At 54.3% G+C, this 230,686-nt stretch carries 143 protein-coding genes (1 of these 143 running past the window's edge); 71 read left to right on the forward strand and 72 right to left on the reverse strand.

What is annotated here, in order from left to right; genetic code table 11:
- Positions 1–148 precede the first annotated feature (148 nt).
- The 3 genes from FF011L_RS14420 to FF011L_RS14430 all read right to left on the reverse strand — a co-directional run bounded on the left by FF011L_RS14420 (position 149) and on the right by FF011L_RS14430 (position 4,230).
- The gene (locus tag FF011L_RS14420; protein WP_145352343.1) at positions 149–1,447 is read right to left on the reverse strand and encodes a DUF3472 domain-containing protein; all 1,299 of its coding nucleotides are present in this window, start codon (positions 1,445–1,447) and stop codon (positions 149–151) included.
- Positions 1,448–1,919: 472 nt separating this feature from the next.
- Entirely contained in the window at positions 1,920–3,338 is a 1,419-nt protein-coding gene (locus FF011L_RS14425; protein ID WP_218932634.1) for a BBP7 family outer membrane beta-barrel protein, read from the reverse strand.
- Between the two features lie 580 nt (positions 3,339–3,918).
- Positions 3,919–4,230, reverse strand: coding sequence for an HU family DNA-binding protein (locus FF011L_RS14430; RefSeq protein ID WP_145352346.1), 312 nt, complete (start codon positions 4,228–4,230; stop codon positions 3,919–3,921).
- A gap of 578 nt (positions 4,231–4,808) precedes the next feature.
- Here FF011L_RS14430 and FF011L_RS14435 point away from each other — a divergent pair.
- On the forward strand, positions 4,809–9,056 hold the full coding sequence (locus FF011L_RS14435) for a hypothetical protein (RefSeq protein ID WP_145352348.1): 4,248 nt from the start codon (positions 4,809–4,811) through the stop codon (positions 9,054–9,056).
- Between the two features lie 773 nt (positions 9,057–9,829).
- Here the strand turns inward: FF011L_RS14435 and FF011L_RS14440 are convergent.
- On the reverse strand, positions 9,830–11,518 hold the full coding sequence (locus FF011L_RS14440) for an ABC1 kinase family protein (protein ID WP_145352350.1): 1,689 nt from the start codon (positions 11,516–11,518) through the stop codon (positions 9,830–9,832).
- Between the two features lie 511 nt (positions 11,519–12,029).
- Here FF011L_RS14440 and FF011L_RS14445 point away from each other — a divergent pair.
- Both FF011L_RS14445 and FF011L_RS14450 read left to right on the forward strand, forming a co-directional pair.
- Positions 12,030–13,574 (forward strand): ABC transporter permease subunit, encoded by a 1,545-nt coding sequence (locus FF011L_RS14445; RefSeq protein WP_145352351.1) that lies wholly within the window; start codon positions 12,030–12,032, stop codon positions 13,572–13,574.
- Positions 13,575–13,637: 63 nt separating this feature from the next.
- The gene (locus FF011L_RS14450) at positions 13,638–14,738 is read left to right on the forward strand and encodes a DUF1570 domain-containing protein (protein ID WP_145352353.1); all 1,101 of its coding nucleotides are present in this window, start codon (positions 13,638–13,640) and stop codon (positions 14,736–14,738) included.
- A gap of 102 nt (positions 14,739–14,840) precedes the next feature.
- Here FF011L_RS14450 and yaaA read toward each other — a convergent pair whose 3' ends face one another.
- Positions 14,841–15,629 carry a peroxide stress protein YaaA gene (yaaA, locus tag FF011L_RS14455; RefSeq protein WP_145352355.1) on the reverse strand — a complete coding sequence of 263 codons (789 nt, stop codon included), beginning with the start codon at positions 15,627–15,629 and terminating at the stop codon, positions 14,841–14,843.
- A gap of 173 nt (positions 15,630–15,802) precedes the next feature.
- On the opposite strand from yaaA, the gene FF011L_RS14460 reads away from it, so the two are divergent.
- From FF011L_RS14460 to FF011L_RS14470, 3 genes are all read left to right on the forward strand, one after another.
- Positions 15,803–16,930 carry a hypothetical protein gene (locus tag FF011L_RS14460; protein ID WP_145352357.1) on the forward strand — a complete coding sequence of 376 codons (1,128 nt, stop codon included), beginning with the start codon at positions 15,803–15,805 and terminating at the stop codon, positions 16,928–16,930.
- 134 nt (positions 16,931–17,064) lie between these two features.
- Positions 17,065–17,748: a glycine zipper 2TM domain-containing protein gene (locus tag FF011L_RS14465; RefSeq protein WP_145352359.1), complete on the forward strand. Its 684-nt coding sequence runs from the start codon at positions 17,065–17,067 to the stop codon at positions 17,746–17,748.
- Between the two features lie 60 nt (positions 17,749–17,808).
- A complete protein-coding gene (locus FF011L_RS14470; RefSeq protein ID WP_145352361.1) occupies positions 17,809–19,005 on the forward strand; it encodes an AI-2E family transporter in 1,197 nt (398 codons plus the stop codon).
- An 87-nt stretch (positions 19,006–19,092) separates the two neighbouring features.
- Here FF011L_RS14470 and FF011L_RS14475 read toward each other — a convergent pair whose 3' ends face one another.
- The 4 genes from FF011L_RS14475 to FF011L_RS14490 all read right to left on the reverse strand — a co-directional run bounded on the left by FF011L_RS14475 (position 19,093) and on the right by FF011L_RS14490 (position 25,464).
- Positions 19,093–20,037, reverse strand: a complete 945-nt coding sequence (locus tag FF011L_RS14475; protein ID WP_145352363.1) for a metallophosphoesterase — start codon at positions 20,035–20,037, stop codon at positions 19,093–19,095.
- Positions 20,038–20,257: 220 nt separating this feature from the next.
- Positions 20,258–22,024 carry a glycoside hydrolase family protein gene (locus tag FF011L_RS14480; protein WP_145352365.1) on the reverse strand — a complete coding sequence of 589 codons (1,767 nt, stop codon included), beginning with the start codon at positions 22,022–22,024 and terminating at the stop codon, positions 20,258–20,260.
- 144 nt (positions 22,025–22,168) lie between these two features.
- Positions 22,169–24,739, reverse strand: a complete 2,571-nt coding sequence (locus FF011L_RS14485; RefSeq protein WP_218932635.1) for a prolyl oligopeptidase family serine peptidase — start codon at positions 24,737–24,739, stop codon at positions 22,169–22,171.
- 113 nt (positions 24,740–24,852) lie between these two features.
- On the reverse strand, positions 24,853–25,464 hold the full coding sequence (locus tag FF011L_RS14490) for an NUDIX hydrolase (RefSeq protein ID WP_145352369.1): 612 nt from the start codon (positions 25,462–25,464) through the stop codon (positions 24,853–24,855).
- A 135-nt stretch (positions 25,465–25,599) separates the two neighbouring features.
- Between FF011L_RS14490 and FF011L_RS14495 the strand changes: the two genes are divergently transcribed.
- The 5 genes from FF011L_RS14495 (at position 25,600) to FF011L_RS14515 (ending at position 30,341) form a co-directional block, all read left to right on the forward strand.
- Positions 25,600–26,328, forward strand: coding sequence for a zinc ribbon domain-containing protein (locus FF011L_RS14495; protein ID WP_145352371.1), 729 nt, complete (start codon positions 25,600–25,602; stop codon positions 26,326–26,328).
- Between the two features lies 1 nt (position 26,329).
- The gene (gene trhA / locus FF011L_RS14500; RefSeq protein WP_218932636.1) at positions 26,330–27,031 is read left to right on the forward strand and encodes a PAQR family membrane homeostasis protein TrhA; all 702 of its coding nucleotides are present in this window, start codon (positions 26,330–26,332) and stop codon (positions 27,029–27,031) included.
- A gap of 53 nt (positions 27,032–27,084) precedes the next feature.
- Complete coding sequence (locus tag FF011L_RS14505; protein ID WP_145352374.1) at positions 27,085–28,290, forward strand: 2,3-bisphosphoglycerate-independent phosphoglycerate mutase; 1,206 nt, start codon at positions 27,085–27,087, stop codon at positions 28,288–28,290.
- Positions 28,291–28,349: 59 nt separating this feature from the next.
- Entirely contained in the window at positions 28,350–28,757 is a 408-nt protein-coding gene (locus tag FF011L_RS14510) for a PH domain-containing protein (RefSeq protein ID WP_145352376.1), read from the forward strand.
- 417 nt (positions 28,758–29,174) lie between these two features.
- Positions 29,175–30,341, forward strand: a complete 1,167-nt coding sequence (locus FF011L_RS14515; protein ID WP_145352378.1) for a hypothetical protein — start codon at positions 29,175–29,177, stop codon at positions 30,339–30,341.
- Between the two features lie 688 nt (positions 30,342–31,029).
- On the opposite strand, the gene FF011L_RS14520 is transcribed toward FF011L_RS14515, so the two are convergent.
- Both FF011L_RS14520 and FF011L_RS14525 read right to left on the reverse strand, forming a co-directional pair.
- Positions 31,030–31,842 (reverse strand): TatD family hydrolase, encoded by an 813-nt coding sequence (locus tag FF011L_RS14520; protein WP_145352380.1) that lies wholly within the window; start codon positions 31,840–31,842, stop codon positions 31,030–31,032.
- Positions 31,843–31,909: 67 nt separating this feature from the next.
- A complete protein-coding gene (locus FF011L_RS14525) occupies positions 31,910–32,164 on the reverse strand; it encodes a hypothetical protein (RefSeq protein WP_145352382.1) in 255 nt (84 codons plus the stop codon).
- A gap of 332 nt (positions 32,165–32,496) precedes the next feature.
- On the opposite strand from FF011L_RS14525, the gene FF011L_RS14530 reads away from it, so the two are divergent.
- Both FF011L_RS14530 and FF011L_RS14535 read left to right on the forward strand, forming a co-directional pair.
- The gene (locus tag FF011L_RS14530) at positions 32,497–34,092 is read left to right on the forward strand and encodes a HEAT repeat domain-containing protein (RefSeq protein WP_145352383.1); all 1,596 of its coding nucleotides are present in this window, start codon (positions 32,497–32,499) and stop codon (positions 34,090–34,092) included.
- Positions 34,085–34,537 carry a hypothetical protein gene (locus FF011L_RS14535; RefSeq protein ID WP_145352384.1) on the forward strand — a complete coding sequence of 151 codons (453 nt, stop codon included), beginning with the start codon at positions 34,085–34,087 and terminating at the stop codon, positions 34,535–34,537. Before FF011L_RS14530 ends, FF011L_RS14535 begins: the two co-directional genes overlap by 8 nt.
- A 41-nt stretch (positions 34,538–34,578) precedes the next feature.
- Here the strand turns inward: FF011L_RS14535 and purM are convergent, their stop codons facing one another.
- A complete protein-coding gene (purM, locus tag FF011L_RS14540) occupies positions 34,579–35,655 on the reverse strand; it encodes a phosphoribosylformylglycinamidine cyclo-ligase (protein ID WP_145352385.1) in 1,077 nt (358 codons plus the stop codon).
- A 526-nt stretch (positions 35,656–36,181) separates the two neighbouring features.
- On the opposite strand from purM, the gene glgX reads away from it, so the two are divergent.
- Positions 36,182–38,278, forward strand: a complete 2,097-nt coding sequence (glgX, locus tag FF011L_RS14545; RefSeq protein WP_145352386.1) for a glycogen debranching protein GlgX — start codon at positions 36,182–36,184, stop codon at positions 38,276–38,278.
- Positions 38,279–38,686: 408 nt separating this feature from the next.
- Positions 38,687–40,879, forward strand: coding sequence for a sulfatase-like hydrolase/transferase (locus FF011L_RS14550; protein ID WP_145352387.1), 2,193 nt, complete (start codon positions 38,687–38,689; stop codon positions 40,877–40,879).
- 339 nt (positions 40,880–41,218) lie between these two features.
- On the opposite strand, the gene FF011L_RS14555 is transcribed toward FF011L_RS14550, so the two are convergent.
- The 3 genes from FF011L_RS14555 to FF011L_RS14565 all read right to left on the reverse strand — a co-directional run bounded on the left by FF011L_RS14555 (position 41,219) and on the right by FF011L_RS14565 (position 47,217).
- Positions 41,219–42,832 carry a hypothetical protein gene (locus tag FF011L_RS14555; RefSeq protein WP_145352388.1) on the reverse strand — a complete coding sequence of 538 codons (1,614 nt, stop codon included), beginning with the start codon at positions 42,830–42,832 and terminating at the stop codon, positions 41,219–41,221.
- Between the two features lie 229 nt (positions 42,833–43,061).
- On the reverse strand, positions 43,062–44,636 hold the full coding sequence (locus FF011L_RS14560; RefSeq protein ID WP_145352389.1) for a protein adenylyltransferase SelO: 1,575 nt from the start codon (positions 44,634–44,636) through the stop codon (positions 43,062–43,064).
- Between the two features lie 61 nt (positions 44,637–44,697).
- Complete coding sequence (locus FF011L_RS14565; RefSeq protein WP_145352390.1) at positions 44,698–47,217, reverse strand: FAD-dependent oxidoreductase; 2,520 nt, start codon at positions 47,215–47,217, stop codon at positions 44,698–44,700.
- Between the two features lie 560 nt (positions 47,218–47,777).
- On the opposite strand from FF011L_RS14565, the gene FF011L_RS14570 reads away from it, so the two are divergent.
- The 4 genes from FF011L_RS14570 to FF011L_RS14585 all read left to right on the forward strand — a co-directional run bounded on the left by FF011L_RS14570 (position 47,778) and on the right by FF011L_RS14585 (position 53,610).
- On the forward strand, positions 47,778–48,485 hold the full coding sequence (locus tag FF011L_RS14570; RefSeq protein ID WP_246109419.1) for a hypothetical protein: 708 nt from the start codon (positions 47,778–47,780) through the stop codon (positions 48,483–48,485).
- A 140-nt stretch (positions 48,486–48,625) separates the two neighbouring features.
- Positions 48,626–50,974 carry a PSD1 and planctomycete cytochrome C domain-containing protein gene (locus FF011L_RS14575; RefSeq protein WP_145352391.1) on the forward strand — a complete coding sequence of 783 codons (2,349 nt, stop codon included), beginning with the start codon at positions 48,626–48,628 and terminating at the stop codon, positions 50,972–50,974.
- A gap of 10 nt (positions 50,975–50,984) precedes the next feature.
- Entirely contained in the window at positions 50,985–52,379 is a 1,395-nt protein-coding gene (locus tag FF011L_RS14580; protein ID WP_145352392.1) for a DUF1501 domain-containing protein, read from the forward strand.
- Positions 52,380–53,166: 787 nt separating this feature from the next.
- Complete coding sequence (locus FF011L_RS14585; protein ID WP_246109420.1) at positions 53,167–53,610, forward strand: GreA/GreB family elongation factor; 444 nt, start codon at positions 53,167–53,169, stop codon at positions 53,608–53,610.
- A gap of 183 nt (positions 53,611–53,793) precedes the next feature.
- Here the strand turns inward: FF011L_RS14585 and FF011L_RS26345 are convergent, their stop codons facing one another.
- Complete coding sequence (locus FF011L_RS26345) at positions 53,794–55,164, reverse strand: two-component system sensor histidine kinase NtrB (RefSeq protein WP_218932637.1); 1,371 nt, start codon at positions 55,162–55,164, stop codon at positions 53,794–53,796.
- Between the two features lie 45 nt (positions 55,165–55,209).
- Between FF011L_RS26345 and FF011L_RS14595 the strand changes: the two genes are divergently transcribed.
- The 9 genes from FF011L_RS14595 to FF011L_RS14635 all read left to right on the forward strand — a co-directional run bounded on the left by FF011L_RS14595 (position 55,210) and on the right by FF011L_RS14635 (position 67,962).
- The gene (locus tag FF011L_RS14595; RefSeq protein ID WP_145352393.1) at positions 55,210–56,643 is read left to right on the forward strand and encodes a sigma-54-dependent transcriptional regulator; all 1,434 of its coding nucleotides are present in this window, start codon (positions 55,210–55,212) and stop codon (positions 56,641–56,643) included.
- Positions 56,644–57,015: 372 nt separating this feature from the next.
- Entirely contained in the window at positions 57,016–58,053 is a 1,038-nt protein-coding gene (locus FF011L_RS14600; RefSeq protein ID WP_145352394.1) for a LacI family DNA-binding transcriptional regulator, read from the forward strand.
- Positions 58,050–59,111, forward strand: a complete 1,062-nt coding sequence (locus FF011L_RS14605) for a nucleoside hydrolase (RefSeq protein WP_145352395.1) — start codon at positions 58,050–58,052, stop codon at positions 59,109–59,111. Before FF011L_RS14600 ends, FF011L_RS14605 begins: the two co-directional genes overlap by 4 nt.
- A gap of 5 nt (positions 59,112–59,116) precedes the next feature.
- On the forward strand, positions 59,117–60,058 hold the full coding sequence (gene rbsK / locus FF011L_RS14610) for a ribokinase (protein ID WP_145352396.1): 942 nt from the start codon (positions 59,117–59,119) through the stop codon (positions 60,056–60,058).
- Positions 60,055–61,044, forward strand: coding sequence for a sugar ABC transporter substrate-binding protein (locus FF011L_RS14615; protein ID WP_145352397.1), 990 nt, complete (start codon positions 60,055–60,057; stop codon positions 61,042–61,044). The genes rbsK and FF011L_RS14615 overlap by 4 nt, the downstream gene beginning before the upstream one ends.
- A gap of 4 nt (positions 61,045–61,048) precedes the next feature.
- Positions 61,049–62,581: a sugar ABC transporter ATP-binding protein gene (locus FF011L_RS14620; protein ID WP_145352398.1), complete on the forward strand. Its 1,533-nt coding sequence runs from the start codon at positions 61,049–61,051 to the stop codon at positions 62,579–62,581.
- Positions 62,578–63,534: an ABC transporter permease gene (locus tag FF011L_RS14625; RefSeq protein WP_145352399.1), complete on the forward strand. Its 957-nt coding sequence runs from the start codon at positions 62,578–62,580 to the stop codon at positions 63,532–63,534. The genes FF011L_RS14620 and FF011L_RS14625 overlap by 4 nt, the downstream gene beginning before the upstream one ends.
- On the forward strand, positions 63,531–64,556 hold the full coding sequence (locus FF011L_RS14630; RefSeq protein WP_145352400.1) for a nucleoside hydrolase: 1,026 nt from the start codon (positions 63,531–63,533) through the stop codon (positions 64,554–64,556). The genes FF011L_RS14625 and FF011L_RS14630 overlap by 4 nt, the downstream gene beginning before the upstream one ends.
- A gap of 421 nt (positions 64,557–64,977) precedes the next feature.
- Positions 64,978–67,962 carry an exo-alpha-sialidase gene (locus tag FF011L_RS14635; RefSeq protein ID WP_145352401.1) on the forward strand — a complete coding sequence of 995 codons (2,985 nt, stop codon included), beginning with the start codon at positions 64,978–64,980 and terminating at the stop codon, positions 67,960–67,962.
- A 277-nt stretch (positions 67,963–68,239) separates the two neighbouring features.
- Here the strand turns inward: FF011L_RS14635 and FF011L_RS27140 are convergent, their stop codons facing one another.
- Positions 68,240–69,295 carry a bifunctional transcriptional activator/DNA repair enzyme AdaA gene (locus FF011L_RS27140; protein WP_145355372.1) on the reverse strand — a complete coding sequence of 352 codons (1,056 nt, stop codon included), beginning with the start codon at positions 69,293–69,295 and terminating at the stop codon, positions 68,240–68,242.
- Between the two features lie 118 nt (positions 69,296–69,413).
- Between FF011L_RS27140 and FF011L_RS14645 the strand changes: the two genes are divergently transcribed.
- From FF011L_RS14645 to FF011L_RS14660, 4 genes are all read left to right on the forward strand, one after another.
- A complete protein-coding gene (locus FF011L_RS14645) occupies positions 69,414–70,820 on the forward strand; it encodes a hypothetical protein (RefSeq protein WP_145352402.1) in 1,407 nt (468 codons plus the stop codon).
- A gap of 307 nt (positions 70,821–71,127) precedes the next feature.
- Positions 71,128–71,325: a cold-shock protein gene (locus tag FF011L_RS14650; RefSeq protein ID WP_145352403.1), complete on the forward strand. Its 198-nt coding sequence runs from the start codon at positions 71,128–71,130 to the stop codon at positions 71,323–71,325.
- Between the two features lie 859 nt (positions 71,326–72,184).
- The gene (locus FF011L_RS14655; RefSeq protein WP_145352404.1) at positions 72,185–74,782 is read left to right on the forward strand and encodes an alpha/beta hydrolase-fold protein; all 2,598 of its coding nucleotides are present in this window, start codon (positions 72,185–72,187) and stop codon (positions 74,780–74,782) included.
- 165 nt (positions 74,783–74,947) lie between these two features.
- A complete protein-coding gene (locus FF011L_RS14660; RefSeq protein WP_145352405.1) occupies positions 74,948–76,270 on the forward strand; it encodes a TAXI family TRAP transporter solute-binding subunit in 1,323 nt (440 codons plus the stop codon).
- A gap of 84 nt (positions 76,271–76,354) precedes the next feature.
- Here the strand turns inward: FF011L_RS14660 and FF011L_RS14665 are convergent, their stop codons facing one another.
- Positions 76,355–76,657, reverse strand: coding sequence for a hypothetical protein (locus FF011L_RS14665; protein WP_145352406.1), 303 nt, complete (start codon positions 76,655–76,657; stop codon positions 76,355–76,357).
- 196 nt (positions 76,658–76,853) lie between these two features.
- On the opposite strand from FF011L_RS14665, the gene FF011L_RS14670 reads away from it, so the two are divergent.
- Positions 76,854–77,750, forward strand: coding sequence for a rhomboid family intramembrane serine protease (locus FF011L_RS14670; RefSeq protein ID WP_145352407.1), 897 nt, complete (start codon positions 76,854–76,856; stop codon positions 77,748–77,750).
- Between the two features lie 82 nt (positions 77,751–77,832).
- Here the strand turns inward: FF011L_RS14670 and lepA are convergent, their stop codons facing one another.
- Positions 77,833–79,629 (reverse strand): translation elongation factor 4, encoded by a 1,797-nt coding sequence (gene lepA / locus FF011L_RS14675; protein WP_145352408.1) that lies wholly within the window; start codon positions 79,627–79,629, stop codon positions 77,833–77,835.
- A gap of 313 nt (positions 79,630–79,942) precedes the next feature.
- Between lepA and FF011L_RS14680 the strand changes: the two genes are divergently transcribed.
- Positions 79,943–80,920, forward strand: a complete 978-nt coding sequence (locus tag FF011L_RS14680) for an alpha/beta hydrolase family protein (RefSeq protein WP_145352409.1) — start codon at positions 79,943–79,945, stop codon at positions 80,918–80,920.
- A gap of 1,456 nt (positions 80,921–82,376) precedes the next feature.
- Here FF011L_RS14680 and FF011L_RS14685 read toward each other — a convergent pair.
- Both FF011L_RS14685 and FF011L_RS14690 read right to left on the reverse strand, forming a co-directional pair.
- Positions 82,377–82,997 carry a class I SAM-dependent methyltransferase gene (locus FF011L_RS14685; RefSeq protein WP_145352410.1) on the reverse strand — a complete coding sequence of 207 codons (621 nt, stop codon included), beginning with the start codon at positions 82,995–82,997 and terminating at the stop codon, positions 82,377–82,379.
- Between the two features lie 186 nt (positions 82,998–83,183).
- Positions 83,184–84,149 (reverse strand): endonuclease/exonuclease/phosphatase family protein, encoded by a 966-nt coding sequence (locus FF011L_RS14690; RefSeq protein WP_145352411.1) that lies wholly within the window; start codon positions 84,147–84,149, stop codon positions 83,184–83,186.
- 422 nt (positions 84,150–84,571) lie between these two features.
- Between FF011L_RS14690 and FF011L_RS14695 the strand changes: the two genes are divergently transcribed.
- On the forward strand, positions 84,572–87,145 hold the full coding sequence (locus tag FF011L_RS14695; protein WP_218932638.1) for a DUF4838 domain-containing protein: 2,574 nt from the start codon (positions 84,572–84,574) through the stop codon (positions 87,143–87,145).
- 91 nt (positions 87,146–87,236) lie between these two features.
- On the opposite strand, the gene FF011L_RS14700 is transcribed toward FF011L_RS14695, so the two are convergent.
- From FF011L_RS14700 to FF011L_RS14710, 3 genes are read right to left on the reverse strand one after another with little or no spacing between them, the layout of a single operon-like run.
- Positions 87,237–88,172 (reverse strand): alpha/beta hydrolase, encoded by a 936-nt coding sequence (locus FF011L_RS14700; RefSeq protein ID WP_246109421.1) that lies wholly within the window; start codon positions 88,170–88,172, stop codon positions 87,237–87,239.
- Between the two features lie 32 nt (positions 88,173–88,204).
- Complete coding sequence (locus FF011L_RS14705; protein WP_145352413.1) at positions 88,205–89,704, reverse strand: DUF1501 domain-containing protein; 1,500 nt, start codon at positions 89,702–89,704, stop codon at positions 88,205–88,207.
- A gap of 6 nt (positions 89,705–89,710) precedes the next feature.
- Positions 89,711–92,632 carry a PSD1 and planctomycete cytochrome C domain-containing protein gene (locus FF011L_RS14710; protein WP_218932639.1) on the reverse strand — a complete coding sequence of 974 codons (2,922 nt, stop codon included), beginning with the start codon at positions 92,630–92,632 and terminating at the stop codon, positions 89,711–89,713.
- 560 nt (positions 92,633–93,192) lie between these two features.
- Between FF011L_RS14710 and cls the strand changes: the two genes are divergently transcribed.
- A complete protein-coding gene (gene cls, locus FF011L_RS14715) occupies positions 93,193–94,626 on the forward strand; it encodes a cardiolipin synthase (protein WP_145352415.1) in 1,434 nt (477 codons plus the stop codon).
- 210 nt (positions 94,627–94,836) lie between these two features.
- On the opposite strand, the gene FF011L_RS14720 is transcribed toward cls, so the two are convergent.
- Positions 94,837–95,832 carry a hypothetical protein gene (locus tag FF011L_RS14720; protein WP_145352416.1) on the reverse strand — a complete coding sequence of 332 codons (996 nt, stop codon included), beginning with the start codon at positions 95,830–95,832 and terminating at the stop codon, positions 94,837–94,839.
- 1,235 nt (positions 95,833–97,067) lie between these two features.
- On the opposite strand from FF011L_RS14720, the gene FF011L_RS14725 reads away from it, so the two are divergent.
- Positions 97,068–98,087 (forward strand): class I fructose-bisphosphate aldolase, encoded by a 1,020-nt coding sequence (locus FF011L_RS14725; protein WP_145352417.1) that lies wholly within the window; start codon positions 97,068–97,070, stop codon positions 98,085–98,087.
- A 121-nt stretch (positions 98,088–98,208) separates the two neighbouring features.
- A complete protein-coding gene (locus FF011L_RS14730; protein WP_218932640.1) occupies positions 98,209–98,826 on the forward strand; it encodes an HdeD family acid-resistance protein in 618 nt (205 codons plus the stop codon).
- Positions 98,827–98,933: 107 nt separating this feature from the next.
- Here FF011L_RS14730 and FF011L_RS14735 read toward each other — a convergent pair whose 3' ends face one another.
- The 3 genes from FF011L_RS14735 to FF011L_RS14745 form a co-directional block, all read right to left on the reverse strand.
- A complete protein-coding gene (locus FF011L_RS14735) occupies positions 98,934–99,899 on the reverse strand; it encodes an HvfC/BufC N-terminal domain-containing protein (RefSeq protein ID WP_145352419.1) in 966 nt (321 codons plus the stop codon).
- Positions 99,899–100,882 (reverse strand): MNIO family bufferin maturase, encoded by a 984-nt coding sequence (gene bufB, locus FF011L_RS14740; RefSeq protein WP_145352420.1) that lies wholly within the window; start codon positions 100,880–100,882, stop codon positions 99,899–99,901. The genes FF011L_RS14735 and bufB overlap by 1 nt, the downstream gene beginning before the upstream one ends.
- 115 nt (positions 100,883–100,997) lie before the next feature.
- Positions 100,998–101,432 carry a hypothetical protein gene (locus FF011L_RS14745; RefSeq protein ID WP_145352421.1) on the reverse strand — a complete coding sequence of 145 codons (435 nt, stop codon included), beginning with the start codon at positions 101,430–101,432 and terminating at the stop codon, positions 100,998–101,000.
- Positions 101,433–101,857: 425 nt separating this feature from the next.
- Between FF011L_RS14745 and FF011L_RS14750 the strand changes: the two genes are divergently transcribed.
- On the forward strand, positions 101,858–104,155 hold the full coding sequence (locus FF011L_RS14750) for an arylsulfatase (protein WP_246109422.1): 2,298 nt from the start codon (positions 101,858–101,860) through the stop codon (positions 104,153–104,155).
- Between the two features lie 761 nt (positions 104,156–104,916).
- Here the strand turns inward: FF011L_RS14750 and FF011L_RS14755 are convergent.
- Genes FF011L_RS14755 through FF011L_RS14770 form a run of 4 tightly spaced genes read right to left on the reverse strand, consistent with a single transcriptional unit; the run spans position 104,917 to position 108,967 of the window.
- A complete protein-coding gene (locus FF011L_RS14755) occupies positions 104,917–106,719 on the reverse strand; it encodes a YHYH protein (protein ID WP_145352422.1) in 1,803 nt (600 codons plus the stop codon).
- Positions 106,716–107,399: a hypothetical protein gene (locus tag FF011L_RS14760; RefSeq protein WP_391560938.1), complete on the reverse strand. Its 684-nt coding sequence runs from the start codon at positions 107,397–107,399 to the stop codon at positions 106,716–106,718. The genes FF011L_RS14755 and FF011L_RS14760 overlap by 4 nt, the downstream gene beginning before the upstream one ends.
- Positions 107,400–107,456: 57 nt before the next feature.
- Complete coding sequence (locus tag FF011L_RS14765) at positions 107,457–108,449, reverse strand: anti-sigma factor family protein (protein ID WP_145352424.1); 993 nt, start codon at positions 108,447–108,449, stop codon at positions 107,457–107,459.
- Positions 108,449–108,967: a sigma-70 family RNA polymerase sigma factor gene (locus FF011L_RS14770; RefSeq protein WP_145352425.1), complete on the reverse strand. Its 519-nt coding sequence runs from the start codon at positions 108,965–108,967 to the stop codon at positions 108,449–108,451. Before FF011L_RS14770 ends, FF011L_RS14765 begins: the two co-directional genes overlap by 1 nt.
- Before the next feature lie 58 nt (positions 108,968–109,025).
- Here FF011L_RS14770 and FF011L_RS27045 point away from each other — a divergent pair, with 58 nt between their 5' ends.
- Both FF011L_RS27045 and FF011L_RS14775 read left to right on the forward strand, forming a co-directional pair.
- Complete coding sequence (locus FF011L_RS27045; RefSeq protein ID WP_261342519.1) at positions 109,026–109,151, forward strand: hypothetical protein; 126 nt, start codon at positions 109,026–109,028, stop codon at positions 109,149–109,151.
- Between the two features lie 100 nt (positions 109,152–109,251).
- On the forward strand, positions 109,252–110,346 hold the full coding sequence (locus tag FF011L_RS14775) for a linear amide C-N hydrolase (protein ID WP_145352426.1): 1,095 nt from the start codon (positions 109,252–109,254) through the stop codon (positions 110,344–110,346).
- Positions 110,347–110,636: 290 nt separating this feature from the next.
- Here FF011L_RS14775 and FF011L_RS14780 read toward each other — a convergent pair whose 3' ends face one another.
- From FF011L_RS14780 to FF011L_RS14790, 3 genes are all read right to left on the reverse strand, one after another.
- Positions 110,637–112,751, reverse strand: a complete 2,115-nt coding sequence (locus FF011L_RS14780) for an alpha/beta hydrolase (protein WP_218932641.1) — start codon at positions 112,749–112,751, stop codon at positions 110,637–110,639.
- Positions 112,752–112,865: 114 nt separating this feature from the next.
- A complete protein-coding gene (locus FF011L_RS14785) occupies positions 112,866–113,177 on the reverse strand; it encodes a hypothetical protein (RefSeq protein WP_145352428.1) in 312 nt (103 codons plus the stop codon).
- Positions 113,178–113,236: 59 nt separating this feature from the next.
- Entirely contained in the window at positions 113,237–114,256 is a 1,020-nt protein-coding gene (locus tag FF011L_RS14790) for a DUF1559 domain-containing protein (protein ID WP_145352429.1), read from the reverse strand.
- A 725-nt stretch (positions 114,257–114,981) separates the two neighbouring features.
- On the opposite strand from FF011L_RS14790, the gene FF011L_RS14795 reads away from it, so the two are divergent.
- A complete protein-coding gene (locus FF011L_RS14795) occupies positions 114,982–120,711 on the forward strand; it encodes a PVC-type heme-binding CxxCH protein (protein WP_145352430.1) in 5,730 nt (1,909 codons plus the stop codon).
- 133 nt (positions 120,712–120,844) lie between these two features.
- On the opposite strand, the gene FF011L_RS14800 is transcribed toward FF011L_RS14795, so the two are convergent.
- The 9 genes from FF011L_RS14800 to FF011L_RS14840 form a co-directional block, all read right to left on the reverse strand.
- Positions 120,845–122,290, reverse strand: a complete 1,446-nt coding sequence (locus FF011L_RS14800) for a Gfo/Idh/MocA family protein (protein ID WP_145352431.1) — start codon at positions 122,288–122,290, stop codon at positions 120,845–120,847.
- A 141-nt stretch (positions 122,291–122,431) separates the two neighbouring features.
- The gene (locus FF011L_RS14805; RefSeq protein ID WP_145352432.1) at positions 122,432–123,529 is read right to left on the reverse strand and encodes a dihydrodipicolinate synthase family protein; all 1,098 of its coding nucleotides are present in this window, start codon (positions 123,527–123,529) and stop codon (positions 122,432–122,434) included.
- A gap of 114 nt (positions 123,530–123,643) precedes the next feature.
- The gene (locus FF011L_RS14810) at positions 123,644–125,005 is read right to left on the reverse strand and encodes a twin-arginine translocation signal domain-containing protein (protein WP_145352433.1); all 1,362 of its coding nucleotides are present in this window, start codon (positions 125,003–125,005) and stop codon (positions 123,644–123,646) included.
- A 190-nt stretch (positions 125,006–125,195) separates the two neighbouring features.
- Positions 125,196–126,260 (reverse strand): NHL repeat-containing protein, encoded by a 1,065-nt coding sequence (locus FF011L_RS14815; protein WP_218932642.1) that lies wholly within the window; start codon positions 126,258–126,260, stop codon positions 125,196–125,198.
- 97 nt (positions 126,261–126,357) lie between these two features.
- Positions 126,358–129,633 (reverse strand): PVC-type heme-binding CxxCH protein, encoded by a 3,276-nt coding sequence (locus FF011L_RS14820; RefSeq protein WP_218932643.1) that lies wholly within the window; start codon positions 129,631–129,633, stop codon positions 126,358–126,360.
- Positions 129,634–129,787: 154 nt separating this feature from the next.
- Positions 129,788–131,074 (reverse strand): DUF1501 domain-containing protein, encoded by a 1,287-nt coding sequence (locus FF011L_RS14825; RefSeq protein WP_145352435.1) that lies wholly within the window; start codon positions 131,072–131,074, stop codon positions 129,788–129,790.
- Positions 131,075–131,158: 84 nt separating this feature from the next.
- A complete protein-coding gene (locus FF011L_RS14830; protein ID WP_145352436.1) occupies positions 131,159–134,824 on the reverse strand; it encodes a DUF1553 domain-containing protein in 3,666 nt (1,221 codons plus the stop codon).
- 552 nt (positions 134,825–135,376) lie between these two features.
- On the reverse strand, positions 135,377–137,047 hold the full coding sequence (locus FF011L_RS14835) for a Na/Pi cotransporter family protein (RefSeq protein ID WP_246109423.1): 1,671 nt from the start codon (positions 137,045–137,047) through the stop codon (positions 135,377–135,379).
- Positions 137,048–137,261: 214 nt separating this feature from the next.
- Positions 137,262–137,654 carry a group II truncated hemoglobin gene (locus FF011L_RS14840; protein WP_145352437.1) on the reverse strand — a complete coding sequence of 131 codons (393 nt, stop codon included), beginning with the start codon at positions 137,652–137,654 and terminating at the stop codon, positions 137,262–137,264.
- A gap of 425 nt (positions 137,655–138,079) precedes the next feature.
- On the opposite strand from FF011L_RS14840, the gene FF011L_RS14845 reads away from it, so the two are divergent.
- From FF011L_RS14845 to FF011L_RS14905, 13 genes are all read left to right on the forward strand, one after another.
- Positions 138,080–138,637, forward strand: a complete 558-nt coding sequence (locus tag FF011L_RS14845) for a cysteine hydrolase family protein (protein ID WP_145352438.1) — start codon at positions 138,080–138,082, stop codon at positions 138,635–138,637.
- A 212-nt stretch (positions 138,638–138,849) separates the two neighbouring features.
- Positions 138,850–141,933: a mechanosensitive ion channel domain-containing protein gene (locus tag FF011L_RS14850; RefSeq protein ID WP_145352439.1), complete on the forward strand. Its 3,084-nt coding sequence runs from the start codon at positions 138,850–138,852 to the stop codon at positions 141,931–141,933.
- A gap of 1,258 nt (positions 141,934–143,191) precedes the next feature.
- Positions 143,192–144,139, forward strand: a complete 948-nt coding sequence (locus FF011L_RS14855; protein ID WP_145352440.1) for a hypothetical protein — start codon at positions 143,192–143,194, stop codon at positions 144,137–144,139.
- Positions 144,127–145,680: a long-chain-fatty-acid--CoA ligase gene (locus FF011L_RS14860; RefSeq protein WP_145352441.1), complete on the forward strand. Its 1,554-nt coding sequence runs from the start codon at positions 144,127–144,129 to the stop codon at positions 145,678–145,680. Before FF011L_RS14855 ends, FF011L_RS14860 begins: the two co-directional genes overlap by 13 nt.
- A complete protein-coding gene (locus FF011L_RS14865; protein ID WP_145352442.1) occupies positions 145,681–146,571 on the forward strand; it encodes a TauD/TfdA dioxygenase family protein in 891 nt (296 codons plus the stop codon).
- Positions 146,568–147,128: an FcoT family thioesterase gene (locus FF011L_RS14870; protein WP_145352443.1), complete on the forward strand. Its 561-nt coding sequence runs from the start codon at positions 146,568–146,570 to the stop codon at positions 147,126–147,128. Before FF011L_RS14865 ends, FF011L_RS14870 begins: the two co-directional genes overlap by 4 nt.
- Positions 147,125–154,303 carry a condensation domain-containing protein gene (locus FF011L_RS14875; protein WP_145352444.1) on the forward strand — a complete coding sequence of 2,393 codons (7,179 nt, stop codon included), beginning with the start codon at positions 147,125–147,127 and terminating at the stop codon, positions 154,301–154,303. Before FF011L_RS14870 ends, FF011L_RS14875 begins: the two co-directional genes overlap by 4 nt.
- A 17-nt stretch (positions 154,304–154,320) precedes the next feature.
- Positions 154,321–155,193, forward strand: coding sequence for a DJ-1/PfpI family protein (locus FF011L_RS14880; RefSeq protein ID WP_145352445.1), 873 nt, complete (start codon positions 154,321–154,323; stop codon positions 155,191–155,193).
- Between the two features lie 43 nt (positions 155,194–155,236).
- Positions 155,237–156,094: a PEP-CTERM sorting domain-containing protein gene (locus tag FF011L_RS14885; RefSeq protein ID WP_145352446.1), complete on the forward strand. Its 858-nt coding sequence runs from the start codon at positions 155,237–155,239 to the stop codon at positions 156,092–156,094.
- Between the two features lie 64 nt (positions 156,095–156,158).
- Positions 156,159–156,941, forward strand: a complete 783-nt coding sequence (locus tag FF011L_RS26350; protein WP_218932644.1) for a DUF1559 family PulG-like putative transporter — start codon at positions 156,159–156,161, stop codon at positions 156,939–156,941.
- Positions 156,942–157,383: 442 nt separating this feature from the next.
- A complete protein-coding gene (locus FF011L_RS14895; protein ID WP_246109424.1) occupies positions 157,384–158,823 on the forward strand; it encodes a BNR-4 repeat-containing protein in 1,440 nt (479 codons plus the stop codon).
- A 106-nt stretch (positions 158,824–158,929) separates the two neighbouring features.
- Positions 158,930–159,859 carry a hypothetical protein gene (locus tag FF011L_RS14900; protein ID WP_145352447.1) on the forward strand — a complete coding sequence of 310 codons (930 nt, stop codon included), beginning with the start codon at positions 158,930–158,932 and terminating at the stop codon, positions 159,857–159,859.
- Between the two features lie 67 nt (positions 159,860–159,926).
- Complete coding sequence (locus FF011L_RS14905) at positions 159,927–161,468, forward strand: sulfatase (RefSeq protein ID WP_145352448.1); 1,542 nt, start codon at positions 159,927–159,929, stop codon at positions 161,466–161,468.
- Between the two features lies 1 nt (position 161,469).
- On the opposite strand, the gene FF011L_RS14910 is transcribed toward FF011L_RS14905, so the two are convergent.
- Together FF011L_RS14910 and FF011L_RS14915 are read right to left on the reverse strand one after the other, a co-directional pair.
- Positions 161,470–164,610, reverse strand: a complete 3,141-nt coding sequence (locus FF011L_RS14910) for an efflux RND transporter permease subunit (protein WP_145352449.1) — start codon at positions 164,608–164,610, stop codon at positions 161,470–161,472.
- A 108-nt stretch (positions 164,611–164,718) separates the two neighbouring features.
- The gene (locus FF011L_RS14915; RefSeq protein ID WP_246109425.1) at positions 164,719–166,041 is read right to left on the reverse strand and encodes an efflux RND transporter periplasmic adaptor subunit; all 1,323 of its coding nucleotides are present in this window, start codon (positions 166,039–166,041) and stop codon (positions 164,719–164,721) included.
- Positions 166,042–166,307: 266 nt separating this feature from the next.
- On the opposite strand from FF011L_RS14915, the gene FF011L_RS14920 reads away from it, so the two are divergent.
- A complete protein-coding gene (locus FF011L_RS14920; protein WP_145352450.1) occupies positions 166,308–167,945 on the forward strand; it encodes a TolC family protein in 1,638 nt (545 codons plus the stop codon).
- A 37-nt stretch (positions 167,946–167,982) separates the two neighbouring features.
- Here the strand turns inward: FF011L_RS14920 and FF011L_RS26355 are convergent, their stop codons facing one another.
- From FF011L_RS26355 to FF011L_RS14945, 5 genes are all read right to left on the reverse strand, one after another.
- Positions 167,983–170,082, reverse strand: coding sequence for a 3-keto-disaccharide hydrolase (locus tag FF011L_RS26355; RefSeq protein WP_218932645.1), 2,100 nt, complete (start codon positions 170,080–170,082; stop codon positions 167,983–167,985).
- Positions 170,083–170,695: 613 nt separating this feature from the next.
- On the reverse strand, positions 170,696–171,295 hold the full coding sequence (locus tag FF011L_RS14930; RefSeq protein WP_145352451.1) for a glycosyltransferase family 25 protein: 600 nt from the start codon (positions 171,293–171,295) through the stop codon (positions 170,696–170,698).
- Positions 171,296–171,318: 23 nt separating this feature from the next.
- Positions 171,319–172,692, reverse strand: a complete 1,374-nt coding sequence (locus FF011L_RS14935) for a glycosyltransferase family 2 protein (protein WP_145352452.1) — start codon at positions 172,690–172,692, stop codon at positions 171,319–171,321.
- Between the two features lie 71 nt (positions 172,693–172,763).
- On the reverse strand, positions 172,764–173,429 hold the full coding sequence (locus tag FF011L_RS14940) for a hypothetical protein (RefSeq protein ID WP_145352453.1): 666 nt from the start codon (positions 173,427–173,429) through the stop codon (positions 172,764–172,766).
- Positions 173,430–173,696: 267 nt separating this feature from the next.
- Entirely contained in the window at positions 173,697–179,048 is a 5,352-nt protein-coding gene (locus FF011L_RS14945; RefSeq protein WP_218932646.1) for a protein kinase domain-containing protein, read from the reverse strand.
- Between the two features lie 365 nt (positions 179,049–179,413).
- On the opposite strand from FF011L_RS14945, the gene FF011L_RS14950 reads away from it, so the two are divergent.
- Positions 179,414–180,829: a neutral/alkaline non-lysosomal ceramidase N-terminal domain-containing protein gene (locus FF011L_RS14950; RefSeq protein WP_145352455.1), complete on the forward strand. Its 1,416-nt coding sequence runs from the start codon at positions 179,414–179,416 to the stop codon at positions 180,827–180,829.
- 42 nt (positions 180,830–180,871) lie between these two features.
- Positions 180,872–185,947 carry a PVC-type heme-binding CxxCH protein gene (locus tag FF011L_RS14955; RefSeq protein ID WP_145352456.1) on the forward strand — a complete coding sequence of 1,692 codons (5,076 nt, stop codon included), beginning with the start codon at positions 180,872–180,874 and terminating at the stop codon, positions 185,945–185,947.
- Between the two features lie 327 nt (positions 185,948–186,274).
- On the opposite strand, the gene FF011L_RS14960 is transcribed toward FF011L_RS14955, so the two are convergent.
- From FF011L_RS14960 to atpD, 10 genes are all read right to left on the reverse strand, one after another.
- Positions 186,275–187,846 carry a sulfatase family protein gene (locus tag FF011L_RS14960; RefSeq protein ID WP_145352457.1) on the reverse strand — a complete coding sequence of 524 codons (1,572 nt, stop codon included), beginning with the start codon at positions 187,844–187,846 and terminating at the stop codon, positions 186,275–186,277.
- Between the two features lie 722 nt (positions 187,847–188,568).
- Positions 188,569–189,453: a F0F1 ATP synthase subunit gamma gene (locus FF011L_RS14965; RefSeq protein WP_145352458.1), complete on the reverse strand. Its 885-nt coding sequence runs from the start codon at positions 189,451–189,453 to the stop codon at positions 188,569–188,571.
- Entirely contained in the window at positions 189,450–191,018 is a 1,569-nt protein-coding gene (locus FF011L_RS14970; protein ID WP_145352459.1) for an alternate F1F0 ATPase, F1 subunit alpha, read from the reverse strand. Before FF011L_RS14970 ends, FF011L_RS14965 begins: the two co-directional genes overlap by 4 nt.
- Entirely contained in the window at positions 191,015–191,812 is a 798-nt protein-coding gene (locus FF011L_RS14975; RefSeq protein WP_145352460.1) for a F0F1 ATP synthase subunit B family protein, read from the reverse strand. Before FF011L_RS14975 ends, FF011L_RS14970 begins: the two co-directional genes overlap by 4 nt.
- A gap of 3 nt (positions 191,813–191,815) precedes the next feature.
- Positions 191,816–192,088 carry a F0F1 ATP synthase subunit C gene (locus tag FF011L_RS14980; RefSeq protein ID WP_315851691.1) on the reverse strand — a complete coding sequence of 91 codons (273 nt, stop codon included), beginning with the start codon at positions 192,086–192,088 and terminating at the stop codon, positions 191,816–191,818.
- 29 nt (positions 192,089–192,117) lie between these two features.
- Positions 192,118–192,822 carry a F0F1 ATP synthase subunit A gene (locus FF011L_RS14985; RefSeq protein WP_145352462.1) on the reverse strand — a complete coding sequence of 235 codons (705 nt, stop codon included), beginning with the start codon at positions 192,820–192,822 and terminating at the stop codon, positions 192,118–192,120.
- A complete protein-coding gene (locus tag FF011L_RS14990) occupies positions 192,803–193,126 on the reverse strand; it encodes an ATP synthase subunit I (protein WP_145352463.1) in 324 nt (107 codons plus the stop codon). Before FF011L_RS14990 ends, FF011L_RS14985 begins: the two co-directional genes overlap by 20 nt.
- Complete coding sequence (locus FF011L_RS14995) at positions 193,119–193,475, reverse strand: AtpZ/AtpI family protein (protein WP_145352464.1); 357 nt, start codon at positions 193,473–193,475, stop codon at positions 193,119–193,121. Before FF011L_RS14995 ends, FF011L_RS14990 begins: the two co-directional genes overlap by 8 nt.
- Positions 193,468–193,875, reverse strand: coding sequence for a F0F1 ATP synthase subunit epsilon (locus tag FF011L_RS15000; protein ID WP_246109426.1), 408 nt, complete (start codon positions 193,873–193,875; stop codon positions 193,468–193,470). Before FF011L_RS15000 ends, FF011L_RS14995 begins: the two co-directional genes overlap by 8 nt.
- Positions 193,847–195,352 (reverse strand): F0F1 ATP synthase subunit beta, encoded by a 1,506-nt coding sequence (atpD, locus tag FF011L_RS15005; RefSeq protein WP_246109427.1) that lies wholly within the window; start codon positions 195,350–195,352, stop codon positions 193,847–193,849. The genes FF011L_RS15000 and atpD overlap by 29 nt, the downstream gene beginning before the upstream one ends.
- A gap of 522 nt (positions 195,353–195,874) precedes the next feature.
- Here atpD and FF011L_RS15010 point away from each other — a divergent pair.
- Positions 195,875–196,267 (forward strand): SpoIIAA family protein, encoded by a 393-nt coding sequence (locus tag FF011L_RS15010; protein WP_145352465.1) that lies wholly within the window; start codon positions 195,875–195,877, stop codon positions 196,265–196,267.
- Between the two features lie 205 nt (positions 196,268–196,472).
- Positions 196,473–198,320, forward strand: a complete 1,848-nt coding sequence (locus FF011L_RS15015; RefSeq protein ID WP_145355389.1) for a heavy metal translocating P-type ATPase — start codon at positions 196,473–196,475, stop codon at positions 198,318–198,320.
- A 174-nt stretch (positions 198,321–198,494) separates the two neighbouring features.
- Here the strand turns inward: FF011L_RS15015 and FF011L_RS15020 are convergent, their stop codons facing one another.
- On the reverse strand, positions 198,495–199,268 hold the full coding sequence (locus FF011L_RS15020; protein ID WP_145352466.1) for a DUF1353 domain-containing protein: 774 nt from the start codon (positions 199,266–199,268) through the stop codon (positions 198,495–198,497).
- Between the two features lie 2 nt (positions 199,269–199,270).
- On the opposite strand from FF011L_RS15020, the gene FF011L_RS15025 reads away from it, so the two are divergent.
- Both FF011L_RS15025 and FF011L_RS15030 read left to right on the forward strand, forming a co-directional pair.
- Positions 199,271–199,483, forward strand: coding sequence for a hypothetical protein (locus tag FF011L_RS15025; protein ID WP_145352467.1), 213 nt, complete (start codon positions 199,271–199,273; stop codon positions 199,481–199,483).
- Positions 199,484–200,402: 919 nt separating this feature from the next.
- Complete coding sequence (locus FF011L_RS15030) at positions 200,403–201,866, forward strand: sulfatase family protein (RefSeq protein ID WP_145352468.1); 1,464 nt, start codon at positions 200,403–200,405, stop codon at positions 201,864–201,866.
- A 116-nt stretch (positions 201,867–201,982) separates the two neighbouring features.
- Here FF011L_RS15030 and FF011L_RS26360 read toward each other — a convergent pair whose 3' ends face one another.
- Positions 201,983–202,192 carry a hypothetical protein gene (locus FF011L_RS26360; protein WP_218932647.1) on the reverse strand — a complete coding sequence of 70 codons (210 nt, stop codon included), beginning with the start codon at positions 202,190–202,192 and terminating at the stop codon, positions 201,983–201,985.
- Here FF011L_RS26360 and FF011L_RS15035 point away from each other — a divergent pair.
- The gene (locus FF011L_RS15035; RefSeq protein ID WP_218932648.1) at positions 202,180–202,683 is read left to right on the forward strand and encodes a rhodanese-like domain-containing protein; all 504 of its coding nucleotides are present in this window, start codon (positions 202,180–202,182) and stop codon (positions 202,681–202,683) included. The genes FF011L_RS26360 and FF011L_RS15035 overlap by 13 nt on opposite strands.
- A 3-nt stretch (positions 202,684–202,686) precedes the next feature.
- Here FF011L_RS15035 and FF011L_RS15040 read toward each other — a convergent pair whose 3' ends face one another.
- Both FF011L_RS15040 and FF011L_RS15045 read right to left on the reverse strand, forming a co-directional pair.
- Positions 202,687–203,766, reverse strand: a complete 1,080-nt coding sequence (locus FF011L_RS15040; protein WP_145352470.1) for an NADH:flavin oxidoreductase/NADH oxidase — start codon at positions 203,764–203,766, stop codon at positions 202,687–202,689.
- Positions 203,767–203,977: 211 nt separating this feature from the next.
- Positions 203,978–205,198: a right-handed parallel beta-helix repeat-containing protein gene (locus FF011L_RS15045; protein ID WP_145352471.1), complete on the reverse strand. Its 1,221-nt coding sequence runs from the start codon at positions 205,196–205,198 to the stop codon at positions 203,978–203,980.
- Between the two features lie 331 nt (positions 205,199–205,529).
- Between FF011L_RS15045 and FF011L_RS15050 the strand changes: the two genes are divergently transcribed.
- Positions 205,530–207,443 (forward strand): DUF1592 domain-containing protein, encoded by a 1,914-nt coding sequence (locus FF011L_RS15050; RefSeq protein ID WP_145352472.1) that lies wholly within the window; start codon positions 205,530–205,532, stop codon positions 207,441–207,443.
- A gap of 11 nt (positions 207,444–207,454) precedes the next feature.
- Entirely contained in the window at positions 207,455–209,044 is a 1,590-nt protein-coding gene (locus FF011L_RS15055; protein ID WP_145352473.1) for a DUF1552 domain-containing protein, read from the forward strand.
- Positions 209,045–209,220: 176 nt separating this feature from the next.
- Here the strand turns inward: FF011L_RS15055 and FF011L_RS15060 are convergent, their stop codons facing one another.
- From FF011L_RS15060 to arsC, 3 genes are all read right to left on the reverse strand, one after another.
- A complete protein-coding gene (locus FF011L_RS15060; RefSeq protein ID WP_145352474.1) occupies positions 209,221–210,261 on the reverse strand; it encodes a transporter in 1,041 nt (346 codons plus the stop codon).
- A gap of 225 nt (positions 210,262–210,486) precedes the next feature.
- Positions 210,487–211,407: a gamma-glutamylcyclotransferase gene (locus FF011L_RS15065; protein ID WP_145352475.1), complete on the reverse strand. Its 921-nt coding sequence runs from the start codon at positions 211,405–211,407 to the stop codon at positions 210,487–210,489.
- Positions 211,408–211,741: 334 nt separating this feature from the next.
- Positions 211,742–212,092, reverse strand: a complete 351-nt coding sequence (gene arsC / locus FF011L_RS15070) for an arsenate reductase (glutaredoxin) (RefSeq protein ID WP_145352476.1) — start codon at positions 212,090–212,092, stop codon at positions 211,742–211,744.
- A gap of 806 nt (positions 212,093–212,898) precedes the next feature.
- Here arsC and FF011L_RS15075 point away from each other — a divergent pair.
- Complete coding sequence (locus FF011L_RS15075; RefSeq protein WP_218932649.1) at positions 212,899–218,028, forward strand: neutral/alkaline non-lysosomal ceramidase N-terminal domain-containing protein; 5,130 nt, start codon at positions 212,899–212,901, stop codon at positions 218,026–218,028.
- 133 nt (positions 218,029–218,161) lie between these two features.
- On the opposite strand, the gene FF011L_RS15080 is transcribed toward FF011L_RS15075, so the two are convergent.
- Genes FF011L_RS15080 through FF011L_RS15085 form a run of 3 tightly spaced genes read right to left on the reverse strand, consistent with a single transcriptional unit; the run spans position 218,162 to position 219,802 of the window.
- A complete protein-coding gene (locus FF011L_RS15080) occupies positions 218,162–219,289 on the reverse strand; it encodes a patatin-like phospholipase family protein (protein WP_145352478.1) in 1,128 nt (375 codons plus the stop codon).
- Between the two features lie 25 nt (positions 219,290–219,314).
- The gene (locus FF011L_RS26365; protein WP_218932650.1) at positions 219,315–219,500 is read right to left on the reverse strand and encodes a hypothetical protein; all 186 of its coding nucleotides are present in this window, start codon (positions 219,498–219,500) and stop codon (positions 219,315–219,317) included.
- Between the two features lie 26 nt (positions 219,501–219,526).
- The gene (locus FF011L_RS15085) at positions 219,527–219,802 is read right to left on the reverse strand and encodes a hypothetical protein (protein ID WP_145352479.1); all 276 of its coding nucleotides are present in this window, start codon (positions 219,800–219,802) and stop codon (positions 219,527–219,529) included.
- Between the two features lie 554 nt (positions 219,803–220,356).
- Here FF011L_RS15085 and FF011L_RS15090 point away from each other — a divergent pair.
- The 5 genes from FF011L_RS15090 (at position 220,357) to FF011L_RS15110 (ending at position 229,485) form a co-directional block, all read left to right on the forward strand.
- Positions 220,357–222,324 (forward strand): DUF1592 domain-containing protein, encoded by a 1,968-nt coding sequence (locus FF011L_RS15090; protein WP_145352480.1) that lies wholly within the window; start codon positions 220,357–220,359, stop codon positions 222,322–222,324.
- Positions 222,314–223,720: a DUF1552 domain-containing protein gene (locus FF011L_RS15095; protein WP_246109428.1), complete on the forward strand. Its 1,407-nt coding sequence runs from the start codon at positions 222,314–222,316 to the stop codon at positions 223,718–223,720. The genes FF011L_RS15090 and FF011L_RS15095 overlap by 11 nt, the downstream gene beginning before the upstream one ends.
- Positions 223,721–224,180: 460 nt before the next feature.
- Positions 224,181–225,629, forward strand: a complete 1,449-nt coding sequence (locus tag FF011L_RS15100; RefSeq protein ID WP_145352481.1) for an outer membrane protein assembly factor BamB family protein — start codon at positions 224,181–224,183, stop codon at positions 225,627–225,629.
- Between the two features lie 856 nt (positions 225,630–226,485).
- Positions 226,486–228,513, forward strand: a complete 2,028-nt coding sequence (locus FF011L_RS15105) for an RNA polymerase sigma factor (RefSeq protein WP_145352482.1) — start codon at positions 226,486–226,488, stop codon at positions 228,511–228,513.
- Between the two features lie 180 nt (positions 228,514–228,693).
- A complete protein-coding gene (locus tag FF011L_RS15110) occupies positions 228,694–229,485 on the forward strand; it encodes a PEP-CTERM sorting domain-containing protein (protein WP_145352483.1) in 792 nt (263 codons plus the stop codon).
- 364 nt (positions 229,486–229,849) lie between these two features.
- Here the strand turns inward: FF011L_RS15110 and FF011L_RS15115 are convergent, their stop codons facing one another.
- Positions 229,850–230,686, reverse strand: the 3' end of a protein-coding gene (locus FF011L_RS15115) for a DUF1592 domain-containing protein (RefSeq protein ID WP_145352484.1). The gene runs 1,719 nt beyond the window's last position; only the last 837 of its 2,556 coding nucleotides appear in the window; the start codon falls outside the window, past its right edge — the gene reads right to left on this strand; its stop codon occupies positions 229,850–229,852.

The raw sequence follows: 230,686 nt of genomic DNA on the forward strand, positions 1-230,686 counted from the left end.
ACAGCTCCTGCGGGCAAGTTCGCCAATTTCTCGGAAGCCCCAAATCACCGCGGCCCCGGTTTGCAAACGAACGTCCAGCCACAGCGATGGAAAGATGAGGGTACCGGCGTGCCGATACGATCGCTCGCTCGCAAACGAAAGAAGAAAATCACTTCCTTGGGAGCGTGTCGAAATCGATTTCCGGTTTTTGTGCTGCGGTCGACTGGCGTTCAAAATTTTGATCGAACGAAACCGGCTGTGCAAAGAAACCGCAGTTGCGAAGGAAGAAATGATCGCCTTCACTTCCGCCGCCATAATCCAATCGATGGCCACGACGAGCCGTATTGTCGGCCGTGAAATAGGCCTTACTCGATTCGTGCCACTCTCCTTCGGTATCACGCACCCACTGGTTTCCGTAATGCGCGGAACGACCGATATGCCCGTACGCTGGCGAGAAATTTTCCAAGAAGGAATGAAAGCCTGTCAGGTGTTTGTCGGTTTTCGGACGCCGGAACGTAGCGATCAAACGCCACTCATCCTTTTTCTTGTCTCCAAACCAAGAGGTGTAAAACGTGTTCCCTTTTCCATCCGGTTTCACTTCGGTCAGAAAGCGATAGGTTTCACCCGCTTTCCACGGGTAACGCAGAAAGCTCTGCCCACCTGAGCCTTCGTTACCAAAATCTTGAGCCGACACGCCTTCGCCCTTTGCTACCGTTTCAATTCGATCGGCGTCAGGGATCTCCGCTGGGTTGTCTGTCTTAAAGGGACTCCAGACCGAAAACAAGACGCGGCGTTCGCGGTCACTGTTGACCTGAAACCCAAAGTACCCCTCACTAAAACCATTGGACATGAAGTAGGAACCAATCGGGTCTTGTCCGACGGGGACCGTGATTTCGTTGTAGGCGTACGTCAACTGTTTGCCCGGCGGCAACTGATACCGCAAGTGAACCGACGGCCCACGACGCCCCCAGTAAAACATATTGCCGTCGTTATTGCGGACGAAGTCGACCTTCATATCGGGCACTGAAGCGCTGACAAGCAGTTCACTGATCATCGCCACACCAGATCCCGATCGATCTCCATCCCGCAAATCAATTCGCACATAGCCGGGCTGAGACACCGAGACTTCACCCAGCGGATAATCAACGGCTGGCGCCCCCTTCAGGTCGACAACAAATTCCTGGTCGCCCACCGAAGCTTGCACCTGAGAATCACCATCCAGTGAACGGGCTCGAATGGCAAGTTTCAATTTCCCTGGTCGATCGACGCGGAAGTAGACCGAAAAGACCTGATCGGAACCACTACAACGCAGGTCGCCATTTGCGTCAAACAGTCTTCCGCCCGGTCCCGGTTGGCTGCGAAAACAGTTCCCAGCCAAGGGGACGGACCAGTCTTCCGCCAAAAGGGCAGGGACCGCACCGATCGATAGCAGCAAGACAACCACAAGACGCAACACAGTCAAATTCATTTGGATCGATTGATTTGCTCGCCTTATGGAAACACCAGACATTCAAAGCTCAGATGAGCAGCTTTTGGATTGATCCCTGCGAGAATGCCTAGTATACCCAAACGTTCGCGTTGTGCAGCTGCAAATAGTGATTCCCAGGTCCAAGTCTGTGGGAAAACGCGCTAGTCAACCTCCTGCACTTATCTGTTGCAGGGGGTCCGATAAACCGCTTTGAAGTTCAGGCAGCCGCAGCAGACCCGCAGGTCGAATGGGGTGGCTCCGTTCGTTTGACCGGCGACCCCAGAAGGCGATTTGAATATCGCTTTTGGCGCGGCGAATGAAGACGCCCTTAACGCCGAGTTAGCGGGAAACGATGCGGAATCGATTGGCGCCGGCATCAAGAATCTGCAACGGTATCGCTTGTCTGCCCGCGGGGTTTCCCCCGCCAGGTGAGCCAAAAGGCAACACCTCTGCCTTCAAACGGGAAGCGGAACTAGTAGTTCCAGCGTGCCCCGAACTGAATCGCTTGGACCCAGAAACTACCGTAGGAGATCACGCCTTTGGGAAGCGTTGGATCGTCGTTCAAATCGGTCGCCAATTGTGGGTCAACCAACCGCCAAGGCTGCACGGCATCGGTCAGTCCGACGACGCTGTAACCAACCGAAAGATCGATACCGCGGCGGGCTTGGTACCCGACGTTCACGTTGAATTCCGGAGCCCATGCAAAGGTGCTGCTGGTGAAGGTTCCTGCACTGCTATCGCGGACCAACAATCCTCCACCGGCTTGTGAAATCGTTACCCCACCATTTGTGATGTTCGTGACACCACTGCGGCGGGCTTCTCGCGTCAGGGCACCAAAACCAAATTTCATCATCGTATCAAGCGACCAACGTCCCTCGCGATGAAAGCCACTGAACCCAAGCTGAGCTCCATGGAATTCATTTCTAGTTTCAAACTGATCGGTGACGTTAAACATCGCTCCGACGGGAAGTGAATCGTCCGCCAAGATCAATGATTCACTATTGATCGCCAGGTCTTCGTTGACTCGCATGTACTGGTATCCGTACATGAAATCGATTCGGCCGCCCAAGCCCTCCATCGACAGTTGCCGCATCGAAAGATCGGCCCCGTACACATCACTCGATCCTTTGATCGTCAGAAATCCACTTCGTTGTCCCGGATACGAAATCACATCCGCGTTGGAAACGCCGTTCGGATCGGTCGTGAAATCCAGATAGGGACGAGCGATGATTGGTGTTGTCGCTGAATTCCAGTCGCCACCGTACTCTTGGTTGCCAGTGAACCAAAAACGTCCGGTCAGCGAAGCGAGCCCCGCGTTGTCCAACCAAGTTCCGAGAGTGAAGCGACCGCCAACATTCATTTTACTGCCGACCTGATCTTGGCCAAAAAGAATGCTTGTTGACCCCAGCCCCAAAACCCCCGCGTCGGCGAAATCCGTTCCCGGATCGCTGGTCGTCGCCAAGGCAGGAAGCCCCTGTGGACGACGCCAAAAGAGCATCACTTCGGCCGACGCAAACCACGGGCTGCATGGCAAACAGGCCGGCACCGTACAGACTCCACAACCACTGCACCCCATTCCATCACATCCACCGGCTCCGGAATAATGCATCTCTTCTTCGTACATCGGCCCGTCGTACATCACCGGCGGTTCCATCGACTCAAAATCGACAGGGCGGACGTCGCCCGAATCCTCGATCACCAAATCACTAAACGGCTCCAAGACATCATCATCATTGGAAGCAAGTGTGGGAGCCTGATAACTCCCACGGTCCTGTTTTTTCACCCGTACCTGAGCAGAAACGGGGATCGCTACTGAGGCCAGCAACAAGAAAACAAGAGCCCCCACCAAAGAGGTGGACTGCAGGTGATTGGTAATTCGATTCGATCGCACGGTTGGTTGTCTCATTGCCGGAACCTATCGGGGAATTCGGTACAGAACGACTCCTCCAGTGGTTTTATCGACAATGCCGATCGCGACAATTAAGAAAACCTGGCAAGTTTTACCGGTTACGAAACTTCTGCCGGCTAGCGGGCTTGTTTCGGCGACCGGCTGTGGCACCCTACAGGCAGACAAATCTTCCTAGCGGATCGGCGCGAGCCGTCCGGCAAGTACGCATGGGCTTTTTCCTAGCGGAACGGCGCGAGCCGTCCGGCAGGTACGCATGGGCTTTTTCAAGCGGAACGGCGCGAGCCGTCCGGCAGGTACGAGTGGGCTTCCAGGGCGGTGGCCGGACGGCTCGCGCCGTTCCGCTAAGAAGTTGCGGCTGGTTTTTCCAGGGCGGTGGCCGGACGGCTTGCGCCGTTCCGCTAAGAAGTGCCCCCATTTTCAAGGGCGGTGGCCGGATGGGTTGCGACGTTTGGCTATGGGAACGTCGCTGGTTGGGGGCACAAAAAAAGCCACTTCCCCTTTGTGGGGGAAGCGGCATTTTTTTTCAGCAACCGTCAAAACGGCGTACCGAAGACTCGTTCTCTTAAACCATGTCTTTCAGGTTTTTCAGAGGACGAATGGTCAGCTTCTTGCTTGCTGGTTTTGGGTTCAACCAAATTTCTTCACCGGTCGCTGGGTTGCGGCCTTTTCGTTTTGGCTTGGCATCAACCACTTTGACAGTGATTTTGCACAGGCCAGGAATGGTGAATTGGCCCGCAGTCTTCAGCGATTCAGCGATCTCATCGGACAATGCATCAAAGACAAGTGCAACGTCTTTCTTGGTCAGCTCGGTTTGCTCAGAAATGTTCGCCAAAATCTGAGTCTTGGTGAGCGGCTTTGCGGGAACTTTTGCCATTTTGGACCTTTCGACAACGGAAACAGGTAAAGGAAGTTTTTTTTGTTTCAAACGGTCGGAGCCTTCCGACCGGTTCAGAGGTGATTTAAGGGTCTGACCAGTCCGTTGGCAACCCGGTTAGGCCGTTCTCACTAGTGTTTTCCTTAGTTTTTACCATTCCGGACCAGATTAGCTGACCTGCGAAGAGACATTCTATCTCTATGCACAGCCATCAACTAACAGGCATTAAGGAACGTAGAACTCCACTAACCACCGCAAACAACCCACTCGGCGGCTTACTTTCTTCCGCAAACCGGGCGAGCAGCGGAGGACGTGGAAGTCGCATCGGTTTTTTCTTAGGTTTTTTGTTGAAAAGGTGTTCAAAAACAAAGGATCCAGGCCAGATTTGCCTGAACGGACTCAAAAACGGGATCTGCAATCGCCCCGGTTGGTCGATTCCAGTCGATCATTGGGAATCCCGGGGGGAGCGACGCCTAGACCGATCGGGCTTGCTTTCCTAGATTGATCGAGAACTGTTCGCGGCAACGGGCTGTAGAATTCGTCGTTGCGTAGATCTCCAATGGCAGTCCCACCCCATCATGACGCCCTATCCGTCTGCTGATCGTGACAAACTGATCCAAGTCGCGGGATATTTAAATTTCTCCGCAGGCTCACGCGATCCGGTAACACTCCGCCACCTGAACCAATTGCATGCCGCCGCAGCCGCCGGTCCCGTCCTCTCAGGACAACCGGAGTGGTTTGATGTCCATCTGTGGCTTTCCAAAATACTGGACGAGTGTGAGGGTACGACCGCGGCGTTTGCCGACGTCCAACGAGCTCGTCGAGCGGTGCGGATCGTCTACAGCCTGCTTCCACCGGCTTACCTCGATTTTCACAAAGACCTGCTGTTCCACCAACAACCTGAATTGCTCTTCAATGGGTTATTCATGGGACGGTCTGCCGAAGTCGTTCTGGACCTGCTTGACCAGACCTCCGATGACGCGGAGGTCGTGCAACTGGCGATCCAAAGCCTGAATGACTTTGTTGGATACCGTCCGGTCCCTCAATTGGAAAACCGGATCTGCGAACCCTATCCGCATGAGTGGGTCGCTCCCATACCGGTCTACTACAAAGGGGTCGGTTTTTCCGACGGAATCTACCACCGGCTGTTTCGCCAGACGCTGGACATTTTGAAAGAGACGTCCGCGGATACATTGCGTCAGGCAAGCTTTGACGTGGAGCGTCTGGCAGAGCTGACGATTGACCCGCGTGCCTTTGATTTTGATCACCCTGTCAACAAACGTCCCAACTACCAATTCGGGCAATGGGATCCCCACGCGATTGACTCCGAGGGCTACTTCTATCGTTTCGTGGTTCAGCAGATCACGTTGGATGCGTTGCTCAGCCGGCTAGACGACCCCGAACAGGACATCCCGCGAGCTCAGATCCATTTCGAAGCGGCCGCCGTTTTGGCCGGGACCATCTTGATGGCTTCGGGAGTGAGCGGCTGGGGCCCTGGCGCTCACACCAGCGAAACGACGCTAAGCAGCCTGTTGGCTCCGATCGCCCGCTACCGCGATCAGTTCTACGAAGAACTGCTGAACCGCATGGAAGGCGAACATGGCGACCGCCTGCGTGAAGAACAGTCGCTTCGCCAGCAGCCATTTGGAGCCGCCCGCCAGCATCTGAACGCATCGCTCGCAAGCCAGCGAGCCGGACAACAGCAGCATGCCCATCTGGCTCGCCTGTATGCACGCATGGGCTACACGGTCGAAGCGAATGAGGAAGTCGACTTGGTTCAGGCTCCCGCGTCGCGGATGATGTGCCGGATCGATTGTTCGTTGATGCAAGGCTTGGCTAGCCTGCGTCGCGGCGATCTAGAATCGGCCGCCAAGATGCCGCAAGACATCGTCGATCGAATCAAGCGTGCGATCTACTGCGGAGCGGTGGTCGATCCTTGGGACATCCTCGGCTTTGGCGGAAACTACGCACGCTTCCACGACATTGAAAGTTCGGTTCACGACCACCGCGTCGATGAAATCATTCAGTTGACCGATTACCTGTTCGGTTACATGGCACGGGTCTGGAGCGAAGCTGCAGCAAGAGATGACAAAGATCAATACGAGCACCTCGCAAAGATCTACCGTGAAACCGCCGAATGGTGGCGACAGTTTTCAGCGCATACCATTGACGACCTGCAAGCGACCGACCCGCTTGAATCGTACGAATCGGCTCAGTTGGTCGCGCGCGGATTACGAGTCTGGCATCGAGGTGGTGCGGCCGCAGGGGACGTCAGTTTTTGGGCAGAGCATGCGGCGATGTTCGATTCGCCGCGAGCTTACGCGTTGGTCATTGATGCCCTGTTGGAACGACGCGATTTTGTCGCTTCCCAGGCCTTGCTGATCCACTGGCTTTCCAATTCAGAAGAAGTCGGTCTCCGCCGTGGCAACAGTTCGTGGCCGCTGCTCGCTCAGCGCTGGCTGCATCGACTGCAACAGGCTTCACGGCAACACTATGGTGGCTCGGACGAGTTGTCACCGGTGCCCGAGGGATCGCCCCCTCCCGCCGGGATCGATCGTCCCTGGTCGCTGGTCCGTCGGTTCTTCGACATGGTCGAAGCGAACGCCGAAAGCTTCTGGTCTCCGCCACAATTCTCCTGCGGAGGCAAACCGCCGAAACGGGACTGGGACCGAACGCTTGCCGATCTGGATGCGGAACTAACAACCGACGAAGATAACGAAGACGACGACGAAGACCCCAAAGATCTGTTTGCCGCCGCGTATGAAGACGTCACCTTTCGTGACAGTACCGATGACGGCATGGACGGTGCGATCTTTGATGAATCGTCGACCGAAGACGACAACCAAGATTCCCTTGATCTGGAATCACGACGCATTGGCGAACACCTGGAATTCCATGTGGCCCTCGCCCGAATGTGGGTGATGGCCGCCGACATGGGGACCGCCACCAGCCAAGAAGCAGCCCGCGCAGACAATCCTGCACTGCTAGAACAACGCGACCAGAAACTGGTCGAATGGGCTTCCCAGGCTTCGATCAATCGACGCGGCCTGTTGGAACTGCTCGATTCGGTTCGCAGTTACCGAATCAAACCAAGCGGGACCGATAATGCAGCGATGATGCGTTATGACCGGATGCGAGTCGTCCGCGATGCCTTGCTGGAACGGATCATTGCAACCACGGTCGAATCGAGCGACGCAAGACGTTTGATGATCGGAGTCCTTTTAGGGGAACGTCAGGAACGTGCCCATCAACAGGCCCCCGCAGACGGTTCCGAGTCAGCCGAGAAAACGGACGCGAATCAAGCGACCGTCGAAGAAGGTACCGCAACCGATTCAGAATCCGCAGACGAGAACGAAAACGATAGCGAAAACGTTTCCCCCGATTCGCTCACCGCGATCAAAGAACTGGAAAATGAACTTCTGGACGGACTGGGCGAAGACGACCGCCAAGCCGTACGGTTGTACGCTGCCCTTGTTTCCGGTGACAGCCAACGCGTCCGTGATGACTTTCCGCCGCTACTGCGTGCGGTCCGTACGAAGAGTCTGCTTTATATTCCGCTGGTCCGCGGCGGCGACCCGGTCAAAATTTTTGTCGCTCGGCTACGGCAGCGCGTCCTCCTGCACCTGCTCCGCTGGTTCCCTCGACGCGGCATGATTTTTGAATCGTGCCAATTGCTGGAAGCCGCCAGAATGATGGAACAGCAAAATCCGATTGGCCCCGGTGCAGTCACCGAATTTGACGGCTTGTTTAAGATCGGCTTTCGCGCTTTGGTGCAAGCGACCACGCATGCCGCCAAACAATGGCCCGAAGATCCAGACCGCGACCGCACGGACATGCTGACTCAGGTCTTGGAATCGTTAACCGAGACCTTGCTTGCCAGTTGGTTGACGCACAGTCGTTCGCTCCGCCTGTCGGCGCTTGAAACGGTCGCAGATCCCAAACGCTGGGAAAAGCTGGTCCATTTCATCAAGACGTACGGTGCGCCACTGTTCTGCCAAACCTGTCTCGGGTTAGGGAACATTCGCGCGATTTTGCACCAGGGCGTCGATGCTTGGATGGATCAATTAAAAGAAGATCCTGGCACCCTGGCCGATTCTCGCTTCCTAGCAGACCTGGATGGTCCGCTAGGCCGCAACGAGGCGAAACAACACCTGACGATGGTCTATGAAACGATTCTGGACCATCACTCCGAATACCTGGACTACACCAGCACAACCACGCAAAGTGATCGAGGCGAACTGATCTACATGTTCCTCGATTTCCTGCGGCTTCGCGTCCGCTACGATCGTATCGCGTGGAACCTCCGACCGGTCATGTGGACTCACGAGATCTTGGTACGTGACGGCTTTGAACAGGCCGCGATGCGTTGGCAACGTTCGCTGGAAGAGCGGATCAGTGCCGAAGCGGAGATCTATGTCAAACGTTTGCGGCGACTGCAGCAGCAGTACTCGATGCGAATGCCAACGGTAGCCGATCGAATTCTCGAACGTTTTATCCAGCCAATGACCATCGACCGGATGCGTGGTTTGATCGAACCGGCGATTCGCGGCGTCCGCCAAGGGACCGCAAGCACCGAATTTGAACTGCTACGCAAAGAAGCAAATCTACTAACCGAATATCCGACCGGAGCAGGGCTGGACCTTCCAGCATGGCTGGAGGCGTTGGAGGAAGAGGTGGAGCTGGCGATCAATCGCCAAGAAGGTCTGGACATCGACGGCGACACACTGCTAACAATCGATCGCCAAGCGATCGAGTTAGACGATCTGGAGCAACAGCTTTCCAGCGCCCGCCGCCTAGGTCGACGTTTACCGTTTATGGAAAACTAAAAGCGACGCCAAAGGTTTGCTGACGCATTTTATAAGCGGCACCGCGCAAGCCGTCCGGCCAGTGCACGGCGATCTTTCCTAGCGGCACGGCGCAAGCCGTCCGGCCAGTGCACGACGATCTTTCCTAGCGGCACGGCGCAAGCCGTCCGGCAAGTCCACGGCGATTTTTCCTAGCGGCACGGCGCAAGCCGTCCGGCCAGTGCACGACGATCTTTCCTAGCGGCACGGCGCAAGCCGTCCGGCCAGTGCACGACGATCTTTCCTAGCGGCAGGTTTAGTGATGTGGCCAAGGTTTACTGTGCGGCTGCCGGACGGCTCGCGCCGTTCCGCTAAGAAGTTTGTGATGTGGCCAAGGTTTACTGCGCGGCGGCCGGACGGCTCGCGCCGTTCCGCTAAGAAGTTTGTGATGTGGCCAAGGTTTGCTGCGCGGCGGCCGGACGGCTCGCGCCGTTCCGCTAAGAAGTTTAGTGATGCGGCCAAGGTTTGCTGCGCGGTGGCCGGACGGCTCGCGCCGTTCCGCTAAGAAGTTTGTGATGTGGCCAAAATTTGCTGCGCGGTGGCCGGACGGCTCGCGCCGTTCCGCTAAGAAGTTTGTGATGTGGCCAAAGTTTACTGCGCGGTGGCCGGACGGCTCGCGCCGTTCCGCTAAGAAGTTTAGTGATGTGGCCAAGGTTTGCTGCGCGGTGGCCGGACGGCTCGCGCCGTTCCGCTATGAAGTTTAGTGATGTGGGCGACGGTTCCATTGCCTTTGGCTTATGCCGATGCAAAGATCGTCAATCGTGCTCTCCTTTGGTTAGGTTCCCACTGTGGTTAATCGCCAATAGCAGTCGCAACATGATCATCAGACTCAGGACGGCTCCGGCGATCCCGAACAATGAAAGTCGATGAAAACCTAGAAAGGGGTTTTCCGGAAAGACGACTGGAGGCACCTCATAGGCCAGCATCAGTGACGCCCCTAAAAATAGCGAACTGGCCATGATCCCCAGGACCAATCGGTTAACCGATGGGCTCAGACGACGGTGTTCAAGGTTCATGCTCAAACTGCCTTGCCTGGCTTGTGTTAACAGCCCCATGACTTGATCGGGTGCAAATTCAAGGAAGTTTTCGGCTTCCAAATAGATCCGTCTGGCCTGCCGAATCCGCCTGCGGGGACTAATCCGACGGAGCATTGCGCGTCGTACGAATCCGCCCATCACCTCTAATGAATCAAATTTTGCGTCGAGCGCACTGAGCGTTCCTTCCAAGGAAACCAGCATCTTCAACAGCAGTGCAGACTGACTAGGCAATTTGATCTTATGACGATGCAAGATTTCGCTTAAGTCATTTAAGGCGGAGGTCAGGTTAAACCGCCCGAGCCCCTGCCGGCCATAGATGCCAACGTAATCGCCAATGTCGACCGACAACGATGCATCGTCCAACGTCGCTGGAGGGTTACCGACTCGCTTCACCAATCGCAGCAGCATTCGCTCATCTCCGGCCGAGATCGCGAATAACATCTCTTCGATCGTTTCACGCAATCGGTCGTCGATCCGGCCGATCATTCCGAAATCAAGGATCCCCAGCCCTCCTTCAGGCATGACCAGCAAATTGCCGGGATGAGGATCCGCATGGAAAGTTCCATGATTAAACAGCATCTTCATGTAGGAATCGGTGACGCGGTGGGCAATCGTTTCCCGTTCCTCAAGGCTGCCGGAATCCCACTTCGCAATGCTGGGACCTTCCAAGCGAGTCATCACCAAGACGCGGCGGGTACAGAGTTCGATAACCGGTTCAGGGACCACCAGCTTAGGATCGTCGGCGAAGAATTCGCGAAACATCAACATGTTGGTTAGCTCACGCTCAAAATCGAGCTCGCGTCTTAGCATGGGCATGATCTGCCGTGCAAGTTCCGCGGGTCCAAACGCCGCCAACGTTTCGACGTGTTCAGCCAATTGAGCCAATCCGGTCAGGACTTCCAAATCCTGAAGAATGATATTTTCGATGCCATCGCGTTGGACTTTGATCACCACTTGGCGGCCATTGGCAAGCCTCGCTTCATGGACCTGTCCAATCGAGGCGGTTGCGATCGGGGAGTCGTTCAATTCGACAATTTCCAGTTCGAACTGAGCCCCCAGTTCCTCTTTCAAAATTCTCCGCACCACCTCGGGGGAATCGGGAGAAACATTCGCTCGCAGTTGTTTTAGTTCGTCGGCTAATTCGGGGCCGACCAAGTCGGGGCGTGCCGATAGAATCTGGCCCAGTTTAATGAACGTTGGCCCCAGTTCGGTCAACGCCATCCGGACTCGCTTTTCTCGCGAGTACTGCGTTAAGGGAACGCCGCTGCGGTCCTTTAAAATGTCGCGAAACGGCAGGCGAGGGAAATGGCTTAACCAATCAGCCAATCCATAGCGGCGCAGTACCTGCAGGATCTGACGCCAACGCTTCAGATTTCGGTACAGCTGCGGGATCGACGAGATTTTCATTCTGGTTGTTTGTCGCGGATTGTGGAGACGCTACCGAATGCCAGCTTGGTATCAGGCTGTTTTCTGGAGGACGTTACCGAACGGCCTGCGTCGGTCCGCTAAGCAAGGAAGTGGCACTGGGTACGAATTCGCGGCTTTCCCTACCAATTTCCGCGGACTCCCCGCTTGAGTCTAGGCCGAGGAAAGCTGGCTTCGAACCGCTGGCACCGAAAAAAGGCTGTTTTCCTTTCGTTCCGCACCATTAAATCTTTGGGCCGCTTTTCAACCGGAGTAAACTTTCGCTCCTGAAATCGGGCGGACTGCATTGAAGCGAATCGCAAAACGGTCCTTCCCAGTGTAAATCAAGCAACCTACTTTCCCACTTTTGAGCGTCGAAAAGAATTCGCGTCGGCCGGAACCGGGACGGGAGGCGGGGGATTTGCCAAGCGGATCCTAAACCGCACCGCCTCGCAAGCGTTAGAATCGCCAGAATCCCACTTCCCCTCGCCCCTTCCGAATCCAATCTGCCGACATGCAACCTTTGGTACTGACGCTATGCCTGATGGGAGCCGCCGCATTGATCGCGGTCCCGCTGGGGATTGGACTTGCCACGGCACTTGCTGGATGCGGAGGTGGCCGCCTGGGTACGACGGTCCGCCGTATCGCAATCACGATGCTCTTTGTGCTGATCGCGCTTCCCCTTTATGTTCATGCGGCGGCCTGGGAAGCGACCGCAGGAAAATTTGGTTGGCTGCCGCTGATGCAGACCAGCGGAAATCGGTTCTGGTTCGGAGGCTTTCCGGCGACCGCATGGATTCACGGCATTTCAGGATCCGCGTGGGTATCGCTTGCCATCCTGTGGGCCTGGCAACGTCTGCCCCGATCCCTGAGTGACCAAGGGCGAATGGACCTGACGCCGTTTCGCCAATGGTGGGTCATCGCCCTGCCTGCCGCGGCTCCGGCGATCGCCACGGCCGGGTTATGGGTCATGTTGATCGCCGGAACCGAGATGACGGTCGCCGACCTATACGGAGTCCGGACACTCGCGGACACCATTTATTTGCAGTACGCCTTCGATCCGCACTGGAAACCGATCCTCCAAGCATGCGTAACGCCGTTGTTGGTCGGAATCCCCATACTCTGGCTAATCGATCGCAAACTAGCCCTCCCGTCGCGTCCGACGTTAGGGACGACGCCTTGGTGGTCCGACGACGTCTCCGCTGGTCAGTCGACACGCTGGCCAATCACAACTCGCATCTCCGCCTCGCTTGCGCTGGCCGGTTTGCTTCTTTTTCTCGTCGCGATCCCGTTGATTAGTTTATTGGTGAAGGGAGGGATCGTGGTCCGCGCCGCCGACGCGTCGGTTCCAACGGTTCCCGCAGGACGGTACGCCTGGTCATGGGAACGATTTGGCATCACGATGTCCGACGCGTTTTCGACTTTTTCGGCGGAATACCAATGGACGTTCGTGATCGGTATTGCCGTCGCCGTGACGGCGACACCATTGGCGTTGATCGCCGCTTGGTGGGCAAACGGTTCCCAACTTCGTTCGCGGATCGGTGCCGGTATCGCGTTGGTTTTGATGCTGCTGCCCGGCCCTGTGGTCGGAATGGCTGTGATCTTCCTCTTCCACAACCGCGGCGAATGGCTGGATTCGCTTTACCAAAGGTCAATCGTCCCGACGGTCATTGCTTGCCTGCCGCGATCCTTGCCAGCAACCTATTTTGTGCTGCGAGTCGGCTATCGGATGCTGGACGCCAAACCCACCGAAGCGGCCCGGAGCGAAGGAGGCACATCCTGGCAAATTTTTGCTCGCGTCGAACTGCCGCGACTGTTTCCCGTGATTTTCATCGCCGCCTTGGTCGCTGCAACCGTAGCGACGGCGGACGTCCCATCGACTCTGGTCATTTTGCCTCCAGGGATGACAACCGTTGGTACGCGGACGTTTGCCCTGCTGCATAGTGGCGTGCGATACCAAGTCGCAGGACTAACCCTTGGTTTTTTAATATTCGTTGCCCTTTTTGCAATTCTCTGCCCGCTCCTCTACAAACGCGTTTGGCGAAACCGAGTAAGATAGACCGTTCACGATCGTAATTGAGATTGCGAAACTGAAGATTCGACCCAAGAGGAATGGAAGCGAATGCGTTCGATTGCCCAAGCATGGATTACCCCCCTTCTCATCGCTTTCAGCATGACATGGATTGCTGTCGGTTCGTGCGGTAGGTGCGAAGCGGTCGAAAAAATCAAATTTAAGGATGCACGACAACGCGAACAAAATGTCACGGGCGAATCGCTGGTAGAAGCCCGGGACGGCGGTCTGCTTTTACTAGGTGACGATGGGCGTATTTGGACGATCCAACCGGGACAAATTGAGTCCAAGGAAACGGATGATTCAAAGTTGACTCCGGTGGATGAAGCGACGGTGCAACAACGCCTGCTGGAGGAGATGCCGGCAGGGTTCGAAATCCATCAAACCAACCACTATCTGATCTGCCACAACACCAGCGTGCAATACGTCACCTGGGTTGGGTCTCTTTTCGAACAACTCTATCGCGGCTTCAACGCATACTGGAAAAACCAAGGGATGGTCTTAGAAGAACCGCGTTTCCCGTTGGTCGGATTGGTGTTTGCCGACCGCAAGAGCTTTGAGGAATACGCACGTCCGGAAGTGGGCGAAGCGGTCGGAGGGATCATTGGTTATTACAACCTAGAAACCAACCGCATCACCACGTTCAACATGCCCAATCCCGAACGAAACATCGCGACCATCATCCATGAAGCAACGCATCAGTTGGCATACAACACGGGACTGCAGCAGCGATTCGCAGACAACCCGATGTGGGTCAGCGAAGGGCTGGCGGTCTTTTTTGAATCCCCCGATTTTTCCAGTTCCCGAGGCTGGCGGACCATCGGCCGCGTCAACGCCGTCAACCTACAGCGTTTTAAAAAATACCTACTAAGCCGGCCAGCCGATTCACTCTCGACACTCCTGAGCGACGACAAACGCTTCCGCAATGCGGATTCGGCAATCTCGGCCTATAGCGAAGCCTGGGCGTTGAACTATTTCCTCTTAAAGACCAAACGCAAAGAATACGTCGCCTACCTCCAAGAACTAAGCAAAGGGGAACCTCTCAAATCGCGCAGCCCTCGCGAACGCATCGAGATGTTCGAGAAATTTATCGGCGCGGATCTGCAAACGATCGAACGACAATTCGTGCCCTTCGTCACCCGGCTTCGGTGACCGCAAACACTTGTTGCCAGGGCCGAAACCGCAAAGTCCAGATCGCAAAAATCTGGCGGCCAAAAATCAGGGGCCCCAGATGAATCAATCAAAAAGCGCCGTCTACACAGGCTGGTCGCGCAAGAAGACCGGCACCTGTTCGGTCGAGCTTTCGGGATCGTAACGGTAACCGGCTTCGGAGAATTGCGTCAATTTGCGGAGGCTTTTTACGCGGTTCCGAACCACCCAGTCCGCCATCATCCCGCGAGCGACTTTGGCATAAAAACTGATCAGTTTGTATTTCCCATTCTTCAAGTCTTTGAAGGTTGGCGAAATCACTTTGCTGGACAATCCGGCCGGTTGCAAACTGCGGAAGTACTCCTGCGAAGCCAGATTCAACAAGACGTTCGAACCGATCGACTCGGTCGCGCGATTGACGACGGCCGTCAGTTCAGTCCCCCAAAACGCATACAGATCGGCGCCGCGGCGGTTTTTCAATTTCGTTCCCATCTCTAGGCGATAGGGGAGCATCCGATCCAATGGACGCAGGATCCCGTACAACCCTGACAGGATTCGTAGATGATCCTGAGCGTACAGCATTTGCTTTTCGGTCCACTTGCCCGCTTCCAAACCCTGATAAACGTCCCCCTGAAAAGCCAACACGGCCGGTTTTGCTTCGGGGTCGCCCGGCTGTTGCAGCGAGGCGGCATCCCAGTCCTGGTAACGTTGGTGATTCAAAGTCGCCAATTTGTCGCTGATTTTCATCAACGAACCAAGACGGTTTGCAGATACCTTTTTTAACTCCGCAGCCAACAACGCTGCTTCGGATAGCAATTCCGGAGTGCTGGTGAGCGGAGGCGAAACGTTCGTCGCAAAATCAAGCGTTTTTGCTGGCGATAAAACAATCAACATAAAAAGCGTTCAGTAGCCCGAGCAGGAAAAATTGAATCGCACCGAATGCGGTACGAAAAACGACCATGAAATCTTAACGAATCCGTTCCCATTTGAGGCGGCCAGGCGGATAGAATGCGAGCGCGGGATTTTTGGAAAACGTTTTCCGATTCTTGGTCTCACTGGATGTTGTCATGTCTGTATTACGCTTTGCTGCCTGCCATCACTTGATGGCGATGCTCGCCCCCCTCAGTCTTGGGTTACTACTCTCCAGTTCGATTTCCGCTGCGGCTCCTGGGATGACGCCCGGACCGGTGGAAATTCAATCGATCGGGCCGATGACCTTTGCCGAGGACCATGTTCTTTTGGTCGGAGACCCGAAAGCAGCAACGGTCTACGCGATCGAAATCGAACCGACGGCTGAAACCGCTGCCCAACCGCAAGCGGCCTACCAAATCGAAAACGTCGCCCAAGCGATCGCAGCAGCGGCTCAAACCGAGGAATCAAATGTCAGCCTTGGCGATATGGCTGCCGACGCGAAGAGCCAAACCGTGGTCCTGTCCGCGTTGGTTGGCGGCAAGGTAAAGCTGTTCCGAATTCAACCTGACGGGGCGGTTTCGGCCATTCAAACGGACAAAATTCCTCACGCGAAGAAGGAACTTCCGAATCCTCCTGCTGACGAAATGACAGGACAAGGACGCCGACAACGCAACCTTCGGCTGGAATCGATCACCGACCTTGCTTTCTTTGATGGCAAAGTGCTTGTCTCGGGAGCCTCTGCCGGCGAAGCGAAATCCGCGGTCCGGGAATTTCCGTTTCCGTTCGGCGAAAATAGCTTGATCACGAACGTTGAAATTTTTCATGCGGCACACGGACGCGTTGAGGATTCGACAATTCGCACTTTTGTCCCAATGACGATCGAGGGTTCGCCTTCCTTGTTGGCCGGATTTACCTGCACCCCACTCGTTCGCTTCCCCATTGCCAAAATGCGCGGCGAACAGAAAATCCGCGGAACCACCGTTGCGGAACTGGGCAACCGGAACGTTCCGCTTGACCTAATCGTTTACGAACAAGGTGACAAGCAATACCTGTTGATGACCAATTCGGCTCGCGGTGTGATGAAAATCAGCACCGATCAACTAGGGGACGACGAAGGGCTGACCCAACCGGTTCGGGGCGGCGGTACTGCCGGCCAAGCCTTTGAACAGGTCAACGACTGGAACGACATCGTCCAAATGGACAAGTTCAGCGATAGCCAAGCGGTCATCCTGACAGGCAAACCGGATGGAGTTCAGAAACTTTCCGTCGTCGACCTGCCGTAAACCGCGACCCGGTGTTCGATAGCAAAGAAAAGTGCAATTGCCAGCGAGAGAAGATTCAAGATATAGAAGGGTTATGCCGATTGTTACAGGCTGCCCCTATCTCTTACTTTCTCTCGCTTTCGGACTTATTTGCTATGAACCATCGTTTTGTAGGCGTCTTGATCGTCCTATCCAGCTTGATCGGTTCAACCGCGAACGCTCAAGGAAACACCCAACGTGGAGCTGCCTTGGGTGGTGTTGCCGGAGCGATTGCGGGGGGAATCATCGGTGAAAACAATGATGAAGCGGGAGCCGGTGCGGTAATCGGAGGCCTGTTGGGAGCCGTTGCCGGGGGATCGATCGGGAATGCAAAAGACCGTGAAGCCCAATACCAGCAACAACAATATCAATACCAACAGCAAGCCTATCAGGCTCAGCAACAGCAGTACGCTCAACAGCAGGCAGCCGTAACGACGGCCGATGTGGTCTCCATGACCCGCAGCGGCCTTCCCGATACGGTGATCATGAATCAGATCCAGCAGCGTGGCATCCAACGCCGCATCGAAGTTTCCGATATTATTTCGCTGCACCAGCAGGGCGTTCACGAACCGGTGATCAACGCAATGCAAAACGCGTCGGTAGGACCTCCCGCAGTGGCGGCCCCCACCACCACCATCGTTCAGCCAGCTCCGATCGTCGTCGAAGAGCGTTACTACGCTCCTCGACCAACTGTGGTAGTCCCTGCTCGCCCTCGCTACTATCATGACCATCGTTACTACGGCCCACCTCGACATCACCGCGGACCTCCCCGTGGTGGCAGCATTTCGATCGGCTTCTAATTCTCGGCGGTGAACCAAATTGGGCGTCGCTGACCTTCCACTTAGCGACAGTTCAATTTAATGGAATCCCAACCTTCTCACGCCAAGATTCAGACGTTCTGCCTAGTGGTCATCGCGACCGCAGTGGTGATTTACCTGATCTATTGGCTCCGACCGGTTCTGGTTCCCTTTGTCGTCGCCGCTTTTGTCGTTAGCGGTGTGACCCCAATCGTCGAAGCTTTTGAAAAACGGCTTGGCGTTAGCCGGGTTATCGCCGCTGGCCTGACATTTTTGATCGGGTTGATGGCAACGGTCGTGCTGGGAATTTGCCTGTGGCTATCGGTCGCCCAAATGGCAGAACATGGCGACCTGTATCGCATACGCGTTCTGAAACTTTCCACAACCATCGACAAAGTGATCACCGACACCCACAACTGGGCACGGCAGTTCTCTCTTACAAGTGAACTAGATTACGAACTAGATGGTTCAACCGACGCCGAATTCGCAAGCCAATCCAACCTAGACTTGCATGGCGAAACGAGCGATCCCCTTCGATCCGACCTAGCGGCCGCACCGACGGGAGTTCAACGCGAGATAGCCAATTCAAAGCATCCAAGGGTCGAGTTCCAGAACTCGATTGACGCGATGCTAAAAAATGGCCTGACAAAACTGTCCGGCGAACTATTCAGTTTGGTGACGACCAGCATCATCGTGTTAATCTACGTCTTCTTCTTGCTACTGGGCTCGGTCGACGTCCCTTCCCCCGATTCGTCTCTGCAACGCATCAATCAACAAATCCGCAACTACCTATCGCTCAAAACCCTCATCTCGATGGCGACTGGCGGTCTGTTCGGATTGACGCTTTGGATTTTTGGTGTCCCGATGGCGTTAACGTTTGGAGTGATGGCCTTTTTGCTGAACTTCATTCCCAACATCGGCCCGATGGTTGCAACCATTCTCCCCATTCCACTAATCATTCTTCAACCGGAAGGATCGATTGCTTGGATGACGGTCACCATCCTTGCCATTTCAAGCATCCAGTTGACCAGCGGGAACGTGATCGAACCCAAACTGATGGGAGATTCCTCCGGCCTTCACCCCGTCATTATTCTGTTGGCACTGATGTTCTGGGGGATGATGTGGGGGATCACCGGCATGTTCTTAGCAACCCCCATCGCGGCCGGAATCAAAATTGCCTTAGAGAGCATTGATTCGACGAAACCAATCACGGAACTGATGGCAGGCCGCTGGAACGAAGCCTTCTCCCGGAAGGCGTAAACCGAAATCAAAACCAGCGGAACGCCTTGGTTACGTTCCTTTCAGATCGCACGCCCCGCCCGTCAGGTGACGATCACCGCAGCCGATTCACTCGATCGATTCGGGAACGTCGTCCAGTCCGTAGTACTGATGTTCGATGCCGTCCTCTTGGACCTTAACGATCCGAAACCCCGAGGGGTCTTTGCCCAGCGGACGACCGACAGGGCCGGTCGTAATCATTTCCATCGCTCCCGATCGACCGTAGGCGTTTCGGTGGTAGTGCCCCGCAAAGACGGCTCGAACGTTCGCAGCCTTTAGCTGAGCCAACAATGGTGTTCGACGTTCCAGTGGGATGTTGAAGTACTGATCCGGCTCGTCGTCCGTTTCCAGAAACATTGGATGATGCTGAAACACGAACACATGTTTCGCTTTTTCGGTTTGCGGGTTCTGCAATTGCTTCTCCAACCAATCTTGCTGCGACTGCAATACTTCAGGAGCTCCGCTGGGATCTCTCAAGACACTCGAATTGAGGACGACATTAAACACGCCTCCAACCCAAAAGGAGAAGTAATCGTCTCCAAAGTTCGCGTCATACTGAGCAATCGATTTCGCCGTTGGGCGGTTCCCAATATCGTGGTTCCCGCAGACACAAACCAACGGGATTTCAGGATCGACTTTCGAAAAGTCTTGGTGGTACTGAGCCACCTGAGCCTGATAGCGAGCCTGCTCGGGCGTCGCATTGGTTAGGTCGCCACAAACGATCACAAATCGGGGCTTAAGCCGATTGATGTGTGCGATCGCTTGCTGGCAAAGTTCCTTCTCTTTCTCTAAACCTTTGTTGCCGGTGAACATTCCGTACTGCGTATCGGCAAGCTGCATGAAAAAGAAGGGTTGTTGCCAAGTTTGCTCTTTCTCGGCATCAAACGCACGAAAGGTGCGATCCTTAGCTTGCTTGAAGCGAGCGTCGACCTTTCCTGTCGGCTCTTCCGCATGCAACAGCGAAGAAGCGAAGAGGGAACATGCGGTTAAGAGAATCGTTCGAACGAGATACATGATGTTGAGGTTTCGTTTTGAATGATGCGAGAAACGAAGGGATATTGTGTCAGGCTAGGGAAGTGAAATCGATGGGCGACCTATTGCCGATCGGTCCACGCCCTGGCGAGCGTACTTACGTGGCTACCGTGGCTACCGTCGTCAGGCGGTGGTTCCCACCGGGAACCCGTCACCAATAGATTTTACATCCCCCAGCCTATCCCTCCTTGGGAGAGGAGACTTATTTCGAGACGGCGGTTCCGATGCCTGCGCGTCCGTAACCGTTGCCACAGTAAAACAGTCGCAGGTGATCGCCTTCACGCAATACGCTTGGATATTCGACCATCTGCTTTTCCCATCCGTTGCCGGTTGGCAATAACTGAAGATTGTCCCCCACTTCAGGGCCTCGACGCCAATGAATGCCGTCGTCCGATTCGGCATAACAAATCGAATAGTACATATGACGTGACCCGATTGCCGAATACCACATCCGGAACAACCCGTCCGGATCTTGCAGGACAACCGGCCCGGCAACGGCGATGTTTTCGTAATCTCGGTCAGGATTGCGAGTCATGACCACGCCTTTTTTGGTCCACTCGATCCCATCATCGGAAACGGCAAGACAAATGGTTTTCTGTTGATGCAATTCATGGGTAGTCCCGATTGTCGGGCATCCCGTGTAGTAGAAGAACCACTTCTCCGTCCCATCCTCTTGCCGAAGACGTTGTACCGACCCACCAGCGATCCCGATCGCGTCGGGGTCGCCATGTTTCATGCTGCGCGACAACACGGGCTGTTCACTATAGCGTTTCCAGTTCAGTCCATCTTTGCTTGTTGCCACTCCAATTCCAGGAAACGCACTTAATCCTGCCCCCTTTCCTGAATTGCCTGTGTAGTAAAGGTTCCAACCTTTGTCCTTGGTCTGGATCGCGTGGGGCAAAACACACCACAGTGCATCAAAAGCCCCAGCAGCACCCGTATCGAACAGAGGTTCCGTACGTTTCCAGTCGGTTAGATCATCGACATCCGCCACAGCGTATGCCAATCGCTGCTTGCGATCGGCGCCTGCACCCGAATAATAAACACGGTACTGATTCCCTTCACGCACCGCCCATGGATTCATGCAGCGATAGGAATCAAATTCACCCTCACGAGGAGGAATCACGGGATTGTCGGGATGCCGAATCCACTCAACCGATCGTTGCAGTTCCGCGTACTCATCCGAGTGCGACAACCGCATCGAAACGACTTCCTTCTGGCGACGATCGATTCCAAACAGCGTCCCGATATCACTTCGGTCCCAGGCAATTCCCTGACCGGTAATCGGAGCGGCAATCGTGGTTTTGTAGGTAAGGGTTCCGCTTTCCGCCGGAACATCTAGCACATACAGTTCCGGGTGGTCATGCCCGGTGACGAACAACCGACCGTTTGGCCCAAACGATCCGCCCGAATTACTGTTGGGCAGAAATCGTTTCACCACGTTTTCAGGAAACGTGAATTCTGCGATCGGTTTCCAATCGTCGTCATAACGAATCAGTTTTGTGCGAGCAGCTTCGTCCGCTCCATAAAACGCATACACAACCCACCAGGAATCGCGATGCCGATCGACCCAGTTGATCGCCCCTGTGGATTTTTCAAAGGGAAGCGACTCCAAATGCTTGAGCGACTCGGCGTCAAAAACCTCGATCGTATTATTGAGCGGCGTCGCGGGCCAATTGGAATGGGCACAGTACAAACGCCCATCGACAACGACTCCGCTGTTTAAATGCTTGATCCCCGCGTCTTCTTCGGCTTTCCAAGCAACCAACGGCTCATTGGTCGATTTGTCGTAGCGGGTGATCGCTTGATTCGAAATCGCAAAGAAAGAAGCTGCATCGACAGCGACCGCTTGGTGGGCTTCGGGAGCAGCAACCCGCTGCCGTTGTTGAACGGTTAGGTCCGCAGCGGACAAAACATTTCCGAATAACACTGCGAGGCACAAGAAGAACGCGCAAGGAGGGTATCGCATGAAACAGACAATCCGTGAAGCGAATGAAGCAGGTAGGAAGAAACGGATAGCGAATAAGCTACCCGATCCAGAGGCGGGGTAGGGCGGATGGGAACCAATTCCCGATGCCCTAGAAGAACCAGTATATTCGACAAGTGCCTGCGATCATCGCGTTGGCTGCCGATCCCAAAGCTTTTCAACAAAAAAATCGGCTCGACGCCGCTTTCCATAAGCACTTTCTCCCGCGCCATGGCCGCGGCCCGGGAAAACAATCAGCTGAAAATCTTTGTCCGCTTTGATCAACGCGTCGACGACTTGCATCGTACTTGCCGGATCCACATTGCGGTCCAGTTCACCGACGGTCAACATCAGGTCCCCTTCCAGGTGCGAAGCCCGAGTCACATTCGACTGCTCCGCGTAGTGGGGGCCAACCGGCCACCCCATCCACAATTCATTCCACCAGATCTTATCCATTCGATTGTCATGACAGCCGCAATCCGCCACGGCCGCGTGGTAGAAATCGCCGTGGTTCAGCAACGCCCCAAGCGCACTCTGACCGCCAGCAGATCCTCCCCAAATCCCGACCCGCGTCAGGTCCATTTCAGGGTGCTTTTTACTTGCCGCTTTGATCCAGGCAATCCGATCGGGAAATCCGCTATCCGCTAGATTCTTCCAGCAGACATCATGAAATGCCTTCGATCGATACGACGTCCCCATCCCATCGATTTTGACGACGATGAAACCAAGGTCTGCCAGATCGGCTAGCCCACGATGCAAACCAAATTCCTTCGGCACAAATGCCGCGTGTGGCCCCGCATAGATCGATTCCAAAACGGGATACTTCTGTGTGGGATCAAAGTCATGGGGACGAACAATCACGCCGAAGATATCGGTTTCGCCATCGCGACCTTTCGCTATAAATCGTTCCGGTGGTTGCCAGCCTCGTTCCAGTAACGGGGATGCGTCGGCAGCCGACAGCTGACAAACCCGTTCACCGGAATCACTGCGGCGAAGTTCCGAAATAGGCGGAAGGTCGACGCGGCTATGCCGCGCGATTAAGAACTTCTTCGCCGGGGAATCGTCCCAGCGATGATCACCATCGGCAGCGGTCAAAGGGGTGACATTTGCGGTTTCCAAGTCGACCATCAAGCAGTGTCGATAGTAGGGATCCTGGTCGGGATAGAATCCGCCCGCCGTGATGCGGATACTGCCAGCGCTGTCATCGACATGATCGACACCGCGTACGACCCACTCACCTTGCGTCAACTGCCGCACCGTATCGCCGGTCCGTTGGTCGATCAGGTAAAGGTGGTTCCAGCCATCCCGTTCGCTCATCCAAATCAACTGGTTGGCTTCATCTAGATAGTGCAGAAACCGTTTCCCAGCGTAATCGACGAACGTGTCGCTGTGGTTCTCCACGATCACGCGGGGCTGAGTCGATTCGGCGTCGACACCGATTAACGAAAGGCGTTGATGCCCGCGTTCATTGAACAAGAAACGAAACGTCTGAGAATTTGGATGCCAGGAAAACTCGTTCAGCGCGAACGGGTTGGCGAACAACGCATCATCGATTCGCGAAAGGCTTAACGATGCAACCGATCCCAAGTAGGGTTGCGGATGGTCCAGCGGATCGCCTGGTTTCGTGTAGTCAAACGTCTGCAAGACCGGCTGCAACCGATCATCGGGCGCCGAATCGATGATCGTGACCTGGCGACGTTCCGCTTTCTTGGTCCGCAGCACGGCAAAGTGGAGTGAGTTTGGGGCCCAGTAAATCCGCCCACCAAAACCATCACCCTCGACTCCATCTTCGGACAACACATGGGATGCCCACTCCTCCGATTCGGAACTGCGAACTTGCAGGACGACATTCTTCTCTTCAAAACGAACACGTTTGAGTCCATCGGGCGATAGCGCTGCGTTGCGGCTGCGTTCACGGCGTCCGGTTGGATCTTGTTTGCTGTCCCTTTGTTTCCCCGACGACCGACGCGGTGCCGGAGCCTGTTGATCGGAAGTTATTTCAAAGCGAGCCGAATAACTGGGCGTCTGAACGGCGACAACAGGTTCTTTGGCCTGGGAAGTGACCAACCAAACGTGTCCGGCGTAAGTCGATTGAGACCGACTTGCGCCAGCGTCCAGGTTCCCGTACTCGACCCTTGAGCCATCGGTAGCAATCCACACCAATCGAACGGGGTAGTCAAGCTGATTCACAAACGTCAATTCGGTTTGCTCACCGCCGCCTTCCGAATACCGCAGGCGTTCAAGCGGTTTGAGCGATTTTCCACTTAGATCCACATCCGCGTTCTTTAAGATCGACTGCTGCCGATCGAATTCCCATGTTTTGCCCGCGAACCGAAACCGGACCAGATTCAAGTCCTCGCCAAATTCAAGTTTCCGAAAGGGGAGGGCAGTCGGTTCCACAACTTGTTCCGCTTGTTCGCTCAACTGAGCGGCAAGCGTCTGATGATCGAACAGGGGCGATTGATTTCCGGTGCTGGTATCGATCCAAACGAAGTTCCCTGCCTGGGACGTGGTTTGTTGATAGAACCACAGATGTTCGTCACGCTCACCGACCCAGTTCCAGATTGGGCGTTCATTAAGAACTTGATTACGCAGTTTCTGTCCCGCTTCGGCAACCCAGCGGTACTGCGATTCGGTTCCCTGAGCTTGAATGTTTGCCTGACTGAAGCCCCCTTGGACGGCTGCAAAGCACAGCACCAGGAAAAGGAACGCAGGCATCGAGAAGGCGCGGCTCCGACGGGCCCGAGGCGAATCGTTCACAGCCGAGTCGTTCTGGGCGGGGAAATTCAGAGCGATCGACTTTGCCTGATCGACCGAGACGATTCGAGCATTCAGCAGCGAGCGTTGTTTTTGCGATCGGTGTTTGCGTCTCCATCGAGAAAGACTTTCAGCGCCTTTCGATTGGAATCGAAAGCCATTTGCGAAAGAGTTTTCTCGTTGCATTTCGCCCATTCCCAGGATGTTACTTCGACATCATCCGCCCGAACCACTTCGTTCGGGTCCACCGTACAGACATAGAATACATCAAGGACCTGCAGAATGACTCCTTTGTAGCAGTAGGTATTCGGGAATGTGGTCAACTGGTTCATCGAAAGGACCGTCAACCCCAACTCTTCACAGACTTCACGCCGCAGTGCCTCCTCGGCTCGTTCACCCGGATCGACGAACCCACCGGGCAATCCATATTGTCCTTTTCCAGGATCTTTGGCTCGCCGAATCAGCAAGATTCGGTCCTGTTTGTCAGCAATAATTGCTCCCACCGCTCCTACCGGGCCAAAATAGAAGACAAACGAGCAGGCATGGCAGCGGAACGGATTACAAGATCGACCGGGATTCGTCTTGACCGCCTCCGCAGCACCGTCCTCGGAGGACGCATCCTCGCGGGGCGTCCCACAACGAGGGCAATAATGAAAAGACTCAGCAACAGGAATAGGGGCATTCATCAGAAAAGCTCGCGAAGGAATCCATCAACAAGAATCATGTGCCGAAAAGAGGGTCCTTGCAAATTCGTCCCCCGTATCCGAACCTGTAGATAACATGTTGAACGTCATTACGCTAGCTTTTCTGAAAGAACCCCCATGTCGGAAGCGAAAAGTGCCGCCGATCTTCTGCGACATTTACACCGGTTACATCGCCAGATCAACGATCTAAAGGATCGTCTGAGCCGTGGGCCGCGGCAAATTAAGGCGGGTGAAGCAGCGGTTGCCGCCTGCGAGAAGGCCTGCACCGACGCCGCCGAAAAATTAAAAAAAGCACGTCTCGCGGCAGATGACAAGCAATTGCAGCTAAAAACTCGCGAGCAACGAGTCGAAGATACTCAGGCGAAACTGAATACCGCCTCCAGCAACCGCGAATTCGACGCTTTGAAAGAGCAGATTGCTGCCGACAAGCAAGCGAACGAAGTCCTTAGCGACGAAATTCTGGAAGCGCTTGAGCACATTGATGAACTGGTCGAAAAAACCGAAATCGTCAAAGAAAATTTGGTCGCTCGCGAAAAAGAGCATGTTGCGCTGACTCAACAAGTCGAAGAACGGACCGCCCTGATCACTCCCGATCTGGAACGGGTTCAAGCCGAATTGACGGAAGTGGAAAAAGAACTTCCTCCGGATATGCGTCAGGAATATCAACGCATCATCAAGGCCAAAGGCGAAGACGGTTTGGCTCCTGCCGACGGCGAATCGTGCGGTGGTTGTTACCAAACGCTTTCACCTCAAATCATGAACGAACTGTACCTTAACAACCATGTTGTCTGCGCCGCCTGTGGTGCTTGGATTTACTTGCCTGAAGACCGCAAACTGAATCGATAGCGTGAGCGATGCATCGCCGGAGCCGCGGTCGGGCGGCCCTCCCGTTTTTAATGATCCGCTTCGCGACGAATGGGCCAACACGGTTACTCACGGCGCATCATGCGTAATCGCTCTGGCAGGGTTCGCATACATGGTCGCATTGACGCGGCCAATGTCGATCGGCGGACAGATTGCCTGCCTAACCTACACGGCTTCGGTCGTGACGGTTTTTCTATTTTCGACTCTTTCGCATGCCGTCCGGGAACCTTACCGCCGGCACCGAATGCGAGCTTGGGACCAAGGCACGATCTATTTGATGATCGCTGGGACCTATACCCCATTTGCCTGGGCGTTTGGTGGCCCCTGGCAAATTCCGTTACTCATTTTTTTGTGGGCCGTCGCCGGGTTTGGGTTTGTTTCCAAAGTCTTCATGAAACATCGAGTCCACAGCATCACCACCTGGACCTACCTCTTTCTTGGCTGGGCTCCGGCAATTGTGCTTGGCCCGCGAGTCCCCATCGAGTGCTTATTCGGGATGGGAATGGGCGGAATCCTATACACTGCGGGCGTCGTCTTCTTACTGAAAGACCAACACCGCCGTTTTAACCACGCGATTTGGCATCTATTTGTCTTGATTGCCGCAACGGTTCACTTTCTGACAATCTGCAATCAAGTGGTCCAACCGCTGGTCAGCCAACTACCGAAAGTAGCCAGTATTTGGTAAACCATCGGTCCGAACTATCTTACAAAACCCCTTCAACAGGAGCCTTTCCGACGATGGACATGCACGAATTGACTCGCAGCCTGCAAGTAAAAAACAAAGCGAAAATCGTGATGTTGGTCGGGGATGGCCTTGGGGGCCTGCCGATGGAGGCGGGTGGCAAGACCGAACTGGAAACCGCCGTCACGCCGAACCTGGACCGCTTGGCCAAGAACGGTGTCCAAGGAGCCAGTATTCCTGTGAAACCGGGGATTGCGCCAGGTAGCGGCCCAGGACATCTTGGCCTGTTTGGTTACGACCCATTGAAGTATCAGATCGGCCGTGGAGCCCTTGAAGCGACCGGCATCGGATTCGAACTGCAGGACGGCGACGTCGCCATTCGCTGTAACTTCTGCACCCTCGATGCAGACGGAAATATCTCGGACCGACGTGCAGGACGCATCCCTACTGAAGAAAGTGCACCGATCGCGATCAGCCTTCGGCAAATCAAAATCGACGGGATTGAAATCTTTGTCGAACCTGTCAAGGAACACCGATTTGTTGTCGTTTTCCGAGGCCCGGGCCTAGGTGGAGAGGTCAACGATACCGATCCCCAAGCGACCGGCGTCCCACCGCTTGAGCCCGTTGCCCGCGATTCCGGCAGCAAGAAAACAGTCGAAGTCGCCAAAGAATTTCTCCGTCAAGCGAAAGAAATCCTCAAAGATCAACCCAAAGCAAACTTCCACACGATGCGTGGATTTGCCGCCAAGCCTGCGCTCCCTACCTTTGACGATGTCTACGGTTTGCGAGCCGCTGCGGTCGCCGTCTACCCGATGTACAAGGGCCTCGCCCGGTTGGTCGGAATGGATATCGTCGGGAATGCTCAAACGCTTGAGGAACAGATGGAAGTCCTCAAACAGAACTGGGACGATTACGACTTCTTCTTTCTGCACTACAAATACACCGACAGCACTGGTGAAGACGGCAATTTTGCTGAAAAGGTCAAACGAACCGAAGATTTAGATGCTGCGATTCCCAAGATCGAGGCCCTGAAACCCGAAGTACTGATCGTCACTGGCGACCACAGCACGCCGGCTTACCTGAAAAGCCACAGCTGGCATCCAGTGCCAACCCTCCTGGTCAGTGATTGCTGCCGTCCCGATCCCCATGATTCCTTTTCCGAATCGACTTGCATCACGGGCGGTCTAGGGCAGTTCGAAGCGAAATACTTGATGTTGCTCGCGCTGTCCAATGCGGAACGCATGGGCAAGTACGGAGCGTAACAAGCGGCGTCAGTACGTCGGAATGACTGTTTTTTCCTTCCTTGTAAGGTTTGATACGGATGAGCGAAGAAGAAGAACTTTATGTCGCATCCCCTGCGATGTTTCGGAACCATCCGATCGCCTACATCCTGACACTCATCCTTTGTTTGGTCGGGGTCGGAATCATCATCTGGGTCGTCTGGTACATCCGCAGCCGTTCCACCGAATTGACCGTCACCAATCTTCGCACTCGGCTCCACCGAGGCTGGTTGAGCCGGTCGATTACGGAGGTTTGGCATAGCGACGTACGAAATGTCCAGCTTGATCAGACCCTTCTGCAAAGGATGCTGGGGACCGGGCGCATTGCGGTCAGTAGTTCCGGGCAGTCGGGAATCGAAATCGACGTCAACGGCCTGCCCGATCCCGATAAGATCAAAACCTTGATCGATTCCCACCGCGTCGCCGCCCAAGACGATGACGACGAATAACGAAACCATTCGCTTAGAACCACCATCTGGCGACGGTAGCACCTAGCTACGCTCGCCAGAGCGTGGATGGACCGGCAATACGTCACGTATCGATTGCACGTCCCCCGCGGAAGCAGCTGCCCCCACCGCCTGTCGACGGTAGCTACGGAAGCTGCGGCCCCCTAGAGCGTTTCGTTTTCGGCCCTACAGAGGGGAAATTGCTTCGATTGACGCTTTGTGGGACACCCTGCTGGGTTGGTCGACAGGTTTTCCACCGGCGCGTTTTCCCTTGTCGATTCAATCCGACCCGCGATTGGTTTGCTTTTTATAAATTTAGGCTCAAGCCCTTCGATCCAGGCGGCCCGACTGCTAGCGTGTGTGGAGCACTCAAGTACTTCTCCCACGAACCACAAAGGATTGACTTTGTCGGACTCTCCAATGCCTTCGCCGTCAGAATCTGAATCGACATCCCCCTCGGCTCCCCCTCGTGAAACCACCTCCGAGGCGATGCCTGAAGAACCCCAACAAGCCCCTGCAGTGCCTCAAGAAGTCGTACCAAGCCAAGAAGATGCCGTTTCTGAAGGAGTCGTAGAGACTCAGGAAGTCAACGATTCCCCCGCTGCGGAAACGGCTGCCGAATTCCAATCGGAAGCGGCTGTCGCCACCGTGACCGCGGAAGAAATGCAAGAAGAATCGAGTCCAGTTGAATCAGACGCTTCCCAGCCCGCCAACGAAAGCGGTTCGGAAACGGATGAAGAACGCACCGAATTTGTCGCCGCTTTCGATGATTCCGTCGACGAAGCTCAGTTCGATGCCACCAGCGAGCCTTTTGTGGGGCAGTGGCAGCAACTGGTCAGTTCAACGAACTGGGAAAAAGGTCGGATCATCAGCGAATGGCGTGGAGCTTTACTGGAAGCAGGCGCCCATCCGACCGAATATTCCGACGAAGCTTGGGCACGTCGCGCCGGTGGCGTCACTTCGCCACACGTAGGGCGACTGCGTCGCGTCCACGATCGTTTTGAGAAAGAACACAGTAAGTATCCAGGTTTGTTTTGGAGCCACTTCTTGGCGGCTCTGGACTGGGAAGATGCCCCGCTGTGGCTTGAAGGCGCCATGCGAAGTGGCTGGAGTGTTTCGCAGCTGCGTGACCAACGCTGGCAAGCCAACGGCGGCGACGCCGACAAACAACCCAAAGCCGAAGAGTACGTTGACGCCGACGAGGACGATGACGTCATCATGCCCGCCCAAGGGGGTGGACGGCCTGAGCACGAAAAGGGCGAGCCGGGCGACATCACCGCGGGGCCAACCTTCGAAGGTCCCGATTTCGGTGAAGAGGACGACATGCCGGCTCGCGGTGGCAGCGATCCCGCCGGATCGACAATGGTTGCCGATGAAGCGGAAGGTGGAGAGAGCGTCGAAGAAGGCGAACGAATCCAACCGTTCCGCAACCTCCCCGAACTGCCAGACGACCTACGCGACGCCGTTGAATCCCTCAAGCTGGCGATCCTTCGCCACAAAGCGACCAAATGGGAAGCGGTCGAAGCCGAAGATGTCGTCCGCTACCTGACCGGCCTGCGAATGCTTGTCGAAGCTCGCACCGAGTAAAAGTCAGCAAGCTGAATCCCTTTCACTAGCAAGGACCGCTAGTGAAGGTGCCCCCCTTAGCGTAAGCGGGTTGCTGTCTGAATCGAATGCGGAGAAAGATCGCAGCCTTTTGCTCGGGACGCTTTTAGCCCAGCGGGCGACAGACAATTATGGTTCTGTCGCCCGCTGGGCTTTTCTTTTCGCGATACCCACTCCGGCGGCTCACGCCGCCGGCAAGTATCTGCCGCCCTCCGGGCTATTCCCACGAAAGAAGGTTTAAGGGAGCGTTCTTTCGCGGGGGATGTGCGATATATAAGTTGACGGTTTGACAGCAGCTGGCACCTGCCCAGACATCCAAGCGCCACGTCCCCTCGTCGGTTTACCCGACAGGAACGCAAGATTTGAAATTAGAGGTGGTTGTCCCCACGGTTTTCGCTTCCCGTTCGGATTGCCGCTGAAAGCGGCAATCCGAACGGGAAGCGTTTTTCTAGAGCCATGCGAACTAATTTCAAATCTTGGCTTCATGCCAGGCAAGCTGGCATGGGGCCTTTTCTCCCTGCCACACTCACTATTTATTTATCGCACAACCCGAGCGAAAGGCGACAATCACTAAATCGGCGCGCTGTAAGCGGTCCGGCACCAGTCGTGGAAACCACGTGTATCTGCGGGTCGGCTGGCGCCGATCCGGTACGAAAACCGGCCAACGCCTTTACGAACGAGGCTGAAACTGAAAGTTCTTGCTCTTCGAAAAGAACTCGATCGGATTGTCGTAGACGATCTTTTTGATCAATGCTTCCGAGTGGCCTCTCTGCCGCAGTTCAAAAATCAGATCGGGGACAGCGGTTGGTTTGCTTGGGCCCCAGTCGCCAGCCGAATTGGCAAGCAGGCGTTCCGGTCCAAACATCTCGATCATGTCGGCGGCTCGCTGAGGCGTGCACTTGGAAACGGGGTACAAAGTCATCCCGGCCCAGTAACCATCATCCAGCACCGCCTGAATCGTATGCTCTTCCACGTGGTCGACCAAAACCCGCGAGCGATCGATTCGTGAATCCCCATTCAACATATCCAGAATCATCCGCGTCCCTTTGTACTTGTCTTCCAAGTGCGGGGTATGGATGAGGATGGGTTGTTGATGGGCGATCGCCAGTTCCATGTGTTCCAGGAAGATGATCGATTCGTTACGCGTATTTTTATTTAAACCGATTTCCCCAATCCCCAAGACTCCTGGAGCGTCAAGGAATTCAGGAATCATCGCGATCACTTCACGAGACAATTCAACGTTTTCAGCCTCTTTGGCGTTGATACACAGCCATGTGAAGTGCTGGATCCCGTACTGAGCCGCACGTTTTCCTTCCACCGCGGTCAGCTGATGGAAATAGTCGCGAAATCCATCCACACTTCCTCGGTCAAAACCGGCCCAGAAAGCTGGTTCACTGACGGCAACGCATCCCATCCTGGCAAGCGTCGCATAGTCGTCGGTGACACGAGATACCATGTGGATATGCGGGTCGATATAGTCCATGCTCGGTACGATTATGCAAAGGTATTAAGGAAGGGAAGAATGATCTTTGAGAAAGGTCTGTGGATGGTCAAACCTTCAACTGGGTCCGCCAGTCCGCATCGTATGGTTGCGAAAACAATCTTTGCAATCGTTCGGCTCTTTGTCCTTCCTGATCGGTCAGGATCTTCAAAGCTTCCGCCAGTTGTTCGGCGCGGGGGTCGTCGGTAACGCTGCCGCTTGCGCGTTCCAGTCGATCCAATGTCGCACCGACCTCTAACAATCGAGCGCGAACTTCCAAAAAATGACGTTCTAGTAACGACGCGGCATCGGCGGGCGAAGACATGGCAATGACAGACTAAAACAATGCAGTAAACCCAGCGACTGGACCATCCACCGCTGCAAATATCTGGCCGCCAAACTCGTTGACGACCTTCTATCAATATACTCGGTCATCCATTGTCCTGCAGTCCACCACAATGGAGCGATCGAATAATCCGATCGAGCCAAATATACCGGCATCGATATCTCGAACCGCGTGAAACCTTGCCGGATCGGTCAACTTTTCCGGTCAGGCGATCGATACAGCCTGAAGCGGCATTTCGTTAGTTCACGTAATGGTCCCAGGAATGACAAGGTGTGATTCCAGCCGCGTCCTCAAACCAAGTCTCCGTCAAGATGAACGGTTTAGAGCTCACGTTCGACATTCTCGCCACGACGCCTAATGAGGCTTCGTTATCGTTGTTGGCGCCTGCGCTAACATCGGCGGACCTTAGTGTCCGTGGGTTGGCGGTCGATGCGTTGTGCAATCGGGATTCGGTCGAAGCCAATTTCCGATTGATCCAAAACTGGGAAAACCTTGTTCCCGATCAGCGTCAGCGAATCAAAAATGTGGGGCCTCGATTTTGTGACGCCCTGCACATCGCGTTTGCCGACAACGATAAGGCCCTTTCGCTGATCGCCATCCGAATCATTGAAGCCCTACAAATTCATTCAATGTTTCCCACCTTGGTCGGCCTTGTTGAAACCGAGCCAGACGGCCCTTCGCGGAATTTGGCGACATTGGTGGTGATGCGGATGGCAAGCACTCAAGGCAAAGCCGCGCGAAGTGACCATGACCGGCCCGCCGTTCGTGGCCCCATGATTCGATCGCTGGCCGAAGCGACCAGACGCTATCCCAGCCACAAACAGCAGACTCTCGTCGATGCCTTCCTTGTCGCCAGCAAATGGACCGATAGTGAATTCTCCAGTCAGTTCGCGAAGAATTCGCACCAGCGTCAACTGCTCTTGGATCGATTCCAGAACAGTGATGAACGTGGGATTTGCGAACTCCTTTGCAGCGCCCTCCAGCGGTCACGCGCTAACATCGATGTGCTTGATCTCATTCGCAGCCGGTCCGGGGAAAACTTTCGCGAATCTTTGCTCTCCGCAATCAGTCCTCATCCCGGACCCAATTGCATTCGCAACCTAGTCGCAATCGGAATCCCTTCCTGTTGCCAACTGACGCCGCTGCAGACTCAACGCCAAAGTTTTCGCACCCGCTGCATCTTGGCCATCATGCAAGGCATCGCGGGAACGGATCACGTTGCCGCCTTGGAACGCATCCTGGCATTATTACCTCCGGCAAGTGAATCGCTGAAAAGCGGTTTGCTCGCTGCCCTGCATCGGTTCCCGCCGCTCGATCCGGATCGTCTCCTGCAAGCAGCCATTCAGTGGCGACCTCCCGGCGAAGCGGCCGTACCCGTTAGCGACTTTCGCCGGGGGAGCAGCCTTGAACAAGACGTCGCCGTCCTTACTCGAATTCTGACGATCATTCAGAACCGAGACCCACAACTGGCAGAAATGCTTCGTCCGCTACTGAAACCACTGCACGCAACCGAGCTTCTGCCTCAATTGGGGCGGTATCGCCCCAGCGTTCGCCGCCGTCTGGGGAAGGTCATGTCGATCGTCGATTTGGATTTTGTTCACGTCATTGAAGGTCAGATGCGCCACCCGGTGATGCTGAAACGCCTGGAAGCGATCGGCGGCGTCGTCGCACTTGGTTTAGCCGATGAGTTTAGCCGTTCGTTGGTTCACATCGCCCATAACGATCATGTCGAAGCTCAAATCCGAGCGGCCCGTGCCCTTGGGACCGCTTCGAATATCGAATCGCTCGATGCGTTGCTGGAATTGACGATGCGCCCCGACAGTTCGATTCGCGATGCGGCGGTCCTTGCCCTCCGCAAACGGACCAACCCTGACCTCAACCTCCAGACGGGGGATTCCATTGATTGATTCCCTGATCCCCAAAATGGTCGTACACGGCTTTCATCTGCTGGCCGATGGTCGCATCAATGACCTGGGATACCATTTCCAGAACTCCAGTTCCCGCTCAAGTATCGCCTACTACGCGCTGCTAATGGTACCGATCATCGCTGCGATCGCCGGGTACAGCGTCTATCAGTTCAACAATCGCCCCAAATATGTAATCAACACGGGGGAAGGATTGCTGCGCGAACTGTGCCGCGCGCATCGCATCCGTGGCGGGCACCTCCTCCTATTGATGGCGATCGCAGAAACCGCGGAGGTATCGCCGCCGGGACTTCTATTCACCGCCCCAGGGCTCTTTGACGAAGCGGTCAAAAAAGCCAGTGAACAGATTCAATTCAGCATTGCCGAGCGTGAAGCGATCGGCCAGCTAAAGCGACAAATATTTGAAAGCGACAAAGTAAAAAGATAGCGATGGCCGCCGAAAAACGTCGGTTACGACTTTCTACGAATTCAAGACTTCGCTGCAGGATCCTGATAGCGGACTTCGCCCGTTCCCTCGACGATTTCGCCAATCGGGAAACAGTCAAAACCGGCCGCGAGGATCCGCTCACGGACGCTGGCGGCGTAGTAGGAACTAACCACCATCGTCATTCCGATTCCCATATTGAAGACTCGCTCCATTTCGGCTGGTTCGACATTCCCCAGTTCCTGCAACCACGAAAAGACAGCAGGGGGGGTCCAAGCGTTTGGATCGATTAGAGCATCGACGCCCGCAGGCATCACTCGCCCCAGATTTTCAGCCAGTCCGCCACCGGTGATATGAGCGATCCCGTGCAAGACTTGCTTGACGCGGTAATGGCTTTGTACGGCGCGAACCGCCGCCACGTAGATCTGCGTGGGCTGCAATGTGGTTTCGGCGATTGTCCTGCCTTCAAACACATCCGGCGAATCGTTCCAGCCCAACCCTGCGTCTTGGATGATTTTACGGACCAAGCTGAAACCGTTGGAATGCAGACCGCTGCTGGCCAAACCAAGCACCACATCTCCCGGCGAGATCAGGTGCCCGTCGATCAATCGGCTCTGTTCGACAACTCCGACCGCAAAACCAGCCAGATCGTAATCATCCGTCCCGTACATATCGGGCATGATTGCCGTTTCGCCGCCGAGCAGCGCGCTGTCTGCCTGCAGGCATCCGTCGCTGATTCCCTGAACAATCTTTTCCAGTCGATCGGGATCGTCCCGTCCCATCGCGACATAGTCGAGGAAGAAGAGGGGCTCGGCACCTGTGCAGAGCAGATCATTGACGCACATCGCCACCAAATCGATCCCGACCGTCGCATGACGGTCGGTCTGCTGGGCGATCTTCAACTTCGTCCCCACCCCATCGGTACCGCTGACCAAAATCGGCTGACGGTAGCGGCGCGAGAACAATTGGCCTTCAAAGTCCAGACGGAAGAGGCCTGCAAACCCCCCGTCGCTGTTGATAACGCGTGGGCTAAAAGTCCGATGCATCAAAGAGGGCAGTCGCCCCATCGATTGGGCGTATAAGTCCAAATCGACTCCGGCATCTTTATAAGTGGCTGCCATGACAGTCCAGGAGCGAGAAAAGTTGGGGTAGGAATGATTGCGGGCATTATGCCAGGAGAAACGATTGATTGCATGTAGGGCCCCTATCAAGAGAGGGCGGGAATTCAAAGGTTTTTTCCTGAGCCGCTCGATTCCCAGCGACGAGCCAATTGCAGGCCCCCTGACGGCAGAGGGAAGGGCTCCCTAAAACCATATCTAGGGACAACAATCTACCTTTATGGCCAAGACTGCCCAAATTTACCACTTTTCCCGGCGGGGGCACCTGCTCAGCGGTTAGACTCTAAGCGGATTTTTTGAAGGCGCCTGCCGAATGATTTCGGACCTACAGAGCCCTCAATCGGAACACTTTCGGTTATCGAAAAGGAGGGCCTCTTTCGCACGCCTCTGCTAGACGGCAGTTCAGGCACCTCATGTAAAGGAATTGCCCAGCATTTTTCCGTGTAAAGCGGCTAAATCCTGGGGCGCGTGTAGGGTTTCCTATCAACCCTAATCACGTTCACGTGAAAGCGAAAGAAGGACCTGCTATATGCTAATGCGTCACCCGCATCCCGAGTTACAATTCGCCTACCAGACTCCCTTTGGCGCAAATGCATCAGAGGATGGCGTTCAGTTCTCCGTATTCAGTCGCTCCGCTACGGCGATGCGACTACTGTTATACAATCGCGTCACGGACCGCGAACCATCGGAAATCATCGATTTTGATCGTGACTCCGATCGCTGGGGTGACATCTGGAGCATGAAAGTTCCAGGTCTGAAACATGGCCAACTGTACCACTTTCAGGCCAGCGGCCCTTGGAACCCAGCGGAAGGGCAGCGTTTCGATTCGTCCGCTCGGTTGATCGATCCGTACGCACAAGCCCTCGCCGGCACCTTCCAGAAGGGAGAGGACGGAGTCGTCCGCCCACCGAAGTGTGTCGTCGTTCACGATGACTTTGACTGGGAAGGGGACCGACACATCCGTCGTCCTCTGGATGAATCGGTCATCTACGAAATGCACGTCCGTGGGTTCACCAAAAGCCGAACCGCCAAGGTCGATGCGAACGGTGGTTACCTAGGCGTCATCGAAAAGATTCCCTACCTGCAGTCTCTCGGGATAACGGCAGTGGAATTGATGCCGATCCATGAATTCCCAATCATGGATACGATGGGTCAGAAATCGTCTCGTCCCAATTACTGGGGCTACGATTCGATGGCCTTCTTCTCACCACACCGTGGCTTTGCAACCGACACGACTCCGGGAGCCCAGGTCCGCGAATTCAAAGAAATGGTCAAGGCACTGCATGCTGCCGGGATCGAAGTGATTCTGGACGTGGTCTTTAACCACACCTGTGAAGGAAATGAAAACGGACCGACGTTGTCTTTCAAAGGTCTAGAGAACAGCGTTTACTACATCCTTGAAGACGACAAACAGTACTACGCAAACTACAGCGGTTGCGGAAATACGGTCAACGGAAACCATCCTGTCGTCCGCGAAATGATTTTCCATTGCCTGCGGCACTGGGTGCATAACTACCACGTCGACGGATTCCGCTTCGATTTGGCAAGCATCCTCAGTCGTGATCAATCGGGCAACCTTGTCCCGAATCCACCGATGGTTGAACTGATCGCAGAAGATCCGATGTTGGCCGACACCAAAATCATCGCGGAAGCTTGGGATGCCGCCGGAGCCTACCAAGTCGGATCGTTTGGATCGGGCAGTCGTTGGGCCGAATGGAATGGTCGCTATCGCGACGACGTCCGTCAATTTTGGCGTGGCGATTCCGGAACGCTCGGAGCCCTCGCGACACGTTTGGCCGGTAGCAGCGACCTTTATCAGCACAGTGGCCGAGCCCCCGCAAGTAGCATTAACTTTGTTACTAGCCACGACGGGTTCACCATGAATGACTTGGTTAGCTACAAAGACAAACACAACCTTGCCAACGGTGAAGAGGGACGTGACGGCGACAACAACAACTGTAGTGACAACTACGGCGTTGAAGGGCCGACGCGTCGCAAAGGTATCCGCGAAGTTCGCACCCGCCAAATCAAAAACATGTTGGCGACTCTACTGCTCAGCCAGGGAACTCCCATGCTGGTCAGCGGAGACGAAATTCGTCGTACGCAGCGAGGCAACAACAACGCCTACTGCCAAGACAACGACATCAGCTGGTTCGATTGGCGACTGGTCGAAAAGAACGCGGAAATGCTTCGCTTTACCCAAGGCCTGATTAAGTTTCGCCTGGGACAGCCAACCGTTCGCCGACGTTCATTCCTCACCGGGCAACCAACAACCGGTCGCCTGATTCCTGACGTCTCGTGGTACGCTCCCGATGGATCGCCACTCGACTGGGGACAAGGGGAATTGGCAATGGTGGCTTACTTGGCAGCTCCGCCAAAATCGGAAGACGCCGATTGCCAGGGAAGAGACGTCTTGATGCTGTTCAACTCGACGGGACAACCGCGTGAGTTCTTGCTTCCGGATGTCGGCCGCGGGATGGCTTGGAATCTAATGTTGGATACCGCCGCCACTTCGCCAAACGATATCTTTGTCGATGAACCAGGCCCCCACCCTCCGAGCAACCGAATCGTGGCAATGCCATACCATTCGATGCAAGTTTACGTCAGCGAAACGGTTAACAGCTAGGCAACCGGATTCCGGTTGACGTGCAGAAGAACAGGCAAAGTAGCGGAACGGCACAGGCCGTCCGCTAGCGGCATTTCAAACCGGGCAGATGATGGCAAATTGCCTGCAAACTTCTTAGCGGCACGGCGCGAGCGCTATCCCTTCTACTTTGCCATCTGCGGGTAATTTTCTTAGCGGAACGGCGCAAGCCGTCCGGCAAATGCATCCTGTGTTCCGAGCGCTTGCCGGACGGCTCGCGCCGTTCCGCTAAAAAAGCAGATGGCATTGAACGCGAGTCGGCGGATAAATACGCGGCAGCCCCGGCGTTGGGCATCTCCCCCGGAAGTATTTGATAACCGCAGGCACGGCACTGGCTAAATGAATTAGAATGAAGCTCCATACGCTCCCATTCCTTTAGTCCCACCTGCCATGAAAACGCTTCGAAACCTTCTGATCCTACTCTTGTTCTCGACCGCCAGCCTACAGGCGGCGGATCGCCCAAACATTGTCTTTTTCTTCGCAGATGACCAAACGACCAGTACCGTCGGTTGTTATGGGAATCCGCTGATCCAGACTCCCAACATCGACGCCCTCGCGGCCCGTGGGACTCGATTTGACAATGCCTGTGTTAGCCAAGCCATCTGCTGGGTCAGCCGGACGACAATTCTGACCGGGCTGACCGGGCGGAGCTACGGAACGCCAACGAATCCCGAGCAAACCCGTCCCGACGCGGCACAAACGCTTTACACCGATCTGCTTAGCCAACAGGGTTACCGGACAGGCTACTTTGGCAAATGGCATGCGAAAATGCCCAAAGGATTTGTACGAGAAAGCCACTTCGATCAATTTGAAGCGATTGGCCGCAACCCTTATTACAAGAAACAGCCGGACGGGACTCTTCGACATGAAACCGACCTGATTGTCGATCGGGGTATCGAATTCCTGCAAAATCAACCGAGCGACCAACCGTTTGCTTTGAACATGTGGTTCAACGCTTGTCATGCCGAGGACAGCGACCGCCGGCCCGGAATCGGGCATTTCCCGTGGCCTGAATCGACCAACGGAATGTATGAAGATATTCAAATCCCACCGCCACGTTTGAACGACGCGACGATCTTTTCCCAGTTGCCCGATTTTCTAAAAACGACGATCAACCGGGAACGCTACTTCTGGCGATGGAATACGGACGAAAAGTACCAAACGAACATGCGTGCGTACTATCGAATGGTTTCGGGGATCGATAATGCAATCGGTCGATTCCTGGACGCTCTTGAAGAAAGCGGATTGGCCGAAAACACCATCGTCGTCTATTCGGCCGACAACGGTTATTACATGGCGAACCGTGGTTTGGCCGGCAAATGGTCTCACTATGAGGAAGCCCTTCGTGTTCCGCTGATCATCTCCGACCCTCGCGCCCCGAAAGAGGCTCAGGGGCAAGTCAGCGACGCATCCGCCCTGAACCTTGACCTACCAGCCACCTTCTTGGATTGGGCCGGAGTTCCTGTCCCTGCAAAATACCAAGGGCAAAGCCTGCAACCGATTGTCGCTGGCAAAAAACCAGCGGACTGGCGTACCGAAACCTTCCACGAGCACTTTGCGGTTCGCAACCGAATCCCTGCCTTTGAAGGTTTACGCAACGATCGCTTCAAGTACGTTCGCTACTTCGACAACGACCAGTATGAATTCCTGCACGATCTAAAAAACGACCCAGACGAACTGCAAAACCTGGCTCATGACCCGGCGCATGCCGAAACACTTGCTGCGATGCGGAAGCGGACGACCGATCGAGTCGCCGAACTTGGTGGCCCGCTGGCTCCTCTGAATCGCTTTAATCCCTCCACCGTTCCGTACCCAGAATCGTCCGCAATGGTCGGCGTCAACGCCGGTAAAAAATCGGACGGTTTCGTCCCTGTGTTTGACGGAAAAACCCTCCGCAACTGGGCGGGCGATAGTGCTTACTGGTCGGTCGAAGATGGTGCGTTAACAGGCGTCACCGATGGCTCGCTAAAAGCGAATCAGTTCATTACCTGGACTCCATCAACGATCCGCAATTTTGACCTTCGAGTTAAAGTAAAAGTGACCAAAGGCGGCAACAGCGGTCTGCAATACCGGGGGACTTCGCGGCCTGATCTAGGACTGTACGTGGTGACCGGATACCAGTGCGACGTGGTTGCCAACGTCCCGAAATACAACGGTATGTTGTACGAAGAGAAAGGACGCCGCATCCTTTCTCACACGGGCGAAAAGGTGATCGTCGATCCTGCGGGCCAGCCGTGGATCGTCGATCACATGCCCGTCAAAGAGTTCGCCCCCGATGAGTGGCACGATTACCGCGTCCTCGTCGAGGGTAATCATCATCGTCACTGGATCGACGGACACCCAACAGCCGATCTGATCGACCTGGATGAAAAGGGAAGATCGCTAGAAGGGGTGTTGGCCGTCCAAGTCCACGTCGGACCGGCGATGAAGATTCAGTACAAGGATTTTAAGATCAAACATCTTCCGGACGTGATGCCACTGCTTTCGGCCGAAGAGGCTCCGATCCCAGCCGGATCGGTCGGCGTTCGTCCGCAAGGAAAACTCCCCAAAGATTGGACGCCGCCAGTCTACGGCCAACGATAGGACTCGTTAGCCACATCCAGCAACGAGCCATCGGGCCTTCCTTTTATCCTTGCGCATCCACCGGGGCTTGGCAGCCCTCGGTGGAGATTGTGCCAGCCTTCCAGGCTTATCTCAGGAGAGCCAAAAGTCTCCGATGCTTTCCAGGCCCGAAGGGCCGACACAATCTCTGCCGGGGGTGAAGCCCCCGGAACAGGAGCCAGTCCCAGCGAAAAGGCCCGAAGGGCCGAAGGGCCGAACAAAGGCAGAAGGGAATGCATCCAGATGACACAACTTCAAAACTGACGCAGCGGGTTGGGATTTTGAATGCCCGATGAGCCAAGGATCATGGAAGTCGAAAGGTCAAATCGCAGCACGCAGTTGCTCGTCGACTCGGCTGGCAAAGTCGGCCGATTTGGAGACGAGATCCGGGTACGTCTGGGCAAGGTCCTCTAGCTGCTTCTTCAATCGCTCAGCACTCTCGGCCATTTCGTCATGATAGGATTTTCGATAATCGCTAAACGCCTGATTCAAATTTTTGACATGAACGTGCGGCGCCTGCCAAACCTCTAAATCCGACACGATTTCGGCTAACAAAAAAGCAAGCTGCCAATGCCCCTGGATGTCTCCCGGGATCGGTTGATCGCTCAGGCTTCCCGACCATGCCGAAGCAAACTCGGATGCCTCTTCGCCGTCTGAATCGCTTTCGCTGAAGTCGTTCTCTTCGTTCGACTCGCTAAGGAAATCACCATTCTCGCGCGCCCACTCTTCCCGGGTTTCATAGATCGAAAAGGCGAATTCCTCGTCCTCCTCCAAGACATAGCCATCCATGCCCTGCAGCCCCTGCACCTGGGATCCCATCATCCCGTCGGCCATCATCAGACAGATCGGACAATCACAATCGAGGATATGCGATTCCTCTTGAATCCCTTCGATACCAACAATGGGTACGCCCAGTGCTTGCGGTACACGACGCCGACTACATTCCAAAGTGAAGCGTACGGGGGCTTCTCCCTCCATCGATCCGGCTAACCATTCGTCTCGGACACGCGTTAGTTCGCCGATGAGCAGCTGCGAGGTCTCCCGTGGATGACCGGCGAGGATTTCTTCGGGATGCTGACGGCACCACTCCCACCCGGCGGCGATCACTATCCGGCAAAGATCGTAATAGACCACCAGTTCCTCCGTCGACATCGGAGCGGTCTGAACGGCTGCCAAGTCCTGAGGGATCGCCACCACTTCGGCTCCGTCAAACAACCGCAACTGCTGTCCCCAGATCAGACTGTCGATCCACGAACGCCCGCGGTGAAGCATCTGCCGCGGATAAAGTCCTTGCAAATCGTCCCGCGGGGTCATCAACCAATCGCGATGAACAATGATGGTAAATCCATGCCGCGAGCGAAAATGCGATGCCGCCTGACTTTTCACCCAGGCCTCACTCTGCACGGCGTTCAAGATTCGTCCCGCTAAATCTTGCACCATCGGCAGACCAAAGAGGACGTCGCGGTCAACGCGGGGAATTTTCAGCAGACTCTCCCGCCCGCGTTCGATCCGTTCCGCTTCGACATGCTGGTGCAGTTCCCACCACGGCGCCAGATGAACGCTTAACGGAAACGGAGACTTACCAGCTTCCTCATCGTTCATGTCGTAGACCGCGTCTCGCTCGATCGCCTGAAACGATCCTCCGGTTAGGACACGCTTCTCCGCACAATCGATGACAACCCAGGCCTTGCTTCCTCGGATCGCTTCCAGCACTTCTTGCGGATCGGATTTCGCAAACGGGATCTGGCTGGCAAATTCGCAAACCATTGGATTTCGATACCGTGGCCAGCAAGCCAATAGCTCTGCGAAATCGATTGGATCCTCCGACGCCACCGCCAGAAAAGTCAGCGCCGTGTCACTGCCAACTTCTCCGGCTAACTGCCAGCCTTCGGAATCGAGTACAGCCAATACTGCATCGTCATCTTGAGTAACCATCGTTCCTACCCCATAGAGATCGAGTTACACACACTGCCCGGTGCAATCTCCAAGGCAGTGAAACGGAAAAAGCCCACACCAGAACTTCACCCAGAAAGCCTTACTCTGCTCGGTGACATCCAGCGACACTCCATCATACCGATGATCATTTTGATCATCAACAAGCACTGGAGCAAACGTCCGATTCACGCACGAAGGGACGATTGTTCGCCAAGAGGATGCGTCGCGACTAAGAACTGCAAGACAACATCGAACAACCGACTTTATGCCGTGCCCACTCAGGACGTTTTGCAAACCATTTTTCGTATTGCGGATTTTCGCTATAGGGCTGCCGGAGGACTTCGGCAATCTCCTCGATGACCGAAAGGTCCCCTCCCTCTGCGGCGTCGATGGCTAGTTGAGCCATATAGTTTCGCAGGACGTATTTTGGGTTCACTTGGTTCATTTCCTGGCGTCGTTGTTGATCGCTGGTGGTCGACTGATTCAAGCGATAGAAGTACATTTCGAACCAATCTCGCCACCGCTGCAACACTTCGCCGACCAACTCGTCCGGTTGATAAAACGCCTCGTAAACGGGAGCAAGGAAGTCATCGGCCTGCAGGTCCATCCGATCGGGTGATACGTTGGCCAGCAACCGATAAAACAAGGTCATGTCGGTTTCGGTTTCCTGCAAAGTGGTTTCTAGAACCGTCAGCAACGCTTCGTCGCTTGGCTCCGGATCCAAAATCCCCAGCTTCCGGGCTCGCATCGCTAGATCCTGAGTGCGAAAGTCATTCTGAAACTCTTCTAGGGCCGCTTCGAATGGCTCCGCCTCTTCGACCAACGGGTAGAGCGCATTGGCCAACTTGATCAAGTTCCAGAACACAATTTCAACTTGGTTGCCGTATCGGTAACGACGCTGAGCCCGATCGGTGGTATTTGGCGTCCAATCTGGGTCATACCCTTCCAACCAACCGTAGGGCCCGTAATCGATCGTTTCGCCATGGATCGACATGTTATCGGTATTCATGACTCCATGAACAAAACCAACCCGTTGCCAGCCCAGCACCATTTGCAGACTTCGCTGACAAACCGCCTGAAAAAACTTTCCGTACGGTTCCGTTTCTCCGTCGCGGCAGTCGGGATAGAAATGGCGGATGGTGTAGTCGGCCAGCTTTTTCAGCAGTTCGATTTCCCCTCTTGAAGACAGCAATTCGAAATTGCCAAACCGGATAAAACTGGGAGCGACGCGGCAGACGACTGCACCTGGTTCCATTGCAGCATGCCCGTCATACATAACGTCCCGCATGACTTCGTCACCGGTTGTCAGCAGGCAGAGCGAGCGGCTGGTCGGAACGCCCAGATGAAACATCGCCTCGCTGCACAGATGTTCGCGGACGGAAGACCGCAGCACTGCCAATCCATCGCCCATCCGTGAATAGGGCGTTGCCCCGGCTCCTTTCAATTGCAACGTCCACTGCTGATCGCGATGACGAACTTCAAACAAATTAATTGCACGGCCATCGCCCAACTGCCCGGCCCAAGATCCAAATTGGTGCCCGCCATAAGCCATGGCGTACGGACGTGTCCCTGCCGCCACCTGCTTGCCACTAAACAGGTCGCGAAACGAATCGGAAGCGACCTGCTGCTCGGTCAATCCGACCAGTTCGGCCACCTCGCGGGCAACGTGCAGCACTTTGGGAGCCGTCGGAACCCGCGGAGTCACGTAAGAGAACAGTGCACCACTGACCTGACGACGACTATTTTCCTCATTGGGATCTGCGGGTAATTCTTTGCGAAATCGGTCATCAAAATCTAATCGCATATCGCAGTCTTTCCCAATTTCCCAAAAAGAACTCGAACCGAACCGAGGGCGTCATCGGCGTTCAATTCGAATCGACGTGAATCGGTTCGATGATCACCCAGTTCAGCGTGGTATTGCTTTCCCCAGCCGCTTGTCCAATCTGAATCGTTAGCCGTTCGTCGGTGATTTCAGTCTGGACCTGCACCTCGTGATAGCCGCCCGCCATCGTATCAACCGACTCCGCGACGGATACTCCCTCGATTCGGACATTTTGATTCAATTGCTCGTGATCGGAATCCCCCAAACAAATCGTGACCCGGTACTTCCCGTTCGCCAAACTTCGTTCCCAGGTATCTTCGGTTCGCGTGAAGACGAATCCGTCGCGAAGCGAATCCTCCAATACGGCTCGAAAACGAGTATTCGCCGAGAGGTCGCGAGCCCAGCCATATCCGACTTTTTCGTCAAACAGACCTCCGCAGTCTTTATAAAACCCGTCGGGAACCGTAGCACCAGCCGAGGTAAAATCGAACCGCTCCGCTCGCTCTGCCAAAACGGGTTCAGCATCAGGGATTCCGTCTTGATTGGCTTCGATTTTCCACAGCGTCTTCCCCGGAGTGAAGGGCAGGGGATCTTGAACATCGGCGATGCCATCGTCGTCCGCATCCCCGGCGGCTTTCCAAGTTCGTTTTGGAGTCGGCTGCTTTTTCAGTTCATTCCACAATGCAACGGCGAATTCTTGACGGGATCCTTTCCGTTCGATGTCGATTGAAACGGGCTCGTACCCGCTTGCCTGCAGACGTTCGATAACCTGTTGGCACCACGCTGCGGTCGCGTCCTCGTCTGGCTGAAAACTTGTCTCTCTGGCGGAAAGCGGTAACAAACGGCGTAGTGCCAAGTGCTGAATTGCCGCAAACCCGTCATCATACGGATCGACGTCGCCGAATGGCCAAATCACCAATCCAGCTCCATTCTCAACGTCCAGCAGGCCCTCCCAGATCTCCGCCATCGCCTCGGCGTCAAACGCCAGCGAACCGGCTGTTTCATCCCGTTTCAAACCGATCGCGGCCACGGCACCTGCAGCTTGGCCGACCGCCATCGATTGATCGTGCAAGCGGCACGACGATCCAACGATACTGGTGTAACCGAGATTTTTCTGAGCCCCCAGCAGACCGGTGGTTTTGACGGGGACCAAACTGCGAAGCGGAAAGACCGCACGGCCGGTTCCCCCATTCCCAAATCGTCGGTTCCCACGAAACCTCGCGTCCCAAGGGCCCGCGGCTCCTTCATCTGACAACCAGTGACGCGCCGTGGGATGGAAATCCAATTCAAACTGCCAAGCGAAGAGGGCATCGGGGAACATCGCATTGGCATAGTACGAACGCCCCCCAAATCCCAAGACCTCTTGTTCTTTGACGATATGTTTTGCAACCAAGCGAAGCCCTTCGCGGATGTACGGCTTGGGTGGCATTCGATCCGCGGTCTGGAATTCTTCACTTAAAGCCAGACGCCGGAACTTCGGAAAGGAGGACTGCAAATAATACAGATACTGCAGCGAATGATTTTTAGCATCGGCGAAAACGATTTCGCGCTGGTTGGAAGTCAATTCAACCAAGTTCTTCTTGGAGGCTCCCGCTTCGGTTGCTTCCAAGGCTGCGGCAACCTTCGCGGGCCAAACGTCCACGGGATAATCAATGTTGGGGTTGTTGATCAGGAGGACGTCGGGATGCTCGATTTGCGAAAAATGTTTCGCATCGACTAAGCGGCGAGTCGAATAGGCGAACTCCTCTTCAATCCAGTTCCAAGTCCCTAGAAAACGCCGTTTGTCGTATCCCTCTGGTTTCGCAATCCGCGTCTCCTCCGGCTGTTCGACGACAATCATGCAGTAGGTGATCGGATTCATGTCGGTCGGCGGATCCCCCGATGCCGGAGCCCCCGGTTCTCCAAATTCGTCCTTCGCATCGATTCCAAAATCGTACGCGGAACCCGACGCCTTGATCACGTCCCCCCAGTCGCTCGCGTCGATCGTCATCGGCGCACGAACGGTTAATTTGTTTTCGGGATCATCCTGCGAATGAAAGACAACTCCGGTCAATCGTTCGTTCGCCATCAACGCTTTGGCGACAACAAAGTCGGAATAGCGTTGGATCTGCCCGGTTTTCTCATAAGGTGCAAGCAGGTGCAAAAAGGCGTCGCGGGAGACTTCTGGACGGGCCGTCGTGATCACACGGGTATTACCGGGACGCTTGACGCCTGCATACCGACGGGCATTCTCGTTTTCAATCCAGTCAATGGTTTCGCGAAACAGTCCGGAACGAGGGACGGGTACCGAACCGTCATATCCGTGGGCACGATTTTCATCGATTGCCCCCAACGCTTCCGCACTGAACTGGCCTCCAACCCATTCGATGTCATTGACGATCACAATGTGTTTGATTCCCATTCGGGCCGCTTGCACCGCAGCCGCACATCCCGATTCGGTCCCACCGACGATCAACAAGTCCGCATCGACCTGAACGTTCTCGCGTCCTTCGCCCGGTTCATCGAATCCCCATCCGATCGCACAAAAAACGATCAGCCCCAGTCCCAGAATCAGACGCAACATCAATACGACTCCTTATGCGATACATCGACAGCAACCATGGTAGCCTCCCGCACAACAAAAGCGGCCGGATAGGGACCTCGACAGAGTCAGGGTTTTGCCAAAAACCGCACGCCAACCGAGCGGAGAGGGGGGTCCAGTCTATCGAACTCTGATCCGCGGGGCGCGCTACGACGCACACGACTGCTCTTATCGCAAACACCCAATGTCATCCGGTCCAGCCTAGTCCGGCGGCCTCTTCGGAGCGCGTTTGGTTTAACGTCTATTTCGATATGGAGTTTCCGCCATACGGACGAACCGAAAAAAATCATCCAGACGAGCGACCGACTTTGCTCAGGCGGTCCCGATTTCAGCCTCATTTCTCGGGACGTGAAATTTATTGGTGACGGATGACCGGTCTGTCCACGCTCTGGCAAGCGTAGCCACGCGACTGCCATAGCTATCGTCGCCAGACGGTGCTTCCTGCGACCTTATCCCTCTTCTAAAAACATCCCTTACTGATTTCATGTCCCCCGAAATACCTGCTAAACCAAGCATGAGACGGTTTTGAGCGGTGATTTGTCTTGACGGTTGAGCCACAGACAGGATACACCCCACGGATGGTGATCCCTCGCTCGATAGCCGTCCTGCTGGTTTTAATCCCTGTCATGACAGGGTGTGGATCGCTGCTGAAGAGCCGCTACGCGATGGACGATCCCGTTTATGCTGAAAAATACCAGGACGGAGCCGAGAAAGGAGACTTGGCCGGCAAACTAAAACAATCGGTTGATGCGCGCCACGTTTCCGGTCTTGGTGGTCCCTTCGTTTCCGGCGGGGCTCAGTTTCGTGGCAAAGGAGAGAGTGCCTTGGCTGGGGCCGAAGTCGGTTATGAGAGCTACGGAAGCAGCTGGCACAGCTCCAGAATCAGCCTTTCCGGATTTGTGGGACACGAGGACTGGTTCGCTGGCCTGGATACGGGCGTTCGCCTGCAACTACCCGCTCGCGTCACGCCGTTTGTCGGCGTCGGGACCTTCAATGGGCTGTCCACGACACGTGAAGACGCAACGGATGACGGCGTCGATAATGATGACGATGGCAGGACCGATGAACGGGGCGAAACCAAAACAGAGCCAGATGCCTGGCTGAGCAGCGTCTATCCGGAGGTGGGACTGCATTTCTGGCCAACAGGAAAATCACGACTGACGTTCTACTCGCGATACCTGGTCACGACTGAAGGCCGCGACAGTGATGATTGGTTGACCGGATTCCAGTACTCGGTCTTCTCCCGGTAAACACCCGCCTGGCGTCTAAAAGACTGCGACATTGGCTGATTGGCCACATTTCAAAAACGCTCCACCTGCGCCTCGATTTTCGCTACAATAGGAGCCCCACCTCGCAGCCTCCGTCCCGCCCCACTTGCTGTTCGCCGCTTATGTTTTCGCGTTTCACATGCCTACTGCTCGGGCTGTTTATCGTTTGCACCCAAGGTCCCGCTCTGTGTGCTGACCAACCCAATGCGGATGGCGTCGAATTCTTCGAACGGAAAATCCGCCCCCTCTTCGCGGAACACTGTTTCTCATGCCACTCCGCCGATGCGAAAACGGTCCATGGCAGCTTGCTGCTTGATACCGCTACGGGTTTGGCCGCTGGCGGCGACAGCGGAGAAACAATCGATCGCGAAAACCCACTGGACAGTTTGCTGATCGAATCGATCCACTACGACGGTGGCATCCAAATGCCTCCCAAAGGCAAACTGGATGACCAAGCGATCGCGGACATCGAACACTGGGTTCAACTAGGGGCACCCTTTCCCGCCTCCAGTGAAACCGAGGCCGACAAACGCCCGAACGGGGAAATTGATTTTGCCGCGGGGCGTCAGTTCTGGTCCTTTCAACCGCTTCGCGAACTGCCATTGCCGACCGTCCAGAACCCTTCCTGGGCCAGAAATCGCATCGACACCTTTCTGTTGGCGAAGATGGAACAACAGGATCTTCAACCGTCCCCACCAGCGGAACCACTTACCTTGGTTAGACGGTTGTACTTTGACCTGACCGGATTGCCTCCGACTCCCGATCAAGTGAAAGCCTTCCTGGAGGACGATTCACCGAAAGCCTACGAACGCTTGGTCGACGAATTACTGGACACACCTGCCTACTCCGAGAAGTGGGCCCGCTGGTGGCTGGACATGTCGCGCTACACCGATCGCACCGCCAGTTGGTTACCCAAAACGACCAAGGCTCACCTCTATCGCGACTGGGTAATCGAAGCCTTTCAATCGGACATGCCCTATGACGATTTTGTTCGCCGTCAATTGGCAACCGACTTCCTTGATTCGACCGGCCCCGAAGATACGCCGGCACTCGGCTTCCTGGCCCTCAGCCCGGCTTACTGGAAAGAGCTGAAGTTGCCGTGCGAGATTATTCGCGTCATTGTGGCGGACGAATGGGAGGAACGCGTCGATGCGGTATCGCGAACCTTCTTGGGTTTGACCGTCGCCTGTGCCCGTTGCCACGATCACAAGTTTGATCCGATCAGCACCGAGGACTATTACGCAATGGCCGGGATCTTCGCGAGCACCCGAATCGCTGAGCGACCGATGATCGAAGCGGAACGGTTTGCACCCGTTCAGATCGCACGTGAAAAGGTTGGCAAGCTGGAAACGGAACTGGCAAAACTGAAAAAAGCCAAACCGCTCCCCAAAGAAAAGATCGACCAACTGACCGCTGACATCAAACAAATTAAATCTTCGACGCCAGACTTTGACACTCCGATGGCAAACGCTTTGGTTGAGGAAGCCACCTACGTCGTGCGAGCCGGTAAAACGCCTCAAGAGGGGACGCGTCTGGAATACCGACCGGGACCACGCGACCTCCCCGCCTTCATTCGCGGCAATCCCAATCGCCCTGGCCCGATTGTTCCGCGGCAATTTCTGCAAGTTCTATCCGAATCCCCCCAGCCCTATCAGCAGGGCAGCGGTCGTCTGGAACTTGCCGATTCAATCCTCGAAGAAGCGGCTCCGTTGACCGCTAGAGTCCTTGTCAATCGGATCTGGTTAGCCCATTTCGGTCAAGGGATCGTCGCCACACCAAGCAACTTCGGAAACCAAGGCGAACGGCCAAGCCATCCCGATCTACTGGAAGACCTTGCCGGCAGGTTCATCAAAAATGGTTGGTCAATGAAACGACTGCACCGTGAAATCGTGCTGTCGGCAGCTTGGCAACAATCCTCGATGCCGGAAGCGACGCGGGAACAGAAGGATCCGAGCAACCGGTGGCTCTCGCGAATGAACCGTCGTCGGCTCTCCTTCGAAGAGTGGCGTGACGCGATGCTGTACGCAAGCGATGTACTGGACAGCAAAATCGGTGGTCCATCGATCGAACTAGATTCCTCCGCCAACCGCCGACGAACGGTCTATGCAACGATCAACCGTCGAGACATGTCCTCGACTTTGATGGTGCACGATTTCCCCGATCCAACGCAGCACAGCCCACAGCGAGTCGCCACGACCACCGCCCTGCAGGCACTCTACTCGCTGAACGGCCCGCTCCTTGCAGAACAGGCAAGTGCACTGGTCGAACGCTTCAAGACCGAACAAATCGACGAAGACGGTCCAAGGATTGAACGCCTTTACCAGTTGCTCTTCGGGCGTGCGCCGACCGACCACCAAAAACAGCTGGGATTATCTTTTCTTGGCGATCCCCAATCCAAAGAACACTCCGACCGCTGGCTGCAATACGCTCAGGTCTTATTGGCTTCCAACGAATTCATTTTCATCGACTGAGGACCGTCCCATGAACCACAATCAACAGGCCTCAACGAACCTCGGCCGCCGACAAATCCTCCAGCAGCTTGGAGGTGGAATGGGGATGCTAGGCGCTTCGCAGCTGTTTGCCTCGACGCCCCCAACACCGACGAATTTTCAGATTTCACCAGGCGTTCACTTTCCAGCGAAGGCTAAGCGGGTCATTCATCTGTTCATGAATGGCGGCCCCTATCAAGGCGATTTCTTTGACCCGAAACCCGCGTTAAAGAAATACGAAGGGACAAAACCAAAGGGTGCCGACCTGCTGACCGAACGTCCCACCGGAGGCCTTTTTCCCTCACCATTTAAATTCAAGAAACATGGTGAAAGCGGCCTGCAGGTTAGCGAGCTCCTGCCGAAACTGAGCCAACATATCGACGACATCTGCGTCCTCAATTCGATGCATGCCGACAACCCCAATCACGGGCCTGCATTACTGCAGATGAACAATGGCACCATCATCCCCACGCGTCCAAGTATGGGAGCTTGGTTCCTGTATGGACTGGGGAGTGAAAATGCAAACTTACCGGGCTACATCGTCCTTTGCCCCGGTCGTCCGGTCCGCTTTTCGATCCTCTGGAACAGTGCCTTTCTGCCATCCAAGTTTCAGGGAACGTACATCAATCACTCGACGATTCAGCCGGAGAAAATGATTCCGCACCTTAGCAATACACGTTGGAAACCGGAATCGCAGCGAGAGCAACTTGATCTGTTGCAGCAATTGAACGCGGAACATGTTCACCAAAGAGGCGACGATTCAGAAATCGGAGCTCGCATGGAGGCAATGGAAACCGCTTATCGGATGCAATTTGAAGCGAGCGAAGCGTTTGATCTGAACCGCGAAACGCAGACGACTCGCGATGCCTACGGGGAAGGGCACTTCTCCAACGGTTGCTTGCTGGCTCGGCGCATGGTCGAACGAGGCGTCCGCTTTGTACAGGTCTACTACGGCAACGGTCAACCGTGGGACACTCACAGCAAACACAATGAAACGACTCCGAAACTATGCAAGGCGATCGACCAACCGATTGCCGCTTTGCTGGGCGACCTAAAACAACGCGGGTTGCTGGAAGACACACTAGTCGTATGGGGAGGCGAATTCGGGCGAACGCCAACATCCGAAAGTGGTAGTGGACGCGATCACAACCATCACGGATTCACGATGTGGATGGCAGGTGGCGGAGTCAAAGGTGGCATGACCTACGGAGAAACCGACGAGTTCGGTTTCAAAGCGGTCGTCGATAAAATGCACGTTCATGACCTCCACGCCACCATGCTCCATTTGCTGGGATTAAATCACGAACAACTAACCTACCGCCACGCCGGCAGAGACTTCCGCCTAACGGACGTCCACGGCCGAGTCGTCAAAGAGATCCTGGCATAGCTTGCAGAGGTGAACTCGTACCATCGACCGGAGCGTAAGGAAGGCGATGCAACAAGCTCAGGTGCATCGGCTTCCCAGAATACCAAGATCGTAAAACGCTGCGATCCATCGACGTTCGCATCGGACAACGACTCCTAAAGTCGTCGCCTTCTGATCCGCGAGTGCGGATGATGAAAGGCGTTCTTTCGCTTCCGACGATACCGACGGCACATGACGCAGCGGGTTGAGATTTTCTGGTGCCTCGCGTTAATTAGCGTAGTGGACGAGGCCACGAGTCCGGCAAAATGGGACTCGTGGCCTCGTCCACTACGCCAGTTATGGCTTCCCAACAGCGTTGACACTGTCATCTTCGGTTGACGCATTACGCCGGAGTTTTTCCCGCTTGGAAATGGCGGCTGGCAATCTTGGATTGTTTTTTTACGCGATTCTACAAGGGAAACGGCTGTATCTGAGCGATCCACAGAACCTTCGTTTGATAACACGGCACGTTGATTGCGTTAGGTCTCTCACATGTTACCCATGGATAGGATTGGTCTTTGACTCACAATCTGGAGGTAGACATGTATTCAACAGATACCAGATCCCTTGGGAAGGCTCAGCGAGGTTTTACGGCGCGAGTTGGAGGATGGACTCAGAGGGAACGATTACTCGGCCATCTTCTTTTAATGGCTCTACTTGGAATCGCCCTTACCCTTCGTGCGGCACTCTAGTTCCCGCCCAGTATGGACCGATCGGTTTTCCGCCGAACGGTCCCTTCCTCTTTTATATTTTGTTTTGATATTTGACCATGAACTCTCCTTCTCCACTACCGATGAGCCCTCAAATCATTACGGCATCCCAGGTCGACGTGACTCGGCTTCAGCACCTTCTGACCACGGAGTTTGCCGCTTCGATCGGGGCAGCGCGTCCGCACATTCAAAACCTGACGCTCAAGCTATCCTCTGCCAATGTCGTCGAAGCTAGCGCGATTCCGGCGGACATCGTTACGATGAATTCAACCATTAAGCTTTGCGACTTGGATAACCACGAAGTCGATACTTACACGCTCGTCTATCCTGAGGAAGCGTGTATCGCCGAGGGAAAACTATCGATCCTTTCGCCCCTTGGATCGATCTTGTTAGGCAGCCGCGCTGGCGAGAATGTGACCTGCCGTGTCGCTGATCGGGAAAGCCGAAAGCGGATCGAAAACATTTCGTTTCAACCGGAACGCGCCGGAGCGTTTCATCTATAAACCGCACGCGTGGAATACGGTCCGCACAAGACGTGACCGTAAGCCTAGGGAAGCATTTCCCAAAATTTTCAGCGATCCCATCGGTTCTATGGCAGGTCGCTCATTAACAAGCAGTCCGAACTTAGCAGTCCGTTAGAAACTCTTAATCGCCGCGGTCCCTGCTAGATTCATTCAAGGCTCCTCTTAGCTGCCCGGTACTTCGCATCCGACAACGCGTGGTAACACGACTTGGAAACAGGTCCCTTCGCCAAGTTTACTAATCACTTCGATACCGCCTCCCATCGCGTCAATTAGACTTCGCGACACCGACAGACCGAGCCCCATCCCTTGTCGCGGGATTTCGGTCTTCGTTGAAAAGAACGGATCGAAAATATGAGGCAGCACATCGGCCGCGATCCCGGCTCCTTGGTCTCTCACACGAATGATCAGTTTTTCCGAAGTGGTATGAAGCTCGATCGTTACCCGGTCTCCTGGTTGCGACGCCTGAAGCCCATTGTGTAACAGGTTTAGCAAAACCTGCTTAAGTTCTCCTTCACGTAACACGACCTCCGTTTCCTCCAATGAATCGACCGGCACCGTGTCCCCCACCGTCAACCAGATGGAAACCCCTTGCTTCGTGACCATTCGCAAATCGGTTGCCGGAATCGGCTCATCCGAATCCTCCGTCCGATCTTCCGAATCAGCTGACGACCGAGGTCCCCCCGGGCTTCCATCCAACACCCCACCTGGCGAACAGCCTTTCATTGCGGCAGGCTCCAAAAGTGAAACAACCTCAAGCAGGGACCGCCGCACGCAAAACCGTGCCGGCTGCTGCTGACTCGGTCGATAAAGCTGATACATTTGATGGGTGATATTGCCAATTCGCTCGATTTCGTCATCGATCAAATCCAGCATGTTGTAATACTTGGAATCCGGCGAAAGGCTGGACTTAATCAGTGCAAAGGCATTTCGAATCCCCGCCAATGGGTTATTTACTTCGTGGGCCACCCCCGCGGCCAATTCCCCTAACGCCGCCAACCTTTCCATTTTTCCGCGGTGTTTCTCCAATTCGACAATCCGAGCGGTCCGTTCTTGTACCAGTTGTTCTAGGTGCTCGTTATGCAATTTCAACTGCTCACGCATCATCTGGCGTTCCGAGATATCGCGGACACTTGCCCGAATCCCCAGATACTCATTCCGAGAGCTATACATCGGCTGCCATGCGACGGCCATCCACGGTTTACTGCCATCACGGTGCCGAACCTGGAATTCAATATCGGTTTCGCTTCTCGCCTGCTGCGCGTCCTGTACAATTCGTTCCACACGCCCATGATGCTGGGGGAGAATCAACGGAAGCGGATAGTCGTTCATCGCCAAACATTCTTCCGGCGTGTATCCGGTCAACTTTTCGACCGCCGAATTAACCCATAACAATTGTCCCGTCGGGGCGAACCAACTTTCCCAGTCGTATGTATATTCAGCGATGGCTCGGTAAAATTCTTCACCGATCGGTTGCATGTTACTCGGCAGACCACGCCCCGGATTTTCGTCGCGAATCTCTTCCTTGCCAGCCACTTTCTGTCCCCGTTCTCAGTACCAATTTAGGAAAAGTCCAATTCAATGAAGCGTCCCCGCCAAGCTAGAATCCTAATCGCTGACGATGAGCCGCTTTATCTTCAAACCACGGGCGAGCTCCTTCGTAACGAAGGCTACCACTGCACCTGTGTTTCGGACGCAAATGCAGCGATTCAGGCACTCCAAAACGAGCCCTTCGATCTGCTGCTTTCGGATCTTAGCATGCCGGGAAACATGAAACTTGAACTGCTCAAAGAAAGTCGCAGCAAGCATGCCCATGTCCCGCTCATTGTGATTACCGGAGTCCCCTCGCTGCCGACCGCAATCGAGAGCATCCGCTTGGGGATCGCGGACTACCTGCTGAAACCAGTCAAGCTGGAAGACCTGCTGGGCAGTGTCCAACGTGCCCTTCGTCAAGCTGAAATCAGTGCCCCGAAGACGACTACCGAAACCTCTGAAACGTCGCCCCCGTCCGCCCCGAATGCTACCGACCGCATCAACGTGGAATCGTCAGCGTTCGCTGAAATCATCGGCGAAAGCAAACCGATGAAAGATCTGACCGAGATCATTCAGCGGGTCGCGGACTCAAACGCCAATGTGCTGCTCACTGGCGAAAGCGGGACCGGCAAGGAGGTGATCGCCAAGGCAATTCACCGGCTTAGCGCTCGACATGCAGCTCCGTTTCAAGTCATCGACTGCACCGCGGTTCCGGATTCCCTATTCGAATCCGTTTTGTTTGGGCACATCAAGGGCTCATTTACCGGGGCGGTCAAAGACCAAACAGGTCTGTTAACCGAAGCAGACAAAGGGACCACCTTTTTTGATGAGCTGGGTGAGTTACCGTTAGGATCGCAAGCGAAACTTCTAAGAGCCATCCAGGAGCAAACGTTTACGCCTCTCGGGACCTCGAAACCGGTGACCGTCGACACAAGGTTCATCTGCGCGACCAACCGTTCGCTCGCAAACGAAGTCGACGCAGGGCGATTCCGTCGTGACCTCTACTACCGTCTGGCCGTCATCCATATCGATATCCCGACTTTACGCGACCGGAGCGAAGATATCCCTCTGCTTGCGAATCATTTCCTCAAAAGACTCCGTCCCCCTGAATCGAACATTGAAGGGTTTTCGAAAGAAGCGCTGGAACGTCTTCAGTCCTATCCATGGCCTGGAAACATCCGCGAACTTCGCAACGTCGTCGAACGAGCGCTCGCACTGGTCCGAACGTCGACGATCGAGGTTTCCGACCTTCCGCAAACATTGCGCAACGACCTGCCAACCCCGCTTTCGGCCATCCAAGACCTGACCGAAATCTCGCGCGATGAAGCGATGGAGAGCGCCGAGCATGAATACCTGATCAAGCTGATCACAAAACATGCAGGCAATATCTCGCAATCCGCACGGCAAGCAGGCCTCTCCCGACAAGGGCTGGACAAACTGCTCAAGCGTCACAAAATTCGAGCCGCCGAATTTCGCCCATAGTCGCCTTACACTCAGGACGTGAAATTTTTTGGTGACGGACTAGCGATCTCCGAAGCGGTTTGCATTGCTTCTGCCCGTCATTGAATGAGGCTGACTCTCTGGGCCAGCAGGCAGTCGAAATTCCAACCCGCTGCGTAAGCGAGGGATCGGGGCCACGCTCTGCAATCCCTCGATTACGCAGCGGGTGGGGATTTTCTGATGCATCGCCGCACAGCAGCGACCTCACTCGGAAACCGTCACCTGCTTGATTTCATGTCCCAAGCGAAAGGCAACAATCACAAAAAAGCTGGACAGCGGCATACCCGCCCGTTAGACTCTGCACAATCGATTGTGCAAAACCCTTACGAACCATCCAAAGGTCTAATTTCCACCATGAGTTCCCGCCCCACCACCGTCACACTGAAACAGGTAGCTGCCGCTGCCGGAGTCAGTGTTTCCGTGGCGTCACGGGTGCTTAATGGACATGCCAAGGCGTATCGCATTAGCGATCAAACCGAGCAGCAGGTGCGTGGGATCGCCAGCGAGCTTGACTTCCGTCCCAGTCAGATCGCGCGGTCGCTACGCTTACAAAAATCGAAAATGATCGGGGTGGTGATTCCGGATCTTTCGAACCCGTTTTTCGCGGCGATCTCACGCGAGATTGCCTTGGCCGTCGAAGCGGAAGGCTTTAGCGTCCTGGTCGCGGACAGTCGCGAAACAACCTCCATCGAACAAGAGCTGACGGGCGAACTGCAATCGCGGCAAGTCGAAGGACTGGTCGTCTGTCCTGTCGGCGTCGACGGATCCCACCTCCTAACCGTGCATCAGTCCGGGTTGCCGATCGTGTTGGTCGACCGCGGGTTCCCTGATTTCCCCATGATGCAGGTCACGTCCGACCACCGACGCGGGTCGGAGCAGGCGGCCGAACTACTGCTCGCCCAAGGTCACCGGACCATCGGAATCCTGCAAGGCCTGCCGGGAACCCTACCGAACGAAGAGAGGCTTGGCGGGCTACGGGAAACTTTACAGCGACACGATTTGAAATGGGATGCGGATCTGGTCGACGGCGATAACTTCACCGAGCAGTCCGGGTACGAATCAACGCACCGTTTGCTTTCTAAACGCCCTGACATCACCGCGTTGTTCGCTTTAAGCACCCCCAACGCGATGGGCGCCCTACGAGCCACACAGGAACAGGGGATCCAAGTCCCCGATGAACTATCGATCGTTTCGTTCGATGATTCTCCCTACTCCGACCTGATGGCCGTCCCCCTGGCGACGGTTTGCCAAGACGTTCCTAGGATTGGAAAACAGGCCGCGGCATTGATCATCCAATCGATCCAAGCCAAAAGCCCTCCCAAATTTGAAATTCACCAAGTTACCACCAAAATTGTCAAACGTTCCTCTATTGCAAAGGCTTCACCACGATGACGCGATTGACCGCTTTACTAACCTGTCTACTTTTTACCGGTGCGTCGCTGCACTTGCAGGCTGAAGACAGCCCCACGCAGCCGATTCCGATTATCTTTGACACCGATTTCGGCAACGACTGCGATGACGCACTTGCGCTTGGCGTGATCCATGCATTGCAGTCACGCGGCGAATGCGATCTGATCGCAGTGACGCTTACCAAAGATCACGAACTGGCCGCCTCCGGGGTCGACGCGATCAATACGTTTTATGGACGAGGCGACATCCCCATCGGAGTCTGCGACAGTGGCGTGACCAGTGCGGAAGGCAAATTCAACGCCTTCGCAAATTCCAAGACGGATGGCAAACTGAACTACCCACACGATCTGCTGTCCGGCAAATCGGCTCCGGATGCCGTCTCGGTTCTTCGCAAAGCCCTCGCTGGGCAAGCCGACGGTTCGGTCGTCATCGCTCAAGTCGGTTTTTCGACCAACCTCGCCAACCTACTTGATTCTCCCGCAGACAAGTACAGCAAACTAACCGGATTGGAATTGATTAAGAAAAAGGTCCGCCTGCTGTCGGTGATGGCTGGCGCGTTCCCCTTGCCGGACAATCCACTGGCACACTTGAAGGGCCATGGCGAATACAACATCGCGAAGGATATTCCTGCGGCACAGAAACTTGCCAAAGAATGGCCAACGCCAATTGTCTGGAGCGGTTACGAAATCGGTGTTGCCCTCCCTTATCCACACGAGAGTATTGAACAGGACTACGACTACGTCACGCATCATCCTATTGCGGATGCCTATCGTCGTTTCCAACCGCCACCACACAACCGTCCTACCTGGGATTTAACGTCCGTCCTGCACGCGATTCGTCCCGACCGCGGCTACTTCAAAACCTCTGAAGCCGGCACCGTCGCGATCGCTGACGATGCAGTCACCACCTTCAAACCGTCTGCCAATGGTCGTGATACGTTTCTGATTTTAGATCCGAAACAGACTCCAGCAACGTTGGAAGCCCTGGTTCAGTTATCCAGTCAGCCGCCAAGCAACCTTGCCCCCACGTCTGCTGAGTAAAACGGATGGAAGCCAAAACATCGCGGCGTCCCAAGATCACGGTTTTGGGATCGATCAACATGGACCTAGTCGTCCGCTGCAGATCGTTCCCGAATCCGGGACAAACGATCCTTGCGGAATCGTCGACCGAGTTCTGTGGTGGCAAAGGTGCAAACCAAGCGGTCGCCGCTGCCCAAGCCGGTGCGGACGTCACGATGATTGGGCGGGTGGGAAGCGATTCTTTCGCGGACCGCCTGCTGCAGAACCTGAAGGATCACCATATCGGGACCGAAAACGTCCAGCGAATCGCCGACGGCGCAAGCGGGATGGCGATTATCTCGCTGGATCGTTCCGGCCAAAATTCGATTACCGTCGTCCCGAATGCGAACCTAGAACTATCGGAAACCGATGTCGAATCGTATCGGGACGTCATCGCGGCAAGTGATGTGTTGATGCTGCAATTGGAGGTTCCGATCCAGACCGTGATCGCCGCGATCCGGATTGCGAAACAGTCGGGGGTTCGTGTCATGCTTGACCCGGCTCCCGCACCTCATGACTTTCCCAGCGACCTGCTGGATGTCGATTTGCTCTGTCCCAACCAAAGCGAAACCTCACAATTAACCTCGCTGCCAGCCGAATTGATCGAGCAAGCGAAGGTAGCCGCGAACCAACTGCGGTCACAAGGTTGCCAGAATGTCGCGATCACGCTTGGCGACCAAGGGACCTATCTTTCCAGTCCGACCTACGAAGGGCAATTGCCCGCTTTCACCACCAACGTCGTCGACACGACAGCCGCCGGAGACGCATTTGCCGGGGTCTTGGCCACCTGCTGGGCCCAGCAAAAATCTCTTCCCGAAGCCGTCCGTTACGCGAATGCCGCAGGAGCCATTGCGGCTTCGCGACTTGGTGCCCAATCCAGTATGCCCTCTTGGCAAGAAATTGAACAATTAGTGAGCTCCCAATCATGAAACGTTACTGCAATCACCCCGCCGCGTACGCTCTGATTTTCTTCTCAGCGGTCTTACTGATTGGCTGTAGCAAGGGGACCGATCAAGGGAACGCCCCCGGTTCGCCCCAAGACCCAGATGCCACCGACAAGCCTCGTGTCGCGCTGATCATGAAATCGTTGGCGAACGAGTTCTTCGCGACGATGGCGGAAGGGGCAAAGGAACATGAACGCGAACATGCGGACCAGTACTCACTGGTCGTCAATGGCATCAAAGACGAACGCGACCTCAGTCGCCAAGTCGCTTTGGTGGAAGAAATGGTCGCCAGCGGAGTCTCGGCGATCGTGATCGCACCGGCGGATTCCAAAGCCCTGGTGCCAGCGCTTAGGCGAGCCCAAAAAGCGGGCGTGGTGGTGATCAATATCGACAATCGATTGGACGCGGAAATTTTGGAACAAGAATCGGTTTCGATTCCCTTTGTCGGTCCTGACAACCTGGCCGGAGCCAAGAAAGTAGGAGATTATTTGGCCAAAAACCGGACCGGTGACAAGGTTCTCATTCTGGAAGGAATCCGAACCTCCTTCAACGCTCAACAACGCTTAAAAGGATTCCAAGCGGCGATGGAAGAGGCCGGAATGGAAATCCTCGATAGCCAGTCAGCCGAATGGGAAATGAGCAAAGCGAATACGATCGCCTCTTCGATGTTAAGCGAACACCCCGAAGCGACCGCGATCCTTGCGGCCAATGATTCGATGGCCCTGGGCGCGATTGCGGCGGTAAAAAATGCTGGCAGAACGGGCGAAGTTCAAATTGTTGGGTTCGATAACATCACCGCCATCCAACAAGCCATCCGTGAAGGAAAGGTCTTGGCGACCGCCGACCAACATGGCGATCAATTAGCGGTCTATGGAATCGAAGCGGCGTTACAGCAGATCGCCGATCAAGAAAAAGGCGAAGACCAAGAAACGCCGGTTGATTTGATCCACAAAGAAAACTTGGATCAATAAAAACATGCCCGATCCCCAGGATGCGACCGGTAACCTGACCGGTCCACTGCTGACCACCGACAAACTTTGCAAACGTTATGGTGACGTGACGGTCCTGCGCGACGTTTCGCTGACCATTCGAGCGGGTGAGATCCATGCGCTCCTGGGGGCAAACGGAGCAGGGAAGAGCACCTTCAGCAAAATCATTAGTGGGCTGATTGCGTCGTCCGGCGGATCGATGCAGTTGGCGGGGAATTCGTTTATTCCTCACAACAAACAGGACTCCGAAGCAAACGGTATTCAAATCGTTCAGCAGGAACTGAGCCTGATCCCCACGCTTTCGATCGCTGAAAACCTTTTCCTGGCGAACCTTCCCACCAAATTTGGCATTCTGGACAACCGCCGTTTGCACGCGGATGCTCGTAAAGCCCTCGACCGCTTCGACCTTCAAGAACTGGATACGCATACCAAAGTCGAAACGCTTGGCGTGGGGCACCAGCAAATGATCGAAATTGCCGCGGCGCTTGCCCAGCGCTGCCGGTTGCTGATCTTGGACGAACCGACCGCCGCGCTCTCAGGCAAAGAAGCCGCCCACCTATTCAAACACCTCAAACGGCTGCGCAACGAGGGTGTGGGGATCATCTACATCAGTCACCGCCTGGCGGAGATTTCAGAACTGAGCGACCAAGTCACGGTCCTCCGCGATGGCAAACAGGTTTCGACGCAGCCAACCGATTCGATCACCACCGATCAAATGGTCGATTTGATGAGTGGGACGCAACCGACCAACAGCGAAGAACACACGTCCTACTGCAGCCAAGAACCTGCGTTGCGAGTCCGCAGCCTTTGCACCGCTGTCATCCACGACGTTTCCTTCGAAGTCTATCGAGGCGAGCGACTGGGGATCACCGGTTTAGTGGGATCCGGACGCACCGAACTGCTGCGAGCAATCTTCGGAGCCGACACCGCGACCGCCGGTCAAATTTTTCTTCAGTCCAGCGATCGACCGCAGCGTTTCCAACATCCCAGTCAAGCGACCGCAGCCGGTTTGGCAATGGTCACCGAGGATCGCAAACAAAACGGATTGCTGCTGCCAAAGTCGATTTCAATCAATACAACGCTGTGCAGCATGCAACGCAAGTTTTCTCGGTTTGGCCTGATTCAGCAATCCGCAGAAATCGCCGTCGCCGAAGAAATGCGAGCGCAATTGGACACCCGTTGCGACAGCATTTATCAAGCGGTCGGAACGTTAAGTGGTGGTAACCAACAGAAGGTCGCAATTGCCAAATGGTTGGTTCGCGACGCCGAACTATTTCTTTTCGACGAACCGACACGTGGTATCGATGTTGCGGCTCGCCGACGAATCTATCGACTGTTCGAAACGCTTGCCGCAGACCAAAAGGGACTGGTCATTGTCAGCAGTGATTTTGAAGAGCTATCAGCAACGTGCGACCGAATCGCAGTGATGTCCAAAGGCAGGCTAGTGGCAATTTTTAAACGAGGCGAATGGACCCAAGAAAACATCATGCAGGCCTCTTTCTCGGAATACCTTAAATGAACCAACATCGACTTACAGCCAACCTGGTTCAGCATGTCGGACTGATTTCGGTCCTGTTGGTACTGATCGGGATCTTCAGTGCCTGCAGCGACAACTTTTTTCAAACCTCGACGCTGTTCTCGATCGCGAACCAGGTTCCGGCCCTCACCTTTTTAGCGGTAGGAATGACCCTGGTCTTGATCGTCGGCGGGATCGATCTCTCCGTCGGATCCCTGCTTGCGCTTTCCGCAGCCGTCCTCGGGGTTTTGATGGCCAAGTACAACTGGCATCTTGGGACGGCCTTGCTGGCCGCCATGTTTGTCTCCGGGTGCTGCGGCTGGGTCAATGGATTTATCTCGATTCGGTTTGGCATCCCATCCTTCATTGTTACTTTGGGGATGCTGCAGATCGCCCGAGGCAGCACCAAGGGAATTACGGAATCGCAATCGATTTTCATCGGCAGCCGAGTCGAATGGTTTGCCCAACCGCTGGAGGGGATCTCGCTTTCACCCGCCTTTGTGGTTGCCGTGTTGGCGGTGATCGCGGGCCAATTCATTCTGTCGCGAACGGTGTTTGGACGTTACTGCATCGCGATCGGTACAAACGAAGAAGCGGTTCGGATGTCCGGCATTCGTGTGGCCCCCTACGCGATCGCGGTCTTTGCCATGAACGGAGTTCTCTGTGGCCTAGCTGGATTCACGCAGACGTCGTTGATGTCGACCGCCGATCCAAACGGTGGCGTCGGGATGGAACTGGACGCGATTGCGGCTTGTGTGATCGGAGGCACAAGCCTGATGGGCGGACGGGGAAGCGTCGTCAGCTCTTTCCTTGGAGTCCTGATCATTCAGGTACTACAATCGGGCTTGGCCCAAGTCGGCGTCTCCGATGCCAACAAACAAATCATCACTGGTACCGTCATCGTGATTGCGGTCTTATTGGACGCCTTGAGAACCCGTTGGGGAAAATCGAAATGATCCGTTCTTGCATACTTAGTTTGCTGGTCAGCAGTTTCTGCATCCCGTCAGTCTTTGGCCAGGCCAAGCCACCTGTGCCGATCATTTTCGACACCGATATCACCGGGGATGTGGATGATGTCCTGGCGCTGGCGATGCTTCATACGCTGGCGGACCGCCAAGAGTGCACGTTGGAAGCGGTCACGATTTCGAAAATTAATCCGCTTACAGCTCCTTTCGTAGACGCCGTCAACACATTTTACGGCCGTCCGGACATTCCGATCGGGGTCACTCGCGATGCCCAGGAACGTGACAGTAAATACCTTCACCTAGTCGAACAAAAGGATGGAGACGATTTTCGCTATCCACATGACCTACTTTCCAGTGACGACGCTCCCGACGCGGTCACGGTCCTTCGCAAAACGCTCGCCGCTGCCGACGACGGGTCGATCGTCATTGTCCAAGTCGGATTAGGATCCAACCTCTCGGAATTGCTCGATTCGCCCGCGGATAAAATCAGTGATTTGAGCGGCCTGGATTTGATCAAGAAGAAGGTGCGGTTGGCTTCGGTCATGGCAGGGGGCTTTCGACCGGTAAAAGGACAACCGCACTTCCTGGAAGCCAACGTCCGCAACGGGATAGAATCGATGCGGAACTTTGCCGCGAAATGGCCGAACGAAGTCCCGGTCGTCTGGAGCGATTATTTGATCGGAGTTGCCGTCCCTTATCCTCGCAGCAGCATCCGGAATGACTTTCGTTATCAAACGCCGCACATCGTCCCGGAATCTTACCTTCTCTACTGCGGCCCCGACCACAACCGGCCGACCTGGGACTTAACCAGCGTCCTTTACGCCGTCCGTCCCAACGAAAACTATTTTGGACTTTCCGAACCCGGAAACGTCGAAGTGGAAGCCGACGGATTTACGACGTTCACCCCCGAGAAAAATGGTCGTGACCGTTATCTAACGTTGAATGCGGTTCAAATTCCAAGAGTCATCGAAGCTCAACGTTCGCTGGTCAGCCAGCCCCCCCAGGCAAAATGAACCAGCGACGACGCGTCCTTAAATCGACGGCTGTGAATTCGCCAACGGATTCCGCTTGTCAGCGACAATGCGATCATCGATAAAATCTGTAGAAAACAGCATTTCCGCCGCTTATTTGTTGCGTTCGTGGCGCGGAGGTCTCACAATGCCAGTCCGGTGTACAATGGGTGTCCGCTCACGCGGATACCCTACCTAAATGACGTATCGTTTCGTTACCGAAACGGCGGCGATCCAGTTTGTCGGTTAACGACAAACGATGTGCAGTGCCGCGTTGCTCCACTCCCCTAAAACATTTCCAAATCGCAAGCCAGTGCGTTCCGGCTTCCACGGATTGAACGAAATGCGACGGTCCTTCGGGACTCCATTTAACGCATCCATTTTCACAGATGATTCATTGGCTTCCTTCCACGAGTTCCCTCCTATGATCCACACCTCCATATTCCGCTGGCTTACTCTCGTTCCGCTTCTGTTTGGCATAAGCAATTACGGAGCGGCAGACGACTGGAAACTGCAGCCTCTGAAATACAACAATCCCGATCTAGCTGTCGACCTGGGCGTCGGTTTGTGGGCATGGCCAATGCCGATGGACTACGACAACGACGGAGACCTGGACTTGCTGGTTGGGTGTCCCGACAAACCATCCAACGGGGTTTACTTCTTCGAAAACCCGACGCAGGACGCCAGCGTGAAGACGCCTACTTTTCTTCCCGGCGTGCGACTTGGTTCCGCGACGCATAACATGCAGGTCAGTTATGTCGACGGTCAGCCTCGGATCCTACGCAACGGTCACGAATACCCTCGAGACCCTGCAACCGGAGAATTCAATTTCGCGAAACCAAAACGCATCTTCCCCAAAGACAACATTCACGAAAATCGTGTTCGCGGAAACATGTGGCGTTACGTCGATTACGACGGTGACGGGGATCACGACATCGTCGTGGGCGCCGGTGATTGGACCGAATATGTCTGGGACAACGCGTATGATTCGTCGGGACGTTGGCGAAACGGGCCGCTGCACGGTTACGTCTACTGGATCGAAAACCAAGGTAACGATGATTCGCCAAAGTACAGCGATCAACCAACCAAGATCCACGCAGCCGGGGGGGCCATCGATGTCTATGGTTGGCCTTCACCGAACTTTGCAGATTTCGATAACGACGGGGACCTGGACCTGCTGTGCGGGGAATTCCTAGATGGTTTTACCTATTTTGAAAACGTCGGAACTCGCAATGAACCTGTGTACGGGGCAGGGCAGCGTCTGCAAGACGAAAACAGCGCCCCCCTGGTGATGCACCTTCAGATGATCACTCCCACCGCCTTTGACTGGGACGCGGACGGAGACCTTGACCTGATTGTTGGCGATGAAGATGGCCGCGTCGCTTTGGTAGAAAACACCGGCAAGTTCCAAGGTTCCGCTCCTGTATTCTCCGCACCACAATACTTTCAACAACAGGCCGACACGCTGAAGTTTGGTGCGTTGGCAACCCCCTATGTCTACGACTGGGATGGTGACGGCGACGAAGACATTCTGTGCGGAAACACCGCAGGGAACATCGCTCTGTTCGAAAACCTTGGCGATGCCGATAACGGGTTGCCAAAATGGTCCGCTCCTCAATTACTCCGTTCGCAATCCGCAGCTGGCGGTGAAGAAAAAGAATTCCGAATTTTGGCGGGCGAAAGTGGATCGATCCAAGGTCCCTGCGAAGCCAAGTGGGGTTACACCACCCTTTCCGTCGCCGACTGGGACAAGAATGGCGAACCGGACATTCTTTACAATTCAATTCTCTCCAAGATTGGGTTGCTGAAGAATCAGTCCGGCAAACTGATCGATGTGGCATTCGATAGTGGGCAACAAGAAACTCCCCCCGCTTGGTACTGGTGGCAAACCAAATCGAGCGACGCCCTTTCGCAGTGGCGTACGACTCCGGTTGCGATCGATTTCGATGACGACAAAGAACTTGATCTAGTCATGCTGGATCAAGAGGGCTACCTGACTTTGCGTTCGGCGGGTGGTCCTGCTGAGCGAATTTTTGTCGACGAGGACAACCAGCCTCTGCAACTGAACCCCCGCAGCTGCGGTAGTTCGGGACGCGTAAAACTGGCGGTTGTCGACTGGGATGGTGACGGAAGAAAAGACATCCTGACGAATTCAGAAAACGCGACTTGGTATCGCAATTGCGAAACACGCGACGGAAAAATCGTCTTGAAATCGATTGGGAACTTGGCCAAACGCAACGTAGCCGGCCACACATCCAGTCCAGCTGTTTGCGATTTCAACAAAGACGAAAAACCAGACTTGATCGTGGGCGCCGAAAACGGGCGGCTTTACTTCATCGCGCATGATGACTGCGTCGATTACGCCGCTGACAAATTGACCGCGGCTCCCGCCAAAGAGTCTGCGGCCCCCAAATTCCTCAGCTGGGAGAGTGACACGCTGATCAATGATAATGCTCCTTACAAGGAATGCCACGCATCGACCATTTGTGAAACCAATCGCGGCCTTGTCGCCGCATGGTTCGGCGGCACAAAAGAGAAACACAAGGACGTTGGGATTTGGACCAGCTATCACGACGGCACAAAATGGTCGAGAGCAACAGAAGTTGCAAACGGCGTCCAACATGACGGACTGCGTTACCCCTGCTGGAATCCAGTTCTCTTCCAACCGCCCGGCGACGCTCCGACACTGCTGTTCTTCAAAGTCGGCCCGACGCCTTCGACGTGGTGGGGCGAAATGATGGTCAGCTATGATGGCGGCCGCACCTTTGTGGAACGTAAACGACTTCCAGAAGGGATTGACGGGCCGGTCCGCTGCCAGCCTATTCTGCTTGCGGACGGCAAAACGCTTCTGAGCGGCAGCTCCACCGAATACGACGGCTGGACCGTTCACTTCGAATCGATCGGTTTGTCCAACGGGCAACCTGCAGGAACATGGAGCCGCGTCGGACCAATCAATTCCGCCAAAGAATTCAATGCGATTCAGCCCACGTTTTTGACTCATAGCGATGGCCGAATTCAAGTCCTCTGCCGGACGAAAGAAAGCGTCATCACGACCAGTTTTTCGAAAGACAATGGCAAGACATGGTCGAAGATGGAAGCGATTGATTTGCCGAATCCAAATTCAGGAATCGATGCCATCGACTTGGCCGACGGCCGCAAGTTGCTGATCTACAATCCGCTTGGCTCGGGAGAGAACGGATGGGGACGGCGTGCGATCCTAAGTTTGGCCGTTTCCAAAGATGGAATTCACTGGAAGAAGTTTGCCGATATCGAACGTGAAGCCAGTGGTGAATTTAGTTACCCGTCCATGATCCAAGCTGCCGACGGCAAGGTGCATATCACCTACACCTGGATGCGCAAGAAGATCAAGCACGTGGTGCTGGATTCAGCAGAAATTCCAGCTCCATAGTTTGAGCAAACAACGGATGGATCATCCGAATGAGCCGCCGACATCAGGTAACGCAGTAACGTAACCTGGCCCGGCGGCGGTCGCCGGGAACCAGCCAAACGCAAGGGGAGCCCAATCATTCCTAGCGGAACGGCGCAAGCCGTCCGGCAAATTCACTCTGTTTTCTATGCGATTGCCGGACGGCTTGCGCCGTTCCGCTAAGAAAGGTGATGGCATTCGCCGCAACCCGTCCGGCCGCACCATCTAAAAACCACGCCTCGGTCGGTAGAAACCTGCTCTACATTTCAAGCATGTACGTTTGCTCGCCTTCGAGCTCCAGCAGACGCTGCTTTCTCCATAACCCGCCGCCATATCCGGTTAGTTTGCCATTGGATCCAATCACCCGATGGCAAGGGACCAAGATGGAAATGCGGTTGGCTCCGTTTGCGTTTGCTACGGCTCGGACTGCCGTGGGATCCCCCATCCCGGCCGCTTGCTGTGCATACGCGCGGGTCATTCCGTAGGGGATGGTCTGCAGAGCCTCCCACACTTTGACTTGAAAATCGGTCCCGACAAGATGCAAAGGCAAACTAAATTGTTTGCGTTCTTTCTTAAAATACTCCTCTAGTTGGCGCTTCAGTTTCTTCAGCATTGGAGTCTGCCCCAACAGAACGTTCGCCTGCAACCGTTTCTGAATTTGGCAAATCTGTTTTTCCTGTCTTGGCGATTCCATGTATTCCAGAAGGCAGATCCCAGCCTCAGTCGCGCCGGCCAACATCGGCCCCAGCGGAGTCTCTAGCTGGTCGACGGTCACCAGGCTATTCGCTTTGCAGGACATCGGAGCCTGTCCCAAAACGCTTTTTAGGCTTTCGCTGAAACCACTTAGCGATTCGTATCCATTATCCAATGCCGCTGCGACCACCGACGTCCCCTCTTTTAATTGCCCAACCGCACTGTTTAATCGACGATTCCGCATGAAAGCGGCAAAGGTGATTCCGCGGTTCTTCTGGAACCACCGCCGAACACGTACGGGGTCCAATCCCCAATCCTTTAAATCGCTAGCCTTGAAGATTTGATCTGCGTTTTGATCGATCTGGTCGAACAACGGTTGCAGCCAATCGGGAACTTTTCCCAGTGCCGTCAACGGTTGGCAGACCTTGCAGGGTCGGAAACCGTTTAGAATGGCTTCGTTCGCATCACGGAAATATTCGACATTCGCCTCTTTCGGTTTTCTAGCCGTACAGGAGGGGCGGCAAAAGATCCCTGTGGTGCGAATCCCTGCCACAAACACCCCTTCATACTGCGAATCCTTGCGAACCAACGCATCGTACATTGTCTTGCGATCAGGAAGCATAGGAATCGTCACGCGTCGTTCGAACGGGATAGAAAACCGGATAGGTCAGCTTCACAAGCTACCGATTCGCAATTTTACCGCAACCGAAAAATGACCAACCAATTCAGGATCCTCGCTTATGTCTAGCAATTTAACTGGCATTCTCTCGCTCATTCTATTGGCACTTCCGTTCAGCCCCTTCGGTGCCTCAGCGGCGAATGCCGCGGATCCGTTTCAAATCGCAACGTTCTCGGTCGATATCACGGTCCCGATCGGTCACCGAAGCATGGCGATCATTCCACGAAAAGTTGAGCGATTGGTCGATCCTCTTTATGCACGAGGGATGGTGATCCTTAGTGACCAAAAACCGATCGTGATCCTGGCGTTGGACTACTGTGAAGTACGCAATGGTGCGTACGATGACTGGCGCAGTGCAATCGCTCTTGCGGCCAAGACCACGCCTACACGCGTGCTGCTTAGCTCGTTGCATCAACATGATGCTCCCGTCACCGACACCGGCGCAGAGGCTTTGCTGGAATCCGTCGGCCTGGGCGGCGAGATGTGCGACGTGGCGTTTCACCGCCGCACGGTGCAACGGGTCGCTACAGCGGTCAAGGAATCGCTCAAGAAAACGACTCCGGTAACGCACCTGGGAATGGGAAAAGCCAAAGTCCATGAGGTCGCTTCGACGAGGCGTGTTGTGCACCCAGACGGGCGAATCGATTACAGTCGCGGAAGCGGCAGCGGAGGAGACGCCTTTTACGCCGCGACGGATGAAGGGGAGATCGATCCCTGGCTAAGAACGATCAGTTTTTGGAACGACAAACAACCGGTCGCCGCGATCAGCGCGTATGCGGTCCATCCGATGAGCTATTACGGGCGAGGCGACATCAGTGCCGACTTCGTGGGGATGGCCCGGAAACAGCGACAGGACGACAACCCTGCGATTCATCAAATCTATGTGAGTGGCTGTAGCGGAGACGTGACCGCAGGAAAGTACAACGACGGGGCGCAGGCGCGCCGAAAAGAATTAGCCGACAAACTTTATCAGGGAATGGTCGATGCCTGGGACAACACTGAAACGATGGCACTGCAGCAGATCGACTTCCGCAGTCGCCAACTCGATCTAGACTTTCACGAAGGGGACGCGTTTACCGTCAAGGCGCTTACCGCGATCCTGAAGGATAAAGAAGAACCGATTCGCGAGCGGATCCTGGCTGCGATGGGATTAAGCAGTTTGCAGCGTATCGATGCGGGGCAACCGATCGATCTACCATGCATCGATTTTGGCCCCGCTCAGATCGTCCTATTCCCGGGTGAAGCTTTTGTCGGTTATCAACATATCGCCCAGCAAATGCGCCCCGACTCGTTCGTAATGCCGATCGGTTACGGCGAATGCTGGCCTGGTTACATTCCGACGAAACAAGCATTCGATGAAGACTTCGGTCACAGCTGGCGATGGGTTGCCGCAGGATCTGAAGCCAAAATCCGACCCGCTCTACAGACGGTGCTTGCGACCGATCAAAACAAAACAGATCGTCCGTAATTCAACGCCTCAGGTGCAGCCCAACCGATGACGGTTGTTGCATGATAAATACGTTTAAGACCAATTCTTACAATCCACCGGTGCAAGAAATCGTAAAAAGGGCTTAACCAGCAAAATTCCAAACAGTTAAAACGATAGCAAACAGTTGGTTTTGGCTAGCTAAAACAGTAATTCGAGAAGTTCTCAGAATATCGTTGACTCAAGCCATAGCCTTTGCAGCGAATCTCCGATAGACTGATTACTTCGCAGTACGGCATGTAAACACACTGTTTGAATGCGGTGCGGCAATTTTTCTAGGAATGATGAAATGGCAGAAGGCACGATCAAGCGAGTTACGGACAAGGGTTTTGGATTTATCGACAACGGTACTGACAAAGACCTGTTTTTTCACTCGTCTAGCCTGCAGGGAGTGAGTTTTGATGACCTTCGTGAAGGTCAACGCGTTACGTACACAGAAGGTCGCGGACCAAAAGGCCCATGTGCCGAAAACGTCCAAACCGCGTAGTTTACGCTTTATTAGTGATTAATTCACAACAGAGCAGAGTGTTTTAAGGTCGTTCATCGAACGATCTGCGGTCCGAGCGGTTTCACCTCAGGTGCAATCGCCGACGCCTTAAAAATCATTCTGTATTTTTGCACTCCTTTTATAGTGCAAATGGAATCGCCCAGAGCCTAATCGCAATCATGCGTGATCGCAGCGAAGAGGGCTCTGGAACGGTTACCATCTAACCCAGTAATCGCACCATCGAGTGCTTACTTTCTTGTTGACAGCCAATCGAAAGAAGACTTGGCAGCGTTCGTCATGATATTCACATATCAATCGATTTCGCACCGGTTTTCACTCGCGGTAAACGACGTTCCCAGCCTTAACCGTTCTCTCTTTGAATTGACGATCCAGGCCTATAACGAAGTTTGGAGCGACATTCTTTCGCGGAGGACGTGAAAAGAATAAGTAAAGAAAATCTGGCTCCCCTCGCCCTCAAAACAAGCTCGCCTAAAACAGGTTTGACATTGAATCACCCGTTCGCAATCGAGTTCAATTGAACGCGACTCAAAGGCTTGTTTTGGGGGAGAGGGGAGCCAGATTTTCGTCAGTTATAAATTTCACGTCCCGAGCGAAAGGCGACAATCCCTAAGACAACGGCCCGTGACGGATCTAGTTGAGTTTCTTTAGTGCCTTGCCGCACAGCAACGGCCTACTGGGAAGCCTGGCCTTCTAAATCGCTCGCTCCGAAAACCCGAGCGACGTTGGCCTTTGCAATTTTTTTGGCGATACAAACGGGCTGTTTTCCTTGTTAAACTGGTATTCGCATTGACGCTCCGGCGCCCCCACAAACTCCTCCCTGCTACTCCCCACATCTTCGATGAAACAACCTCGTTTTTTATTGGCTCACACGCTCGCTCTGTTTGCGATCCTGTCCTGTTGCTCCCCTCTCTACTCGGACGATGCGAAAGATCGCGAACCGCAGCCGGGGGTTCCACAGGGCAAGGTGACGAACGGCACATTTGACTCCAGCGAGATCTACCCTGGGACGACTCGTGAGTACAGCGTGTATGTGCCCGCACAGTACGATGCTTCCAAACCAGCCAGCCTGATGGTCTTCATGGATGGCAAGAACTATGCGAAACCAAATGGATCGTTTCGCGTTCCAACGGTCTTCGACAACTTGATCGCTCAAAAAGCGATGCCGGTGACCATTGCGGTCTTTGTAAATCCCGGCACCGTTGCCGCCACCAAAGAGGGTGCATCCAATCAAAGCAATCGCTCCTTCGAATACGACGCGCTCGGAGATCGCTACTCCAAGTTTTTGCTCGATGAATTCCTCCCGGTCGCTTTGAAGGATCTAAATGTTTCCTCCGATCCGCAGCAGCGAGCCGTTTGCGGCATTTCCTCCGGTGGCATTTGTGCGTTCACGGTCGCCTGGGAACGCCCCGATCAGTTCAGTAAAGTTCTTTCGCAGATTGGCAGTTACACCAATATCCGTGGCGGCTGGGCTTACCCTGGATTGATTCGCCAAACCAAGGATGCGCCCAAACCGATCAAGGTCTATTTGCAAGAAGGGAAAGACGATCTTTCAAACCTTCACGGAAGCTGGCCCTTAGGGAACCAAGACGTTGCCGCAGCCCTACAGTTCTCCGGATACACGTATAAGCAGGAAATCACCGAAGGGGGCCACAGCAGCAAATGGGGCGGAAAGGTTTTCCCAAGTGCCCTCCGCTGGTTATGGGATGACTCCGCCGAATCGACGCATATCGAACAATCCCACGAAGCCCCCAAGTGGGAACCACACTCCGATGCAATCGTCAACGAAAACGTTCCCCAAGGAGTTGTCGAAGCGATGCCTCCGTGGGAATCGAAAGTCTTAAAGAATACGATTCGGGATTGGTCCATCTATGTTCCGGCTCAGTACAAGGCTGGCGAACCAACAGCCTTTATGATTTTTCAAGATGGGCTTGGATTTGCCAATACGAAACGCAACTGGCGTGTCCCGGTTGTGTTTGACAACCTAATTGCCAAAGGGGAAATGCCTCCTACGATTGCGATCTTCCTCAACCCAGGGCACGACCAAACGAAGACTCGAGGTAAAAACGGTAGACCCTCCGATCGCTCGTTGGAATACGACAGCCTTGGGGACCGCTATACGCGATTCTTATTAGAAGAAATCATTCCTGAAGTGAGCAAGAAATACTCACTCACGTCCGACCCCAGCCAACGCGCCATCGGCGGCAGCAGTTCCGGGGCAATCTGTGCTTTCACCGCTGCCTGGGAACATCCCGAAGCGTTTGGCAAAGTCTATTCCAGCGTTGGCAGTTTCACGAACCTGCGTGGCGGAAACGTTTATCCGGCGCTGGTCCGTAAGACGGAACCCAAACCGATTCGCGTCTACATGGCGGATACCAGCGGCGACGTCGACAACGCATTCGGCAGCTGGGCGTGGTCTAACCAACGCATGGCCGCTGCGCTGCAGTACATGGGGTACGACGTACGTTTTGATTGGGCAGAAGGCTATGGCCATAATTCCGAATTCGGCGGCGCTAACTTCCCTGAAGCGATGAAGTGGTTGTGGCGTACCGAAACGAATGAACCCGAAATCAACACCAAGGATGACCTACGAAGCGATTTCACGTTGCTAAACCTGTTGATTCCCGGCGAATCCTGGGAACCTGTCGTGCAAGACCTCGGTTTTGCAGACGCTCCCTGCACCGACGCGGAAGGCAATTTCTACTATTCCGACATGCGAGCCCCCGGCGTCTACCGCATCAACGTCGCCGATGGGTCTCAGGATGAAATCGCCAAAGAATCGATCAGCGGGCTGGAATTTGGTCCCGATGGCCGGCTGTACGGATGCCAAGGATCGCAGAAACGGATCATCGCCATCGATGTTGCGTCGGGAGAAACCGAAGTCATCGCTACCGACGTGGCACCGAATGACCTCGCAATCACCTCCGACGGACATTTGTTCTTCACGCAAACGCGGGATCAGCAAATCATCCATATCGACCTAAAAACAAAAAAGGTCTCGGTCGCAGATACCGGCATTCTCCGTCCCAACGGGATAGCCTTAACCAATGACCAAGGAACGCTAGCGGTATCCGAGTACGGCGGTCATTCCACCTGGACCTTCCGTGTTAACTCAGATGGATCGCTTGATGCCAAAATGCCAACGATGACCCTTCGTCAGCCAATTGATCCCAAGGGAGAATTCAACTTCAATCAACCTCCCCCTTACATGCCTTCGGCTCGAGGCGATGGCATGGCTGTCGACAAACGTGGGCGATACTACGTCACCAGTGCCCTAGGGGTGCAGATCTTTGATCCGACCAGCCGGATGTGCGGAGTCCTACCCACGCCGGATAGCAGCCAACCATTGACCAGCTGCATCCTGGCCGGCAAAGACCATCAGTATCTCTATGTGACAAACGGAAAGACCATCTATCGTCGCAAGTTAAGCGTGCAGTAACCTCACGCGCCTGCTTAACGCGTTCTCTAGGGTGGCTATATTGAACGCTACCATCGATCAAACAGGCAGCCGCGGCGGTTCTTACCGGCCGCTGCGGCGGATCTTTTTGAGCGGTGCAAAAATCTGGCCCGCATGGATTCAATCGCCTGATAGGAACGCTCCCCGATGTACCGAATCGCCAGCATTGCTACTGTTGTCCTCTGTTTGCTGCTGCTCGCTCTGTTCATCACCCAGCGTCTTTGGAAATCTCCGGCCCCGCTCCGCTTTTCAACAGGTTCGGAACTTGGGGTCTACAACACGGTGGGGACACGGATCGCGGAAGTTGCCCAGCAAGAGCGACCGGATATCACCGTCCAGGTCCAACAAAGTTCTGGCAGTCAAGAAAACATCTTGCGTCTGGAACAGGGGACCGCGGACATTGCGATCGTTCAAAACGATTCGATCGGCGGCGACGGACTACAAAGCCTGGCCGCCTTGTATCCAGAAGTCCTCCATCTAGCCTGCCGCAAAGAGGCCAACATCCTTTGCCTGAACGACTTGGTCGGTAAACGAACCAATCTTGGCGCGAAAGACAGCGGAACGTTTCAGGTCGTTGCCGAACTGCTCAACTTCTCTCGGATCAACCTGCAAGAGATCAACCTCCAGCACCAATCCTTCCAACAAGCTTCCGAAAAACTGCGTAGCGATGAACTGGACGCGGCGTTCTTTCTTGTTGGAATCGGCGCCCAGGTAATCGAAAACCTGATGCAGGACCAGGAGATCGAACTGGTGCCGATTCGGCTGGCGGATCCAAAACAATCGGGGACCTATTTCGAACCGGTCGACCTGATCAATGGTTTTCAGGTTCATTATCCCTATGCCTCATATATTCAGATCCCGATGATGACCTACGCGGGGCGTCCACAAACCCCGATTTCGTCGGTCGGGGTCAACGCGGTCCTTGTCGCACGAAGTGACCTGAGTTATTTCGATGCGAAATATTTCACCGAAACCCTTTTCGCGCAGCGAGCCGTCCTCGGCCGAGAAATCGCCCAGCTAAGTCAACTTGACGAAACGAGTGCGCAAGCGTTTCTGCAATTCCCAATCCATCCCGGCGCCGAAGCGTATTACCATCGCAATGACCCTGGGTTCCTGGCCGAGAATGCCGAATCGATCGGGCTGATCGTGACCCTGTTGCTACTGGGTTTCAGTGGATTGCACAGCGCCCATCGCTGGTACGCTCAGCGTCGGAAGAACCACGTCGATACCTACTACCAACGGATCAAAGAGATCTTGCTGGAACTAAGCGACCAACCGAATCGATCCCAGTTGTTGGCGCTGGAGAATGAACTAAAGCAGATCGAAGCGGCCGCCTGTGAAGAATTGATCGACGAGCGTCTAGACGCCGACGATACGTATATCATTCTGCAGAACATGCTGAAAATGACCGCCGATCGCTTGGGCAACGCTCAAGCGATCCTGCTAAGTCCAGAACCTTCCAGCGAATGAATAGGACCGGGTTGGTGCCAGGGCAGAGGAGGGGAGGAGACTATCGGCCCAGTTTTTCGCTGACCGACAGGCTGGCAGCCTGTGCTACCGGGCGTGCCTTCTTCGGCCTACGTTCATTTGGGAACGAAAATAGGGATCGTCCATCAAATCCGGAGCCTTGAAACTGCCGGTTCGATATGGATCGTAGGTATAGCCATAACCGTTGTTGGGATACACACCCCGGTATCCATAACTGAAATCCTGCGGATTTCCGAAAAAACTGGCGTCCAGATGGACCCTGCCGGGAGTGGCGGGAGATCTCCAGTTTCGACCATTTCCATGGGCTTGAAGGCTAAGACTGTCCGTCACCACGAAGAGTGAAACGACGGCTAAGAAGCGAAGAAACACGGCAAGCTCCATTCAGAGAGGAATCGTTCGTATGGTAAAAGGTACCCTCTCATTCGATTATCGCGACTGAAAGTCCGGATTCTCTCCCCGATTCATGCCAATCTTCGAGCGATCCTGACGATTTAAAGTGTAGCAATGAATCCAATCATCTAGCGCACTCCTTGTTCATCACGCAGTGGCTGAAATCGACAAACCAATGGCAAACCTACCCCTCGAAGACGAAGTTGTCTTTCGTGCGCCCAGTCGCGAAACCTGTTTTGAATCTCGACTGGTTCTCGAAGCGGTTGGAATTCCCTCCGACATGCGCCCCCAAGCCGGATCTTGGGTCCTGGTTGTCCCCAGCCAATACGTTCCCGCCGCATTTGCGGAATTGCATGCGTACCAACAAGACCACCCCGCAGAGACCACGCGGCCGGCAAGCAAAGTCCAAACCTATTCCGGCGCGATTGCCGGAATCGTTCTCTACGCAGCAACGATCCTCTCCGTTGCGTTATTGGCGAACCTATCGGCCTACGGCTGGGACTGGAATTCGATTGGCGTGATGCGAGCCGGGGAGGTGACGAGTGGGGAGTGGTGGCGGACAATCACCGCCCTGACACTCCATGCGGACAGTCGGCACCTGGCGTCCAACCTTCTGTTTGGAGGCCTGTTTGGCCTGATGGCAGGACGCATATTTGGAGGTGGAGTCGCGTGGCTGTGCATCACGTTAGGGGGCGCCCTTGGCAACGCCATGAACGCCTTTGCCCAGTCGGCCGACCATGCGTCGATCGGTGCTTCCACAGCCGTCTTTGCCGCATTGGGGATGATGGTGGCCCATGCCCTTCGGCCCCGTTCCTTTGAACGCGGGAACCGCATGAAACGCTGGAGCCCCTTGATCGCCGGCGTCCTCCTGCTGTCGTTCATCGGTGTCGGCGACGAACGGACCGATGTCTTGGCCCATGTCACGGGCTTTATCGCCGGCCTGGGAATTGGCTGGGGTGCCAGTCGGCTGCCGGCTCGATGGCTGTCCAACGAATTCGTGCAAACCGGCTGTGGCGTCGCGGCAATCGGATTGGTGATCGTTGCCTGGTTCTGTGCTGCAAACTTTTCGTAACAAAGAATCAAACCAGATCCGCACAAGACATCGAACCTTAACGGACCAGCCTTACGACCGGTCCGAAGGGTCGACCGGACGGCTAATCCTTGTCCGCTCTTAACACGGAAACAAAAGCTTTCTGTGGGATATTCACATTGCCAAATTGTTTCATTTTGGCTTTCCCCTTCTTCTGTTTCTCAAGCAGTTTCTTCTTCCTCGATACGTCTCCACCATATAGTTTCGCCGTCACGTCTTTTCGATAAGGCTGAATGGTGGCGCGAGCGATAATCGACCCTCCAATCGCTCCCTGAATCGGAATCTTGAACTGATGCCGAGGAATCGCTTCGGCCAGTTGCTCACAGTAGTGAAGCGCCCGGGCTCGGGATTTATCGCGGTGCACCAGATACGAGAGCGCATCGACCGGTTCTTTGTTGACCAGGATGTCCACTTTCACAACGTCGGTCGGACGATATTCAATGGGCACGTAGTCAAAGGAACCGTAGCCGCGGGTCAGCATTTTTAGTTTGCCATAGAAATCGAAGAGGACTTCCCCGAGTGGCATTTCACTGGAAACCTCAACGCGTCCCGCGGACAAGTAGTTCATCGTCTGACTTTCCGAACGATGTTCGCGGCACAATTCCATCACCGGACCAACATACTCCTCCGGTATCAAAATCGATGCTTTGATATAGGGTTCGGTAATCGCTTCGATAACGGTTGGGTCGGGCCAATAGGTCGGATTGTCGATTTCGACCTCCGAGCCATCTTTCAGTTCCAACTTGTACTTCACCGACGGTGCGGAAATCACCAACCCGACGTCAAATTCACGCTGCAAACGCTCCTGAACAACATCCAGATGCAAAAGCCCCAAGAACCCGCAACGGAACCCGAACCCCAAAGCGGCCGAGCTATCTTTTTCAAACGTTAACGCCGCATCGTTGATCGCTAATTTCTCAAGCGCCTTTGTCAGGTCTTGGTATTCATCGGTGCTCATCGGATAGACCGAGGAGAACACAACCTGCCTAGCCGGTTGGTACCCGGGAATCGGTTCCGCTGCCGGGCGATCGACCAGAGTAATGGTATCCCCAATTTCGATGTCTTGGACGCTTTTAACCCCCGCGACGATGTACCCAACTTCACCGACGCTTAACTGTTTCTGCGGATTCAATTTGAATTGGTTGTACCCCAGTTCATCCACTTTGTAGTCCCGCTCCGCATGCATGAAGCGGATTGTATCTTTAGGCTTCAAAGTCCCTTCCATGACTCGGCACTGAAGGATCACGCCGCGAAACTTATCGAAGTGAGCATCGAACACCAACGCCTTTAGTGGCGCGTCGGGGTCTCCTTGGGGAGCGGGCAGGTGTTTGACGATGCCTTCCAAGACATCCTCGATCCCAACGCCTGTTTTCGCCGACACAGGGATCGCCAAAAATGGATCCAGCCCCAAATCCGAATCGATTTCTTCGCGGACGCGATCGACGTCCGCGGCAGGCAAATCGATTTTGTTGATAATCGGCAGCAGTTCTAGATCGTATTCCAACGCCAAATAAAGATTTGCCACCGTTTGGGCTTCCACCCCCTGCGAGGCATCCACCACCATCAACGCGCCTTCGCAAGCCATCAGCGAGCGGCGGACTTCGTGTGAAAAATCGACGTGTCCCGGCGTATCGATCAAATTCAGTTGATAATCCTGGCCATCGGGCGAGTGATACTCCAGAGTGATGGTGTTGCTCTTGATCGTGATTCCTCGCTCCCGTTCGATATCCATCGAATCGAGCATTTGGTCATGCAAATCGCGTTGCGTAACCCCACCGCAAACCTGAATCAAACGATCGGCCAGCGTCGATTTACCATGATCGATGTGGGCGATAATACAGAAATTGCGAATATTCTTCATGCGTAGCGGTCTTCTAAGATTGTGACGAAACGGTCGCTGGCTAGTAAAATCGTAGTGAATCCGCCGCGAAACCAACAGGGAGTGCCTTTTGGGTGCCTCGCCAAAAGGACGTTTCACGGTTCGCTTCCGACACACAGGCCAGAGCTAAACCGAAATAGCCCGCTCGGTTCCCTGACGGGCAGGGGCTCTTCACCGGTGTCCGGAAATCCGGCTACCCCAAATCTTAACGCTGCCGATCGATAAAGGCAGGGTTAAACGGTTAACATTCCATGTGAACGATTAGGTTCGAACCATGTATCCACAGGAAAATCGAATGACATCTTCCATCATCCTCCGCCTAGCCTGCCTAGTCCCCGCGGTACTCTGCCTGCTGCTAGTCTGTAAGCAACCAGCCCAAGCCGCCACAGAGGCCTCCATCGTCGACTTGCAGCCCGTCGACGCGAAACGTGAACGAACGGTTCCAATCCGAATCTATCTTCCAGATCAACCCGAATCGCGCCCGCTGATTCTCTTTTCTCACGGACTGGGGGGATCCCGCGAAAATTCCGTCTATTTGGGCAAACACTGGGCCTCCGCCGGCTACGTCTGCATTTTCCTGCAGCACCACGGCTCCGACAAACAGATTATCCAAAGAAAGCCACTTCAGTCCCAAATGGACTCTCTCCGCTCAACGCTTAACTCCAAGAACGTGATGGACCGTATCGAGGATGTCTCGTTTATCCTGGATCAAGTCGAAACCTGGAACACCGAACCATCGCATCCCTTGTTCGCACGTGTCGATTTAGAGCACATCGGAATGAGCGGTCATAGCTTTGGCGCGGCAACCACCCTCGCGGTCGCAGGACGCAAGTTTTTTCGTAATCGTTCGTTTCCCGAACCTCGCATCGATGCCTTCCTTGCCATGAGCCCCCAACCGGTCCGAGGTTTATCGACCGAGAAAACATTTGGATCCTTGTCCAAGCCCCTTTTCTGCATGACAGGAACCAAAGACGCAAGTTCCATCCAGCCCCAAGTGACTCCAGCCGCAAGGCAATCGGTCTACGCCGCGTTACCTGAAGGCGACAAGTTTCAACTCGTTCTGGAGGGAGCCGAACACCACGCATTCAGCGACGAAAAACGTCTACGTACGAAGCAGCGCGATCCAAAACACCACGGTGTCATCCAAGAACTAAGCACCAAATTCTGGCAAGCCTACCTAGAAGACGACACAGCGGCAAAGAAGTGGCTTCAGTCAAACGCGCCGCAGACCGACGAAGTTCTAACCAAGCAAGATCGCTGGGAATGGAAATAGGTATTCCCGCGCAACCTACGTTTCAAACGCAACCGCAACAAATCGCCGCGAGCCTGTGAATTTACGTTGACCGCGCTGGAGTTTGTCGCCTTTCGCTTGGGACGTGCGATTTATAAATGAAGGAAATCTGGCTCCCCTCGCCCTCAAAACAAGCTCGCCTAAGACAGATTTGATACTGGATCAACGGTTCGCCAGCTAATGCAATTTAGGTCGATTCAAAGGCTTGTTTTGGGGGAGAGGGGCTGGAGGAGAGGAGCCGACAGCGTTGGGCAAGGCGTGGCATAATCGCTTGAAATCCGAGGCGTTCACCGAATCTTCGCTGCAAAATCGCCGCCTGGAAATCTCCCCCCCTCCCCCAGCCCCTCTCCCCCAAGCGAGCTCCACTAAATCAAAGAAAGAGGCAGAGATCACGCAATGAGCTAGCAGAGATTTCTTCCGCAACAAAGAGCTCGCTTAGGGGCGAGGGGAGCCAGACTTTCTTGATTTATTTATCGCACGTCCCCCGCGAAAGTACGCCCGCAATCGGTTTTTCACGGGGGACACGAAGTCAATAGGTGACGGTTTCCGAGTTGGCTTGCTGCTGTGCGACAACGCATCCGAAAATCCCAACCCGCTGCATAAGCGAGGGACTGGGAACACGGTCCGTCATCCCTCGCTAACGCAGCGGGTTGGGATTCGCTGCGTCGACGCTCCTAGCCCGCAGGCTTGCGAAAGAGTTCCGTTTTCGGGCTTGCCCCGGCGGACTCACAACTGGCAGCTACCCTCCTATGCAATCGAAATGCGGTTCTCCGCCAGCCCCGAATCGCCTAGGCGATTCGGGGCTGGCGGAGAAGGATGAACGGGGACGCAGCAATAGGGTAGCTGCCAGTTGTTGTCCCGACTGGGACAAGCCCAGCGGAAACAAACAGCGGCCGAAATCTTAACCCGATGCGGCAGCGACTTAGGAATTGTCGCCTTTCGCTTGGGACGTGCGATTTATAAATGAAGTAAATCTGGCTCCCCTCGCCCTCAAAACAAGCTCGCTTAAGACAGGTTTGATACCGGATCAACGGTTCGCCAGCTAATGCAATTCGGTACGATTCAAAGGCTTGTTTTGGGGGAGAGGGGCTGGGGGAGAGGGGCCGACAGCGTTGGGCAAGACGTGGCATAACCGCTTGAAATCCGAGGCGTTCAATGCGTCTTCGCTGCAAAATCGCCGCCTGGAAATCTCCCCCTCTCCCCCAAGCGAGCTCTACTAAATCAAAGAAAGAGGCAGAGAACATGCAATGAGCTAGCAGAGATTTCTTCCGCAACAAAGAGCTCGCTTAGGGGCGAGGGGAGCCAGACTTTCTTGATTCATTTATCGCACGGCCCGAGCGAAAGGCGACAATCAAAAATCGCCAGCCCAACCCCGGAGCGACGAAACTGCGACCTACCTTTTCTCATTTCGCGCACGCGGAAAAGAAAGCGGCGCCGTCTAATCGGCTTGCTTCCGAACCAGATTCATCCCTTCTCGACCACGGTAAGTCAGCAACAGGGCTCCGTCGGCGGCACAGGCATCAAAAACCGATTCGAAAAACTCGTGTTCACCTGGCCAAGGGAAGGCAAAAAAGAGATCGAACTCATCCATCGATAGCCCGATTTCTTCATACACATCCCCCTCGCCTGTATCGACATGTTCGATGTCGGCCCCCCAGTCCAACAGACCGTTCACATCGCGGGGGATGAAACTTCCTTGAAAAAAATCGACCCCAATCCCCAGCTCGTCGGCTAGTTCGCTGGACTGTTCCACCAACGATGCTTCGATCTCAATGCCAACGGCCTCCATGTCCTGCATCGCCGCCAGCATCGCAGCCACCCCGAATCCGCTGCCGAGTTCACAAAAACGATCGCCGGCCAGCAAATGATTCTGCTCAATCCAGAGAAGCGATTGACCAAGCAAATGAAAGTCGCAGGTCACAAAGTTCTCGATGACTTGTTGGTCCCGCAACATGAACCGTTCGATCTTCTCATTCGCGCGATCCATCAACTGGGTCGCTTCCTGTGACAATTCGATCTCACGCATCGAATCCGGGATCACAATCGACTGTAGTGACACAAATAAATCTCGCGAAGCGGCAGTAATCAAAGGAATACAAAAGCGTCGCAGTGTAGCCGACCCCTTATCGCGAACGAAGGGTCCTACCCTCGGAGTTCCAACATCAAATTCCCAGATCGTCGCATCCGGGCGTCAGCGCTACGCGCCCCGCTGCGAAAACGTGGCCAAACAAAACCGCAGTATGGGTCACTTCGCAAGCTGAAATTCTACGACCACTGCTCGATGATCGGACGGATACGGATCGATCACGATATCCGCATTCGCTGTCGATTCACCCACGATCTTCGCCGATTTTGCAGTGGAGTGAGGACTATGAAACACAAAATCAATTCGGTCGTGCCGATCCTTTGGATCATCGGGTGGGGTCGACGGAGTCCAGGTAAAGGCGTTGCGTTTCAGCGGGTCAGGATGAACTTGGCGGAAGGAATCGAGCAACCCTGCATCGCAAACAGCGCTTGTCGTTGGCCATGCAACGGCTAGGGGACAGGCTCCCGCAGCTGCCGCGGCCGGTATCCAGTCCAAGTGTGAAGGCTCATTGAAATCGCCGGTAACAAACAGCGGTATTTCCGAATCGATAGATTTCAGTTCGGACAGCATTCGTCGTAGCGGCGCACCGCGAGCTTCATCAGCCTCCAGAATCGCTTGTTCGGCGGTTTCGATAAATCGCCCTTTGCCGTAAGGAATTTTCAATAGCTGGTAAGGCTGATAAGGGGAAGCGGGGAAATGAGCATTAAACAAATAGAGGTTCTTGCCGCCGGGCAAGGCAACCTGCACGCCCCATTTGTTTGGTGTCGAAGCGGTGATCGGAAATCGACTGATCACGGCCGTCCGACCTCCTTGATCCAGGAAATGCCAACCGAGCAATTCGGCTAGGCGGGCACCGTTGTCGATTCCTGGTTTCCCCTCACCAGACTTTGCTTCGGTCTCTTGCAGCCCAACAACATCCGCCTTGGAGGCTCGCACAAGTGTGGCGGACTGTTCCAGAGACTGACCGCCCGCCACACCCCCTAACCACATGTTAAACGACATGATTCGAATCGTTGTCGCCGGATCATCCGCAGCTGCCACCCCCGCCGATCCGACGACGCCAAACGCTACCGCAATCGCCAGATAAATGCAGCTGCCAACCAGACCACGAAATCGAACCATCATTATGCAAACCTATTAATCGTCTATTTAGTTTCCGCAATCATACCTCCAACAATTTTACGCGTCCAAGTCGATCCCCAAGATCACCCACGCGCTGCGTAAGCGAGGGACTGAAAGCGCCATCCCGACATCCCAAACCGCTGCGTAAGCAAGGGACTGAAACCGCAGTCCGTCATCCCAACCCGCTGCGTAAGCGAGGGACCGAAAGAGCCGTCCGCTATCCCTCGCTGACGCAGCGGGTTGGGATTTTGGTCTCCTGTCACACCCCTGCAATCCGCTAGGAAACCGCCAACCTATCAATCGCTCCTCCCCCCACTAACGAACGTTCCTTTAAAGCGACTTTCGCCGAGCGAAAGGTTACAATCTTTGATGCTTCTCCCCTCGGCCCGACGACGCACATTAGGCACTGGATGATGACCGACCGAATGCACAACCTATCTCTGCAGTGGTCCTGGATTCCCTGTTTCCTTTTCCTGATCGCGCTGACGCCTCCTTCGCTTGCAGATTCTCACGCGACCGCAGAATCACCGCCGACCATCCTGCTGGCGTCTGCCGAAAAAGCTCTCCTGCCAATCGTGGTCAGAGAGGACTGCGATGCCATCGTGCTGGCCGCCGCTAAAGACCTACAGGAGTATCTGCAAAAGATCAGCGGTGCTCCCTTCACCATTCAAGAAGCGGCAGCAGACTTCGATGGCAGCCAACCGGGAATCGTGGTTGGACTGGAAACCTCGTTTCCAAATCGACCGGGAAGGCAACCGTTTGACGATTCGGGTATCGGACCTGATCAGTACCTTTTATGCTCCACCACAAATCAGCTCTACGTGCTAGGTTCGACACCCATGGCCGTCGAAAACGCGGTCTGGGGTCTGCTGCATCGCATGGGATATCGCTTGTATTTTTTGACCGATACGTGGGAAGTCGTCCCCGATCAGCCTAAATTATCGATTGCGATTTGTGTGACCGAAAAACCGGACTACGTTACGCGTCAGGCGCCGCGTGGTGCCCCATGGTCCGACCGCGCATTATGGGCTCGCTGGAAAACACGCAATCGACTGAACTCTTCTTACTCCCTTAGCACCGGACACGCCTACGGGAACATCGTCAGGCGTCATCAGGAAGCCTTTTCCGCCCACCCAGAGTATTTCGCTTTGGTTGATGGCGAACGTCGCACGGGACCGAATGCGAAGTTCTGCATCAGCAACCCAGGGCTCCGGCAACTGGTCGTCGACCATGCCGTTGCCACGATCAAGGCGAATCCAAGACTTAAAAGCATCTCGATGGATCCGTCGGACGGAGGCGGGTGGTGCGAATGCGACCAATGCGCTGCAGTGGGAAGCGTTTCAGATCGGGCGTTGACCCTTGCCAACGATGTGGCGACCGCGATTAACAAGTTGGGATTAGGGCCCAAACATGTCGGCATGTATGGATACAACCAACACAGCCCACCTCCAAATATCAAAGCCCACCCCAATGTCGTGATCAGCGTAGCAACCGCATTCATCAGGGGTGGGTACACGGTTGAGGAATTGGTCGAAGGCTGGCAACGGCAAGACGCCGTCATCGGCATTCGCGACTATCACGATGTCTTTGCTTGGAGCCATGACCTGCCGAGGAAAGCACGCGGTGGCAAGATCGATTACCTGACCCGCACGATTCCCTGGTTCTACGAACATGGTGCGAGGTTCATGAATTCAGAAAACATGGACAGCTGGGGTGCCAATGGCCTTGGTTATTGGTTAACGCCGCAGATCCTTTGGGATGTCGATAACGCCCAGCAAGTGGATGACCTGATCGAGGACTTTCTGACCGGTGCCTTTGGCGAAGCGGCTGCACCGATGCGACAGTTTTTTCAGTTGCTAAACCAGGACTCGGTATCGGTTCGATCTCAAGAGGACGTCATAGCCCGCATGTACCGATATCTCGACAAGGCTCAACAGCTGACCTCCGACCAACAAATCCATGCCCGTATTGCGGACCTGATTTTGTACACACGCTATCTGGAGCTCTACCAGACCTACCGAGTCTCCAAAGGCTCCGCCAGGCAAGCCGGGTTTGAACAGGTGTGGCGACATGCCTACCGCATTCAAGACAGAATGATGCTGTCGACCGTCGCCCTTTGCCAACGAGACCGTTTTCGCGACTCCGCTGTCAATGTTCCCGCAGAGGCTGACTGGAAGGTTCCCGAAGAAGAGAATCCTTGGAAAAGCAGTGAACCGTTTTCTACAGACGAAATCCAAGACATTCTCGCAGCAGGGATCAAAGCCAATCAGCCAACCGTCCTTGATTTTGTCGCTCAAAACTATAGTGACGATCTTGTTCCCGCGAACCAATTGAACTTGGCTCCGGTCGCCAAAGGACGCTACGACAATCGCAATCGCGGAACGCAGCGGGTTCATACCTGGCTGCCGAAACCGAAATCGACACTCGAACTACAAGTGACCGGTGGGTTGATCAAACACTATCGCGATCGCGGCAACGTTCGATTCCAGCTTCACGCACAAGCGGAAGCGACCCTCGATGCGGTCGACACCGACAACAGTGTGCCCCCCGATGGCATCCAGCGCACCGTTCGCTTAACCAGTCCCTATAGCGGACTTCATTCGATAGAGTGGAACGACGGCAGCGACCAGACCCAAGTCGTTTGGCCTGCGGATATTCCTTGGACCGTACGCTCATCGATCGAGGAACCGATGCGGTTAGGCGGAAGGTGGGACCTCTACTTCTATGTCCCACGCGGAACGAAAATCGTCGGCGGTTATACCGATTCCACAAAAGGCGAATTGCATGATTCAGAGGGCAACCGCCTCTTCGATTTTTCCGAGATGGATTCCCCCGGATACTTCAGTGTCGCCGTTCCCAGCGGTCAGGATCGCGCACTTTGGAAATTTGTCAATTCCCGTGGAAGCCGCATGCTGATGACGGTTCCTCCCTACCTCGCCCCCAGCGCCGAAACGCTGTTGCTACCACGAGAGGTCGTTGACGCCGATCACGAAGAATAGCCGGTGCACCGAACAATGCGTTCCGCTGCAGAACAGACGGTGGTTGGACAGCAACGGAATTGCAGCACCTGCATCCGTTCCGGACAACCTTTTACCGCGTCGGGGAAGTCAAATCCGGATCCAGTTGCGAATCCGGATCACGAAGATGATCGACCAAAAAGCGTGTTGCTTCCGCAAGGTGAACGCCTCGATAGAAGGCTTTCCCACCATGGCCGGCGTTTTCAAGAACAACCAATTCCGCCTCTAGTCCCGCTGCCTTGTAACGCTGGACCATATGTTGGCTTTGATCCAACAACACGGTCCGATCGGCGGTGCCATGGAACACCAGCAACGGTGGGTCGTCCTTAGAGATATAGTTCGCGGGACTGGCAAACCGTTCCGTTTCGACAGCTAACCTTTCGCCTTCGGTACCGCCCAACAGTGCAAAGCTGCCTGACTGATTGGTGTACGCACGCTCGGGTTGAGTCTGACCTCGCAACACGAAATCGGATGGCCCGAAGTAATCGATGACGGCCTGGACATCGGATGGGTAGTCAAGGTTCCCGCCGGTATCCCCTTCCAGAGCAGCAACGCCGGCAGAGGTCCCGACCAACAGCGCCAGATGCCCGCCCGCGGAACTGCCTGCGACCGCGATTCTGGTCGAATCCAAACCGTAGCGTTTCGCGTTCGCCCGCAACCAACGGATTGCCCCTTTGCAGTCGTGAATTTGAGCTGGAAAGATAGCCGTATCGGTAAAACGATACCGAATACTTGCCAACGCAAACCCCTGTTCAGTCAGTTTCACAAGGGGAGGATTTTTGTTGGATCCAGCTCGCCATCCGCCTCCATGAATCCAAACGATTAACGGAGACGCGGTTTCGCTTTTGGGTAGATACAAATCCAACGTCAGCGGTGCCCCGGCTACTTCGCCGTAGACCAAATCACGATGGACTTGAACTTCCTTTTTCTCCTGACCATACAGCGGCGATAGAACAGCAGCGCTGGCCACCAACGCGGCCAGCAAGGACTTAGCGATCATCACACGCATGGTTTTCCAAAGAAAAGGAGTTTTGCAGCGTCCTAAGCCAACAATCCCTTGATCACTTTTCCGCCCTGGTTATCCAGCAGCGACATCGTTCGGTTGTTGGAATCGAAGTTCAGACGTTCCGCATCCAAGCCAAACAAATGGAGCAACGTTGCATGGTAATCAAAATGATTGACGACGTTTTCGACCGCTTTATGGCCCAGTTCGTCGGTTGCTCCGTAAACGTGCCCTTTCTTGAATCCGCCACCCGCAACCCACATGCTAAAGCCGTAGGTGTTGTGGTCCCGGCCAACACGCTTTGGTCCATTGTCGTTCTCGATCACTGGCAGGCGTCCCATTTCGCCACCCCAGTGCACAACCGTGGAATCAAGCATGCCGCGTTGCTTAAGGTCTTTGACCAGTGCAGCCGACGGAATGTCTACCTTCTTACAAGCCGTAGGCAGCCCGCTGGCGATACTGCCATGATGGTCCCAGCGTTGGTTTTCAGTGAACACCTGTGCGAACCGGACGCCCCGTTCGATCAAGCGGCGAGCGATCAAGCATCGAGCGCCGAAATCTTTGGTCGCAGGATCGTCCAGACCATACATCGTTAACGTCGTTTTGGTCTCGGTGCTGAAATCGACCGCTTCTTTGGCAGCGAGTTGCATTTTCGACGCCAGTTCATAACTAGCGATTCGAGCCTCCAGATCCTGGTACCCTTCACGCTCGGCCAGATGCTGGCGGTTCAATTGTTCCAAGAAACCGAGGGCTTCTTTCTGGGCTACACCCTTCAGATGTGCCGGAGGGTCAAGGTTCAAAATCCGTGGTTCTTTGGGCCGGATGACGGTCCCTTGATAGACCGAAGGTAAGAACCCGTTGGTCCAGTTTTCGACACCCATGACCGGCAATTGACCTGGATCGATCAACGCAACATAGGCGGGCAGGTTGTCCGTTTCGCATCCCAACCCGTAGGTCAACCAGCTGCCGACCGTAGGCCGACCGGTGAGGATTCGTCCGTTCTGCAATGCCTGAATCGACTGGCCGTGATTGTTAACCCCGGTGTGCATCGACCGGATCATCGTGATGTCATCGACAACGCCTGCCAGTCCTGGCAGCAGTTCCGACAATTCCATCCCGCACTCGCCATGTTTGCTGAACTTCCAAGGCGAAGCCATCAGCTTGGAACTTGCTTCGGCGGCGTTGTCGTATTTAATATCGCCTTCGAAGGTTTTCCCATCCATCTTGTCCAGTTCAGGCTTTGGATCGAACAGATCCAGATGACTGGGGCCTCCCTGCATCCAAAGCGAAATCATCGCCTTTGCGGTGGGCTGAAAATGGGGTTTCTTAGGTTTAACGTCGAAGGATTTCGGTTCCAGTTCCGGACGAAGGAACGGATCCTTTGCAGGGGTTTCCGCCTTCAGTTTTTCGTTCTGCAACAAAGTTGCGAGGGCGAACCCCGCCAAACTTATCGCCCCAGAAGCCATGATATGACGGCGTGAGGAAACCGAAGGTCCACTGCGATGCGACCGTCGCTCTCTAGACTGTTGATATTCCATAGCTTCTTAATCTACGTATAGGAAACGGTTTGAACCCAAAAGCGTCTGACAGAAACTAGCGACCGCTAAACGTTGGGGGGTCTGCGTCTTGTCCGCTTTTGCCAGCGCCGCAGCCTCCGCGGAATCGCTTAGGTGCTTTTCTTGTTGGTCAATAAACGCCACAGCCATATCGACTTGTTCTTCACTTGGCGTCTGGCACAGTGCCAGTTCCCAGCCAAGCTTCACCTGAGCTCTTCGATCCTCACCAGCTTCTTCGGCAAGCCGGCCAGCAAAATCGCTTGAGCGCTTCAGTAAGAATTCACTGTTCATCAATAACAAAGACTGTGGAGCAACAGTCGACGTAGCGCGTGTTTCACAATTCGGCGCCATTTTGGGAGCGTCAAAAGTATCAAGCAGCCCCAGCGGACGGCTTCGACGCACCTGTACGTAGACGGAGCGTCTTGAATCTTCTCCCTTCATATCGATCACGGCACCAGGACGACCTGCACTCAGGTTTTCCTTACCAACGACGATTTGTCCGACGCGGTCGGCCATCACGGGAACAGGAGGTCCGAATCGCTTAGCATTCAATTTGCCACTGACCGCCAAGACACTGTCTCGCAATGTTTCGGCTTCTAGGCGTCGAAGCGACATCCCGCTTAACAAGCGATTGTCTGGATCGGTTCCATCCGCCGGCATGGTTCGCAGCGCCTGTCGATAGGCCGTCGAAGTCATTATCAATTTGTGTAACTCCTTGACGCTCCATTCGTTCGTCATGAAGTAAGTGGCCAGCCAATCAAGCAACTCTGGATGCGAAGGGCGATCGCCCAAGATCCCGAAATCACTCGGAGTCGTTACGATCCCTTTTCCGAAATGGTGCATCCAAAACCGATTGACCAAAACCCTTGCGACAAGTGGATGCTCGCCGCTTGTCAAGTATTTGGCGTAGGCCAAACGGCGACCGGTGGTCGGTAGGTTTTCATCGTCGACAGGAATTTCAACCGCTTTGCCAGCGGCAGGAATCGACAAGACAGCTGGTTTAACTTCCTGGCGTGGGTTGCGATGATCGCCTCGAGAAAACAAAAACGTTTCAGGAACCTTCGCTGGGATTTCGGTCAACGCCCGCACGAATTCTTCTTTCGGCTTCTTGGCCCGGATCGCACTGGCACGGCTCCTGATCGCTGCTAATTGCGGCGCACGTTCTTTAGTCTGATCGATTTCCGCTTTCAGCGCCGCCAATTCCGCAGCGGCCGCTTTATCGTGCTTAGCCAAATTGCCCGCGGTCACCACCAGGTCAGGGTGTGCGGCAATCAAGTCTTTTTGTTCTTTCGTACGCTTATCCGCGGCAACAAGCAGAGCGGCTGCGAACGGTTTGGCAACCTCCTCGGCGACTTCAGCGAGAGCCTTTTCTTGTGTCGCGGCAACAACCGTTTCGGTCTTTTCAGCGTAGGCTTTCTTCAACCCGGCCAGTTTGCCGCGTAGCTCTCGATCGTAAAGATACAAAGAACCGGTTGAAATCTTCAGAATCTTGGGATACTTCTTCAGATGGGCATTCTGTTCTTCGGTCCGTTTTTTGACCGGCGTCTGATAGGCCAAGCGAACCGCGTCGTGCAGTTCTTCGGGAACATGATGGACCAACTGGTCTTCTAAGGTCTCCGCGATCAGCTCTGCCGCGCGTTTTTTGTATTCGGCGTCGACCACCTTCGCTTCGGCTTCGATTTCAGCAGCCGTTTTCCGATCGTCGTCGGTATAGAGCGATACCAGTCGGGCGCCGGGGTTTCGCCAATTCTTCCAGTCATAGGCTGGTTCAAAAATCGCGCGAACCTGAAAGTACTCGGCATGCGGAATCGGATCGTAGCGATGGTTGTGACACTGTGCACAGCTGAGCGTTAACCCCAACAACGAACTGCCCACGACATGCAGGGCATCGGCCATCACTTGATTCTGAGCGAGAGGTTTTTCTTCGCCACTAACCTTGCCGGTCCCATCGGGGACCATCCGTAGAAAACCGGTTGCAATCAGCTTTGCCGTTTCTTCACTGGACAGATTTTTCTTGGGATAGCCGATCATTTCGTCACCCGCCAATTGCTCGCGGATGAAGCGATCAAATGGCATGTCATCGTTAAACGCCGAAATCACGTAGTCACGATAATGGTAGGCATGGGAGCGGACAGGGTCATCCACGGTGTATCCCTCGGAATCGGCGTAGCCGACGACATCCAACCAGTGCCGGCCCCAACGTTCCCCATAGGCAGGTGATTCCAACAAGCGGTCAATCAAATTCTCGACAGCCTGCGGGTCGGTATCCGCAATAAACTCTTCAACTTCTGGCCGAGTGGGCGGAAGGCCCGTTAGGTCGAAGGTAGCGCGACGGATGAACGTCTGACGATCCGCGTCAGGCGAGAACGCCATCTGTTCTTCTTCCAGGCGACGCAGCAAGAAGGCATCGATGGGATTTCGAACGCGATCCAGAGCAGCCACTTCAGGGACCTCAGGATTTTGAATCGGCCGGAAGGACCAAAACTCACGCTCTTCAGGTGGAACATAGACACCATCTGGAATCGACTCTGGCTCGGGACGCAGCGTTTTCGCACCCGTCGCAACCCAGCGACGCAGGACATCCACGTCCTCCTCAGTCAGTTTCACCTCTCCAGGCGGCATGTCTTGCGAGGCCGTTCGCTCGACGAGCGGGCTTTCGTCGGGGCTACCGGCGACCACGCCAGGGCCGCTGTCGCCACCGACATGAATGAATCGACTAAGCCGGAGATCTAATTCTCCGCCGGTCTCTTCACCTTCACCATGGCATTCAAGGCAATGAGCCTTGAGGATGGGGCGCACGTCTTCTTCAAACGAAACGCTGTCGGCGGCGTTTTGCTTGTCGGACTCGGCCCTTAGAGGAAGAGCCAAACCGAGCAGAAAAACGGCAGCTAAAATGGAGTGGGATCGCATCAACGAACTCCTGTCGCATGTTGTGATCACAGGCGGGGTAGTGAGCGGATTTACCGCAGGCGGGACTATTAGTGTAACAGAAATCAAACGCAAGTGTCGACTGCGAACACCCTCACAGCCCGCGGATCCGGCCATCGATACCGTTCTTCGACTGCAAGGACGAACATTCGGACTTTTGCGTCACCCTAATGGCATTTTCGAAGCGTTTCATAAAGATCGCAAACGGGCCAAACCACTAAATTACAGAGAATGCTTGGGCTGAATCGTTTCGATCGAATCCGGATAGGGATCGAAGTCACGCGGCCCCCCCAAGTCCGATCCCGCCAGCCGCATTTATCGTCGTCACCTTCGTTCGAAATTTCCTCAGTCCCCTTCGTTAACGACACCGGTCCACTGAGGTTCGTGAAAATCGAAACCGCACAAGCCCCATGCGGTGCACGGAATCGCGTGAGCATTGACCGATCCCAATTTCGCCGAGTATGCTGATCTCCGCAGGCGGCAATGGCATCCCCCTCCAGCATGCAATTGGAAGAGATCAAGAAATTGATCCACGAATTTAGATGATTCTGGTACTCATTCACTTTCTGTTTCTCGCCGCTTTTACCGTGCGAGTCCTCTGGCGTGACGACTTAGCGCCAACATCCCGTCTGGCTTGGTTCATCGTGCTGATGGTCTTGCCCTATTTTGGCGTTGTGGCATACCTGCTGTTCGGCGAAATCAACCTGGGTCGCACGATCCATAAACGACACAAGGAAGTCTTCGCGAAGATTCACGAAGTTGGCGAGAGATCACTGGGAAACTGCCACAGCAATCTCGATGACGATGTTGAGGTCCAGTACCGCGTCCCGTTCCGTGCAGCCGCTTCTGTCGATGGATTCAAAACGACCGTCGGCAATCGAGCCGAATTGATGCCGGACGCCGCAACGGCTCGATCGCGATTGATAGAAGACATCGACAGCGCCAAAACTCACGTTCACGTCCTCTATTACATTTGGTTGAACGATACCACGGGTACGAACGTCGCCCATGCACTGATGCGGGCCGCGAAACGTGGCGTCAAGTGCCGGGCAATGGCTGACGGATTGGGCTCGCGAGCGATGATCAAGTCGTCGCTATGGAAAGAGATGGCTGCCGCTGGTGTCAAAGTTGAAGTTGCGTTGTCTTTCAAACATTTGCTTCGCACCATCCTGTTCAGCCGCGTCGACCTGCGAAACCACCGAAAAATTACGGTGATCGATAATCGAGTGACGTACTGCGGAAGCCAGAACTGTGCGGACCCAGAATTTCGGGTGAAGCCAAAGTTTGCGCCCTGGATCGATATCATGGCTCGGTTTGAAGGCCCCGTCGTCGCGCAGAATCATCTTCTGTTTGCCAGCGACTGGATGCTAAACGGCCAGGAGGAATTGCTGCAGGATTTGCCGCTAGACGCAGCCCCGCTTCCCGGTGGTTTCGCGGCTCAGGTTTTTGGAGACGGCCCGACCGAGCGCCGCGGTGCAACGCCGCAGTTGTTTTCCGTGCTGATGGGAACGGCCCAACGCGAACTTGTCATTTCAACGCCGTACTTCGTTCCTGATCCAACCGTATTGAATGCACTTCTTGCGGCAGCAGCTCGTGGTGTGGAAGTCACCATCGTGTTTCCGAAACGAAACGATTCGTGGATCGTCGCTGCCGTCAGCCGCAGCAACTATCGCAGGATGCTGAAAACGGGCATCAAGATCCACGAGTTCAAAGGCGGTTTGTTGCATGCCAAAACGCTGACCGTCGACGGGGCGGTTACGTTAATCGGATCGACCAACATGGACGTTCGCAGTTTCGACTTGAACTACGAAAACGACATCTTGCTGCGTGATGACCAGTTCACAAAATCGATCAGGGAACGCCAACAGGCATACATTGCGGAATCGGAACAAGTCACTTTAGAGGATGTCCTGGCTTGGTCTCCAATGCGTCGATTCTGGAACAACATCGTCGCCACCATGAGTCCCGTCCTTTAACCACTTGCGAAGGACCAGCACCTACGCAGGCTTTGTCGCCCAGGCGGAACAACCGAACGGGACGCAAGCACTAGTGGAACCCGTTCCTTTCGATGAGGGGCATCAAGGATCCAAATCCTTCACGCCCCCCATGGCCTCGCTTGCTGGAAAACGCGACATGCTTGGCCTACCGGCAGGTTGCCAGTGCGAAGCGCAGGTGAGCCACAAGCACTATTCCACGGTGTACCTGACGATGACTTCGTTGTCCAAAATCACGTTGGTCGACCAAATGAATTCAGCATCGTCCGCCCTGTCGTCAAAAACATCGGTGAAGTTGGTGTAGGCGGGTTTGTTATCAACGCCGATGGTTTCGTTGGTGTAAGTGGTGGCGGCAGGCCAGGACGAATCATCAAAGGCTTCATCCATCCAGTTTGCGGGGACTTTCCAGTGCAACGCCGCAAAGGCGTTTCCGTCACCCACGGCCTCGGTATCGCAACCGGCACTACTCCTAGTCGTTCCATCTTCGGTGGGGCAGGACAAGTCCTTGATAGGAGCGGTATAGAAGGTTTGTGCTTTCCATTCGTTACCCGTCGTAGCAACCGTTTCGCCACTGGCGTTCTTGAATACGGCGACCATGCCTCCGTCGCCGGGATGAAAACTCTTCCCCCGATTCTTTTCAGTCCCCAGTCCAAGGTTCTCTTCCCAATCGACTAGCTTCATCGCAATCGTATAGGGTGCTTCAACCTTGAACTTAACGATATGGGAATTGAACTGAGTGAAGGGGATTGCATCTTTCCCCACGGGAACTCCATTCACATACAGTTCGAAATAATTGTCGCCAAAGATATACGCGGTGATCACTTCCCCATCGGCGTCGATTTCCACGATGTCGGCATCCTTGAAGGCAGCCAACGCATCCGCAGCTGTCGCGTGTTTGGTCCCGTCGGGATTGTATAGATCGGGAGCGAAGGGAAAGGAATCGTCCGTATAGCGGACCACTGCAGGGACGGTCCAAACCGTATTGTCCGACGCGGTAACCGTGCCGACGCCGGCAACTCGTTGCCCGGCAGGATAAAGATTGGAAGTCGTCGTAACGGCCGGCCCAGTCGAAACGGAGGCAGTGCCGTCATAGGTGCCGGTAAGAACCTCTCCTTCACCATTACAGGAAGATCCGATCAACAGCATGCCAAACGCCAAAATAGCTAGTTTCATATTCCATTGTTTCATCGTCTTATCCAGTTCAGTATTTTCCAAAATTTCAACACCCGTCAAAACTTCATTCCAACAAGGTGCACAGAGAGGACGGCAAGAGCAGCATTGTAAGAACCACGCTATTCGAACTGTATAGTACAGTGCGAGATCGCTTGCCAGCGAATGAAACGGCGAACTTTCCAAGTTGATAAAAACGAAATGGTCCGGCCTGCGAAGTGTCGCCTTTGGCTCGGGATGTGAAATCGGTTTGCAGCCGTGGCGAGTCTACATGGGGCCAAGTGAACACCTAGCCCGGAGGGCGGCAGATACTTGCCGGCGGTGTCAGCCGCCGGAGTGGGTATCGCGAAAAGGAAAGCCCAGCGGGCGACAGAACGATCCTTGTCTGTCGTCTGTCGCCCGCTGGGCTTTCATGCGCGCGCTAGGTTTCCGTTGGCTTACGCCAACGGCAAGTATCTACCGCCCGCTGGGCTAAAAGCATTGCACTAAAACTCGGAGGGGCAGGATTGAAATCGTCATCGACAATTTCGCGTCCTCCGCGAAACAACGCTCCCTAAAGCTACTTTCGCTCGGGATGTGAAATGGTTTGCAGCCGTGGCCAATCTCCATGGGGCCAAGCGAACACCTAGCCCGGAGGGCGGCAGATACTTGCCGGCGGTGTAAGCCGCCGGAGTGGGTATCGCGAAAAGGAAAGCCCAGCGGGCGACAGAACGATCCTTGTCTGTCGTCTGTCGCCCGCTGGGCTTTCATGCGCGCGCTAGGTTTCCGTTGGCTTACGCCAACGGCAAGTATCTACCGCCCGCTGGGCTAAAAGCATTGCACTCAAACTCGGAGGGGCAGGATTGAAATCGTCATCGATAATTTTACGGCCTCCGCGAAACAACGCTCCCTTAAAGCTACTTTCACGAAGCGAAAGGCGACAATCTTTCTCCGCATTGGATTGAATCGACAAACCGATAAACGAGCGACCGAAAGCGCTGCCCGCTATCCCTCGCTGACGTAGCGGGCTCTTGCCCCCTGCAATCCGCTTGGAAACCGCCGACTGCTAGTTCGCACGGCCCGAGAGACGGGGTTACGAGACAAACCATCGAAGGTCACGCGAACGGTCCGACAATTGCATTGCGTTGCCATCGCGATTCGCCTGTGGATATCGCGACCGCAGACTCACACCGTCGCTGACTTCGCCAGAATTTTGACTCCAACCAACGTGTCCAATATCTGGCAACTTCGGCCAATTTTGGAACCCTTGAAACATGCACGATCAACTTAGCGAAACGACTTCGGCGCTCCTTGTCGACGGCAAAGGCATCCTTGCGATGGACGAGAGCACGCCCACGTGTAACAAGCGGTTTAAATCGCTTGGCATCCCGCAAAACGAAGAGATGCGGCGTGCCTATCGGGAAATGATTATCACCACGCCAGGGCTAGGTCAATCGATCAGCGGGGCAATCCTATTCGACGAAACCCTTCGCGAAAGCTCCTCCAGTGGCGAATCTTTCGTCAAACTGCTGATCGAACAAGGCATCGTGCCCGGCATCAAAGTTGACAAAGGAACGGTCCCTCTCGCCGGTCACGATGGCGAAACCGTTACCGAAGGGCTCGATGGACTTCGCCAACGACTGAGCGAATACGCACAACTGGGTGCAAAGTTTGCCAAGTGGCGCGCCGTCATCGCAATCGACGACGATTTGCCGACCGCCGGTGCCGTCGAAGCGAACGCCCACGCGCTGGCCCGCTATGCAGCCCTTTGCCAAGAGGTCGGATTGGTCCCGATCGTCGAACCAGAAGTCTTAATGCACGGTCACCATTCGATCTTACGTTGCGGTGAAGTGACCGAAATGGTGCAACGCGAAGTATTCGTACAATTGAATCGGCAACAGGTCACGCTTGAAACGATGATTTTAAAACCGAATATGGTGGCCCCTGCATTGGACTACGAAGCGCAGACTTCCGATGCAGCGATCGCCGACGCCACCGTGCAATGTTTGATGCGAACCGTTCCGGCGGCCGTCGCAGGCATCGCGTTCTTATCCGGCGGGCAAGACCCCGAACATGCCACCGCACGATTAGCCGAAATGAACGCGCGCTATAAAACGACAGCCCCGTGGCCGCTAACCTTTTCGTTTGGTCGGGCAATCCAGCGACCTGCATTGGAATGCTGGCTGGGCGAAAAGGCGAATGTCCCGGCTGCCCGAGCGTTGCTGCTTGAACGTGCAGAAGCAAACGCGAAAGCACGGTGTGCTAATACGCAGCATGAGGTCGCCAAAATTTAGGCGACATCGGATCCAAAGACGAATGGGTTCGGTTCCCAAAATACGATTCAACCCTGCCGACATCAGGCAAACCAAATTCGGCTACCCCCCCCCTTTCCCCGTACTCTCCAAGAAAAACATCATGAACGAATCCAGCGCTCATCCAGCCTCTAGCTCACACGACATAACGATCCCGCGGCGGCAAATGCCCGACGAACTCCAACACCTACGCAAAATTTGGTGGGGCCCGTTCCTGCTGGGGATTGGACTAATCCTGGGTGGCATTGTTGCCGTCACCTTTCCGATCTTCTCAACGTTCGGTGTCATCATGGTGCTGGGCATCGTGCTGCTACTTGCTGGCGTTGCCACGATCGTGACGTCTTTCATGACGGGGAAGTGGAGTGCGTTTTTAGTGCAGTTGCTGATGGGTATCCTCTACACGGTAATCGGCGTCCTGATGGCCGAATCACCGCTAGCCAGTGCAGCGGCACTGACGCTGTTAGTCGCCTCTTTCTCGATTGCCGGTGGAGTGTTTCGCGTCGTTGCCGCGTTGCAATTGCGGTTCTCGCATTGGGGATGGGTGCTGACCAGCGGTATGATCGCAATCCTATTTGGCATCGTGGTGCTGCGGCATTTCCCCGAAGCTGCCCCCTGGTTGATCGGGCTGATGCTGGGACTGGACTTGATCTTCGGTGGTTTAAATTGGTTATTGCTCTCTCTGACGATTCGCAGTCTTCCGCCCGAACATGACGAGATTTGAGCAATTGGACAATTGCCAGAAAAGTCGGCAACCGCTTCGGTGCCGACTTTCGATGTGGCCAGATGATCGAACGTTTTAAGAGGTTCGATACGGCCCCCGAGAAACCATTACTGACCGGGCAATTGAAAATCGAGGAAGAGCCGGTCAGAGGCCCACTTCTGAAACCAAGTGCCAACAGACATCGTCAATTGTTCGTCATCGAGCGAGGAGGTCTCTGCAATTTGCTCAATCGCCTCGCCCAGACAGACATTGTTTGCCAAGCGTTCGAGCAACTGGAATTCCAACGCCTCCACCGCAATCGTGCGGACGACATATCGCAGGCGTGTTACGACCAAGAAGGTCGGTTTGGCGCTCGGCAGATCATCCCGGGTCGCAGTCCCCTTGCGCACCGCGATTGCATATTCATGTGCCCCGCTGCTAAGTCGCAACAGACGCACACAGGGCGCCAATCTCAAGGTTAGCTCGCCAACCTGATCGGGTTCAACCGCCGACAAAGTATCAGCATTCAGGGTTTCCAGGTTCTCGATTCCGGGTCCACTAAATACTTCGCTGTACGTCCGTTCGATCGTCGCCAAGTCGATCATCAGATCAAGCCAATACGCTTCGATTCCTAGATCCGATCCCTCATCGGTCGCGTCTCGGTTTTCGATCAGAAAACGATGGAAGTTGGCGCCCAAGTTAGCGAGCGTGTAGCTTTGCGACGGATAGGACTGCAAATAGTCAAACGCGAAAGCGTTGAACGTCTCTTCGCCCAATAGATGCGTCAACGCGGGATATTCTTCGCTCAGCACCTCTAACAGGCGAGCGTAGTACGCATTGGCGTAAACCTCCATTCTCTGCTGACTGCTCAATTGGCTGGAGGGCAAGATCAAATCTTCGATCGTGGCGGAATCCGACCCGATGGCCGTTTTGGCTACCGTCGACGCGGCACCCGACACAACTCCATCAGGGCTTGCGATCACGGTCTGCATCCATTCCTGGACCGCACGCAGCGATGGTGCGCATCGGTGAAGTGGATCCGACGAGGTTGCGTCGATGTTCGCGGATGCATTGCAGTCTTCAGCAGATCCCACTACTCAATCTCCGCCATCGTGTAATGCGAAGGCTGCGGGATCCCCACAGGTCGATTCGTCTCTGCCGCTGTCACCCCTGTTTTCCTGTCGCGTGATTCACTGTCGGCGGTCTCGTCTGGTGCATACGCATCGCTCATGTACTTTCTGGCCTTCAGTACTTCAGCGTGAACGACGTCGAATTCAGGAATCCCCGCGTCCCATTCCAATAAAGTCGAAGCCCGCACGCCTCGTTGATGCGCGTAGCGATAAAGTTCCCAGACAGGGTCGACCACTTTACCATCGTGCGTATCGATACAGTGCGTGCCCATATCCGTGTGTCCTGCCAAGTGGAACTGAACCACTCGGTCGACCGGAATGGCGTCAAGGTATTCTTTGGGTTCAAACTCATGGTTGACGCTGGACACATAGACGTTGTTGACATCTAGCAGCAACTGGCAATTTGTTTCTTCAGTCAGATACTTCAAGAACTCCCATTCGCTCATCGTTGAATCACGAAAGGTGACGTAGGTGCTTGGATTTTCAAGCACCAATGGGCGTTCCAGCAGATCCTCCACGATGCGGACGCGTGCTGCTAAGTGCTTTAGCGTTTCCTCGTTGTATGGGACCGGAAGCAGATCGTGAGTATTTTTCGCGGCGACGCCGGTCCAACAGACATGGTCCGAAACCCACTGCGCCTTCACGTCCGACGCAAGTTGTTTGAGCTTTTTCAAATAGTCGATATCCAGCCGATCGGTGCTGCCAATCGACATTGAAACGCCATGCATCACAATCGGGTAACGCTCGGCGATCTGATCCAAGATGTATCTTGGTCGGCCACTACAATCCATGAAGTTTTCTGAAATGATTTCGAACCAATCCACCTCCGGCCACTCGTTCAGAATGTGCGCGAAGTGAACCGTTCTCAACCCAATGCCTAAGCCCAGTCCAGTCCGGTCATTGTCTGTTTGCTTCAGACTTTCTGTCGCATCATGATTTGACTGCATACGTCGTCCACCGAGTGTGAGTTGATTAGGACGCGTCCGGCCAGACCTGCAAATGAAGAACTGGCCGCAACGAATTCATCCAATAGTTGGGCTATGCCAACTGCAACCGAGCCGTTTACTTAGGGGCTGGGCCGACCTTTTTGCCAGCTGCCTTCATCAGTTGCTCGAACTGCTTTCTTGCCAACTTTGAGGCTCCAGCATTCAAAGGCACACCACACTCACCTTTTCCTTTGCAGGTGTTTTGTCCAGGATAGCCGCCGCAGCCACCGGCCCCTTTGCATTCATTCGCTCCGGCACAATCGTGCTTAGCAACTGCAGCACAGGACCCCATGCCAGCGCAGTCGTGCTGCCCTTTCCCTTCGCCTTTGCATGTATTCAGTCCTTTACAAGCGTTCGGGGACGCGATCAATAACGCCGGGTCCACTCCAAGATCGACTTTGGCGGCTGCATTGTCCTGGGCCACAGCGTCTTTTGCACCAACGACCATCGCACCGGTCGCCACAAGGGCGAGTCGTCCAAAGTTGCGTCGCCCGAAATTTGAATTACTCATGTTTGACAATCTCCGAAATGTTTACAGCGAATTGTAAAAGAAGAAGCCGTAGGACTTCTTCACGCGAAAATTGTACTTACAGAGCACGCGTCCTAATGTGAGCTATATCACAAACATCAGAATTGCCGCTATCAATGCGACCAATTTTCCCCGGGAAGAGGTAGCTTCCTTCGTGGACGGGGTGATCAGTGAACAAAACCACACGCTCCCGGCAGACAGGATTTAGAAGTTTTTTGACTCTCCCAGATAGCCACCGAGATTTGACTTTAAAAATAGAGAGAAGCAACGCAGCGGACGCGATTGGATTGCCAGACCATTACCGACGACGATTGCTTGCTTTTTCAATCCAGCATGCAGCCGATGTGAACCACGGTTACGATAGGAGATCTCGTCCGCTTAATGTTCAAGCCGCATTCACCATCCAAATGTCTCGAATCAACATGTTCCACTTCGTCGCCGAAACGCAAACCGACGGCTTAAAATCTCGGAATCGTCACCGAACTTTTTCCCATCGTCTAAGACACCGCATAGCAGCCCCCGCCATTTCAGCGGTTGTCGCCCTATTCACGCAAACGCTAACCACGACGCCCCTCAAAGCGCAGGCAGCCGATCGTCCGAACATCATCTATATCATGGCCGATGATATGGGCTATTCCGATATCGGCTGTTATGGAAGTGAAATCCAGACACCGAACTTAGATGCGTTAGCCGAAAAGGGAATTCGTTTTACCCAGTTCTACAATACAGCACGCTGTTGCCCGACTCGAGCGAGCCTCATGACCGGGCTATACCCTCACCAAGCGGGTATCGGTCATATGATGGAGGACCGAGGTTTTGATGGCTATCGAGGCGAACTGAACCGGCACTGTGTGACGATCCCCGAGGCGTTAAAGTCGGCGGGCTATCGTTCCTATATGTCGGGAAAATGGCATGTCACCAAAACGATCGCCCCCTCATCCTTCGCCGAGAAACACAACTGGCCATTGCAACGCGGATTCGACCAATTCTATGGCACGATTCATGGAGCCGGCAGCTTCTTTGATCCCAATACGTTGACACGCGGAAACGACTTCATTTCACCCTTCGCGGATCCCGAGTACACGGCTGCGGACCGCGAAGACGAAACCTACTATTACACGAACGCCATCGCCGATCATGCGGCCGGTTATGTCCGTGAACACCCTTCGCGCTCAAATCCAGAACCGTTTTTCATGTATGTCTCCTTTACCGCTGCGCACTGGCCGATGCATGCGTTGGACAAGGACATCGAAAAGTACAAAGGAAAATACGATGCGGGCTATGCCGCCGTACGTAATGCCCGCTACCAGCGAATGATTGAATTGGGTGTGATCGACAAAGAGAGCACGGTCAATTGGGCAATTCCCGACGACTGGATGAACGAAGAAGAGTGGGAGTGGGATAAACGTAACATGGAGGTCTACGCCGCCATGATTGACAGCATGGACCGTGGAATCGGACGGATTGTTGCAGCTCTAAAAGAGACCGATCAATTCGATAACACGATGATCTGCTTCTTCCAAGATAACGGCGGTTGTGCCGAAAATTATGGACGAGGAGGGCAGGGGGGCCCGCGTGCGAAAACACCTTCCCTGCCACCGGTTCCCAACCAGTTGATTCAGCCCGATATGACTCCCAAACAATCACGCGACGGGTTTCCAATGCGAACCGGCGTCGGCAGCCTCGCAGGCCCCGCCGACACAGCGATCGGATACGGTAAAGCCTGGGCAACCGTATCCAATACGCCTTTCCGAGAATACAAACACTGGGTCCATGAAGGTGGTATTTCGACTCCTTTGATTGTCCATTGGCCCAGCAAGATCAATCGTCCAGGTTCACTGGAAAACACTCCCAGCCACTTGGTCGATTTAATGGCGACCGCGATCGACGTCGCTGAAGGGACCTACCCCAAAACCTTCCATAACCAGAACCCGATTAAACCGCTTCAGGGCAAAAGCTTGGTGCCTCTATTCACCGGTGGGAGCATCGAACGCGACGCCATCTTCTGGGAACATGAAGGGAACCGAGCCGTACGCGAGGGAGACTTCAAATTGGTTGCCAAAGGAACCAAAGGCGAATGGGAACTGTATAACATCGCCCTGGACCGAAGTGAACAAAACAACCTGAGCGCCCAGAACCCGCAACTGGTGAAGGAACTGGCCGATCTATGGCAACAGTACGCAGAACGATCCGACGTGCTGCCAGTATCTCCGCCAAGGCCTGGAGGGCATTCGCAAACAATGAACCGCAAACAGATGCGGTTTCACCTGAAAGGGAAAGAGACGCTTGCAACTTCCTCCGCTCCGTTCATCCCGAACCGGAATCTCCGCGTCAAAGTGGTTGCCGATATCCAGGGTGATGGCTCCATCATCGCTCAAGGGGGATCGTCACACGGATGGGGAATCTACGTCCAAAACGGCGAGGTGTTCTTTGTGGTTACACGATCTGGAAAACGCAACATCCTTGCCAGCGGAATCACGCCCAAAGGGAAGACAACGATCGAAGCGGAGCTCCCCAGACAAGGGCCACTTCGCCTTCGAATCAACGAGCAGAACGTCCCGACAAACATGCGCCCGGGCAGCCTAAGCGAACAACCGCAAGACGGACTTCAAGTCGGCCAAGATACCGGTGGCGCCGTCGGCAACTACAAGACCCCATTTCCCTTTTCCGGAACGATCGATTCCGTCCAAATCGATCTTAAGTAAGCCGGCAGCGGGAGGGTAATTGATTGGTGAAGGATTGACTGCCTGTCCATGCTATGGCAAGCGGAGCCACCGAGCATGCCGTAGCTACCGTCGCCAGACGGTGGTTCCAACAGGAAACTATCACCTATTGATTACACGCCCGCCCATGAGAGTCTGAGTGCAGTGCTGTTAGCCCAGCGGGCGGCAGACAAGGATGGTTCTGTCGCCCTCCGGGCTTTGCTTTTCGCGACACCCACTCCGGCGGCTTACACCGCCGGCAAGTATCTGTCGCCCTCCGGGCTACTTGTCGACTCGGCCCCATGGAGACTCGTCGACTGCTGCAAACCCTTCATGTATAGATTTCAACCCGGCCCATCCGAGTCTGAGTGCAGTGCTTCTAGCCCGGAGGGCGGCAGATACTTGCCGTTGGCGTAAGCCAACGGAAACCTAGCGTGCGTGCCCATGAAAGCCCAGAGGGCGACAGACAAGGATGGTTCTGCCGCCCTCCGGGCTTTGTTTTTTGCGACACCCACCCCGGCGGCTTACACCGCCGACAAGTATCTGCCGCCCGCTGGGGCTACGTGTTCATCGGGGTAGCTGCCAGTTGTTGCCCGGACCGGGACAAGCCTGGCGAAAGCAAAGTAGCCAACGCCCAAAATGCGCAACAACAAAACTGACGCAGCGGGTTGGGATCTTTTGCTGCATTACCTTGCGATTGGCGAAATGCACGAGGTTTCCTTCGATCGCGTAAAACGAGAAAAAAAAACGGCAAGCAAACCTCCCTACCGTTCGTAGAGAACATCCAACGTCGATGCGCCAAGCATCCTCCCTTTCATCGCTTTCCGCAGCTTGGCTCTTGTTGCCTCGCGGGGTGAGATATCAAGTTTCGATGAGAGAGCAAAAACGGTGATGTGATACTTTTTTAGGCCAGGACCTTTGGAGCACATTGGATCGTAGCTGGCTTGGCCCCGGTCATTGATGCCAATGCTGCCGATCCCTTTGGCGTTTTGCTTTAGCGAAGTGACGTTCGCGGGAATGTTGTAGACCACCCAATAGGATTTCTCCTTATCGGGTGCCGTGTGCCAAATGGTAACGGCGAAGGCCTTCGTTCCTTCGGGAGCCCCTTTCCAAGTGATCGCTGGCGATTGCGCGGCACCGTCGCACGTGCAGTCGACCGACAGAAAATGTTTCTCGTCGACCGAAGGGCTGCTCACCTTGAAGCCCGGGGCATTCGTGCGGGACATGGAGGAAAGGTCTACCGGCGCATCGACTCGGCCGGGGCCGCCGCGAGGTGGACGACCACCGTTGCCATCGCGTGGCGGTGGAGGTGGTTGCGGCGGACCGCCTCGCTGCCGATCATCCCCCGGCGAATAGGTCTCCGACGTCTTTCGACCATCGGTATCGACGAACTCAAATTTGGCCGTCCCATCTTTCGCAAGCGTGTAAGAGACCGTTCCCTGCTGGCCGCGGACTTCGTAAACAAGGCGATAACTCCCCGGTTTCGGCTGAGTGAATTCCGTAATCTTCGCGTCACGTAGTGGACGCAAATCTGGACGAATCGGTTGAGCTCGTGGTTGCGGATCAACCTGTCCACCGCGTTCGACCACTTCACCATAAAATCCGCCATTCAGATACGGATAGGTCTTGGTCGCATGGTAGTGATATTGCCCCGCTTCGTCTTTATGGCCGCCCAACGAATCCAGCGGCGCAAAGTCGGTCGCCTGTTGGTCTTGATATCCGAAAATTGGATAGCCGTCCAAAGCGTACGCAATCGGCTGGTCTTTGCCTGTTGTCTTTTCAAGATGAACAGGAGCGATGTGGTAGTGATAATCATCCGCTCGCCCGCAGTGACCACCGTACTCATCCAATTCCCCAAACAGCAGCGCATCGTCGCCCCGGTTGTTCAACGGATTGAAAATCGGGACTCCGTTGACCGCCAATGCGATCGCACCTCGCAGAAAGTTATCCTTCGTTGACATTGGCTGTTTCGCAGGCACGGGGTGCAAAGGAATTCGCCAAGCGTTGTCACCAAAGTACTTCTGTGGAATCGGGACCTGCTGTTGCCATGAACGAATCCCGATCATCATCGGATGGTCTGGCATTCCATTGGAGCCAACATAAAGATAGTCGTCGTCCAAACGGAGCTTCAGTACCTTGGAAAACGGTTGGAAGTGTTCGTAGATCAATGGCATAGCGTTCTCGTTTGCCGGAATTCCATCACCGCTCGGTCGATTCTGCACAACAAAATGCAGCTCGCGTTGCTGGTTGAGCGTATCGATCGCTTCAAGACGTTTCGCAATCCACTCACGGTCTGACGCGACCAGCCGTTCCATCTTTAGAGAGACCAAACGATTGTCGTCGCGGCGGATTTGCACGTCCCCAGCGGACGCGGTTACGAAGGTGCCATGCAAATGAACGCCTTCAGCACCTAGTGTCCAGGTCCTTGATCCTTTGGGTTTTTCTGAATCGCCATGATGCGGACCATCGTGCGCCAAAAGGGCGTTTGGAACCACCAGTATCACTGCGACCGTGAACGCCGAGCGGAAAAATCGGTGGGTGCCCCCATGATTGCTTTTTACTTTCATCGTTTCGGCCTTCTTCGTGGGGAATCAGGAATGATATTGTTTAGGTTTGAAAAGTCTGGTCGCGAAACTCCATCGGGCGAATCGGCGACGAAGTGACGGAAGATGACGGTATTGTCAAGTTCGATGTCATCGGTCCAAATGAAACTTGCCCCGCTGAAGTCATGCTCAAAGAATGGTTCCTTTGGCCCAACTTGCCGCTGCGAATACTCCTTGGCAAACCCCCAGGATTTGTCATCGAAGTCAATCGCATACCAATTTTCCGGAATCGGCAGGTTTCTTACCTTGGGATTTTTGGTGTCATGGTCTATCGGTCCGTGAGAAAACGCTTTGGCTTTCCAGGTTTTATTGGTCACGGTTCCATCGCCAAACTTAAGAATGAAACCTGCGTCTCCAATACTGGTATTGGCGTATTCCATCCCTGTTTCCGAGTCGGCATTGTCTTTCGCCATGACGGCAATCGTCATCGGATAGGTTGGCAACACATCAACACTCACCACGTTGTGCGGCATGAACTTGATCGAATCGACTGCGATATGCTGGCCGTTGATGTACAACGTAAACCAATTGTCTGCGTACACATTCGCTTTCACGGTGTCGCTGATTCGGGGTTTACCGACCCGGTTCGCACTGGACGGTTGGTTGATCGGAGGCTGCGCCCCCAGTTGCAACGCAAGGTGCATTGTGCCGAAACATGCTGCGACACCGATCGCAAGCCAAAGGAAACGTTTCATATCTATTTACTCGTATTCCACGGCCCGCTCGGGTCCGTGATGGGATGCATGGTCGAAATGGTTAGCGGCGAGACCTCCCTCTTCAATAGCGGTCATCGTCAACGTGATTTGCTGGGGTCCATAAGCCATTTCATAAAAACGGAGCTCAAGAATTTTGCCACTTACTTCGGCGTAACGGATCTCTACCCTCGCTGCTCCCCGGAAACCTGGTTTCTTGACAGCGACCAACTGCCGCTCGACTTCACTGCCTCGCGCGGCATCTGGTTTTTGCGTTTCCCTAGGCAACAATTCCAAGTCATAGGCGGTGCGCAATGCTTCCAATCCGTCGTGTAGATTGTTGATAGGCAATCCATCTTCATGGCCAGGAAGATCTCGAGCGAAGTGGATCACGTCATTGCTATAACGCACCGGCCCATCAGGTCGCACGGCCCAGCTTGTTGTTCCGTTGCTCCCGGTTACGAAGTCGTCTCCCTGCGCGGTCTGGCGTTTGAGCACGAACTGGTTCGAACCGCGAACGTCAAGCGTCGCTCCATCTAGCGAGGGCTTGGGAGGACGACGCCGCTCAGGGGTGGAGGGATCTTGATGCCTGGGGGGAATCACGGTGTCACGAACCGATATCAAGAACGTCCGGGCCATCGGCAAATCATTGACCTCGATGATTCGATTTAGCTCAATCATCGCGGCCGAAGCGGAAGGCGTATCGACGGTTTGCCAAAAGATTCCAGCGATCAGCAGAACTGCACAAGCGGTCGACACCACGGCAAACGACCGCCGCCACCAACCACTCGACTGCGGCTTGATGGGCTCCACAGCATACGTCGCGTCATGTTCGGGCGCGGCCAATTCGCTGCGGAGTCGATCATGTAGCATCATGAACGAAGCGAATTGCCGTGCGTTTTTTTCATCCGCTTTGATCCACTGGTTCAACTGGTCTTGTTGCTCACCTGAAAGTGAATCATCTAGGTATCCATGGATCAGTTTTTGGTAATCAATGCTCATCAAATGCTCGCCTCCAACGCCTTGCGTTCAATGCACTCTCTAAGATGATCTCGAACTCGCTGCAGTGCTTTGGCGACGGAATTGGGCGTCATGTCAGCTTGAGACGCGATCGCAGCTGGCTTCATATCGTCTCGGTACCGCAGACCAATCAACTGTTTGGCTCGACCATCCAGGGACCCCAGGCAGTCCTGCAGAAAATCGAGTGCCAGCGAGCGTTCTTGGGCTTCTTCATGAAACGCGACCGCGAGGCAAGCAACCGCGTCGTCATCGAAAACCAACGGATCGCGTCCCCGACGCCGCAAATACAACCCTACCTGCCGCCGCGCGATCCCGATCGCCCAAGGGATGAATGGCGACTTGGAATCATAGGAATGAAAGGATTCGACGACGGCGACCGCGACGTTCTGCAACACATCGTCACGATCGCGGAAATCACGGACCACCGAGGCAATAAACGCCGAGACGGCTGGCTGGGCCAATGTCCATTGACGGGTCGCTTGTCGGGTTGTTTCGTCCATAAATCGCTCCATAAAAAAAAAATGCCTCACATACTTACTTATCCGAGCGGACCCTTTTATGACCAACCATTCCCGAATTTCCGACATTTTTTTCCGCTTGATGCCAACATTACCAAGCGAATCGGGGACGCAAGTCAATTTGTCGACAAAGCAATCCCACGCTCAAATCGATTTCGTGACCTAATATTCCTTTCAAGGCGGACGGTTCGATGAGGCAAGTCCCAGTCGTGCCCTCCGGAAACTCACTCTGTTGACTTGTCGTTATACGCTCAGAAGAACAATCCATGCTCCGATTATTTCGATCTTGCTTAAAATTCGTTTTGCCCGCTCTGCTGACGCTGGGCGCTACGGCCGCCTTGGCTTGTACCGGCATTACCCTTCGGCCCGGCGACGGTTCCGTCATTTTTGCCCGGACGATGGAGTTCGGGACAGACCTCCAATCGAACGTGATCATCATCCCGAGAGGCTATTCATTTGAAGGCACGGCCCCCGGCGATAAGCCCGGCATGCGATGGAAATCCGAATACGGGATCGTCGGAACCAATGCCTTCGATGAACCACTCGTTGCTGACGGATTGAATGAAAAGGGCTTGCATGTCGGGGTGTTTTACTTCCCCGGTTTCGCCAAATACCAGGATGTGAAACCCGAGGATGCCGATCGATCGCTCGCCCCTTGGGAACTGAGCACCTACCTACTCGGTACGTGCAGCAGCGTCGATGAAGCCGTCGAAGCGGCCAACAACGTCCTCGTCGGGGAAGTCGTGATGAAAAAGATGGGCTTCGTCCCCCCCCTTCATCTGATTGCAACGGACGCCACTGGCAAGTCGGTCGTCTTCGAACACGTTGACGGAAATCTGACCACGCACTCCAATCAGATCGGCGTGATGACAAACTCGCCGCAGTTCGACTGGCACCTGACCAATCTGAGCAACTACGTCAACTTGACCGCACAAAACTCCGAGGGAATGGACTTGGCCGGGAAACAAATCGAGGCACTCGGCCAAGGAAGCGGAATGCTTGGGTTGCCGGGGGATTTCACGCCTCCGTCACGATTTGTGCGTGCCGTCGCCTATTCCAAAGCTGCGTTGCCTGTCAAAACCGCAAAAGAGGGCGTCTTACAAGCCTTCCATATTCTGAATCAGTTCGATATTCCCAAAGGGGCGGCTATGGCCAACGAAAAAGGGAATGAAGTTGCCGACTATACCCTCTGGACAAGCGCCGCGGATTTAACAAACCTGCGTCACTATTTCCGCACCTATGAAAACAGCCAGATCCGGATGGTCGACCTCAAACAGGTCGACTTCGACGCCAAGGACATCAAGACCATTTCGATGCGAGGCGAAGAGGTCATCCCAGACCTTTCGAAAACCGCAAAGTAAAGTTGCAAGTCGCTACCAAATCCTCAAGGTTCGCAACAAAGATCTCGCGGATCGCGTTGGGGATGTGGACGGTCTCCGCCCCGTCCGTTCGTCCGCTTCAGCAATTGGAAACCGATCTTACATGTTTGCGTAAGCGCAACGGTGAGGGGAGCGGCCCCTCACCTTCAGCCGTGCCGCTCGCTTCGCAGCAAACGGCTCTACCTTCAACACGCCCTTCTCCACGCTCCGCACAAAGGGGGAGGGTAGGAAAAGAGATTACTACGAAACGATAAAGCTATCGAGCGAAGATTCTACTCGGTGAGCGTCTTGATCAGAAAATCGCCTGCAGCTTGCTCAGCCTCTGTGCCTGTCGCGAGCTGAGCAGCCGACGTCGCGTTTATGGCGTTATATCCGGCTTGGACCGGAGCGGCCAACAATTCAATGCGAGATTCCGAGAGGTCCTTCTTTTCGCCATCCACTGGGCTGACGCACAGTAGAGGGCGAGGTGCACACAGTGCAGCTAGCTGCGAAACATCGGCTACTTTGAGAAGGTTCGGAGCGTAGACCCACAACGGCTGCGGCAAAGGGTCGGCGATCGCATCGACAAGGCTGCCCAGCGTCCGCTCGGTAACCACTGCGTCAATCTGGTCAGAGAGGGCTGCCGCAAGCAGTGCAGTCAACCCGCTACTGCCACGTCCATACACGGCAACTTCCCCAAGACCTTCTTGGTCCGAAAGAGTGCGTGCCGCGACGATCACATCCCAAGCCTGTTGAGCCAATAAAGGACGACCAAGCACGATCGCGTCACTAGCACATTGATTGGCATTGACCACGCCTTCTCCGGTCCCTCGAACATCGAGAGCCAGTATGGCGATTGGTTGTTCGAGCAATCGGCGAACCGTTTCCGATTTCATCGCCGCCTGCTTTCCTTCCGAGTCCAAAACGATCACCAAAGGCAGAGGCTTTTTAGCGTTCTCGGGTTGGATCAACAGAGCAGGTACTTCCAGCTCGCGTTCGGTCCGAATGGTAAGTCGCTTAACCGTGTGACCTTCCCAGTCAAACGATCCGTGCTCTTCCGCAGGCGACTTGAACGCCTGCGGTTTGCCGCCCAGCGTTTCCCAAAGCTGTTCACGTAGGTTTGCTGCCCAGGCAGTGTAACCGGCGGCGTCGCTTGGCACGCTCGGATAGGCCGATACCAATCGGTTTGCTTCCTCGCGAACCAAGTCGGCATAGCTTCTGGCATCGGCAGGAAATTTGCCGTCTTTGAATACTATCAGGTCTTTCGACTTCTTGTCTTCTAGCACAATTTCAGGTTCGGCAACGGGCGAACCATCGCCGCGTCCCTGAAGAAAACGGTTGAACCATCCGTAACCAGCTTCACGCAATGGCTTCGACCAACCATGACCGGCTGGAACATCACGCAGCGTCACGTGATCGGCCGAATCATAAAGAGCATAGATCTGTTCGGCGCGGCGAATCGTATCGCGCGTTCCGGCAATTGGGAAAATGGGATCCTTCTGACCGTTGCCAGCAAGAAACGGACGTGGTGCCGCAAGCCCCACGAACTGGAACTGCTCCATGTTCTGAGCAATACCGGGCAGATGGTTGCAAATACAATGATTGCCGCCATCCTTGATCCAAGCTTCATAAGAGCAAAGACAACAGAACGACGCACCACATGCAAATCGACTATCGATCGGCATCGCATACATCGTATTTAATCCGCCACCTGAATTGCCTGCGATGCCGATCCGCTTGGGATCCACTTCCGGACGCGTCTCCAGATAGTCGAGTGATCGAATGCTATCCCATAGCATGTAACGCAGATTGGTATGGCCGACAAGCAACGCAGGGTAGCTGACCTGGTGGGAGTATCCACGCAACTTTCGTTCACCCTGTCCGATCGGATCATAAGCCAGCACGACGTAGCCTTGGCGAACCAATCCGATCTGAGCGGTACGGTAGAGATCATAGTTTTTGCCGTCGTCCATCGAGTGACCAGCGGTCACCACGATTGCAGGCAACGGGCCTTCCAAGCCAGTTGGGACATACAAATTCGCCGTCACGTAAAAGCCAGGAAAGCTCTCGAAGACGACATTCTCGATCGTATAGCCGTCTCGCTCGGATCGCCCTGTCACTTTGGCGTTGAGTGGCGTTTTGGCAGGGCGCGGCGACAAACCAATCGCTTCGTCCAATTTGACGGCGAGTGATTCTTTTGACTTCTCCCAGTCCTCTAGCCCCACGGGATCCGCGTGCTGGCGACTGACCGCTACGTTGGCATCGATGTTGTAACGCAATGCATTCGCACTGCTGGGCAACCCACCGGGGTAGACCTTCCACGGATCGGGATCGGCAGCCAGCGACGCGCTGGCAATGATTGCGGAGACCAAAATCGCCAACGAAAACGGAGTGCGAGACAAGTTCATGTTCTGTTTCTCTATAGGTGGGGTGCGGGGGCGGGAGGAATGGGAGGCCGATTCGTCGGGGAATCGAAGCATAACATTGTCATCCGCATCATGACAACAAATGCTGCATCCAAATCAAAACTTGGCGACCATCTCTTTTGCGATCGACTTGATTTTCGAAACGTTTGCAGGAGGCGTTTCCATCAACCGATTGTAGTCAGCCAATAATTCATCGGTCTTTGCCGGATCCGATTCACGCATCGATTCAAGCCGGTCCTGCAGGCCCTCAATCGAGCTATTCAGTTCACCGGTGGCAGCAAGTTCCACCAGCACAGCCTTCGCCAACTCCGTGGAGGAAGGTGGCTGAACCGCAACTCCTTCTTCGCGTTTATCACACCCAACCAGCACGCCCACTAACAACATACAAACAAGCAATCGAGCCAACATCAACGATGCTCCTAACAGAATCGGAAAAACAAAAAAAGGAAAACGCTGCAGCACCGCACCTACGGTAGCGTCACGACTTCTCCGCCATTGCGGGAACCTAAACCATGATAAAGCTGTAGATCGACGGTCTCCGTCATCATTCGCACCGAAGCGTCCGCCAGCACGACATTCACTCCACCGGGATGGCGGCTTCTAGCAGGGAAAACTCCCTTACTATCGCCTGCACCACAGGTCGAACAGGTCATGCAACTGGGGTATTTCCAGTTAGGCGGTGCAACGGTGTTGAAAACAGTATAGATATAGACAGGACGTCCCCAGCGATAACCATAATAGCTGGTGTGATTGTTGCGTCCCGCATCGCAGGCTTGTCCATACGCTTCAACCTGGGCATCCGTAATCGGCCCCTGTTGAGTGGATTCGTTGGCTGACCAAGGCTGGGCGCGAACGAGGTCTGTCTTTTGGCGATAAGTACCGTCGTCACCATCACCCGTCAGATGCTCGCTAAACAGAATCGTATTGGACGTCCCATCGACGATCATCGCCATCCGTGTGGGAGCATCCATTCCGAACACGCCATTACGTCGTGACTCGGCAATCGTCCAGCCGATGTTGGACCCCGCAGAGACCGCATAGTTGCAATTGCCTCGCACTGTTGCACTTGGAAACGGCATGTCCGAGGGACAGGAAAAAGCTGCCATCGGCGTCGTCGCAACCAGATTGTCTACCGTCGGACTAATCGGCAGGTAGAAATCGCGAGACACGGTTTTGATTTGATCATAAAGCGCCTGCTGTTCGATGAAGGGGAGGAACGAGATCAGCGGCCCGTAACCTTGAAAGTCTGCTGCCGAAGGACTACCCGCTTTCTGTCGATACGCGGGAAACGTCAGAAACGTGTCGTGATAGTTATGTGATGCCAACCCCAACTGCTTCAAGTTGTTGGAGCATTGCATCCGTCGTGCCGCTTCGCGAGCTGCCTGAACGGCGGGCAAAAGCAAGCCCACTAACACACCAATAATGGCTATGACAACGAGTAACTCAACTAGAGTGAAACCAGCGCGCAGCGAATATGAGCGTTTCATCGCTTCCTCTTTTTTAAAAACTAAGAAGTTTAGAAATCAAGAATCCGTGTGCAAAGCAAGCCACGGAGTAAGGCGGGACCCTCAGGCTAATTACGGGAGAGTGGTTCGTCAATCCTCGAAAGGACTGTTGATTGATTCAGCAAAGTCAATCCATCAACTGCTGTGATCATTCACGACAGCAATCGTCAATGATGCGTTAGCAAAACACGTGGTGAACTGGGTCATCTGAAGTTCTTTGCTATTCAAAAAACGCATTGCGTTTTTCCGCGACCTACAGCGAGCACCTATTTTCCGTGTTCGATTTTTCGGACGACCGCGGAACGAGCGTCTGTCGTAACACGGTTCGATGTCGCCACCGGACAATCACATCCTCCACGACGCAAAGTGCACGGGACAGAACGAACGTCCAATCGATGGACTGGCAAGCCGATAACGGGATGACAGGCTGTCGGTTTAGTGATTGCCGCCTTCCGCAAAACGGAAAAGCGCCCCGTTGAGTCGCAGACAAAAGCAATTGACCGGACATTAAACAAGAATTTGAGCGTTGGCTCGGATGATAAATTATCTGCCTAATCGTCAAAATGCCATCGTTCGTTCAGCCACCGGGATAGTGCTGCGATGTGCCCCCCGCCGTCCTCTCCCTTAGAGTAGACTAGAGTCACCGCCCGCCGCGCGACAGTCCTCTCGCAGCTAAATCCTAACCATCTCTAAATGCCTCAACGCTCATGAAAATTCTGTTTTCCACGTTGTTGTTATGGCTTCTGTGCCCGATCAGCTTGGTATCTGCGGACACCGTACTGCGTGCCGGAGCGTCATCCGTTGACATTTCGCCGCGCACTTTTCCCGCCATCCGCAATGGAGGTTTCCTGCAGGCCAGCGGGACGTCGAGCGCCGATCCGTTGCACGCTCGCAGTTTGGTGCTTTCCGAGGGGAATGAAACGATTGCGATCACCATCGTCGATTCGTGTATGTTTCCCACCGATATCTGCGATGCGATCAAGGCGAAAGTAACAAAACAGATAGGGCTGCCCGCCAATCGTATCCTAATCAGTGCCACTCACACGCATTCTGCTCCCTCGGTAATGGCGTATTGCCTAGGGACCAGTCGCGACGAAGCCTACGCGGAATACGTTGTGCCACGCGTCGCGGAAGCGATCGTTTCGGCGCACCAAAAATTGCAACCAGCAAAGATCGGATGGACGACGATTGACGCTGGTGAACAAACCAATTGCCGTCGCTGGATCACCCGCAGCGACCGCACAGGAACGGATCCCTTCGGCCAACAAACGGTCCGGGCAATGATGCATCCCGGTTACCTCAATCCTGACTACGTCCATCCCGCCGGTCCGATTGACCCGCAATTGTCATTGCTAAGCGTGGTATCTGCCGCGGACGATGCTCCGCTGTGCTTATTGGCAAATTACTCGATGCATTATTTCGGTCATGGTTCCGGCTTTTCCGCTGACTACTTCGGCGAAGTCGCCGGATTGCTGGAATCGGGGATCGCTGCAACAAGCGACTTGCCCCCTAACCACTTTGTCGGAATCATGTCGCAAGGCACCAGTGGCGATTTGCACTGGATGGATTATGGGATGCCGAAACGCCGCATCGACCGCACCGATTACGCGAAATCGATTGCCAAGCCCGCTTTAGAAGCTTGGAAACAGATCCAACATCGCTCGGACCTAACGATCGCCATGGCCGAATCTCGGATGCCCCTGCGAAGACGAGTCCCCGACGCTCAGCGGATCGCCTGGGCCAAACCGATCAATGACAAACGCGGCGATGCGCTCCCGAAAAACCGCGAAGAAGTGTACGCCCAGCAGGCAGAATGGATTCATGCCAATCAGGAAACCGAAGTGGTCTTGCAAGCCGTCCGCATCGGCGACCTGGGGATCACTGCACTGCCTAACGAGGTATACGGAATCACCGGCCTGAAACTTAAACAGCAAAGCCCATTAGAAACCACTTTCAACATGGAACTTGCCAATGGCGCCGAAGGATACATCCCACCGCCCGAGCAACATCGCCTGGGCGGTTACACGACCTGGCCGGCTCGAACAGCAGGACTGGAAGTCGAAGCAGAGCCCAAAATTGTCGAGCGCGTGTTGACGTTATTGGAGTCCGTGTCGGGAAAAGAGCGACGCGTTCTGGTCGATCCGTCGAATCCGTATTCCGAAAAAGTGACGAAAGCCCAGCCCACCGCCTATTGGCGACTGGGCGACATGGTCGCTGATCAAGCCGCCGATGCGACCGGAAATCACCCTGCGCAGTTCAACGGGGGCGTGGCCCTATACCTGCAGGGACCTGACCTGCACGCGTCCGCTGCTACCGAAGCAGGGGAATCCAGCAACCGCTGCGTTTACTTTGCCGGCGGTTCGATGCAGGCTGAGGTCGCAGATCTTCCTGACGACTACAGCCTGTCGATGTGGTTCTGGAATGGCTTACCCGCTGGCAGTGAAAATCCGTCGGCGACCTTGTTTTCAAGAGGCGAGGGTGAGGATCAACAGGCGTTGACGATTGCCAGCACCGATGATGGTCTACCCACGCTTGCCTTCCGCAACGGCGCCGCCGAACAAGATGGTTCCGAGATGCACGTGGGATCGACGCCCCTGGGCACCAAAGCCTGGCACCACGTGACCTTGGTCCGCCACGCCGACAGCGTAAAGATCTATTTAAACGGCAGCGCACAACCGGAGCTACAAACTTCGCTCCATTCAGCCCCCGCTGCGTCCGACGAATTTTTCTTTGGCAATTTCGATGGCAAGCTAGATGAAATCGCCTTGTTCGCTCGTCCGTTATCAGGTGAGGAAACGGCAGAATTCTATCGTGCTTCCAACATGAAAGCCCCCAAGATTCCGTCGAAGTCGATCGTGCAAGGTGAAAAACCGTCGGACTCCGCAGCTCTTAAACGTTACGCCGAGGAAATTCAAAAATCAAAACCGGTCGCTTTTTGGCGACTGCATGATAACAACCGTAACGCCGCAAAAGACGAACAGGCCGCCCACGACGGGACGTACGAACCGAAGTCGGGACCTCGCAAACCCGCCGCGTTGCAGCCGAATTTTTCCGGTGGCCGCATGCTGGCGAGCGTTCCAAAATTGAACGATCAATACAGCGTTGAATTCTGGTTGAACAATCAACAGCCCAACAACAACCGTCCGGTCACCGGGTATCTGTTCACCCGAGGCATCGAAGGTGCAAATGGCGCCCCCGGCGATTGTCTGGGAATCGGCGGCACGCATTCCGGCAGCGGGCGACTGTTTTTGTACAACGGCAACGAACGGGGCGAACTGGTCAGCGGCAAAACCGTACTGACAACCGATAGCTGGAACCACGTGGTCCTGGTCCGCGACGCAAACCAAGTAAAAGTTTTCCTAAATGGCGATCTTGAAATCGACGGTCCGCTAATCAAAACCTACCCCGAAGGTTGCTCGCAAATGCAGATTGGTGGGCGCAACGATAACTACGCAAATTTCCAGGGCATGATCGACGAAGTCGCGGTCTATGACCGTACGCTTTCAGCCGACGAAGTTCGAACGCACTTTGCCACCGCTGGCGCAAAACCGATTGCCCGAAAAAAGTCAGAGACTCCATCGGAACTTGAGCCTACAACCGCCGCAGCCTCCCTCAAAAAGATCCACGTGCGAGAAGGGTTCGAGGTCCAATTGGTCGCCAGCGAACCATTGGTAAAAGACCCCGTCGCCATCGACTGGGGACTGGATGGCAAATTGTGGGTTGTTGAAATGGCGGATTATCCGTTGGGCATGGACGGGGCTGGAAAACCAGGAGGCCGCATTCGTGTGCTGGAAGACCAAGACCAAGATGGCCGTTACGATTCGTCAACACTGTTTGCCGACGGACTCTCGTTTCCCAATGGGATTCTGGTCTGGGGGAACGGCGTGCTGGTTACCGCCGCGCCCGAAATCCTCTATCTGGAAGACAGCACCGGCGATGGCAAAGCCGACATCCGCCGCAGCGTCTACAGTGGATTCCTGGAAGGCAATCAGCAGCTGCGAGTCAACGGATTGCGATGGGGGCTGGACAACTGGATTCATTGTGCCAGTGGCAGTCACCACTCGGGTTACGGAAAGGGTAATCAGATTACCTCGGTACTGACTGGGCAGGCTCACCAAATCGGCAGCCGCGACTTTCGCATTCAGCCCGATACCGGTGACATCGACCCGCAGAGCGGCCCTTCGCAGTACGGCCGTAATCGTGACGACTGGGGAAACTGGTTTGGAGTGCAAAACAGTCTTCCGCTGTGGCACTATGTGTTGGCCGATCAGGACATTCGCCGCAACGCACACTTCGCTCCGCCCGATCCCAAACGGCAAGTGGTCACGCCCAGCAACCCACCGGTCTACCCCGCCGCACAGCTGCAAAAACGTTTCCACAATTTTGACCAATCGGGCCGCTTCACATCGGCTTGTTCAGCCATCATCTATCGCGACAACGTGTTGTTCCCGCGCGCTGACAATCAACAGCATGCGTTCACATGCGAACCGTTTCATAACTTGGTCCAACACAACATTATCACGGACGACGGAGTCAGTTTTAACTTTCACCGCGATCCGGCTGAAGCAGATTTCGATTTCTTTGCCAGTCAGGATCGTTGGTGCCGCCCTGTGATGGCTCGCACCGGACCAGATGGTGCGCTCTGGATCGTGGACATGTACCGCTACATGATCGAACATCCGCAATGGCTGCCTCAGAACGGCAAGGACGAATTGCTACCCTACTATCGACTTGGTGAAAACCGTGGACGTATCTATCGCATCGTCCCTACAGGAAAACTGCTCGACGCTGCTCCAATCGCAAATTCAACGGCAGGCCTGCTAGCCGCTCTGGCAAGTTCCAATGGTTGGCAACGCGATGCGGCACAACAAAACTTGGTCCGCAGGAAAGAGCCCGCTGCCGTCCCTCAGATTGAATCGATTGCAACGGCCGGTGAAACGCCGCAACAGCGACTGCAGGCCCTCTGCACACTCGATGGCATGCAAACCCTCAGCATCGATGTTTTACAGTCGGCACTGCAAGATCCCCACGCCGGAGTTCGTCGACAGGCCGTCCGGCTGGCGGCTGAACATCCTGTCGACGTCAAGCGGTTGGAACCCCTCGCGAAAGATCCGAACGCCAAGGTGCGACTACAACTGGCGGCGACGCTGGGTGCCTACGATGACTTGATGGCGGCAGAACTACTGGCTCGCTTGGCGGTTGATTCCGCCGATGAAGACTACGTCCTAGCGAACGTGATGAGCTCGCTGAACCAACGCAACATCGCCCAGGTCCTGACAGCCACGATTGCGTTATCATCCGATGCGACGGCAAGTGAACATCAACGCCGTTTACAACAACAGCTATTTGGGCAGGTCGCAGCTCTCGGCGATGCAGCTGCGATCGGTCAGGTCGTTGCGACAATCTGCGACAATGCTGGCGGCCCGCTCAAACCGTGGCAACTTTCCGGACTGGCAGATCTTCTGGACGGATTAGCGAAACGCAAATTTTCACTGAATCAGCTGGCGGCGGAGCACCAACAGTTGGTCGATAAATCGATCGCACAGGCTGGCGCATCTGTTTCGGCTGCTTCCGACCAGCTGACGCCGTTAACCGCGGCCTCGCTGCGGCTGTTGTTAAGGCAGGAGAACGTCTATACAGAGGACATGCAACGGTTAGCCAAGCTTTTGGTGCCACAGTCTGCGGTAGAACTTCAATTGGCTGTCATCGATCGCCTGGCACTCCAGGATGATCAACCGATCGCCGACGTGATGCTGGCAGGTTGGCAGTCCTATGGCCCGTCATTACGAGCAAAAGTCTTGGACGTTTTGGCCAGCCGTACACAGTGGAGCAAGGTGCTGCTAACAAGCGTTGTTGCGAAACAGATTTCCGCCGGCGAAATCAGCCCCTCGATGCGCGAGCGTCTGCTGGCGACGAAAGACACTGCACTCCGATCCGGTTGGACCAAAGCCTTCACGACGTCGGCCAGCCCCGATCGCAAACAGACCATCGAGCGTTACCAAGGTGCGTTGGAATTGACCGGCGACGTCGAACGCGGACGGAAAGTGTTTGCGACCAGCTGCGCAGCCTGCCACAAATTTGGCGGCGTCGGACACGTCGTCGGGCCTGACCTTGCCTCGATCACCGACAAGAGACCACCCACGTTGTTGGCAAACATCATGGACCCCAGCGCCGAAGTCGAAGCACGCTACCTGACCTACATCGTCGTTACGGTCGATGGTCGCGTCCACAACGGATTGCTGGCAACCGAAACCGGCAGCAGCATCACCCTGTTATCCAACGAAGGCAAAAGCGAAACGATTCTGCGGACCGAAATCGAGGAATTGCAAGCGTCAGGAAAATCGTTAATGCCCGAGGGATTAGAGAAAGATCTCTCGCCACAAGCCGTCGCCGATCTGATTGCCTTGCTAACGGAGAAATCAGAAAGCGACGACTAACCCATTCCAAAGCAATCCGTCCCCCATCCCGTAACTACCGTCGCCAGACGGTGGTCAGGCCCCACATTCACGCTCCGGCCAGCGTAGCAACATTCTTTGACCTGGACGCTGGACAGGAAAAAGGCGGATCAAATCAGCTAGTAAAGGATGGCAATTCAAAGCCGGAGCGATAGGTTCCGCTCAGTAGTTGATTCGCTTTGGAATTATCGAGAAACGTTTCTGTCGTAGCATCGAACGGCAGCGTCGGACCAAGCCGATAAGACGCGTTCGATAGATTCAGGCTGGCGGTGTCGACCAGATGCCGTTTCATACCTTCGAACGAATCGGATGCAAACTGGTTTTCAGAAAGGGGATGAGGTTCGTTGCGAAATGACGCCTCCTTGCCCAGACGATAGGAAATATTTCCCAGGTGAGCCATAACCGCCGTGCGATGCCCATCAAGGACATCCGAGGCAAGGTCTTCGCTTTTGCGGCTTCGGACACAGTCGATGAAATTCTGCAGATGAGCTCGCGCGGAATTTTCTGGAAGACCGCTTACAGGGGCTCCTTCGATGACTTCTCCCGTCTCCTTACCATGGAGATAGAACTTGCCTTCTTTGATGACCCCTTCGTCGGTATGAAAATCGATGCTCATTTTCAGCGGTTTATCAAAGTGCAGGCCACGTTGCTGACAGACGACTTTTGCGTCGCCGAAATCATACAACGTTAACTGCGTATTGGGGGTATCTGCCTGATCCTCGTACCCGTAACGCCCTCCCAGACTGACAACGGATTTCGGACTTGCGCTTGCGGGCATCGCCCAGCGTACCATTTCGATTTCATGAGACCCAAGATTACCAATTTCCCCATTGCCATAATCCCACATCCAGTGCCAGCGGTAGTGCACCAAATTGGTTCGGTAGGGATTTAGCGGAGCCGGTCCGGTCCACAGGTCATAATCCAATTCCCGCGGCGGTTGGATCGGATTTTTGATGCCAATACTTTTGCGAGGACGGAAGATTTGAATGCTGGCGGTTTCCAGCTTGCCGTACTTCCCATCCCGGATGTCGGTGGTGTAAGCCTGCCACTTCGGATCGGAACGCCACTGCGTGCCGTGCTGAACGATGCGGCCATACTTCTGGGCCGCTTCAACCATTCGGCGGCCTTCCACGATGTTGTGACTGCAAGGTTTTTCGACATACACATCTTTCCCAGCCTGACAGGCCCAAATGGTCATCAGCGCATGCCAGTGATTCGGCGTCGCGATCGTAACCGCATCCACCGTCGGGTCCTCCAGCACTTCACGAATATCTTGCACACACTTCGGTTTCTTCCCTGAATAGCGTTCGACGGTGGCACTTCTGGAAGCAAACAGCCGACTGTCCGGATCGACCAGATGGGTGATTTCGACATTTTTGATTCCGCCCAAATCGCCCATGTGGATTTTTCCACGGCCATTGATTCCAGCAATCGCAACACGAACTCGATCATTCGCACCGATGACTTGGCCAGACGATTTTGTCCCGGAAATTGTCGTCGAAGCAACGATACCGGTTGCAGCAGCGTGCTTCAAAAAATTGCGACGCGTCGGTCGATTCATAGTTAATCACTTAAAGTTATCGTTGTTCACAAATTCGTTGCCGCGACACCGTAGCTGCGTTTATCAGAACGCGGTTGTGGTTCCTGCCGACCGTCTGGCGACGGTAGCTACGGTTTGTTTGAGAGACATTTTCGTGCGATGTTATGACAAATCGGGAGTCACTTCCTTCAGGTAAGGATGAAGGTCCTGAAAGCGATTATCAACGTCTGCGATTTGATCGCTGCTAATCTTTAGTTCGGATATAATCGGCGAAGCAGGAGTCGATTTCCCTCGACCGTAGTTCCTAGACAACAAATTCTTGAAGACGCCTCGCTTCTTCCAAATGATTAAGTTAGCGCCACGCAGACCACCTGGTTTTGCTTTGACCATTTGAATGAATTTACTAAAAACGTCTTCCAGAGTTTTGGGATCTTCACCGCTTTCCTGCAATTCCCAAATACGGGTAAGCACGTCTGCATAAGCGGCGCGTTCGGTGATCACACCTTCCGAGCCAAGCTGAGACTCTTGTAGCCAATGAAATCCACCACGTGCGCTAAACACACGGCGTACAGGAGGCATGGCGGCGAGAGACGTTTTCATCCGCCCCAACACGTCGCCCGCCTCTTCCTTGATATATCCAAAGTGCGGGAACTCGGCTGCCAATTCGATCATTAGCTTGGGTGACGGCACAGGCCCTTTGTAGGCAACGCCGCCGGTTGTCTGAAGAATGACAGGCCGCGTGGCCACCGATGCGAGGGCTGTCCAGTATTGCCGCAGATCCTCTTCGGTTTTCCCGGAATCGGGCGGTCGAGAGATGATCGCTTCCGGTTCCAATTTCTCAGCGTGCTCCGCGAACGCGAGCATTTCTTCGGTGTCTTTTCCCTGCACGCCAAGACATAGCGAAGTGGGCAGATCACGGGCCGTCTTGGCCAGCACCTCCATGCCTTTCATCTTCTCGTCCATCGTCAACAGATCGACGCTGTCTCCCGATTGAGGCCAGATCATTCCAGGGCAGCCACCCCACGAAACGAATTTCGCTTCCTTGGCGAGAACGTCGTAATCCACATCTCCCGACTCCGTAAACGGAGTGGAGAGAATCGGAAACGGCCCGCGAACCTTGGGGTCGGCCTTTGCGGTAGACCCGTCCTGCTGAGCACACAGCGGCTTGCCCGGCAAGACCGAACCAGCCACCAAGCTGGAAACTCCGCATAATGTGCTTTTGACGACAGTCCGTCGGGAGAGAGTATGTTTAGATGTCATGATGCTTCTCGGAATACGAATGGGACATTGCGTTTAACGGTAGCGGGGCAGGGCTCAGCGAATCAACGAACGCGTTTCACGATCAATCGATATCGCAAGCCTCGCCGTAGATTCTCACCGGTATGGCTGGGTCCAAGCTGCTGGCTGAGATTGCCAGTCAGACTGAGATTCATTGCCGACTTTGACAATTTTCGCCCGCACATATAAATCTTCAGGTTTCAATGTATACGCACCTTCGGTCCCCTCAACCGAATCAAGAACAACACCAATCGAATTGGAGAAAACGTCGATCTTCCGTGCTGGATTGCGTGCACCTTTCTGGACTTCAATGCTCTGGCTGGACGGGTCGTAGTCCTTTTTCGTTCCAATGAATTCGATCCGATATCCAGCTTCCTCTCGGACATCAATTTTGACCGTAAGCGTTTTACCATCGAACTGAATATCTTCAAAATCAAGTCCATTCGATGCGTAGAAATCCCCTTCACGAATCGCGGCCAGCAGGTCTTTTACAGCAAGGCTCTCCGCCCGCACGACGCTCCAAGCTTTTGCGTCCTTCGTGTAGTCGTGGCGGTCATCCGATCCGATCCCCAGTAGCAGCGGTTGATCATGGGAGGCGCGGTGCGCGTTGACAATATCCCAAAACTCTTCCGGTTTCCAACCATCAGGATTCGCATCGTAGCGTCCATCGATGCTGTTGTTGTTCAGTTCGAACAAACGGATCCGCGGTTGTGCAATCAAATCCTTTGGAGAAAAATCGTAGTATCGCCACAACGGATGATCCGCGATGAATAAATAGTCCTGTCCGCGGTAGACCTCTTTTCCCTTTGTGAAGGTCTGATCAAAAATCTCGGTCGGTGTCTCGGCTGTGATATACGAAAACACTTCGCGGACGTTAATGAAATTCATATGGACTTGCTGTCCGTTATGACAGCCACCGGTTTGTTCGTATCCCGGGATCATCAAAAACTTCCCCGGCTCGGCGAACTGTTTCTCCAGTTCGGCGAACGTCGTCATTCGAACATAGGTCTGTCCGCCGACGGTGATCGTGCGAACCGCTTCCTCACCATACTTCTCTATCGATTCGTCGACGTATCGCTGCGTCAGCTTGGGCCACCCCTCAGTCGGTGTTATGACTTTCCACAAGGAGGTCTCGTCCTTGAAAGCAGCTAAATCGGACGGTTGATTGTTAAACCCAAATCCATGGAAACGAAGTTCTTCTGACTGGAAGATGTTGTGATCCGTTGGGCAGATAAAATCGTAGCCATGCGTCTTGTACCAATCGATGGCCCAAGGGGCGAGCGGTTTGCCATCGGACCACTGATTGTGCATGTGCAAATTCCCTTTGAACCAGCGTTTTGGTGAAGAGGCACCCGTGCTGGCGGCAGAGAAAGCAGGCGATGTTCCAAGCAGCGTTGCAGTCGTTGCTGCGGTGCCACAAGTCTTAATAAAATCACGACGGCTGGCGTTGTTCAACATGGGGGCAGGCTCCTGCGTTTCCAAGAGGTGTAGGTAGGCTGGTCAAGGAAAGGAAGATTGCGGTCTCTAGTCAAGCTGCCATTCTAGCAACTGGAAAGGTCACCGTTGAAAGAAGCCGAGCAGCCACCACTCAACAGAGCACTCAGAGAAACCGCCGGGAAGGCGGACGGCCCAGCGGGCTGGGGCTGCATTACGGCAGCGGCATTCGTAGAACACGATGGTGGTAACTGTCGACGACGTACAGCCAATCGCCGCGGACGGTCACGCCGTGCGGACGTTTAAGTTTGTAATCGCCCTTGCCTAGCACGGTGGTCAACGTCTTGGCAAGCGGATCGTATTTGCGAATCGTGTGATTCATGTCGTCGGCGATAAACACGTTACCGTCTGGATCAATCGCCAGATATTTGGGTTCCTTCAATTGAGCCTTCAAGGCGGGCCCGTCGGTGTCGCCCGGTTTTCCAGTCCCCGCGACCGTTTCGATCACGCCCGAAGGACGGACGACCCGGAGTGCATTTCCGTTGCGTTCCACGATGTACAGGTTGCCCGCATCATCCATCGCCGCGGCGCGCGGATCGACCAAAGGAGCAGCCGTTGCTTGCTGACCGTCTTTGGGGATGCCCCGCTGACCGTTGCCGGCAAGAGTCGTGATCTGACCTGATTTCATGTCGATGGCACGAATGCGGTGATTGCCCAAATCGGCGACCAGCAACTGCGACTTGTCTGGCGTCAGCGATACGGACATCACGGTATTCATCTGGGCCTCAGCGGCTGCTCCGCCATCCCCTGAAAACCCTCGTTTACCGGTCCCAGCGAAGGTCGAGACCTTTCCGTTGGTTGCATCGATCCGTCGGACGACGTGATTTGCGTGGTCGGATAAGAGGATATCACCGTTTGGCAAAATCGCCAGATTATGGATGGCGTCGAACGTTGCGTCCGTCGCCGGTCCGCCGTCACCCTCGTAACCGCGGGCTCCGGTTCCGGCAATCCGTTCCAATGCCCCCTGACCATCGACGCGGAACACGCGACCGCCGACATACTCGCCGATCACCATCTTCCCCTGAGGATCAAACTCGACACCGAAAGGAATGTTCAGTTTCTCGGTCGTTGACGGTTTCGGTGCTGGCGTCGAATCACCGATCAGCACGGTCACGTCCTGGGCGTGCACCAGCGCGGCCGAAAGGAAAGTTGCCGCCAAGAGAACCGCGGCCAGTGAAGACAGACGCCACACGGCGGAAATAGTTAGAGACTGGTACATGGGTGTGAATCTTTCAAACGGGTTCTATCATGACGGGTGCGGTGCGACACATTGATGACACATCGCGTTGGATTCGGTGCTGTTGCGCACGGTGCTACTACTGCGGTTGGCCTGCCTGCTTCGTACTGCTAACGGCATCGCCAAGACGCAGCGTCAGCAGGTATTCCACCAAGTCGGCTAATTGTTGCGAACTGAAATCAGAGACCAATCCGCTTGGCATCAGCGAAACAGCTTGGGGACGTTCCGATTCCACTTCATCGGACGCGAAGGTTACGCGTTCGCCAGTGGCGATTCCGATCGTGATTTGGCCGTCCTGGCGATCGATTACCAAGCCGCTCAGCACGCGGCCATCTTCCAACAAAAAAGTACTGGCAACGAAATTGTAATTGATCGCACCGCTGGGATACTGGATGTGGTACAGCAGTTCCGTTGCCCCGTACTTCATTCCGATCGAGGATAGATCCGGGCCCACCAAACTTCCAGAACCGTCCACATGATGGCAACGGGCGCAGGCGGCGTCTTGACGTGTTGCGAACCACTGCCGTCCGCGATCAGGATCGCCCTGCAAGGCAAGCACCGCTTGAACATTGTGGATTTTTTTCCCGCTTGTGCCCGATGAAACCGGTAACGCTTGTTCGGCCAATTGACGAATTCGCCGGTCGGCCTGATTGTGTAATAGGAAGGACAATTCCTCGACCAAATCTTGGGGAAAGGAATCCTCGCGGTAAACTTGCAAGATCCGTTCGACACCCTTGATTGATGACGTCATCAACTGCAGGGCGCGGCGCCGCACGTCCAGCGGCATGTTGTCGCTGGTGAGCACGTCCACCAACACGTCGTCGGAAGCCGCCCCGTCCAGACGGGTCGTGGCCTCCAGCGCGGCCAATGCGATCGGTCCGCCGCTCGGTTGGTTTCTAGCCGCTTCAATCCACTGCTGGATGGCTGCTTGCGCGGGCTGATGTTGCAGTTCACCCAAAGCGGCCACCGCAGCGGCACGGATGGGAACGGCACCACCGTCGGCATCAGCCAACTCCAGCAGCGACGGACCGAACTTGATCATTCGCCCCCGAGCAATCGCGGCGATCGCCTCCTGCTGCAGAGCCGGATCCTGTAAAGCCGCTGCGAACACCTGATTCAACGAATCCGAATCCGCCAGTTCCTGCCAAGGTCCAACGATTCGGCCGCCCAGTCGCTTTAAGATTTCGCGCCGCCCGGATGCGTCCACGGTGGCGGCCGAGTACCGCCGAATCAGCAGTTCGCCCGCTCGACGGTCCTCCATTTCGGACAACGCAATCGTGGCGGCTTGTTCAACCGACGGAGACTCGTTTGCATCCAAAATCTTACGAATGGCCGATAAGGACTCGGGACGCTGCAGCGCCCACGCAACCCCGATTACTTGGCTAGCCGAATTTGACGGCGGAAGCGTATCGTCCGGTCGCAAAAAAGCGTCGTTTGTACCGGTCGGATAATAGGGCGGAACGGCGATAGGACGGTTATCCCAGCCAGCAAGGATCGCTCGTTCCGCCAAACTGTCGAACAAAATGGTCAGGTCCGCCGCCGAGCGGTCCACCAATGCGGCTCGTACGGCTTCCAGATAATATCGGTCGCGACCGTCCCAACTTGCTACCAATTCCAACAATGCATCCCCCAGGAATTCACTGGGCACATTGCGCAGCGCCAGCAGCAACGCTCGCCGCACTCCGGAATCAGGATCGTCCACCAGTGGCATTAGTTGATCGAGGTACTCGAGAGCCGGGGATTTCAGCTCCGTTCCCGCGGACGAGGCGACCAACCCTTCACGCTGCGTGTCGCGGGCAAGCAATTGGACGGCCGTTTCGCGGATTCGTGGGTCGTTGTCGTTCAATGCGGTCAACAAGTCTTCATGCTTGGTGCCGGGGAGCGCGTCTAACACATACAAAATTCGAGCACGAACATGCGCGGGCGCCTTACCAAACAACGTCAGCAACCGCGGCCGCACGGTCGCCCCTTCTGCAACCAAACGATCGCGAGTCGCTAGCCGCGTGACAGTGTTGGGCGATTGCAGATCGGAAAGAAGCCCCGCCACAGGGTCGTCGGAATCGTCCGCTGTGGGAAGTGTATTAGCTGGTTCGGTCGACGAAGTGCTCAGTCGGTAGATGCGCCCCGTGGTCTGATCCGAAAAACGATTGCCCCCCACGCCAGCGTCGTACCAGTCACAAACAAACACCGATCCGTCCGGTGCCACGGAGAGGTCGACCGGACGGAACCAATCATCTTCTCCCTTCAGTACAACTTCATAATCCGATCGAAAACCGGCCCCGTGACGGTGTAACGGGTGAGCATTCACCTGCCGAGTTCCCGAATCGATTTGCAGCACCGCGCCGAAATAGCGTGCGGGCAAATGGTCTCCTTCGTAAACAATCAATCCGCCCGGTGCGCCGTTGCCGGTTCCGACCAGTTTAGGAATGATGCCGGGCAGTTCTTCAGCCCAGTGCCGATTCGATTTCGAGTGCTGGTAACCGTACTGTCCGCCATCGATCACCCAGTACATTCGCGAGCCACGATTGCCGTCGTCATCGTTGTCCGACCCAAAGACATTTCCAAACGAGTCGACAGTGGCTCCGTAATTATTGCGGTGTCCGGACGTCAACAATTCCAGTTGGTGACCGTCGCGATTGACTCGAAGCGTCGTGCCAAAGTTATTGCTGGATAGTCGCCGGCCGGACGGATCGGTCACGTCAAACGTTGATTGGCGAGCCTGCACGCGATCGGCTCCGTAGCGTGCATCACCGACCGTAAAATACAGTTTGCCATCAGGACCAAAGGTCATCCCGTGCAAACCATGATCGCTGTCAACGCCCCGGAAACCGCTTAGTAATTTGAAACGCCGGTCTGCACGATCGTCGCCGTCCGTATCCTCCAGTACCAGCAGGTCAGGAGAGTGACCGATGTAAACACGTGTGCCGGTTTGTTGACCGTCGGTCCAAATCTCTTCAACGGCCAGCCCAAGGGGGACGGGGAAAATATCGTCGGCGAAAACGATCACCGAATCAGCGTGGCCGTCGCCGTTGGTATCGCTGAGGATTTTGATGCGGTCAGCACCGTCAACGCGTTTGAGTTGATCGAATTTCCGCTGCTGCATGCGATAGTTCAAACCTTCCGAAATCCACACACGTCCTCTGGAATCGATATCCATCGAAGTGGGATTGTTGACCATCGGTTCACTTGCCCATAACGACACCTCCATTCCGTCGGCGGGACGCAAAGATGTCAGCGATTCCGTTGGCGTCTGCTGGGCATGCGACGGCACTCCCGGAAGGGCAACGGCCAACGCGATCGCCAGTAAACCACAGCAAGTCGACAGCCGACCGGCGCAAACAAAAACGGATGCCATTCGAATCATCAGGTCAGATCGCCTCAGCTGGAACGTATCACTAGGTGTTTCAATGCCGCAAGCTGCAAACGTCTGCAACCTCCTTCGCCAGAAGCAGAACGGTTCCGCGGCAGCTACGCCCTGCCGAGCGCAGCCATCTTTTCGCGTTGTTGCATTAGGAAAACAATTTGGCGATCGGAGTTCCCTGGTCGGTCACGGGAACCGGGCGGTCCCCCGCGTATAGGTACTTGCTGTAGTCGACGCCCATGCATCCGCAGATGGTGGCAAAGAAGTCAGGAACGCTAACCGGATCGGCGACAATTTTTTTGGCCAGATGGTCGGTTTCACCGAACGCCCCGCAATGTGCCAAACCGCCTCCGGCCAGAACACAACTGAACGCCGACCCCTGATGGCCGCGACCACCACCGCTGTCGAATTCCGGCGGCCGCCCGAATTCACTGGTGATCACGATCAAGGTTTTGTCCAGTAAATCTTTTTTCTGGAGATCGGCGATCAGCGTCGCAACCGCGGTATCCATTTCCTGGATCAACTTGTGCTGATTGACGATCCCGCTGTTATGAACGTCCCACCCCGATCCGTTCAAGAAGTTCAGGTTATGGCTAACTTCGATAAATCGGACTCCGCGTTCGATCAAACGGCGGCTTAGTAAACAGCGTTGACCGAATTCGCCACCGTACTGATTACGCAAATCGTCCGGTTCGCCATCCAGATTGAAGACTTGATTGAATTCAGGACCGCTCAGTTTCATACTCTGTTCAATCGCGGATTCGTAGTCGAGCAATTTGCTTACCGAAGTGGAGCCAGCGTTCTTGCGCAACGAAGCGAGGAACTGCTCGCGTCTGTCCTGGCGCTGCGGCGTGATGATATCCGGTCGAGACAGCCCGGCTGGTCCCCGTCCGGTTTCGGTCAGGTATAGATAGCCGTGTTTGGCTCCCAAGAACCCTGGGCCGCGCGTCACGTTTGGATAACCGATCAAGACGTAAGGGGGCGCGTCATCGCCAGCCGCACCACGCTCGTGCGCGATCAACGATCCAAGTGATGGATAGGTCACCGTACCGCTAATCGCACGTCCGGTGTGCATGCGATTGGTGGCCGCCGCATGTTCATCGATCACACCATGGTTCACCGTCCGCACCGCAGTCACGCGATCCATCACTTTAGCCATCGAGGACAGATGCTCGCAGACCTGTACTCCGTCTACGACGGTGTCAATCGAATCATAGTAAGCCCCCGCTTTGCGAGCCTTGGGGTCCCCTTTGGCTTTGGGATCAAACGTGTCAATCTGTCCCATGCCGCCGCCAAGCCAAATTGAAATCACATGTTCGGCTTTGCCTTGCAGCAATTTTTGGGAAGTGCTCCCTTGAGCGAGCGGAGCGACACTCAGGGCGCCGGCGGTCGCCATACCGCTGGCCAAAAACTGTCGTCGGGTTGGATCTTGCATGACTCGCCTCAAATTCGTGAAGTGGAGAAACGGTGCAGGTGGGAACGGGCGACGCGGCGCCGCCAGAACCGATCAATTGGGGGACTAAGGAATCCAAGCAAACTCGCGATGGTTTACCAAACTCCATACGATATCTTCGTAGACTTCACGCCACTCAGGCTGGAGTCGCGGATCAACTGCAGGGCCACGACGCACGCGAGCCTGCAATTCTTCTTGGATATCGTTGGCTTCGGGGACCAAGTGGTTCGACCAAGTCGATTGCGGCAGCGGCGGCAGGGGAGTCGGCCGAATCACTTGATCCGCAGGAACCACGCGGGAATCAAATCGGTTCGCCAACGCTGGCAACAACTCGGCTCGTTCCTGCTCACTGGGGTAACGAGCCAGGAACTGCAGGAACAATGTGTCTAACAATTCGTCGGGCGTTGAAGCCTTGAGTGCCCATTCCGCCAGTTGACTCTGGTCGGCCGCACGGGTGAGCGACATCGACAGCGTACCATTGGCCAGGATTCCCGGCTGCAGCAGGTTCGGTTCGGATTCACGCTGCATGATCGGTTGCTGCCGGGTGCCGGTCCAACCAAACGCTTCCAATACGTCGGCGATCGGCTGGGCTCGAGGCAGAGACAAACTAGGACGGTCCCGCTCGTTATTTAACCCGGCAAACATCCAGGCTCGCGTCGGCGATCCCAAGGTCTGACGCGCAGTAATCGGTTCGGCTCCGTCGTGCACGAACGTCAATTCTCCCGTATCCATGCGCTGACCAGACGCGGCGAACATCGAATCAACAATTTGTTCAGCCACCAAGCGACGCGGATCCGGAGCGTTAAAGAAACGCTGTTCGGCGGTAGCCTGTTGATTGCGGCCGATCGCTTGGCGTTGATAGGTTTGCGATGTCATGATCTGCTGAATCACGTGCCGCAAGTCGTAATCGTGTGTAACCAACTCATCTGCCAACCATTGCAGCAGTTCCGGATGGCTGGGCGTTTTGCCTTCCCAGTCGTTGACAGGCATCACCAAACCGGCCCCCAACAGTCGATTCCACAAATGGTTGACGACCACCTGTGCAAAACGGTGGTTCTCGGGCGAAGTGACCAGCGCCGCCAACCGTTCACGCGTGTCCTTCGGGTCACGCATGAGCGAGTCGATGTGCGGTCCGTCTTCGACGCCGGTGAACGAAGCGAACGGCCACTTCGGTTCAACTTGCACGTCCGGTTTCAAGGTTACCCGGATCAGGGATTCACGTCCGATCCCTTCAAAAAAGGCATCCGGGACGCGGCTGGTTTTGGGTGGAGCCAACGACTTACGGTTCAACATCGCGGCCAGCGAATACAAATCTTCTTGAGTCGTGCTGTGGTAAGGCGAATCGTGACATCGCGCACATTGCAGTTCGATGCCCAGAAAGGCCGATGCCACGATATGCCCTTTCGCCGCCATCGGCGAATCGTTTTCACCAGCCATCGCAAATCCGGCACTCCCGCCTTCGTGACGACTACCACGCATCAGCAACAATTCCGTCACCATCCGGTCTAATGACTTGCCGTCTCGCAGCGAATCGTGCAGGAACCAGCGGAACGGGCCGGTCGAATTGAGCGATTGATTCAGGAGAGTCGGGTTTTCGGCCAACACGTCCATCCACAAACTGATCCAGTTGTCTGCATACCGTTCGTCCTGCAGCAATCGCTCGACTAGTTTGTTGCGTTTATCGGGATCGTTGCTGGCCAAAAATTGACGGGCTTCGTCGGCATCTGGACCGACGCCAACGGTATCTAGGTACGCACGTCGGAGGAACGAGGCATCATCCACCACCGGCGCTTCGGCCACTGCGGATGGATCGATCGGAGGATTGGGCCAGGTGGCACCATCTTTGACCCACTGTTCAAGCGTCGCGATCTGCTGATCGCTCAGACCTTCGTCGGTGGGGGGCATATCGCGATCACGGATCCGAACGATCATTTCACTGCCGTCGGGATCCCCTGGAACGACCGCCCGCATTTCAGACTCGCCCATTCCCAGCGCGTGCTCGCGAGAGTTCAGCCGGAGGCCACCTTGTTCCTTTTCGCCGTGGCAACGGAAACACTGATCACGCAAAATCGGTAGGACTTCGCTATGGAAATGCTCGGTTGTCGCCTCGTCGGCCTGAGCCGCTTGGCCGATCGCTTTTGAAATTTTACTAGCCACAAAGCGGTCGATAGGATGCCTGGCGGAATCGGTGTCCGCTGTCTTCTTGGGCTTCACGGTTTCTCTCGCCAGATCGTGCCGTTGCTGCCAGAAGGCGTCTTGCGAAGCGGCAGCGGCACGGCGTGTTTCATCCTCGAACGCGACGAGGTCGGATTCGAACTGACGCAGGACCGGTTCGACCGACGCATCGGTCAACATCAACGGTGAGGACGTGTCCGGCTGCAGCACAAACAAAGGACCTTCACCGTCCGGCTGAAACGCCACACTCACTTCACCCGATTCGGTCCGATCTCGATTGCCCCCAACCATAACTTCCAACACAACGCGTACGTTACGCGGGCCGTCCTGTTCCGATGGCGAAATTTCGAAAGACGTGAATGCTTCTTGCTGAGGGAACGGCAGCAAGCGGGCGCCCGGTACCAACGGATCGGGGATCGGAATGATCGGTTCAAGATTGCCGCCACGGCTGCGCACCGTTTTGGTCTGAGCGACCAATTCACCATCGACCCACAATCGACTGAGAGAACGAACGCGAACGAGGAAGCGATGGTCACCGGCGGGCAATTCGATATCCCCGGCAATCCGCAACAGCAACGGAGCCTTCCAGCTGGAACGAATGCCCCAGTCGTCATACCGAACGGGGATCCGCGACAGCAGAAACGCATCGCCCAGCCAACGTGTCGATTCGGCTGGCCACGATTCACTATCGTACAACCAGCGGTCGCCCGCGGGCATATTTTCGGACAATTGAAACAGGACGCGACCTGGCGGAACCGGCCCCATGTCGGGCATGACCTCGGGTGCCATTCGAACAACGCGTTCTTCTCCGACGCGATTAAATCGAGCGGCCAAAGTTTTGTCATCCAGCTCCGCGCGATGGATGGCGACCGCATCCAACATGCCAGCGAAACGTTCGCCGATGCGGACTTCATCGTCATCGACGACCGGCGGATCGACTGTTGGGCCGCCCATATCCCAGCGACCGTCGGTCGGTTTCCCGTTGACCCAGCCGCGGATCGATTCCGGTTCACCAAAGCGGTAAGTGATCGCCACGTGGTGCCAACCCGTATTCACAGGAAAGCCCATTTTAGAAGTCCAGCGGTGCCAGTGTTTGCCGCCGCCAACTGGTTTGGTTGCGAACAGGAAGTTCACCTTGGCTTCGCGTTCAGCCCCCACGATTCGCAATGCCCAGTTCTGATTATCGCGTGCAAACCCGGGGGCATTGGTGCGTCCCTTCCCGATAATGTATCGCGGCTCGCCTTCGCGGATTTCGGCGGGGTTCACCCACGCTTCAAGAGTAATGGGATCGCCGTTCTTAAAATCGAATGCACTGTCTGCTCCCGGATCGGGAATCGACAGGTAGGCTCCAGCATCGACACGTACCGCCGTATTGTCGGACGACATGTCAGGGAATTCAGGGGAACGCGGACCGGCTTGATCGCGTGCTACGTTGCCTATCGCTTTTAGCGGCCTAGTTTCTTCGCTGCCGAAATCCCAACGAACGGTCGGCTCGGCTGCAAACGCAGCGGTGGACGAAACGAGTACTAGCAGGAGGGCAACGTAAATGGGACGCATTACAAAACTCGTAGGCGTGCAGCGGGACGGTTGGGGTGAGGAAGGTACGCTACAAAGCAGCCATACCAAGCTCGACTCGGCGCCAGTTCACAAGTGAGGTGGGTCGGATTCAAGCTATCGAGGTGGGACGTCTGGAGCGTCGCTAAAGGCGGGGCCTTCGACAGCAACCCCATTATACACGATTTACGCGGCACTATCACCCTTTACACCGACACTTGTGGACGATTGTCGGGTTCCGAATGGTCAGAATAACGGCTCGTGCAGCCCATTTAGATAGAGTCCACAACAGTCTTCCGCAAGCCGGGAATTGCTCGAATTCGCACGTTTTAAACAACGGCAAAACGTCCGTTTGGGGAATCGTTCAAAGGGAAATAGGGGGATAGGCCATGCGGAGCAAACGGACAATTCGCCGCAACGCATTCCTCTCTACCTTTGTGCCGGCCCTTCGAGCCTTTTCGCTGGCATTTTATCCTATTCCGAGGGCTTCACCCTTGGCAGAGATTCAGTTGCCCCTTCAAGCCTAGATAAGGATGCGAGCCTTCTAGCTCACCTTCACTTCTCGGTAACCAATGTTTCGGCAACATTCCTGGCGTGGTCGCGTACCCGAATGTATGCATTCAACGAAGCCATAAAGGCAACACTGACAACCGGTGGAATGGTCCCCGCGGAGAGCTCTTCCAAGTGTTTCCTTCGCAATGATTTTACTTCATCACGAATTCGTTTCGAACTTGCTTCCGTACTGTTCAACACGTTGTGATTCTCAGAACGGAGCGCGTCATGGACCGCTTCAACGTAATCGCGAACACTCTGATTCAGGTGTCCCAAATCGACTCGCTGGGATTCGGTAAAGCGGAATCCGTCACGTCTTAGCTTGCGATCGAATTTATCCAGATCGACGACATAGTCGCTGATCGATTCATACTCGTCTGCAACTCGAAGCTGAAGTCGACATTCTTCTGCGACCGCATGCGACACATTTCCCGCCAACAAGCCGGTAACGAATTCAGTGACCTCGTCTTGAACCGAATCAAGGACCCGTTCCCGCTGTTTCAAACGGTCCCCCAACTTCTTATCCGGTTCATCTGCGTGCATCAATTCCAGCAACCATACCAACATCTTTTGGCAGCCGTCCCCCATCTTCAAAATTTCTTTTCGAGACTGCTCGATTGCCAACAACGGAGTTTCTAAGATCCGAATATCAAGATCCGTCAAACGCGGTTTCTCCTTGAACCCGCGTGACGGAACCACGCGTTCCAACAGTCGCACGATCGGATTTAGAAACGGCATGAAGAGCAACGTGTTGGCGACGTTAAACACGGTATGCGTCGCCGCAATCGCAGCCACCGTATGCGGGTAGGTAGCGACTCCGTTAACCATCACCGCCGAATTGACATCGACTCCATTAATGTTCAACAACATGCGTTGAATGAAATCGATATACCAACCGAAGATGCAGGTGATCCACATGACCCCCATCAGGTTAAAGATCACATGGAAGTAAGATGCCCGCCGAGCGTTGGTCGTCGCCCCCAGCGAAGCCAACAACGCGGTGATCGTCGTCCCGATGTTTTCGCCCAAAATAAGTGCGGCAGCCGTCGGATAGGAGATCACTCCCTGCGTGGCCAGCGAGATCGTAATCCCAAGCGTCGCCGACGAAGACTGAACCATCGTCGTCAGCACGCATCCAACCAACGCACATTTCATAACACCCCAGTAGGTATCGGCGTTGAACTTGGCGAACCAAGCTTCGAAATCAGGGATCTCTTTGATGATCGAACATGCGTCTTTCATCACCTCTAGACCAAAGAAGATCATCCCGATTCCCATCGCAAACATGGCCCAGTAACGCCATCGATCGCTGCGTGAAAAGAGATACCCAAAGGCTGCGACGCCTAACAGCGGCAACCCATACTTCCCAATTTTCAGAACCAGGATCCAGCCGGTAATCGTGGTGCCGATATTGGCCCCCATAATGACCCCGGCCGCCTGGGTTAACTGCATCACTCCGCTGTTGACAAATCCAACCACCATCACCGTGGTGATCGAACTGGATTGCACGACACAGGTGACAAGAACTCCAACAAACGTCGCAAACAAACGATGGTTGGTGACCGCCCCGATTAATCGCCGCAGACTATTTCCCGCAACTGCCTGCATTCCGTCTGACATGTTTTTCATGCCCAGCAAAAAAATCCCCAAGCCGCCGACGAGTTCAAAAATCATCTGCAGGAGCGTTGAAAAGTCCACAAGTTCGGCATTCAAGACAAGGAGATTTTGATGAAGATTTCATTAAGTTCTCGCAATTCTAGACTTGCATGACAGCATTGCAACTCGTGCTTGAATTTCCAGCAAACAATCTGGATTCGGATTTTCTTTAATCCTCTCGGTCAGAGATGATTACCCCCTCGGTCAGATATCCTGGAAAAGCGAATGCGGGCTAAGCCAAATCCTGCTTGTTTCGCATGTGATCGGCCGTTCGCCGGAAACTTGCTTTCAAGTGATCGGCCAGCAATTTGTCTGGGACCAATTCATCAATCGCTTGATTCATACACAACATCCATTGGTCACGGGCGTGGTCACCAATGGCGAATGGCATGTGCCGTGCGCGCAACATCGGGTGCCCGTATTCTTGGATATACAAAGAGGGCCCCCCGAAAAACCCGGACAAGAATTTAAATAGTTTGTCGCGAGAAACCGCAAGGTCCGCGGGGTGCATTTCCAGAATCTCTCGTGTCTCCGGAAGCTCTGCCATCAAATCATAGAATCGATCCACCAGCGCACGGAGACCTGTTTCACCGCCAAGTAGCACATAGATCGTTTCGTCAGCCATCTTCGCGTCCGTTCCTCAAAGGTATCTGCATGTTGTCTTTTCCGGGCGTCTCCAAGTGGATACCGCGGCCCGCAGCAAACACTAGCCCGCTCGCCGTACCCTGCCACGACTAGCGATTCCAAACGACTGAAACCATCGTTGAAAATCAAACGCGTCGCTATCTGGGCTGTCGATTTAATCGAAATCAGAGTAAAGGTAGTAGCCCTTCGCTCCGCGAAAGTAGCTTTCAGAGAGCGTTCTTTCGCGGAGCGAAAGGCGACAATCAACAGATCGACAGTCCGTGTTATTTGGTTGGCGCTAGGGGGGATCTTAGCCAACAAATAACGATCGGTCGACGGACAATCAAAACGACTATACTCAGCGGTTATCCAGCCACCGGGCTCAATTTTGGCGTTTAGCACTTTTTTCACTAATAGGAAAACGAGATGAAACGCGCGTTGTTGGTTATCGACGTACAGCGAGAGTATTTTGATGGGGCATTCCCAATCCGCCATCCCGCGGGGCATCTTGATTCGATCCTGCAAACGATGGACGCTGCTCAGTCCGCGGGTCTTACCACCATTGTCGTACGACACCATCAACCCGCCCCAGAATCCCCTGTCTTCCAGAAAGGGGGTGAAATGTGGCAATTGCATGAGCAAGTGGAATCGCGTCCTCGAGACCTTCTGCTTGATAAATCGCTGCCCGGGTCGTTTACCGGAACCCCCTTGGAAGCTTTTTTGCGCGAACGTGAAATCGAAACAGTCTGTATTGCCGGTTACATGACGCAGATTTGCTGCGACACGACCGCACGCCAAGCTTTTCACCGCGGTTTTAAAGTCGAATTCCTGAGCGATGCGACGGGGACCTTGGACATTTCCAACGAAGCAGGCTCCGTCACCGCCGAACAGATGCACGAATCCATCCTGGTCGCCCAGCAAATGTTCATCAGCGACGTCATCGATCGCGAAGAATGGACCTCGCGAATCTCCGGCGACGCCTGAATTGCGATGCCAACAGACAGCAGGCCCCCCGAATAGCCGAACAGGCTTCGATTCGGTTAAGAAAATGCTTGCTTTTGCGGCCGAATCCAGGGATTGATGTAGAGCGTTTCAGATAATTTGCGTATTTCTCCTTCTAGCAAACGATCGACTTCGATTCCGTTTGCTTGCGCAATCCTTTTCTGAACCACCCGACACCCGCGATTTGGCCGAAGATGTCTTTTCTACTCCCTCCATTCTTTGGCCCCATCTTACGCGTTTTGCCTTGCCTTCCAGGACAAAGGTCTTTGACGCCGGAATTGGTTCTTGTTGTCGTCGCTCTGATCGGCGTGAACGCAATTCCAACCTCAGCGCAATCGCCCGGCTTCCCACGAACCTTCTCGAATAAAACGCTTGAGGTTCCCGCACTCGAAACCTCCCCAAACCGGCCAACATTCAGACAAGCCAACAACCAGTCGTCCAGCCGTCCCAGCATTTTCGCAAAACAGCCTTCCCCGTTCGAACGTTTCGAATCAGAGGAGAGTGGGCCCCCGTCATCGCCAGCGACGACACCTATCCTGGACACCAATCTCTGGGACGTTCAGCCAAACCAAAGTGTTCCTTACGGTCTGGACGTCATCGAAACGGCTCGCCAAAGTGCCGAACAATTTCGCCGCATCGCCGCAGCTTCGACTCCGGTTGCAGCGGACATCGCAAATGAGAATGCCGCGTATGCCGATCAGTGGGTCGCGTTGGCAGAATCCCATAGGCAGCTTTCGGCTCGAATCCACGAAACCAATTCAAAATACAATACCACCACGAAAGATCTAGAAGACGTCCAAGCGAAACTGACACAATACGGACTGACGCCAACGGTCGGCATGTTGCTGCGGCACAAGAAAGACCAACTGGACGCGTGGCAAGTTCAGGATTCGCAAACTTTCTTTGCTGGGCAAGAACTACAGAACCTGCGTCAAAAACAGCTTGAGCTAGAGATCATTCCCTTTGATGGCAGCGATCCGAATGCCCAAGCCAGGACGATCTTTGCGGCCGCCGGACTGAGCACCACAGCCGCGGATCAAGCCGCTGTGGTTACGCAGGTTGAAACTTTACTGGAACAACGCAGCAAGTGGTTGCAATCCCTTCAACAGGGATACCAAGACTATCGGCATAAACTTGGCGAGCTGGATTCAACCACCGCGGCATCGATCAAACTGTGCACGCGTTACCGCGATCTGATCGACAGTCACATCACATGGATTCCCAGTGACGAACCACTCAGCACCAATGACTTCCGAAAAATCAGTCGCGGCACCGCCGCGATGCTCGATTCCCGTCACAGTTCCAATCTTGGTTATTCGATCACCCGAAAATGGCAGGGGTCGCCAGGCCTTGGAATCAGCCTCCTGTTAGGGATGCTTGTGATTCTACTTTTGCGTTGGCGCGCGAAGTCTTGGCTGATTGGAATCGGGAACGGAAACGAGAAAGTGATGCGCGGTGCTACGGCCGACACTCGCAAAGTTGCCGCCTCTTTCTTAACCGTGTTTGTCGCATTCACGATTCCAGGAATCTTCTATGCATTCGCTAGTTGGCTTGGGAGCGGTCTGGTTTCCGAAGCTTCACTGCAAGCATCGAGTGCGTTTTACGCCCTCAGTCTAGTCGCCCTGCTGATCGAACTCCCCCGACAACTGCTACGCAATCATGGTTATGTCGATCGACACGTGGATGTCCAACTGCCACGTCGGCAACGTGCCAGCATGTATTTAACACTGACCGGAATCGGACTGGCTTTGGCTGCCTATGGAATTTCGCTTTCAGGCGAAATCGACCACGGTCTGTGGCGCGGGTCGCTGGCTCGCTTTGCGTTTATCGCCACCATGTTGTTGGTGACATGGACTGCCCATCTGGGACTGCGTCCCAACGGTGGCTTCCTTGAACCTCTAGTCGCACGGTTCGGCGGCAGCGTCCTCTACCGCATTCGAATTGTCTTCTATCTATTTGGTATCGGCTTTCCGATCGCCATGATTGCCCTGTCGTCCCTGGGCTATGGGTTCACGGCCAAAGTGTTGATCACACGAGCGATCTTTACCTTAGTCGGAATCCTGGTTTCGGTAACGCTATGGGGAGCGATCAAAATCCTTTCGGCAACCGCCTGGGAACTGCTGACCGGAGCCCCCGCTTCGACGACGGCAGGGGCCTACGATGAAGATGGCCAGATCACCATGGTCCAGCCCAGCTCCGCCGCAGCATCCGGTCTCCTCAACGAACATTTTCTTGAACTGAAACATCACTTGGCATTCCTTTGTCAATGTGCTTTGGTCGTGGCCGCTGTCGTTTCGTTCGCTTGGCTTTGGCTGGACATTTTTCCCAACGCACGGATGGGGAACCCTGTGGTTTGGACCGTCCATGATACGGTCACCCAATCAACGACCAACGCGGCTGGACAGGTCATCAGCAGCAATGTGCTTGAATCGACACCGATTACGGCGTTGCATCTTTTACTTGCTGCGGGGACCCTTTTTGTTGCTTTCCAATTGGCCAAACTTTTACCGGCTCTGTTCGATGCCTTGGTGTTGCAACGGGTTTCCTTCGACGAAGGAATGGAACACTTTTCCCTTGTCCTTGGACGTTGCCTTCTGTTCGGGGTGGGTTGTTTTTTCGCGGGTTCATGGATTGGGATCCGCTGGCAAACGATCCAGTGGCTTGCCGTCGGTTTAGCGATCGGTTTAGGTTTTGGACTTCAAGACATGGTGAGAAACCTGTTTGGTGGTTTCATCGTCCTGTTCGAGAAACCTGCCCGTCTGGGAGACCTGATCACGGTTGGTAAAGTCACCGGGCGTGTCGCCGCCCAAAAACTAAGAACCACCGTACTGGCGGACGATGAGGGACGAGAGCTGATTGTCCCTAACAAGAATTTCGTCAGCGAAGATGTTGTCAACTGGCTTGGTGCTGGTCGTCTGAATGTGATCCCGATCGAAGTTGCTGTTTCCCGCGAGGAACGTCCTGCCGACATTTGCCGAACGCTACAAGAATTGGTGATCGAGCAACCGGACGTTTTGCTCACCCCCGCGCCGCAGGCCACCCTCATCTGCGTCGGTAAACGTTCACAACGTATCGAGGTTCGAGCCTGGATCGAAGAGGGACAGGAACCGACCGCTTACCGTGAATCGTTGCTACGCCTGGTGACGCGATTCCTGCGTGAACGAAACCTTCTATCCGACGACCAACCGACGCAACCGGACATGCCAGAAACGTCTGCCGCCCGGATGCGTGATCCATTCCGGTCCAAATCGCAGAGCACACGTCGAAGAAGCGCATAACGGCGTCATCAAACACCACTCGTTGCACCTGATCACTCCAAAAGACGAGACGGCTCACTCCCGCCCGGGGGGTAGAAAGACCGAAACAACTGTCAGTTTTTTGCAAACGCTGCCGATCATAATTGCGGGTACCAAGTGAACATTTTGACTTGACAAAATAGCACTGGCATAAAATAATCGGCCGTGTGAGGAGCGGGCCGTCGATAGCCATATACGATAGCTCTTGTTCAAAAGTTCTCCCAAGCCGTTGCGACGATTCCCGGCACGCTGTGTCCGCCCGGTCGCTGCTATGTTGCTGTTGACGCTAGTCGTTGGCATCGTCGGCTTGCCGGTACCAGCATGGACTCCGAAGACAAGTGACGAGCGTTTTCCTTGTGAAACCTGTCCTTGCGGTTGTTCATCCGCCGAATACTGCTGGGACCGTTGCTGCTGCTTCACCGACACAGAGAAGCTTGCCTGGGCGGTTCGTAATTCCGTGACTCCCCCCGCTTTCTTAGTCTCAAGGGTCGTCGACCAGCTCTACCTTGCTGACGAAACGTGCTGTGGCAAGCCATCGCACAGCCTGGCCTCTGGCCAACCGTCGTCCTCATCGTGCAGCGTTTCCCGACAATCCGCATGCTGTAGTTCAGCCTCTAAGCAATGTGGTGGCAAGGACTTACAAAAAGACAATTCATTAGAAGATGACACTCCAAAAGTCCGTGTGGTCCTCTTGGATAAGGCCTTAGAGTGCCGTGGAATCACCACTGCATTCGTGTTGTTCAAAAGTGTATGGGTCTTGGAACCATCGCAAGACTTTACCCCTCAGCATCCGCGAATCGTCGCCTGGTTCACTCACCAGGACGAAGCGTTGCTCTCTCGCAGCGATCCACCGGACAGCCCTGTCCCATGGGTCCTCTTCAGCTGAAACGAATCGCCAGAGTTACAGCTCGCGCTCTTTGCTGATGCGCTGACGTAGGTGGATCTGACCATTGCGTCAGAGGATCCCTCCTACGGATCTCGCATGACAGAGAAACTGCGCTGATTCCCTCTCTGCAGCATTCGTTCTCTTTGCAATCGATGCGGCGATCCCGCATCTCGAACCGGCCGAGCAGTATCCACCGCTCTCATGGGAGTACGTTTGCCTGCTCCTCACAACGCGGAAAGACCGCTGCCCCCATGGGCGCGGTGGATACGGCTCGGTACGCCCTCAACACAGCCTCGCTTTAGTGACGGTGAAGGTCCCTTCGTTTTTGTACACAACCTTTGAAAACAACTGACAATGAAATACTCGTACCTTTCGATCATCCTGCTGCTTTCGGGATTCACAGGCGTCCAACGCCTTGACGCGGACATCATTACGGGCGGTTCGCTGGAATTCCAACTCGATGCGTCTGCCTTCGAGACCAACCCCTCACAGGGGTTCCTTGATTTCTACAACAACGCCGCCAACGACGTCGGATCCTCGGGGTATGACACGTCGCAACCGCACATGGTATTCGGACGTCATACAGGGCCAGGCGACACCTCCGATCCATCGCTTCCTCCCGGGGACATCGGAAACAGCATTTATCGATTTCGTCCATCGGCAACGACTGCCAGCTTTGACGATTTGCGTTCAACCTACGTAACCCCAACATCTCCGATCGTGACTCCTTTTGCGATCAATGGGAATGATCCGATCGCGAAACCACACGGAACAAGAAATCCGCAACAAACAACCTTGGAGTACAACCCGAATGACATTTTGGCGTCGATGTCGGGTGCCATTGGATTCGATGGGGCTACTTCGTTTTGGTACGGAGTCGAAGAAGCAATTGCGGGCAGCGCGATTTGGATTGGGTATGGCGACTTAGACCTCAAGTATGATGCCAATCGTGCAGTCAATGGTCTAAGCGGCCTGTACTTCTCAAGTCACATTGCCCCTCGCGTCGGGCAGACGATATACGACACGACCATTACATCGATTTCAGCGATCGCCGCCGATGGTGGTACGCCCGGTTCACTGACGATCACGGGCGAACTATACGCAACTTCCGACTTTGACGGTGTCGGCCTAAAAGCGGGCACCCACGTTGGATCCTATTCGCTCTCTGGCGTTTCGTCCGTTCCAGAACCGACCAGTTTGATCGTGATAAGCGGTTGTGCGCTTGGTGGCGTCCTCGTCAGATTCCGCTCGCGTGGTGCCGGCAATCGTCGAAAACCGGAGACCAATCGATGTGCAAGCTAGCGTATGCCGCGATGGACGACTGCGATACGTTGGACCAAGCCACTCGTTCTCTGGCCAAACGATTTGGCAATCGTCCTGCATTTCAACTGGACGACCAGGTCGTCGATTTTGAGCAGATCGACCGCGCATCGGATCAAGTTGCGGAGGGCCTGCGCGCCGAAGGGCTCTCGCCGGGAGACCGAATCGCAATCGTCGCCAAAGACTGTATCGCAGGATACGAAATCCTCTTGGGATGTGCCAAAGCAGGTTGCGTGTTGGTTCCGCTGAACTGGAAGCTATCAGGGGAAGAACTGAAAAACATTCTCCACGACAGTCGTGCCAAACTTGTCTTCGCAGACGACACAGGATCGACCAAACTTGCCGGGTTCGAGATTCACCCTCGACCGCTTTCGGGATATCCCGCTTGGCGAGATTCGCAGCCTCAGATCCGCGCGTCCTTCCAGGCGAATGCCGAAACTCCGATCGTCCAGATCTATACATCCGGCACCACAGGCATTCCCAAAGGAGTCGTGCTGGCACATCGGACATTCTTTGATCTGCGGCGCGGGATGCGACAGATGGGTGACGACTGGATGGGTCTAACAGCCAAGGACCGACTTTTGCTTTCACTACCCCAGTTCCACATCGGTGGTCTGTGGTGGGCGGTTCAAGGCTACTTGGTCGGAGCAATGGGCGTCTTAATGGAATCTTTTGTCGGCTGGAAAGCCCTTGAGTTGATTGAAAAATCCCAGGTCACTCAAGTCCCAATGGTCCCGGCAATGATTCAATTCTGCTTAGCCGAACCATCGTTTGATTCGACCGACCTGTCCAGCGTGCGTGGATTTTTGTACGGCGGTTCGCCGATCTCCTCCGAATTGCTTCGCACGGTTCAACATAAATTTTTGAATGCTGAATTCTTCCAGATCTACGGTTTAACAGAAACCGGAAATATGGCCGTCTGTTTGCGTCCTGCCGACCACGGTAATGATCGCCTGGCACACGCAGCAGGACGTCCACTGCCGGGAGTCGATTGCAAAATCGTCGGGGTGAATGGAAATGAATTACCTGCAAATCAAACCGGAGAAATTTGCCTTAGAACTCCCTCTTTAATGCTGGAGTACTGGAACCGCCCCGACGAAACCAACGCCACCAGCATAGATGGGTGGCTGAAGACAGGTGACGCTGGCTACGTCAACGAAGAGGGCTACTTATTCGTAAGCGACAGGATCAAGGACATGATCATCTACGCCGGCGAAAACCTTTTCCCTACGGAGATTGAATCCGCTCTCCTGCGACACGAAGCGATCCGCGACGCAGCGGTGATTGGCGTACCCGACCCGAAATGGGGTGAATCCCCTAAGGCATTTGTGGTGTTAAACGAAACCGTTGAAAAACCACGAATCCGCGATCTGATGAAGTTCGCCAAGTCCCAACTTGCTGAATTTAAGGTACCCAAATCATTCGAATTCGTAACCGACCTCCCGCGAAACCCCAGCGGCAAAATTCTCAAATCTGAAATCCGACGGCCTTATTGGCAAAACCAAAATCGAAAGGTGAACTAAATGAATGCGACCGAGACCCTCGAAATCCAAGCCCCAGCGGACGGCCAAATTGGGGCCATCGTTAGCGGCATCGATATGACAACCGTTCATAACGACAGTCCTGCAATCCAAGAGATCCGCAATGCGATCTACCGACATCGCTTGGTCGTCATTCGCGGGCAGAACCTGAATGAGGAACAGTACGTCCAGGCAACACGCAAACTGGGCCGACCTCAAGTCTACTTCCAAACCAACTACCACCATCCCAGCTATCCGGAAATCTTTGTTTCCTCGAACGTTCCAGAAAATGGCAAGAAGATTGGCGTAGCGGGTACCGGTCACTACTGGCATACCGACTGCTCGTTTGAAAAGCACCCGCTCTCGTGGACGTCCATCTACCCACAGGTCTTCCCCAAAGATTCGCGCGGCACATTGTACATCGATATGGCAAAGGTCTATCAGAACCTGCCAGATCACTTGCGAGAGTACGTCCAAGATGCGACCGCCATTCACGCGGGGCAACTTCGATACAAAGTCCAAGCTTCGGACATCGACCAATCGCTGAAACAATTGCTAGACCGGATCAACGAAGAAGTTCCGCCGGTTCGACATCCCGCAGTGATCGTACATCCGGTCACTGGAGAAAAGGCCCTTTATCTCAACAGTGGCTTTACGGTCGCGTTGGAAGGTTTGTCGCACGAAGAAAATGAGCGTCGGCTTCGCGAACTATTTGATTTCATCGAGCGTCCCGAACATATCCACCAGCATAGTTGGTCAACCGGCGACCTGATCCTGTGGGACAACCGCCTTCTGATCCACATGTCGACGCCTGTCGCCGCTGGGCAACAAAGCAAAAGCTACCGCATCGGGATCTACGACGATCAACCATTTTATGCGGGGATCGAATCATGAATATCACAACCGCGGCAGAGCAATCCAATCGCACCAATCAGCTCCAACATAGGATCGAAGTCGACGATGCGTTTTTAGACCAAGTCTTGACGCCCTATCGTCATCATTGTCGATACTTAAATAGCGTTCAAATCGGTTTTGAAGGGGAAGGGACCCCGACCTGGGACAAGATGGTCTCCCGCGGCAAATTCGCGATCGGGGAATCCTGCTACATCGACGACACGGGACATTTCAACGCGGTCGAATTCAACATTTGTTACAACCAATTGGCTTATGTTCATTTGGCCGTTTGCGTCCGTGAAGGTTTGATGCCAGCGTTGTCGGACTACACGCTTAAGTCCTACTTCCAGAAGCAACTTTCAAACTATCTGATTGCTAGTATCCACAGCCACTATCACTCGGAACTAAACCCTCGCGACTTTTCTGGTGAAGTTCGCGTTCTATCAGCCCGCAGTCGACCTCGACTGTCGGTGCTAAAGACAGCGTGCCGTTTTCACGACGGTCGATCGGGGCGCAGTGATGGTGAGGTCAAACTGGTAGTGCTGAGCGCCCAATGAACGATCCATCGTCCATCCACGAAGAAGCGACCGCATCGTTACGCGAGCAGATCTCGCTGGCCGTGCGCGCTCGCTTGGTCGAATTCCTTGGCTTCGAATCACTAGATGAAATTGCCGCGAACGACTCTTTTGCAGATCTTGGTACCGATTCAAGTCAAGCGGTCGAATTCAAACTGATCCTTGAAGAGATGTATGGGTTGTCGCTTAAGACATCCATTTTGTTCGACTTCCCGACGGTCGACCGATTGGTCGACCATTTGGCAAGCGCACTTTCTGACGGCGACCCTATCGCACCAGAAAGATCGTCAGCGATGATTCGATCCGTTCGGCAATCGCGGTCGGTCAATGATGGCGACTCGTTCCCTCTCTCTCAGACTCAGCTTGGACTCTGGTTTATTGGACAATCTAGAGCCAGTGATTCAAGTTTCCATGTGCCGGTGTTGTTTCGACTGGTAACCGAAGAATTCCATCCTACGATCTTCAACGAAGCGCTGCGAAAAACGGTCCAGCGACATCCGGCTGTTCGTGTCACGATCACAACCGATTCCGAAACAGGACAGTTGCAGCAAACGGTTCAACCATCGACAGCGGTCCCCGGCATCGCCGAATTAGCGGTGTCCGGTGACATCTTCAAAACGTTTCGTTCGGTTATGCAGGAACCGATGAACTTGGAGGATCAACCGCCAGTTCAGTCCTTTCACGGATGCGATGACGAGGGGACCCATTGGGTCCTGCTCAAATTTCATCATATCGTGATCGATGGATTATCTGCGACACCGTTGGTCGCTGAATTGTGGAACAACTATCTATCGGCGGACGCCAAGCCTGCAACTTCGACCAATCTTCCTTTGGATACCGGATTTCTTGATTATCTGAACTGGGAAGCTGACTACCTAGCTAGCCAGCGGGCCGCACGTGATTCAGAATTCTGGAAGACGACATTGGCAGGTGCGGACGGTGACACGGGTTTGCCGACCGATGCAGCGGAGCAGGCAAAATCAGAAACGGCCTGCGAAGTTGATTGCATCGCCATGGAGCTGCCCACGAAACTTAACAATGCTGTTGACCGGTTGGCGTGCACGACCCAGACACCAGCCTCCTCCGTGCTGTTAGCGCTCTATTTTGTTCTTCTGAATCGGATCGGCCACCATGAAGACTTGGCCGTCACCTCTCCAATTTCGGGACGCCCAGGGGGGATCCGTGGTCCTTTCCGTGACAACGTCGGCTGTTTTATCAATCTGATAGTGACCCGATGTCAAGTCGACGAAACGCAATCCTTTGCTGATTTTGCCAAAATGGTTTCAGGTCATTTTTTGGCTGCCATCGAACACGGACAACTCCCGTTTGCGCAACAATTACAAGCAGCCAGCCTCAATCTAATCGGCGAACACGAACGTTCCGTTTTCCCGTACTCCTTTACCTATCAAAACATTTTTGAAGCATGGGGCAAAGATTCCAAGTGGCAGCAATTTGCTGCTCCCGAGCTCAGTCTTTTCCAGGAGGTCGAAGACGAATTCACCTTAGAAGTCTACGAACGGACGAACGGAAGATCGTTGAACTGGAAGTTTCAAACCGATCGATTCTCCCGAACCACCATCGAATCCTGGGCGGATAGCTTTCTGCATCTTTTGGAACAGGTTGCCTGCGATCCAGAGCGGTCGCTGGAAAACCTGTCAGCGGTTCCAGACCACCAAGCTGAAGCGTTTCGGGAACATTTCGATCGCCGCAACGAAGCTTGTACGACACCAAACTCTGTCGTCGACTGGATCGACAAAGCGGCCGAAAAGTCCCCAGAAAAGGTCGCTTTGGCTGGTACCGACGGGGAGTGGACCTTCGCGGCATTGATCGCACACAGCCATCACATCGCCGATCACTTGCGAACCAATGGCTACGGACAGGGCAGCATCCTTGCGATCCCTGCGCGGCGGGACTCCCGAACCATTGCGACGTTGCTGGGAATCCTCCGCAGCGGAGCCGCCTACGTCCCCATTGACCCAAACGAACCGGAAACACGCACGCAAAGCCACTTAGCGAATATTGGAGCCGTCCCGCTGCAAACGGCGTTAATCCCCATCGAAAAGTCCGTTCCGGCAAACGCTGTTGCCCCACCAGATGATTCGACGCCAATCGCCTACATCCTCTTTACATCCGGCACCAGCGGGCAACCAAAGGCAGCTGCGATCCAACACTCGGCACTCGTGAATCTATGCCATGCGTTGATCGCTGAATATCAATTGACACCCGCGGACACCGTCCTGCAATTCGCGTCATTGACATTTGATATGTCCGTCGAAGAGATCTTTCCGATCCTATGCGCGGGAGGTCAATTAGTTGTTCGCACCGAGGAGGATCTTAGCACTGCAAAATTATCCGCTTTGATCGATCAGCACGGTATCACCGTACTCAACCTGCCTCCGTCCTACCACCAAGCCTTGCGGAGCAATCCGCCGCAAATGCGGAAATTCTATCAATCGGTTCGAATCGTTGCATTCGGAGGCGACCAATGTCCGCTGAGGACCATCGCTGAGGTAGCAGACCTCGGCCCTCGAGTATTCAACGCGTACGGACCAACCGAAACCACTGTTAATGCAACCATTTCATCCCTATCAATTGACGGGCATTCAAATTGTCATCGTGTTCACATCGGTCGCCCGATTTCCGGCGTGGGGATTGGAATTTTTGATTCAAAAGGGCGGCTTGTTCCCGAAGGGGCGATCGGCGAACTGATTGTCTTTGGTGCTGGCGTCTGCGATGGATACCTGGATCAAATTTCGGATGCATTCCGACATCAGCTGTTTCCGGGAGATGACGCCACAACGCCCGCCTATCGAACCGGAGACTTAGCGCGAATCACGCGTACCGCCTCGCACGACAAACAACCCAATATCGAGTGGATCGGACGCCGCGACTTTCAGATTAACTTGCGTGGACATCGAATCGAACCGGAGGAGATTGAAAGCCAGCTTTTACGACATCCCGCCGTCACTGCGGCCGGAGTCTGCATTGATGATTCAGAACGTCTGATTGCGTTGTTGGTCTGTGAACCTGGCAGCACTGAATACCTAACGAGCTGGCTGGCGGATCGCTTGCCTACAAAAATGCTCCCGCAATTCTTTTGTGAAGTGGACAACTTGCCGACGACCAACCGAGGCAAGCTGGACCGCCGTTTGATGCGAAACCAAATCCCTCGCACATTGTCATCTCCCAATGACCCTCTCACCCAAAAGGATCAACCGCGACCTGGTCAATGGAAAGAGGTTTCAAAGATTGTTGCTGAGATTCTTGAAGTGGACGTAATCGAACCCGCGGATCGATTCATTGACCTCGGGGGACATTCTCTGTTGGCGATCATTTGCATTACAAAATTGTCGGATGCCTTCGAGATCGAACTGAATCTACGAGATTTTTTGGCGGCGGAGAACATTGGCGACCTCGCAACGATTGTGGAACGAAAACGCCATAGCCAATGGAAACGGGGGCCGGCCGCTGGACCGCTCGACGTGGATCCGGCCTCTTCCAACAATCGTCGACCAAACATTGCCCCGCTTTCTCCCCAGCAAGAACGGCTTTGGTTCTTAGACGAACTGGGGGAAGGGGCAGCCTATGTGATTCCCGCAATCGCCTTCGTGGAAGGTCCAATCGATACAGCTCGATTACGTCAGGCTATCGAAACCATTGCGGATCGACATGAATCGCTGCGTACAACCTTCCAGGTTATCGCTGGACGCCCCCAACAGGTCATTCATCCGGCCGCAAACCTTTCGATCGACGAACGAACGTTTGTCGATTCAACGACAGCAAGGACATGGATTGACGAAAAAGCATCGATACCATTTGATTTACAAAACGGGCCGCTTTACCGCATCTCTCTCGCAAGGTTCGCAGAAGATCGTTCTCTTCTATTGATCAACTTTCATCACATCATCACCGATGGTTGGTCAATGCGGATATTCGTTGATGAACTTAAGAATATCTATGAATCGGGTGACCAATCCAAACTTCCTGAAATTGCGGGGACCTACGCTGACTACGCGCATCGACTAAGCCAACGAATTCGCTCCGAACAATCGACTAAATATTGGAGCCAGCATCTGGCAGGTCTGCAGGATGCTGAATTATGGCCTGATCGCAAAGCCAACCGGCGTCTTTCATCCAACGGCGATGTCGTTACCACAACCGTCCCCAAGGGAGTTAACGACGGGATCACAGGCCTTTGCAAAGAGAGTGGAATTACCAAGGCAGCTTTTTGGTTGGCCTGCCTCCGGTTCGTATTGCACCGCCGCAGCGCCGGCGACGACTTTGCGATTGGAATGCCGACTGCCACGCGAGACGCGCCCGGAGTTACCAACCTCATTGGCTTCTTCGTCGGCACGCTCGTTCTACGTCTAAAGACCCCAACGGAAATCAAGGATCAAACGCTTGGCAAATGGCTTCAGCATGCCCAAAGCCGTCTAAACAGTGCACTGTCCAACCAGGATTGTACCGTCGATGAAATCCTTGCCCTCGTTGCTCCGGAACGACGCCTTGATCGTTCCCCATTGTTTCAAGTCCTGCTTAGCTACGCCGCTGAACCGATGATTCCGTTTCAGTTAGGGGAAGCGGTCATTCATCCTGTCATGCCGACGGTCGACCGAGCAAAATTCGAATGGACCGTTTCCGTTGCGGAACAAAATGATGGGACCGCCACGGTTGCCCTTGAATACGCCACCGACCTGTTTGACCGAGAAACGGCTGATAACGCTGTACGCCAACTAGCCGACGTGGCAAGCCAATGGACTAATGAACCGAATAGGCATCTAGCGTGTCGATCAAGCCTTTTGCCGTCAGACCTTCCCGTCGTTCGACACCAATCGGCAGCGACCGATTCTCTCAACCCAACTTTGACTTTCCGCGATGCGTTTCACAAGCAGGTGCAACGACAACCCAACGCACCGGCCGTTGAATTTGATGATCGAATCCATACTTACCAGGAAATCGACGAACGGACGCAACCAACGCATGCGAATCTTCCTCACGGGCTGACGCTGACTCGCTTGGATCCCGATCGAACAAGCGACACGCTTACACAGTGCATTGCCGCGTTAAAAGCGGAACGTCCCTTTTTGTTCTCTCGATTCCCCGTCGCGGTCAGCTCCCTTCCCATGGGAACCGCCTGCGTGGCGTTATCATCGGGCACACTTGGCGCGTCCAAAGGTATCGTTATCAGCCAAGCCTCCCTGGACCTGCACAACGTCTCCTTTGCAGATCGATTGAAGCTAACGCCAGACGACCGAGTATGTCAGTACGCCTCCCCTGAATTCGATCTTTACCTAGAAGAGGTGCTCCCGACCCTGCGATCTGGAGCGACCTTATGTGTTGCCCCTGAAGCATGTCGACTGGCCCCCGATCGATTCACTCAATGGCTTACACAATCACAAATCACTTTGATTGATTTGCCGACAGCATTCTTTCATCGCTGGGTCGAATGGTTATTGGCACAGCCCTTCAACGAACACTGGAATCTTCGGGCTGTTGTCGTCGGAGGTGAAAAATTGCAGAGTGACGTGGCCCGGGCATTTGTTAAACGCTATCCCCGCGTTGAGTTACACAACACCTACGGCCCGACGGAAGCGACGATTATCTGCACCGCTCATCTGGTAGACGCTTTAGAGGCCTCTTCCGATGTTTCAATTGGTCGCCCCTTTGCCAAAGCCGACCTTTGCGTGGTCGCTCCAGACGGCTCCCCCGCGGTAACCGGGGCAGCAGGTGAATTGGTCATCGCGGGTGCCGGACTGGCGACCGGATATTTGATCGACGGACAGGTATCACAAACGGGTGGGTTTCGTCCTCATCCATTCGCCCCCGAACGCGCAAGTTTTTGGACAGGCGACCGAGTGCGAAAACGGGCCGATGGCAGCTTTCAGTTTCTGGGGCGGCTGGATCGACAGGTGAAAATCCGCGGCGTCCGGCTGCAGCCCGACGATGTAGCCGCTCGTATTTCCGAAAATGCGAATGTCCAATCGGTTGCGGTGGTGGTTGACGAAAAAACCAACGATCCCCGTTTGGTAGCGGCCGTCGTTCTGCATCCTGAGGTTTCCGTCGACTCCGCTAGATCTGAAATCGCAACTGATTTGCCACCATCTTTTCGTCCCGCGTGCTGGCTATTCTGCGACTCCATTCCGCTGACCGATCGAGGCAAGATCGATCAAAGAGAAATTATCCGGAGATCAACCGAGCCAGCTCCTTGCTTCGGTTCTCGACAAATGCAGAACGCCTCTGAGCAAGAGATAGCGAGGATCTGGAGCGAACTGCTGGGACACAATCAGTTTGGACCTGACGACGACTTCTTTTTGGTTGGAGGTCATTCGCTACTGGCCGCGATCCTCGTACGCGAAATCGAAAAACAGTTCCAGGTTCCATTGGAATTGCCTTCCATCTTTGCACACCCGACGATCTCTCAGATGGGACGGCTACTGGATTGCAAACGAAAAGAATTCACCAGAGCCACATCAACCGACGGGTTACGCGGCTTGCCGGCAAAGACTTCGGCTCCCCAAGCAATTTCCGTTCTGTTCCCGGGACTGCCCGGCATTGGTGAACTTTACGATCCTCTCGCCGAACATCTACGGTTTGATTCCGACTATCTATCACTTTCCATACCGGGTCTGACTGAAAAATCGGTTCCAAGATCGATAACAGAATTGGCGGAGACATGGTCGCGTTGGCTGCAACCGAAAGTGGTAAATAGTGAATTGCCAATACGATTCATCGCCCATAGTTTCTCAGCATCTGTGTTGGTGGAAGTGCTCCGGAGGAACAGTATCTGGCTAAGGCGGTGTGAGCAGATCGTGATCCTCGATGCGATGCCTCACCAGCCTTACACCCTGAATTCGCAAAAGGGCAACCGAGCAGAATCCCAACCCGAACCGCTCGTAGGCGAGTTCCGAGAATCTCTGTCGGAGCTGCTGTCATCCGCTCCGTTGCGAGCGGACACGCCCCTTCCCGCTACCGCCCATGTAGTTGTCGCAAGACAGAGCGAAACATGGATGCGTCCCTCCGCTTGGGAAGCCTACTTCAAGCATGTTACGTCCATCGTCTGCGAAGGGGATCACCGGAGCATCACCGGGCCTCCGCATTGTCACGCTTGGCTTGCCAGGATTTTTCCAACCATCAATCCTCCCGTTCATTCCCTTTAACATCAAAAAAATAAAACATGAAAACCAATCCACCTACCGAATCAGCAACCTTCCCTACCGAGCGTCGAAGATTCCTTCGAAACACACTCGCGACCCTACTGGGCGCGTCGGCACTTAGCCAAATTCCCAACCACAGTTTTGCGGATGATCCCAAGTCAAGCACTCCGGCTGAACCACTGCTTAGTGTGCATGATCACAACATGCATTGGCCGCCTGGCTGGACCGGAAACGAACAGATTGTGATGCTTCTTTACCCGGGATTCACGGCGCTCGATCTTTTTGGGCCACACCACATGTTTGTATTAATGATGGGCGCAAAGGTTCACTTAGCCGCCAAAACCCTCGATCCTGTCGTCACCGACACCGGCATTGAGGTGCGGCCGACAATTTCGTTCCAAGATGCCCCCGAGCGACCAACCATCCTGTTTGTCCCTGGCGGAACCGGTGGAACTCTGGACGCCGCAAAGGACGAAGTCACGCGAAACTTTGTCGCTGAAAAAGGCAAGCATGCCGAATTCGTGACAAGCGTCTGCACCGGATCCGTTCTACTTGGGGCGGCGGGATTACTAGAGGGCTACAAGGCAACCTCGCACTGGATCACTCGTGACCTGTTGTCCGAATTTGGAGCCACCCCCGTTGATCAGCGAGTCGTGGTGGACCGCAACCGGATCACGGGTGCGGGAGTGACAAGCGGTTTGGATTTCGGATTGCAGATGGTCAAAGACCTTCGCAACGAAGAATACGCGGAAGCCGTTCAACTATTTGCCGAATACGACCCACAACCACCCATGGATAAAGGGTGTGAAGCCAAAGCCGATCCCCAAATCAGTGGACTGCTGATGCATATGCACGAACCATTTCGGCAAATGGTGAAGCAACTAGCCGAATAGATCACAACGATTTTTTTACCACTCTCTCCTTAGGAAAATAGTAATGAAGACTCTCCCAACCTTTGAACCTATTGGCAACAACTTTAAATCGAGAATCGGACCATTCCTGTTATTGATTTTTTTGGCCTCCGCGTATCCAGCCCACGCAGCGACAATCATCGGAGGTTTCGCAAGCTGGACGCTGGATGAAGGCGTTGGAACTCCGATTCACCGATTTGATGCATACTTTGACGCAACCACACCTCGAGACGACACCCTGGCGTTAGCGGCCCCTGGAAACAAGCCTTTCGACAGATTATCGCCAACGCAAGTTAGCCTGGCCGATCCTATTCGACCATTTGACGCCGTACTACCCACCGTAACGGGACGCAGCCCTCAGGCCACAACCCTTGAAATCGACGATGTGAGCGACATCCTTGGTTCGTGGTCCGGGTCATCAAACGATGGATGGTTTGTTGGAAATACCGTCTTGGGAGAACAAATCGCACTGACAAGCATGCAACGTTGGGGAGCGGACCCGGCCGGATCGCTCCTCTATGGCGACTTCGCGCTACGATACGACCCCACTCGCGCGGGCGGTGCCAATTCTGGTTTGGTTCTTACTAGCAACATTGACTTTGGCAATGCAGCCTTTGCGGATCTGGGAAATGCGATCATTGCTGTGGCAGGAGACCAATTGACAATTAGTGGCGACCTATTCGCTGCTGCCGCTTTGACGGCGTTTGATGGAGCTATTTTGGGCAAACAATTCGGTACGTTTTCCATGACCGCCGACTTGTCGACATCAGCAGTGCCTGAACCGTCAAGCCTTGTGGTGCTGGGGGTTTCTGGATTGATGGCAATCGCCTACCGCCGACGACGAACCTCTCGATCAGGCTGCGTCACGGCCCTCCAAGGCTAACAAGGTCGCAAGACACAAGCTCGTGTACGTGCAACTCTACTTTTTGAGAATTTGAGAATTTGAGATGAAAAGAGGATTTACGCTTGTCGAACTGCTGGTAGTGATTGCCATCATTGCGATCTTGCTCGCGCTACTACTCCCCGCCGTTCAACGAGTGCGGGAGACGGCGCGGCAGGTGAAATGCAAGAATCACGTCAAGCAGATCTCTCTTGCGATCCATAACTTTGAAGGGTCGGAGCGTCGGTTGCCGGGAAATGAGCATTTTCAATTCCCTGATCCGTATCGATACTCCAATACCTTTTGGTTGATTAAAGGACAGATCGAAGCAACCAATGCAGACTCAAATTCCAGGCTTGACTATTTCCTCTGCCCATCGGACACGACAAGTAGTTCAGCGACTCAAAAACGTGTTGCATCGTACACAACCAACCGAGACGTTTTTCACCCAGGTTCCAATCCTAGGCCGTCTACTGGAAGACTGAGTCAGTTCAATTTGACGACAGCATTCTCGGGCAAAGGATCGTCGAATACCGTGATGATCATTGAACGTGTCGTTCAGTGTAATTTCCCTGACACGGGGCCATGGTCCATGTGGGGTGGAACCTACTTTGAAAGCTACTGGAACTTAAATTTCTTGCCCTTAGAACCGCTTGTCCCCATAGCATCCAACTATGGAGTCCGCGAACGTACAGACTGTTCACTAGACTGGTTCAGCAGTACCCACCCAGGATTGCTGTACGTTGGGTTAGGAGACGGAAGTGTCCGATCCGTAAGTTCAAGTATTTCAGCCGATGTCTGGCGTAAAGCTTACGACAGAAACAACCGAGAAGTCTTAGGCGAATGGTGAAGAACAGGGTAGCCTCTCGACGGAGTACCACTACGTGAACGCAACAATCGTCCGAAGAGAGACAACGGCAAACGGGTTTTGCAAAAACCCATTGTCAGGCGAATGGAAAGAAACGGCATCCCGGCGATCGATGCAAGGCTAAGCCACCCGGATCGGAGCTCGCCGCTCTTCAATCAGGCAATCACCTCCGGCGCCCTACCACAGATTGAATGCGCGACTAAATCGGTGCGTCTTCGGTAAAGATTCCTTCCGGTCATTTCACTTCGCCATCAATCGTTCTCCACGCTTTGTCCGCAGGGCTGGCTTTTACGCGGCCCCCTCCCGACTTTCTCGGTTTGGTAAACTACAATGAGCGGTCGCTCGTGCGCTGTCCGAATACTACGAAGACGTGTCTTAAAGATTTCGCCGCATTCCAACTTCTAAAAGCCCCCTTAAAAATACCGTGAAAAGCAAGCTCGCAACAAACTTTCTTTGGTTGTCGCTAACCTTCCTAAGCATGGCATCGTCCGTGATGGGCGAAGAGACAATCACACTTAACCAGAAAGCGGACGGCTATCGAGGTATCTGGTACATGAACCAGCCCTCCGGGGACGAGTACGTCTACAAATACAGTGGAGGCCTGGGGACTTACTGTGCAAAGCACAAACCGTTTGCGATCTACTGCGAGTCGGTGAACAAGACGTTTTTCTGTTACGGCGGTGCGACCTCTACCGATAGCCGTAAACTGTTGCACATGGTCTCCTATTTTGACCACGACACGCAAACGGTTCCTCGACCGACCATTTTGTTGGACAAGAAAACGGACGACGCCCACGATAATCCCGTGATCTCCGTCGACGATGCAGGGCACATCTGGATCTTTTCGACGTCTCATGGGACAGGGCGTCCTTCGTACATTCACCGCAGCAAACGTCCATTCGACATCAACGAATTTGAACTTATCCCGGCGACGCGACAGGTGGGGCAGGATCGCCAGCCGATCACCAATTTCTCCTACATGCAGATGTGGCATTCAAAAGAGGGCTTCCATGCCTTTTTCACTCGCTACAACTATCCCGCCGCCCGAACCATTTGCTTCATGCAAAGCCCCAACGGAAGCGAATGGAGCGATTGGCAACGGTTGGCGCATATTGATCAAGGCCACTACCAAATCTCAGGTATCGGTCATGCGAAACTTGGATCGATGTTCAACTACCACCCAAACGGAAAGGGACTGAACTGGCGGACCAACCTGTATTACATCGAAACGCTTAACAACGGAGAATCCTGGCAGACCGTTGATGGACGAACCCTACAGACTCCGCTGACCGAAGTTCAAAACGATGCCCTGATCCACGATTATGAATCGGAAGGTTTGAACGTCTATCTGAAAGACCTGCGATTCGACGCACAAGATCGCCCCGTGTTGCTGTACATCACCAGCGGAGGCTACGAATCGGGGCCTCGCAATGATCCTCGCACTTGGATGATCGCCCGCTGGACCGGGTCCGACTGGAAGCTCTCGCCAATCACCACCTCTGACAACAATTACGACTTCGGCGAATTGTGGATGATGGGAGAGAATGACTGGCGGGTTATCGGACCGACGGAAACCGGACCTCAGGCGTATAATCCCGGCGGCGAAGTCGCCATGTGGAAGAGTTCCGACCAAGGGGCGACCTGGACGAAAATGCGGCAAATGACAGAGGGTAGTCCGATGAACCACACTTACGTGCGGAGAGCCCTCAATGGACATCCTGATTTTGTCGCGATCTGGGCCGACGGACACGGGCGCAAACCTTCCGAGTCTCACCTGTACTTTGCCAACGCGGCAGGGGATGTCTTTCAACTCCCTCGATCGATGACGACTGACACAGCGAAACCTATCCTGGTTTCGCCGTAACCAGAAAAAAAGCATCCCGTTGCGTTACCATGCATCCGGCCTTTAGGCGACCGAATTTTGCATCCCAACACGATCCAGTCAACAACCTGAAAACCTGAAAAACATCATGCGACTCCATCTACTTCTTGCGTTTTCCCTTCTCCTGCCCGCAGGGGCAGAAATTTTGAAAGCCGAAGAACTTCATTCCATTGATAACGGGACGATCAAAATCGGGATCGATCGCGACAAGGGAGGATCGATCACTTGGCTGTCCTCCAAGACCTACCCCAACAACATGGTCAATATTGCAGACCCGGGTCGGCTGATCCAGCAATCTTACTACGCGGGCAACATCCTGGATCGACGTGCGGATGGGCAGAGCAAATCGTGGAGCCCTTGGTCATGGAACCCGATTCAGGGAGGTGGCGTCGGATCGTGGGCAATCGCATCCAAAATCGAACAGGATGGACAAAGCTTGTACTCCGAAACAACGCCGAAGCTTTGGGACATGCCCAACGAAGAAGCGAAGGCGTTGATGAAACAGTGGACCACGTTTGAAGCGTCCGTTCCGAATTCCATTGTCGTACGCTGCGAATTTCAGTCTTTACGTGACCAGTACGACCGATGGGGCTCGGCCAAGAATCGTGCTCAGGAAGTTCCCGCATGCTATTTCACTAGGAACTTCTCCACCGTCAAAAGTTACCTCGGAAACAACGAATGGCGTTTGGAAACACAGCCTCCGGGTCCGCCGTGGGGCAAAGCCAATCCACCGCGGAAATCGATGGCTCTGTTTGACGAAGATGGTCAAGGCGTTGCCATTTTCAGTCCGACTTCGAATCTTCACTGGAACTTTGGCCCGCACGGGCAAGGTCAAAGCACCGACCCGACTGCGGGGCCCTGTATGCACGTCGCACCGATCAGCCGAATCGTTCTCGGGCCTAAAACCACACTAAATTACCGCTACTGGCTTGTTGTCGGAGACGCAGACAGCATCGCTACCAGCTTAGACGCTCTTTGGGAAAAGTACTCGAAGGAACAAGCCGAAATCGTCAACTAACAGACAGACTGAATCCCATTCCCTGAATGTCCCCAAACCATCCGCCACTCGACGGAGAACAAGGCACATGAGCCAACATCCGAAAAGCCACCGCTTGCTGTTTTCTTTCGCGTTCCTGATGGGATTCACGTTCCTTCAGTCGTCATCCGAATGCCGCGCTGAAAAACAAACGGTCACCGAACGACCTAATGTTCTGTTCATCGCGGTCGATGACCTAAACGACTGGGTCGGTTGCCTTAACGGACATCCTCAAGCTCAAACGCCCAACATTGACCGATTGGCGAAACGCGGAATTCTGTTTTCCAATGCGCACTGCGCTTCCCCTGCCTGCAACCCTTCACGGGCCGCCATTTTCAGCGGGAAGATGCCCTGGAAAACGGGAGTGTGGTCCAATCTCAGTCCCAAACTGCATGCCTTGCAACCAGACATGCAACTGATCCCGCATGCCTTTAAAGCGGGCGGATATGAAACGCTGGGGACTGGAAAGATGATGCATTCCGGCCCCGTAGCCAATCGCAGAATGTTTGACAGCCACTTCGATGTTGAACAACGATGGAGCCCATTTACTCGAAAAGCGGTTGCCTACTCAAAAGCAGAATTACCATCCAAAAGGTCAGACAACCCGCAACACGTTGTCAAACAAAACCTAACCGCGGATCCGGTTATCCTTCCACTAAACAACATGCCGTCGGACCGTCGACCGGATACCAAAGACGGAGAATCCTTTGACTGGGGCCCCCTAGACGTTCCTGATTCGGCCATGGGAGACACTCAAATCACCGATTGGGCAATCCAGCAATTACAAGCACCCCATGACCAACCCTTCTTCCTAGGCGTTGGATATTATCGACCTCACATACCACTTTGGGCCCCCAAAGAGTATTTCGAAAGATTCGAAGGAAAGAAAATTCAATTGCCGCCTCATCTGGATACCGACCTTCAAGACCTTAGCGGAGCAGGGAAGGAGTGGGCATTAGAAGCGGACACCGCAGGCCTCCATGCAACCGTGCTGAAGTACGGGCAGTGGGAAGAAGCGGTCAAAGCTTACTTGGCATGTACGACCTACGTCGATGGCCAAATTGGACGTTTGCTGGACGCGTTGGACGACGGCAAATTTGGTGACAACACCATCATTGTGCTGTGGAGCGACCACGGTTGGCACCTGGGTGAAAAACAGCACTGGGGCAAATGGACCGGATGGGAACGATCGACACGCGTCCTGCTGTCGGTTGTGCCTCCCAAGAACAAGAATGGTGAATACAAGCACCTTGGCCAAGTCTGCGCCCAACCCGTTAGCCTGCTTGACCTTTATCCAACTCTTTTAGAAATGTGCCAACTGACAGGGCCAACCGGCATGGACGGCGCAAGCCTTGTCCCGCATTTGCGTTATCCTTCCCCCCCTAGCGAACGGAAGGTTGTTACCTCGTTTGAACCAGGAAACATCTCGCTTCGCTCGACACGCTGGCGTTTCATTCGTTACGCCGACGGAACGGACGAACTATACGATCTGGTCAACGATCCAAACGAGTGGAGCAATCTCTCGAAGGATCCCCAGCACCAAACCGTTCGAAACGCGTTCTTGGAACAGATTCCAAAGGAAGCGTTATAGCTTAGGTGGCGATTACTTTATTGCGATGAACGACGGAATAGACACAGGGCACGAGGAACAAAGTCAGCATCGTCGACACGACCATCCCGCCCAAGACCGCTCTGGCCAACGGAATCATCGCTTCGTTTCCCGGAGCAAGCTGAAACGACAGCGGTAACATCGAAGCGACCAGCGTCAACGAAGTCATCAAAATCGGTCGAAGGCGGACTTGAGCTGCAGAGAAAGCAGCGTCTCGGGGCGAAAGACCTTCCGCACAGCGACGGTTGGCGAATTCGACCAACAGGATCGAATTGTTAACGACCACTCCAATCATCATCAGCGTCCCCATCAACGACTGGATATTCACGTAGGTATCGGTCAGGAACAACACCGTGATCACGCCGCCAATACCAAGCGGCACTGCCAACATAATGATCAAAGGATCGACCAGCGATCGGAACTGCGCCATCAGAACCAAATAGACCAGCAGCGTGGCAACGGCCAAACCGGCGCCCAGCATACTCATCCCTTCGTTCATCTTTTCCACAGGACCACGCAGCGCAACCGAGACTCCATTTTCAAATTCAATTCCAGCAAGAGTCCGTTCGATATCCGCAGCGACGCTCCCTAGGTCACGCCCCACGACATTGACGTGGACATCGTTGACTCGGGAAATGTTGTAATGGGCGATCTCCGCGGGAATGTTCACACGCTTGACGGTTGCAATGTTGGACAGCGGAATTGTCACAGGCCCCTTCGGTGTGTCCAGGGATATGGGCATGTTACGAATGTCATCCAACGATTCAAATTTATTGTCTTCGTATTGGACCCCCATGAAGAAGTCGACTCCGGTTTTGGGATCGATCCAAATCGTCGGCGAATAACCGACACTCGACCCCAGCGCCGTCAGCATTGTCTGAGCGACTTGTTCTTGGTCGACGCCAAGGTACTTGGCTCGCGTCCGGTCGACTTGCACATCAAACTGCGGGTAGTCAAGCGACTGAGCGATCTGCACGTCGGCGGCCCCAGCGATCGGCTTGATTGCCTGGACGATACGTTCGGCCGAATCGCGACACTGCGCGAGCGAGCCGGCTGAGACCTGAACGCTGATCGGCGTCGGGACGCCTTCGTTCAGGGCCATATTAACGATCCCTCCCGAAACAAACAGGAACTCTTCTAACGGGTACTCGGCTTTAAATTTTTCTCGCAGCTGATTGATATAGACTTTGCTGGAAGTGTCCCGTTTCTGTTGATTTAGATTGACGATGATGTAAGCCGTATCGGGCCCAGAATTGGAACTCAACACGGTAGAGAACCCCGCCCCTTTTCCGACAGGCAAACCGATATTGGCGATCAACGTTTTGATGCGATCCTCCGGAATGACTTCCTTAATCGAATCTTCGATCCGAGCCACCAATTTCTCGGTATCCTGAAGCTTCGTCCCCGGCAGCGTTTTCAGTCGAATTTCAAAACTACCTGCGTCGACTTCAGGAAACAGTTCCGTGCCGAGGCTAGGCCACAGCAGGAAACTGGCACCCACGCAGGCGATGATCACCACCGACGTCAATGCAGGGATCTTCATAGCCCCTGCCAGCAGGCGCCCGTAAATCCCGCGGGGCTTTGAATCGTCGCCCGCCAAGTCCTCCGTCCTATCTCCTTTTCGTTGAACCTTTTCACGCACAAACGTTGCACAGAAGGCAGGGACAACCGTTAGCGCAAGAAGATAGGAAGATCCGATTGTCAATGTTGCTGCCAACGCAAGCGGAGCAAAAAGATACTTGATCATCCCCGTCAAAAAGACAGCGGGCAGGAAGACGGCAAGAGTCGTAATCGTCCCAGCGAGGATGGCCCCCGAAACTTCACTGGCTCCATCACGGGCTGCCTGCAACGGTGACTTGCCCATTCGTTGATGTCGGATGATGTTCTCCACCACAACAATCCCCGCATCGACCACGGTTCCGATAGCCAGAGCAATCCCACCCAACGTCATCACGTTGATGGTTTGTCCGGTGAACGCAAACCCAAGCGCCCCCATCAGGATCGCAAACAGAATCGTTGCCACAATGATGGCCGTTGGCAGGAACCTTCGCAAGAAAACAAGAACCACTACCCCAACCAATAACGCGCCCAACCCGACCTGCGTTAGCAGGCTAGACATTGCCCCGCGGATGTAACCCGACTGATCCGAAACAAGCGTGACCTCGGTCGCCTCGGGGATATCGCCTCGTTCCTTCATCTTAGGAATTTCGGTGCGAATCCCTTCGTAGATTCGATCGACAACCGCGATCGTGTTCTCTCCTGGTTCGCGAAGCAAAGGACAGTAGACACTTCGATTACCATTCACGCGAACAATGTTGTACTGCAGCGCCGAATCATCCACGACTCGACCGACATCGCGAATGAAAACAGGGTTACCATCGCGAACGACAACCGGGACCGCTTCGATTTCTTCAATCGTGGGGAGCGTGTTTCGAGGGTGGACGAGGTAATCGGTATCGCCGATCACTGCACTCCCGGCCGCAAGAACCAGATTCGATTTACGTAACGCTTCGACAACCTCCGTTGCGCTAACCTGATGAGCCTGCAATTTGACGGGGTCCACATAGACCATCATCTGACGGAATTTGCCACCGAAAGGATGCGGAATCTGAACCCCTTTCAGGCCTCCCATCTTGTTACGGACCGCGTAGTATCCGATGGAGTAGAGTTCCGATTCGCTTAGCCCCTCACCCGAAATGGCCGCCAGCACAACCGGCAGATTGGCGGGTTCGCTACGCAGCGTGAACGGCCATTCAATCCCCGGCGGCAAATGGAACATGTCACTCGCTTCCAAGTTCACAATGTCGTTCATCGCGGAACTTGGATCCGCTCCGGGTTGGAAGAAGACCTTGATCACTGCGGCCCCCGGCACGGTCCGCGATTCCTGATGTTCGATCTTCCCCGCCAGAGTCAACGCTCGTTCCACTCGGGAAGTAACGGACTTTTCCATATCCATGGTGGGTAACCCCGGATAGGAAAAAAAGCTTACGATCACCGGCTTTTTGAAATCTGGCAAGATATCAATGGTGATCCCGGGAATCACCGAAGCGCCCAAGACACACAGCGCGATGACAGCCGCGAGAACAGCAAAACGGTTATTCAGAGAGAATCGTATGAGGCTCATTATTTCAAGCAGCAGGGGTGACTGGCGGCAGGCGAAAAGAGACGCGACGCAAGGGGATAGAGATCAGGTTGAATTCTCGGGTATCAAATGGCCCGTGCGATTCCGTCTTTACAACGGGTCGACCCGTTGGCCATCAGTGAACCGTTTCAGATGTCCGTCGATCACCCGCTGGCCAGCAACCATGCCGGTTAGGATTTCTATTTCATTGCCGGTATCCAAACCGGTTGTGACAGTCGTCACCTGGACCGTATTGTCTTCGCTGACCAGATAAACGTATGCCTGCCCTGATTCATCGAACCGCACGGCACGCGAAGGGAGCATGTTGACCGCGACCTTGGTTTCTAAATCGATCGAAGCTTCACCGAACATGCCTGGCAGCCATTTCCTATCAGTGTTTTCCACTTCCGCTTCGACGATCATCGTTCGAGTCTTTGGATCCAGACTTTCAGCAATCCGGGAAACGGACGCTGCCAAAGCCGGTTCCGACGCGAAGGAAGGGAAACGGATGTTTACCGAATCTCCTCTTTGAACAAATGGGGCATCCATTTCCGGAACGGGGATATGGATGCGAACCTTGTCGATTTGGCTAAGCACAAACAGAGAGTCCGAGCCAGCGTTCAGCTGTCCGTCGACTAGGTCTCCAAGATTGACGTTTCTTTCCGTGATCACGCCGTCAAACGGAGCCTTCAGTGTTGCGTATTCAATCAGGACAAGCAGTTCGTCCAGTTCACCTCTACCGACTTTGGTCTCTGCCTGGGCTGAGCGCAACTTAGCGGCAGCGGCCGCCTTGGATGCCACAGCAACCGCCACCTCAGCCTCTGCCGATACCACGGCTGACTTGATTGCCCCCAACCCTGCGGTCGCGGAATCACGCTTTTTGCGGACCTCATCGAGGATTCGGTTTTGCAAAGAACCACGTTGGACCAAATCATTCGTCCGATCAAATTCCGCTTCGGCCGCCGCTAACGAGGCTTGAACGCTTCCAAGTTCCGATTTCGCTTGTTCCAGCTGAGCCTTCGCAGACTGTACGGATGCTTCCGCCAGGTCGACTCCAGAAGCGGCTCCCTCTTCTTTTGCGACAAGCAATTCAATCCGTGCGTCCAGGGTCCGCTGCTTTTTCCGTAGCTCGGGAATATCGAGCACGGCCAATGGATCTCCTTTCTGGACAAAATCTCCCATGTCGACGTTCAGTTCCGCCACGAAACCGGAAACTTTGCAGCGAATCTCCGTTTCGTAATAGGCGAGGACGGTGGCCGGTTGGAACGTCTTCTTATCAACATCGGTCGTGATCGCGGAAACCGTCTTCACGCGGACATCCGCCGATTTCTCGGGAGAAAGGGAAACCGCCTGCTCGGAATGGCAGCCAGCGACCGCCAAAACGAATCCCAATAAGCCAATAGCTGACAGTTTTCGGTCAAAAAGAAGAGGCATGCGTGTTCCTGCTCTCACAGATTTTCGGGTCCAGCCCGCAGAATCGCTACTTTCGCAATAGCTGACCAAGTTTCGCTGAGCTGAACCTGTAGCATAGTTCCCCCAAGAGACATGTTCGATGCCGGAAAAACGGGAACCACCCAATTACCTGGTCACAGGCATGATCATCGGACCGTTCGGAATCCGAAGAATAAAGCGCAGCACCGGAGTGTTAGGGAGAATGCGTGCGACGGGAATCTCGAAAGTCGATCACCGAGGACGGCAAGATGCCAAAGAACTACAAACGATTGCTACTCACAAGCCTGATCCTATCGGCGGGGTGTGTCAGCAATGGCCGGCCGGAAATCCCTCTCATCAATACTCGGTCTTCCGAAAAGGTCGATTCGGCATCGGCCCCGCTGCAAAGCCCCCCGATGGAGGAAACGAATACGTCGGCTCCCGGTGTGAAACAGGTGGGTCATCTGGACAGCCCCACGCTAGGCCTGCTTGCAGAAAACCCACAGACAGCAGAGATCCAGCAGGCGGTTCCGATCGCGATTCCCACGCAAATCACCGGCAACGACATCGCTGGGACCGACGGAAATTTAGTCGATCACGCTCAACAGACCGTCGTGCAATTGAATCTGCCGTCGGTCCTCGCCGCCATCGATGGACAACATCCGGTGGTTGGATTTGCCAGGTGGCAAGTTCAGCAAGCCTATGCCGAACTCGCCCAGGCGAAATCGCTCTGGCTACCTTCGATCCAAGCAGGATTTAGTTTTCAACGCCATGACGGGAACTACCAAGCGAGCGATGGATCGATCGTCGACGTCAACCGAAACTCCTTTCAGTACGGTCTTGGAGCGGGCGCCGTCGGCGCCGGCACGACTCCGCGTCCTGGACTGATTGCCCAGTTCCATCTGGCCGATGCCATCTTCCAACCGGAAATCGCCCAAAAGACCGCTTGGGCTCGTGGACACGCCGCCGGAGCCACTCTGAACGAGCAATTGCTGACGGCAGGCAGTGCCTATATGGAACTGCTGGACGCTCACCAGGACGAACGAATCATCCACGAATCGGTAGCCCGTCTGGGAAGCCTTGCAGATCTGACCGTCAATTTTGCCGAAGCTGGCCAAGGGCTAGAAGCAGACGCCGATCGGCTGCGTACCGAACTGGCATTGGCACAAAACCGCCACGTTGCCGCCCAAGAGCGGACGGCGGTCGCATCGGCTCGACTGGCTCAAGCGATCAGTATCGAAGCCTCCAGTCAAATCGTACCAATGGATACCAATGTCGTTCCCTTGGAAATGGTCGCCGACCAAACCGGAAAGTCTTCATTGATTCAAATCGGATTGGCGAACCGTCCGGAACTGAAAGAGTCACAGGCATTGGTCGCAGCCGCCTGCGAAGCATACCAACGTGAAAAGTTCGCTCCCTTTGTGCCCAGCGTATTATTGGGGTTCAGCACAGGAGGTTTCGGCGGCGGTCTAGGCGACGACCTGAATGACGTCGCTGGCCGATACGATTTCGACGCGATGATGACTTGGCAAGTCCGCAACATGGGCTTCGGCGAACGAGCCGCACGGAAACAACGATCGGCTCAAGTTCAGCAAGCCAATTTCGAAAAACTGCGAGTGATGGATCAGGTAGCGGCCGACGTTTCCGAATCCCTTGCCCAGGTCCAGTTCCGCCGGCGGCAGATAGAAATCACCCAAGGAGCGATTGTTAACGCACGGCAATCGTACGAAAGAAATCTAGAACGCATTCGCGACGGACAAGGGCTGCCTTTGGAGGTTCTGCAATCTGTACAGGCTTATGAGTCCGCACAAAGAGCGTACTCCGAGGCGGTGGTTCGCCATAACCAATCACAACTCCGCTTGCAGTGGGCCCTCGGTTGGCCAGTCACTGCAGCGGTCAATCAATAATTCAAGGTCTTGTACGGGCGACAATCGCCAATGGACCTTATTTCTTGGAATCAGCCGCAGGAGCTTTTCCAAGCGGCCACAGTTCGAATTTTCGCACGAACATTTCGGCTTGCTCGGTTTGCAGAATCAACTTGCCAGCCGAAGGATCCGCATGGATCGCTTGATTGACAACGACTCCGTTTACCAAATAGGTCAGGGTGTCTCCGTCGGCGATGACCTCTAGACGAGTCCACTCGTTCACGGGGCTTTCAACATCGTCTTTTCCGCGGAAACCGACCTTATCGGCCCAATCGACGTCACGACCAAACCAGTTGATCCGGCCGCCGTTTAACGTGATCGGTTCGCCACCTTTCTTCCACACTTTTTCACCATCGCGATCCTTGGTGATCTCGGCGGTTAAGGTCGTTTTCAAAACCTGACCGGTGATGGGATCGGTGCCCGAGAGGACAAGAATGTCACCCACACCACCTTCGATAATCTGAGCTTCGATCGACGCCATCCAGGTGTTGTTGTATCCACCGTCTGGTCCCCAGGCGTGGACCAACAGTCCCGAATCACGAGCCCGATCAATTCGGTCGCCCCAGGTTTTTTCACCCAACATGAACTCTAGAACCAGATGGTAGTCACGGTATTTCTGATTCGTAATCAATCCACCATACCCATCACCACTGATGTGAATCTGGCCATCCTTAACGGTAAAGACCTTCTTGGGATCGGAGTAACGCGAACCACGAATCCAGGTGTAAAAGCCTTCTAGGTTCTCGCCGTTAAACAGCTCAATACGCTCCGTTGGCGAAATCGCTGCTTCGCCGGAAGGTGGAAGAGCAGGTTCACCTGGCAACGTTCGAATCGAAAGGTTCCGGAATTCAACAGGTTCTTTATGTCCGGCCAAACCAAAGTGTCCGCTTGCACGTTTTGCTGCGGCAGGGACGGCTCCCGACATCGATTCTTTCACTTCGGACAGGTCGGCATCCACGATGGTAAAACCATTCAATTCGACTTTGAATTTTGATCCACGTACGGTGACCTGCTGGAAATTCCATTCACCCGTTGGCCGCAAATAGCCGCGATGTGCTGGTACCAGACCATAGATGGAACCATTGTATTGGCGGACATCCAGTTTTTCGTACCGCGAATCGTCGTCGTCCAAAATCTGCAGTTCAAGCTTCTCTGGATTCCCCGCTTCATACCGGATCAGCAATCCATTGTTGCCCGCTGGAGGAAGTTTGAATTCGACACGAGCTACAAAGTCTTTGTACTCCTTATCGGTATAGATGATCCCTGATTTACCAGCGATCGAAATCAGTTTGCCATCTTCGACCTTATAGTCATCGACGTCTCCGCTCCATCCCGAAAGGTCGGTGCCGTTGAAGATACTTTCAAACTGCCCGGCTTTATCTTCACTCAGAATTGCGTTGGCCTCTTCCGCGTCGATTTCCCGAATCGAAATATCGCGGAAGTACAACGTGTTCCCATGATTCTGCAATTCGATCTGACCGTTGCGATAAATCGGTAGCCCTCGTTCCCACAAATTTTCCATCACGACATTGTCGGTCACCAACTGATCATTCAGTTTGATCGTGACACGTTCACCGATCATGCGAATGTAAAATCGATTCCACTCGCCGACAGGTTTATCTGCCTTGACCATTGGCATTCGTGGGTTGTCTTTGTTGTTCCACAATGCGCCGGATCCATTTTCAGCACCATGCCGAAAGTAGTCCTTGTGTTCGGTATCCCAAATCTGGATCTGAGGACTGCCACGCAAATAGATTCCGCTATCACCACCTTCAAGAATTTTCCAATCGACATACATTTCAAAATCGCCGTAGTCTTTTTCGGTACAGAGACTTTGCCCCTTACCATCAAAGACCAATGCACCGTCGACGACCTTCCAGTGGTCTCGCATGCTTTGGTCGGCTACCTCTTGAGCAGCCGCCAAATCGGCTTCACTCATTGCAGCGCGAGTCTTTGGATTTCCAACCAAACCCTTCCAGCCGCTAAGGTCTTTGCCATTAAAAAGAGGCGTAAAGCCCTTTGGAGCCTCCGCCATCAGTTTTGCAGTTGATGGACCAATCACCACCAAACTAAAAAAGAAAGCACCAACAACTACGGCGCGGCGAAACGTATGTTCCATCGTTCTCTCACTTGATTTAGTTAGGGCTATCGTCCCGAATGATCGGTCGGGATTCCAACGGTTCCGCATGCATCAATCACAGTCAATAACACGCAAACGGTCGAATAGCAATTTGAGGCAAAGTAAACAGGAAGGGGGAGCGTCCTCTATCGTGAATAGAAGGTCGCCAACGGAAGGAACGCATAGGCAGGGGGCTTGTAACAGGTCACGTCATGACCGAATTTGCAAAACCATCGTCTCTCCACTATGGCTCATGCTAGCCACTGAAAACTGCCGTCGCAACTATGACCATTAAGGTTTTCATACCAGATGACGTCAAAAACGCCCGACCGTTCAATTACCGAACGATTCGGCGTCGATCGTTGACGTCCGTTTCGAGAGGAACGGAATTCCAAAACCAATCGGGCTGTCCACCTACCTCTAAGAAGGCGAAGTCTGTTCATTAGGAGAAAGTGGGAAGACGGGATGCGAACCGCGCCCGGAATCGACTTTTCCGCAACGCAATTCTTCAATCGGAGGGAAAATCCCCAGCCAAACGGCTGGTCACATGGTAAGACGACCGACCAGGCGACACACCGATCGACGCGGAACCGTTCCCCACTGATACCTCAAATCAAGTCCCATGCACGTCGGATCCAAAACCGTTATGAGCCCCGACCAAGGGTTTGACGGTGCGATAAAAGATCCCCTCTGGCGACAATTGGTCAAACAGTTTGTCAATGGGCAATTTGCACAGGGTGTGATCACGAAGGATTAAGCGACACAACCGTTGGCTGATCAAATACCCAACCGTCCCCCATGGTGTGCCGTGAATTCGTTCAAAGTACTTGCCCCCTTCGAGCACTTTGAAGTCTGGGTTCCATCCGCAGTCCCGCTGCAAATGAACATAATCAAAATCGGTGGGGAGGTAAGATTCGATTTCGACCAAACCGAAATCGGGGTTGGCCTCATAGCAAAAATCATCTTCCAGAACACAGGCCCAGGGCATTTCGTAATCGACAATTCGTTGCAAAGCGTGTAGATGGGCCAGATAGCAACCGACCTCGCCGGGCTTCAACCACGATCCCTTCTCGCACGGCAATTCTTCTTTCCGCCACCGCCTAGCTTGGACTCCGTCGACGATTTCGAACGACAATCCCGTCGCCTTAATCTGGCGCAGCCCCGACTCACGTCGCGGACTATTCACCGGCATCGAAATCAAAAACACGTGCATGAGGGTCTCGCCAAATAACGATTTTACGACAACAAGGAAAACTGCCGCAGTGAGCGGGCATTCCCATGAGCAACGGGAATGCGTCCCAAGCCTTGGCTGCAAACCAATCCATCACCGCTCACCCAGACCTCGCCACTCGGACGATCGTGGACACAGTAATTCCATCCCTGCTGCGTTTCTCGCCATTTCTGTGGGTTCGTATGGCAATACAAATTCAAAGCCATCTGATCTCCCCAGTCGCTCGTCCCTCGCAGTTCCGGACCGCAGAGATAGCCTTTTGCCGCATGAAAATAGTCCCGCATCGCCCCTGCGGTCCCGGCTGCGAACCCACTATTTAAGAAAGGAAAGTTCTGCAGCAGCCGATATGCAAACTCTCGATGGTAGGGGCTTTGGATCGAAAGCGACCAAGCCGGAATCACCGCGTTACCGGGATAACCATTCGGTTCGCGAACCGCGAGGATGTGATCGGGGTTCCGCTGGACTTCTTCCCAAAGCTTTTCCAGTGGTGACTGAAAGATGACGTCCGCAACGTCCCAGTAAGCGACGGGCACGTCGACGGCTAGACCACGACAGATGTCGCCAAAATCGGTCAAGCGACGCACCGGCACCATTTCCCCATTAAAGGGGCGTGGTACGATCTGCAACCCCGGCAGACCGGCCAATCGCTGGAGCTCGCTCGGATACAGTCCGTAAGCGACTGCAATCACCTGACCACGATTGTTCCAGCGGCGGAGCGAGGCCAGAAAATGGCGTTCAAATCGGGCGATATCCCGTCGATCAAAAGCGGCCAGTACGACTCCCTCCTTCCTTCCCGTTTCCATATGGATCGGCGATTCGGAACCCGCCGATCGCTCGGACGCCGCGTGCGAATGTGAATCAGCCAGATTGCGTTGGGGCTTATGGATCGCGAATGCGTTTCGGCTGTAGGCAATTCCAAGCCCTGCTTGTCGCATGTCGTCGCAGCAACATTGGCACTCGCAGTCCTCACGCGTCGCACGGAACTGGATTGCCTCCAGCGTTGACCTGCGAAACAGGCAGGCCCCCATCGAAACATGCCCCTTCCAGTCAACCGCAAAATGCTCCCGTCTATAGTCCGCAGCAATGGCGCCCAGCTGAGATGAATGCTGTAATTCATGCAGCAAGGTTCGGACACATTCGGCTCCCAGGACCACATCATCATCGACGAACATTGCCCAATCGGCCGTCCCACGGATCTTAAGATCATTCCGTCCTCGAGCGATCGTGTCCCAACGACTTCGATCCTCGGGCCGCGGATCGCCAATCCCATTGTGCAGGTGAATGCTTACGCCTCTTTGAGCATTCAGATGGCGCGCAACATCCTCAGGTATCGCCACGCCAGGACGCGTCAGCATGTACAGGTCAACCGTTCGATCCACAGCCCATTCAGCCTCTTTTACGGGACACACTACTTCGATGTTTACATCGACCAGACAAGTTCAAATCCAAATCACTCGCACGGAAAAGCGCTCGTCGAAGATCCTAGGAACGGATCTTCAACGGCTTGGGATTGAGCCTGTTGAAAGGAACGAGGAGACAATTCGGTAAGAAAGTCGAAACTTTCACAAGGCACCATCATTGCCTGCTGACGAACCGCATGTTGATAAGAATGGCTGATTTCTACAGCAGCCTGCGATTCTATCCCAACGCCCTGCACAGGCGCTGCGGTGCTGTAATGATCATTCGCGGGATCACGAGGCATCGGTGGGTAGTACTGAATGCATTCCCCGGCGGTCATCCCCGCGGACATTTCTAACTGGGCGGGCGCCGTTTCGGGAACAAACGCGATTCCCCACAATACAGGTTGATTGGCCAATTCCAATTCGATCCCTACCAACACTTCCTCGGATAGCAACCAACGTCCATCATTCCATGCGAGATGGGAGGGATCGCGGGGCAAAAAGACCGCCCGCACATCTTTTACGTTGACACTCCGCGTAAGACTTACACGTGGACTGGGACGTTCCGTTGCCGAGAGAAAAACTTCAGCTTGCGCCGGATTTGAGACCGATGGAGCCGACATTTTCTTCAGCTGCAAACTCGCGATTCGAGGGAACGTTCCCGGAAAAGTAACGGTTCCCGCCAACAAGTATTCTCGAAACTGTTCACGATTCATTTCAGTCGCTCTTAAAGAAAGTTTACATCGAAACCGAGGATTGCTGAGACGTAGGATAGACGCTATGAACGGGCTCCGCGCCAAGAATCTGGTTCAATTTTGTTGTGTTATCATAATCCATCCATTGACCACACAGCGAAGAACCATCATTTCCATTGGCAGCGCGTATTTGCTCTGGCCGGCAAACTGCCGATTGTTTCGAACGTTCATTCCACGCAATAAACCGCGAGAAACAAAAATTAAAACGACGACGATCAACCAACGAATTTAGTCGTTCACGGTACGTGCGATACGGAACGTCAGGTAAACCCGTGCACTACCCGCGGGATGCGCATTCCGTTGACTGGCTCTAGCGTCCAGCGGCTGGTAGAGCATCGCACCACCGCGTGTTTCCATCCGAACCTCATGATCAGGAAACGTCGCGAGTTCCGAATCCTGCCAAGGTTCCGCCGACAGGTGTGGGTAATATTCAAACGGGGTTTGACACCATTCCATTCCATTTCCGAGCATGTCAAATAGGCCGAAATCGTTAGGCAAGCGGTTTGCCACAGGGTGCAAAACGTAACCCGAATTTTGTGCCGTCCAAGCGTGATCATCTAAAATATCTTGATTAAATCCAAACCAACGGCCCGTTTCCGACTCACCTCGACAGGCGTATTCCCACTCGGACGCGGTCGGCAACCGGTACCCGATCCGGTCCAGATAATCATCGGGAAGACTCATCCCAGACGCAATCTTGTCTTCCTCGGGATAGCACATTTGCGTCTCCGCGAAATTTTCTCGTTCGCTCAGCCATCGGCAATACTTGAGCGCGTCGTACCACGTCACACCAATCACCGGACAGTCGTCCGTGGGTGTATAGCTATCTGCATAGCTCCAATCCGGTCGAAATTCGCGGAACTGAGCAAGCGTGACTTCGGTCGTCGCGATGGCAAAAGACCGATCGATCGAAACAGGAATTTGACGCTCTTTCACTCCATCGCGGCCCGGTTCACCAGGGGGGGATCCAAGCCAATTCTTTCCGGGCTTCTTTAAAATGACAAATCGTTCATCCCCGATCGAACTCAGCTCTTCCGAGCTAAGCACTAACTCGGATTCGGGCAACAAAAAATCCCAGTTCCGAGCAATCAGCTGTATCGCGGAGCGAAGCCCCGAATCACGGATCGATTGATAGGTTGCAGCAACCTGAGCCTCAAACAACCGCCGGCGGTCATCTGCAAAACGATCGATGGGATACAGAGCCAAAGCCATTGCACAACTGCGACGGACACTTAGATCCTGAAAGCGGTCATGTATTTGATCACATAACCAGCTGACTGGAAGATCCATTTCACTAACCCCCGATATCACCTGCCCCCGCAAACCATCACCTGCATCGAAACGAAGGGAATCCAGCAGTGGTTCACGATAGCCCAGCTGGAACAATGCGAATACCAATTTCTTCTGGCGTTGCTGCAAGGCCAATTGACGGTCCATCGCAATCTGCGGACGCCACCAAACGGTTTGAAACTGCGTGGTTTGATTCCCGTCAAACGGTGTAGCATCTATGGTTACTGGGTAATAGCCTGTTTCCAGCAACTTAGCGACTAAACGCATCTGCTCCCGCCGAGGCTGATACCCGGTGCAATGGGATTCAACAGGGATGTCCTCCCACCAGATTACCGTTTGCCCCCGAGACGGATCCTCCGTCGTGGCGTGACTAAGATTGGCCTGCAGTAGCGTTGCCGACCGGCTATTGGATTGGATCGCTTCAAAAGTATCCGCCGAAACATTCCATTTATCAAAAAATGGAACTTTGCTGGCGATCTTCCACCGCACCGAACTTAAGTGATCCTGCCCCGCAGAATCCTTGGCCAACAGACTTGAACGTGGGAGCCACATTCCTTTTTCTCCCAGTAAGCCCCAACCTTCCGATTCATGCTGTTCGTGGTGGACGTTCACATACATGTCCGCATCCTCGAGTGCGGTCCCTGCTGGCGGGCGAATCCAGATGCATGAATACAAATGCTTCTCTTTATCCTCATTGGAATAGCATTTGATCACAGACGGCAAAAATCCGTTCTCGCGATTCTGGAGGTTGGTTTCCCGGAGTTCTGCTTCATCCATGCCCAGTTTCCATTTACTGGCAGCCTGATCTCGCATCGCCAATGCGAATACAAACCGTTCCGATTCTTCGGAGTATGGGATCAGCGAAGCGATGCGGTAACCCTCATTTTCCAGTGCCGCGAAAACCTCCTGCGTTTTCGCAATCGGCAGCCGATGGATCAACATCGCATGCTCCGCCCAGATCGCATCGGCATTGGAAAGTTCGTAAATCAGATCGCTAGAAAAGTGCGTTTGTTTCGGAACCGGAAGCGGCTTTCGGTCTCCAACGCACCACCACGGCGCCCCCCACGGTTCCCGAATATCGATTTGATTTTGTTGGTCTTCCAAAACCTGTTGGTATTCGCGAAAGACAGCCTGCCTTGCGGATTCCGCCCCCTCCAGTGAAGCGGTCACGATGGAAAGTTCGCGAGGATTTAAATAGGGCAGGAGAGAAGCAAGTCTTTCCGGTTTGCCTTGGCAAAAGGAAGCCACAAGATGGGCCGCTCCAATCGCTTCTTCACTACGGTTCGGCGAGCGAAGAAAAACCATTAGTCCTGGCAACAGGTCTTTGGCGACCAATTCAAGTCCTCGGCTCCACTGGGAAATCCAAACCGGATCTTCCGTGAGCAATAGATCGAGCAGACGTTTAATGCCTTCGTCCCTCCTCAAGTCATCGACGCCCGCGGAATCATTCGCCAACAGGCAGGCCGCACGCAGCAATTCACCTCGATCTCTGGTCGAATTCCCCCAAACACTACGAAAGACATCGCGCGTCTGCGCGTAGGGAAAACGTTTGCTTGTGGCTAGGTAAACCGTTTCGTCGGGTGAAGCATGTAGCGCAAAATCAGCAACACGATCGGCGGCAACAGGATCTTGGTCGACCAAGACCAAAGCGGCTCGGAATTGATCTTTCGGGGTCGTTTCCGTCGAAGCCACAATCTTGTTCGTTTCGCGGACGATAAACTCGGATTCTTTCAGCGCTTCGGCATAGGCGAGCGCCTGCGGAATTTCAGCATTCAGCAATTCAGCCAAAGCGGTCCGTTCGTTTGCCAATTGATTCCGCTTTTCCATCTGTCGGTAGACCATTCCTCCACCAACGCCCAGAACAAGCAATACCGCTGCCCAAGCAGCAAGATGTCGCAAATGCATTAGAGTGGCGGCACGGAGCATGGTGCGTTGGAAATCATTTGTAAGCTGACGTTTGGTATGCCAGCGAATCGACAGATAATCCAGCAGGGTAGGAAGCGACTGCGACCTCGGCCTAGCGCGATACAATTCAGAAAACTCTTCCAGCCTTAATCGCGCCTTCCCTTGATTCGTTGCTCTACTGCGCAGTTCGATCCACTGCCGCAAGGGTGCGATCAAAAAGTCATGCGTCAACTGATAGCCAGCTGGCGAACTTTCGGACATTGGGGAATCAGAACTGTAGCTTTCCTCGTCTAACTGGTCGGTTGGTGTGATCAGGTGCAATTCACGATCAAGAATGGTTAGCAGTTCACGAAAATGCTGGCGATCGCGATAGCCGGCTTTCTCTGCAAGATCGACTTCTGAACATATGGCTCCTTTGATTCGCGATCCCGGTTCAGGTAACAACGCGCGTAGGACTCGGTGTGCTCCCTCCGCGTGGACTCGCATCCTTCGCTGCGTTTTCTCACTATCGAACGTCTCATTCAAAAAATGGACTCCGATACTGATGCCGCCATCCTTCAGCATTCCCGTCGATCTATCCCAAGGATGGTTTTTCAGCATTTCAACAAGCAACGCCAATTGCACACTGACGATCCGTCCGCCGCTTGCCAGATACCGCACCGCCTCATCAAGAAATCGAAGTTGATCGGGCGTACACAGACTGACCGACGTCGGCAACCGACCATACGCCGCTCCGAATTCTGCCAAGACAGACCGGGCATGGTCCATGTCAAACAAGTCAACCGAAGTCGCGTTAACGTTTTCGGCAACCAGCAAATCCAACGATTGAAACAGTCGGGTGACGCCCATCCAGAAATCGTCACGGACCATCAGGACGCACTGTAAATGCTGACCGTCACATTGTCGCAACGCTTGTGTGAGCGATTCCCGTGCACACTCAGGATGAGTAAACAGCCACTGTTCGAATTGATCGATAAAGATCACGATCCTGCGCCGCTTCGAACGCCTTAGCAACGAAAAAACTTCCGGCAAAGTAGGCGTCGGCTGGTCTGCACTTATCGATTCCGAAACCATACTGATCAAGCGTTGATACAGCTCTTTTTCGGTGTTCTCTGGACTCGCCTGCAAATAGATCGTGGTCACATCGGTCGGCATGCGCGGCAGGATCCCTGCCCGCACGAGTGACGTTTTCCCGCACCCACTGGGACCATAAATCAAACCAACCGGGATCGGAGTTTCCTGTTCATTCTGGCCGAAATTGTTTAGCCAAAAACGTACGATCTCAGGAATGCCCTTGCGGTCATAGGGACCGGGAAGCAAACGCAGGTAAAAGTCAGCATCGTGAAGGTCAAAAGATCGCAACCCCTTCGGGACAACCGGCACGTTCGCGGGAGTTATCAGTTCGGAATCGGACGAGATCAGGTCGAAAGATTGACCTGGAACCACGTTGCTAGATGCATCCGCGTGGCGTTTGGTAATCGATTGTAATGCCGCGTTTAAATCAAGCTTGAAAGCGGCAGCCGATTGGTACCGATCCGACTTTCGTTTCGCCAAAGATTTCACACAGATCCGAGCCAGTTCCTTCGAAATTTCTGCCCGAAGCTCCTGCGGCGGAGTCGGTTCAAAGTAAAGGATTTGCTCGAACAATCCGTTCCGATCCGCTGCCTGAAAAGGGCGAACCCCTGTCAGCATCTGATACATGACGGACCCTAAGGAGAACAAGTCCGAGCGACCGTCCACGCGATGCCCCTCGCCGCGCGCTTGCTCGGGGCTCATGTACGCCGGGGTGCCGATGTACGAAGGCGCACTTTTGTGATCGGCGTCTCTCAGCGCTAATCCAAAATCCGCAACGTAGGGATGGCAGTCCCCATCGATCAAAATGTTTCCTGGCTTAACGTCCCTGTGCACGATCCCTCGACTATGTGCCACTCCCAACGCATCGGCAACACTTGCCAAGATTTCGATGACTTGCGGAATGGCCTGAACGCGCTGCTCCAGCCAAGCCTTTAAATGACATCCACGAATCAGTTTCGAAACGATGTAGAAAGGTATTTCATCGGTGCTTGCCGCTCGATAAATCGGAATGATGTTCGGGTGTTCAAGGCTGGCGACGGCCCGAGCTTCCCGCAAATAAACGGCCGCGATATCGCTGCGTACGACCAAAGACTGATGGGGAATTTTAATCGCGACGTCACGCTGCAGAATCGTGTCGAACGCTGCGTAGACCGTTCCAAATCCGCCTTTCCCTAAAACCTCACGGATTTCGAATTCTTCAATCTTTGCCGGAGCCTCCGATGTCCCATCGGTCGACGCGGTTTGCTCCAAACTGCCACCGGTCGTTCCGCTGATATCCAGACCATCAATTGGCGTCTCTTCTGAACCCACGTGTTTGAACTCCTGTCGACCGGCAACCAAGAAAAAACGGGGAACTTAAGTATCGGCATCGATTCTACCCCATGCCCCCCCATCGCGTGGGCAGCGGCAATCGCATTTTTTCCCGCGCAATGCGGCTCCGTAAAACGAAGAATTCTCTCTCCTTATTACGAACACGTTTGTTAAACCGGCGGGCCAGTTCGGCGCACAAAAAAATTGACCGAACTGCGAAGACAGATATCCCACATCGGGTCAGTTCGATCGTTTATGCTAATAGAGCTACGGTCAATCGCATCCAGCCTCCCTCCTATACACCCCTTCCTACCTAGTCGCATCCTGCGGCCTTTGTCCCAATTGCGGAAACCGATCGGATCCCCATGCGCCCTCTGCCTAAAACCACTACCGGTAATTCCCTCAGTCGCCGTCAAATACTTTCCAGCGGATGTGCTGCTATCGCGGCGACCGCGTGCATTCCTCACCTAGCATCAGGAGGTTCCAACAAGGAAAGCCTTGCTGTCGGCCAAGCCGTGGTCGACACGACGCCACCATTGGGAATCGAATTGGCCGGTTTCCACAAGGCAGTAGGAAACGAACGGCGCATAACCGGGATTCGCCAAAAGTCGACCGCCAAAGCGATTGTCATTCGAGTAAAGGGGCAAACGATCGCGATCGTTTCGCTTGATATCCTAACAGTCTCGGCCGCGTTCACCGCGGAAGTGCAACAACAGGTCGCCGAGAAAACCGGCATCCCCGCCTTGAACGTCCGCGTCTGTGCAACACACACCCATTCGATGCCGACGTTTACTTTCCTACGCCAATGGGGTGCCCTTCCCAAAGAATACCAGCAACAAACATTGCAGGCGGTCGTCAAAGCGGTTCAGCAAGCCCAGCAAGACCTGACCGACGCGGAACTCTATGTGGGAAAAAGCGCTGTAGTGGGGGGGAACTTCAATCGGACGACGTCGACATGGAAAACAGAAAAACAGTTCGACAAGCAATCGACCGACGCGGAACGCTGGCTGGATACAAACTTGCACCTGCTGCGTTTTGAACGCACCGGTAAAGAGGACGTGCTTTGGTACCACTTCTCCAGCCATCCGGTCTGCTTCCGGGATACCCAGTCGGGCCCCGACTGGGTTGGCTTGGTAGCCGAAAAGGTTCACGCTAAAACGGGCGTTACGCCTGGCTTTATGCAGGGTCACGCCGGAGACGTCAATCCGGGCGACGGTCATATCTGGATTGGAGAGGCCGAACCGACAGCGACTGCAATTGCCAAAGGATTCGATGCTGCACTCAATAGCTGCAAACCGGTATCCGTTGACGAAATTCAGGTGGTGAACGACTCCTTCTCGATTCCGCTCGATATGGAATTGCTAAAAGAACAGCTTGATGCTTACCGATCGGCCCCAGAAAAATGCAATTCTGGCGAGTGGGTCGATGCAGGTTTTGCCAAAGCTTGGTTCGATGCCGCATCCACTTGGAACCTAGAACAATCGGTTCACAAAACGCCAATGTCGGCCATTAGACTGGGAGACTTGGCCCTGCTTTTCCATTCTAGCGAGCTGTACAGTTTTTACGGACTTCAGTTGCAAAACCGCTCTCCCTTTGAAACCACCATCGCCGTTGGCTATGCAGACGATAGCGTCGGATACTTAGCGGATCCGGTCGCATACAAGACCAAGGAATATGCGGCTGTAACCGTTCCACGGATATTGAACCTTCCCCCATTCACTCCCAATGCCGCCGCAGCGTTATCGGATCTTGGCCACCAGTTGCTAAAAAAACTGACCTAAGACATCCCAACGATCGACAACGAACTCCCTCGGACAGAAACCATGACGCGGAACCTTCTTTGCCTAATAACCTTCCTGCTTAGCGGGGCGGCCACCTGTATTCAGTCAGCGCAATTGTCGGCCCAGGACAATCCTTTTGCATACCTCGATGCGTACTCGGATTCCTATTATCCCAACACCGATTTCCCAAAACTAACCACCCCTCAGTGGGTAGGTGAACCGGGCGTTGAAGCGGTCGTCACGTTGGGAATCGACGACATGCGGGATACGGCACAGTACGAAGCCTATCTCAGGCCAATCCTCGACAGGTTAAAGAAGATCGATGGGCGTTCCCCCGTTAGCATCATGTCTTGCAAGATTGATCCACAGGATCCACAACTGCAGAAATGGCTGAAAGAAGGACTTTCGATCGAAACGCATACGGTCGACCACCCTTGCCCATGCCTCCAAAGCGGTAATTTTGACCAAGCCAAATCGACCTACGACCGCTGCGTCGACCAGATGTTCGCGATCCCCAACACTCGTCCCGTTGCGTTTCGTTTTCCCTGCATGGATTCCAAAAACACTCCCAGCCCGCGCGCCTTTGCAGAAATTGTGAACCAAACCACCCCCGCTGGCAATTTTTTGCAGGCCAGCACGTCCGTTGTTTGCGTCTTCAATTCTAGTGATCCTGACATTCCTAAATCGATCACTTTAAACGCCGAAGGAAAAGAGCGGTTCGAACGATACATTCCATTCCCTTCGTTCGTGAACAAGATCCATAACTATCCCTATCCGTTTGTGATCGGGAAACAATGCTGGGAATTCCCTTGTACGATCCCGGATGATTGGCAAGCACAGAACATCCAGCAGCCCAATAATCCTCAAACCGTTGATGACATGATGGCAGCCATCGATGCCACCGTGATAAAGAAAGGAATCGCCAACCTTGTTTTCCATCCATATGCCTGGATACGAAACGAACAGATGGCCGAGTTGGTCGACCGCGTCGATACGAAGTACGGAAAACGCGTCAAATTCCTCACCTTCAAGGAGAGCATGGAACGAATCAACCGACATTTGTTACTCGATCAACCGGTGCGAGACCCAAAAACCGGCGACGACAACGGGGTCAGGCTTGTCGACCTGAATCAAGACGGTTTCCTGGATGTTGTGATTGGAAACGATCAACTTAAAATCGCTCGTCTATGGGATCCGAAAGCAAACCAATGGATTGACCTCGCCAGTAAGGTTCAATTCGTTCATGCCGATCCTTCGGGACACTCGGTTGATAGAGGAGTCCAATTTGGAAAACTTCAAAAGGAAAAAGGCGTTTCGATGTTGGTCAACAACGATGTTGATCAACACATCTACCATTTTTCCAACAATGAAATCGTAAGCGAACCGATCCCAGAAGAACTGAAACCTTTCAAAACCAATCGCGACGGTATCGACCAAGGCGTCCGACTAAGAGACCTCGATCTGGATGGAATTTCGGAAGTCTTGATCGCCAATCCGACGACGAAACAGGTGCTGTCGCTGGACGGTAAAACGGACAAGTGGATCGCGAACTCTGAACCGCTCCCTTTCCCCATCGTCGATGCAGACGGCGACGATAACGGATTGCGTTTTGTTGACCTGGACAAAGACGGCTACGACGACATGATCGTATCGAATGCCACACAGTCAGCCGTCCAGCTTTACGATTCCAATTCCAACACCTTTACGCGTACCGTCACTCCGACGGGAACCATTCCGCTGATCGTTCGTGGCAAGACGAACAACGGGGCATGGTTCGCCGAAGACCATATGTGGATCCAAAATGAGGATACGCACCGGCTTGCAGATGGAGTCGACCGACGATCCTTTTCCGATCTAACCGGAAACGCAGATCCCGGGCCGCGCAGTGCGGACCGATCCTTCCGGTCGATGCGGGTTCGTCCCGGTTTTACGATCCAAATGGTCGCTTCTGAACCATTGGTGATGGATCCGGTCGCATTGGATTTTGCCCCCGACGGGAAACTGTGGGTCGCAGAAATGGCCGATTACCCGTTGGGCCTGGACGACAAAGGGAAACCGGGTGGACGGATCCGATACTTGGAGGACACCGACAATGATGGAACCTACGATTCATCGACGCTGTTTATGGATAACATCGCTTACCCCACCGGAGTCCTTGCGACCGGCAAGGGAGTGATCGTTAGCGCTGCCCCCACGATCTTCTACGCCGAAGATACCGATGGCGATGGAAAAGCGGACCTGCGAACGGAACTCTACCGCGGTTTTACTGAGGGAAACCAGCAGCACTTGGTCAATGGATTTGAACGCGGATTGGACAATTGGCTGTATGTCGCCAATGGAGACAGCGGCGGAACCGTCCAATCCATCAAGACGGGCAAAACCGTAGAAATCCGCGGCCAAGATTTAAGGATTCGGCCCGATACCGGAGCGATGGAGTTGCAAGCGGGTCAAACGCAATTTGGCCGTCATCGCGACGATCAAGGCAATTGGTTTGGCTGCAACAATTCCATTCCCGTTCGACACTACATTCATCCAGCACAGTACCTGCGACGCAATCGATTTGTTCCGCCTCCCTCGGCCAGTCGCGACATCGCGCGCATCAATAACACACAACTCTTTCCGATATCACGCGTTCTCAGCCATTGGTCAGGCTATGTTCCGCCAGCGCCGGGAACCGGACACCAATTCACATCGGCATGCAGTACGGTGGTCTACCGGGACTCGCTGTTCGGACCTGATTTCGCACAAAACACGTTCACCTGTGAACCGGTCCACAACGCGGTTCATCGCCGGCGCCTCGTTCCAGCAGGAGCCTCCTTTGAGAGTGTTCGTCCCAGCGACGAATCGAACGTTGAATTCCTTGCCTCTGAAGATAGTTGGTTTCGACCGGCTAGCGTGACGACAGGTCCCGACGGGGCCTTGTGGGTTGCTGACATGTATCGATTGGTTATCGAACATCCCGAATGGATTGGCGATGACCGGGAAAAAGAATTGTTTCTAAGGGCAGGGCACGACAAAGGTCGCATCTATCGAATTTTTCCCACAGACAGTCAACCACGGCAAATCCCCGTTCTGAGCGATATGGATCTCGACGAACTTGTCGCACAGCTGGAATCGCCAAACGGACGTACCCGAGACCTAGCACAGACGCTGCTTATCGATAGGGAAGAGGCCGCCGCGATTCCAATCCTCACCCAAATGGCACAGACATCCGCTGCCCCTCTTGGCAGACTCCATGCGATCTGCACGCTCGATGGCATGGAAGCGTTGTCGCCCGCGACGCTAATCGAAGCACTTAAGGACAGCGACCCTACGGTTCGTCGACACGCGCTGCGATTATCCGAGCCGTGGTTAGCCATGACATCTCCCGATGGTGAAGCGGTATTGAACCAAGTCATTCAGTGCGCCGCTGACGAACCTCAGGTTCTTTTGCAAAAAGCGTATTCACTCGGTTTCAGTACGACCAAGCAAGCGGCTGAAACTTTGGCCGACCTAGCTTTCTCGTCCCAGGAAATACCAGAGATCCGCGCGGCGATCATCAGCTCTCTTCACCCCGAAACGTTAGCGTTCTTTTACAAGGCTCTTGAGGCCGATCCAAAGGTCTCTAGCACTTACCGCGACGCGATCTTTGAAATGGCGGTCCGGAGTGGGCAAACAGAGTTTCTAACGCAGCTGGTGAAAGAGCTTGCCAAATCGCTCGAAAGCACCAACGTGCAAGCTCAGGACATTGACACTTTAACGCAGACATTAACCGTCCTCCGTCAACAAAAGATTCAGTTGGACGAATCCGCCGAATATGCCCTTGCTGGAATTGTCCCGCTTTCTGCTGAACGCGTTTCCGATAGAGATACCAAGACTTCACTGCGAATCGCTTCGCTCCGATTCCTTGCTGCAACAGACCTTAACCTTACGCTGTTTCCCGAACTGCTTTCGGCCGCCGAACCTGTTGAGCTTCAAATTGCGGCAGCGGAAATACTCGCCCAAAGCAATACCGATCCGTTAATCGAGCGACTGGAAACGCTCAGCCCCACCGTTCGCGCGGCGACGTTGAATGCAATTTTAACCCGCGAGGCCGCAACGTTGCAGTTGATCGACGCGATTAAGACGGAGCGTTTAACGGCAAACACATTAACGGACAGTCATCGCCGACAACTGCTCACACATGCAAGTGAATCGGTTCGAAAAGAGGCGACCCAAATGTTCGCGTCACCGGGATCCGACACCGCGAAGCATCCGATCATTCAGAAATATCTGAGTTCAGACTTTACCAAAGGCAACGCACAACGGGGTCGGGAAGTCTTTGTAAAACAGTGTGCTGCGTGCCATCAAATGAACGAAGTTGGCAATGCAATTGGCCCCGACATTGCAAGCCTGAAAGACCGTTCGCCGAAGGCAATCGTCACCGCGGTTCTCGATCCGAACCTGGCCGTCGAAGAGAAGTACCAAGCCTACAACGTTTTGACGATCGATGGAAAAGCGATCACGGGGATCATTCAAAGCGAATCCAGTAACGCGATTGAACTACAAATGCAGGACAATAAGCGTCTGACAATCCTTCGCGATGACATTGAATGGATTCGCAATACGGGTGCTTCGTTGATGCCTGAAGGTTTTGAGAAAGCAATTTCACCCGCCGACATGGCGCACCTATTGGCGTTCCTGGGGAGTGCCAAGACGCCTCCAAAATCATTCCCGGGAAACACGCCACAACCGATCTCCGCCGATCCACAGGGTGCTTTGCACCTTACTGCAACCACCGCAAGGATCTACGGCGATTCTTGCGTATTTGAGCCCAAGTATCAAAACATTGGTCACTGGGGCAGCCCTACCGACCAAGTCGAATGGACACTTCAAGTTAAAGAAGAAGGGTCCTACGACGTCTGGCTGGACTATGCATGTGCGAAAACGACCGCAGGCAATGACTTTGTCTTTGCATGTGGAACCGAAAATCTAACCGGCACGGTAGCAAGCACGGGGAACTGGGATACTTATCAAAAGATCAAAGTAGGATCCATCCGCATTGCTGCCGGCCAATCGATCGCAACGTTTCAAGCCGCTGAAGGACTTGACCAGTGGCTGCTCGATTTGCGATCGATTCAGCTGACCCCCGCAGAATAGATCAGGCACATGAAGGCCCCAGTGTCTCGATTCCAGCGTGACAAGCAGCCAGTCGGTTACCTCCGTTTCGCGTTTCGCGGCGGACGCGAAATTTTTTGGTCACGGTTTTTGTAGCCTTTCGCTCCGCGAAAGTGGCTCCCAAAGGACGTTCTTTCGCAAAGCGAACGAACGTCCTTTTTCACAGTTTTCGATTCAATCAACAAGCCGTCACGTAGCGGGATGGGATTTTGAAAACCTGCGGGACCGAAGGTCGACGCAAAAACTGGACACAGGTATCCACACAAACGCTCCTACAATGCACGAGCGAGGGACTAAGGAAAACGGTGATCAGTCATCCAGCGGGCCCGCTTCAAAATCACTCGGGTTGACCCATCCTGAGTTCACTTTTTCACCGCGCATGTATCGTTCATAGAATCCCGCTCCGCCGGTTGCTGGGTACTGGTCAAACAGATAACCACGACCGACCATCCGAGGGTCTCCCTGCTCGTTCAACTCGGTCTCCATCCGAGACCGCAACGCTTTGACCCGTTCTGCTTCGGCCGCGTCTCCGGCAAGATTGATCACGCAGTCGCTATCGGTCCGCAGATCGTACATTTCGCTTGCCGGCCGCATCCCGAAATTGAGCCGCCAAAAGGGGTCGGTGCGGGACTGCCGTCCCAATTCAAGAATACGAGTCTTCGTGGGGCTTCCGTCGGTGTCCAAATAGCCTGTTTCAGGATTGCCTGCTGGCCAGCGCGACGGTTCATAGTTTCGCAAATAAAGATGATCTTCCGTCACGATCCCGCGGATCGGATATCCCCAGTCGTGCGGACGTCCGACATCGGTCCTTTCCTTTCCAATCAAGACATGATCCCGTTCCGCCAGGATCTGCCCGTTTCCGCTGCTTTCCAAAATCGGGCGCAAACTGCTGCCAGTGATGGGACGCATCCCACTTTCGGATTCGGCGATCCCTGCATAATCCAGGATCGTTGGCGCAAGGTCTGTGAAATCAACAAAATCGTCGACGACGCGGCCCACGTTATCTCCGGCATCCGGTAACCGAATGGCCAGTGGCACATGATTGGAATCGTGGTATGCGTAACCTTTGACGCGTGGAAACGGCATACCGTGATCGCTGGTGACGATCACGATCGTATTTTTCAACAGGTCACGCTTTTCTAATTCCGCCAACATCCGTCCTAGATGGTTGTCAACATGCTCTACTTCAAACGCGTAATCCAGCATGTCATGGCGGACAACCTCTTCGTCCGGCCAGTAAGCAGGCACACGATCAATATCGGACAGTTTCTTGCCACCTTTACGAACTCCGGACTGGAACTCATAGCCTCGATGCGGTTCGGTGCTCCCATACCAAAAACACCATGGAGTCTGGTCGGGGGCTGCGTCTAAGAAATCGACAAAATTGGACGCGTAGTCGTTCTTGCTAATCCCCGTAGCGGGCGATTCTGCACTTCGCTTGTTGAACGGCTGTCCGGTAATTGCCCTTCGTTTTCCCTCCTTGTCGTTGGCGATCCCAGGAGCCCAACCTTTGCCAGAAATTCCCATGTGCCATCCTTGGCCGGTAAGGACCTCGGGCCAACTTTTTAAGTCTGCGGGAAAGAAGGCCAAGTGATTGCCGGCCTGTTCGTTTTGCCACGCATGTCGGCCCGTCAGCACGATGGCGCGGGAAGGCGCACATTTCGCGACAGGGGTGTAAGCGTTATTAAAAAGCACTCCCTCCCGCGCAATACGGTCGAACGACGGCGTCTTCACCCAGGTCGTTCCGTAAGCACCAGCATGCAAGCCCCAATCGTCAGCAATCGCGAACAGAATATTTGGTGGCGGATCCGCTGCACCGACAGGTGCGATGAAAACGGCAGTACTGAACAGCAAAAGGAACAGAGATTTCAAGTACGACATGGCAAAAATTAGGGGTATAGGAATCCTGGAACCAGCGAACCGTCCCTCACGCCATCAGGACGAACCTTCAACACTATAATCGTCACGTATTCGGTTCAAGCGAGGAAACGCTTCTTAAGGCGAAGAACCTAAATATTTGCGTGATGGCGGGTCGTGATTTTTCGCGTTATTCGAAAGCCGTTCCCATCAGCAACTTGTGGAAAGGCGATCGGACGCGATCGAATCCGACGCGACGTCGCTGAACGACTGACGATCGATGGGATGACAAGGCTTTGGTCGCGAGCCCTCCGGCCCCGTAACCAATACGCAAGAGCCGAAAGGCGACACGAAACGATTCACGGCCTCGCAGGACGTGCGATAAATAAATTGCGAGTGCGGCAGGGAGAAAAGGCCCCATGCCAGCTTGCCTGGCAGGAAGCCAAGATTTGAAATTTGATTCATAGAGTTCCGTTTCCGGGCTTACCCCGGCGGGCCTACAACTGCCAGCATTTCTCTTGTACGATCGAAATGGGGTTCTCCGCCAGCCGCGAATCGCCTGCACGGTTTGGGGCTGGCGGAGAAGGATCGAGTGAGGGGAGCCCGGCGCAAACAAACAAGAGCAGCCTGAGCAGAAATCGTCAACTCATTTATCGCACGTCCCCTGAGCGCTGGTGCTTATCGACTCTCGTCAATGACCATCTATGGACAGATTCCAACGAGCGGATCCATTCTCAAAAGGTTGCCTAACGCTGCAAGGCTTCGAAACCAGACACAACGTCAAAAAGTTCCTCATCAATATTGGCTTGTCTCTGTCGATGAAATGACGACGTAAGCGTTTCAAGCAGTTCTTCAATGTTTTTATCGGCACGTTGCATTGCAGCCAACCGACTGGCATTCTCGCTGGCCAAAGATTCGGCACAGGCACGGAACATGGAAACGAAAAGATACTCACCCGTTAGCTTGCGCATCGTTTGAAGATCATTGCCCAAAACCTGTGGCAGATTTTTTGTCGGCCACGGCATCTCGCTGCGCTGACGACGCCAAGTCTCATCCAACGGCAAAAGACGCTGACTGACCGGTTCGTATAGAGCCCCCGCTTTAGGACGATTATGAAACACGAAGAGTTGGGTCGCGGGGTGGTTTTCGGTTTGTCTCTCATACTCAATAAGAATCTCACCGACCAACGGTGCAATTGCTTTGACCGTGCTTGGCACATGGAAGCCACCAACCAGCTGCGAATCGGTATCGGCCAAACACGCATGGACCCGTTCACCGACGGACCAAATCATTTGCTCACCGGGCACACTGGAAAGGGCTCCGATCGCCTCGTCACAAATGACGGTGTTAAATTGTCCGACAAGTCCTTGATCGGAACCGAAGACGATCGCCGCTACCCTCGGCTGAACGCCTACGGGAAGGGGCTTCTGTTGGAGATTCTTGACGTCGGCAGCTCGTAGGCAGACGCTAAGCGCAAGTTCGACGGTGCGGCTGTAGTCGGCAAGCGCACGTACCGAACTTTCAAACTGAACGATTTCGGAAGCGGCCATCGCTTTCATTGTCCGGACCACCGATTGCAGATCCGTGGCGCCTTCGATCTGTCGTTTCAAATTTCCGATCGTTTGGCTCAATTGGTCGCTCCCTTGCTTGGCGAGTTCCTTTTTTCAGCCGACTGAAATGGTTGAAGCGCATCGCGTGCAACGCTCAATATTTCATCCCGGTCCGCATCGGATAGAGTATCAGCGTTCCGGAGCCGATCCTTTAGTTCGTCGGGAAGGGCTTCTCCGGCAACGCGGACGGCCGCTTCGGCGTCCGGCATCCGATCCATTGGAACCGTATCAAAAAGGCCCTCCGTCAGTGCCAAGAGGACCATCACCTGCGACGACATGGAAACAGGTGAGTGTTCGGCTTGTTTAAGGCATGCACGGATCCGGCGGCCATGTTCGATCAATTCCCGAGTCGACTCATCGATTCGAGCACCGAACTTGGAGAACGTTTCCAGCTCTTCGAACTGAGCATACGCCAACTTAAGATCACCAGCGACCGCTCGATAGGCGGCTCGTTGGGCCTTGCCGCCGACTCGCGAAACCGATTTACCCACGTCCACTGCCGGCAGAATCCCCAACTCAAAAAGAGACGGCGACAGATAGATCTGTCCGTCAGTGATGGAGATCAAATTGGTCGGAATATAGGCGGAAATATTTTGGGCTTCCGTTTCAATGATCGGAAGTGCTGTCAGTGAGCCTCCGCCAAGTTCCTCACGCAGATGGGTGGAACGTTCCAGCAGTCGCGCGTGAAGGTAAAAGATATCCCCAGGAAAAGCCTCTCGCCCCGGTGGCCGCCTGAGCAGAAGTGATAGTTCCCGGTAGGATCGAGCGTGATGCGTCAAATCATCATAGACGATCAACACATCGCGTCCTTGTTCCATGAAGTACTCCGCGATGCTGGTTGCCGCGTAAGGAGCGACATAGGCGACACCAGGCGGGTCGTTCCCTTCGGCGACGACGACGACCGTATGGTTCATCGCATCTTGGTCTTTTAACGTCGCGACCACTTTTGCAACCGTCGATGCGCGTTGTCCGATCGCGCAGTAGACGCAAACAACATTCTGCTCACGTTGGTTAAGGATTGTATCGATGGCGATTGCCGTTTTACCCGTTTGGCGATCACCCAAAATCAATTCGCGCTGCCCACGCCCGATGGGGACAAGGGCGTCAACGGCTTTTAGCCCGGTTTGAAGCGGGACCGCAACCGGTGCCCGGTCCATAATCGAAGCTGCCGGACGCTCCACTGGCTTCCGTATGTCCGAAACAAAAGGCGCCCTCCCATCAAGCGAATGACCAAGCGGATCGATCACTCGGCCCAACAACCCTTCGCCGACCGCAACATCCATGACCCGGCCCGTGCGACGTACTTCATCCCCGGCCCGAAGCGTCGCGTAATCCCCCAGCAGCACGACCCCCACCTCATCGGCATCGACATTGAACGCAATGCCCAGAGTCCCATTGGGAAAAGTCAGCATTTCGTCATAGCCAATCCCCGGCAACCCGGTCACCTTAGCGATCCCCGTCGAGACGCTCGAGAGCGTTCCGACCTCGTGTGGGACCAACGCTGGCGAAAACGATAGACGACCACTCGAAATTCGCTCAAAGGTCTGCTCAACGGTATTCTGCAACAAATCGTTCGACGCGCTCATTGTGCGACTCTCGTTTCCGCATCCACCGCGTTCAAGGTGTTGTCATCAAGCAGTTTGTTCACATTTTTTTGCAACGACGCGATATAGTCTCCGATGCTCCATGCGAACCTTTTCCCACCGATCGTTAATTCGATGCCACTGACGACTTGCACGTTGGTTTCAAATCGCACAGGCATCTTGGTCGCGAAGACTTCGTTAAGCGTCGTCTGAATCGCTTCTTGTTGTTCCGCAGCCAGATCCAGCGAGCTTCGCACCACAGCGGGAGCGGATTCGGAGACTTTGGATTCATGAACCGCTTTCTTCACGTCATCGTTCAAGCCTCGCAGGCGATCAAGAAACACATCGCACATCCGGGCTTCCAAATCGACACCGGCTAATTCTGACAATGCCTGCTTCGCAATGGCAAACACTTCATCAGAAGTCCGTCGGGCGAGCTCCGCTTGCAAATTGTCGACCTCGCGTTTCAACGATTCCTGGCGTTTCGTCCGCAAGGCATCGGCATCGCGTCGCGCTTCATCAAGCAACTGCTGCCGTTTCGTCTTTACCTCGTCGGTCGCCTTGGTCAGCAATTCATTCCTCTGCTGGTCGAACTCTTGGTTCTTCTTCGCAAATTCATCCCTTTCCGATTTGGCTTCTTGCTTTTTTCGATCCGCATCAGCAAGTTCGTCGGCAATTCGCTTTTCGCGTTTGTCGATCGCATCCAGAATCGGTTTGTAGAGAAAAAGTTTCAGCAACCAAACAAGTACCAGGAAATTGACGGTTTGCGCACCGACGGTGAACCAATCGATGAGCATGGATTATTTCCCTGTCGCTTGAGAGATGACGTAGTTCCAAAACGGGTTGGCGAAGATCAAGATCATCGACACGACGAAGCAATAGATTGCCGTGGATTCGATCATCGCCAAACCAACAAAAAGCGTTCGCGTGATTGTCGGCGAAGCATCGGGTTGTTGCGCAATTGCCGTCAGCGCTGTCGCAACCGCCTTCCCTTCGGCGACTGCTGGCGCCATCGTGCCAATCCCGGTCGTGATTCCCGCAATGACAATCGATGCCACTGCAATCCAGGTCATGCTATCCATTGTGCTTCCCCAAAGAACTATTAGGTATTTGAAATGACCGAATTTGTTTCGGTCTTGGATTGGCGAACACGTGTCGCCGCGGCGATGTAGACCGCTGACAAAATGCTAAAAATGTACGCCTGAACCATCCCGGTCAGCAGCCCCAACAAGGTCATCACAATCGGGAAAAGGAACGGCGTGATTGACAGCAGAATACCGACAATCATCGCCCCACTCATCATGTTGCCAAACAAACGAATGGCCAACGCCAACGTCCGAGAAACTTCACTGATAATGTTGAACGGCAGCATGATGAACGTCGGCTCGACGTAAGATTTCAAGTACCCACCGATTCCCTGTTCACCGATTCCAAACATCGGAACCGCGACAAAGACGCATAACGCCAAAGCACAGGTAGTGGAAAGCGATCCGGTTGGAGGTTCATACCCGGGAAGGATCGTGAACAGGCTGGCGGTGGCTACAAACAGGAACAATGTCCCAATAAAGCCGAGGTACTTTTCGGGATTATGAAGACCAATACTTTTGATTTGCTGGACAATTCCGGTGACGACGATCTCTAGCAAGTTTTGCCAGCGAGTCCGTTTGATGCCGGTTGATAATTTCCGGGTAATCAACAGCGACCCGATGGTCAGCACCAGCATGATCCCCCATGTAAAGACAATCGTAGCGTTCAGTTTAAAGAAGCCTGATTGCCAAAAAATCAACTCATCGGGACTGAGACGCATGCTCGACCTCCTTCACGACATGAGTAGCGGATGATTCGGCGGTTCGCGTCAATCGCGTAACAATTACTCTGGCGATCATGAATCCAGCAAGACACAGCAGAACGCGTTGCCATTCTCCTTGAGCGACAAAATAGAAACCCGCTAGCGTTACCAGCAGTCGAACGACATGGCTAACGAGAAACCATGCCGCCGGGTGCTCGGACGTCAGTCCATTGCGAATGGTCCACCATAGCCCACCAAAGAAAAAGGCGCCCAATGCCAAGCCTGCGACAACAGGGATTCCGGAATCAACCCATTCATTCATTTTCGTCTTCTTTCTCTTCGTGCATCGCTTTGTCCTCTTTGGAAACCCACATCCAAGCATTGAAACAACCGATCAGCAAACCCGCCACCAACAGCATTAACGTCCACGACTGAGCGCGAGGAAAACGATGGTCCAACCACATTCCGATGCCCGTTCCCACAAGCGTCGGGACGACGACCGACCAACCGACTAACCCCATCATTCCCAGCCCAAACCAAAGGTCCGTCCCGCGATGCCGCATTGCCTTGATTTTTCGGTTCGCTTTAGTCTCCACTTGGTTTGCGAATCTGGATGAATTTTCTGCTTGATTCAAATCATGCTTTCGATTGTTTTCCGAGTTTTCATTCATGATGCAACTGCGCAATTCGACGAACGAAATCGGTTTCCATTCTTGCCAACACTGCGCGAACGTCTTGCTCTTGTTCATTCAATGTCAAAAAATCTCGTTTTACCGCTTCTCGAAGTTCGCTCAGCCCCACGCCGATGATCGCATTCCGAACCGACACCAGCACATTCATCCCGGTCTTTACCATCGCCCCTTCGTCGACCGCCACAAACGATTCGCCAGCCTCCGCCGTTTCATAGACGAGGATCCCGGGGGTGATCGATGCTACGCAGTCCAGTCGATGCGGCAACAGCCCAAAGGACCCCGCTTGAGTCTCTACGACCACTCGCAGAACATCGATCGATTCAACCAGAACCTCAAACGGCAACAAGATTTTAAGCGTCATGCGTGCTGGACTGGGCATGCTCCGCCTCCTTCTCATCAGCCTGTTTTGATTCCGATTTCGTCGGCATTTTGGCTTCGTCGATCTTGCCGATCATGTACAAAGCCTTCTCCGGGTAGTCCTTAAATTCATCGTTCAAGATCCGTCGGCAGCCATCTAGCGAATCTTCCAAACGGACCAATTTGCCTTTCATCCCGGTGAACTGTTCGGTAGTGAAAAACGGTTGGGTCAGAAAACGTTCCAACCGTCGCGCACGCGCGACAACATTCCTATCGTTCGGCGATAATTGTTCCAGTCCCAGCATCGCAATGATGTCTTTCAATTCATCGTACTGGGCAAATGTGCTGCGAATCTCCTGAGCCAACGCATAGTGCTGTTCACCAACGATGCCCGGTGTCGCCATTTTGGAATTGGACTGAAGTGGATCGATCGCCGGGAACAGGCCTTCACTTGCACGTTTCCGCGAGAGCACGATCGAAGCGGAAAGGTGTGAGAACGTATGGACCGCGGCCGGGTCGGTAAAATCATCGGCCGGGACGTAGACCGCCTGGATGGAAGTGATCGCTCCCGATTCGGTGTTGGCGATCCGTTCTTCCAAACCGGACAGTTCGGTTCCCATCGTTGGTTGGTACCCCAAACGTGAAGGCATTTGCCCCATCAGTCCGGAAACTTCCATGCCTGCTTGGATGAATCGAAAGACATTATCGATCAACAACAGCACGTCGCGATGTTCTTCGTCGCGGAAGTGTTCCGCCATCGTCAGGGCTGCGTGTCCCACACGAAAGCGACTACCTGGCGGTTCGTTCATCTGCCCGAAAATCATCACCATGTTGTCAAGAACGCCGGCGGATTTCATTTCACGGTAAAGTTCTTCACCCTCGCGGCAACGTTCGCCGATCCCACAAAAGATACTCATCCCTTCTTCGTGGCCGACCATATTGTGAATCAATTCGGCCAGCAGCACGGTCTTGCCGACACCAGCGCCACCGAACAACCCTGCCTTGCCGCCACGTTCCAATGGCAACAGCACATCGATTGCCTTAATCCCCGTCTCAAACACTTCTGATTTTGTCGAACGGACAAGAAGCGGAGGCGGCGATTGATGCACACTTCGCCACTGCACGTCCTCCAGTGGAAGTCCGCGATCGATCGTGTTCCCGAAAACGTCCAACATACGAGACAGGATCGGTTTCCCAACCGGAGCCATCAGGGGACGGCCTGTATCGATCACTTGCATCCCTCGAGCAAGCCCCTGAGTCGGCGTGAGGGCGATCCCGCGAACAACTTGAGCGTCCAACTGCGAAAGGACTTCAATCGCAATTTTTTGGTCGTCTCCTGCCCGCAACATTGTATGGATCGCAGGCAGACGTTCGGCAAAGAACACATCCACAACGCTACCGCGTACCGCGACCACCTTGCCGAAATGGGATCCCGGTGCGGAAAGGTCTGTCGATTTCTTCTCGGATGGAGCGTTCACTATCGTTGTCAGTTTCATCATTGTCGAGCCATCGTTGCACCGCACCGACGAAGTCGTTCGCGAAACGTTACTTCCAGAAATTCACTCCGAAATTCTGGAATGCGATGGCAAGGCGGCAAGCTTAATTGGAAAGACATCGAATCGTCTTCGATTGGGAAAGCAGTCTCAATTTGGAAAGCGATCTCAACACGACGAACTTCCAACATACTAACGCATTCTTGTCTTGCGAGGGAGAGCTGACCTGCATCGTTGAAACGTTTTTGGGCATCGCGAATGCCGATCTGTCGCCGTCTGCAAGTCGAGCACAGTGTGCGTATTGATACAGTGCGTGCACCTATTGCAATATCAGGAAACCACTGCGATTAGCATGTCTTGATGCGATGCTGTGAAACGCTTGATATCGCGATCACCAAATCGACATTCCCTCCTGCAGAGGCGTGTGCGTCGGGGCACGCCCAATGTCATGCATCTCTAGACTGGGTTACAACCTAAAAGTCGAAACGCGACCATCATTTATCTATGAGACTACTGGAGTCGATCATTATGTCCGTCGAGTTACGAGAAGAATTGAATGGGAGAATCATCGTTTTGACGTTAGGGGGCAAACTTGTCAAAGAGGACTACGCACAATTCACTCCCGATTTGGAGCGTGCGGTGAAGGTACATGGCAAAATTCGCCTTCTGGTCGAACTTCGTGGTTTCCATGGCTGGACACTTGGTGCCGTGTGGGAAGATTTCAAGTTCGACGTGCATCACTATTCACACATCGAACGGCTTGCCTTGGTAGGCGAGAAAAAATGGGAGGCGGGAATGGCTACATTTTGCAAGCCTTTCACCACAGCAAATGTTCGATACTTTGAACAAAGCAAGTCGGATGAGGCATCGCTTTGGATACACGAGGATTTCGTCCCGGCCAACCAGCCGGCGTGTTCCTAACGCCGCTTTCATGGCATGGCGCTGATTCCGAGATTCCAACAACTTGGTTTTGGTTCAACACTTAAAAGATGAAGCCGCAAAGGTTGTCGAAGAAAACATTCGTGAAGATCACCAAGGATGCAGCAAAGTGAACACCGCGACCAACCAAACGAACAACGCCGCCTCACAGCAAATTGCTTCGCCAAAATCATTTTCCGAACAAGCCATGAAATGGTGGGCCCGAAAGTCGCTCGTAATCGCGGCGCTCGCCATCGCTGGAATCGTCGTGCACCTGCTATTGCGATTCGCTGCCCAAACCTCACTTTTCATCAGTGACCTTCCGTTGCTGGTAGTGCTGGTTATCGGCGGGCTTCCCATGCTGTTCGACCTGCTGAAGAAGCTGCTTCAACGGGAATTCGGTTCCGATCTGCTGGGCGGAATTTCGATCATCACCTCCGTCCTCCTGGGCGAATACCTGGCCGGTTCGATCATCGTGTTGATGCTTTCCGGTGGCGAGGCGTTGGAGTCCTATGCACTTCGCAGTGCTTCATCAGTGCTGGCGGCCCTTGCCAAGCGGATGCCATCGGTGGCTCATCGAAAACAGGAAAGCGAGATCGAGGAAGTTGATCTACAGGACGTCGCCGTAAATGATACGTTGATCATCTTTCCGCACGAGATTTGCCCAGTCGATGGCGAGGTGGTCGAAGGTCGTGGCGTCATGGATGAATCCTACCTCACGGGCGAGCCTTTCCAGATCACCAAGACAAAGGGCTCAGCGGTCATCTCGGGTGCGATTAATGGCGAATCGGCTCTGACCATCCGGGCGACAAAACTGGCGGCGGATTCACGTTACGCCAAAATCATGGAAGTGATGCGTGAATCGGAATCGAAACGCCCGCGACTGCAGCGGCTGGGCGATCAGTTGGGCGCACTCTATACGCCCGTTGCGTTGATTATTGCGAGTGCTGCCTGGGCGATCAGTGGCGAAACGATTCGTTTTCTATCAGTGCTGGTGATCGCGACCCCCTGTCCGCTACTGATCGGCATTCCCGTCGCCATCATCGGTTCTATCTCTTTGTGCGCTCGCCGCGCCATCATCATCCGAAGTCCTGTCGTGCTGGAACAGATCGCAACCTGTCGCACCGCGATCTTCGACAAAACCGGCACCCTGACGTATGGCGAGCCAACCTTAACCGATCAGGTGATTGCCAAAGGATTTGAACAGCGAGAAGTTTTAGCGTTGGTCGCCAGCCTAGAACGCTATTCGAAACATCCGTTGGCGAACGCTGTCGTGGCCGCCGCGGACAAAGCGGGAATTGCTTTACCCGAAGCGACGGACGTCAGCGAACAACCGGGGAAAGGATTACTGGGAACCGTTGCCGGGCATTCGTTGCAAATCACTAGTCGCAACAAACTTGCCGAGCAGAACGTCCCCGGAGCGGACCAGATCCCTCCGATCGCCGGAGGTTTGGAGTGTGTGGTCGAGATCGATAATCGATACGCTGCGGTGTTGCGGTTCCGTGATGCCCCCCGTTCCGACAGTCGGTCGTTCGTTAAACACCTTGGCCCCAATCATCATTTCAATCGTATCATGATTCTTTCGGGGGACCGTGAATCGGAGGTTCGCTACTTAGCCGAGAAAGTTGGGATCAGCGAAATTTTTGCAGAACAAAGTCCTGAAGATAAATTAGCCATCGTTCGCAAAGAGACGGCCTTGGCGAACACGCTGTACGTGGGAGACGGCATCAATGACGCGCCCGCCATGATGGCGGCGACGGTCGGGATGGCCATCGGGCAAAACAGTGATGTCACCGCCGAAGCCGCTGGCGTTGTGATCATGGACAACTCACTGACAAAAGTCGACGAGTTCATGCACATCAGCCGCCGAATGCGAACGATCGCACTTCAGAGTGCCGTCGGTGGAATGACGCTCAGCCTAATCGGAATGAGTTTTGCCGCTTTCGGATACCTGACGCCGGTTGCCGGTGCGATCCTTCAAGAGGTTATCGACGTCGTCGCTGTATTAAACGCCTTGCGAGCCGCCTTTCCGCCCAAAGTGATGCATGACCTGTAGCGGTCAAGCATGATTCAAACGGTTCGTTGCGTTGATCGCAACGTAGGCAAGCGTGGCAGCAACGCTTGCTCTTAGGACACTCCCTTTAGGATTTGATGCGACGCGGCCGATCGTACTGCATCACCGGCGACCATGCGACGAAATACAACCGGCGTCCCCGCTCCTGAATGTTGGTTAGCTTTGCCGCGTTTGCTCTCCCACATTCCGTCCGTTGCGAGGATCAAATTGCTGAGGTTGGTCCTGCTGCCCGTTTTCTGACGGACGTTCCCTTGCACCACCGCGTCGTGGTCGTCGATGCAACTGCTCCCGATCCATTTGTCTCATTTGAGTCGGCGTCGGCGCGTCTTCTGAAACAAATTCAACGATCTGCTCCACTTCGTCGTTAGTTGGGGGCGTCGGTTGATATCGTGCCATGTGGCGTCCCTGGCGATCACGTCGCACGCTGACGCCCGGCTGCTGCTCGATCGCGGGTGCATCCGCCTGGGAAACCATTTCCCAACGTGGACCGAAGTGATAGACGGCGTAATACAACATCTTGGCCTGCGTGTCGTCGACACCCCCGCTCCGACATGCTTCATAAAACATCTGGTGAACGCTTTCCCAACTCTCGGTCATCTCGTGACAATAGACATCGTGAACGACCGAAGCGTTTCGATATTTGCCTTCAAACGGCCCGCCAATCACAGACCAAAATACTGAGGGAATCGATGCGCCATCGACGATCGCCCCCGCTGGTGCGTTCCATCGTTTGTTGGCGGAATCAATGAAACTGATCGGCTGCTGAAGGATCATTTCTCGACCGTCGTCTCCCCACTGCGCGACCACACTCCCTTCGAACTGACCGAGCCCCGTGCTGGTGACAGGCGGAGTCGAATCCGGATTACAACCAGGAACCGAAAGGCTGGCGAGTAATAAAATCGTCACCTGAAAGATTGCAAAACGATACATCCTTGTCCTCGTTGTTTCAGCGGTTTAAAGAAATTTCAATACTGAGTAATGTTCGCAAAGTTTCCGCGTCCACCACCCGAACCGACACGTACACCAACCATCCGTTGACGACTTACACGACGGCTTGGCAATCGTGCGGTCGTTCCCAGGGAAAACCATTTGGTCGTCAGGAAAACAAGTTGCAACCAAATCTGGAAACCGTCACGAAAAAATAAAAAAAACGAATCACCGCTCAAACGATGACGATCCCGAATAAAGCTCCGACTACGACAGCGATGCATTTCCATAAACCTGTCATTGCCTCAGGACGTGCGATATATAAGTTGACGGTTTGACAGCAGCTGGCACCTGCCCAGACATCCAAGCGCCACGTCCCCTCGTCGGTTTACCCGACAGGAACGCAAGATTTGAAATTAGAGGTGGTTGCCCCCACGGTTTTCGCATCCCGTTCGGATTGCCGCTTTCAGCGGCAATCCGAACGGGATGCGTTTTCCTAGAGCCATGCGAACTAATTTCAAATCTTGGCTTCATGCCAGGCAAGCTGGCATGGGGCCTTTTCTCCCTGCCACACTCACTACTTATTTATCGCACAACCTCAGGCAATAACAATCAAAGGATGGGCTAAGTGCGATACCGCTTCGAAAATTCCATCTTCAAAAAACAATTGCAAGGTTCACCGTATCATCTGCACATGCCCACGGTTGCTAGCATCTCGGCCGCCGTTTTCTGCGTGATATGGATGGGGATTCTTTTCAGATGCCCCCTCGGATCCCCGCAGGGCGATGCTACCATCCCGCTGATTTCCAGGGCCATCCCAATTGATTTTTGCCCTGGAAAGCTCTTCCGGCTGCCGCCAAGAATTGACTCGTCAAATGCGAGAGACGACACTAGGACGGGTCCCCCGCTCGGTTCATTGCCGCAATGGTCCGACCATGCGAACCTGCCGACCGTCGCCCCTTGTTTTCAATCGCTGCATGTATCCGTGGTCGACCAGGGTTACGATGGTGCAACAGCCGACGTAATGCCTAAGCGATACCTACCATCCAAAGAATGGACTTCAACATGATTCAGTCTTCCGCAAAGTCGAAGGGTTCCTTGCAATGGCTCCGTTCCCTCGGTTCGGAATCGTGTCCAATGCGACGAAGAATTGTGCCCTTGATCCTTTCGGCGGTTGCAGCGTTCACTGTTTTGGGCGATCAGCGGACACCTTTACTGGCCGAATCAAACGGGCATCCCAACATCGTCGTGATTCTCGTTGACGATCTAGGATACGGCGACCCCGGTTGCTTTAACAAAGACTCAAAGATCCCGACTCCCAACATCGATTCGCTTGCCAATGCAGGGATGAAATTTACCGATGCGCACGCTCCCGGCCCTCTTTGCCATATGTCGCGATACGGGCTTCTCACCGGTCGATATCCGTTCCGAACCGACGTCAGCCGTTGGCCGACCGAACCGCTTATTGGTCCCGAGCAGTGGACGATTGCGACGGTCGCGAAGCAGGCGGGATACGAAACTGCGATGGTCGGCAAATGGCATGTTGGATTCAAAGAACGAGGTTATGAAAAACCGCTTGCCGGCGGGCCCGTAGACCACGGCTTTGACCGCTATTTTGGCATCCGTGCTTCGACCGATATTCCGCCGTACTTTTACATTCGCGACGATCACGCTGTCATGCCACCGACCGAAACAATTGCCGCGAACAACAGCCCCGGATGGTCGCCCATTCAAGGAGCATTTTGGCGAGCTGGCAAGATCGCGCCCGACCTTCAACTGGACGGAGTCCTCAAGCGATTCACCGACGAAGCAATCGACGTAGTCGAGTCACACGTTCAAGGCGAATCAGCGGCCAAACCGTTGATGCTCTACCTGGCCTATCCGGCTCCCCATTCCCCATGGTTACCGTCCGATGAATTTGTCGGGAAGAGCGGGGCAGGGATGTATGGCGATTTCCTGATGATGGTGGATGCGGAAATCGGACGGATCACCCAATCATTGGAGAACCACAAACTTGCTGACGACACGCTGCTGATCTTTACCTCCGACAATGGGCCGTGTTGGTATGACAAGGACGTCGCGAAATACAACCATGACTCATCGGGGGGACTTCGGGGCATGAAAGGCGACGCTTGGGAGGGGGGCCATCGGATGCCGTTTATTGTCCGCTGGCCAGGAAAAGTCGCCAAGGGAACATCGAACGACCAATTGATCTGTTTCACCGATTTCCTTGCAACCTTCGCCGCAATGTTAGACGTAACGCTTCCTGAAGATGCGGGTCCCGACAGCATTAGCTTTCTGCCGACACTTACGGGCGATACGCCTCAGCACCCTCTTCGCCAACAGTTTGTTCTACAACCTGGAAGCGGCCCCTCCATGCTGACCATTCGAGACCAGAATTGGAAACTGATTACAGGACTGGGTTCCGGTGGCTTTTCCAAGCCTTCCAGACGAAAACCGACCGGAGACGGAATCACCGGTCAGCTTTACGATTTGAAGTCCGATCCAGGGGAAACAAAAAATCTATTTAAAGAACATCCCGAAAAGGTAGCAGACCTGCAGGAAAAATTGAATCAAGCGAGGGCCGGCTCAAAACCGTAAACATCCCAAAACAACAAATCCTCACAGCAGCGTGTTGTCGGGTATGCCTAAGCGTTACCGTTAAACGGGCCTAGACGCGTTTCGCAGCCGCCATAGAAAATCGAACGAAAGTTTCGTCACCCGTCGGGCATCCAAGGGAGCGCAATGGTTTGGCCGAGCGTTGATTGGCTCACGCGTTGTTTTGACGAGGCTTGATTTGCGAGCGGCAAGGCAAGTGCCGCCGTTTTGTCCTTGGCAAACTGCCACGCCGTGTTGCCAACCGAAACACTCCCTTTGATGAATCGAATCGGCCAACTCGAATCGCTAAATGCAAATGTCTCGTTCAAACCCAATCCGAATCAAGCAGTGGATCAGTCGGTTCATTGTGGGCGCATGCGATCGAGGATTTGCCATCTACGATCGCATTCATACCCTCTTGAAACATCCGTCGATCGAATCGGTCAGCACGGCGGAACTCCGCGCTAGTCAGTTAGACGGCGGTAAAGATTCCTACGTATTGGTTGACGTTCGCAGCGAAAACGAACAAGCAATTTCTCGGATTCCCGGTGCCATCACGGCGAAAGATTACGAAACCAATCGCCAATCATTCAGCGGAAGAACCATCGTCCCTTACTGCACCGTCGGGGGGCGCAGTTACTTGTATGCTCGCCACCTTGCTTCGCTTGGGATTCCAACCAAAAACTACCGGGAGAGCATTCTCGGTTGGTGCAAAGCGGGCTACGTGCTTGAATCTCCGACAGGTTTCCCGACTCGCAACGTTCACCCTTATTGGCGAATCTTTGACATCCCAGCGGATTACGAAATCAGCAAGAAGTAGTGATTACTCCACAGCCCGTGCATACTGAAGCGGCAGTAGATCCTTGGCGGCCTCGGCCTTCAATTCCTTCGCAGCATGAAACGGCCAATAGGGATCACGCAATAGTTCGCGTCCGAGGCTGACCACATCGACTTGCCCCGACGCGACCGCTTGTTCCGCTTGAATCGGCTCTGAAATCATCCAGCTTGTGGTTGTGGGAAGATCGGCCTCTTCACGGATCCGTTTGGCAATGGGCAGCATCATCCCCGGTCCCCAAGGGACCGAATCGATATCGGGGGTTACGAAACCATGGCTGACATCCAACATATCCAGGCCTCCCGCCTTCAGTCGCTGCACCAATTCGATTGACTCCTCAATGGTCACGCCCCCTTCCACCCAATCGGTGACCGACAGACGTACCGTTAGCGGCAGTCGCTCCGGCCAGACTTCACGAACCGCTGCGAAGGTCTCGGTAAGAAACCGGATACGATTCTCAAAACTTCCGCCGTACTGATCGGTCCGCTGATTGGACAAAGGCGAATAGAACTCATGGGCCAAATACCCATGCGCAAAATGCAACTGAAGCACTTGGAATCCAGCTTCCAGAGCCCTTTTTGCGGCGTCAACGAAATCATTCTGCAGATGCTGAATCTGATCGACAAGCAACGCCTTGGGAACCTTAGGGATGTTGTTGCCAAACGCGATCGCCGAAGGGGCTACGGTCTCCCAGCCCCCTTGGTCTGAATCAAGCGAATCGTCACCTTCCCAGGGTTTTCGGCAACTAGCTTTGCGGCCCGCATGCGCCAATTGAATCCCAGCAACCGCCCCATGCTCTCCCATGAATCGGGTGATTTTGGAAAGTGTTTGGATATGTTTGTCTTCCCAAAAACCACTATCGGCGGGACTGATCCGTCCTTCGGGTGAAACAGCAGTCGCTTCCACCATCACTAAACCAGCCCCACCAACCGCACGCGATCCAAGATGGACCAGATGCCAATCATTCAGCAAGCCATCCTCGGACGCATACTGGCACATTGGCGACACGGCGATTCGGTTTCGCAAAGTCACATCTTTGATGGTTAAGGGCTGAAACAATCGGCTCATAACAAAATATCTCGACACGTTAAATTCTTAGAAAACAGAGGCAACCAAAATGGTTGACTCATTTATATGGGTAAGTGGCGTTCATTTCCGCACTCAGCGGTCCGTCCCCAATTCGCAATACAAAATCACATTAAACGGACCGCGTGAACGCCTTTTTTCGATTCCGCGGTCCCCAATTGCAACAGGAAAGCTTGCGGAAAGATTGGGACACTCAATCGCTAGACTGTAGCCGCTTTTCAACCGCACTTCGTTCCAAAAACTTCCAGGCGAGATGGCCTTTCAGTTCGGGCACATGGACCGTATCCGAATTCGTTTCCTGCCACGAATCCTGAAAGGCTTGCGACCCCTGTACCGATCCCGTGCCCTGGTTATGAACGGCGTGCAACCGTACGCCGTTATCCGCTCGCAGGGCAAACTGTGTTCCGGAAAATAGATGATTATTTTGCAGCACAATCGACGGATCCGCCCCGTCGGTATCCTGGCCATTGCCGATGATCCGGACGGCGGGGTTTGCCTTAGAAACAACATGGTTACCCTCGATCAGCAGATTACGGGGAACCGCCCCTTGATGCTCACGAGAATAGATTCCGCAACCACCCGTCGCGGCGATCCAGTTGTCTCGGATCACGGCATCGGCGGCGACCTGAATACCGTGATCCCCTGTGTTCCAGATCAGATTTCCGACAATCTGATTGCGATCCTGCCCCTGTGTGCCGTAAGTCATGATGCCTGGGTAATTCGTATCGTGAATGATGTTCCCTTCGACACGATTCCCACAGCCGCCATCCTTGATTTCAATCCCATCCCCTTGGCTGACGTTGGGCCCGTTCAGATGGTGAATGTAATTGTCTTTGATAAGAGCCTCCGAGAAGACGGCCTTTGCGTTGTTTGCCCCTAGATAAAACCCTTCACCATGCCCTGAAGTGTGATGGATATGGTTTCGCAGAAATCGCATTCGGCGGTACTCACTCCCTTCGTTGTTGCAGGTAACGGCGACTCCGCCGATGTGATGAATATGCAAATCAAGCAAGCCAATCTCTACCGAACCGTGTCCCTCGGAACCGTTGCTGATTCGAATTCCAGCGGCACCGCCGGTAATTTCGATTCCGCGTAGGATCAAATGCTGGCAACCTTCCAGGTTCAAACTGTTTTGCTTTGCATCGGGGCGTTGCAGGATCACTCGTTGGCCGTCAGCAGCACGAATCACAATCGGAAGGTCTGCTGTCCCTCGCAAACGAAGCACTAACCGCCGTGCATCGGAGTACACCCCGGCTTCCAAGATCACTTCATCCCCTGGCAGAAGATCCGTCCCACTCAGTTTCCCAAACCAATCGGACTGTGGAGTCAAGCGGACGGTCTCTGCAACGGTCGCCGTTGAGGCCAGCACCACAACAAGACTAAAAAGCCCCAATCGCGTCAGAAAACAACCCATCGTCGATCCCCAGTTACCAAAGACAGCAGACAGCAAAATGGAAGTCTGACAGATCCAGCCCCACAGTCAAATTCAAATGACTTCCCCAAAGGTCGGTGCTTGGTGATATGTCAGCCTTGAATTTTCGGTTGATGGGCCGAATTTGCACGGATACAATGGATTCGTCATTCGCCAGGCTGACCGCCGTGCTTTTTCCTGTCCACCATCGATCGCTGGACTTGCTTGTCTTATTCAATTCAATGCGTTGTCTAAGATAGGGTTCCTCTACCATCGGATAGCGACGTCTTTTCCTGTGATAAGTTACCGTTGCCTATCGATTCTTTTGTCACCTTTGGTCTCTTTTTTCCATTTTGCGACCGCTGACGAATTCGACGTTGAAATCAAACCGTTGCTTACAAAATATTGCATCGGATGTCACAACGACGACAACACCGAAGGCGAAGTCAATTTTGCCACCTTTGAAAATCCGGCACAAATCGATGCGGCGTTCAAGACTTGGGAAAGTGCTGCAGAGCGTCTAGTCGCCCGAGACATGCCTCCGGAAGGAGAATCACAGCCAACCGATATCGAACGCGAGCGAATCCTGCATTGGTACCAAAACCGGTTTGTTGACTCCGTCGTCGCGAAACCAGCTTCGTTCCGCCCCCGCCGGCTGTCCGCGGTCGAATATCGCAATACTCTGCAATCGCTGTTTGGATTTGAGTTGGAAGTCGCCATCATTGAAGCCGAACAAACGAAAAGCGAAACCTCCCTTGTTCTAAAACTACTTCCTGACGACCCGCCAGGACGAAGTGGTTTTCGAAACGACACGCACTCCAATCCACTGACCACCGTTATCTGGGACCAATACTCCTTTTTGACCGATCACGCGCTCAGTGAATTCTTCGCCCCCAACAACCGCCACTTCCTCGAAGCGTATGTCGGACCGCTTAAAGAGAATTTTGCAGAAGCCGAAGCCGAAAAACTTGTCCGCACGTTTGCTCCACGTGCTCTTCGGCGTCCACTACCAGAAGCCGAGTTGTCTGAAATCATTGATCGTATTGAACGACGATCGCCGGACGTCCAGGTTGAAGATGCCGTCAAGAGAGAACTGAAAGCGATTCTGATGTCCCCCTCGTTCCTCTACCGAGGGCTTCGGATGGAACGAATACCGGGGCAACAGCCAGTGGACGATTTTGAACTGGCTGAACGTCTTTCCTATTTTCTCTGGGGCGACATGCCGGACGCCACGCTTACAGAACTTGCGAAATCAGGCACGCTGGGTGACACGGATGTACTGAAGCGTCAGGTCGACCGAATGCTTCTTTCTCCCCAAGCCAGCCATCTGGCGACGGACTTTGCTTTCCAATGGTTGGCGATTAACGAAATCGAGCATTTCGGTGACAACTATCCTCTGCAACAATCGATGGAGGCTCAGGTTGTCGACTTCATGCAATACCTATTCACCGAAGATCGCCCCCTTATTGAACTGATTGATTCCGATGTTTCCTTCATCAATCCTCTGATTGCTCGTCACTACGGAAAAGACCGCAACCAACTTAAGGCGTACAGAAAGGCGAAGGGAATCGAAGTTGAATTCGTATCCCATCAAAAAATCACGCTTGAACACAGCAAGAATCGAGGTGGGATCCTGACGATGCCAGGAATTCTCGCAATGAATAAGGGGCCCGTACTAAGAGGGACATGGGTTCTGGAGCGTATCCTTGGCGATGAGCTTCCCGACCCACCAATGAATGTTGGTAGTGTGCCTCCGCCCCGGGATGGCGAGGATTTAACTTTTCGGCAACGTTTTGAACTGCATCGGGCAAACGTGACCTGTGCATCCTGTCACGACAAAATTGATCCGCTCGGGTTTGCGTTGCAACGGTACGACGATTCCGGGTCTTACGTCGGCCAGAACGCGACAGTCACCAGAACCAGAGGCAAGGATTCCGATCACGCGACCAAGGGGAAACGCATCGATACGTCCGGTCGGCTGCCTTCAGGTGAAACGTTTGAGGACATGCAAGGCCTTAAACATTTGCTTGCCACTAGCCAGCGTAGAAAGGTCATCCGCAATATCGTCGAGCGAACGCTTTCCTACGCACTATGCCGAGCGTTAGAAATTCACGACCGGCCGACCGTCGATCAAATGGTTGACAACCTGGATCAGCGCAACGGCACCTACCGCGATCTATTCCACGCGGTTGTACTCAGTTTGCCGTTCCGCGAAACGGTAAACCCCATTCACGAAGCCCCCCAATAGTTGGAGAATCGATGAGCCTTCACATCCAACGAAGAACCCTTTTACGGGGTGCTGCCGGCGTCGCTTTGCCGCTCCCTTTCCTAAATCTTATGAAGGGCTCCACATCGGCGGCCGAATCGAAAACGTCTCCGCTACGGTTTATATCACTGTTCAAACCGAATGGAGTTCACCCTCCGTCTTGGAATATCAACGGTGGCGCTGAACATGATTTCCGCATGTCGCCTTTGATGAAACCGTTCGAGAAACACAAGCAGGATCTGCTGATCCTGGACAACATCGGTGACTTCGGATTCGCGTCCCATGCGAACTCCTCACGCCGCTTTCTTACCGGGCACCACGCCAATACAAAATCAGCATCGATCGACCAGTTGATCGCCGACAAAATCGGTCACGGTACGGCACATCGCTCGCTGGAACTAACCACCGAAGGTCTATTCACGAACCAAATTGGCTGCAGTTACATCTCCTATGACTCGCAGGGACAAGCGATCCCCCGTGAGAGCGATCCACAACTGATCTTTGATCGCCTTTTCCGCAGCCCCTTTGGGAATCCTCAGAAAAGACGAGCGATGTCTAGTCTGCTAGATCGAGTCGGCGAGGACGCACGCTCATTGGCTCGAAAAACGGGACATCAAGACCGCCGCACGTTGGACGAATATTTGGAGGTTGTCCGTGCGACCGAACGAAGGTTAGAGAAATTCGGATCGGAGAAACCACAACAACACGTCGACGTCCAAGGCCTGCAGCGCCCTCCACGAGCAGCAAACCTGAACGAACAAGTCGAAACGATGCTTGACCTGATCGCATTGGCAATGTGGACCGATTCGACTCGCTGTGCCACCTACATGTTGGGCAATAGCAACAGCCGAATCGTTTTTGATTTCCTAGGAATCACCGAGCAACACCATTACCTTTCACACTTCTTCCGCAATTTTTCGCGAGAAAACTTAGAAGCCCTGCTGAAGATCAATATTTGGCACATGGAGAAATTCGATTACCTGTTAACCAAATTGAAATCCTACAAAGACCAGAACGGCACGTTGCTTGATCAAAGCGTGGTCCTGTTTGGATCCGGTATGGGGCATAGCGATAACCACACGGTCAAACGAATTCCAATGATCCTAGCCGGTCAAGGTGGAGGGCGTCTGAAGACCGGAAGGTACCTTCGCTACTCAGAGAATCAGCCGGTTGGAAAACTGCATCTGGCTCTTCTAAATGCTTTTGGAATTGAACGCGATTCCTATGCACAAGCATCCACACCACTCGCTGGTCTAAGTGGGGGCCCAATCGAGTATTACCAAGAGCGTCCGTTTGACAGCTGGGTCAAGGCAGACGATCAAAGCTATACCGTTCAAGGTCGACTACGGATGTCTGATGACCTGAACGAAGCACGGATCTTTTATGTCGAAGTCAAAGGGCGACCGCCGGTTCGCGTCGATGTTCAATTCCAAGATTTCCATCGATTCAATTTGGCGTATCATTGCGGCACCCCGATCACCTTGACCGGGGAAGGATCGCCGTTCGGTGAAACCATACGGATCACGAAAGTCGAGGAACTGAAGTCGCTGTTTGGCAAGCAGCCAGGCACACAAAACGGATAAAGCGTCATCAAGACTACACATCCGCATGGAATGCGTCAGTATCCATCGGTTGCGAATGCTTCGCTTTATGGGCCGAATGGTCCACAGGGCGAGTAACCTTGCCGACCGGTTGCAACGAAACGGTGTGGAACACCGTTTTTAAAAGAAAGTCGCAACGCCGAAGAAGGGAGATTCGGTTAGAAGCTCTTCGACCAACTGGCAATGAAGGTCCAGTCGGTTTCCAGTTGGATCCCGTTCAAATCTTGGTAAAGCGTCGGCACAAATTCCGTGCTCAGCAAGTGACCTTTGATCAGGGCTGAAGTTCCCAGTCCTAAGTTACAGGTGTAGCCCCCGCGGAAGCTTTCGACGTTCGTGCTGATCCCCATGTCGGGTGTCATCGGGTCGGCACCCGTGTAGTTGGTGCGCCAAAGATTTTCCAAGCGAATGCTAGCCGCAAGGTACTGATTTAGAACCTGGCTATACCAAGTGTTCAATCGAAATTCATCGCTGACGGCGTAGTCTCGGTAGTTTCGTCCGATCGGCAAGTCTGTCTGAAGTTGCGTGCCGAACGAGCCTGTTTCAAAGTAATGTTTCCAGGTGATACCGGGTTTCGCATTGAAAGTCCCTGAACCCAGACGCATCGGGTAAGGCATGGGTTGTTCCATCATGCCTCCGGTTGGAACCGAGGTCGTACGATAGATACGTCCCGTCGGTACCGATCCCGCCAGATTGAAAATCAAGTCATCGTCGACATCGGAATAGAGCCGCAGCAGAGCGCCGAAAGTGGTGTCACCGAAACCGCTGTTGTGCGTTGTAAAATCAGTCCCCGGCGCGCCGCTCATTGGGCCCCGCAGGTGATCCATCGTGATGCTGGGCAACATCAACATTGCGTACAAGGTCACGTCTTCGGTCATCCCCCGCATGACATGCAACATATGCATTTCGTGGGTCATGTTTGTCGGCGTCGCCATCCGGTTGGTGACTGGATTACTTGTCGCTCCCCAAGCGATCGATTCGACGTCGCTTAAAGTCCGCGAACCCGCACGGTTGTCGTCCATGTACATATTCATGTACTTGTATTCGACCATCCATTCACCGGGATCGTGCATGTGATCGCCCATGATTCCTGCGGGAGCATGCTTGTCGGCCCGCGATCGGAATGAGTCGTCTGCAAAAGCCGAAACGCTTCCCAGCGGACAAGCTAGAAGCGTTAAAAAAAATAACTTGCCAAGTTTCATTACAAATCCATTTTGCTAAAACCGAGTCACGGCGCGCTCCTCACATTCCGTCTCTTCGGCAAAAAAAGCAATGATTACAAGTACTAAGGTGCGAACAATCGAGCTAGTTCCAGCAAGCGATTGTTAGAATTGGCGCCATCGTCACGGTTTACCGTCGCTCGCACGCCCACCGACAAGTGGAACCTGCGGCACCTTGGCACAGGCGGACCGAGAAAAATCGCCTCGCTAACGGGTTGCCGTCCGCCAGCAACCTGAAGAGATAACGCCACACTCCGGAAGCACTTCTTGGTTGTACTGGTAGGTCCAAGCCCAAAATCGATCGCCATGAACCTTCACTTGAGCCAATCGACGCACATACAGGGATCGGTCGCTATACCCCAGCGCATCGGTTTCGCCCGGCAGAATCCGAGTTTCGTCTCGTTCAAAACCTTCGATTTCATCCAAGACAGCCAGACATTTGTCAATCTGCCCCAATCGCACGAATTCTCCAGACACCTGACGGTCACCCTGGACTGGCCCTGGTAACAGTCCTGGGTAACTTCCCAAATTGACGATTTCCCCATCGATTTTTCCTGGTGCGGTATGGAGGACCTCCATTTCGCGAATCACTCCCGAACGGCACTCCCCATCCATCAGCGTACCGTAGATAAAAACCGCATCCGTCAGATAGGGAACGGTCTGCTGACTTGCCGCCGCAAACAGGTATTTGTCAGTCAGTCGATGAGTTCGCAAGCCATTGCGAACGGCCGAAAGATAGGCCTCCGTTGGTTCCACAAATCCGAGGTCCTTTTCGGGCGAAAGCACAAAAACAAAAGCTTGGACCGGATATCCGTTTTCATCCAGCACTGTCATCGAAACGCGGCGATAGGATGTCGGGACACCTTCCTTATGGTCCAACGCTCGCCAAGCTTTTTCGTCTGCTCGAAACAATACCCCTTCGGCAACGTGTCCCAAACTTGGCACAACATTTAATGCTCCACCACCTCGGGCATTGGAAAAATGCGAGAAATGGATCTTGTGATCGGGCAGTCTGCCGATGCCCACCACCTTTAACCCCGATCCATCGTGTCGTTTTCCTTCGCACCATCGCCCCCAATCCCGCGCACACAAATTCGACCCGTAGGCAAAATACAAGGCATCGGACATCTGCAAATTTCCTTTACGATGGCATCGCTAGTTTTACCACCAGCAAATGCGACCTTACCGTTTAACAATAGAATGATGCGTTCTCGCAGGAAGCGTTCGGCGAGCGTGCCCGCATCCATGATGCTAACGGCAACGATTCGGATCAAACGCGCTTCCTAGCATGCCCCTCTCGTGAAAGCTAGGGACTTTGTTCTTTCAAAACGGCAGAAGCGAAGCATGCTTGCGACAACCGGTTTGAAACCTTCCCGTCAGCACGTTCGGTCGTTCTTCGACCACGATTGAAAAAACGCTCATTCCCCATGAACCACCGTTCGCGTCCACGAAGGCGCTCCCACTAGTCTTTGAGGATCTCTTCAATGTTCTCGATCGGGCGGCCGATTGCGGCTTTCCCGTCATGAACAACAATCGGTCGTTCGATCAATTTGGGGTTTGCGACAAGGATTTCGATCCACTGCTTATCGGTCAATTCCTTGTCGGACAGGCCTAAATCCTTGTAGCTTTGCTCTCCCTTGCGCACCAACTGCGAAGGCCGGATCCCAAGCATCTTTACAATTTTGGATAGTTCACGTTCACTCGGTGGATCGTCCAAATATTTCACAACGTCAAATTCGATAGCGCGGTCTTCTAACAACTGCACAGCCTGACGCGATTTCGAACAGCGCGGGTTATGAAAAATGGTTGTCATTGTCGTTAGCTGAAATGGGGCATTTGCAAAAACGACAGACACTTTCGACTGTCGCGCGAAGACCGCAATTTTCCACAAAATCCGAATCCCCAAAAGCCCCCACGGTCTAGGCAGCCCCTGATCGGCTTGTTGATTTGGTGATTGTCGTCTTTCGCAGGGGATGTGAAATTTATAGGTGACGATTTCAACCCTGCCCATCGGTGTCTGGGTGCAATGCTTTTAGCCCAGCGGGGCGTAAAAAGAATAAGCGAGGAAAGTCTGGCTCCCCTCGCCCTCAAAATAAGCTTGCTTAGAACAGGTTTGATACTGGATCAACGGTTCGCCAGCTAATTCAACTAAGTACGATTTAAAGGCTTGTTTTAGGGGCGAGGGGAGCCAGACTTTCTTCATTTATAAATCGCACGCCCTCCGGGCTACGTGTTCACTCGTTCCCAGGTAGATTCGTCAACTGCTGCAAACCCTTCATTTGTTGATTTCACGCCCCCCGCGGAAGGCGACATTCTTTCTCCGCTTTCGATTAAGTCGACGGGCCGTGAAGGAAGGGGAAATCGGGCGCATTGTCCAGCTGACAACGCAGGCATCGCCCCTTCTACCACAGAATCATTCTCCATCCGTTTGCGCGTGCCCCAATCTTCTCCATAGGCGTCTATAATCGGTTTGCCGACCTCGAGCCGCTCCGTTCAATCTGCTCGACTCTCCCACCTCGAATGATTTAAGTGTCCATGATTCGTTATTTCATTTCCTGCATTCTCCCCCAGCGATTCGTCTGCTTCGTGGCGTCTGCGGAACCCAATATAAGATTTGCAGTGGTTGCGATTCTTCTATTTTCGCTTTGCTGCTGCAATGATCTGCCGGCTGCAGAATCAACAGGACAGGCTGTTTACAGCGTCGGCGTTGCAAAACGGGACGTCACCCCTGAATACCCGGTCCGCCTAAACGGTTTCGCCTTTCGCAAGGCTGAATCCGAAGGCGTCTCACAAGCGCTCTGGGCGCGCGCTTTGGCGATCGGAACCGATGAACAGTCTCCCGTTGTGTTGGTGACGCTGGACAGCTTGGGAATCCGGTCAGCGATGGTTGACGAAGTCCACCGTCGCCTCGCTGAACAGACCAAATTGGAACGCGATCATTTGATCATGACGTTCACCCACACACATAGCGCTCCCAAAGTGAACGGCGCATCGGACAACATTTTCGCCGAACCAATTCCCGCCGAACATCAGGTTCGCCTGGATCGCTATACCGAAGAACTAACGGTTGCTTTAGCGGATGTCATCCAGGCAGCATTAGCCGATCGCCAGCCAGCGACGCTTGGCTGGACGGTCGGTGAAGTAGGGTTTGCGGCCAATCGTCGAACCAAAGGGGGCCCCGTCGATCATTCGCTTCCCTGTCTAATCGTCCGCGCTGCGAACGATCCTGCTAAGGTCCGCGCCATCTACACCACTTATGCCTGCCACTGCGTGACGCTTTCTCAAAACATGTTGAGTGGTGACTGGGCAGGCTACGCTGTCGAATCGATCGAACGCCATTTTCCTGGCGCCATCGGACTGGTTTCAATCGGCTGCGGCGCCGACCAAAATCCCGACAGCGGAGTCACCGGTGACAAAGTCGATATCGCTCAACAACAAGGCATGCAGATTGGCGACGAGGTCGCCCGACTGATCAAAGAGGGAACAGTCACCCCGCTATCCGCGCCCGTGCAGACCGCAGCTTCCAGCCTTCAACTCCCTTTTCAAACCATCCCGACTCGCGAACAGTTTAAGGCGATGGAGAAGCAAGGGGGACCGAACGGCTACAACGCCACGACTCAACTAGCTCGCATGGATCGCGGCGAAAAGCTTCCAGAATCTTTAAGCTATCCGATCCAAGTCTGTTATTTCGGAGACCAACTGTGCATGGTCTTTCTTTCCGGCGAGGTTTGCGTCGATTATTCGCTCCGACTGAAAAAGGAACTTGATGCGAAACGGCTTTGGATGCACGGGTACAGCCATGATTTCGGTTCCTACATTCCATCGGAGCGACTGCTTTCGGAAGGAGGATACGGGGCCGGCGCCGAAATCCCGTATTTCGCGCTTCCCAACAAACTTGCTCCGGGACTGGAGAAAAAGATCATCGATAAGGTCCACCGGCTTACTCCACCTGCTTTCACGACCGCTGCCCCGCAGCCGTCCCATGGCGATAAACCGGACGACAAACCGCTTGGCGGCACAAACGGGATCCCTCCGACTTCACCAGAACAGTCACTTCAAAAATTCGAAACCGACGCGGATCTAAAAGTCCAATTGGTTGCAAGCGAACCGCAAATCGTCGACCCCGTAGCCATCGACTTCGGCCCCGATGGTGATGTCTGGGTCGTGCAGATGACCGATTATGGTCGAGGAATCGAAGAGGAATTTGTTCCTCAAGGAGAGGTTCGCGTTCTGAAAGACAACGACGGCGATGGACACTACGAAACTTCACAGGTGTTCATCGGAGGCCTGCGATATCCCACCGACGTTAAAGTCTGGCGCGATGGTGCTCTGATCTGCGATGCGCCAAACATCATTTTTGCCCGAGACCAGGATGGCGACGGAAAGGCAGAGAGTCGCGAAATCCTGTTTAGCGGTTTTGCGACGCACAATGGGCAGGCTCGAGTCAACAGCCTTCGATGGGGGCTGGATAATTGGCTGTATGGTTCAGGCGGCTTGTTTGGCGGACAAATTGCAAACCAAGAAGGTAAGGTCGTGGACGTTTCCGGAAGGGACTTTCGCATTCAGCCTGACCTGGGGCTAATCGAACCGGTCACCGGCCGTAGCCAACAAGGACGGACACGCGATGATTTCGGTAATTGGTTTGGCTGTACGAACAGCAATCTGATTTATCACTACCCGGTCGTCGATCACTACGTGAAACGCAATCCCTTTGTCATTCCCCCCGCAACTTCGATCAGCGTTCCCAGCGGTGAAAATGCGGGAAAGCTGTTTCCCTCTAGCGATTTAGTCCTCTTTCGATTGTCCGGGGCGCCCGGCCGCGCGACCGCAGCGTGCGGAGTCGGTATCTATCGCGATGATCATTTGGGACCAGCCTACCACGGCAACTCGTTTACCTGTGAACCGGTTAATCAGTTGGTCTATCGCCAAGTCCTGGAACGGAAAGGGGCAACCATCCGAGGGACGCGAGCCGCAAACGAACAAAATTCCGAATTTCTCCGCTCCAGCGACCGATGGTTTCGCCCCGTTCAAGCTCGAACCGGCCCCGATGGCGGGCTTTGGGTTGTGGACATGTATCGCTACGTCATTGAACACCCCAAATGGATTCCCGATGAAACGCTGGCGGAGCTGGACGTGTTTGCGGGAAAAGGGCTGGGAAGAATCTACCGAGTCCTCCCGACCAAAATGGAAAGGCAAGCTCCGCTTTCCCTTAGCGCCCTGAACGATCAAGACTTGGCCAAAGCCATCGACAGCAACAACGGAATTGTTCGTGACTTGGTACATCAAATGCTGTTGTGGCGCGATGCGAAATCCGCGTCCGAACCATTGCGACGGATCGCCAAAGCGAGTAAGAATCCCGCTGTCCGAATCCAAGCACTTGCTGCCCTCGATGGACTGAACGAACTTTCAACAAAAGACCTTTGGAGCCCTTTGGCAGATTCAAGCTCCGAGGTTCGTCGCCACGCCGTTCGCCTGGCCGAAAAATTTCTTGCTGACCCTAAGATCGCTGAAGCCGTTCTTCCGTTAGCAAACGACGAAGCCTACGAGGTGCGGTTGCAGGTCGCAAATTCGATCGCCGCCCTTGAATCCGATTCTGTCACAGCCCCGCTGACCAAATTGGCAACCGAATCGAATGATCCATACATGCAGTCGGCAGCCCTCAGTTCGTTGACCGCAAGCAATGTAGGCCCCGTTGCCGAGCAAGTTCTAGAAAGTGAACCAGCGCGTCTGCAAATCGGGGAACAGCTGATTGCGACCACGGCCGGACTGGGAAGCGAAAAGGCAATTCATTCCATCTTGAATCAGGTACTTCGTTCCAGCGGAGATTGGCACCTGTGGCAGATGGAAAGTTTTGCCCAATTACTCGACGGACTTGACCGGCGAGCCTCCAGCGGATCATTGGCAGTCGTCGACACGGGCGAAAAAGCAGCCGATTCAGACGATCAATCACCGACGGTTTCCATTCAATTCAGTGCGGATCAGAAACAAGCCGCTCAAGCAATTTTCCTAGCCGCTTTAGATCTGATTGACAAAGCCGACGTGCCGGACAATCAAATCGAAATGGCACTTAAACTACTCGGCCGCAAATCAGGCCCTGCCTCCCAAAACCTGATTTCGCTAACAGACCTTCAATCCGCCAGCGACCAGCCACTAAAGATCACCAACCAGATCGCCGAACTTATCGATCTGCAGTACTCGCAGAATCGCCAGCTGAGCGCCGTCCGCGCGATCACTCGTCGCGGAGAGCCCGCCGGTGGTGAAGCGTTGCTGCAGGGACTGGAATCGGCCACTCCTCAGGTGCGAACTTCTGTTGTTCAAGCTCTGATAGGACATCCGGCCTGGGATCCCGCGATTCTGTCAGGTCTGCAAGCGGGCATCCTTCACGCCAACGATTTCAACACGGACCATCGCCAACAATTTATCGAACGTCAGCCGGAAGAGGCTCGGGAACAGACTCAGAAATGGTTCGGGAAAGAATCAGGAAGCGATCGTGAAGCACTGGTTAGCGATTGGTCCGACATCTCCCAACTGCAAGTCGATCCGACCAAAGGGAAGGCCCTGTTTGCCAAACACTGCAGTGCCTGCCACCAATTTAATGGAGTCGGACATAAGGTCGGCCCGGACCTGGCTGCGTTGACTTCGCGATCCCACCAATTTTTGCTGACGGCAATCTTAAATCCAAACCGGGACGTTGACGCTCGCTTTCAGAATTACACGGCGCTGATGGACGATGGCCGCGTTGTTTCCGGTCAAATCGTTAGCGAGACGGCCACCAGCGTGACCCTACTGGGGCAAGAAGCCAAACAAGAGGTTCTACTACGAAATCAATTGGAAGTTCTCCGTGCTACGGGCAAATCTGCGATGCCAGAAGGTCTGGAGAAAGACATCAGCAAACAGGAGATGGCGGATATCATGTCCTACGTTCAGGGCGCTGATTCCGAAGCCTATCCACTGGCTCGCAAATTGATCGATGACAGCCTGGCACAGGACGAGCGACTAGAGATCGTCGCCAAATGGCCCCAATATTCAGCTCAAATGATTACCGCCCTGACTGCGGATATGCCGGATGACATGGAGGAGCAGTATCGCCGGATCCCGTGGATCTGGCGACTCGCGATCGCAGCTGGCAAACGAAATGAATCTAAAGAGATTTTAGAGATCCTAGACGTCAGTCTGCCTCAGCCACAGCAACCGTTGATGGACTGGCAAGCCGTAGTGATCGGCGGCGGATTGGTGAACGGAATAAGCCAGACAGGAAGCTGGCCACTTGATCGAATCCAACGCTTGATTTCCGGAAACGGTCCTCTTGTAGGTCGCTGGAGCCAAGCGATCCAGCAAGCTTCCGTGATGTCGGACAACCCTCAAGTTCGATCGGGAACGCGGTACGATGCCCTCCGCATGATCGCCCTCGCTCCCTGGGCAACACATGGCCAGCAACTTGCCAGCTATCTAGGAGACTCGAACGCCGAACTGCAAATGGGGGCTGTCAGTGGACTATCGGACATGCCGGCTGCCGAAGCGGGCCAAGCCATCTTGCAGGCTCTACCGAAATTACAGGCAAACAATCGTGAACTTGCGTTGGACGCCATGCTAAGGACCGTACCACGAATCGAACGTTTGCTTGCAGCCATTGAAGCGGAGTCGCTCCAGAAGGATTGGCTTGGAGAGGAGCGTCTTGCAACCCTGCTAAAGCATGAAAATGCAAAGGTCCGCCAGCAAGCCAACCGCCTGCTTTCGGAAAAGAAATAGCAACGCTGGCTCCATCGTTTACCTACTGCGGCGCGACCGCGGTAGGAATGAAGCGCCAGCGGGGAACGTCACCCAAAACCTCCCAAGTCGCTGGCGTACAGGTAAGCGATTTCGGTTCGAACGAATGCTAAAGCTAAGCGGCGTTAAACAGCACCCGTCGACGAGGGACGCGTTTGATGACTTCGCTGCCATAGGTCGACAACGTCGCGTCGGCGACTTCATAACCATGGCGGAACAACAGACTGAACTCGCTGTGAGTCAATCGACGCAGCGTTGTTTCAATCAGTGCGACGCGTTTGACTTCTTCGTCGGTCAACGATGGTTTCCCATCGATGTTGTTTCGAGCGTAGGTCTTTTTCGTCGCCCGACCTAAACGAAGGTAAGCACCGCTTCCGGGGTTTTGCTTGAAGTGGTTGATCAACATGCGAGTCCGAAGGCTTCGAACTTGGTCGGTCGCCACATCCACCAACCGCAGCGTGGCTCTTAAATATTCGGGGCTCCAACGCGATTGACGGGAATCGCTGGACAATGGCCGTGACGCGTCACTGACGATCAAAAAGTCGGTTCCCTCTCGCAATCCTTCTCCTGGTTTAAACAAGGATTCGACGCCAAGGTTATCGTAAACGCCTCCATCCCAAAGGTGCAAACGCCTGTACTTTGGTTCGATCGAACGCCAGCGGTCATCGCGATATTCGCTCCACCGGTAGCGCCGTGAACGGATCACCAAGGGACCGATCAGCCCGGGGACGGCTGCCGAAGCGGCCAGTGCATGCGACAAACTGAAATCAGGATCGGTGATGTACTTTGTTTGATAGTCCCCCATCAGGTGACGCTGAAAACGCCAATTCTTTCCGGTTTGGTAACAGGTTGCATTGATGATCCATTCCGGTGATTCGGGTAGGTCCGCAAGCGAACCGCGGATCCCCCACTGACTTTCGATCGCATCGCCCAACAGTGCCGCTCGGCCCGAAGCCAGTCGCCAAGGGAGCAACAACGATTTAAGTGCGTACGACCACTGAAGATTCTTGGTCGTCAGGAGCGACAAAACACGCGGCACGACATCATGCAGGTATTCAGAACTGTCGGGCCAGCGGTAACCTGCAGAAGCAAAGACAAGCCCCGCAGCCAAACTGCCCCCGGAGACGCTGGAAACAATCTTGACGTTACCCAGCAAGTCTTGACGCGCCAGCCGAGCCAACACGCCCAGATGAAAGACTGTAGCGCGAACTCCACCGCCAGAGAATGCGAGGGCGATCTTCATGATTATCGAAACGGTTGCGGTTGATTTACAGGTCAGCGAGCGCGATGGCGGGTTTCATGATCAGGCCATGAATTCCTTCCAAGATCGCGTCGTATTGGGATTCGCATCCATACCAAATCGACGTCGTAGCCACCACCCAAATTTGACCGATCGTCCCGATGCCAGCAAAGGGCTGCCGCAACAACATCTTCGAGAGAAGAAAGAGCGGCATCCCAATCGGAAACTTATGTATTACGCTCAGAAAATTCCTGCCACGAAGAACACACAAACGGCCGCCGCGGTCAGCGAAGTCACTAGAAACAAAACCATCCCGAAACAGCCTGACTTCGATTCCAGTGCGGCCCTAGGAGTTGTGCCCGGCGACAGAGATTCGGCTAATTTTTCGACGGCGTCCTTTGATTCCCCCAGCCGCGAACCGGTCAGATCCTTGTATCGCTTGACGGCCGCAAGTTTCTTTCCTTGCTGTAATAGCTCGGTAATCTCGGCCAATTCATCGGGTTGCAATTCGTTCATCATCCGCTCATCTGCGTTGGGGGCATCCAAAAGTCGGCGACACGTCCGGCAGGTTGCTTGTCGATTGGCACCGCTTCCAACAACCCGAATCCGTTGTACTCCTCGCTGTTTCTATCGTTTTTGGCGGGGAAATGCCAATGGCAAGTTTTGTATTTGCTTTTTGGGTGGTGCTCTTGAGGCGGCGGGGAATGGAGACACGGAGACACGGAGACACGGAGACACGGAGAGTTGGGAGTTGGGAGTTGGGAGTTGGGAGTTGGGAGTTGGGAGTTGGGAGTTGGGAGTTGGGAGTTGGGAGTTGGGAGTTGGGAGTTGGGAGTTGGGAGTTGGGAGTTGGGAGTTGGGAGCTGGGAGCTGGGAGCTGGGAGCTGGGAGCTGGGAGTTTTTGTTTTCTGTTGGGGGGGGTGACGACAAATCACGGTTTATTGGGGTTTGTTTTCCCTAAATCCAAACTGGGGGCGATTCGAAGTTACCGATTGCTTACAATGGACGGTTGTCCCACCTGATGCATTCGTTGCATTTCCCCTGCCTACCTGCTTCCCCCCTTTGCGTTCATGGGTTTACGATTCGAGTGGTCGCTGCCTGGCTTGCCGATTGCCCTCGCTGCGATTCTGATTGCCTGCAACATTCCTTCGCGCGGTTACGGCGTGGACGATGCGGTTGCTTTGACGCAAGCTCAGTCGGTCGACTTTATTCAAACCTATTGTCTCAGCTGCCACGAAGGGGACAACGGTGAAGCGAACCTCGATCTAAGCGCCTTTGATTCCACTCAGCGAATTCCGCTTGATGTTGATAAGTGGAATCGAATCGCTGACCGAATAGCCGACCATCAGATGCCTCCGCTGGACAGCGAGCTGCCAACGCTCGAACTGCGAGAAGGGATGGTGCAAGTGATTCGCAGCACGATTCACACATCGATCTGCAGCGATGGCGTGACTCCGGGCAAACCGATGCTCCGCCGCCTGAATCGAACGGAGTATGCCAACACGGTTCGTGACCTCTTGGGGATTCAGTTCAACGCGGGGCACGCCCTACCAGAAGACGGTGCGGGTGGCGAAGGATTCGATAACGCCGCCGAAACCCTGTTTATATCGCCCATCCACGCGGAGAAATATCTGGATGCGGCGCGCACCGCGTTGTCGCATGCGATGAGCGACCCGCAGGACCGTAAAATGCTCCTGGTTTCGCTTCCCTCCAAAGATGTCTCTCCCCAACAAGCTGCCGAAAAGGTCCTCGGAACTTTCTTGCCAAAAGCTTTTCGCCGTCCAGCAACCGAAGCGGAGATCCAACAATACTTGCATCTCTTCGAACAGGTCTACCAAGAGGATCAATCGTTCGAAACGGCGATCACCTTTGCCATGGAAGCGGCCATGGTATCGCCCAAATTTCTGTTCCTGTGGGAACAACCGCATTCCGAATCCGAGCCTATTCGAATCACCGATTATGAATTGGCTTCTCGACTTTCCTATTTCTTGTGGGCATCCATGCCCGACCAGGAACTCTTCAAACTGGCTGCCGCGGGAAAACTGCATGAAGACGAGGTCTTAGCGCAGCAGGTCAAACGGATGCTGAAGAGCTCGATCGACGATCGCGGCCATCGCCGAAATGCCAAATGCCGGGAATTCGCAGAGAGCTTTGTCGAGCAGTGGCTGGGCACACGCGCTTTGGGCCGCGAGTTCCAACCCGACAAATCGGTAGTCGGAAAATTCAATCCTGAACTGGAGGGCGGCATGAAATACGAGCCGGTCTTCTTCATGGAAGATTTGCTGGCCGAGAACCATTCTTTACTGAATTGGATCGATTCCGATTTCACTTACGCAAACAGAAGTCTAGCCAGACACTACGGGATCGAAGGGACCTTCCGCGAACAACCGAAGCGAGTCGACCTGCCCGAGGGAAGCCATCGCGGTGGCGTGCTTGGGATGAGTTCGATATTGGCCGTTTCATCGTTTTCGCATCGCACCAGTCCTGTGCTACGAGGCAAATGGATCATGGAAACATTGCTGGGCACCGCTCCCCCGCCACCACCTCCCAATGTCCCTGAACTTGAGGAAACGGTTGGCGACGGAAAGGAGAAACTATCGCTGCGGCAACGACTGGAACTCCACCGAGCCGACCCCGCGTGTGCCTCCTGCCACGCGGTGATGGACCCGCTAGGATTCGGTTTAGAAAACTACGATGTACTGGGCCGCTGGCGAACGGAAGAGAGTGGTTTGCCAATCGACAATACAGGAACCCTGCCTGATGGGACGACCTTCACAGGCATGGAAGGGCTAAAACAACAGTTGATGGACCGAAAAGATTCGTTCATCAGCCACCTGACAAGTAAAATGCTTGGGTATGCATTAGCCCGGCAACTGACGAACGAAGACCTGTGTGTCGTTCAATCGATCAGTGAAACATTGGCCAAAGATGACTACCGGGCTCAAACCCTAGTCCTTGAAATCGTCAAAAGTATTCCATTCCAGTTCAAAAGCGGGCAAACGCCTTCGACGCCTGAGGAAACGAACCATGGCAAATAGAGATCGAGTACGGATGCAGTCTTTAGAACGCCAGAATCTCCGCAGAGCTTCTCTCTCGCGGCGCACCCTGCTGCGCGGTACGGGCGCTGCTTTGGCGCTGCCGTGGCTGGAAGCGATGATGCCTCGTCGGGCGAGAGGGGCCGACCCAGAAAACCTTCCAGACGACCAAGCTCCCGTGCGGATGGCGGCTCTGTTTGTCCCGAACGGCGTTCGCCAGGACCAATGGACTCCCGAAGGGGAAGGGAAAGATTTCAAACTATCGCCCGCGCTGCAACCTTTGGCTGACCTCAAAGACCAGTTGCTTGTCCTAACCAATTTATGGAATCAAGGCAGTATCGGCGGCGATGGCCACTACGTCAAAACATCAGGTTTCTTGACCTGTACCACAATCAATAAATCGCTTGGTATCGATCTAAATTGCAACGGTCAGTCGATGGACCAAGTCGCGGCATCCTACGCCGAGAAAAGAACGCCTCTGCCATCTTTGGAACTGGGAATTGATCCGGTAACGACGGGCGTTGATACGAATGTCGGCTACACTCGAGTCTACGGTTCTCACATCGCCTGGAGCGGGCCCACCAGTCCATTGGCGCGGGAACTGAATCCGCATCTTGTCTACGAGCGACTGCTGCGATCGGCTAAGCCTGCTGGCCAATCGACACGGCGCGACGCGTTGCTGCTGGACCAGGTAATCGACGATGCCAAACAGCTTTCCAATCGACTGGGCGTCGCCGACCGGCGCCGCATGGATGAATACCTACAGTCGGTCCGAAGCATCGAAAAGAGGCTGGAGCGACAAGGGCAGGGCGGTGCACTGGCTTGGACGCCCCGCGCAGACCTAGCCGCTGCCGAGGCGCCTCCGGAAGATAAACCAGACAGTTTCCCAGCCCACGTTCGGCTGATGATGGACATGATCGCGCTTGCATTCCAAACCGACACCACGCGGGTCTGCACTTTCATGTTTGGGAACGCGGTCAGTGGCCGAAACTTTTCGTTTTTAGATGGCGTTTCAGGCGGGCATCATGACACGTCACATCACCAGAACTCCGCCGAGAAACTGGAACAGTACCAGATCATCACGCACTGGCACGTCCAGCAATATGCCTACCTGCTAAACAAGCTGCAAAGCATGCAAGAAGGGGAGGGAACCGTGCTAGACAATTCAATGATTTTGTACGGATCCGGACTGCGCGATGGCAACAGCCACAATCCACACAACCTGCCCATCCTGGTTGGCGGCAGTGGAGGCGGAAAGATCGCAACCGGACAGCATCTCTCCTTCAGCCCCGATACGCCTCTCGCGAACCTCTATGTCGCCATGCTGAACGCATTCGGAAGTCCGACAAAACAGTTTGCCGACAGCACGGGAACCCTACCGGGCGTGCTTCACGCGTAGCCTTCGCAGGCCGTTGAACCCAAAATGAGAAGGGCACATCGCACGCGGTTGCCCTCTTATCGCTTTGGCTCAAGTCATCGCGCAGGCAATTGCGCCGACACCGATTCTGCAAGCCAAGCTTTAAATATTCAGCGACACCTCCCACAACTCTCAGGCAACCACGACTTGCCTGACTTTTGGCGTGAGAGGTAACAGAGTGTCTGGAGCCCCAAGGATTGTTTAGGTACGCATACCCAAAACGGACGATCCTCCGCCCTCGCTATTGTACACCTTCGCATGCACATATAAAATAAGGAAGGGCCTAGCGTCTGTTCCAGCGTATTCCGTGTTGGACCGAACCCCAAACTTCAACGGCCAACCGACAGTCCGCTCCGTTTCCCGTCCCTATTTCCATCCGCCCGAAATCGAGGCGACCGGATGGCCAATAGCCCCTCACCGTCCAGCATAGGAATCGGACCGCATGGCTAACCGACACAGAAGGCGACTGAAAGTATGGACGTTGACCACGCTCGTCTGGAACGCCGGTCTGTTGGTCGGCGTCATAGGTTTCGCAAATGAAAACTGGACCAGTTTTCGAGGCGACGGGAGCAGCGTTGTGCAAGCCGATTTGCCAACGCAGTGGTCCCCCGAAGAGGTTACGTGGCAAACTGAAATCCCAGGCTACGGACAGTCGGCGCCGGTTGTTTGGGATGGGCAGGTCTACGTGACCAGCAGTGAAGGAGCCTTCCAACAGGACTGTCAGGTCCACGCGTTTGATTTACGCACTGGCGATAAGAACTGGACCAAACAGATCGTCGCGACCACACCGGTCGAAAACTACTTTCGCAATAGCCGCGCCGCTCCGACCTGCTGCGTGGATGACAGCGGTCTGTTCTCATTTTTTCCCAGCGGCGACGTCACAGCGATGACACATGCTGGAGAGCAACGCTGGAGCCTGTCGCTGTTCAAGAAGTATGGCGAGGTTCAGAACGAGCGAGGTGTCGCAAGTTCGCTTGCCCAGACGGACGACCATCTTTACGTCCTTATCGATCACCATGGTCCATCCTACGTAGTCGCGATCAACAAGGCGGATGGCTCCATCGCCTGGAAAACCGATCGAGGCGACCGCATTCCTTCTTGGTCGTCACCGGTGATCGCCCAAATCAACGGTCGTAAACTGGTCATCACCAGTTCCGCAGACACGGTCGACGCTTACGACGCGTCAACAGGCGAAGCGCTGTGGCAACATCACGGCTTACAGGGAAACCATATCCCGTCTCCGTCGGTCATGGGAGATCGCATCTTCGTCGGATCGACGACAATGTACGGAGGTGCAACCGACGCGGATGCCACGGCGGGGTCGAACTGTTGTCTGAAGCTGACCGAGGTTGAGGGTAAACCCAGCTTTGATTTTCTCTGGGGAGCCGAGCGGGCGAACTCCTATTACTCCACGCCACTGGCCTTTGCCGGCTATGTCTATTACGTCAATAAAGTAGGCGTGCTCTACTGCGTCAACCAGGAAACCGGCAAGCAGGTGTTTGCCAAACGAATCGGCACGCCCTGTTGGGCTTCGGCGGTCGGCGTCACCAATCGTTCCGGCGAATCGCTGGTCTACTTTGTATTGAAAAATGGTTTCACACTGGTCCTTCGCCCCGGCGACGAATATGACCAAGTCGCTCGCAACCAGTTATACGATCGAGAAGCGATGCTAGAAGCTCAGGAATTGGCGGCGGAGCAGAGGCGAGCGAACGCGGTCCCCAGCGATCAAGTCAAACCGAAAAGCGGCCCCGAAAAAGTCTTCGCGGGGATGCCCGAAACACAGCTACACAAAATCTTTTCCTATGGAGACCCGATGGTCTATGGCGTTGCAGTCGCGGAAGATCGGTTGCTGATTCGCACCGGTCAAACGCTTTTTTGTGTCGGTGGATAACTCCCAACGTTACTGCTCGGACCGGATCGCTAGCTGCATCAAAAATGCCTGCCCTGCACGTACCGCACGAATTGAAGCCGAGCAACGAGCCTCAAAGTCGCCCCCGCATCACGAGCGGTATCATTCGCGTAGATTAGATGCGCCAGTTTGAGCCGGCCCCAAACAAACGGTGCCTGCCCTACAGCCTTAGGCAACCACCCCAAAATGCAAGAGAACGCTGGTCCGCAAGAACCGACCGCCCAACGATGCCTCGATTCGAGCAGGAGTACGAGTACCGGGCTGCGTCCTGAGTACGAGTACGAGTACGGTTTTTTCGATACCAAAAACAATTGCGGTCACCTAGGACGACGTCTAGTTCTAACTTCTGCCAACTTCGTACTCGTACTCAGCATCGCGGTACTCGTACTCGACTCCTGCATTGAATTCCGCTTCGGTCTCGCGGACGCCAGGGTGCTGCCTAAGTTCCGTTCCCGGCCTTTCCCTGGGGCTTTCAGTTAGCAACGACTCTCTTGTTCGACCGAAATGCGGGGTTCACGGTGAAGCAAGGCGCGGTGGAGTATTTGAGGAAACTGCCCGTTTCTCTACCGAACGGGACGATCCCGATGGAAACTGAAATCTTGTTTTTTCCATTTCTCTAGCATGCACACCGGCAAGCTGACGTTCATTCCATGCTAGGCATCAAACCTTGGTTTTCGTTGCCCAAAATAACTTTGTGACGGATTCGGCAGAGGCATACTTAAACTGCATCCAAACGGTTTCGGAAATTTAATTTTAAAAAAAGCGCGCCATAAAATTCCCTCACAGCACTATTCTAATAGTTGCGAAGCACTTCTTTTCTTGTTTGCCGGAAGCGCGGATGAATAACTTGGTTTCACAGCAGAGTGGACAATCCTATCTCGCAGATGCCGATCTGCTGGAAGCCTGGATTGTGGACCAACAAGCATCTGCATTGACCACTTTGGTCGATCGTTACAGCGTGATGGTCCTTAGTGTTTGTCGCCGTCGATGTCGGTCGTTGGCCGACGCCGAGGACGCCTTTCAATCGACCTTCCTGCTGCTTGCCCGGGACGCCGGTAAGATCCGCCAGCCTGAACGTTTGGCCGGTTGGCTGCACTGCGTGGCACACCGTGTTTCTTCAGCAATCGTCGCAAATGTCAAACGAGAACCGGAACCGATGACGGACCCTCAGTCAGTAGCCGATCCGCCACGGTTGGTGGCAAGCGAACCGCTGGAACAGTTGGCCAAACGGCACGAAGCCCTTGTCCTGAATGAGGAATTGGCAGAATTGCCGGCACACTACCGCTCGGCGATTGTGCTGCACTTGCTGGAAGGGTTTTCGATACAGCAGGTTGCAGACAAATTCCAGACAACGGCCGGGTCGGTCCGTGGCCGGTTACAAAGAGGCAAGCAACTCCTTTCCAGGCGGTTAAGACAGCGGGGGATCGTCCCGATTGTCGCTTTTGCCGCGGTCCATCAGTGGACCGTTTCTGCAGCCGAAGCTGCGGGAGCGTCTCAACGTTTTTCAGACGTTTTGGCGGCAAACAAACTACCCGCCCCGCCAATCGATCCACCTCGACTGGATCCTATTCATTTACCTGGAGTTCGTTTGATGCCTACGATCCTTACTTCTGCAGCTTTCCTGGCCGGTACGGCGGTGCTTGCTCTGTTTTGGACCGCCAATGACGGTTCCCTGTTGAATGGACAAGCCGCAGCCGGACCGCCGACGCGATTGGCCGCTGCCGACGCCCTCACACCGCCGACCGTTCAGGCTCAATTTGGCTCTCCCTCCCAAGGTCCCAGTTCAACCAAAGTCGCCCCCATAAGTGGCGCGGCACCGGGACAGGTTCTCCCGGCCCCTGCGGTAACAAGTCCACCAATGCGATGGGAGAAACGGATCGTGGATACGGTTCCAGATTCTCTGTTCGCCGAAGATATTATGGCACGCTTAGACGAACCTTTGGGGATCCAGTTACCGGACGCAACAACATTGGCAGCGTTGCCCAACCAACTCGATTCGCTTCCACCAGGATCGGTCATCCTGGATCAGCGCGGTCTGAAGTTCGCTCAGGTCGATTCAGAAACAGCATTGCAAGCGAACGGGATCACAGAGGAAATGCCATTACGCGTCGCACTCCGCCGGTTGCTGCACCCCCATGGCCTACAGGCCATCGTCGAAAATGATGGGTTGCTGATCACCGCCGATCCCGCAGCCTTAGTCCACCAGGGCATTGGCGTCAGTCGCTGGGTCAACCTTGATACAAAGGCAGCCGATCGGATTCTCGAACAGCTTTCAGAATCGGCCGACTGCCAGTTCTACGAAGTCCCGCTCTCGGAAGCCTTAACAACTCTTTCCGCCCAACAGGATCTTCCCTTCTGGATCGACGAACGAGCGTTGGAGGAGGAGGGACTGACGGCAGACTTGCCGGTGACTCTAACGAGGACCAAAACCACGCTGCAGAATCTCCTGCATGAATTACTGGACAGCGTCGACCTAACACTGACGATCGAGGGGGATGCGTTTAAGGTCACCACTCACTCCGATGCCGAAGATCAACTCCTAACGCGAATCTATTGGCTTGAAGGAACGGGAATCCCACTTGCACAAGCTGAAGAAATGATCGAAACCATTCAAATGTCCGTCCACGTCAATAGCTGGGACCAAATGGGAGGCAGCTCGTCGATGATGACCATTCCGTCGAAGCGACCAGCGATCCTAGTCTCCGCCACGCTGGCAACCCACGCCGACGTATCTCGTTTCTTCGAAGTGATGCGAGAAACCCAGTTCGGAGCCGCCCCGGAAGTCGAACACGAACAGGTACCCGATACGGGGCAACAGTTTTTCGTTGGTGGAGGTGGTGGCATGGGCGGTGGAGGATTTTTCTAGCATCAAACGCCAACCGCAGGCCAGCAAACCGCTTGCTAATCCTCACCATTACACTTCACGTACCGCCAGCCATTCGTTCCCCCCTGGGCTACTTTTTTGCACCTCAGAGCAGGAAATTGCATTTTTTTGACAATGAAGCCGGACTCTCCTAAATTGTAGAGGTTCAAAAAGTCGCAAGGGTTGCCTCATTCGCTGAAGGCACTGGCGGCAACCTATTTATCACTCGGGCAGGAGTCGATCATGGGCAGGATGATGGGAGCAGTCGGGCTGTTGACGTTTGGAGTATTCGCTAACACCGGTTTGTTGGCGACGACAGCGGAGGCGGGAATTCTTTTCAGCTTCGAAAACAACTCGGAATTCGATGCAGGCGCCGGCCCATCGACGAACATGACACGCGACGGCGTCACCTTGCAACACGTCGCGTTCTCTTACCGAGACCTCGACGACGCTCCGTCAGTTGGTGCGATCATCCACACCGGTGGTTCCACAAGAATTGACGGGGCAGGGGGCCTGGGGATCGACAACCCGACTCTATCAGCCCCAACTTTCCAAACTCATTTTGGTGTTGGCAACGAAACGAACAACTTCAATTTTGACGAATCTTGGACGTTCCAGTTCGATCAGGCCCTCCGTTTCGACAGCATTGAATTCGCTTCGATGAACACGGACGATCAATTTACAGTGTCCATCGCTCCGGACACCTTTCACCTCGGTGACCTTGGGAATACCTACACCGATCCATTTGCGGGGCAATTGATTCTGGCCGGACAGCCGATCACGATGACCTTTTCGGGGAACGAACTAAAAGACCAAGCCCGAATCTTATCATTTGCGGTCACTCCCTTTACTCCAACCGCCTCTGCCGTTCCGGAACCGTCCACGCTATCGCTCCTCGCCCTGTTGCTGATCGCCGGGCTTCGCCCGAACTCAGGCTTCCGAACTGCCGTGAAGAAAAGAGTTGCGGTGCGCTAACCATCAAGCGCTCGCGAAGCCCCATATCGCGCGATTCACCTTTGGGCAGACATTGTGCCGAACCTTGGCGAGTGAAAAACATGGGAGCGTTTGGGGCGTTCAGCAGCCCTAAGAACCTGTGAATTGTTGCGGACCGGCTTGCAGAGTGTCGCCTTTGGCGGGAAACGCGAAATTAATAGATGACGGTTCTTGTAGCCTTTCGTTCCGCGAAAGCAGCTCCCAAGGGACATTCTTTCGCAAAGCGAAAAGCGACATTCACAGCATCGTAGGAATTTCGATTCGTTACCGCACGTCAAACGCCCACACATCCCCGCAGTTAACGATTCCCCGACCACGAGAGACGATTGGCCAACCCAATCGCGCATTAGCGGGACCGAAAAACGGAACTTGTCAAAACCTCCACCAGCATGGTTTCTAAGCCATAGTTGTCCGCCTTCACGCGTTCGGTGATATCGTCGATCACGTATTGATCCGCCTGCTCCATATGTCGCCCGGTGGCGTATGCGAGCAGTTTTTTGATCAACGTTCGTGTGAACACATCCAGCCGACTTGCTACCAACACCTCTTTGAACTCAGTGAAATTGGCAAAGGATTCTCCGGACGCCAACTTTCCTGACGAATCGATTTTTGCGGCTTCCCCTTTACCTTTCGGTTTCGGGTACTTCGATCGCCACCGCCCAATCGGATCAAATGTCTCAAGCGCAAAACCGGGTGGATCCATGTTCCGATGGCAGACATAACAGGTCTTGTCTTCGCTATGTAGTGCCAGGCGTTCACGGATGGTCGTCGCCCCACTTACGTCGGCATCGATGGCCGGCACCGAATCAGGTGGTGGTGGCGGTTTCGCATCCAAAATATTCTCCAGCACCCAGACGCCACGGGTCACCGGCGACGTTTCTACTCCGTTTGCGCTAACGGTCAGCACTCCCGCCATCCCCAGCAGACCGCCGCGATGCGAATCATCAGCCAGGTCGACTCGCTGAAAACCATCCGCCAAACGGAGCGTTTCCCGCTCGGGCAAGCGATATAGTTTTGCCAAATTCTTATCAACAAAGGTGTAATCCGCATCCAAGAAATCGGCCACGGAGCCATTGCTGTCTAGCAAATGCCGAAAGAAAAGCCTCGCCTCACGCTTCATCGATTCCGGCAGGTTTTCTGAGTAATACTCGGATGCGGCTCGACGGGGCGGAGGCTGATTGCC

Source organism: Roseimaritima multifibrata (assembly GCF_007741495.1).
GTDB classification, from domain to species: Bacteria; Planctomycetota; Planctomycetia; order Pirellulales; family Pirellulaceae; genus Roseimaritima; species Roseimaritima multifibrata.

What these genes read in the sequence shown, in the direction of transcription:
- FF011L_RS14800 (WP_145352431.1), bottom strand. Translation starts at nt 122,290, where the DNA reads ATGAATCGACCGACGCGTCGCAATTTTTTGAAGCACGCTGCTGCAACC.
- FF011L_RS14605 (WP_145352395.1), top strand. Translation starts at nt 58,050, where the DNA reads ATGACGCGATTGACCGCTTTACTAACCTGTCTACTTTTTACCGGTGCG.
- cls (WP_145352415.1), top strand. Translation starts at nt 93,193, where the DNA reads ATGATTCTGGTACTCATTCACTTTCTGTTTCTCGCCGCTTTTACCGTG.
- FF011L_RS14940 (WP_145352453.1), bottom strand. Translation starts at nt 173,429, where the DNA reads ATGAATCGTGAACAGTTTCGAGAATACTTGTTGGCGGGAACCGTTACT.
- FF011L_RS14995 (WP_145352464.1), bottom strand. Translation starts at nt 193,475, where the DNA reads ATGAATGAAAACTCGGAAAACAATCGAAAGCATGATTTGAATCAAGCA.
- lepA (WP_145352408.1), bottom strand. Translation starts at nt 79,629, where the DNA reads ATGAAGAATATTCGCAATTTCTGTATTATCGCCCACATCGATCATGGT.
- FF011L_RS14805 (WP_145352432.1), bottom strand. Translation starts at nt 123,529, where the DNA reads ATGACATCTAAACATACTCTCTCCCGACGGACTGTCGTCAAAAGCACA.
- FF011L_RS14475 (WP_145352363.1), bottom strand. Translation starts at nt 20,037, where the DNA reads ATGTATCTCGTTCGAACGATTCTCTTAACCGCATGTTCCCTCTTCGCT.
- FF011L_RS14795 (WP_145352430.1), top strand. Translation starts at nt 114,982, where the DNA reads ATGAAAATTCTGTTTTCCACGTTGTTGTTATGGCTTCTGTGCCCGATC.
- FF011L_RS14530 (WP_145352383.1), top strand. Translation starts at nt 32,497, where the DNA reads ATGAACGGTTTAGAGCTCACGTTCGACATTCTCGCCACGACGCCTAAT.
- FF011L_RS14615 (WP_145352397.1), top strand. Translation starts at nt 60,055, where the DNA reads ATGAAACGTTACTGCAATCACCCCGCCGCGTACGCTCTGATTTTCTTC.
- FF011L_RS14885 (WP_145352446.1), top strand. Translation starts at nt 155,237, where the DNA reads ATGAAGACTCTCCCAACCTTTGAACCTATTGGCAACAACTTTAAATCG.
- FF011L_RS26365 (WP_218932650.1), bottom strand. Translation starts at nt 219,500, where the DNA reads ATGCCGCTCTTTCTTCTCTCGAAGATGTTGTTGCGGCAGCCCTTTGCT.
- FF011L_RS15080 (WP_145352478.1), bottom strand. Translation starts at nt 219,289, where the DNA reads ATGAAGATCGCCCTCGCATTCTCTGGCGGTGGAGTTCGCGCTACAGTC.
- FF011L_RS14710 (WP_218932639.1), bottom strand. Translation starts at nt 92,632, where the DNA reads ATGCGATCCCACTCCATTTTAGCTGCCGTTTTTCTGCTCGGTTTGGCT.
- FF011L_RS14660 (WP_145352405.1), top strand. Translation starts at nt 74,948, where the DNA reads ATGTACCGAATCGCCAGCATTGCTACTGTTGTCCTCTGTTTGCTGCTG.
- FF011L_RS14810 (WP_145352433.1), bottom strand. Translation starts at nt 125,005, where the DNA reads ATGTTGAACAACGCCAGCCGTCGTGATTTTATTAAGACTTGTGGCACC.
- FF011L_RS14555 (WP_145352388.1), bottom strand. Translation starts at nt 42,832, where the DNA reads ATGGTTACTCAAGATGACGATGCAGTATTGGCTGTACTCGATTCCGAA.
- FF011L_RS14690 (WP_145352411.1), bottom strand. Translation starts at nt 84,149, where the DNA reads ATGATGGTTCGATTTCGTGGTCTGGTTGGCAGCTGCATTTATCTGGCG.
- FF011L_RS14670 (WP_145352407.1), top strand. Translation starts at nt 76,854, where the DNA reads ATGGCAAACCTACCCCTCGAAGACGAAGTTGTCTTTCGTGCGCCCAGT.
- FF011L_RS14585 (WP_246109420.1), top strand. Translation starts at nt 53,167, where the DNA reads ATGAACTCTCCTTCTCCACTACCGATGAGCCCTCAAATCATTACGGCA.
- yaaA (WP_145352355.1), bottom strand. Translation starts at nt 15,629, where the DNA reads ATGTTGATTGTTTTATCGCCAGCAAAAACGCTTGATTTTGCGACGAAC.
- FF011L_RS14515 (WP_145352378.1), top strand. Translation starts at nt 29,175, where the DNA reads ATGCCTTCGCCGTCAGAATCTGAATCGACATCCCCCTCGGCTCCCCCT.
- FF011L_RS14955 (WP_145352456.1), top strand. Translation starts at nt 180,872, where the DNA reads ATGACGCGGAACCTTCTTTGCCTAATAACCTTCCTGCTTAGCGGGGCG.
- FF011L_RS14560 (WP_145352389.1), bottom strand. Translation starts at nt 44,636, where the DNA reads ATGCGATTAGATTTTGATGACCGATTTCGCAAAGAATTACCCGCAGAT.
- FF011L_RS14655 (WP_145352404.1), top strand. Translation starts at nt 72,185, where the DNA reads ATGAAACAACCTCGTTTTTTATTGGCTCACACGCTCGCTCTGTTTGCG.
- FF011L_RS14490 (WP_145352369.1), bottom strand. Translation starts at nt 25,464, where the DNA reads ATGAATGCCCCTATTCCTGTTGCTGAGTCTTTTCATTATTGCCCTCGT.
- FF011L_RS14910 (WP_145352449.1), bottom strand. Translation starts at nt 164,610, where the DNA reads ATGAGCCTCATACGATTCTCTCTGAATAACCGTTTTGCTGTTCTCGCG.
- FF011L_RS26355 (WP_218932645.1), bottom strand. Translation starts at nt 170,082, where the DNA reads ATGGAACATACGTTTCGCCGCGCCGTAGTTGTTGGTGCTTTCTTTTTT.
- FF011L_RS14855 (WP_145352440.1), top strand. Translation starts at nt 143,192, where the DNA reads ATGAAATACTCGTACCTTTCGATCATCCTGCTGCTTTCGGGATTCACA.
- FF011L_RS14750 (WP_246109422.1), top strand. Translation starts at nt 101,858, where the DNA reads ATGTCTCGAATCAACATGTTCCACTTCGTCGCCGAAACGCAAACCGAC.
- FF011L_RS14575 (WP_145352391.1), top strand. Translation starts at nt 48,626, where the DNA reads ATGTTTTCGCGTTTCACATGCCTACTGCTCGGGCTGTTTATCGTTTGC.
- rbsK (WP_145352396.1), top strand. Translation starts at nt 59,117, where the DNA reads ATGGAAGCCAAAACATCGCGGCGTCCCAAGATCACGGTTTTGGGATCG.
- FF011L_RS14620 (WP_145352398.1), top strand. Translation starts at nt 61,049, where the DNA reads ATGCCCGATCCCCAGGATGCGACCGGTAACCTGACCGGTCCACTGCTG.
- FF011L_RS14880 (WP_145352445.1), top strand. Translation starts at nt 154,321, where the DNA reads ATGAAAACCAATCCACCTACCGAATCAGCAACCTTCCCTACCGAGCGT.
- FF011L_RS14745 (WP_145352421.1), bottom strand. Translation starts at nt 101,432, where the DNA reads ATGAGTAATTCAAATTTCGGGCGACGCAACTTTGGACGACTCGCCCTT.
- FF011L_RS14700 (WP_246109421.1), bottom strand. Translation starts at nt 88,172, where the DNA reads ATGCGTGTGATGATCGCTAAGTCCTTGCTGGCCGCGTTGGTGGCCAGC.
- FF011L_RS15010 (WP_145352465.1), top strand. Translation starts at nt 195,875, where the DNA reads ATGTCCGTCGAGTTACGAGAAGAATTGAATGGGAGAATCATCGTTTTG.
- FF011L_RS14970 (WP_145352459.1), bottom strand. Translation starts at nt 191,018, where the DNA reads ATGAGCGCGTCGAACGATTTGTTGCAGAATACCGTTGAGCAGACCTTT.
- FF011L_RS15085 (WP_145352479.1), bottom strand. Translation starts at nt 219,802, where the DNA reads ATGAACGAATTGCAACCCGATGAATTGGCCGAGATTACCGAGCTATTA.
- FF011L_RS14470 (WP_145352361.1), top strand. Translation starts at nt 17,809, where the DNA reads ATGGAATCCCAACCTTCTCACGCCAAGATTCAGACGTTCTGCCTAGTG.
- FF011L_RS26350 (WP_218932644.1), top strand. Translation starts at nt 156,159, where the DNA reads ATGAAAAGAGGATTTACGCTTGTCGAACTGCTGGTAGTGATTGCCATC.
- FF011L_RS15055 (WP_145352473.1), top strand. Translation starts at nt 207,455, where the DNA reads ATGAGCCTTCACATCCAACGAAGAACCCTTTTACGGGGTGCTGCCGGC.
- FF011L_RS14725 (WP_145352417.1), top strand. Translation starts at nt 97,068, where the DNA reads ATGCACGATCAACTTAGCGAAACGACTTCGGCGCTCCTTGTCGACGGC.
- FF011L_RS14820 (WP_218932643.1), bottom strand. Translation starts at nt 129,633, where the DNA reads ATGGCATCCGTTTTTGTTTGCGCCGGTCGGCTGTCGACTTGCTGTGGT.
- FF011L_RS14960 (WP_145352457.1), bottom strand. Translation starts at nt 187,846, where the DNA reads ATGTCGTACTTGAAATCTCTGTTCCTTTTGCTGTTCAGTACTGCCGTT.
- FF011L_RS14765 (WP_145352424.1), bottom strand. Translation starts at nt 108,449, where the DNA reads ATGAGCATTGATTACCAAAAACTGATCCATGGATACCTAGATGATTCA.
- FF011L_RS15015 (WP_145355389.1), top strand. Translation starts at nt 196,473, where the DNA reads ATGAAATGGTGGGCCCGAAAGTCGCTCGTAATCGCGGCGCTCGCCATC.
- FF011L_RS14840 (WP_145352437.1), bottom strand. Translation starts at nt 137,654, where the DNA reads ATGGCTGACGAAACGATCTATGTGCTACTTGGCGGTGAAACAGGTCTC.
- FF011L_RS14705 (WP_145352413.1), bottom strand. Translation starts at nt 89,704, where the DNA reads ATGGAATATCAACAGTCTAGAGAGCGACGGTCGCATCGCAGTGGACCT.
- FF011L_RS14930 (WP_145352451.1), bottom strand. Translation starts at nt 171,295, where the DNA reads ATGCACGTGTTTTTGATTTCGATGCCGGTGAATAGTCCGCGACGTGAG.
- bufB (WP_145352420.1), bottom strand. Translation starts at nt 100,882, where the DNA reads ATGCAGTCAAATCATGATGCGACAGAAAGTCTGAAGCAAACAGACAAT.
- FF011L_RS14850 (WP_145352439.1), top strand. Translation starts at nt 138,850, where the DNA reads ATGTCTTTTCTACTCCCTCCATTCTTTGGCCCCATCTTACGCGTTTTG.
- FF011L_RS27045 (WP_261342519.1), top strand. Translation starts at nt 109,026, where the DNA reads ATGACCAACCATTCCCGAATTTCCGACATTTTTTTCCGCTTGATGCCA.
- FF011L_RS14435 (WP_145352348.1), top strand. Translation starts at nt 4,809, where the DNA reads ATGACGCCCTATCCGTCTGCTGATCGTGACAAACTGATCCAAGTCGCG.
- FF011L_RS14980 (WP_315851691.1), bottom strand. Translation starts at nt 192,088, where the DNA reads ATGACCTGGATTGCAGTGGCATCGATTGTCATTGCGGGAATCACGACC.
- FF011L_RS14460 (WP_145352357.1), top strand. Translation starts at nt 15,803, where the DNA reads ATGTCTGTATTACGCTTTGCTGCCTGCCATCACTTGATGGCGATGCTC.
- FF011L_RS14835 (WP_246109423.1), bottom strand. Translation starts at nt 137,047, where the DNA reads ATGATTTTTGAACTCGTCGGCGGCTTGGGGATTTTTTTGCTGGGCATG.
- FF011L_RS14480 (WP_145352365.1), bottom strand. Translation starts at nt 22,024, where the DNA reads ATGCGATACCCTCCTTGCGCGTTCTTCTTGTGCCTCGCAGTGTTATTC.
- FF011L_RS14755 (WP_145352422.1), bottom strand. Translation starts at nt 106,719, where the DNA reads ATGAAAGTAAAAAGCAATCATGGGGGCACCCACCGATTTTTCCGCTCG.
- FF011L_RS14920 (WP_145352450.1), top strand. Translation starts at nt 166,308, where the DNA reads ATGCCAAAGAACTACAAACGATTGCTACTCACAAGCCTGATCCTATCG.
- FF011L_RS14595 (WP_145352393.1), top strand. Translation starts at nt 55,210, where the DNA reads ATGAAGCGTCCCCGCCAAGCTAGAATCCTAATCGCTGACGATGAGCCG.
- FF011L_RS14790 (WP_145352429.1), bottom strand. Translation starts at nt 114,256, where the DNA reads ATGAAACGCTCATATTCGCTGCGCGCTGGTTTCACTCTAGTTGAGTTA.
- FF011L_RS15040 (WP_145352470.1), bottom strand. Translation starts at nt 203,766, where the DNA reads ATGAGCCGATTGTTTCAGCCCTTAACCATCAAAGATGTGACTTTGCGA.
- FF011L_RS14510 (WP_145352376.1), top strand. Translation starts at nt 28,350, where the DNA reads ATGAGCGAAGAAGAAGAACTTTATGTCGCATCCCCTGCGATGTTTCGG.
- FF011L_RS15100 (WP_145352481.1), top strand. Translation starts at nt 224,181, where the DNA reads ATGGCTAACCGACACAGAAGGCGACTGAAAGTATGGACGTTGACCACG.
- FF011L_RS14865 (WP_145352442.1), top strand. Translation starts at nt 145,681, where the DNA reads ATGAATGCGACCGAGACCCTCGAAATCCAAGCCCCAGCGGACGGCCAA.
- FF011L_RS14630 (WP_145352400.1), top strand. Translation starts at nt 63,531, where the DNA reads ATGATCCGTTCTTGCATACTTAGTTTGCTGGTCAGCAGTTTCTGCATC.
- FF011L_RS14985 (WP_145352462.1), bottom strand. Translation starts at nt 192,822, where the DNA reads ATGCGTCTCAGTCCCGATGAGTTGATTTTTTGGCAATCAGGCTTCTTT.
- FF011L_RS15060 (WP_145352474.1), bottom strand. Translation starts at nt 210,261, where the DNA reads ATGAAACTTGGCAAGTTATTTTTTTTAACGCTTCTAGCTTGTCCGCTG.
- FF011L_RS14780 (WP_218932641.1), bottom strand. Translation starts at nt 112,751, where the DNA reads ATGAACTTGTCTCGCACTCCGTTTTCGTTGGCGATTTTGGTCTCCGCA.
- FF011L_RS14645 (WP_145352402.1), top strand. Translation starts at nt 69,414, where the DNA reads ATGTCTAGCAATTTAACTGGCATTCTCTCGCTCATTCTATTGGCACTT.
- FF011L_RS14450 (WP_145352353.1), top strand. Translation starts at nt 13,638, where the DNA reads ATGCGTTCGATTGCCCAAGCATGGATTACCCCCCTTCTCATCGCTTTC.
- FF011L_RS15000 (WP_246109426.1), bottom strand. Translation starts at nt 193,875, where the DNA reads ATGCCCAGTCCAGCACGCATGACGCTTAAAATCTTGTTGCCGTTTGAG.
- FF011L_RS27140 (WP_145355372.1), bottom strand. Translation starts at nt 69,295, where the DNA reads ATGCTTCCTGATCGCAAGACAATGTACGATGCGTTGGTTCGCAAGGAT.
- FF011L_RS14830 (WP_145352436.1), bottom strand. Translation starts at nt 134,824, where the DNA reads ATGCGTCCCATTTACGTTGCCCTCCTGCTAGTACTCGTTTCGTCCACC.
- purM (WP_145352385.1), bottom strand. Translation starts at nt 35,655, where the DNA reads ATGGCAGCCACTTATAAAGATGCCGGAGTCGATTTGGACTTATACGCC.
- FF011L_RS14905 (WP_145352448.1), top strand. Translation starts at nt 159,927, where the DNA reads ATGAGCCAACATCCGAAAAGCCACCGCTTGCTGTTTTCTTTCGCGTTC.
- FF011L_RS15030 (WP_145352468.1), top strand. Translation starts at nt 200,403, where the DNA reads ATGCGACGAAGAATTGTGCCCTTGATCCTTTCGGCGGTTGCAGCGTTC.
- arsC (WP_145352476.1), bottom strand. Translation starts at nt 212,092, where the DNA reads ATGACAACCATTTTTCATAACCCGCGCTGTTCGAAATCGCGTCAGGCT.
- FF011L_RS14420 (WP_145352343.1), bottom strand. Translation starts at nt 1,447, where the DNA reads ATGAATTTGACTGTGTTGCGTCTTGTGGTTGTCTTGCTGCTATCGATC.
- FF011L_RS14505 (WP_145352374.1), top strand. Translation starts at nt 27,085, where the DNA reads ATGGACATGCACGAATTGACTCGCAGCCTGCAAGTAAAAAACAAAGCG.
- FF011L_RS15090 (WP_145352480.1), top strand. Translation starts at nt 220,357, where the DNA reads ATGGGTTTACGATTCGAGTGGTCGCTGCCTGGCTTGCCGATTGCCCTC.
- FF011L_RS14525 (WP_145352382.1), bottom strand. Translation starts at nt 32,164, where the DNA reads ATGTCTTCGCCCGCCGATGCCGCGTCGTTACTAGAACGTCATTTTTTG.
- FF011L_RS15020 (WP_145352466.1), bottom strand. Translation starts at nt 199,268, where the DNA reads ATGTATCGTTTTGCAATCTTTCAGGTGACGATTTTATTACTCGCCAGC.
- FF011L_RS14680 (WP_145352409.1), top strand. Translation starts at nt 79,943, where the DNA reads ATGACATCTTCCATCATCCTCCGCCTAGCCTGCCTAGTCCCCGCGGTA.
- FF011L_RS14975 (WP_145352460.1), bottom strand. Translation starts at nt 191,812, where the DNA reads ATGCTCATCGATTGGTTCACCGTCGGTGCGCAAACCGTCAATTTCCTG.
- glgX (WP_145352386.1), top strand. Translation starts at nt 36,182, where the DNA reads ATGCTAATGCGTCACCCGCATCCCGAGTTACAATTCGCCTACCAGACT.
- FF011L_RS14485 (WP_218932635.1), bottom strand. Translation starts at nt 24,739, where the DNA reads ATGCCTGCGTTCCTTTTCCTGGTGCTGTGCTTTGCAGCCGTCCAAGGG.
- FF011L_RS14950 (WP_145352455.1), top strand. Translation starts at nt 179,414, where the DNA reads ATGCGCCCTCTGCCTAAAACCACTACCGGTAATTCCCTCAGTCGCCGT.
- atpD (WP_246109427.1), bottom strand. Translation starts at nt 195,352, where the DNA reads ATGATGAAACTGACAACGATAGTGAACGCTCCATCCGAGAAGAAATCG.
- FF011L_RS14695 (WP_218932638.1), top strand. Translation starts at nt 84,572, where the DNA reads ATGCACAACCTATCTCTGCAGTGGTCCTGGATTCCCTGTTTCCTTTTC.
- FF011L_RS15095 (WP_246109428.1), top strand. Translation starts at nt 222,314, where the DNA reads ATGGCAAATAGAGATCGAGTACGGATGCAGTCTTTAGAACGCCAGAAT.
- FF011L_RS14815 (WP_218932642.1), bottom strand. Translation starts at nt 126,260, where the DNA reads ATGTACCAGTCTCTAACTATTTCCGCCGTGTGGCGTCTGTCTTCACTG.
- FF011L_RS15045 (WP_145352471.1), bottom strand. Translation starts at nt 205,198, where the DNA reads ATGGGTTGTTTTCTGACGCGATTGGGGCTTTTTAGTCTTGTTGTGGTG.
- FF011L_RS15035 (WP_218932648.1), top strand. Translation starts at nt 202,180, where the DNA reads ATGTCTCGTTCAAACCCAATCCGAATCAAGCAGTGGATCAGTCGGTTC.
- FF011L_RS15065 (WP_145352475.1), bottom strand. Translation starts at nt 211,407, where the DNA reads ATGTCCGATGCCTTGTATTTTGCCTACGGGTCGAATTTGTGTGCGCGG.
- FF011L_RS14565 (WP_145352390.1), bottom strand. Translation starts at nt 47,217, where the DNA reads ATGTTGCGTCTGATTCTGGGACTGGGGCTGATCGTTTTTTGTGCGATC.
- FF011L_RS15105 (WP_145352482.1), top strand. Translation starts at nt 226,486, where the DNA reads ATGAATAACTTGGTTTCACAGCAGAGTGGACAATCCTATCTCGCAGAT.
- FF011L_RS14465 (WP_145352359.1), top strand. Translation starts at nt 17,065, where the DNA reads ATGAACCATCGTTTTGTAGGCGTCTTGATCGTCCTATCCAGCTTGATC.
- FF011L_RS14915 (WP_246109425.1), bottom strand. Translation starts at nt 166,041, where the DNA reads ATGCCTCTTCTTTTTGACCGAAAACTGTCAGCTATTGGCTTATTGGGA.
- FF011L_RS14600 (WP_145352394.1), top strand. Translation starts at nt 57,016, where the DNA reads ATGAGTTCCCGCCCCACCACCGTCACACTGAAACAGGTAGCTGCCGCT.
- FF011L_RS14520 (WP_145352380.1), bottom strand. Translation starts at nt 31,842, where the DNA reads ATGGACTATATCGACCCGCATATCCACATGGTATCTCGTGTCACCGAC.
- FF011L_RS14760 (WP_391560938.1), bottom strand. Translation starts at nt 107,399, where the DNA reads ATGCACCTTGCGTTGCAACTGGGGGCGCAGCCTCCGATCAACCAACCG.
- FF011L_RS14775 (WP_145352426.1), top strand. Translation starts at nt 109,252, where the DNA reads ATGCTCCGATTATTTCGATCTTGCTTAAAATTCGTTTTGCCCGCTCTG.
- FF011L_RS14900 (WP_145352447.1), top strand. Translation starts at nt 158,930, where the DNA reads ATGCGACTCCATCTACTTCTTGCGTTTTCCCTTCTCCTGCCCGCAGGG.
- FF011L_RS14495 (WP_145352371.1), top strand. Translation starts at nt 25,600, where the DNA reads ATGTCGGAAGCGAAAAGTGCCGCCGATCTTCTGCGACATTTACACCGG.
- FF011L_RS14580 (WP_145352392.1), top strand. Translation starts at nt 50,985, where the DNA reads ATGAACCACAATCAACAGGCCTCAACGAACCTCGGCCGCCGACAAATC.
- FF011L_RS14625 (WP_145352399.1), top strand. Translation starts at nt 62,578, where the DNA reads ATGAACCAACATCGACTTACAGCCAACCTGGTTCAGCATGTCGGACTG.
- FF011L_RS14770 (WP_145352425.1), bottom strand. Translation starts at nt 108,967, where the DNA reads ATGGACGAAACAACCCGACAAGCGACCCGTCAATGGACATTGGCCCAG.
- FF011L_RS14870 (WP_145352443.1), top strand. Translation starts at nt 146,568, where the DNA reads ATGAATATCACAACCGCGGCAGAGCAATCCAATCGCACCAATCAGCTC.
- FF011L_RS14440 (WP_145352350.1), bottom strand. Translation starts at nt 11,518, where the DNA reads ATGAAAATCTCGTCGATCCCGCAGCTGTACCGAAATCTGAAGCGTTGG.
- FF011L_RS14785 (WP_145352428.1), bottom strand. Translation starts at nt 113,177, where the DNA reads ATGTTGGCTCGATTGCTTGTTTGTATGTTGTTAGTGGGCGTGCTGGTT.
- FF011L_RS14730 (WP_218932640.1), top strand. Translation starts at nt 98,209, where the DNA reads ATGAACGAATCCAGCGCTCATCCAGCCTCTAGCTCACACGACATAACG.
- FF011L_RS14825 (WP_145352435.1), bottom strand. Translation starts at nt 131,074, where the DNA reads ATGCAAGATCCAACCCGACGACAGTTTTTGGCCAGCGGTATGGCGACC.
- FF011L_RS14550 (WP_145352387.1), top strand. Translation starts at nt 38,687, where the DNA reads ATGAAAACGCTTCGAAACCTTCTGATCCTACTCTTGTTCTCGACCGCC.
- FF011L_RS14845 (WP_145352438.1), top strand. Translation starts at nt 138,080, where the DNA reads ATGAAACGCGCGTTGTTGGTTATCGACGTACAGCGAGAGTATTTTGAT.
- FF011L_RS14445 (WP_145352351.1), top strand. Translation starts at nt 12,030, where the DNA reads ATGCAACCTTTGGTACTGACGCTATGCCTGATGGGAGCCGCCGCATTG.
- FF011L_RS14875 (WP_145352444.1), top strand. Translation starts at nt 147,125, where the DNA reads ATGAACGATCCATCGTCCATCCACGAAGAAGCGACCGCATCGTTACGC.
- FF011L_RS14990 (WP_145352463.1), bottom strand. Translation starts at nt 193,126, where the DNA reads ATGAATGAATGGGTTGATTCCGGAATCCCTGTTGTCGCAGGCTTGGCA.
- FF011L_RS14635 (WP_145352401.1), top strand. Translation starts at nt 64,978, where the DNA reads ATGATCCACACCTCCATATTCCGCTGGCTTACTCTCGTTCCGCTTCTG.
- FF011L_RS14430 (WP_145352346.1), bottom strand. Translation starts at nt 4,230, where the DNA reads ATGGCAAAAGTTCCCGCAAAGCCGCTCACCAAGACTCAGATTTTGGCG.
- FF011L_RS14720 (WP_145352416.1), bottom strand. Translation starts at nt 95,832, where the DNA reads ATGAAACAATGGAATATGAAACTAGCTATTTTGGCGTTTGGCATGCTG.
- FF011L_RS14650 (WP_145352403.1), top strand. Translation starts at nt 71,128, where the DNA reads ATGGCAGAAGGCACGATCAAGCGAGTTACGGACAAGGGTTTTGGATTT.
- FF011L_RS14860 (WP_145352441.1), top strand. Translation starts at nt 144,127, where the DNA reads ATGTGCAAGCTAGCGTATGCCGCGATGGACGACTGCGATACGTTGGAC.